This is a genomic window from Bradyrhizobium sp. 155, from assembly GCF_023101105.1.
Classification (GTDB): domain Bacteria; phylum Pseudomonadota; class Alphaproteobacteria; order Rhizobiales; family Xanthobacteraceae; genus Bradyrhizobium; species Bradyrhizobium canariense_D.
Genome location: NZ_CP064704.1, coordinates 4,420,732 through 4,646,524 on the forward strand (window position 1 = coordinate 4,420,732; position 225,793 = coordinate 4,646,524).

Annotated in this window: 206 protein-coding genes, 1 tRNA gene and 8 pseudogenes (2 of these 215 running past the window's edge); 69 read left to right on the plus strand and 146 right to left on the minus strand. The window is 63.4% G+C overall.

The features are described 5' to 3' along the window. The 3 genes in view from IVA93_RS21705 to IVA93_RS21715 are tightly spaced (at most 38 nt apart) and all read left to right on the plus strand, a layout consistent with a single transcriptional unit that may run on beyond the window. Positions 1–79, plus strand: partial view of a fumarylacetoacetate hydrolase family protein gene (locus IVA93_RS21705; protein WP_018460125.1) — the final stretch only. 797 nt of this gene lie to the left of the window's left edge; the window shows 79 of its 876 coding nt (coding positions 798–876); its start codon lies beyond the left edge, outside the window; the stop codon is at positions 77–79. A gap of 38 nt (positions 80–117) precedes the next feature. Next, complete coding sequence (locus IVA93_RS21710; RefSeq protein WP_157643140.1) at positions 118–642, plus strand: MarR family winged helix-turn-helix transcriptional regulator; 525 nt, start codon at positions 118–120, stop codon at positions 640–642. An 11-nt stretch (positions 643–653) separates the two neighbouring features. After that, on the plus strand, positions 654–1,622 hold the full coding sequence (locus tag IVA93_RS21715; protein WP_247789226.1) for a cupin domain-containing protein: 969 nt from the start codon (positions 654–656) through the stop codon (positions 1,620–1,622). Positions 1,623–2,589: 967 nt separating this feature from the next. On the opposite strand, the gene IVA93_RS21720 is transcribed toward IVA93_RS21715, so the two are convergent. Genes IVA93_RS21720 through IVA93_RS21750 form a run of 7 tightly spaced genes read right to left on the minus strand, consistent with a single transcriptional unit; the run spans position 2,590 to position 9,191 of the window. Next, on the minus strand, positions 2,590–4,152 hold the full coding sequence (locus tag IVA93_RS21720; protein WP_247368818.1) for a class I adenylate-forming enzyme family protein: 1,563 nt from the start codon (positions 4,150–4,152) through the stop codon (positions 2,590–2,592). A gap of 9 nt (positions 4,153–4,161) precedes the next feature. Next, positions 4,162–4,578 carry a Zn-ribbon domain-containing OB-fold protein gene (locus IVA93_RS21725; RefSeq protein WP_247368820.1) on the minus strand — a complete coding sequence of 139 codons (417 nt, stop codon included), beginning with the start codon at positions 4,576–4,578 and terminating at the stop codon, positions 4,162–4,164. Position 4,579: 1 nt separating this feature from the next. Further along, the gene (locus IVA93_RS21730) at positions 4,580–5,752 is read right to left on the minus strand and encodes a thiolase family protein (RefSeq protein WP_247368821.1); all 1,173 of its coding nucleotides are present in this window, start codon (positions 5,750–5,752) and stop codon (positions 4,580–4,582) included. 2 nt (positions 5,753–5,754) lie between these two features. Then, the gene (locus IVA93_RS21735) at positions 5,755–6,549 is read right to left on the minus strand and encodes an enoyl-CoA hydratase/isomerase family protein (protein ID WP_247368823.1); all 795 of its coding nucleotides are present in this window, start codon (positions 6,547–6,549) and stop codon (positions 5,755–5,757) included. A gap of 21 nt (positions 6,550–6,570) precedes the next feature. Further along, positions 6,571–7,332: an ABC transporter ATP-binding protein gene (locus tag IVA93_RS21740; protein ID WP_247368826.1), complete on the minus strand. Its 762-nt coding sequence runs from the start codon at positions 7,330–7,332 to the stop codon at positions 6,571–6,573. Next, positions 7,329–8,180 carry an ABC transporter permease gene (locus tag IVA93_RS21745; protein WP_247368828.1) on the minus strand — a complete coding sequence of 284 codons (852 nt, stop codon included), beginning with the start codon at positions 8,178–8,180 and terminating at the stop codon, positions 7,329–7,331. Before IVA93_RS21745 ends, IVA93_RS21740 begins: the two co-directional genes overlap by 4 nt. Positions 8,181–8,201: 21 nt before the next feature. Next, positions 8,202–9,191, minus strand: a complete 990-nt coding sequence (locus IVA93_RS21750; protein WP_247789227.1) for an ABC transporter substrate-binding protein — start codon at positions 9,189–9,191, stop codon at positions 8,202–8,204. Positions 9,192–9,402: 211 nt separating this feature from the next. On the opposite strand from IVA93_RS21750, the gene IVA93_RS21755 reads away from it, so the two are divergent. Beyond that, positions 9,403–10,356: a LysR family transcriptional regulator gene (locus IVA93_RS21755; RefSeq protein ID WP_247368833.1), complete on the plus strand. Its 954-nt coding sequence runs from the start codon at positions 9,403–9,405 to the stop codon at positions 10,354–10,356. A 240-nt stretch (positions 10,357–10,596) separates the two neighbouring features. Here IVA93_RS21755 and IVA93_RS21760 read toward each other — a convergent pair whose 3' ends face one another. The 9 genes from IVA93_RS21760 to IVA93_RS21800 all read right to left on the minus strand — a co-directional run bounded on the left by IVA93_RS21760 (position 10,597) and on the right by IVA93_RS21800 (position 21,890). After that, the gene (locus IVA93_RS21760; protein ID WP_247368835.1) at positions 10,597–11,928 is read right to left on the minus strand and encodes an MFS transporter; all 1,332 of its coding nucleotides are present in this window, start codon (positions 11,926–11,928) and stop codon (positions 10,597–10,599) included. A gap of 72 nt (positions 11,929–12,000) precedes the next feature. Continuing rightward, positions 12,001–12,807, minus strand: a complete 807-nt coding sequence (locus IVA93_RS21765; protein WP_247368836.1) for an enoyl-CoA hydratase/isomerase family protein — start codon at positions 12,805–12,807, stop codon at positions 12,001–12,003. A 31-nt stretch (positions 12,808–12,838) separates the two neighbouring features. Next, positions 12,839–14,383, minus strand: coding sequence for an AMP-binding protein (locus IVA93_RS21770; RefSeq protein WP_247368838.1), 1,545 nt, complete (start codon positions 14,381–14,383; stop codon positions 12,839–12,841). Next, on the minus strand, positions 14,376–14,894 hold the full coding sequence (locus tag IVA93_RS21775) for a (2Fe-2S)-binding protein (RefSeq protein WP_247368840.1): 519 nt from the start codon (positions 14,892–14,894) through the stop codon (positions 14,376–14,378). The genes IVA93_RS21770 and IVA93_RS21775 overlap by 8 nt, the downstream gene beginning before the upstream one ends. Beyond that, positions 14,891–15,706, minus strand: a complete 816-nt coding sequence (locus IVA93_RS21780; protein WP_247368841.1) for an FAD binding domain-containing protein — start codon at positions 15,704–15,706, stop codon at positions 14,891–14,893. Before IVA93_RS21780 ends, IVA93_RS21775 begins: the two co-directional genes overlap by 4 nt. Beyond that, positions 15,703–18,714 (minus strand): xanthine dehydrogenase family protein molybdopterin-binding subunit, encoded by a 3,012-nt coding sequence (locus IVA93_RS21785; RefSeq protein WP_247475779.1) that lies wholly within the window; start codon positions 18,712–18,714, stop codon positions 15,703–15,705. Before IVA93_RS21785 ends, IVA93_RS21780 begins: the two co-directional genes overlap by 4 nt. A 142-nt stretch (positions 18,715–18,856) precedes the next feature. Then, positions 18,857–19,696 carry a helix-turn-helix transcriptional regulator gene (locus IVA93_RS21790; RefSeq protein WP_247368846.1) on the minus strand — a complete coding sequence of 280 codons (840 nt, stop codon included), beginning with the start codon at positions 19,694–19,696 and terminating at the stop codon, positions 18,857–18,859. 124 nt (positions 19,697–19,820) lie between these two features. After that, on the minus strand, positions 19,821–21,242 hold the full coding sequence (locus tag IVA93_RS21795) for a UbiD family decarboxylase (protein ID WP_247368848.1): 1,422 nt from the start codon (positions 21,240–21,242) through the stop codon (positions 19,821–19,823). Positions 21,243–21,269: 27 nt separating this feature from the next. Continuing rightward, positions 21,270–21,890, minus strand: coding sequence for a UbiX family flavin prenyltransferase (locus IVA93_RS21800; RefSeq protein WP_247368850.1), 621 nt, complete (start codon positions 21,888–21,890; stop codon positions 21,270–21,272). Positions 21,891–22,055: 165 nt separating this feature from the next. Between IVA93_RS21800 and IVA93_RS21805 the strand changes: the two genes are divergently transcribed. Continuing rightward, positions 22,056–23,000 (plus strand): LysR family transcriptional regulator, encoded by a 945-nt coding sequence (locus IVA93_RS21805; RefSeq protein WP_247368898.1) that lies wholly within the window; start codon positions 22,056–22,058, stop codon positions 22,998–23,000. A gap of 210 nt (positions 23,001–23,210) precedes the next feature. Beyond that, entirely contained in the window at positions 23,211–24,251 is a 1,041-nt protein-coding gene (locus IVA93_RS21810) for a Bug family tripartite tricarboxylate transporter substrate binding protein (RefSeq protein ID WP_247368852.1), read from the plus strand. 495 nt (positions 24,252–24,746) lie between these two features. Here the strand turns inward: IVA93_RS21810 and IVA93_RS21815 are convergent, their stop codons facing one another. From IVA93_RS21815 to IVA93_RS21855, 9 genes are all read right to left on the minus strand, one after another. Then, positions 24,747–26,150, minus strand: a complete 1,404-nt coding sequence (locus IVA93_RS21815) for an amidase (protein WP_247368854.1) — start codon at positions 26,148–26,150, stop codon at positions 24,747–24,749. A 189-nt stretch (positions 26,151–26,339) separates the two neighbouring features. Then, positions 26,340–27,101: an SDR family NAD(P)-dependent oxidoreductase gene (locus IVA93_RS21820; RefSeq protein ID WP_247368856.1), complete on the minus strand. Its 762-nt coding sequence runs from the start codon at positions 27,099–27,101 to the stop codon at positions 26,340–26,342. Between the two features lie 45 nt (positions 27,102–27,146). Next, complete coding sequence (locus IVA93_RS21825) at positions 27,147–27,872, minus strand: ABC transporter ATP-binding protein (protein ID WP_247368858.1); 726 nt, start codon at positions 27,870–27,872, stop codon at positions 27,147–27,149. Further along, positions 27,862–28,581, minus strand: coding sequence for an ABC transporter ATP-binding protein (locus IVA93_RS21830; protein ID WP_140479068.1), 720 nt, complete (start codon positions 28,579–28,581; stop codon positions 27,862–27,864). Before IVA93_RS21830 ends, IVA93_RS21825 begins: the two co-directional genes overlap by 11 nt. A gap of 2 nt (positions 28,582–28,583) precedes the next feature. Continuing rightward, a complete protein-coding gene (locus IVA93_RS21835) occupies positions 28,584–29,654 on the minus strand; it encodes a branched-chain amino acid ABC transporter permease (RefSeq protein ID WP_247789228.1) in 1,071 nt (356 codons plus the stop codon). A 12-nt stretch (positions 29,655–29,666) separates the two neighbouring features. Then, positions 29,667–30,533: an ABC transporter permease subunit gene (locus tag IVA93_RS21840; RefSeq protein WP_247368862.1), complete on the minus strand. Its 867-nt coding sequence runs from the start codon at positions 30,531–30,533 to the stop codon at positions 29,667–29,669. A 95-nt stretch (positions 30,534–30,628) separates the two neighbouring features. After that, a complete protein-coding gene (locus IVA93_RS21845; protein WP_247368901.1) occupies positions 30,629–31,846 on the minus strand; it encodes an urea ABC transporter substrate-binding protein in 1,218 nt (405 codons plus the stop codon). 57 nt (positions 31,847–31,903) lie between these two features. Continuing rightward, entirely contained in the window at positions 31,904–32,899 is a 996-nt protein-coding gene (locus tag IVA93_RS21850) for an acetamidase/formamidase family protein (RefSeq protein ID WP_247368865.1), read from the minus strand. A 17-nt stretch (positions 32,900–32,916) separates the two neighbouring features. Then, the gene (locus IVA93_RS21855) at positions 32,917–34,317 is read right to left on the minus strand and encodes an amidase (RefSeq protein WP_247368868.1); all 1,401 of its coding nucleotides are present in this window, start codon (positions 34,315–34,317) and stop codon (positions 32,917–32,919) included. A 409-nt stretch (positions 34,318–34,726) separates the two neighbouring features. Between IVA93_RS21855 and IVA93_RS21860 the strand changes: the two genes are divergently transcribed. Together IVA93_RS21860 and IVA93_RS21865 are read left to right on the plus strand one after the other, a co-directional pair. Further along, on the plus strand, positions 34,727–35,902 hold the full coding sequence (locus IVA93_RS21860) for a transporter substrate-binding domain-containing protein (RefSeq protein WP_247368870.1): 1,176 nt from the start codon (positions 34,727–34,729) through the stop codon (positions 35,900–35,902). Beyond that, entirely contained in the window at positions 35,899–36,486 is a 588-nt protein-coding gene (locus IVA93_RS21865; RefSeq protein WP_247368873.1) for an ANTAR domain-containing response regulator, read from the plus strand. Before IVA93_RS21860 ends, IVA93_RS21865 begins: the two co-directional genes overlap by 4 nt. Positions 36,487–36,529: 43 nt before the next feature. Here the strand turns inward: IVA93_RS21865 and IVA93_RS21870 are convergent. Beyond that, a pseudogene (locus IVA93_RS21870) lies at positions 36,530–36,776 on the minus strand (NUDIX hydrolase); the annotation flags it as partial. A gap of 544 nt (positions 36,777–37,320) precedes the next feature. On the opposite strand from IVA93_RS21870, the gene IVA93_RS21875 reads away from it, so the two are divergent. Beyond that, positions 37,321–37,647 (plus strand): hypothetical protein, encoded by a 327-nt coding sequence (locus IVA93_RS21875; RefSeq protein WP_247368875.1) that lies wholly within the window; start codon positions 37,321–37,323, stop codon positions 37,645–37,647. Between the two features lie 208 nt (positions 37,648–37,855). Here the strand turns inward: IVA93_RS21875 and IVA93_RS41205 are convergent. The 6 genes and pseudogenes from IVA93_RS41205 to IVA93_RS21905 form a co-directional block, all read right to left on the minus strand. After that, positions 37,856–38,176: pseudogene (locus IVA93_RS41205) on the minus strand (papain-like cysteine protease family protein); the annotation flags it as partial. Positions 38,177–38,973: 797 nt separating this feature from the next. Further along, positions 38,974–39,144: a DUF3606 domain-containing protein gene (locus IVA93_RS21880; protein ID WP_247376102.1), complete on the minus strand. Its 171-nt coding sequence runs from the start codon at positions 39,142–39,144 to the stop codon at positions 38,974–38,976. A 185-nt stretch (positions 39,145–39,329) separates the two neighbouring features. Beyond that, a complete protein-coding gene (ligD, locus tag IVA93_RS21885; protein WP_247401241.1) occupies positions 39,330–40,265 on the minus strand; it encodes a non-homologous end-joining DNA ligase in 936 nt (311 codons plus the stop codon). Between the two features lie 433 nt (positions 40,266–40,698). Beyond that, positions 40,699–40,953 (minus strand): hypothetical protein, encoded by a 255-nt coding sequence (locus IVA93_RS21890; protein WP_247376107.1) that lies wholly within the window; start codon positions 40,951–40,953, stop codon positions 40,699–40,701. 1,990 nt (positions 40,954–42,943) lie between these two features. Next, positions 42,944–46,306 carry an adenylate/guanylate cyclase domain-containing protein gene (locus tag IVA93_RS21900; RefSeq protein WP_247368878.1) on the minus strand — a complete coding sequence of 1,121 codons (3,363 nt, stop codon included), beginning with the start codon at positions 46,304–46,306 and terminating at the stop codon, positions 42,944–42,946. A 65-nt stretch (positions 46,307–46,371) separates the two neighbouring features. Beyond that, positions 46,372–46,656, minus strand: a pseudogene (locus IVA93_RS21905) (IS3 family transposase); the annotation flags it as partial. A 37-nt stretch (positions 46,657–46,693) separates the two neighbouring features. Between IVA93_RS21905 and IVA93_RS21910 the strand changes: the two are divergent. Then, positions 46,694–48,101: pseudogene (locus IVA93_RS21910) on the plus strand (IS30 family transposase). A gap of 7 nt (positions 48,102–48,108) precedes the next feature. Here the strand turns inward: IVA93_RS21910 and IVA93_RS21915 are convergent. The 4 genes and pseudogenes from IVA93_RS21915 to IVA93_RS21930 all read right to left on the minus strand — a co-directional run. Then, a pseudogene (locus IVA93_RS21915) lies at positions 48,109–48,735 on the minus strand (IS3 family transposase); the annotation flags it as partial. Beyond that, entirely contained in the window at positions 48,736–50,103 is a 1,368-nt protein-coding gene (locus IVA93_RS21920; RefSeq protein WP_247454478.1) for an IS110 family RNA-guided transposase, read from the minus strand. A gap of 216 nt (positions 50,104–50,319) precedes the next feature. Continuing rightward, positions 50,320–50,595: pseudogene (locus IVA93_RS21925) on the minus strand (transposase); the annotation flags it as partial. A gap of 73 nt (positions 50,596–50,668) precedes the next feature. Beyond that, positions 50,669–51,109: a YybH family protein gene (locus IVA93_RS21930; protein WP_247369265.1), complete on the minus strand. Its 441-nt coding sequence runs from the start codon at positions 51,107–51,109 to the stop codon at positions 50,669–50,671. 390 nt (positions 51,110–51,499) lie between these two features. Here IVA93_RS21930 and IVA93_RS21935 point away from each other — a divergent pair, with 390 nt between their 5' ends. Together IVA93_RS21935 and IVA93_RS21940 are read left to right on the plus strand one after the other, a co-directional pair. Next, positions 51,500–52,705 (plus strand): helix-turn-helix transcriptional regulator, encoded by a 1,206-nt coding sequence (locus IVA93_RS21935; RefSeq protein WP_247369262.1) that lies wholly within the window; start codon positions 51,500–51,502, stop codon positions 52,703–52,705. A 360-nt stretch (positions 52,706–53,065) separates the two neighbouring features. Then, positions 53,066–53,380, plus strand: a complete 315-nt coding sequence (locus IVA93_RS21940; protein WP_247369260.1) for a hypothetical protein — start codon at positions 53,066–53,068, stop codon at positions 53,378–53,380. Between the two features lie 291 nt (positions 53,381–53,671). On the opposite strand, the gene guaA is transcribed toward IVA93_RS21940, so the two are convergent. Beyond that, a complete protein-coding gene (gene guaA / locus IVA93_RS21945; RefSeq protein ID WP_247369258.1) occupies positions 53,672–55,270 on the minus strand; it encodes a glutamine-hydrolyzing GMP synthase in 1,599 nt (532 codons plus the stop codon). 148 nt (positions 55,271–55,418) lie between these two features. Between guaA and IVA93_RS21950 the strand changes: the two genes are divergently transcribed. Next, positions 55,419–55,790, plus strand: coding sequence for a nuclear transport factor 2 family protein (locus tag IVA93_RS21950; protein ID WP_085352858.1), 372 nt, complete (start codon positions 55,419–55,421; stop codon positions 55,788–55,790). Between the two features lie 41 nt (positions 55,791–55,831). Here IVA93_RS21950 and IVA93_RS21955 read toward each other — a convergent pair whose 3' ends face one another. Next, the gene (locus tag IVA93_RS21955; protein ID WP_018459192.1) at positions 55,832–56,284 is read right to left on the minus strand and encodes a winged helix-turn-helix transcriptional regulator; all 453 of its coding nucleotides are present in this window, start codon (positions 56,282–56,284) and stop codon (positions 55,832–55,834) included. A 94-nt stretch (positions 56,285–56,378) separates the two neighbouring features. Here IVA93_RS21955 and IVA93_RS21960 point away from each other — a divergent pair, with 94 nt between their 5' ends. The 3 genes from IVA93_RS21960 (at position 56,379) to IVA93_RS21970 (ending at position 58,544) form a co-directional block, all read left to right on the plus strand. Beyond that, the gene (locus IVA93_RS21960; RefSeq protein WP_377790333.1) at positions 56,379–57,650 is read left to right on the plus strand and encodes an MFS transporter; all 1,272 of its coding nucleotides are present in this window, start codon (positions 56,379–56,381) and stop codon (positions 57,648–57,650) included. A 92-nt stretch (positions 57,651–57,742) separates the two neighbouring features. Next, positions 57,743–58,075: a DHCW motif cupin fold protein gene (locus IVA93_RS21965; RefSeq protein WP_085362172.1), complete on the plus strand. Its 333-nt coding sequence runs from the start codon at positions 57,743–57,745 to the stop codon at positions 58,073–58,075. A 259-nt stretch (positions 58,076–58,334) separates the two neighbouring features. Next, the gene (locus tag IVA93_RS21970; protein WP_007592195.1) at positions 58,335–58,544 is read left to right on the plus strand and encodes a cold-shock protein; all 210 of its coding nucleotides are present in this window, start codon (positions 58,335–58,337) and stop codon (positions 58,542–58,544) included. 133 nt (positions 58,545–58,677) lie between these two features. On the opposite strand, the gene IVA93_RS21975 is transcribed toward IVA93_RS21970, so the two are convergent. Together IVA93_RS21975 and IVA93_RS21980 are read right to left on the minus strand one after the other, a co-directional pair. Then, a complete protein-coding gene (locus tag IVA93_RS21975) occupies positions 58,678–59,976 on the minus strand; it encodes an RsmB/NOP family class I SAM-dependent RNA methyltransferase (protein WP_247369255.1) in 1,299 nt (432 codons plus the stop codon). Between the two features lie 34 nt (positions 59,977–60,010). Continuing rightward, positions 60,011–60,433 carry an MAPEG family protein gene (locus tag IVA93_RS21980; RefSeq protein WP_026233755.1) on the minus strand — a complete coding sequence of 141 codons (423 nt, stop codon included), beginning with the start codon at positions 60,431–60,433 and terminating at the stop codon, positions 60,011–60,013. 168 nt (positions 60,434–60,601) lie between these two features. Between IVA93_RS21980 and IVA93_RS21985 the strand changes: the two genes are divergently transcribed. Together IVA93_RS21985 and IVA93_RS21990 are read left to right on the plus strand one after the other, a co-directional pair. After that, on the plus strand, positions 60,602–61,273 hold the full coding sequence (locus IVA93_RS21985; RefSeq protein ID WP_085352854.1) for an acriflavin resistance protein: 672 nt from the start codon (positions 60,602–60,604) through the stop codon (positions 61,271–61,273). 70 nt (positions 61,274–61,343) lie between these two features. Next, positions 61,344–62,186 (plus strand): metallophosphoesterase family protein, encoded by an 843-nt coding sequence (locus IVA93_RS21990; RefSeq protein ID WP_085352853.1) that lies wholly within the window; start codon positions 61,344–61,346, stop codon positions 62,184–62,186. A gap of 16 nt (positions 62,187–62,202) precedes the next feature. Here the strand turns inward: IVA93_RS21990 and IVA93_RS21995 are convergent, their stop codons facing one another. From IVA93_RS21995 to guaB, 3 genes are all read right to left on the minus strand, one after another. Then, complete coding sequence (locus tag IVA93_RS21995; protein WP_026233756.1) at positions 62,203–62,493, minus strand: hypothetical protein; 291 nt, start codon at positions 62,491–62,493, stop codon at positions 62,203–62,205. Positions 62,494–62,643: 150 nt separating this feature from the next. Continuing rightward, positions 62,644–63,666, minus strand: a complete 1,023-nt coding sequence (gene curA / locus IVA93_RS22000) for an NADPH-dependent curcumin/dihydrocurcumin reductase (RefSeq protein WP_085352852.1) — start codon at positions 63,664–63,666, stop codon at positions 62,644–62,646. A 212-nt stretch (positions 63,667–63,878) separates the two neighbouring features. Further along, positions 63,879–65,369 carry an IMP dehydrogenase gene (guaB, locus tag IVA93_RS22005; RefSeq protein WP_007609139.1) on the minus strand — a complete coding sequence of 497 codons (1,491 nt, stop codon included), beginning with the start codon at positions 65,367–65,369 and terminating at the stop codon, positions 63,879–63,881. Positions 65,370–65,747: 378 nt separating this feature from the next. Between guaB and IVA93_RS22010 the strand changes: the two genes are divergently transcribed. After that, on the plus strand, positions 65,748–67,238 hold the full coding sequence (locus IVA93_RS22010; protein ID WP_085362189.1) for an MFS transporter: 1,491 nt from the start codon (positions 65,748–65,750) through the stop codon (positions 67,236–67,238). Here IVA93_RS22010 and IVA93_RS22015 read toward each other — a convergent pair. Both IVA93_RS22015 and IVA93_RS22020 read right to left on the minus strand, forming a co-directional pair. Continuing rightward, entirely contained in the window at positions 67,235–67,933 is a 699-nt protein-coding gene (locus IVA93_RS22015; protein ID WP_018459201.1) for an RlmE family RNA methyltransferase, read from the minus strand. The genes IVA93_RS22010 and IVA93_RS22015 overlap by 4 nt on opposite strands. Position 67,934: 1 nt before the next feature. After that, entirely contained in the window at positions 67,935–69,002 is a 1,068-nt protein-coding gene (locus IVA93_RS22020) for a Ppx/GppA phosphatase family protein (RefSeq protein ID WP_026233757.1), read from the minus strand. A gap of 210 nt (positions 69,003–69,212) precedes the next feature. Between IVA93_RS22020 and IVA93_RS22025 the strand changes: the two genes are divergently transcribed. Beyond that, complete coding sequence (locus tag IVA93_RS22025) at positions 69,213–71,585, plus strand: xanthine dehydrogenase family protein molybdopterin-binding subunit (protein WP_247369248.1); 2,373 nt, start codon at positions 69,213–69,215, stop codon at positions 71,583–71,585. 167 nt (positions 71,586–71,752) lie between these two features. On the opposite strand, the pseudogene IVA93_RS22030 reads toward IVA93_RS22025, so the two are convergent. Next, positions 71,753–72,552, minus strand: a pseudogene (locus IVA93_RS22030) (hypothetical protein). 141 nt (positions 72,553–72,693) lie between these two features. Here IVA93_RS22030 and IVA93_RS22035 point away from each other — a divergent pair. The 3 genes from IVA93_RS22035 (at position 72,694) to IVA93_RS22045 (ending at position 76,149) form a co-directional block, all read left to right on the plus strand. Further along, positions 72,694–73,191, plus strand: a complete 498-nt coding sequence (locus IVA93_RS22035) for a YaiI/YqxD family protein (RefSeq protein WP_018459205.1) — start codon at positions 72,694–72,696, stop codon at positions 73,189–73,191. 8 nt (positions 73,192–73,199) lie between these two features. Then, entirely contained in the window at positions 73,200–75,005 is a 1,806-nt protein-coding gene (locus IVA93_RS22040) for an ABC-F family ATP-binding cassette domain-containing protein (protein WP_247369245.1), read from the plus strand. A 64-nt stretch (positions 75,006–75,069) separates the two neighbouring features. Further along, the gene (locus IVA93_RS22045; RefSeq protein WP_247369241.1) at positions 75,070–76,149 is read left to right on the plus strand and encodes an alanine racemase; all 1,080 of its coding nucleotides are present in this window, start codon (positions 75,070–75,072) and stop codon (positions 76,147–76,149) included. Here IVA93_RS22045 and IVA93_RS22050 read toward each other — a convergent pair whose 3' ends face one another. Continuing rightward, complete coding sequence (locus tag IVA93_RS22050; protein WP_247369239.1) at positions 76,150–77,052, minus strand: LysR family transcriptional regulator; 903 nt, start codon at positions 77,050–77,052, stop codon at positions 76,150–76,152. A 91-nt stretch (positions 77,053–77,143) separates the two neighbouring features. Between IVA93_RS22050 and IVA93_RS22055 the strand changes: the two genes are divergently transcribed. After that, the gene (locus IVA93_RS22055) at positions 77,144–78,361 is read left to right on the plus strand and encodes an MFS transporter (RefSeq protein WP_247540490.1); all 1,218 of its coding nucleotides are present in this window, start codon (positions 77,144–77,146) and stop codon (positions 78,359–78,361) included. A 9-nt stretch (positions 78,362–78,370) separates the two neighbouring features. Here IVA93_RS22055 and IVA93_RS22060 read toward each other — a convergent pair whose 3' ends face one another. The 8 genes from IVA93_RS22060 to IVA93_RS22095 all read right to left on the minus strand — a co-directional run bounded on the left by IVA93_RS22060 (position 78,371) and on the right by IVA93_RS22095 (position 87,595). Then, positions 78,371–79,597: a BaiN/RdsA family NAD(P)/FAD-dependent oxidoreductase gene (locus tag IVA93_RS22060; RefSeq protein ID WP_256465007.1), complete on the minus strand. Its 1,227-nt coding sequence runs from the start codon at positions 79,595–79,597 to the stop codon at positions 78,371–78,373. Further along, entirely contained in the window at positions 79,594–80,511 is a 918-nt protein-coding gene (locus IVA93_RS22065) for an SDR family NAD(P)-dependent oxidoreductase (RefSeq protein ID WP_018459211.1), read from the minus strand. Before IVA93_RS22065 ends, IVA93_RS22060 begins: the two co-directional genes overlap by 4 nt. A gap of 236 nt (positions 80,512–80,747) precedes the next feature. Further along, positions 80,748–81,227, minus strand: coding sequence for a MaoC family dehydratase (locus IVA93_RS22070; RefSeq protein WP_018459212.1), 480 nt, complete (start codon positions 81,225–81,227; stop codon positions 80,748–80,750). Further along, a complete protein-coding gene (locus IVA93_RS22075) occupies positions 81,228–82,946 on the minus strand; it encodes an AMP-binding protein (protein ID WP_247369233.1) in 1,719 nt (572 codons plus the stop codon). Then, positions 82,946–83,836: a 3-hydroxyisobutyrate dehydrogenase gene (gene mmsB / locus IVA93_RS22080; RefSeq protein ID WP_247789229.1), complete on the minus strand. Its 891-nt coding sequence runs from the start codon at positions 83,834–83,836 to the stop codon at positions 82,946–82,948. The genes IVA93_RS22075 and mmsB overlap by 1 nt, the downstream gene beginning before the upstream one ends. A 28-nt stretch (positions 83,837–83,864) precedes the next feature. Beyond that, entirely contained in the window at positions 83,865–84,932 is a 1,068-nt protein-coding gene (locus IVA93_RS22085) for an enoyl-CoA hydratase/isomerase family protein (protein WP_247789230.1), read from the minus strand. Beyond that, positions 84,929–86,074, minus strand: coding sequence for an isobutyryl-CoA dehydrogenase (locus IVA93_RS22090; RefSeq protein WP_018459216.1), 1,146 nt, complete (start codon positions 86,072–86,074; stop codon positions 84,929–84,931). Before IVA93_RS22090 ends, IVA93_RS22085 begins: the two co-directional genes overlap by 4 nt. A gap of 24 nt (positions 86,075–86,098) precedes the next feature. Beyond that, entirely contained in the window at positions 86,099–87,595 is a 1,497-nt protein-coding gene (locus IVA93_RS22095) for a CoA-acylating methylmalonate-semialdehyde dehydrogenase (RefSeq protein WP_085395918.1), read from the minus strand. A gap of 101 nt (positions 87,596–87,696) precedes the next feature. Between IVA93_RS22095 and IVA93_RS22100 the strand changes: the two genes are divergently transcribed. Further along, positions 87,697–88,605: a LysR family transcriptional regulator gene (locus tag IVA93_RS22100; RefSeq protein ID WP_085352820.1), complete on the plus strand. Its 909-nt coding sequence runs from the start codon at positions 87,697–87,699 to the stop codon at positions 88,603–88,605. Positions 88,606–88,608: 3 nt separating this feature from the next. On the opposite strand, the gene IVA93_RS22105 is transcribed toward IVA93_RS22100, so the two are convergent. Both IVA93_RS22105 and IVA93_RS22110 read right to left on the minus strand, forming a co-directional pair. Next, entirely contained in the window at positions 88,609–89,229 is a 621-nt protein-coding gene (locus tag IVA93_RS22105; RefSeq protein WP_018459219.1) for a TetR/AcrR family transcriptional regulator, read from the minus strand. Between the two features lie 59 nt (positions 89,230–89,288). Beyond that, the gene (locus tag IVA93_RS22110) at positions 89,289–89,828 is read right to left on the minus strand and encodes a PaaI family thioesterase (RefSeq protein WP_018459220.1); all 540 of its coding nucleotides are present in this window, start codon (positions 89,826–89,828) and stop codon (positions 89,289–89,291) included. Positions 89,829–89,979: 151 nt separating this feature from the next. On the opposite strand from IVA93_RS22110, the gene IVA93_RS22115 reads away from it, so the two are divergent. The 3 genes from IVA93_RS22115 (at position 89,980) to IVA93_RS22125 (ending at position 93,491) form a co-directional block, all read left to right on the plus strand. Further along, positions 89,980–90,750, plus strand: coding sequence for an enoyl-CoA hydratase (locus IVA93_RS22115; RefSeq protein ID WP_018459221.1), 771 nt, complete (start codon positions 89,980–89,982; stop codon positions 90,748–90,750). A gap of 142 nt (positions 90,751–90,892) precedes the next feature. Then, on the plus strand, positions 90,893–92,089 hold the full coding sequence (locus tag IVA93_RS22120) for an acetyl-CoA C-acyltransferase (RefSeq protein WP_085352818.1): 1,197 nt from the start codon (positions 90,893–90,895) through the stop codon (positions 92,087–92,089). Positions 92,090–92,195: 106 nt separating this feature from the next. Further along, complete coding sequence (locus tag IVA93_RS22125) at positions 92,196–93,491, plus strand: MFS transporter (protein WP_085352817.1); 1,296 nt, start codon at positions 92,196–92,198, stop codon at positions 93,489–93,491. Positions 93,492–93,710: 219 nt separating this feature from the next. Here IVA93_RS22125 and IVA93_RS22130 read toward each other — a convergent pair whose 3' ends face one another. From IVA93_RS22130 to IVA93_RS22155, 6 genes and pseudogenes are all read right to left on the minus strand, one after another. Next, positions 93,711–94,274, minus strand: coding sequence for a hypothetical protein (locus IVA93_RS22130; RefSeq protein WP_162847295.1), 564 nt, complete (start codon positions 94,272–94,274; stop codon positions 93,711–93,713). Between the two features lie 299 nt (positions 94,275–94,573). Further along, positions 94,574–96,283, minus strand: coding sequence for a response regulator (locus tag IVA93_RS22135; protein WP_085352815.1), 1,710 nt, complete (start codon positions 96,281–96,283; stop codon positions 94,574–94,576). Then, positions 96,280–97,794 carry an ATPase domain-containing protein gene (locus IVA93_RS22140; RefSeq protein ID WP_085352814.1) on the minus strand — a complete coding sequence of 505 codons (1,515 nt, stop codon included), beginning with the start codon at positions 97,792–97,794 and terminating at the stop codon, positions 96,280–96,282. Before IVA93_RS22140 ends, IVA93_RS22135 begins: the two co-directional genes overlap by 4 nt. 263 nt (positions 97,795–98,057) lie before the next feature. Beyond that, positions 98,058–99,756, minus strand: a pseudogene (locus tag IVA93_RS22145) (GMC family oxidoreductase). A 421-nt stretch (positions 99,757–100,177) separates the two neighbouring features. Further along, positions 100,178–101,737 (minus strand): acyl-CoA carboxylase subunit beta, encoded by a 1,560-nt coding sequence (locus IVA93_RS22150; RefSeq protein WP_085352812.1) that lies wholly within the window; start codon positions 101,735–101,737, stop codon positions 100,178–100,180. After that, positions 101,667–102,641 carry an IclR family transcriptional regulator gene (locus IVA93_RS22155; protein WP_247540484.1) on the minus strand — a complete coding sequence of 325 codons (975 nt, stop codon included), beginning with the start codon at positions 102,639–102,641 and terminating at the stop codon, positions 101,667–101,669. The genes IVA93_RS22150 and IVA93_RS22155 overlap by 71 nt, the downstream gene beginning before the upstream one ends. 94 nt (positions 102,642–102,735) lie before the next feature. Here IVA93_RS22155 and IVA93_RS22160 point away from each other — a divergent pair, with 94 nt between their 5' ends. The 4 genes from IVA93_RS22160 (at position 102,736) to glsA (ending at position 108,269) form a co-directional block, all read left to right on the plus strand. Then, entirely contained in the window at positions 102,736–102,957 is a 222-nt protein-coding gene (locus tag IVA93_RS22160) for an acyl-CoA carboxylase biotin carboxyl carrier protein subunit (RefSeq protein ID WP_018459231.1), read from the plus strand. Positions 102,958–103,121: 164 nt separating this feature from the next. Further along, positions 103,122–104,288 carry a TAXI family TRAP transporter solute-binding subunit gene (locus IVA93_RS22165; protein WP_018459232.1) on the plus strand — a complete coding sequence of 389 codons (1,167 nt, stop codon included), beginning with the start codon at positions 103,122–103,124 and terminating at the stop codon, positions 104,286–104,288. Positions 104,289–104,323: 35 nt separating this feature from the next. Continuing rightward, a complete protein-coding gene (locus IVA93_RS22170) occupies positions 104,324–106,399 on the plus strand; it encodes a TRAP transporter permease (protein ID WP_247369226.1) in 2,076 nt (691 codons plus the stop codon). Positions 106,400–106,421: 22 nt separating this feature from the next. Continuing rightward, positions 106,422–108,269, plus strand: a complete 1,848-nt coding sequence (gene glsA, locus IVA93_RS22175) for a glutaminase A (RefSeq protein WP_247369223.1) — start codon at positions 106,422–106,424, stop codon at positions 108,267–108,269. Between the two features lie 5 nt (positions 108,270–108,274). Here the strand turns inward: glsA and IVA93_RS22180 are convergent, their stop codons facing one another. Together IVA93_RS22180 and IVA93_RS22185 are read right to left on the minus strand one after the other, a co-directional pair. Further along, on the minus strand, positions 108,275–108,577 hold the full coding sequence (locus IVA93_RS22180) for a nucleoside triphosphate pyrophosphohydrolase family protein (protein WP_026233761.1): 303 nt from the start codon (positions 108,575–108,577) through the stop codon (positions 108,275–108,277). 26 nt (positions 108,578–108,603) lie between these two features. Continuing rightward, positions 108,604–109,131, minus strand: a complete 528-nt coding sequence (locus tag IVA93_RS22185) for a carboxymuconolactone decarboxylase family protein (RefSeq protein WP_085352807.1) — start codon at positions 109,129–109,131, stop codon at positions 108,604–108,606. Here IVA93_RS22185 and IVA93_RS22190 point away from each other — a divergent pair. After that, a complete protein-coding gene (locus IVA93_RS22190) occupies positions 109,130–109,300 on the plus strand; it encodes a hypothetical protein (RefSeq protein ID WP_158091581.1) in 171 nt (56 codons plus the stop codon). The two genes, IVA93_RS22185 and IVA93_RS22190, sit on opposite strands and share 2 nt — an antisense overlap. A 439-nt stretch (positions 109,301–109,739) precedes the next feature. Here the strand turns inward: IVA93_RS22190 and IVA93_RS22195 are convergent, their stop codons facing one another. The 12 genes from IVA93_RS22195 to IVA93_RS22250 form a co-directional block, all read right to left on the minus strand. Next, positions 109,740–110,099, minus strand: a complete 360-nt coding sequence (locus IVA93_RS22195) for a Zn-ribbon domain-containing OB-fold protein (protein WP_085395909.1) — start codon at positions 110,097–110,099, stop codon at positions 109,740–109,742. Beyond that, positions 110,096–111,232 carry a thiolase family protein gene (locus IVA93_RS22200; protein WP_247369220.1) on the minus strand — a complete coding sequence of 379 codons (1,137 nt, stop codon included), beginning with the start codon at positions 111,230–111,232 and terminating at the stop codon, positions 110,096–110,098. Before IVA93_RS22200 ends, IVA93_RS22195 begins: the two co-directional genes overlap by 4 nt. Further along, the gene (locus IVA93_RS22205) at positions 111,229–112,452 is read right to left on the minus strand and encodes a CaiB/BaiF CoA transferase family protein (RefSeq protein ID WP_247297549.1); all 1,224 of its coding nucleotides are present in this window, start codon (positions 112,450–112,452) and stop codon (positions 111,229–111,231) included. The genes IVA93_RS22200 and IVA93_RS22205 overlap by 4 nt, the downstream gene beginning before the upstream one ends. Positions 112,453–112,573: 121 nt before the next feature. Further along, complete coding sequence (locus IVA93_RS22210) at positions 112,574–112,780, minus strand: hypothetical protein (RefSeq protein ID WP_018459240.1); 207 nt, start codon at positions 112,778–112,780, stop codon at positions 112,574–112,576. Positions 112,781–112,898: 118 nt separating this feature from the next. Then, entirely contained in the window at positions 112,899–114,068 is a 1,170-nt protein-coding gene (locus IVA93_RS22215) for an acetyl-CoA acetyltransferase (protein ID WP_007609038.1), read from the minus strand. A gap of 59 nt (positions 114,069–114,127) precedes the next feature. Next, a complete protein-coding gene (locus IVA93_RS22220) occupies positions 114,128–114,778 on the minus strand; it encodes a bifunctional 4-hydroxy-2-oxoglutarate aldolase/2-dehydro-3-deoxy-phosphogluconate aldolase (RefSeq protein WP_018459241.1) in 651 nt (216 codons plus the stop codon). A gap of 13 nt (positions 114,779–114,791) precedes the next feature. Further along, a complete protein-coding gene (locus IVA93_RS22225; RefSeq protein ID WP_247369216.1) occupies positions 114,792–115,772 on the minus strand; it encodes a sugar kinase in 981 nt (326 codons plus the stop codon). Positions 115,773–115,795: 23 nt separating this feature from the next. After that, positions 115,796–116,782, minus strand: coding sequence for a D-erythronate dehydrogenase (denD, locus tag IVA93_RS22230; protein WP_247369214.1), 987 nt, complete (start codon positions 116,780–116,782; stop codon positions 115,796–115,798). A gap of 79 nt (positions 116,783–116,861) precedes the next feature. Continuing rightward, positions 116,862–117,737 carry a carbohydrate ABC transporter permease gene (locus IVA93_RS22235; protein WP_007592322.1) on the minus strand — a complete coding sequence of 292 codons (876 nt, stop codon included), beginning with the start codon at positions 117,735–117,737 and terminating at the stop codon, positions 116,862–116,864. Between the two features lie 2 nt (positions 117,738–117,739). Then, on the minus strand, positions 117,740–118,687 hold the full coding sequence (locus tag IVA93_RS22240; RefSeq protein ID WP_007592324.1) for a carbohydrate ABC transporter permease: 948 nt from the start codon (positions 118,685–118,687) through the stop codon (positions 117,740–117,742). A 66-nt stretch (positions 118,688–118,753) separates the two neighbouring features. Beyond that, positions 118,754–120,067 carry an ABC transporter substrate-binding protein gene (locus tag IVA93_RS22245; RefSeq protein ID WP_018459245.1) on the minus strand — a complete coding sequence of 438 codons (1,314 nt, stop codon included), beginning with the start codon at positions 120,065–120,067 and terminating at the stop codon, positions 118,754–118,756. 78 nt (positions 120,068–120,145) lie between these two features. Next, positions 120,146–121,207 (minus strand): ABC transporter ATP-binding protein, encoded by a 1,062-nt coding sequence (locus tag IVA93_RS22250; RefSeq protein WP_007592328.1) that lies wholly within the window; start codon positions 121,205–121,207, stop codon positions 120,146–120,148. Positions 121,208–121,409: 202 nt separating this feature from the next. Here IVA93_RS22250 and gntR point away from each other — a divergent pair, with 202 nt between their 5' ends. The 7 genes from gntR to IVA93_RS22285 all read left to right on the plus strand — a co-directional run bounded on the left by gntR (position 121,410) and on the right by IVA93_RS22285 (position 127,796). Continuing rightward, the gene (gntR, locus tag IVA93_RS22255) at positions 121,410–122,510 is read left to right on the plus strand and encodes an HTH-type transcriptional regulator GntR (RefSeq protein ID WP_247297558.1); all 1,101 of its coding nucleotides are present in this window, start codon (positions 121,410–121,412) and stop codon (positions 122,508–122,510) included. 122 nt (positions 122,511–122,632) lie between these two features. Next, complete coding sequence (locus tag IVA93_RS22260; protein WP_247369212.1) at positions 122,633–124,462, plus strand: IlvD/Edd family dehydratase; 1,830 nt, start codon at positions 122,633–122,635, stop codon at positions 124,460–124,462. Between the two features lie 113 nt (positions 124,463–124,575). Continuing rightward, positions 124,576–125,307, plus strand: a complete 732-nt coding sequence (locus IVA93_RS22265) for an SDR family oxidoreductase (RefSeq protein WP_018459248.1) — start codon at positions 124,576–124,578, stop codon at positions 125,305–125,307. 15 nt (positions 125,308–125,322) lie between these two features. Then, on the plus strand, positions 125,323–126,069 hold the full coding sequence (locus IVA93_RS22270) for an SDR family NAD(P)-dependent oxidoreductase (protein WP_018459249.1): 747 nt from the start codon (positions 125,323–125,325) through the stop codon (positions 126,067–126,069). 7 nt (positions 126,070–126,076) lie between these two features. Beyond that, positions 126,077–126,469 (plus strand): GFA family protein, encoded by a 393-nt coding sequence (locus IVA93_RS22275; RefSeq protein ID WP_085362164.1) that lies wholly within the window; start codon positions 126,077–126,079, stop codon positions 126,467–126,469. A gap of 161 nt (positions 126,470–126,630) precedes the next feature. Continuing rightward, a complete protein-coding gene (locus tag IVA93_RS22280; protein WP_026233763.1) occupies positions 126,631–127,311 on the plus strand; it encodes a site-2 protease family protein in 681 nt (226 codons plus the stop codon). Positions 127,312–127,373: 62 nt separating this feature from the next. Continuing rightward, a complete protein-coding gene (locus IVA93_RS22285) occupies positions 127,374–127,796 on the plus strand; it encodes a hypothetical protein (protein WP_085352797.1) in 423 nt (140 codons plus the stop codon). Here IVA93_RS22285 and IVA93_RS22290 read toward each other — a convergent pair. From IVA93_RS22290 to IVA93_RS22315, 6 genes are all read right to left on the minus strand, one after another. After that, complete coding sequence (locus IVA93_RS22290; protein ID WP_085352796.1) at positions 127,784–128,599, minus strand: energy transducer TonB; 816 nt, start codon at positions 128,597–128,599, stop codon at positions 127,784–127,786. The two genes, IVA93_RS22285 and IVA93_RS22290, sit on opposite strands and share 13 nt — an antisense overlap. A gap of 9 nt (positions 128,600–128,608) precedes the next feature. Next, the gene (gene exbD / locus IVA93_RS22295; protein ID WP_018459254.1) at positions 128,609–129,064 is read right to left on the minus strand and encodes a TonB system transport protein ExbD; all 456 of its coding nucleotides are present in this window, start codon (positions 129,062–129,064) and stop codon (positions 128,609–128,611) included. A 3-nt stretch (positions 129,065–129,067) separates the two neighbouring features. Further along, a complete protein-coding gene (exbB, locus tag IVA93_RS22300; RefSeq protein WP_085352795.1) occupies positions 129,068–129,988 on the minus strand; it encodes a tonB-system energizer ExbB in 921 nt (306 codons plus the stop codon). After that, entirely contained in the window at positions 129,985–130,674 is a 690-nt protein-coding gene (locus IVA93_RS22305; RefSeq protein WP_085352794.1) for a Fe2+-dependent dioxygenase, read from the minus strand. The genes exbB and IVA93_RS22305 overlap by 4 nt, the downstream gene beginning before the upstream one ends. Before the next feature lie 2 nt (positions 130,675–130,676). Continuing rightward, positions 130,677–133,070, minus strand: coding sequence for a TonB-dependent receptor (locus IVA93_RS22310; protein WP_085362163.1), 2,394 nt, complete (start codon positions 133,068–133,070; stop codon positions 130,677–130,679). 228 nt (positions 133,071–133,298) lie between these two features. Beyond that, positions 133,299–133,538 (minus strand): hypothetical protein, encoded by a 240-nt coding sequence (locus IVA93_RS22315; protein WP_085352792.1) that lies wholly within the window; start codon positions 133,536–133,538, stop codon positions 133,299–133,301. 373 nt (positions 133,539–133,911) lie between these two features. Here IVA93_RS22315 and IVA93_RS22320 point away from each other — a divergent pair, with 373 nt between their 5' ends. From IVA93_RS22320 to IVA93_RS22330, 3 genes are all read left to right on the plus strand, one after another. Continuing rightward, positions 133,912–135,084: an efflux RND transporter periplasmic adaptor subunit gene (locus IVA93_RS22320; RefSeq protein ID WP_204510936.1), complete on the plus strand. Its 1,173-nt coding sequence runs from the start codon at positions 133,912–133,914 to the stop codon at positions 135,082–135,084. After that, positions 135,081–138,227 carry an efflux RND transporter permease subunit gene (locus IVA93_RS22325; RefSeq protein WP_247369210.1) on the plus strand — a complete coding sequence of 1,049 codons (3,147 nt, stop codon included), beginning with the start codon at positions 135,081–135,083 and terminating at the stop codon, positions 138,225–138,227. The genes IVA93_RS22320 and IVA93_RS22325 overlap by 4 nt, the downstream gene beginning before the upstream one ends. A 66-nt stretch (positions 138,228–138,293) precedes the next feature. Beyond that, positions 138,294–138,866, plus strand: a complete 573-nt coding sequence (locus IVA93_RS22330) for an invasion associated locus B family protein (RefSeq protein WP_247369208.1) — start codon at positions 138,294–138,296, stop codon at positions 138,864–138,866. An 80-nt stretch (positions 138,867–138,946) separates the two neighbouring features. Here the strand turns inward: IVA93_RS22330 and IVA93_RS22335 are convergent, their stop codons facing one another. The 6 genes from IVA93_RS22335 to IVA93_RS22360 all read right to left on the minus strand — a co-directional run bounded on the left by IVA93_RS22335 (position 138,947) and on the right by IVA93_RS22360 (position 144,129). Next, entirely contained in the window at positions 138,947–139,666 is a 720-nt protein-coding gene (locus tag IVA93_RS22335; RefSeq protein WP_018459262.1) for an ABC transporter ATP-binding protein, read from the minus strand. Next, positions 139,663–140,430, minus strand: coding sequence for an ABC transporter ATP-binding protein (locus IVA93_RS22340; RefSeq protein WP_018459263.1), 768 nt, complete (start codon positions 140,428–140,430; stop codon positions 139,663–139,665). The genes IVA93_RS22335 and IVA93_RS22340 overlap by 4 nt, the downstream gene beginning before the upstream one ends. Next, the gene (locus IVA93_RS22345) at positions 140,420–141,391 is read right to left on the minus strand and encodes a branched-chain amino acid ABC transporter permease (protein WP_247789231.1); all 972 of its coding nucleotides are present in this window, start codon (positions 141,389–141,391) and stop codon (positions 140,420–140,422) included. Before IVA93_RS22345 ends, IVA93_RS22340 begins: the two co-directional genes overlap by 11 nt. A gap of 13 nt (positions 141,392–141,404) precedes the next feature. Next, positions 141,405–142,268 (minus strand): branched-chain amino acid ABC transporter permease, encoded by an 864-nt coding sequence (locus IVA93_RS22350; protein WP_018459265.1) that lies wholly within the window; start codon positions 142,266–142,268, stop codon positions 141,405–141,407. A 64-nt stretch (positions 142,269–142,332) separates the two neighbouring features. After that, positions 142,333–143,586, minus strand: coding sequence for an ABC transporter substrate-binding protein (locus tag IVA93_RS22355; protein ID WP_085352788.1), 1,254 nt, complete (start codon positions 143,584–143,586; stop codon positions 142,333–142,335). A gap of 180 nt (positions 143,587–143,766) precedes the next feature. Beyond that, on the minus strand, positions 143,767–144,129 hold the full coding sequence (locus IVA93_RS22360; protein ID WP_247369203.1) for a DUF1428 domain-containing protein: 363 nt from the start codon (positions 144,127–144,129) through the stop codon (positions 143,767–143,769). 300 nt (positions 144,130–144,429) lie between these two features. Between IVA93_RS22360 and IVA93_RS22365 the strand changes: the two genes are divergently transcribed. Continuing rightward, positions 144,430–144,503, plus strand: a tRNA-Gln gene (locus tag IVA93_RS22365). Between the two features lie 61 nt (positions 144,504–144,564). On the opposite strand, the gene rnz is transcribed toward IVA93_RS22365, so the two are convergent. Beyond that, positions 144,565–145,467 (minus strand): ribonuclease Z, encoded by a 903-nt coding sequence (gene rnz / locus IVA93_RS22370; RefSeq protein WP_085352786.1) that lies wholly within the window; start codon positions 145,465–145,467, stop codon positions 144,565–144,567. A gap of 264 nt (positions 145,468–145,731) precedes the next feature. Between rnz and IVA93_RS22375 the strand changes: the two genes are divergently transcribed. Beyond that, a complete protein-coding gene (locus IVA93_RS22375) occupies positions 145,732–147,234 on the plus strand; it encodes an amidase (RefSeq protein WP_247369201.1) in 1,503 nt (500 codons plus the stop codon). A 23-nt stretch (positions 147,235–147,257) separates the two neighbouring features. On the opposite strand, the gene IVA93_RS22380 is transcribed toward IVA93_RS22375, so the two are convergent. After that, entirely contained in the window at positions 147,258–147,863 is a 606-nt protein-coding gene (locus IVA93_RS22380; RefSeq protein WP_018459270.1) for a TetR/AcrR family transcriptional regulator, read from the minus strand. A 199-nt stretch (positions 147,864–148,062) separates the two neighbouring features. On the opposite strand from IVA93_RS22380, the gene IVA93_RS22385 reads away from it, so the two are divergent. Together IVA93_RS22385 and IVA93_RS22390 are read left to right on the plus strand one after the other, a co-directional pair. Further along, positions 148,063–149,304, plus strand: coding sequence for an efflux RND transporter periplasmic adaptor subunit (locus tag IVA93_RS22385; protein WP_247297576.1), 1,242 nt, complete (start codon positions 148,063–148,065; stop codon positions 149,302–149,304). Between the two features lie 150 nt (positions 149,305–149,454). Continuing rightward, positions 149,455–152,643 carry an efflux RND transporter permease subunit gene (locus tag IVA93_RS22390; protein WP_247540445.1) on the plus strand — a complete coding sequence of 1,063 codons (3,189 nt, stop codon included), beginning with the start codon at positions 149,455–149,457 and terminating at the stop codon, positions 152,641–152,643. Here the strand turns inward: IVA93_RS22390 and IVA93_RS22395 are convergent. From IVA93_RS22395 to IVA93_RS22440, 10 genes are all read right to left on the minus strand, one after another. Continuing rightward, the gene (locus IVA93_RS22395; RefSeq protein WP_085352782.1) at positions 152,640–153,368 is read right to left on the minus strand and encodes a sulfite exporter TauE/SafE family protein; all 729 of its coding nucleotides are present in this window, start codon (positions 153,366–153,368) and stop codon (positions 152,640–152,642) included. The two genes, IVA93_RS22390 and IVA93_RS22395, sit on opposite strands and share 4 nt — an antisense overlap. 14 nt (positions 153,369–153,382) lie before the next feature. Beyond that, positions 153,383–153,559 (minus strand): hypothetical protein, encoded by a 177-nt coding sequence (locus tag IVA93_RS22400; RefSeq protein ID WP_231188607.1) that lies wholly within the window; start codon positions 153,557–153,559, stop codon positions 153,383–153,385. After that, a complete protein-coding gene (locus IVA93_RS22405; RefSeq protein WP_085352780.1) occupies positions 153,552–153,809 on the minus strand; it encodes a hypothetical protein in 258 nt (85 codons plus the stop codon). The genes IVA93_RS22400 and IVA93_RS22405 overlap by 8 nt, the downstream gene beginning before the upstream one ends. Positions 153,810–154,039: 230 nt before the next feature. Beyond that, complete coding sequence (locus tag IVA93_RS22410) at positions 154,040–155,155, minus strand: helix-turn-helix transcriptional regulator (protein WP_247789232.1); 1,116 nt, start codon at positions 155,153–155,155, stop codon at positions 154,040–154,042. Between the two features lie 113 nt (positions 155,156–155,268). Beyond that, positions 155,269–156,387 (minus strand): helix-turn-helix transcriptional regulator, encoded by a 1,119-nt coding sequence (locus IVA93_RS22415; protein ID WP_247369193.1) that lies wholly within the window; start codon positions 156,385–156,387, stop codon positions 155,269–155,271. A 150-nt stretch (positions 156,388–156,537) separates the two neighbouring features. Next, positions 156,538–156,786, minus strand: coding sequence for a DUF6894 family protein (locus tag IVA93_RS22420; protein ID WP_204510928.1), 249 nt, complete (start codon positions 156,784–156,786; stop codon positions 156,538–156,540). An 81-nt stretch (positions 156,787–156,867) separates the two neighbouring features. Next, positions 156,868–157,839, minus strand: a complete 972-nt coding sequence (locus IVA93_RS22425; RefSeq protein ID WP_018459279.1) for a helix-turn-helix transcriptional regulator — start codon at positions 157,837–157,839, stop codon at positions 156,868–156,870. A gap of 229 nt (positions 157,840–158,068) precedes the next feature. Next, positions 158,069–159,226, minus strand: coding sequence for a helix-turn-helix transcriptional regulator (locus IVA93_RS22430; RefSeq protein WP_247369189.1), 1,158 nt, complete (start codon positions 159,224–159,226; stop codon positions 158,069–158,071). A 320-nt stretch (positions 159,227–159,546) separates the two neighbouring features. After that, positions 159,547–160,059 (minus strand): hypothetical protein, encoded by a 513-nt coding sequence (locus IVA93_RS22435; RefSeq protein ID WP_247297580.1) that lies wholly within the window; start codon positions 160,057–160,059, stop codon positions 159,547–159,549. A 62-nt stretch (positions 160,060–160,121) separates the two neighbouring features. Continuing rightward, positions 160,122–160,571, minus strand: a complete 450-nt coding sequence (locus IVA93_RS22440) for a MaoC family dehydratase (RefSeq protein WP_018459282.1) — start codon at positions 160,569–160,571, stop codon at positions 160,122–160,124. Between IVA93_RS22440 and IVA93_RS22445 the strand changes: the two genes are divergently transcribed. Next, the gene (locus IVA93_RS22445) at positions 160,570–160,842 is read left to right on the plus strand and encodes a hypothetical protein (protein WP_018459283.1); all 273 of its coding nucleotides are present in this window, start codon (positions 160,570–160,572) and stop codon (positions 160,840–160,842) included. The genes IVA93_RS22440 and IVA93_RS22445 overlap by 2 nt on opposite strands. A 100-nt stretch (positions 160,843–160,942) precedes the next feature. On the opposite strand, the gene IVA93_RS22450 is transcribed toward IVA93_RS22445, so the two are convergent. From IVA93_RS22450 to IVA93_RS22465, 4 genes are all read right to left on the minus strand, one after another. Further along, positions 160,943–161,365 (minus strand): hypothetical protein, encoded by a 423-nt coding sequence (locus IVA93_RS22450; protein WP_018459285.1) that lies wholly within the window; start codon positions 161,363–161,365, stop codon positions 160,943–160,945. Between the two features lie 12 nt (positions 161,366–161,377). Next, on the minus strand, positions 161,378–161,599 hold the full coding sequence (locus IVA93_RS22455) for a hypothetical protein (protein ID WP_007592399.1): 222 nt from the start codon (positions 161,597–161,599) through the stop codon (positions 161,378–161,380). 196 nt (positions 161,600–161,795) lie between these two features. Beyond that, a complete protein-coding gene (locus tag IVA93_RS22460) occupies positions 161,796–162,614 on the minus strand; it encodes a lytic murein transglycosylase (RefSeq protein WP_026233772.1) in 819 nt (272 codons plus the stop codon). Between the two features lie 38 nt (positions 162,615–162,652). Continuing rightward, complete coding sequence (locus IVA93_RS22465) at positions 162,653–164,506, minus strand: flavin-containing monooxygenase (protein WP_018459287.1); 1,854 nt, start codon at positions 164,504–164,506, stop codon at positions 162,653–162,655. 178 nt (positions 164,507–164,684) lie between these two features. On the opposite strand from IVA93_RS22465, the gene IVA93_RS22470 reads away from it, so the two are divergent. Next, on the plus strand, positions 164,685–166,310 hold the full coding sequence (locus IVA93_RS22470; protein ID WP_026233773.1) for a long-chain fatty acid--CoA ligase: 1,626 nt from the start codon (positions 164,685–164,687) through the stop codon (positions 166,308–166,310). Positions 166,311–166,353: 43 nt separating this feature from the next. After that, a complete protein-coding gene (locus IVA93_RS22475; protein ID WP_018459289.1) occupies positions 166,354–167,565 on the plus strand; it encodes an acyl-CoA dehydrogenase family protein in 1,212 nt (403 codons plus the stop codon). Between the two features lie 212 nt (positions 167,566–167,777). On the opposite strand, the gene IVA93_RS22480 is transcribed toward IVA93_RS22475, so the two are convergent. Both IVA93_RS22480 and IVA93_RS22485 read right to left on the minus strand, forming a co-directional pair. Continuing rightward, positions 167,778–168,686, minus strand: a complete 909-nt coding sequence (locus IVA93_RS22480; protein ID WP_018459290.1) for an amino acid ABC transporter substrate-binding protein — start codon at positions 168,684–168,686, stop codon at positions 167,778–167,780. 178 nt (positions 168,687–168,864) lie between these two features. Then, a complete protein-coding gene (locus IVA93_RS22485; protein WP_018459291.1) occupies positions 168,865–169,284 on the minus strand; it encodes a nuclear transport factor 2 family protein in 420 nt (139 codons plus the stop codon). A 142-nt stretch (positions 169,285–169,426) separates the two neighbouring features. Here IVA93_RS22485 and IVA93_RS22490 point away from each other — a divergent pair, with 142 nt between their 5' ends. Then, entirely contained in the window at positions 169,427–170,668 is a 1,242-nt protein-coding gene (locus IVA93_RS22490) for an amidohydrolase family protein (RefSeq protein WP_247789233.1), read from the plus strand. Between the two features lie 213 nt (positions 170,669–170,881). Then, positions 170,882–171,193, plus strand: coding sequence for a hypothetical protein (locus tag IVA93_RS22495; RefSeq protein ID WP_018459293.1), 312 nt, complete (start codon positions 170,882–170,884; stop codon positions 171,191–171,193). A 12-nt stretch (positions 171,194–171,205) separates the two neighbouring features. On the opposite strand, the gene IVA93_RS22500 is transcribed toward IVA93_RS22495, so the two are convergent. Genes IVA93_RS22500 through IVA93_RS22530 form a run of 7 tightly spaced genes read right to left on the minus strand, consistent with a single transcriptional unit; the run spans position 171,206 to position 177,372 of the window. Further along, complete coding sequence (locus tag IVA93_RS22500; protein ID WP_018459294.1) at positions 171,206–172,129, minus strand: NAD(P)-dependent oxidoreductase; 924 nt, start codon at positions 172,127–172,129, stop codon at positions 171,206–171,208. After that, the gene (locus IVA93_RS22505; protein ID WP_247369185.1) at positions 172,129–172,998 is read right to left on the minus strand and encodes an ABC transporter substrate-binding protein; all 870 of its coding nucleotides are present in this window, start codon (positions 172,996–172,998) and stop codon (positions 172,129–172,131) included. Before IVA93_RS22505 ends, IVA93_RS22500 begins: the two co-directional genes overlap by 1 nt. A 21-nt stretch (positions 172,999–173,019) precedes the next feature. Next, positions 173,020–173,703, minus strand: coding sequence for a 4-carboxy-4-hydroxy-2-oxoadipate aldolase/oxaloacetate decarboxylase (locus IVA93_RS22510; protein WP_085352765.1), 684 nt, complete (start codon positions 173,701–173,703; stop codon positions 173,020–173,022). Next, positions 173,700–174,413, minus strand: a complete 714-nt coding sequence (locus IVA93_RS22515; protein ID WP_018459297.1) for a PIG-L deacetylase family protein — start codon at positions 174,411–174,413, stop codon at positions 173,700–173,702. Before IVA93_RS22515 ends, IVA93_RS22510 begins: the two co-directional genes overlap by 4 nt. Positions 174,414–174,452: 39 nt before the next feature. Beyond that, complete coding sequence (locus IVA93_RS22520) at positions 174,453–175,754, minus strand: C4-dicarboxylate transporter DctA (RefSeq protein WP_247369181.1); 1,302 nt, start codon at positions 175,752–175,754, stop codon at positions 174,453–174,455. After that, complete coding sequence (locus IVA93_RS22525; RefSeq protein WP_018459299.1) at positions 175,751–176,635, minus strand: amidohydrolase family protein; 885 nt, start codon at positions 176,633–176,635, stop codon at positions 175,751–175,753. Before IVA93_RS22525 ends, IVA93_RS22520 begins: the two co-directional genes overlap by 4 nt. A gap of 29 nt (positions 176,636–176,664) precedes the next feature. Beyond that, positions 176,665–177,372 carry a TetR/AcrR family transcriptional regulator gene (locus tag IVA93_RS22530; RefSeq protein WP_247369177.1) on the minus strand — a complete coding sequence of 236 codons (708 nt, stop codon included), beginning with the start codon at positions 177,370–177,372 and terminating at the stop codon, positions 176,665–176,667. Positions 177,373–177,477: 105 nt separating this feature from the next. Between IVA93_RS22530 and IVA93_RS22535 the strand changes: the two genes are divergently transcribed. Continuing rightward, positions 177,478–178,455 (plus strand): tripartite tricarboxylate transporter substrate binding protein, encoded by a 978-nt coding sequence (locus IVA93_RS22535; RefSeq protein WP_247369174.1) that lies wholly within the window; start codon positions 177,478–177,480, stop codon positions 178,453–178,455. Positions 178,456–178,542: 87 nt separating this feature from the next. On the opposite strand, the gene IVA93_RS22540 is transcribed toward IVA93_RS22535, so the two are convergent. Next, positions 178,543–179,691: a mechanosensitive ion channel family protein gene (locus IVA93_RS22540; RefSeq protein ID WP_018459302.1), complete on the minus strand. Its 1,149-nt coding sequence runs from the start codon at positions 179,689–179,691 to the stop codon at positions 178,543–178,545. A gap of 125 nt (positions 179,692–179,816) precedes the next feature. Between IVA93_RS22540 and IVA93_RS22545 the strand changes: the two genes are divergently transcribed. After that, positions 179,817–181,067, plus strand: a complete 1,251-nt coding sequence (locus IVA93_RS22545) for a DUF763 domain-containing protein (RefSeq protein ID WP_247540441.1) — start codon at positions 179,817–179,819, stop codon at positions 181,065–181,067. Between the two features lie 38 nt (positions 181,068–181,105). Here the strand turns inward: IVA93_RS22545 and IVA93_RS22550 are convergent, their stop codons facing one another. From IVA93_RS22550 to IVA93_RS22585, 8 genes are all read right to left on the minus strand, one after another. After that, on the minus strand, positions 181,106–181,348 hold the full coding sequence (locus IVA93_RS22550; RefSeq protein ID WP_026233777.1) for a hypothetical protein: 243 nt from the start codon (positions 181,346–181,348) through the stop codon (positions 181,106–181,108). A gap of 34 nt (positions 181,349–181,382) precedes the next feature. Continuing rightward, positions 181,383–181,646: a hypothetical protein gene (locus tag IVA93_RS22555; protein ID WP_018459305.1), complete on the minus strand. Its 264-nt coding sequence runs from the start codon at positions 181,644–181,646 to the stop codon at positions 181,383–181,385. 15 nt (positions 181,647–181,661) lie between these two features. Further along, a complete protein-coding gene (locus IVA93_RS22560; RefSeq protein WP_018459306.1) occupies positions 181,662–181,889 on the minus strand; it encodes a hypothetical protein in 228 nt (75 codons plus the stop codon). Positions 181,890–181,892: 3 nt separating this feature from the next. Continuing rightward, entirely contained in the window at positions 181,893–182,093 is a 201-nt protein-coding gene (locus IVA93_RS22565) for a hypothetical protein (RefSeq protein ID WP_018459307.1), read from the minus strand. 13 nt (positions 182,094–182,106) lie between these two features. Further along, positions 182,107–182,289, minus strand: a complete 183-nt coding sequence (locus tag IVA93_RS22570) for a hypothetical protein (protein WP_018459308.1) — start codon at positions 182,287–182,289, stop codon at positions 182,107–182,109. A gap of 137 nt (positions 182,290–182,426) precedes the next feature. Beyond that, a complete protein-coding gene (locus IVA93_RS22575; protein ID WP_018459309.1) occupies positions 182,427–183,698 on the minus strand; it encodes a cytochrome P450 in 1,272 nt (423 codons plus the stop codon). 110 nt (positions 183,699–183,808) lie between these two features. Then, the gene (locus IVA93_RS22580; RefSeq protein ID WP_018459310.1) at positions 183,809–184,135 is read right to left on the minus strand and encodes a hypothetical protein; all 327 of its coding nucleotides are present in this window, start codon (positions 184,133–184,135) and stop codon (positions 183,809–183,811) included. Positions 184,136–184,241: 106 nt separating this feature from the next. After that, a complete protein-coding gene (locus IVA93_RS22585; protein WP_018459311.1) occupies positions 184,242–185,015 on the minus strand; it encodes a ferredoxin--NADP reductase in 774 nt (257 codons plus the stop codon). 156 nt (positions 185,016–185,171) lie between these two features. Between IVA93_RS22585 and IVA93_RS22590 the strand changes: the two genes are divergently transcribed. Together IVA93_RS22590 and IVA93_RS22595 are read left to right on the plus strand one after the other, a co-directional pair. Beyond that, complete coding sequence (locus IVA93_RS22590) at positions 185,172–186,368, plus strand: amidohydrolase family protein (protein ID WP_018459312.1); 1,197 nt, start codon at positions 185,172–185,174, stop codon at positions 186,366–186,368. Between the two features lie 108 nt (positions 186,369–186,476). Then, entirely contained in the window at positions 186,477–187,166 is a 690-nt protein-coding gene (locus IVA93_RS22595) for a hypothetical protein (RefSeq protein ID WP_085352764.1), read from the plus strand. Between the two features lie 5 nt (positions 187,167–187,171). On the opposite strand, the gene IVA93_RS22600 is transcribed toward IVA93_RS22595, so the two are convergent. The 9 genes from IVA93_RS22600 to IVA93_RS22640 all read right to left on the minus strand — a co-directional run bounded on the left by IVA93_RS22600 (position 187,172) and on the right by IVA93_RS22640 (position 195,805). After that, a complete protein-coding gene (locus IVA93_RS22600) occupies positions 187,172–187,561 on the minus strand; it encodes a hypothetical protein (RefSeq protein ID WP_018459313.1) in 390 nt (129 codons plus the stop codon). Between the two features lie 42 nt (positions 187,562–187,603). Next, positions 187,604–188,059 carry a MarR family winged helix-turn-helix transcriptional regulator gene (locus IVA93_RS22605; RefSeq protein ID WP_007592445.1) on the minus strand — a complete coding sequence of 152 codons (456 nt, stop codon included), beginning with the start codon at positions 188,057–188,059 and terminating at the stop codon, positions 187,604–187,606. A gap of 26 nt (positions 188,060–188,085) precedes the next feature. Next, on the minus strand, positions 188,086–188,790 hold the full coding sequence (locus tag IVA93_RS22610) for an ABC transporter ATP-binding protein (protein WP_007592446.1): 705 nt from the start codon (positions 188,788–188,790) through the stop codon (positions 188,086–188,088). After that, on the minus strand, positions 188,787–189,578 hold the full coding sequence (locus IVA93_RS22615; RefSeq protein ID WP_085352763.1) for an ABC transporter ATP-binding protein: 792 nt from the start codon (positions 189,576–189,578) through the stop codon (positions 188,787–188,789). The genes IVA93_RS22610 and IVA93_RS22615 overlap by 4 nt, the downstream gene beginning before the upstream one ends. After that, positions 189,575–191,464 (minus strand): ABC transporter permease, encoded by a 1,890-nt coding sequence (locus IVA93_RS22620; RefSeq protein ID WP_247454459.1) that lies wholly within the window; start codon positions 191,462–191,464, stop codon positions 189,575–189,577. The genes IVA93_RS22615 and IVA93_RS22620 overlap by 4 nt, the downstream gene beginning before the upstream one ends. Positions 191,465–191,615: 151 nt before the next feature. Further along, a complete protein-coding gene (locus IVA93_RS22625; protein ID WP_018459318.1) occupies positions 191,616–192,818 on the minus strand; it encodes an ABC transporter substrate-binding protein in 1,203 nt (400 codons plus the stop codon). Positions 192,819–192,842: 24 nt separating this feature from the next. After that, positions 192,843–193,427, minus strand: coding sequence for an amino acid synthesis family protein (locus IVA93_RS22630; protein ID WP_085352760.1), 585 nt, complete (start codon positions 193,425–193,427; stop codon positions 192,843–192,845). Positions 193,428–193,454: 27 nt separating this feature from the next. Next, positions 193,455–194,351 carry a UPF0280 family protein gene (locus tag IVA93_RS22635; RefSeq protein ID WP_247789234.1) on the minus strand — a complete coding sequence of 299 codons (897 nt, stop codon included), beginning with the start codon at positions 194,349–194,351 and terminating at the stop codon, positions 193,455–193,457. Further along, the gene (locus tag IVA93_RS22640; RefSeq protein ID WP_247369168.1) at positions 194,348–195,805 is read right to left on the minus strand and encodes a 6-hydroxynicotinate reductase; all 1,458 of its coding nucleotides are present in this window, start codon (positions 195,803–195,805) and stop codon (positions 194,348–194,350) included. The genes IVA93_RS22635 and IVA93_RS22640 overlap by 4 nt, the downstream gene beginning before the upstream one ends. A 281-nt stretch (positions 195,806–196,086) precedes the next feature. On the opposite strand from IVA93_RS22640, the gene IVA93_RS22645 reads away from it, so the two are divergent. Together IVA93_RS22645 and IVA93_RS22650 are read left to right on the plus strand one after the other, a co-directional pair. Continuing rightward, on the plus strand, positions 196,087–196,569 hold the full coding sequence (locus IVA93_RS22645; protein ID WP_018459322.1) for a (2Fe-2S)-binding protein: 483 nt from the start codon (positions 196,087–196,089) through the stop codon (positions 196,567–196,569). Then, entirely contained in the window at positions 196,569–200,099 is a 3,531-nt protein-coding gene (locus IVA93_RS22650; RefSeq protein WP_247789235.1) for a molybdopterin cofactor-binding domain-containing protein, read from the plus strand. Before IVA93_RS22645 ends, IVA93_RS22650 begins: the two co-directional genes overlap by 1 nt. On the opposite strand, the gene IVA93_RS22655 is transcribed toward IVA93_RS22650, so the two are convergent. Then, positions 200,096–201,064 carry a catechol 2,3-dioxygenase gene (locus IVA93_RS22655; protein ID WP_247789236.1) on the minus strand — a complete coding sequence of 323 codons (969 nt, stop codon included), beginning with the start codon at positions 201,062–201,064 and terminating at the stop codon, positions 200,096–200,098. The genes IVA93_RS22650 and IVA93_RS22655 overlap by 4 nt on opposite strands. A gap of 430 nt (positions 201,065–201,494) precedes the next feature. Here IVA93_RS22655 and IVA93_RS22660 point away from each other — a divergent pair, with 430 nt between their 5' ends. The 3 genes from IVA93_RS22660 (at position 201,495) to IVA93_RS22670 (ending at position 205,056) form a co-directional block, all read left to right on the plus strand. Beyond that, positions 201,495–203,234: an ATP-binding protein gene (locus tag IVA93_RS22660; protein ID WP_026233778.1), complete on the plus strand. Its 1,740-nt coding sequence runs from the start codon at positions 201,495–201,497 to the stop codon at positions 203,232–203,234. 103 nt (positions 203,235–203,337) lie between these two features. Then, the gene (locus IVA93_RS22665; RefSeq protein ID WP_026233779.1) at positions 203,338–203,916 is read left to right on the plus strand and encodes a peroxidase-related enzyme; all 579 of its coding nucleotides are present in this window, start codon (positions 203,338–203,340) and stop codon (positions 203,914–203,916) included. 198 nt (positions 203,917–204,114) lie between these two features. Next, a complete protein-coding gene (locus tag IVA93_RS22670; protein WP_247485194.1) occupies positions 204,115–205,056 on the plus strand; it encodes a hypothetical protein in 942 nt (313 codons plus the stop codon). A 17-nt stretch (positions 205,057–205,073) separates the two neighbouring features. Here IVA93_RS22670 and IVA93_RS22675 read toward each other — a convergent pair whose 3' ends face one another. Together IVA93_RS22675 and IVA93_RS22680 are read right to left on the minus strand one after the other, a co-directional pair. Then, positions 205,074–205,217: a hypothetical protein gene (locus IVA93_RS22675; RefSeq protein ID WP_018459328.1), complete on the minus strand. Its 144-nt coding sequence runs from the start codon at positions 205,215–205,217 to the stop codon at positions 205,074–205,076. Between the two features lie 150 nt (positions 205,218–205,367). Next, complete coding sequence (locus tag IVA93_RS22680; RefSeq protein WP_018459329.1) at positions 205,368–205,991, minus strand: ParB-like protein; 624 nt, start codon at positions 205,989–205,991, stop codon at positions 205,368–205,370. A gap of 271 nt (positions 205,992–206,262) precedes the next feature. On the opposite strand from IVA93_RS22680, the gene IVA93_RS22685 reads away from it, so the two are divergent. The 6 genes from IVA93_RS22685 to IVA93_RS22710 all read left to right on the plus strand — a co-directional run bounded on the left by IVA93_RS22685 (position 206,263) and on the right by IVA93_RS22710 (position 211,142). Continuing rightward, complete coding sequence (locus tag IVA93_RS22685; RefSeq protein ID WP_018459330.1) at positions 206,263–206,604, plus strand: hypothetical protein; 342 nt, start codon at positions 206,263–206,265, stop codon at positions 206,602–206,604. A 249-nt stretch (positions 206,605–206,853) separates the two neighbouring features. Next, positions 206,854–207,141 carry an acyl carrier protein gene (locus IVA93_RS22690; protein ID WP_007592476.1) on the plus strand — a complete coding sequence of 96 codons (288 nt, stop codon included), beginning with the start codon at positions 206,854–206,856 and terminating at the stop codon, positions 207,139–207,141. A gap of 10 nt (positions 207,142–207,151) precedes the next feature. After that, complete coding sequence (locus IVA93_RS22695) at positions 207,152–207,622, plus strand: 3-hydroxyacyl-ACP dehydratase FabZ family protein (RefSeq protein WP_085352753.1); 471 nt, start codon at positions 207,152–207,154, stop codon at positions 207,620–207,622. Then, a complete protein-coding gene (locus tag IVA93_RS22700) occupies positions 207,619–208,824 on the plus strand; it encodes a beta-ketoacyl-ACP synthase (RefSeq protein ID WP_018459332.1) in 1,206 nt (401 codons plus the stop codon). Before IVA93_RS22695 ends, IVA93_RS22700 begins: the two co-directional genes overlap by 4 nt. A gap of 99 nt (positions 208,825–208,923) precedes the next feature. Continuing rightward, positions 208,924–210,201, plus strand: a complete 1,278-nt coding sequence (locus IVA93_RS22705; RefSeq protein ID WP_018459333.1) for a beta-ketoacyl-ACP synthase — start codon at positions 208,924–208,926, stop codon at positions 210,199–210,201. An 8-nt stretch (positions 210,202–210,209) separates the two neighbouring features. Further along, the gene (locus IVA93_RS22710) at positions 210,210–211,142 is read left to right on the plus strand and encodes a lipid A biosynthesis lauroyl acyltransferase (protein WP_018459334.1); all 933 of its coding nucleotides are present in this window, start codon (positions 210,210–210,212) and stop codon (positions 211,140–211,142) included. A gap of 13 nt (positions 211,143–211,155) precedes the next feature. Here the strand turns inward: IVA93_RS22710 and IVA93_RS22715 are convergent, their stop codons facing one another. The 7 genes from IVA93_RS22715 to IVA93_RS22745 form a co-directional block, all read right to left on the minus strand. Beyond that, positions 211,156–212,262, minus strand: a complete 1,107-nt coding sequence (locus IVA93_RS22715; protein WP_018459335.1) for a polyamine ABC transporter substrate-binding protein — start codon at positions 212,260–212,262, stop codon at positions 211,156–211,158. Positions 212,263–212,266: 4 nt separating this feature from the next. Then, positions 212,267–213,445, minus strand: coding sequence for an aminotransferase (locus IVA93_RS22720; RefSeq protein WP_018459336.1), 1,179 nt, complete (start codon positions 213,443–213,445; stop codon positions 212,267–212,269). Positions 213,446–213,453: 8 nt separating this feature from the next. After that, complete coding sequence (locus tag IVA93_RS22725; RefSeq protein WP_026233780.1) at positions 213,454–213,780, minus strand: rhodanese-like domain-containing protein; 327 nt, start codon at positions 213,778–213,780, stop codon at positions 213,454–213,456. Between the two features lie 302 nt (positions 213,781–214,082). Then, positions 214,083–216,011: a potassium transporter Kup gene (locus IVA93_RS22730; RefSeq protein ID WP_018459338.1), complete on the minus strand. Its 1,929-nt coding sequence runs from the start codon at positions 216,009–216,011 to the stop codon at positions 214,083–214,085. Between the two features lie 141 nt (positions 216,012–216,152). Further along, positions 216,153–218,051 carry a potassium transporter Kup gene (locus IVA93_RS22735; protein ID WP_018459339.1) on the minus strand — a complete coding sequence of 633 codons (1,899 nt, stop codon included), beginning with the start codon at positions 218,049–218,051 and terminating at the stop codon, positions 216,153–216,155. 272 nt (positions 218,052–218,323) lie between these two features. Next, positions 218,324–219,154, minus strand: a complete 831-nt coding sequence (locus tag IVA93_RS22740) for an OmpA/MotB family protein (protein ID WP_007592497.1) — start codon at positions 219,152–219,154, stop codon at positions 218,324–218,326. A gap of 23 nt (positions 219,155–219,177) precedes the next feature. Next, on the minus strand, positions 219,178–219,951 hold the full coding sequence (locus tag IVA93_RS22745; protein WP_018459340.1) for a motility protein A: 774 nt from the start codon (positions 219,949–219,951) through the stop codon (positions 219,178–219,180). Between the two features lie 310 nt (positions 219,952–220,261). On the opposite strand from IVA93_RS22745, the gene IVA93_RS22750 reads away from it, so the two are divergent. After that, positions 220,262–220,573: a hypothetical protein gene (locus IVA93_RS22750; protein WP_231188633.1), complete on the plus strand. Its 312-nt coding sequence runs from the start codon at positions 220,262–220,264 to the stop codon at positions 220,571–220,573. 18 nt (positions 220,574–220,591) lie between these two features. On the opposite strand, the gene IVA93_RS22755 is transcribed toward IVA93_RS22750, so the two are convergent. From IVA93_RS22755 to IVA93_RS22770, 4 genes are all read right to left on the minus strand, one after another. Next, positions 220,592–221,311: an RraA family protein gene (locus tag IVA93_RS22755; protein WP_018459343.1), complete on the minus strand. Its 720-nt coding sequence runs from the start codon at positions 221,309–221,311 to the stop codon at positions 220,592–220,594. A 152-nt stretch (positions 221,312–221,463) separates the two neighbouring features. Continuing rightward, entirely contained in the window at positions 221,464–222,345 is an 882-nt protein-coding gene (locus IVA93_RS22760) for a CDP-alcohol phosphatidyltransferase family protein (RefSeq protein WP_018459344.1), read from the minus strand. 87 nt (positions 222,346–222,432) lie between these two features. Continuing rightward, positions 222,433–223,137 carry a phosphatidylserine decarboxylase gene (locus IVA93_RS22765; protein WP_256374445.1) on the minus strand — a complete coding sequence of 235 codons (705 nt, stop codon included), beginning with the start codon at positions 223,135–223,137 and terminating at the stop codon, positions 222,433–222,435. 77 nt (positions 223,138–223,214) lie between these two features. Then, positions 223,215–225,170, minus strand: a complete 1,956-nt coding sequence (locus tag IVA93_RS22770; RefSeq protein WP_018459346.1) for an ABCB family ABC transporter ATP-binding protein/permease — start codon at positions 225,168–225,170, stop codon at positions 223,215–223,217. 202 nt (positions 225,171–225,372) lie between these two features. Between IVA93_RS22770 and IVA93_RS22775 the strand changes: the two genes are divergently transcribed. Beyond that, positions 225,373–225,793: the 5' portion of an LOG family protein gene (locus IVA93_RS22775; protein WP_018459347.1), read on the plus strand. The gene runs 185 nt beyond the window's last position; the window shows 421 of its 606 coding nt (coding positions 1–421); the start codon lies at positions 225,373–225,375; its stop codon lies beyond the right edge, outside the window.

Below are 225,793 nucleotides of genomic sequence, written 5' to 3' on the forward strand. Positions count from 1 at the left end.
CGGCGCGGTGTCACCGGGCGATATCATCGTGACCGGATGCGATGGCCTCGGCGAAATGACAGTGCCCGTCGGCATCTGAAGATCCTCCGGGACTGCCCACAGCTACAGGAATGTATCTTGCCGAAAGCAACCACAGCTTCCTCCACCAATCCGAGCCCCGCAGGGATCGAGTCCGTTGCGAAGAGTTTGATTCTTCACGAATTGCCGGGGTATCTCATCCGCCGGCTCGATAGCCGCGCGGCCTTCCTCTACGAAAAATTCACCGCGCAATCGGACCTCACGCCGCGGCAATTCGGTGTCCTGCTCACGTTGTTTCAAGCGGGCCCGCTTCCCCAAACCGAGCTCGGCAACCGCTTGCATCTTGATCGCAGCACGCTCGGCGAAATGCTGCAGCGGATGGTCGATCGCAAACTGGTGGGGCGGCGCGCGCATGAAAGAGACAGACGCGCCGTCGAGATCGTTCTGACGCAAACCGGAAAGACCGCGATGTTGACAGTGGTCGAACAGGCTCTGGAAGCTCAGAAGGCGTTGCTGTCGCCTTTGCCCGATTATCTCCGGCCGGTGTTTCTGAAGTGCCTGCAGATGCTCGCCGATGCCGACGAGAATGACGATGCCGCCAATCCAGCCGATGGGAGATCATGATGAATAATGTAGTGACCCAGGACCGCGCCGTCCACGACGGCAGCATCACATCGCTGGATGATCTCTATCGCGAGGCGGAGCGCCTGCAGGTTACGCCTGGCTGGATCAGCCGCGACCGGCCGATCTTCTGGAAGGAACCGCGAACCGATTTTGTGCCCGCTCATTGGCACTATCAGCATGTCCGGAGTGCATTGGCGTCGGCCGGAAACTTGATCGACGTCGCGCTGGCCGAGCGCCGTAATCTCATTCTGCGCAATCCATTTCCTGCCAACAATTTCGCGACCGTAAGGACCCTGGTCTGCGCCTATCAGATGATCCTGCCGGGCGAGGTGGCGCCTTCGCACCGTCACTCGGCACATGCCTTGCGTGTCATTCTCGACGCCAAGCGATCCTACTCCGTCGTCAACGGCGAAAAGACCCCGATGGAATCGGGCGACGTCATTTTGACGCCCGGTGGGTACTGGCACGGGCATGGCCATGAGGGCTCGGAGCCGGCTTACTGGCTGGACGGCCTGGATATCCCGTCGGTGCATTTGATGGAGCCGATGTTCTATGAAGAGCATCCTGAGAAGTACGAAAAGATTGCTTCGGTCGCAGCGAGCTCGCGTTTCAGATTCTCGCGCGACTTGATCTTGACTGAGTTGGACAAAACTGCCGCGGATAGCGAGGGAGCTCACGGACCACGGATCACCCTTGAGGCCCCCGACATGCCCATGATGGGGCTCACGGTCGAAAGACTGAACTCGGGCCAGCTGACGCGCCGCCAACGTTCCACAGCCAATCGGATTTTCGTCGTCATGGACGGAACGGGTACGACGAGAGTGGCTGACAGTGTTTTTGCCTGGCAAAGAGGTGACACCGTCGTTGTCCCGACGTGGTCGGCGTTCAGCCACGAAGCGTCGTCGGATGCTCAACTTTTCTGCTTGTCCGACGAACCGCTCATGCGAGCCTTCAGGTACTATAGATCGGAATTTGTGTGATGGCTGCGCGGTCGTGGGGTCGATAGTGCCGCGCCACTGGTTGTTATCTTCATGCCTTCTGTAAATACGGAAGCGCCCGCCTCGTCGCGGGCCGGCGCGGGAAATCGTCAGTCCGAATATGACAAGCTGCTTGGCCGGACTTCCCGAGAGCTTTCAAGATAAAGTGAATCTGGGACGTAGTCCTGCGTCGGTACTTCGCCGCGTTGAACGCAGTGGTCTAACAGTGAGGCCCAACAGCGCGCCATCGCGCACAAAATCGTCCAAAATCGTAGGTTTGAGCACGAAATCGTACAAATGGCGGAGAGAGTGGGAGTCAAACCCACGATTCTCGGTCCTCTCCCTCCGGACAACCAACACTACTCGTCAGCGCTCCCGGCCTCCTGTCCTCGGAATCAGACCGCAGATGCGCCACAAGCCTGCTGTGCCGGCGCAAACGCCGGCTCCTAGCCAATTGAACCATTCCAACTTTCGCTCCAGCTTATCATTAGCCAATTCGAGCTATAGCTCCCGCCAAGCGATTGAGGCGGATAATAGTTGGTCCTTTTTGCGCCAAAGCCTGTCGGTGCGCCAGCCAGACTTCAAGCGCTCGAACCTTTCGTACGATGGAGCCCGCTGCAGTACTCCATCCGTGAAGACGCAATGGATGTCGGACCTAAGCTTGGGTAGAATTCTCAATCTGGAGGAAGCGAGAACGACTCGACGAAGCTACGCTAAACTGCGCGATGCCAGCCGTCCGCACTACTCCCACTCAATCATATCGGACGACGTTCCGCCGTTGATTTGCAAGCGAAAATTTTAGTGTCTGACGGACAAATGCCGACGGTATACCCGCTGCAAATCTTTAAAAAATTCCTCCTCACGAAGCGCTGGCAATTCCGCCACCTATCGGAGTCTATCGACTGGATGGCACGCCGCGTGCGCAATCAACGCTGACACAGCTCTCACTAGCACAAGGCTTCAAATACCGTCAGCGATTAGGAGGAGTTTCCCGGGGCTCGACGCTGGCGACGAAGCCAGCTGCCTGATCCCGCAAAGATCGTTTGAGGACCTTGCCGAGGGAATTTCGCGGTAGCGCGTCGACTATGATTACGTACTTGGGCTTTTTATATCCGGCGACCAGGTTACGCACGTGTTCGACAACTGACGAAGGTGTCGGGCTTGCGCTTGGACTTCGCTCGACAAAGGCCGCGACCGCCTCCCCGAAGATGGCATCGGGCACTCCGATGACAGCGGCATCGGCGACCTCAGGATTTTGCAGCAGGGCCTGCTCGACTTCCTTTGTATAGATATTGAAGCCGCCGCTGAGCACCATATCCTTTTTGCGATCGACGATATAGAGATAGCCGTCGTCGTCCGCCTTGGCGATGTCGCCAGTATGAATCCACCCGTCCTTGATGGTGATTGCTGTCTCGTCGGGCCGATTGTAGTAGCCCCGCATGACGGAATACTGGCCCGGCTGCCCTACGCGCACGAGTAGTTCGCCCGGCTCACCGGTCTTTACCGCGATACCTGCATCATCGACGATCCGAATCTCGACGCCGGGCGTCGGCCGCCCGATCGAGGAGCCGTGATCGAACTGCTCTTCATGCGAGAGGGAGGTCACACCTCCCACTTCAGTCATCGCAAAAAACGACACCAGCCGCACGTCCGGCAGCAGTGCTAGAAATTGTCTCTTTAGTTCGACCGGGAACGCTTCGCCCGTCACTACGATGCGCCTCAGCGATGCGCAGCGCGAAGGATCGTCTTTGATCTCGGGAAGCAGCATCCGGCATACCGTCGGGACCATACCAACGACGGTGATCTGTTCCTTCTCGATCGTATCAACGGTTTCACGCGGATCGAACTTCTTCATGACGATGAGCGTGCCACCGAGCGTCAGCGAATTGGCGAGCCGGGCAAAGCCGGTGCGATGGGCGAGCGGCGTCGTCACAAGATAGCGGTCGTCGCTCGAAATTCTCCATTCGACGGCGTTTATGAAACAATGCTGAACTACAACATTCGAGTGCGTTATGATCGCTCCCTTCGGATGTCCCGTTGTCCCCGAAGTGTACATAATGATTGCGTCATCCGACTCGATGGACAGCGGCGGGAGCCGCTCGGGGTCCGCCTTTCTAAGGTCAGCATATTCGACTGCGCCCTCGACGGCACTCCCTATGCTGATCCAGATCGCATCCGGATTTGCCTGCAGCACCTCGGAGATAGACGAGCCATTCCCTTCGAACACAATCGCCGCGGGCTGGCAATCGGCACAGATATGCTGGAGTTCGTGTGGCGTTAGCCGCGTCGTAACGGGAACTACGATCGCGCCTATCGAGAACGCGGCATAGAACACTTCAACGATCTCAATGCCGTTGGAAAGAAAGACCACAATTCGATCGCCGGGACCAACGCCCTGCGTCCGAAGAGCACTCGCGACGCCGCGGATTCTATGGTCGAGATCCCGATAGGTAATCCGTTCGTCACCGCAGATCAGAGCAATCTTATCAGGATGGCGCACGGCTTGCGCGCTAAGTATGGTTTCCAGGCGCATATTGGATGCTCAAACGACGTTAAAGGCTGGATACTGGACGTCGTCAGAAAGGCGATCCCACGCCACTTCCGCGCGTTGGCCGATTCTGACCGCATCCGCGTCCTTGTTCAGGATGTTGCCAAGGATGCGCACGCCTTCGTCGAGCTGGACGGTTGCGACCGAGAGGGGAAGTCGGCCATCGAGACCGGGGCCGGGAACGCGGATCACGGTGCAGGCATAGATCGTGCCCTTGCCCGTTACCTCGCGCCATTCCAGGTTCCGGCTGCCGGTAAAGATGCTGACCGGACGTGGATAGTGTTGAAACTGTCCGGTGTCCTTGCAGTACTGCAGCACCAACTTGCCTGCCTTGGCGCCATCCCAGAACGGCTTGGTGTCAACGTAAACCGAAGGTTTCGGGACGGGACGCCCCACCTTTTCATGAGCCATTTTAAGCCTCCAAAATCATAGCGGCGCTGGTACCCCAGTTCCGCGCGTAGGGAATAACGCCGATGCCGGTCACCAGCGCGTTCTTCGGATTGCCAACCTGGCGTCCACCACCCTCGCCGAACAACTGGCGAACGGCCTCAGCTAGATTGAGGCCCCCACTAGCAAGTCCGGGTTGACCGGCCGAGATTTGGCCTCCTCCGGTGTTGAGCGGCAACGTTCCCTTGTGCGAGAGATCGGTATCGAGGGTAAAATCGCTGCCTTGCCCACGCTTGCAGAAACCGAAATCCTCGAATTTCATCATGACGGCAATGGTGAAGTCGTCGTAAGGCTGGAACATGCGAATGTCCTTCGCTGTCAGCCCTGACTGCTTGAAGACCTTCGGCGCTATCGCCGAGAAACCGGTCTCAGTAATCTCCGACAGCGGCTTGTCGCCATTAAAATTTGTCACTTCAGCATAGGCCGTCGGAAACGCCATCTTAGTGATCCCGAGGCTGCGAGCCTTCTCCTCAGTCGTGACGAGAAAAGCGTTCGCGCCGTCGCAAAACATGACGCAGTCGAGGAGGCGCAGCGGATCCGCAATTACACGCGAATTTTCATAATCTGCCATCGTAATCGGCGTCTTGAACTTTGCGTAGGCATTCTCGTTGTGTAGAGCATGCTCGCGCTGCGTAATCGCGATCTTTCCCAGCGCTTCCGACTTGATCCCAAACTGATGGTTGTACCTGCTCATCAGAAGCCCGAACGTAGCCGGCGGTCCTTGGACGCCGGGCGGATCCTGGAATTCGGAACGGTAGGCTCCGTAGTTTGCACGCCACGCCGTGCTTGGAGCGTCCGCGGACAGAACGACGACGACTTCGCAATGTCCGTCGCGAATGGCGGATGCCGCGCGGGCAACGCCTCCGGTCGCCGAGCATCCGCCGGTTCCGCCGTAGTTGAGCCAACTCGGCGTAATGCCCAATGCCTCAGTCATGTAGACGGCAAAGAACGGATTGGGACACTCGCTCAGCGGAGTGGTCACGGAGAGGCCGTCGATGACATCCTTTGGAATTCCGGTTACGGCGAGAAGCTTGGCCAAGGCTTCACCTCCAAGGTCAAACGCGCTGCGTCCGGTCTTGAAGTCAATCGCCGTCTCCGAATACCCGGCGATTACGATGTCGCGTTTCTTCCCAGTCATTGTCACTCTCCGCGGAATGCTGGTGACCGCTTTTCACGAAAAGCCGCCAGCCCTTCGTCACGATCCTTGGTGAAGTAAAGCAGGAAGGAAGCGTCACCCTCGGCGTCAAAGCCGTCCGCAAGCGACATGTCGATGCCGCGATCAATCACGGACTTCGTCATCATCACCGGGATCGGCGCGTTATCGCTGATGGTTTTGGCGAGTTCGCGAGCCTTCTCCAGCGCCTTGCCTTGTTCGGTGACGTGATTGACGATACGGTAGCGCTCGGCCTCCGAGGCGGTAATCCGCCTGCCGGTCCACATCAATTCCTTGGCGAGCGGCTTCCCTATCAACCGTGGGAGCGTCTGGGTGCCCCCACCGCCCGGCATCATTCCGAGCTTAATCTCGGGCAGCCCGAATTTTGCGTTCGCGCCGGCGACTATGATGTCTCCGACGAGTGCGAGTTCCAGGCCGCCACCCAACGCAAACCCTTCGATAGCGGCTATTAGCGGCTTAGTGAAACCGCCGATGTCCTTGAAGAGCCGATTCACCTTCCGGGTCCTCTTGCGGTATCGGTAGAAGTCAAAATAGCCGTTTTCCTCAATCTCGAACTCGCTGGTATCGATCCCCGTGCAAAATGCCTTGTCGCTGCCAAGCAAAATGACCGCGCGTACGCCCCTGTCGTGCTCGAGCTCATTGAGTATCGCGAGGATCTCGTCGGCCGTCTGTTCTCGAAGCGAATTCAGCTTGTCAGGTCGGTTGATGGTGATTTCAACCCAGCCGTTTTGCCGGTTGAGAATGACATCCTGGTAGCTCATGTCTCTTCGTCTCCGATGATTTCAATGTTCGGTCTGTGATTCACCGCCCATCGCCGAGGCGATCTGAGCGTGAAGTTCGGCGATCTTGCGTGGGTTACACCTCGCTTCGTCGCTGATCTGAACCTCGAGCGCGATCCTGGCTGGAGGGCTCAACACGAGTGCGCGGTCGGCCATTTCGAGTGCGTCGTCAATCCGGTGCGTAATCAGCAAGCAGGTCTTTCGAAATTCGCGCGCAATCTGCAAGAAGTCGCGGCGCAACGCTTTCGACGTGACATGGTCGAGCTGGCTGAACGACTCGTCGAGGAACACGATTTCTGGATCGATGGCGAGCGCGCGGGCAAGCGAAACGCGCTGGCGCATGCCTCCCGAAAGCTCATGGACGTATTTGTCGTCCGCGCCGTCAAGACGGACCCGCGCAAGCCACTTCCTGGCGCACGCGCGTGCCTGTGACCTGGATTTTCCCACAATAAGAAGTCCCAATTCAACGTTCTCGGCTGCCGTCCGCCACGGCAAGAGCCTGTCGGTCTGGAAGCTGACCGAAAGCCGTCCCTTGAGCGCTTTGAAGGACGCATAGGGATCGAAGCCGGCCACCCGGATCCGGCCAGAGTTCGGGCACGTGGTACCCATGATTAGATTCAGGACCGTGCTTTTTCCAGCGCCGGTCTGGCCGAGGAGAACGACGACTTCACCGCGGCGGACGCTCATCGAAAGGTTATCGACCGCCAGATAGTTGCCGAACGTCTTGGTGACGTCGCGAACCTCAATGAGGGTTTCCTCGCTCATCTTACCGTCGCCTCCGCACGCCATTTCAGAGAGATCTTTTCCAGTCCGTTCACGATTGCCTGCAACAGCAAGTTTAGGATCACGAGGAAGAAGGTCCATGCCAGCACCTGATCGATCCTAAATGTCGACTGGGCGAGGTTCATTCGCGCGCCGATACCGACTGCGGATGCGACGAGTTCGGCGAAGATCACCATGCGGATCGCGTAGCCGATCACCGATTTCGTGGTAAGGAAAATGTAGGCCACGATGTGCGGGAGGATGAGATAGCGAAGCACCTGCCAACGCGACGGACGGAAGCTCTCGATCATGTCGACGAGCTCTTTCGGTAAAGCGCGTACGCCTTCGTAGACGTTGAGGGCGTAGAACGGCAGCAGGATGACCAGCAGAATAAAGAAAATTCTCGATTCCGGATTTTTGAACCAGAACACCGCAATCAGCATCCACGACAGGGCGGGAATACCGGTATCGATAACGACGATGGCCTTCAGATATGGGCGAACGGAAGGAAACATTCCCATCCCGAGTCCGATCAATACCCCCGCAACCATCGCAATCATGACGGAAATGGCGAGGCGGACGAGTGTGACGGCAACGTGGTAGGGATCCGAGAAGAACAGCTCCCGTGCCGCATTCCAGACGGTCACGGGCGACGGCATGATGTAGTCCGGCACGAAGCGGCTGGTGATTTCCATTGCAACAAGAAGGACAATGACAACAACGCACGTCGCGAAGATATCGCGTCTTCCCTCGGGGTTCTTCCGTGCTGCGGCCGCTCCGGCCAGCGGCTTAACGAGTTCCGCAGGGACTGAGCGCTCGGGACGCGAGGTTCGATCTACCGCAATAGACATCGGTCTTTCCGTCATGATGGGTCAGGCGGCAAAGAAGTTCTGATCGACCGGCCTGGTCAGCAGGCCGTTGCGCGCCAAAAACTCGCTTGCAAGAAGTATCGACGATCTCGAAAGTTCGTCGCTCATAGGCCGGTAGGTGAAAGCGAGGCGCTTCGAACTCATGGCCTCCTTGAGCGTATCCGGTGCAATGCCAGTCTTGTTGCCAAACAGATCGACGGCCTTCGTCGTGTTCGCGTTGATGCCGCTGAGGCAATCTTCGAAGACCTTGCTGACCATGGCCGCGATGCCAGGATTGCCATCGGCCAATTCCTTGCGGATCGCCACCCCAAAATAAGGTAGCTCCAGCGCGCCAGAGAGCCGTTTATAGACGTCGCCTGCCTTCAATATCACACGTAAGTCAGGCTTCTTCATCAGCCCTGTCGTTATGTTAGGCTCCCACGACAAGGCCGCGTCGGCTCGATCAGCCATCAGCAGCGTCACCGACGCGGCAGGATTGTCGACGTTCTGAATCGTTGCCTCTTTTTCGATGTCGAATGCGAACGCCTCGTTGATGAGGGCTTTGACCATGCGATACGTGCCGGTCGACTGCAGGGCCGCGATCGTCTTGCCTTTGAGCTGAGACACGTTGTCCACGTCGCCCTTGGGTGCCAACAGGGCGATCATGTTGGCGTCGGTGATCGTACAGAGGTACTTGATAGGCACGCCGGCCTGGTAGCGGGCAGCGAAGGTATCCCAACTCCCGATGCAGACGTCGTAGTTTCCAGCGACGAAGTCGTTGTAGTAGGTCGACACGGCCGTATACGGAGCCGGATCAGGAAAGGAGAGACCATTCTTGCTGCCAAGGTCGTTGGCGAGAATGTACTGGACCGGCAGCACCGTAAAACCCGGCTGCAGCGATGCCCATCGCACCCGAATGTCCGCCGCCGCCATTGCGTGCCGGATAGATGATGGCAACGCAAATGAGCTCGCGGCCGCAGCGGCGAGTAAGTGTCGCCTAGAAAGGTGCGCCATTGTCTCCTCCCGGATCGGTGCGTGGACCGCGTCTTTTTTTGCTCTTTGGCTTCGCTGCGCCCTGTTCCGGAAAGACCAATCCGATCTCGATCAGAACCCTTGAACCGACCCTATTCTTGCCAAAGTCGGGACGATAGCGCATTTTCGACGCTATGCCGTTCCATTTTTGGGACGAACCGGGGTGGGATCCCAGATGGAGGGGATGCAGGCTATGACCAGAAAATTGGACCTGAACGCGCTCCTGCTGTTTTTCGAGGTCGTCAATGCCCGCAGCATCAGCAGCGCGTCGAGAAAGCTCGATATTCCAAAGTCCACGGTAAGCCGTAAGCTAATGTTTCTTGAAGATCAGCTCGGAGCCGTCCTCTTCAAAAAGGGAGGCCGCAAGCTTGCAGTGACGGACATCGGCCAAGCTCTCTACGAGCACTGCGAACGCATCGCCGCCGAGATAGAGGAAGCGGGTCTCGGAACAACGCGAATGCAAACCGAGCTGCGGGGAATGCTCCGGGTCAGCATGCCCGTGGATTTCGGCACCGGCTGGCTAAGCAGCGCAATCGCCGCATTCGCCGTCAGTTACCCCGAGATCCACCTCGTGATTGATGCCAACAGCCGGTGGATCGACGTGTCGGTCGAACCTTACGATGTGGCCGTGCAACTGGGCACTCTTCCCGAGACGCACGGCGGCGTCCGCCACCTGGCAAGCATTACGCGCGGCGTTTATGCGAGCCCCTCGTTCCTGGAAAGAAGAGGCGTTCCCCTCAGCGTCGACGATTTCGAACGCTTCGATTGCATCGTGACCGAACATCAGCGCGCCGAAGGCGTATGGAATTTCCGCAGCGGGCTTGGTGTCAAGGTCATCGACGTTGTCGGACGGATTTCCGTGAATCACATCGGAGTGGCACGCGAACTCGTAATCGGTGGAGTCGGACTTGGCATTCTTCCGAACATCATGTGTCAGAACGATGTAAGAGCCAAACGACTGGTTCGCGTGCTAACTGACTGGGAAAGTCCGTCACTGCAGGTCAGTGCGACCTTTCTCGGCAAGCGCAAGGAGTCGCGACGCCTGCGCGCGTTTCTCGATTTTATGGAGCGCAAACTCAAGATCGAAGGAAGCGCCGGCCAAGCGTTGTCGACCATGCAAGGCGCGGCTGAGCTGAGAACGACTTGACCGTTATGGAAGGAGATCGCCCGCCTCTACACTATACCGCAATTTTTGATACACGTGCTTGATCTCGACAAAACTCGGTCAGCGCCTCATAGCCATGAAGGCCGCCAAGTCCGCTGCAGCAGTAGCCATCAGTCTCGGCTTCGGCAAACAGCTTGTTGCGGTCGTTTATCTAGATAGTGCCAACGCCGCAACGCGCCAAACACTGTCGAACTGCGGGCTGCAATCGGCGGCGCCGCGCGCTCAGCGGAAGTTGCCCTTGGTCTCGGGGATCAGGACGGCACCAATGAGATAGATCACGAACACGCCAACCGCGAAGTAGGCCAGCGACACGGGAATCTCCGCAGCGCTGCCGCTGACCAGCGAGACCAAAGTCGGCATCATGCCGCCAAGCGCAAAGCCGATATTCCAGGACAGGCCCGTGCCGCTCGCGCGCAACGCTGTCGGGAAACGCTCGTTGAGGAAGATCAGCACCGGCGCGTATCCGGCATTGCCAATGAAGGCGATGGCGAACGCATAGAGCGTGATCTGCATCGTGTCCTTGGTGGCAGCCAGGTTGAGATAGCAGAGCGGCAGCAGCACCGCCGCCAGCACGCCGATGATGAGGAACGTCTTCTTGCGGCCGATGCGGTCGCTAAGCGCACCCACCAGCACCGCGGAGAAGAACGCCGAGACGCTCGCGCCCATCAGGATCAGCGATGAGGTCTGGTTCGGGACCGCATTAATGACTTTCAGGAAGCTCGGCAGATAGCCCGAGGTCAGATAGTAGCCGGCACCGCCGCCGAACGTGATCAGCAGATTGACCAGCAAGACGCCGCGATACTCGCCGGAGAACACGTCCCTGACCGGCGCCTTCGAGACCTTCGCCTGCTTGTTGCCCTGCTGGCGCTTGAGCTCCTTGAAATAGGGCGACTCCTCGAGATTGCGGAAGATGAACCAGCCGAGCAAAGAGCTCAGCAGGCCGGAGAAGAACATGAAGCGCCAGCCCCACACGGCGAAGGCATCGCCCGGGAAGATCGAGGACGTAATCAGGAAGATGAAAGACGCGAGCAATGCGCCGATGCCGGCGCCGCCGCCGCCGACCAGTCCCGACATCGCGCCGCGCCAGTGCGCCGGCACAGACTCGGTGCCGATGGTGTGGGTGGAGGCCACGACGCCGCCGACGAAGATGCCCTGCACCAGGCGCAGGATCAGGAAGATGATCGGTGCGAGCACACCGACTTGCGCGATGGTCGGCAACAGACCGAAGGCCGCCGTGCTGATACCGACGCCGACGATCGCAATCAGCATGGCCTGCTTGCGGCCGTGCACGTCGGCATAGTGACCGAACACCGCCGAGCCGAGCGGCCGCATCAACAGCGTCACGGCGAACGAGCCATAGACCGCGGCCAGCGACAGCGCCGCATTGCTCGAGGGAAAGAACAACGCGCCGACGACCGGCGCCACATACAATAAAATGAACAAATCAAACAGATCGAGCGCCCATCCGAGCACCGAGGCGATGATCGCATTGACCATCTGCTTGTTGTCCGCCGAGCTTCGCGCACCCGCGACCGGCATATCCATCTCAGCCATGTTGTTTTACCTCCCCCGTTTGATAGAGCCGCGGTCCGCGCCATTGCGAACCGCGGCGGTTTTTGTCGCGTATCAGCGGCCGGCGAATTTCGGCGGGCGCTTGGCGTTGAAGGCCTCGACGCCTTCCTTGAAGTCCTCCGATTGGCGCAGACGGCTGTAGCAATGGCCTTCGAGCTCGATCGCGATCGCGAGCGTCGAATCCTCGGTGTCGTTGAGGAGCTTCTTGGCCGTGCGCTGCGCCAGCGGCGAGAAGGTGCGCAGCTCATCGACCAGCTTGTCGGTCGCCTTCTCCAGCTCGGCATCCGGTACACATTCCGTCGCGATGCCCCAATCGAACGCCTGCTTGGCCGAGATGCGCTTGGAGCGCATCACGATGTCCTTGGTGCGGGTGATGCCGACCATCTTCTGCAGCCGCGCCGAACCGCCCGACCCCGGGATCTGGCCGAGCTTCTGCTCCGGCAGCGCGTATTGCGAGGTCTCCGATGCAATGCGGAAGTCACAGGCGAGCGACAACTCGAAGCCGACGCCGAAGCAATAGCCGCGGTTGGCGACGATCACGGGCTTGGCGCAGCGCGCCGGTGCTGCGATGTTCCAGGCGAGCTTGGAAACGTGTTCTGGGCTCGCTTCCATGAAGCCCCCGATATTGCCGCCGCTGGAAAAGTGCTCGCCCTCGCCGCGCAGCACGATGATGCGGACGCGCGGATCCTCGTCGAGCGTCTCGAAGGTGAGGCGAAGCTGGTCGCGCTGCGGCATCGCCACGACGTTGTAGGGCGGACGTCCCAAAATGATGTCGGCGCGCTCATGCGCTTCTTCGATCTCGACCTTGAACCCGTCGAGCCTGGCGAGCCGGGGATCGGCGAATGTGTAGAGTGACGGCATGTTGGGCTTCCTTCTGTTGAGTGCGTGATGGTCAGGCGGCGTCCGACGGCGGCAGGCGCTCGGCCTCGTATTCTCCAGCGACGAGCAGTCGCCGCAGCAGCTTGCCGACCGGCGATTTGGGAATCGCGTCGACGAAGACGTAGCGGCGCGGCCGCTTGAAATTGGCAAGGCCCGAGGTGCGGCAGAACTGCTCGAGCTCGACGTCCGAAACCGAGCGATTGCGCTTGACGAAGGCGGCGACGATTTTGCCCCACTTCTCGTCGGCGACGCCGACCACGGCAACCTCATCAACCGCCGGATGCAGCGACAAGCAGCTCTCGATCTCGACCGGAGAGACGTTCTCGCCGCCGGTGATGATCATGTCATCAACGCGGCCGGTGACAAACAGATCGCCGTCGGGATCGACCAAGCCGGTGTCGCCGGTAAAATACCAGCCCTCACGCATCGATTTTGCGTCGGCCTCCGGGCGGCGCCAATAGCCTTCGAAGGCCTCGTCACCGGCGAGCGTCGCGATGATCTCGCCCTCCTCGCCGACCGCCGCAAGATCCGCGACCGACCGCGCACCGATGCGCACGACCTTGACATGCTGGTTTAGCCCGGCCTTGCCTGCCGAGCCCGGCTTTGCCGCGGCATTTTGGTCGATCGTAAAGGTGTAGATCTCGGAGCTGCCGTAGTGATTGACGAACAATTCCGGGTTGAACGCCTCGTTCAGCTTCTTCAGCAGTCCGTCGGTCATCGACGCACCGGCAAACCCGAGCTTGCGCACGCTGGAGACGTCGGTTGCGGCAAAGTCCTCGTGATGGACGAGGTCGTGATAGAGCGTCGGCACCAGATAGAGGTTGGTGATCGCTTCCTGCTCGATCAGCGCCAGCGCCTGGCGGCTGTCATAGCGCGGCAGGCAGACGAAGCTGCCGCCGATCAGCGACATCGCGAGCAGCGAGCGGACGCCCATGGTGTGGTAGAGCGGCATGACGCCGAGCGTGCGCTCGCCGCGGCCGTAGAGGTTCTGTGCGACATGGGCGATCGCCGCGGCACGTTCGGCGCGATGCCGCCGCGGCACGCCCTTTGGCCGCGACGTCGTGCCGGAGGTGTAGAGCATGATCGACCAGGCGTCCGTGCCGACGCGCGGCTCGGCATCGGGCGCGGCGTCCCGGATCAGGTCGGCGAAGCTGGTCGCCTCGCCTGTGCCCGGGCCGACGGATACGCGCAGCAGCCGGCCGGCGAGCGCCGATCCCTGCACTGCCTCCGCCGAAATATCCTGATAGACAAGCGCGCAGGCTTCGGCGTTCTCGATGCAATAGTCGAGCTCGTCGGCCTTGGCCCGCCAGTTGATCGGCGTGATGACGAGGCCGGCGAACTGGCAAGCCCAGTGCAGCGTCGCCGCTTCCCAGCGGTTTTGCAGCAGCGTGACGACGTGATCGCCCGGCTTGAGGCCGAGGCGATCGAACGAGGCCGAGAGTGCGGAGATCTTGTCGTACCATTGCCGGTAGGTCAGGCGGAGATCGCCGTCGATCAACGCGATGGCGTGGGGATCGCGCGCGGCGCTGGCCATGAAGCTCCTGGCGAGATCAAGCATCGGACGTCTCTTCTTTGGATGAAGCAAGCTGGGCGGCGGCTTCCAGCGCCGCCTGAATGATCGGGGTGTAGCCGGTGCAACGACACAGATGGCCGCTGAGGAGATCGCGGATCTCAGCTTCCGTCGGCGCCGGGTTGCGGCTGAGATAGTGGTCGAGCGACATCAGGATGCCGGCGGTGCAGAAGCCACACTGGAGTGCGTGGTTGCGGCGGAATGCGTGCTGCAGCACGCCGAGCCGGTCCGCGGAGGGCGCGAGCCCTTCGACCGTCTGGATCTCGCAGCCGTCGACCTGCGCGGCGAGCGTCAGACAGGACCGCGTCAGCATGCCGTCGACGACGATGGTGCAGGCGCCGCAGACGCCGTGCTCGCAGCCGACATGAGTGCCGGTCGCACCCAGCTGATGGCGCAGGAAATCGGACAGCAGCATGCGCGGCTCGGCTTCCGCCTCGACGGGCTTGCCGTTCAGCGCGAAGCGAATGGAATGGCGGTGGCTTGCCTTAAGGCGGGTCATTGCAGCACCTGGCCGATCAGGTCGCGGCCGATCAGGCGAACGAGGTCGCGTCGGTAGCGGGCCGTGGCGTGGACGTCGTCGCGCGCGCCGAGCTCGTAGGCGAAGGCGTTGAGGGCATCGTCGAGCGCGCTGCCCTCCAGAGCCGGCCAGTCCCGCGCGGCCGGAACGTCGGCGACGCCGCCGACGGCAAGGCGCACGCCCGTGGAGGTCTTCATCGCGCCGCAAGCGACGATGGCGAAATCGCCGTGACGGCGCGCGACCTCGCGGAAGGCGAAGCGCGATCCCTTGATGACGGGCAGCGAGATACCCTCGATCAGCTCGTCATCGGCACGTGCGGTCAGCATCATGCCGGCGAAGAAGTCCTTGGCGGCGACGCGGCGACGTCGTTTGGCACTGCGCAAAAGCACCTCGCCGCCGAGTGCGACCAGAGCCAGCGGCATCTCGGCGCTGGGGTCGGCATGCGCGAGCGAGCCGCAGATGGTGCCGCGGCTGCGGGTCTGCATATGCCCGACCCAGGGCAGCGCCAGCGCCACCAGCGGCAGCGCCTCGGCGAGATCGAGCCAGGCGAGCAGATCGGCCTGGCGGACGCCGGCGCCGATGACGACGGCATCGCCCTTCCGCTCGATCTTGCGCAGCTCCTCGAGGCACATGATGTCGATCAGCAGTTTTGGTTTGGCGAGCCGCATGTTGAGCATCGCCATCAACGACTGGCCGCCGGCGAGCACGCGGGCATCGCCGCCTTGCTGCGCCAGTCCTTCGAGGACGTCACCGATGCTCTCGGCGCGGAGATAGTCGAATGCGGGCGGCTTCATCGGCGCCCCCCGAACAGACCGGCCACCTTCGCCAGCAGGGCGAACAGCGAGAAGCCGCCACCCTCTGCGCCACTGCCGCCCGCCTTGCGCGCCAGCGCCGTGAAGAACTGCCCGATGATCACGCGCGTCGCGCCGTCGAGCAGACGGCCGCCGATGCTGGCGACCTTGCCGCCGATCGCGGCATCGTAGCTGTAGGTCAGCGTTGTTCCGCCGCCGCCGTCGGGCGCGAGCGTGATGCGTCCCTCGGCGTTGCCGAAACCGAGCGCACCGGTGGCGCCGCCGCGCAAGGTGACCGCGCGCGGCGGATCGAGATCGAACAGCTCCACGTCGGCGCGATAGCGCCCGCTGACGGGGCCAATGCCGAGCGTGACGTCGGCGCGGAAATGCGTGTCGGTGATCCTGTCGACGCGCTGGCAGCCGGGAATGACGGATTGCAGGGTGTTCGGATCGAGCAGCATCGCCCAGACCTGCTCCGGCGCGCCCTTCACCGAGGCCTGCCCCTCACCGCGCAGCCGCCGGTCGCCCTCGCGCACGGGCGCCGCGGTCGCACCGCCAGCGGGCGGCGGCGGTTCGGCGCCGCGCACCAATTCCGCAAGCCGCGCCGGCACCAGCGGCAGCGTGATGTCGGCAACGCCGAGCGCATCCGCGACCGCATTGGCGATGCAGACCGGCGTCGACATGCAATTGCCTTCGCCGACGCCTTTCGCCCCGAGCGGCGTGAACGGCGACGGCGTCTCCATGTGGATGATCTCAGGCTCCGGCACTTCGGTGGTGGTCGGCAGCAGATAGTCGGCGAGCGTCCCCGTCAGAAAACTGCCGTCCTCAGCGTAGGCATATTCCTCGTAGAGCGCGGCTCCGAGCGCTTGGGCGAAGCCGCCGCGGATCTGGCCGTCGACCATGCCGGGATGCAAGATGGTGCCGCAGTCGTGCATGGTGACATAGCGGTCGATCCGCGTCTCCAGCGTGGCGCGATCGATCTCGACGCCGCAGAAGTCGAAGATGAAGCCGTGGCAGAGTGAGGAGTTGATGCGGTCCTCGTCGTCGGGCGGCGTCAGTTCCGGCGGCGTCCAGAACATGGTCTCGCGGATGGTCTGGCCGGCATCATCGGGCAGCGAACCCGGCGACCAATGGCTCAGCGCCGCGACGCGCGAGAACGCGATCCGGTTCTCCGGATTGTGTCTTGAGGCAACGAAGCCTTTTGCGAACACGATGTCGGCGGCCTCGACGTTGAGCTGGCTGGCGGCGATGCGGGCAAGACGGCCCGCCACGCGTTCCGCCGCAAGCTTAGCCGTGCCGGCCACGGCCGCAGCAAATCGGCTGGCGTAATTGCCCGATGCAATCGACCAGGCATCCTTGGCGGTGTCGATCTCGGTGTTGACGCGGATGTCCTTTGGCTGAAGGCCGAACACGTCGGCGACGACCTGCGACAGCACGGTGCGATGGCCCTGCCCCTGCGGCACCGAGGCAACATGAACCGTGACGCTGCCAACCGGATCGAGCCCAACGGTCGCGGTCGCCTGCGCGCCGTTCTTCGGGCCGGCCTTGCGGCGCTCGGCCGCCGTCAGCACGGTGGTGATGTAGCCCATGTTGGACACGCTGGGTTCGACCACGGCGGTGAAGCCGATGCCGTAGAGGCCGCCACGCGCCCGCACCTCGTCACGCTTCGCCTTCAGCTCCGTGAGCCTGCCCTGCTCGGCCGCGCGCGCGACCGCCTCCTGGTAGTTACCGGAATCCAGCAGCGCACCGGTCGCAGTGCGATAGGGAAACGCGCCTGTAACGATCAGATTGCGCTTGATGACATCGAGCGGATCGAGGCCGAGCCCGATCGCGATCCGCTGCACCAGCCGTTCCAGCGCGAAATAGACCTGCGGCCCGCCAAAACCGCGATTGAGGCCGGTCGGCGTCTTGTTGGTGACAACGACGCGGTTGCGGATCCTGACATGGCGGATGTCGTAGGCGCCGGTCAGATTGCCATGCATGCGGTAGAGCGTAGCGGGCTCGGGCGCACGCAGATGCGCGCCGCAATCCTCGACCTGGTCCCAGTCGAGCGCGAGGATTTTTCCGTCGGCCGCGACCGCCGCGATCAGAGTCGTCGCACGGTTGGTGGCCGACACCGACGCAGTGAGATGCTCGAGCCGGTCCTCGATCCACTTCACCGGCCGTCCCGTGACGCGCGCCGCAGCCGCGATCAGCACGATATAGGGAAACACGCCCTGCTTGACGCCAAAGCTGCCGCCGGAGTCCGGCGGCGTGCGCAGCCGCAGCCGGTTGCCCGGCACCTTGAGCGCACGCGCGATCACTGTGTGGATGCTGAACGGGCCCTGGAAATTGGCGAGCACTTCGAACGCATCTTCGCCGGCGTCATGCGAGGCGACGACGCCATAGGTCTCGATCGGCGTGCAGGAATTGCGCGGGTATTTGATGCCGATGGAGAAGCGGTGCGGCGCATCGGCAAAGGCCTTCCGGGGATCGCCATAGCTGAAGTGGCGATCGCTGGCGAGATTGCCGGGAAAGCCGTCGTGCAGCAGCGGCGCGCCCGGCGCGAGCGTGCCGAGCGGATCGACGACCGCGGCGCGCGGGCGATAGTCGACATTGATCAGCTCCGCCGCGTCCTCGGCGCGGGCGCGGTCGGTGGCCACGATCACAGCCACGGGCTCGCCGACATAGCGCACGCGGTCCATCGCGATCGGCCAGCACTCGACCGGCGCCTTGACGCCGACGACGAGGCTGGTGGTAACGGCCTTGACGTCGCGGCCGATCAAAACCGCTGCGACGCCCGGCAGGCGCTTTGCCGCTTCAACGTCGATGGAGAGAATATCAGCGTGCGCATGCGGCGAGCGCAGGATGGCCGCGTGCAACGTACCGGGCGCAACGCCGAGATCGTCGATGAAGCGGCCATGGCCGCTGAGCAGCGCGGCATCCTCGACGCGCTCGATCGAACGCCCGACCCACGGTCTGTCGCCACTCTGATCGACTGGATTTGCGGATTGAACCGCAGCTTGCACCATGTCCCGGCATACCTCCCGACGCGCTCTTTGACGCGGCGGTGACAGATGTCAGGACGAGGGCTGTGCGGGCCATACCGCCCGCTCTCACGACTTACCAAATCGTCTCATTCGAGCGCGTGCAGCGCAATATCAGCCGCAAGACTCAGCCCGCAAGACGCGAGACTTTGCGAAACTCGCGCGGGCTGACGCCGGCATGATCGCGGAAGAAGCGCGTGAAATGCGCCGGCTCCGGAAAGCCAAAACGCTCGCTGAGCTCGCCGAGCGGCGTCTCCTCGCGCATCACCGCATCGAGCGCGCGCTCCATGCGGACGACGTTGAGATAGAGTTTTGGCGAGACGCCGAGCGAGGTCTCGAACAGGCGGAAGAATTGCGCCCGCGACAGGCCGGCGCCCTTCACGAACTGGTCGACGTTGGCATAGGAATCGTGCGTCCGCATCGCGTCCATCGCGCGGCGGATGCGCCAGTCGCAGCTCACCGCGCTCATGCCGCGGATCGAGATCGGAAAGCTGCGCCAAGGCGTGAAGCGCTCGATCACCGCGATCATGAGGTCGGACAGCGTCTGCTCGTGGGTCCGCACCGCATCCGGATTCGCCATCATTTCAGCCGCCAGATGCAGCGTGAGCTGGCGGATGCGCGGCGAGACCTCGCCCGAAGCCCGGTCGAAAAAGCCCGGCGCGCCGCTCGCGCCCCAGCCGGGACGGAACTCCTTCAGCCATTCCGGTTCGATATAGAGCGCCATGATGAGCGTACGCGGACGGTTAGCGTCGTGCACGTAGGCGTGCGGCTTCCAGCCGTCGACCAGCACGGCGGCAGTGTCCGTCAGCGGCGTGACCTGGTCGCCGACCAGGAACTGGGTGTCGGCGCCCTCGACCTTGAGCAGGACGTGGCAGTGATGATGGGCGTGGCGAACCAGCGAACGGTCCATGTCGAGCAGCGCGACCCTGCCGAAAGCGCCGTGAGCGATGCGCAGGGCCGTCGACATCAGTTCCTTCCTCCCGGCATTGCGCCGCAAAATGATTGGCTTGTTGGCGCGGCACTATAAGCAGCACCGGCTACATATTCCAACCGCGCACAAAGACGCAAGTTGCCGTCGGGCATCAAGCCGCTCATGTCCCCGCCTCCGCAAGCAGCCGCGTGATCGCGACGCCGGGGTCGGCCTGCAAGGCGGTGGCCAGATCGACCTCCTCCTCGCCCTTGACCCGGATGCGCTTGAAGGCGAGCTCCGGCGCGCTGACCGGCGCGGTCGCATCCAGGCCCATCTTGGCGCTGATGCCGTTGTCGGTGGTCGGATCGAGTTTCGAGCCGAGCGCGCCAGCCACGACCATGAGATCGCGGTCAGCCTGGAAGCGCGTCGCCACCGCCCATTCGATCTCCTCGGACGAGGAGATGTCGACGTCCTTGTCGACCACGACCACCTGCTTGATATCGTAATGCGCGCCGAAGGCGCACATCATGACGTTCTTGGGCTCGCCGTCATTGGTCTTGTCCACTTTGATCGCGAGATGGTAGCGGCAGGTGCCGCCGCGCGTGAGACGGACGTCGATCACGCCAGGAAAGCTGCGGCGCAAGTGCTGAAGCAGCGTTGCCTCGCGCGGCACGCCGCCGAGGATGAGATGCTCAAAGCCGCCGCCGACGATGGTGTGGAAGATCGGCGCCTTGCGATGCGTGATGGCATCGACCTCGATCACCTCGCGGTTGGCACGCGGACCGTAATATTGAGGGAATTCGCCGAACGGCCCTTCCGGCTCGCGCACGCCCTGCAGAATGCGGCCCTCGATCACGATTTCCGCGTGGGCCGGCACGCGCACCGAATTGGTGCGGCATTTGACGACATCCACGGGCGCGCCGAGCAGCGCGCCCGCAATCGCCATCTCGTCCTCGTCGAGCGCGGCAATCGCTTGCGAAGCCAGCATCAGCGCTGGATGCGCGCCGATCACGATCGCGATCTCCAGCGCCTGTCCCAGCTCCTCCGCGAAGCGGTAGTAGGAGAACGTGTGCCGCGGCAGCAGCAGCACGCCAATACGGTTCTTGCCGGAGATCTGGCAGCGGTGGATCGAGACGTTCTGCACGCCGGTCTTGGGATTGCGGGCGATCAGCAGGCCGGCCGTGATGTAGGGACCACTGTCGCGCTCATTGTGCTTGGGCACCGGAAGCTGGCGCAGCAGATCGACCTCGTCGTGCACGACCTCCTGCACCGGACCGCTCGCGACCTCATGGATGGGAAGTGGATTGCTCGCGGCGGCGAGGAAGCGCGGCAGCAACTGGTCCTCGGTGATGCCGATGGACTCGGCGACCCAGTCGCGCCCGGTGAAGAGATTGGCGACGACAGGAATCTCGTGCCCGTCGGGGCGCGGAAACAGCACCGCGCTGTCGCGCTCCAGCCGCTTGGCGATCGCGGCGAGCTCGTCAGCCAGCCCAATGCCCTCGCGGGCAATCGCGAGCTTGCCGCGTTCGGCAAGATGAGCGAGCCAGGTGCGCAGATCGGCGGGCGCGTTCGAGCCTTTCCTCGCAACATCTTCCATTCGCATATGACGGGTCTTTCCTTGGTCTCTAAGTCAGGGCGCGATCTTGCGCAGCGACGGCGAGCGGCGCTTGAGCGCATCGTCTTCGCCCCAGCGGCGCACGATTCCGATATCGATGTCGAACAGGTCGAGCACGCGGCCGACGGTGTGCTCGACCATGTCATCGAGGTTTTCGGGCTTGGCGTAGAAGGCGGGCACGGGCGGCGCGATGATCGCGCCCATCTCCGAGAGGGAAGTCATCGTCCTGAGATGGCCGGTGTGCAGCGGCGTCTCGCGCACCATCAGCACCAGGCGGCGGCGCTCCTTTAGCACGACATCGGCGGCGCGAGTGAGCAAGGTCGTGGTGACGCCCGAGGCGATCTCGGACATCGAGCGCATCGAGCACGGCGCGACGATCATCCCTCCGGTACGGAACGAGCCGCTCGAAATCGCCGAGGCCATGTCGTCGATGGCATGGTTGACATTGGCGAGCGCCCTCACCTCCGCGATCTTCAGATCGGTCTCATAGGCAAAGGTAAGCTCGGCCGTCTTCGACATCACCAGATGGGTCTCGACGCCGGCATTGCGCAGCAGCTGCAGCAGACGCACGCCATAAGTGACGCCGGAGGCGCCGGAAATGCCGATGATCATCCGCTTGGGCGTTGCGTCCTGCATATTTGCGGTTTCGCTCCCTGGGTCCCGCGTCACGCGGGTCCGCCGGGAGACTAGGCAATCTCATCCATCATCACAAATAATGATTGATTATATCATTCATCATTTGCGATGATGACGCGGGAGCAAGACCGGCGAAGGAAGGACGGGTCCGTGGAACTCAGGCAGATGCAACATTTCCTGTGCCTGGCCGAGGAGAAGAACGTCACCCGCGCCGCGCGCCAGCTCAACATCGTGCAACCGGCGCTGAGCATGCAGATCGCCAAGCTCGAGGCCGAGCTCGGCCAAAAACTGTTCGACCGCAGCGTCCGGGGTATGACGCTGACCAGCGCCGGCGAGGCATTGGTGCGGCTGACGGCACCGATCGTGCGCGATGCCGAGTATGCGCGGCAGGAGATGGCCCAGCTGGGCGGCCGCATCTCGGGCCGCGTCTCGGTCGGCCTCATTACTTCGGTGGCGCAGAGCACCATGGCGAGTTCGTCGGCGACCGTCGCCAGCCGCTATCCCGAGATCACGCTGTCGGCCTGCGAGGGCTATACCGAGACGCTGGTCGAATGGGTCAACACCGGTCAGCTCGATTTCGCGCTGATCAACGTGCCGCGCCGGAAAACGCCTCTCGCCGCGCATCGCATTATGGACGAGGAGATGGTGTTTGCCTGCCGGAAGGACAGCCCGAACAGGCCGCCAGCCAAGCTGCGCTTCGACCACATCGCGAGGTTCGATCTGGTGCTGCCGTCGAAGCGTCACGGCCTGCGACTCATCCTTGACGAGCACGCCGCCGCCGCCGGCATTGACCTGAGGCCGCGGCTCGAGCTCGACACGCTGCCCGCGCTCTGCGACGTCATCGCGACCACCGATTTCGTTACGGTTTTGCCGACCATCGCGCTCCGGCAATCGCTTGCGAGCGGGACCATCCGGGCCCATCGCTTCGACGAACAAAGGATCGTGCGTTCGATCGCCTGGGTGCATCATCCGCGGCGCGCGGTGTCGGTCGCGGCCAAAGCTGTGCTCGACGTCATCAGCCACGATCTGGCACAGGCCGCAGCAGTGGTGAGAGAGTTCGTAGAGCCCGCTTCCAGCGGCAGACGGCCGCGGAGGAAGACGATTTCCTGAATTCCGAACGCCGCTCGGACAAGATGTCGCGCTCATCCTAAAATGAGACGGGTTGGTAAGTTTCGAGACGAGCCGGCATGACGGTCACGTCAAGTCGCTGATTACGGTCCAGGCTCAGAAAATCGCGGCCTTGCGCTCCTCCCGGACTATTCTTGTCACGGACGCTCCCAAGGTTCGCAGAGCAAGACACGTCGGGAGATTCGGTCCGAGATGGCAAGGTTCGGTCACAGCAAGATCACGGACGGCACCAGGCGGCACGTTGAGGGATTTCATCCTGACCGCAGGTCTCTGCTCTCGCTCGGCGTAGGCGCGGCTCTCTCCGCCACCGGACTGCATCCTGCGCAAGCGCAACACTATCCCGCGCGTCCAATCCAGGTGCTCGTGCCCTTCGCCGGCGGCAGCGCCAGCGACGTCATCACGCGCATCCTTCTCAACCGCATGTCGACGTCATTGGGACAAGCCTTGGTGGTGGACAATCGCCCTGGCGCCGGCGGCAATATCGGCACGGCGGCCGCGGCGCATGCGGCCGCGGACGGGTATACGTTGCTGATGAGCACGTCCGGCCCACTGGCTGCGAACAAGTCTCTCTATAAGGAGCTTCGCTACGAACCGCTGAAGGACCTCGCCCCGATCGGCCTGTTCGCGGCGCTACCGAATGTCGTCGTGATCAATTCGAGGCTGCCGCCGAAATCCCTGCGCGAGCTGATCGAATACGCCAAGGAGCACCCTCGGGAGCTGAACTACGGAACGGTCGGCGTCGGCTCGTCGCAGCACCTGGCGGCCGCCTATTTTGAGCAGCTCACCGGCACCGAGATCACGCACGTTCCCTATCGCAACATCGCCGCATACACGCCGGACTTCATCGCGGGTCAGGTCCCGCTCGGCTTCCAGCTGCTGCCGAACGTCATCGGCCTGATCCGGAACGGCGATGCACGTCCGCTCGCGGTCGCCAGCGACAAGCGCATGACGGCCCTGCCGGACGTGCCGACCGCAGCCGAGGCCGGCCTGAAGGATTACGAAAGTGCCGCTTGGTTAGCGCTGCTCGCTCCGGCGAATACGGACAAGACTGTCATCGACAAGCTCTACAAAGCCATGGTCGAAGCCGTGAACGATCCGAAGGTGCGCGCCCTCTTCGTCGAACAAGGGGCCGAGCCGCTGGTGATGGACCCGCAAGGTCTGAAGGATTTTATGACCTTGGAGGCCGCGAAATGGGCGACGATCATCAAAAAGATTGGCATCGAGCCGATGTGAATCGGAGGCTTCGCCTCGCGTGGCTCCGGCCGTTTTGCACGCTATAATGCGCCATATTACTCCGCCCGCGGAAGCACGTGGAATCCACACACCGATCGGGGTTTAGTGGAAGCCGCAACTCGGGTCGACGCTCGGATATGAGAGGAAGTGCGAACATTCTCGCCAAACAACGCCAAATTGCGCGGCAGCCGCCGACAACCACACTACTCCCACTCGATTGTTGAGCAGGACGTTCGTCCTTGTTCTACAAGCACAAATCTCCACATCTGACGGACATATCCCGATGGTATATCCGCTGCAATTTCTATCTCGAATTCACAGGATAATTTGCGCTGTTCGAAGTACCGGCGATATCGCTACCCGTCGGAGACGATCGACGAATAGTTTACAGAGGTGACGGAAATCGCCACTTCTTGAACTGCCACAGTATCATTCAAAATACCGTCAGTGATGCGGAAAGCGATGGTTCGGCCCCTCAGCCGGGTCGACATAGGTTCAATCGATCAGAGCACGCCGGGTGTGCCAGTCCGTCACCGATTGGAAGGCATGCCCGGAGCGGGCGAGCACATCCTCGGACAGATGAGGGCCGACCAGTTGCATGCTCAGCGGTAGGCCGTCCGATGCTATGCCGTTCGGCAGCGTGATCGTCGGGCTGCCGGAGAAGTCGAACACCGCGGTGAAGCGCAGGATGCTGAGCAGCACACTCGGATCTGCGCCGTATTCCCCCATCTTGATTAGCGTCGGGATCGGCACGGGCATGGTGGGAATGAGCAGCAGGTCGACGTCACGGAACAACGCGGAGAGGCTGCCGCAGAACTTCAGGCGCTCGTGATGGATCTGCGCGATCTCGACGCCGCTCATTGACCTCCCCTGCTCGATCAGCTGCGCCAGATCGGGGCCGTATTCCGACTTCCGCGACGGATAGGTCTCGAGATGCGCCTCGGCGGTCTCAATCGAGCACATCGGAATCCACATGCTCACGAGCTTCTCATAGGCCGGAAACTTGACCTCGCGGATGTCGGCCCCCAAGGCCGCAAGCGTCCGCTCGGCGTCCAGCAGCGCGGCGACCACCTGCGGATCGATCCCATCCTGGGTGTAGCTGCGGTCCATGCCGATCCGTAAGCCTCGAATGCCGTCTCCGATCGCGGCGAGATAGTTCGGCACGGGCGCCTGCAGCGCCGTCGGGTCGTTGACATCCGCTCCCGCGATCACGCCAAGCATGGCGGCCGCATCGGCTGCGCTTCGACACATCGGCCCGACATGGTCGAGCGAGTCCGCCAGGGGAAAGATGCCGTGACGGCTGACGCGTCCCCAGGTCGGCTTGATGCCGGTCAGCCCGCAGGTCGCGGACGGAAACCGGATCGAGCCGCCGGTGTCACTACCGATCGAGCCGAAGCAGAGCCCCGCCGAGGTCGCCACGCCCGATCCGCTCGAGGAGGAGCCGACCCAGTAGTCGACGTTCCAGGGATTGAGCGGGGCCTGATCGTCCGGATGGTGACTAGTGTAGGCACCCTCGGTCATCTTCAGCTTGCCGAGCGTAACCGCGCCGGCATGCTCGAGCCGGTCCACGATCGTCGCATTGAAGGACGGGACGAACTTGGCGTGGATCGTGGTGCCCCCCGCCGTCGTCGCAAAGGTGGTGTAGCAGAGATCCTTCAGCCCGATCGGCACGCCGTGTAGCGGCCCGCGCCAGATCCCTTTCGCGAGCTCCGCGTCACAAACTTTCGCCCGAGCCATGGCGCGCTCGGCGAGGACGAGTGCGTAGCCGTGAAACCTGCCGTCGAGCTTCTCGATCCGGCTCAGCATGGCCTCCGTCACCTTCGACGGCAGGAGCTCACCCCGGCGGAACAGTTCGGAGAGTTCGGTGATCTGCTTGTAGTGGATTGGATCGGTGGACATTGGAGGCTCTTCTTCTTGGTGCTATTCTCAACTGAACGACAAACTCGGTGCACCTCGCCCGCTCGCGGGAGAGGTTGCGCCGCTGCGCGGATAAGGGCTTTCTCCTCTTGGGGATTCCCGACGCGGAGACACCCTCTCGCCGATCCTCCCCCGCAGGCGGGGGGGAGAAAGCGCGATGCGCTCGCGGCCCTAGAACTGCACGCCGCGCGTGAGCGCGCCATCGACCACGAGGTTGGTCCCCGTGATGAAGCTTGCAGCCTTGCTGGCAAGGAACACCGCACCGTTCGCCATTTCCTGCGGCGTGCCCATGCGGCCGGTCGGGTTCAGCGCAAGTGCAGTCTTGTACAGCTCGGGATTGCCATCCTTGATCTGGTTCCAGACGCCTCCCTCGAAATAAGTATTGCCCGGCGAGACCGAGTTGGCGCGGATGCCCTTGCCGGCAAGCTGGAAGGCGAGCCCTTGCGTGTAATGGATGATCGCGGCTTTGAACGTGCCATAGGGCCCGCTGGCGAAATCGACCTCGCGGCCCGACACGCTGGAGATGGTGACGATCGCGGCGGCCTTGCTCTTCTCCAGATACGGCATCGCCGCATTGACCAGCCGCACAGTGCCCATCATGTCGGTGGAGAACTCCTTCTCCCAGCTCTCCTCGTCCTGCCCGATCGACAACGCGCTGACATTGGCGACCACGACGTCGATGCCGCCGAGCCTGGAGGCCATATCCTCCACCCAGGCCTTGAGCGCCGGGCCGTTGGAAACGTCGACCGAGCTGCCGAACGCGGCGACGCCCTTCGCCTTGATCGCGGTGACCGCGTTGTCGACGTCGGTCTGGTTGCGCGCGCAGATGCCGACATTGGCGCCTTCGGCCGCAAACGTGTCGGCGATCGCCCTGCCGATGCCCTTGGTGCTGCCGGTGACGAGAACCCTTGCTCCCTTGAGTCCCAGATCCATGTTCATTCCTCCCTATCGACGACTTCAAGACACGCATGATGCCGTTCAGAGCAGAAGCTGTTCGCGGACGTTGTCCTCGTTGACCTCGGCGCCTGCCAGCGACTGCGTAATCTTGCCCTTCTCCATGATGTAGCAGCGCTCGGCGATCGCCAGGATCGTGTCGAGGTTCTGCTCGACGAAGATGATGGTGGTTCCGAGCTCGTTGCGGAACGACCGCAGCGCCTCGCAGATGTGCTGGACGATCGACGGCTGGATGCCCTCGGACGGCTCGTCCAGGATCATGAGCGACGGATTGCCGATCAGCGCCCGGCCGATGGCGAGCTGCTGCTGCTCGCCGCCCGACATGGTGCCCGCGGCCTGTCGGCGACGCTCCTTCAGCCGAGGAAAATACTCATAGACGAGCTCCGGCAGCTTCTTGCCCCCGGGGCCGCCGATCAGCTCTCCGACCCGAAGATTCTCCTCGACGGTCATCTGTGGAAACACGTCTCGCCCTTGCGGGATGTAGCCGAAGCCGGCCCGCGCCCGCGCATCGGCTTCCAGCGCCGTGACGTCCTGCTCCATGAAGCGGATCGTGCCGCGCCACGTCTGCAGCAGGCCGATCAGGCATCGCATCAAGGTCGATTTGCCGACCCCGTTGCGGCCGATCACGCCGACAATCTCGCCGCGCGCGACTGACATGGTGACTCCCTGCAGGATCGGCGTCGCACCATATCCGGCCCATAATTCCGATACGTGCAGCATCCGGTCGGTGGGATTGGGCTTAGTGGGCATGGGTCTTGCCGAGATAGATTTCCGCGACCTTCTCGTCCTGCAAGATGCTCTCGAGATCGCCGCGCGCAAAGATCTTGCCGAGATGCAGCACCGTGACGCGCTGGGCCACCTGGCGTACGAAGGCCATGTCGTGCTCGACGACGAGCACCGTCATTCCCTCGGCATTGAACGATTTGATCAGCTCGCCGGTCTTGTAGGTTTCTTCCGGCGACATGCCGGCCGTCGGCTCATCCAGCAGCAGGAGGTGCGGCTTGAGCGCCAGCGCCATCCCGATCTCGAGCCATTGCTGCTGGCCATGCGACAGCGCGCCCGCTAGCTTGTCGCTGTCCGGTGCGAGGTTGAGCAGCGTCAGCAGGCGATTTTCCTCCGCGATGCGTTCCGCGCCGGACAATCGCTCCTGGAGCGCAGTCTGGATGTTCTGTCGGACCGGCAATTCCTTGAACACGCTCGGGGCTTGCATCTTGATGCTCATGCCCCGCTGCACGCGCGCATAGGGACGCTCCTTGGTGATGTCGACGGTGTCGAACAGGATGCTGCCCTCGGTCGGGGGGTAGAGACCCACGATCAGCTTGAACAGCGTGCTCTTGCCGGCGCCATTGGGACCGATCAGGCAGTGGACCTCGCCGGCGTTGACCGTGAGGTCGACGCCGGAGACCGCGGTCAATCCGCCGAACCGCTTGGATACGCCTTTGACTTCGACCAGCGCCATGATCAGGACTCTTCCGATTGCAAGCGACCGGCCTCCGCGGTGACGTCACCGTCACCGCGACGTCGTCCGCGCGACCAGTCCGCAACGAGCTTGCCGATGCCGAGCACGAAGCCCTGCGGCGCCAGCATCACCGTGGCGAGCAGCAACGCCCCCATCAGCACCAGCGCGGCCTGCTGGCTGTAGACGGTGATGGTCTGAAAGCCGAACAGCAGCAGGAACGACCCGACCAACGTCGCCGTCAGATCGCTGCGCCCGGAGAAGGCGACCCAGACGATCGGCATCGCGGCAGCCGGCAAGCCGATGCTGGACGGTGTGATGAACTGCCCCCAGGATGTGTACAGCGCACCACTCAGCCCAGCGAGGCCGCTGCCGATCACGAATGGCAGAAGCTGATATTTGCGGACGTCATAGCCCAGCATTTCCGCACGCTGCGGATTTTCGCGCGTCGCCACGATGACGTTGCCGATCCCCGAGTTCACCAGCATCCGCAGCGCGAGATAGACGATCACGATCAGCGCGACCATGACATAGTAGAGCGCCGATCCCTCGATGTAGAAGTCACCCACGGTCAGCGGGTCCATGCCCTTCATGCCGTTGAAGCCGTTCAGCCGGGCCGGACCGATATGCCATTCCGGTCCAGCCGTCTGGCCGAGGAAGAAGGCCAGCACCAGAGTTGCGGACAGCGTAACGATGCCGAAGAAGATGCCATTGATACCGCCCCAGATCATGAAGTAGCCGAGGATGCCCGCCGCGATCATCGCGAGCACCACGGAGAGCACGAGCGCGGCAATCGTCGCGGTCCCGCCGCCCATGTTGATCGCGAGCACGCCGTAACCGTAACCGGCAATACCGAAGAACAGGGTCTGGCCGAACGAGAGCATCCCGCCATAGCCCCACATCAGGCAGAGGCCAAGTGCCATGAAGATCCAGATCAGGAAGTAGGCGAAATTGCCGACATCGTAGGAGTCGGCGAACAGCGGGTAGGTCAGCGCCGCGCCCAACCCAACCAGGAAGCAAGACCAGAACATCCTGCCACGTCCAAGGGTCTGTGGACCTTCCAGCAGCTTGAACATCAACATCTCCTCCTAGCGCCCACGCCGAACCAGCACGCTGGAGAGCCCTTCGGGCAGCACGCGGATGATCAGGATGACGGCCACCAGCATGCCGATCTGCCCTATGATCTGGCCGTAACTCGCGTTCAGCGCCATCCGGATCATCGCCAGGAACACCGCCGCCGGCGCCGTTCCGAGCAGCACATTGGCTCCGCCGATCACGACAGTGACGAAACTCTCGACGACGAACGTCGCCCCCATGGTCGGAATCAGCGTCATGGTGGGCGCGTATAGCGCCCCGCAAAGCCCGGCGAGGCCGGTGCCGATCCCGAAGCTGATGGCATAGATGCGTCCGGTGCGCGCGCCGAGTGCCTTCGCCATCGCCGCATTCTGCATGGTCGCGCGGGCGATCACGCCGAACCGCGTCTTCATAAAGATGATGTAGAGGCCGGCCAGCACGGCCACCGCGCAACCGAACAGAACCAGGCGATAGGTCGAGAACGTATAGCCGCCGATCGCAAAACTTCCCTCTGGTGTTCCGATGCCGCGCACGGCAGAGCCGACGATCAGGAGCATCGATTGCGTCACGATAAGGCTGAGGCCCCAGGTCGCGAGCAGCGAATCCAGCGGCCGCTTGTAGAATCGCCGTACGACGAGGAACTCGACGAGGACTCCGATGAGACCCGCGGCGACCGCGGCCAGGATCTGTGCGATTGCGAGCGGCACGCCGAGATTCACCAGGCCAACGGTGACATAGGCGCCGCACATGATGAACTCGCCATGCGCCATGTTGATCACGCCCATCATGCCGAACACGATGGCGAGACCCGCGGCCGAGAGAATGAGGAACGCGAACACGTCGGCGAACTGGTAGAATACCGAGAACACTTCAGCCGACATCTTGGCACCCCCGCCCCTCCCGGCGCCGCGTCGTTGCGGCGCCGGTTTTGTTCAGGATCGTAAGACTCAACACGAGCAAGATCCGTGCCCGAACATCACGACTTCTTGGGAAGATGGTTCGGCGTGTACTGATCCTTGTCGTTCTTCTTGGTCAGATCGCAGCCGATCTCGCCGAGCCAATAAGGCTGGATCGTGCCATAGTCCTTCTCGACCTTCACCTCATGCTTTGGCCCAACCGAAATCAGGCGCATGCGGTGAGACGTGTGCTGGCTCTTGGGATCGATGCAGACCTTGCCTTCGGGAGCATCGATACACGCATCGCCGGTGGCGATGACCTTGCGCATGTCCTCGAGCTTGATCGACTTCGCCTTCTCGACCAGCGCCTTGTACATGTAAAGCGCGTTATAGGCGTTGTACCCCATGTCGTTGATGTAGAGCTCGTCGGGGAATTTCGCGTGCCATCGCTTCTTGAACTCGGTGGCCTCGGGCGTGTCGATCTCCTCAAACCAGTTCGCAGTCGCATGCATGTTATTGAGCGCCGGCGGCTTGAACCGCTTGTGCTCGAAGCCGAGCATGACCTTGATCGACGAGCCCATCGGCAGGTTGAGGTTGGCCGCGGCCGCCTGTTCGAAGAACGAATCCTGGGCGGCGCCGACATTGATCGTGAGTAGCCAATCCGGCTTCGCCTTCTGGACGTTCTGGATGGTCTGCGCGAATTGCGACACGCCGAGCGGAATGAATTCCTCTCCGACGACCTCGCCGCCCAGGTCCTTCATGATCTTGCGGTTCCACTCCGCCGAGATCTGACCGAAGTTGTAGTCGGCGGCGATGACATAGACCTTCTTGCCAAACTTCTCGACCATCCAGGGGATCAGCGTCGAGAACTGCTGCTCGGGCACCGCGCCCATGCTGATCATGCTGGCGTCGCAGACACCGCCCTCGTACTGGTTGGTGTAGAAATACGGCGTCGTCGTGCGATCGACGATCGGACGCAGCGCCTCGCGCGAGGCCGAAGTGATGCCGCCGATCAGCACGTCGACCTTGTCGCGATTGAGCAGACGGCGGCCAAATTCCTGATAGCGCGCGTTGTCGCCTTGCGGATCAAGGTGGATCAGTTCGATCTGCCTCCCCAGGATACCGCCACTCTTGTTGATCTCCTCGACAGCGAGCTGCGAGCCGTGCAGCTTCGGCATGCCCATGAAGGCGAGATCGCCGGACACGTCCTCGAGCAGGCCGACCTTCAGTGGCGGCTCCGCTGCGCGCCCAACACTCATCGACGCCACTGTGCCGAGCAAGGCGCCGAGCAAAACCATCCGTAATTTGCGTCCCGAATTCATCGTGATGTCCCCTCTATGGAAAGTGGCTGGGTATCATGGCTTGAGGTAATTCTTCAGGATGGACGCCCCCATCGTGTATTTGGGGTCGACCATGTTGCCGAGGCGCATGCGGCCGGCCTGGCTGAGCAGCATGTAGGCGTCGATCTCGTCGAAGCCGTAATCGGCCGCCATCCATCGCACGAGTTCGCGATAGGCGATACGCGCCGCGTCCTCAAGCGGACGCGCGCTGCCGATCGTCATGATGAAGTCCTTCGTCTCGAGCCGCGGCCAGGCGAAGCTCCAGTTCTTGATCAGGTCGACCTGCAACGTGACAGTTGCGCGCTGCTCCAGCGCCACGCCAGAGAGCTCACCGTCGCCCTGCGTCGCGTGGCAGTCGCCGACGTAGAGCATCCCGCCGTCGGTATGTACCGGGAAATAGATGATCGCTCCTGGCGCGACGTCGGGCAGGTCCATATTGCCGCCGTGATAGTCCGGCTGCAGCGACGAGATCGCCTCGATCTCCGGCGAGACGCCGATGGTGCCGATGAAGGGCTCGTAGGGCAGCGTGAGCTTATCGTTCCAGCGCACGCCGCTCCTGTCGACATGCAGCTTCTTCACGCGCTCCCGCAACGGCGGATTGAGCAGCGCCGTCGACCCGGTCCCGACCAGCCCACCGAACTCCGGAATGATGCAGGTCGTGCCGGCCGGCTGCTCGCCCCGTGTCTCGACGTCGCGGATATAGATCGCGAGGCAATCGCCCTTCTTGGCGCCATTCACCGCGATCGGCCCGCATTGCGGATTGAGATAGGGGAAGTTGAGCTTGGCGGTGGGGCTGTCGGTCTCCTTGGTCAGCACGCCGCCGAACGCATCTTCGGTTTCGACGACGACCACCCCGCCCGGGTCGATCGACAGGGTCGGCTTGGCATAGGGACCGTAGACGTAATGGAAGTCCCCCTGCTGCTCGATGGTCAGGCTATGGGTCGCGCCGGTCGCGCCCTTGGCGACGGCGCGCCTGGCCAAGATGGATGTGTTCAACCAGTCTTCGGACATGAGATCGGCTCCTCGGCTCAGATCGCGGGATGACGCTTGTGCCAGTCGGTGACGCGCTGGAACGCATCGCCTGCGCGAACGAGGCCGGCCTCTTCGAAGTGACGGCCGACGAACTGGAAACCGACCGGGCCGCCATTCGCCGCGAAGCCGCCGGGCAATGTCACGGTCGGACTCCCCGTCATGTCGAACGGGCATGTAAAGCGGAGCAGGCCTCCAATCAGCGAGGCGTCCTCACCGAGCGCTGCCATCTTGGCAAGCGTCGGCGCGGCGAACGCCTGGGCCGGGATCGCGAGGAGATCGACCGTCTCGAACAGCGCACGCACGGCGCCGCGAAACGCTTCGCGTCGGAGCACAATCTTCTGATAGTCCATGCCGGACTGCTGCCGGCCGAGATCGAGCAGGCCCGCCAGCGCCGGGCCGTACTCGTCCTTGCGTGCCGGATAGGTCTCCTCATGCGCGACCGCGACTTCGATGCCGCAGAGCGGGAACCAGTCGTCGATGATCGCCTTGGGATTGGGAAAGGCAACTTCCTTGACCTTAGCACCGAGATCGGCCGCCACCCGCAACCCCTCGGCCAGCACCTTGACCGCATCGCCGTCGGTGCCGTCGCTGGTCCAGCGCCGGTCGACGCCAATGGTCACGCCGCGCAGATCACCGGTCAGCCCGGCAAGATAATCAGGAACCGCCAGCGGCACCGCCGTCGTATCCATGGGGTCCTGCCCCGCGATCACGCCGAGGATGGCGCCGCAATCGACCGCACTTCGCGCCATCGGACCGATGTGGTCCAGCGTCGCGGCGAGTTCGAAGGCGCCGTAGCGGCTGACCCGTCCCCAGGTCGGCTTGAGGCCGGTGACGCCATTGGCCGCGGAGGGAAAGCGGATCGAGCCGCCGGTGTCGGTGCCGAGCGAGCCGAAGCAGAGGCCTGCTGCCGTCGCGACGCCGGAACCGCTCGACGATGCGCCCGGCCAGAGATCCGCATTCCACGGATTTTTCGGTGGGTCGATCTTCGGATGATGATCGGCGTAGGCGCCTTCGGTCTGCTGCAGCTTGCCAAGGATGATCGCGCCGGCGTCCTTCAGCCGCGCCACGACCGTTGCATCCTCGGTGGGGCGGAAGTCACCATGGATCGTCATGCCATGCGCGGCAGGTGCACCCTTGGCCCAGCAGAGATCCTTCACCGCCACAGGCACACCGTGCAGCGGCCCCCTGATCTTGCCGGAGACGATCTCCTTTTCGGCCGCGGCGGCATCGGCGAGCGCCGAGTCAGCCATCACATAGGCAAAACTCTTGAGCTTGCCGTCGAGCTTCTCGATCCGCCCGAGCATCGCCTTGGTCGCTTCGACCGGCGACAGCTCTTTCGCCTGGATCTTTCGCCCAAGATCGACGAGCCCGAGATAGTGGAGATCCGTTTCCGCCATCGCTCTTTACCCTCCCGCTCACATGACACACCGCCGTCTCGCGCATGCGCCACCGTTCTGGCGACGCGGACGCATCGTCAGCTTCTTCGGCGGCAAACGAAAAAAGCCACCCGTCCCTCCCCGAATGAGGTGACGAATGGCTCAAATGCCGCGGCTATGATCTGTCGCTTTAGGGTCCGTGATCGAACGAAGCACTTAGTGCAAGGAACTGGACGTCATCGGCCAGATCGGCGCACGCGAGGTTCGACAGGTTGCCCTGTAGGAGAAAAGTCTAAGTAACTGCCTATCGCGTTGTCAACGATGCTGTCTGCCTAAATTTCGAGAGTGCTGCGCAGCAAAACGGCAAGCCACTTGCGCAGTCATCCGCGATGATGATTTCATCTTCGCGTTACGTGATCGAAAGCTGTCAATGACAAAGCCGTCTGTTCCCGTTGGCATCATCTGCTCGCAGTCCGGGCCTTATCAGGCCATGGGATGCGAGATCCTCAAGAGCGCGATGATGGCGGTCGACGAGATCAACAGCCAGACGGAGTTCGACTTCGCGATCGCGCCTCATGTTCGCGATCCTCGCGGCATCGTCTCCGAGTATCACACCGTCTGTGACGACCTCATTCGAAATGTCGGCGTCGCGCACATCATCGGCTGTTACACCTCGGCCTCGCGCAAGCAGGTGCTTCCCATCGTGGAGCGCACCGATCGCCTGCTCTGGTATCCCGCCCGCTACGAAGGCTTCGAGTGCTCGGACAACGTGATCTATGTCGGCGCCTCGCCCAATCACAACGTGCTGCCGCTGGTCCGCTACGTGCTCGACAATCTGTCGCGAGAGATCTTCTGCGTCGGCTCCAACTACGTGTGGACATGGGAGACCAATCGCGTCACCCGTGAACTGGTCAGCGCGGCGGATGGCCACATCCTCGCCGAGCGGCTACTCGAGCTCGGCGAGAGCGCCGTCGGTCACATCGTCGACGAGATCGTTCGCCGCAAGCCGCCGGTCGTGTTCAATACGCTGGTCGGAAGCTCGAGTTACGCCTTCATCCGCGCATTTCACGCCGGCACCAAGGCCGCGGGGCTGGAACTTCCCATGCTGAGCTGCAGCTTGTGCGAGCCGGAGCTGGCAATCGTCGGGCCGGCATCGGCCGGATGCATCACGTCGTCGGCCTATTTCGAGAGCATCCGCCTGCCGGAGAACCGCGCCTTCGTCGCACGCTGGAAGGCGCGCTATGGCAACGACAGCAGTCCTTCCGTGGACGGGCAATCCGCCTATGTCGCGGTCTATCTGCTGGCCCGCGCGTTGCAGCGCGCGGGGACGTCCGACATTGCCGAGGTGCGGCGCGCCGCGGCGGGCTATCGCTACAATTCGCCGCAAGGACCCGTGTGGATCGACGGCGGCAACAATCATTGCGTCCTTACACCGCGGCTTGCCGTATCCAATCCGCAAGGACAGTTTGATATCTTCTGGGAAGCCGACGCGCCTGTTAAGCCTGATCCCTACCTGACGCAGCTCGACATTGCCGTCAGCCCGTCGAAAGAAACCTCAGCGGGCGGCGCATTGCCGAACGCGCCGCATTTGCGGGTTGTAAAATGAGCAGACCGTCTTCATTTTCGCTACGTGGACGCAAGGCGCTCGTCGCCATCAAGGACGAACGCGACGCAACCATCGTGCGACGCCAGTTCGAGCGTCTCGGGATCGAGGGGGTTGCATGGTCGCCTGCGGAGCCCGTCACCTTCGCTCCCGACCTGTCGCTGATCGACGACGAGTTCCTGCCCCTGCTGCAACCGGCGCAACGTGCGTTCCTCGCGCGATCGCCTGTCATCGCCCTGCTCGGCACCGAGACGCCAAGCCGCCTGAAGCTGGTGTTCGAACTCGATCCGGCTTCCTTCCTCATCAAGCCGTTGCGATCGGCCGGCATTTACGCAGCGCTCGTCATGGCATTCGAGCGTAACGAACGCACAGGCGAATTGAAGCAGCAGATTCTCAAGCTCGAGCAGCGCCTGCGGTCGCGTCGCGTCGTGCTCGCCGCCGTTCTCCAGGTGATGCATTCGCATGCGCTCGCCGAACCTGCCGCCTTTGCCCTGATCCGCAGAACCGCGATGGAGCAGCGCAAGACGATCGAAGAACTCTCGGCGGAGATCACGGCCAGGGGCATGCTCCCGCGCGCAACTGGTTAGACAGCCTGTACTACTCCGCATAGCGAACAGCCAGGCCCCTCGCCTATTTCGGAAACAGCTTGTCGCGAATGTAGCGCGAGGTTGGGGTCAGCTTCAGTCCGCGCGGCTTGCGCCATTCCGCCCGGTCGAGCTCCTTCTTGTCGCCGAGCTTGAGGGGGCCCCGGGGCCTTCTTGCTCAGGAAGATCGCATCGCTCATCCTTCGGCCGGACCTGCGGTTCGTGCCGTTGACTTCCTTCCAGAACCTCAACTCACCAAGCCTGAGCTTGGGCAGCTCCGCCATGATCTCGCGATCGACCGGCGATCATGTTCGAGATGGTACGGCCGGACTGACCACATTGGAACGTTCACGTAGCGCCCCACCCGCACCGAGCCGCAATCGCCCCGGCGACGAAATCATCGAAAATCGTAGTTTGGCACAAGTCCTTGGAATGTAACTGGGAGCGACGCGAATTTTGTCAGTGGTTCGTGGCACATTGCAATAAATTTGAATGGACAATGCGGCTTACTGATGGATCAAATCGGAAAGGTGGGCGACATCGTCTCGGAATGCACGGGCGACTTCATATCGGTACGCCTGGGCGACTTCGTCGGAATCCGCATCTTGAAGCACGTGCTTCCGTATTCCATCCGGTCGAGATCGGCGAGACGTTCCAGCATCGCCCGGATGTGAACGTCACCGCCTGGTTGATCGATCTCGATCCGCGAGTGGCTGATGGTAGACGGGGGACTTGCCGGCTCCACGTTCCCGACAGGGACGCGACACGGCAGTTTCTTTTTTTGTCCTCCAGAAATGGGAAAACCCGCCCAGCGTAAACCGGCGGGCGCCTTGTGCTTTGATCGATTCAGGCTGGCTTCTTTTCGTCCTCGAAGAAAAACTGCTGCAAGGCATGAGTTTGCATGCGCAGCCGGTGGGCAGACTTCCGACACCGCCTCACTTCCCGAACCGTGTCGCCGCAAGCGGTGAGTACAGGTTCGAATTCGCGTTCATCCGCTCGCACTCGCGCGACGCGTTCCAGAACGTTTCCACGCACGGCTTCGTAGTGCCGGCGGCCGGCCTCCAAGTGATCGCGAGCGTACTCGGATCAGTGAAAACCCACCTGCCGGTGTTGTGTGGCTTGGCCGGGGGCCGGGCGAGGACGGTGCCGTCTTACTCGACATAGCGATACTGTCGTTGCCGAGGTAATAGTACCATGTGCTGCCGTCCCACACGCGCCAGCAGCCCGTCGGCCATCCATCTTTTTTTGTCACTCCGTCTGATGCGAGAACGAGTTCTTTCTGGTATCGAGCCCACTGGTTGAGCTGCGGGTCGCGCACCAGCATTCCACCCTTGAAGGCGCCTCTACCGGTGCGATAAATATTGAACCTGTTCACTGGCATCCTTTGATTGGGACCAACGGCGGGATCATGGTGGTACAAGTCCAGCCCGAGGACGGCAACGACCAGCGATACGTGTAGACCTCCGTCCCAGCTGACCATGATTGGCCCGAGCGCGGTCAGCGCTAGGTCGATATCTTTCGCTGTGGACGTCGGAACGTCCTTGTGAAGAAAGCTTAAGCCCTCGTTTCTCATAAATTTGTTATACGCGTCCCCTCCAGTCGTTGATGAGTGCCGTCTTCGTTCTCGAGTTCCGGCAACTGCAGCGGACTGGCATAGCCGCCCCCGTAGTATAAGCGCAGCATGCGTGCACATGCCCACCAGCAACCTGTGGGATCATTGGCTTGGCTTACAAAAGGCACGGCCGCGGCAAGGGCATGATCGACCTCTCACTTTTTCAATGCGCACCCTACGCAGTTAGAACAAGCGCGCCAATGGCTCGCCACCGCCATTGCTGCGGCGCGGTATCGCCACCAACCACCCCACCGCGCGGTCCCCGACCACTGGCAACGTAGCGGAGCGCGCGAGTTCCCACTTACGGTAATCGCGCCCGTTGACCGTGAGAATCGCAGGCATGTTGCTATTCCACTCCCATTGTGAGTCGGACAAGGCAACACGCATTGGCGGCAGAGCTGCTTCGCTCAGATGTCCTTCGTGCCGAACGCTGCGGTATTCGCCGCTCGCACGCGTGATCAAGTTGACCGATGTGCGGCAGATCACGCCTTACTGGGTGCATCCGACCGAAGAGCGCCAAAGGGGTGACGATGATCAGTGCGCCATTGAATTGAGGACCGCTTCGCCGATGTTCTCGCGATCCGCGGCTCGCTTGAGCCGATCAGGCGGCTTGTCACTGGTGGCGCTTCGCGCCTGCCTCTTTAATGATATGGCTGGCATCCGGCTCTTCAATTCCCGCGTTTATGTCCGGCGACCTGTTGCAGGCGCGCGGCTCCCCGGCGCCACACTGGCAGCCAAGTTCTTCGCTCCAGGCCCGGTCCGGGTGGTTCTCGCAGACAAAGCCTAAGCCGAAGCAAGTGGGACAGTTGGGATTGATCATGGCATGAAAAAGCGCGCGGGCCTTGCTCCAGAGATCGCAAGCATACCGCGCGCCTCGGCTACACCGCCAATTGTTTGCGAACGGCGGCGGCCGAATTGCCTACTTTGTCGACGGCCTTCTGCAGCTCGTCCTTCGAGACACCAAGCGCCTTGGTCCAATACTTGACCTCTTCATGCATGTTGATCTTGCTACGGTCGCGCTGGTCCCGCTTGGTGAGATTGTCGCTCATGTTCCTCCTCCATCGCCTGGACAAGCCGTTCATCGTCGAGAACGGCCAGCAGGTCATTAATTGTATTCTGGCAGTCCCGCGGGCCGGGCTCGACATAGCGGGCCAGGATGGCCTGGGCTTCTTTTACAGCTTGGGTTACGCGATCCGGCATGCCGGTACTCCACTCACTCGCGGAGAAAACGCCGTCAGGAACGCCCCGTTCCCTTGCTGAGCCCCTTGAAAGAGCTGGCGCGCAGCAGGCCTTCAGAGGTGATGTCCCGGTATTCGATGTCGGCGTAGAACTTCGGCTCGACCCATGTGGCCTTCGGTTTCTTGACAGGCTTGGTGAGCTTTTGCTTCGGGCTGACGACGGTATCGAGAGCCTTGCGAATCTCTGCCGATTTCGTCCGGCTCCAGCCCGTGCCGACCTTGCCCATGTAGACCAGCTCTTTGCCTTCCTGCTTGCCGAGGTAGAGGGCGGCAACGCCAGACGGGTCCTTGACGAAACCAACAACAGGGAATTTCTCGCGTTGGACGGTCTTGATCTTTTGCCAGGCCTCGACCCGGTCCGACCGGTACGGTGCGTCAACCCGCTTGGAGACGATGCCCTCGTAGTTCAACTTGCTCGCCGCCTCGAACAACGCATGACCGTCACCTTCATGGTGCTCGCTGTAGAAGATGGGCGCTTCCAGCTCGTTCTCATCTATCAGCTGCTTCAGCAGCTCCTTGCGGGCAAGCTGCGCATGTGTCCGGAGGTCTATGCCGTCCAGCCACAGGAGATCGAAGGCGAAGAAAACGAGGCGGTCCTGGTCACCTCTACCGAGGTCGGCCTGAAGTTCGGAGAAGTTGGTTCGCTCTTCGTGGATGACGACTACTTCCCCGTCCACGATAACCTGACCTGGGACGTTGAAAGCGCCTGCAATGACCGAGAACCTGTCGATCCAGTTGTGGCCATTACGGGTAAAAGCCTTGCGGTTGTCGCCGTCGATATGAAGCTGGATGCGGTAGCCGTCGTATTTGACTTCGTGAATCCACTGAGCCCCCGAAGGCGCTTTCATCTTCGGGGTCGCAAGCTGGGGGCTGATAAAGCCCGGCATGGAAGCTTTCGGCTTCTTGGCCGGTGCTCGGATACGCTTTGCCACTAACGCAACTCACAAAAAGCCCGCCGCCGGTGTTGGGCCGACGGCGGGGCAGTCTACGTATCTTAGTCACAAGTCTCCAACCGCGAGGCTGGAGCAGCGTTCCCTAGCGTTCACTTATACAACCGCAACGGCGATTCCGGGTTGTATTTTCAACGTCAACGAGAACGGCTAGAGAACGCGGTGCGATAGAACGTTCGTCCAGAGGAACGCCCTCAATCCTGTGGCCTCTTCAAAAGGTCCGGCAGCCGGGAGATTGCCTTTGCGATCCGCCTCGCCTCGTCACGGGTTAGGTATTTGATCGGCGTACTGGTACGGGCGCCCGTGAAGGTCTTCGCGGTGCGGGACAGAGCAGGCGGAGAAGCCGTTGGCGTCCTTCACGCGGAAACATTGCCTCTCCTCCAACATCACCCACGCGGGCGCCGAAGGTTGTCCATCAGGCCCTGCGGTTTGCCGGAGTGCCCCGTATCCGTTTGCCGGAGTTGTAGGTCGGCCCGTCCTTCGCCGCCCTCACTTGCCGGTCACGCTCAACGCAAAGGTCGTCAACCTTGCCCAGCATCCGCTGAAGCAGGGTCTCGGCCGACGCGGTCGATACCCCGGCCCGTTGAAGCTGGAGAATTTCCTTGCGCTGGCGACTGACCTGCGAGCGCATACGCTCGATTTCCGAGCGAAGATATTCGAGTGTGGGCATAATCAAACCTAGAATTTATGGCCAAGCAATCTTCACGAACACTGGCGTTACGTTGAACGCGGTGCGGGACGGTGTAGGTTTTGCCTATATCTTCGCGGATCAAGTCGCGGCTGACATCGCCAGCGGTAGCCTGGCGCGCGTGCTGGAAGGTTGGTGCCCGCCCTTTTCGGGTCATCACGTCTACTCTCCAAGCCGGCGACAAACGGCCCAGGCATTCTCAGTTCTGGATCGATGCGGCCACCGAGGTTGGCCTAGAGCCGCGCAGGGAGACGTAGCTCTAGCCAGCCTCGGAGAAGCTTCCTGCTTGTAGTAAGTGGCCGTAGCAATTCTTCCCTGCTTCAGACGCTCACCTGAAATCGACGCAATTTCAGTTCTTTGCGCGTGTACTGTAGAGGAGTGGATGTCCTCTGACCTACGACAAATTGAGGATTGTAGGCAGATGCCATTGGTCGCGCTTCGTAAGGCTCGTCAGGGCAGCATAGAGCGCCGTCCTCCAGGCAGATGCGCTCCATAGCGGCTCGCGAGCTGCTTGCGATCGCCCTTAATGCGGCACGCCCGCCGCCGCAGCTTTTCAAAGGCGCGCGGCACAGACCGACGCATTGGCACCGCCTCAACGCTAGCGATGGGCCAATAGGCGACGATGCTTGCGCGAACGGCCAAGAAAGAGGCCGCCAACCGGGCGGCCCCTCAGAGAAAATGGAGGTTAAATTACCAGTGATGGCGATGATGCCGCCAACCATAGTGGTGGCCACGACCTCGGCCCCACCCGTAATGATGCCCGCGTCCGCCGCGATGGCCCCATCCATGACCACCGCCATGTCCGTGGCCGCCCCTGACCTGGATTACGGCACCATCAGATACGCCAAGCGCGTCAGGCGTTGCTACGGACATTGCCGATACAGACTGGATTGGACTTACCCCAAAAGCGCAGGCGGCAAGTCCGATAAGCAAAAGCCTTTTCATGTAAGCGTCTCCTACTTTGAGCTCGCGTTTTCGCGACAAGGTAGGAAAGTTCCGGGGGCTCTCAGAGTTCCCCCCATTCGACCACGACATATTTCAAAAAAGTACGTTGGATCGAAGAAGGCCCGGTGCCCGCCAATCGCCGTCGTTCAGAGTTAAAGCACAGAAGGTCCATCTCTTCCCTCATGATAGCAGTCCGAAAAATTAGGCAAGTGTATTCGGCGTGCTCCTTGTTTCTGGTCTTGGAGCCCCTTTCCGTCAGAAAGATGCACTGCCTGCAACTATCCGCATGGGAAGCGTGCTGCGCGGTACCGAGCTGATCCAAGACATGGCGCAGCGTGTCTCGAAAGTTGTGGGCGCCAAGCTCAACCGTGGTAATTGCAGTGACAAGCGGCGCGATGGGATCGCGTGTCAGGATTTTCTCCCCGCGCGGCATTATACAAAGAACAACAGAGCGCTTGTCTTGGTCGGAGGCTTTGCGCTCCAATAGCCCTTCACCTCGAGCTGCTTGACCATCTCGGAAGCCGTGGTCCGAGTGGTGCCGTGATTTTTGCCAATGCAAAGGGGGTTCGTGAGAACCTATTCGCACGAGCCAGAAATCGCAACGCCATCCATTCTCGATCACGCATGCCGTGCCGAGTACCATCGAAATGCCAACTGTTCGCCGCTTGCTGCAGCAGGTCGACTGCTTCCCGTGCTGCCCTGATCATCCGCACCCGCTCACATGTCCCGAGCGCATGCTTACTGATTTGGATTTCTCAGTGCACGTCAAATCCGACTAAAGAACTACGAAGGTTTGCACGCTGCAATTGCGGCCGACCGAACAATGATTTGGGCGCGGGTGTCCGTATGGCCGAAGAGCTGAAATCAGAAGTGAATGAACACCGCAAGCGAGCTCTGCTGCGGGTCAATAGCGGCGTCGAGAGCTAAGCCTCTTCCGTTCTACTCCTTGCAGCGGACTTATGCAGCTTTTCGAACTCTTCGCCTTCGGGCCGATCCCGGCATTCGTCGGTCATTTCGGTGGCATCAATCACAAGAGCTCGTCGAGCAGCGCCTTCGCTTCCTTCAAATCACGGGTATCGAATCCCTCCGTGAACCAGCCGTAAACCGGCGCGAGCAGAGCGCGGGCCTCGGAGTGCTTGCCGTCGTCACGCCTGAGTCGGGCCAAACTGATCGCGGCTCGCAACTCGAATGACTTGGCACTCTGGCTCTGTGCAACCTGGAGCGCGGTTTGCAAATCACCCTCGACCTCGTCTGGTGCGTCCCCACGAATGCGCCGCAGCTCGCCAGAGATGCATGCCAGCTCTGCCTCCCAAATATGTTCGTCACTGCGCGCAGCGAGGTCCTTTGCTTCAGCCAGGACTGTGAGACCCTCGTCGCCATGACCCAATTGCAGGTACGTCGTCGCCAGCATGCACAAGTACCGAACCTGGTACCAACTAGCTCCGAGCCGGTCCCGCTCGTTCAAACTCTGGCGCATGAGCGTCAAGCCACGCTCCACGTTGGTCTCCTGTGCCATGGCCCAGCCTCGCAGGATAAGCCCGCTCAATCGCCAGTAGTTCAGGCTGTGCTGTTCGGCGAGTGCGAGGATGGCATCCGCGCGCGCATGCGCAGCCGCCACATCACCCATTAGCTCCGCAGGCGCCGCCCCGGCATAGACCTCCACGTGGGCGGTCAGGTTCGTCTGGTTCAGCTCCCGAACGTATTCAAAAGCCTCGCGGCTCGTCCTCTGCGCTTGCTCGGGGTAGCCGAGGATCCAAAGCACGATCGACAGATAGGGTAGCGCGGAGGCTTTCGGGTCATGGACATAGTGCACAGGCGAGGGCCGGTGGACGTCGGGATCATAGCGATGCAATATCGCCTCGAGTTCGGAGCGAGCCGTAACGAATTCACCTGCGTGCATGGCAGTGAGAGCCGCCAGACGATGTACAGCGAGTTCGAGCACCATGTCCCTAGTGCGTTCGGCAGCGAGGCAGGCCTCGGCTACCAGACCCTGCATGGCCTTATAGTCGCCCCTCACGAAATGGAAAATGAACTTGCCGCTGAGCGCGGCAAACAAGGCGTCCGTATCATCGAGTTCATAACAGAGCGCATGAGCCCTGTTGAACGCAGTACCAAGCTGCGGAGCCGTGTAACCATGAATGGCGATCAGAGGACCTCCGATTGCTGTCTGCAGCGCGAGTTCCTGGCGATCTCGCTCCCGCCCTGCTGGGCAGGACTTGAGCGCCTCCAGGCCTCTTGTGAGATGAATGATCGCTTCGAGATTGGCGGAACGGCCTGCGGCGGTCCGGCCGGCACGCAGCCAATAGTCCACCGCTTTGCCAGCGAGCCCGGCCTCCGTGAGATGCAAAGCGATTGTCTCCGGCTCCATCTCCGCACGGGCAGGATAAAGCTCTTCGAGGGCAGCGGCGATACGAGCATGGATCTGCTGCCGCTTGCTCCTCAACAGACTCTCATGCGCGATGTCCTGCACCAGCGCATGTTTGAAGTTGTACCCAGTATGCGGCGGTGTTCCACGCCGGAATATGAGTTCCGCCTCCACCAGTTCATTGAGAGCAAGCTGGAGCGCGTCCTCATCGAGCGGAGCTACTGCTTTCAGAAGGTCGTGTCCGAACTCCCGCCCAATGCAGGCTGCGATCTGGGCGACCTCCTTCACCGGTGCCAACCGGTCCAGACGGGCCATCAACGAATCCTGGAGCGTTGTCGGGATCGCCAGCGGCGGCAACGGACCTATCAGCTCATAGCAGTTGCCCCGCTCCCTAAGCAGACCGGATTCGAGGACCGTCTTGGTCAATTCTTCGACGAACAATGGCACGCCATCCGTCTTGGCCAAAATCTGCTCAAGCACCTCCTGTGGGAGTGCTTTACCGCCGGTTATGCGCTCGACCACAGCAGCCCCTTGCCTGCGTCCCAGGCGGCTCAAAGAGAGCGCTGTCACGTGTCCATGTCCCGTCCAGCGCGGAACGAATTCCGGTCGGAAGGTAATCATCATGAGAACCGGGAGCCGCTGCACTTCGTCGACAACCCGGTCGAGAAATTCGAGCGTGGTGGGGTCAGCCCAGTGGACATCCTCATACGTGACAAGGAGTTGCTGTCTCGCCGCTAGGCCTCGTACCTGCTCCAAAAGAGCCTGAAACGTTCGCTCCTTCTTCTGGTGTGGACTAAGTGTCAGTGGCGGATATCTCTCACCAGTCGAGATTGCCAACAGATCGGCGAGAACCGGCGCGTCCTCATGCAGGTCGTCTGTCGCAAGAGCGAGCATCGCCTCGAGCTTATCCAGCTGCTTGTCGGGAAGGTCCTCCCGCCGTATTCCCGCCGCGCGTTCAAGGAGTCCAATGACAGGGTATAGCGCGCTGTTGGTATGGAATGGCGAACAGAAATGGCTCAGGGGTGTGTGCGGCACGTCCGCGAGCTGGTCGCGCAGGGCCCGCACGAGGCGGGATTTGCCAATGCCTGGCTCGCCGCCCAGCAGAACAATCTGTCCCTCTTGCTCTTTCGCCTGCTCCCAGCGATTCCAGAGGAGTGCGAGTTCCTGATCGCGCCCGACTAGCGCGGTCGAGACTCCGTGCTGGGCATCGAATCGACTCTCCGCAGCGCCCTCGCCGATGACCAGCCAAGCTTGCACCGGGCCAGGGAAACCCTTGAGAGGGACCCTGCCCAGGTCGCGGTATGTGAAGGCGTCGCCGAGTAGGTGGCGCGTTGACTCGGCGATCACCACGCTACCGGGCTCGGCGAGCCCTTGCAATCTCGCGGCCAGATTCGGGGTCTCGCCGATGACGGCCCGTTCGCGGGCCTCCCCCTCGCCAATCAGTTCGCCGACCACGACCAGACCAGTTGCAATGCCGACGCGAGCGGCAAGCGCTGCACCACCTCGTTCGGTAAGGGCCGCGACCGCCGCGGTTACTCGAAGTCCGGCGCGAATAGCACGTTCCGCCTCATCTTCATGGGCGCGGGGCCAGCCGAAATACGCGAGGACACCGTCGCCCAGAAACTTGGCTATGTGGCCCTCGAACCGGGTGATCTCGCCCGCCACGGTGCTCTGGTAGAGCTGCATGAGGTCACCCAGCTCCTCAGGGTCGCGTCCCGAGGCGAGCGCAGTCGAGCCGACCAGATCGACAAACATGACCGTGAGCTGCCGCCGCTCAGCCTCCGACGGCAGTGCCGGCTTTAGTTGTGCCGCCGACGCACTAGCCTCAATCGGGAAGAAAGCGATCGATGAAGCGCCATCGCAAATCGCCTTCAGCACCGTCTTGCGCGGGCCGAGCGGCAAACCAAGTTCCCGCAGGTCGGCTTCGGTCAGTTCTGGCAGGACTTCAGGCGTGATTTCGGCGTCCTGGAACGCCTGCGTGTAGCGCTCCAGCCCGAGATTGCGAAGCCATTCCGCGATATCCAAGCGAAGTCTCCTCGCGTGGCCGTCAGTCGGCACATTGAGCTGCTGCCGGTTTGATGGACACCGGGTTAAGCTAATCCCACCTTGCGCTCGAACTCAACAGGGCTGAGGTAACCGATCGTCGAGTGACGTCGGGTCGTGTTGTAGAACCGCTCGATGTAATCGAACACATCTGCTCTGGCCTCGTTCCTGGTGCGATAGGTTTTGCGCTCGGTGCGTTCGGTTTTCAGCGACGAGAAGAAGCTCTCCATCGCCGCGTTGTCCCAGATGTTGCCGGACCGACTCATGCTGCAGACGATGCCGCTATCAGCCATCAAGCGCTGGAACTGCTCGCTGACGTACTGGGCGGATTCAAGCGGTCGTCGCAACACCTGAACGAAGGAGGTTGCGATGGGCATTCGAAAGCGACGATCACACCGCTCTCGACGAGCACCGTTGGCGTCACCGGGACGGCCGCCGGTAGCGGGGCGATCTGAACTCCAGCGATTCTGGTTGGGGATCGTGCAGGGAATGACCAGCGAGGATGCTGCATTAACGGCTGGTATGTCGCAGCCTGTCGGAACCAGATTGTTCCGACAGGCAGGCGGCATGGCACCAGCGATGTTCAGATCTTCAACCCAGCCGCGGTCCGGGCGGTACCTCTCGTTTGCGGAACGTGAGGAGATCGCACTTCTTCGCGTTCAGGGCCTTTCGAGACGCGAGATCGGACGCCGACTTGGCCGATCCGCCTCGACCATCTCCCGTGAGCTACGACGCAATGCCGCGACGCGCAGCGGCGGCCTGGAGTATCGTGCATCGACAGCCCAATGGCACGCCGAGCGATCGGCCCGTCGGCCCAAACCGACTAAGCTTGCGCTCAACACAACGTTGCGCACTTATCTGGAGCAGCGACTGGCCGGCGTGGTCATGACCCCGAGTGGCGCTGCCGTTCCTGGTCCCGCCGTTCCGTGGAAGGGCCGCCGGCATGGCCCGCGAAAGGATCGGCGATGGGCCAGGGCTTGGAGCCCGGAGCAGATTGCCCGACGCTTGCCGATCGACTTCCCGGACGACAAGACGATGCGCATCAGCCACGAAGCCATCTATCAAGCTCTCTTCGTTCAGGGTCGGGGAGCGCTACGCCGCGAACTGTCAGCCTGCTTGCGAACGGGGCGCGTATTGCGGGTCCCCAGGGCGCGCGTACGCAGGCGAGGCAAGAGCTTTGTCTCGCCGGAGATCATGATCAGCCAACGCCCCGCCGAAGCGGCCGATCGCGCGGTGCCGGGCCACTGGGAGGGAGACCTCATCCTTGGTCTTGGCAGCTCGGCGATCGGCACGCTGGTTGAGCGGACAACACGCTTCACGATGTTGCTGCATCTTCCCCGGCTTGCGGGGCATGGCGAAGCTCCACGCATGAAGAATGGCCCTGCTCTCGCGGGACACGGAGCTGAAGCCGTGCGCGACGCGATTACGCGCACCATCATCACCTTGCCCGAAGAGATGCGTCGTTCGCTGACCTGGGATCAGGGAGCGGAAATGGCTCAGCACGATCGTCTCAAGATCGACGCGGGCGTCCAAGTCTACTTCTGCGATCCGCAAAGCCCCTGGCAGCGTGGCACCAACGAGAACACCAATGGGCTGCTGCGTCAGTACTTCCCGAAAGGCACCGACCTGAGCGTCCACAGCGCCGACGACATCGCCGCCGTGGCCGCGGCCCTCAATGCTCGACCGAGAAAAACTTTGGGTTGGAAAACGCCAGCAGAGGCGCTTGACGAGTTGCTGTCATGAGTGGAACACATTCGGTGTTGCGACAACCGCTTGAATCCGCCCTGGCTGCCGCGATCGGAATGATGCATCAGGGCATCCGGCTTGCCGCGCCGCCAGACCGCCATCAACAGGGCGTCCGCAACCAACTGGGCGGTCATGCTGGCGCTCATCGACCAGCCGACCACCCGGCGCGAGAACAGGTCGATCACCGCCGACACATAGAGCCAGCCCTCAGCCGTCCAGATGTAGGTGACGTCGGCGATCCACTTCTGGTTCGGGCGCTCGGCCTCGAACTGCCGATCCAGAAGGTTCGACGCCACGTTCGCAATCTGGCGATGGCCTGCGTCCTTCGGCAGACGCCGGCGTCGTGGCCGCGCGCGCAGGGCCTGCAGGCGCATCAGCCGTTCGACCCGGTGCAGGCCGCATTCGACGCCGTCCGCCAGAAGGTCTCGCCAGACGCGCCGCGCGCCGTAAGTCCGGTCACTGGCAAGGAAGCTGACCTTGACCTGCTGGCCTACGGTCTCGTCGCTTCGGGATCTGGCGCTGGGCGATCGGTTCAGCCAGGCATGAAAGCCCGACCGCGACACGCCCATCGCTTCGCATAGCCATGCCACCGGCCAGATGCCCCGGTGCTTCGCGATGAAGCCGAACTTCATGTCGCTTCCTTCGCGAAGTAGGCAGCGGCCTTCCTAAGAAACAGCCGGATTGGCGTCCGTCGGAATGGCCTGCAACACGAAGCCCAGAGATTTGGCCCGGCGCTGAAGGTTGGCGAGAACGCGGCTGCGATATTGTTGCTCATATTGGTTGGCACCTGGATCCCTGTAGCTCATGCCGTGCCGGAGGGTGTTGTAAAATAGAACCGCAATCTTGCGGGCGGTCGCTGTCACCGCCTTTGACTTACCCGCACGTAAGGACAGGCGGCGATAGAATGCTCCGAGCGCCGTATCGCTTCGCCCCACCGTGGTGGCCGCCAACCGCAACAGTGCGGCAGCCCGGCTGGAAGATCTCCGGGTGCGCGAAGAAAGCACTTTGCCGCCGGAGATTTTGTTGCCCGGTGCAAGGCAGAGCCAGGACGTGAAGTGCTTGGCGCTCGGCCATGCCCTCAAATCCGTGCCGCACTCGCCGATAAGCTTCAATGCGAGCGACGGACCCAGTCCATGGATCTCAGTCAGATCGACGCCGAGCACGCCGTGCAGCGCGGTCCTGACGTCAAAGGTGGGCGTGTTGATCTGTTTGGTCTTGATGCGCGGCTTGGATAGCTTCCCGACCGGCTTTGCCCCTTTATTTCCTAGCGCGGCGATCAGGACTTCGAGCTTGCGGTCACAGTCCAGCATCTTCGCCTGGTAGACGTCGTAGAGTTCTAGCGATTGGCTCAGGGCGAAGACATGTTCGTGCCGGTCGTTGCCTACCAGTGCCGCGCGAATGGTCTCGGTGGATGAATGGCATCGCACGTCCCGATAGGTTGCCAAAACATCAGGATTGCGCTCGCCTGCAACAATGGCCCGGATAATCCGCATGCCAGTGGCGCCCGTGATGTCCGAGACGACATGATGGAGCTGCAGGTTCATCTCCATCAAGGCCTTTTGCATATGCTGGATATGGGCGGCGGCATATTCCACAAGCCGCTCGCGCTGCCGCAAATAGGCCCGCAGTGCTGCGATCTCGGCATCGGGTCGGAAGCTGCCTCGTAGCAGTCCATAGGAATGAAGCTGCCGTAACCACGCGGCATCGCTGACGTCGGTCTTGCGTCCGGGCACGTTCTTGGCGTACCGGGCGTTGACCAGAATAACCTCAAATCCACGCTGCTCCAGGATTTCATAGGCTGGGATCCAATAGACCCCGGTGGATTCCATCGCGACACTGGTCACGCCGCATGCGCTAAACCAATCCGCCAGATCATGGAGATCTTGTGTAAATGTGCCGAACGCGCGCACGGGAATGTCAGTGCAGTCCGGGTTCACCGCAGCCATGTGCATCTTTGATCCGATGTCGATGGCGGCCGCGCTGACGTTGACTGGCTTCAATTCCGGCCGGTCACCGGTCGTCCTCTGGGGCATCGCAAATCCTCCATTCACTCATGAGCGGAAGGGTCTGGGTTATGCCAATCGTCATCTTCCTATTCGGGATCGCAGCCGAAGCGGCGTCACCACTCTCAAGTCCGCATGCACCCATGGACCACGTTTTTTTACGGGGACAGTGCCTCCAATAAGCTGACGGCCGCTACCCTCCCAGCCGCAGAGGATAACACAGTGCTGTTTCTACCCCGCACAGGCGCGCAACGGCCCTGGACAGTTTTTTAGGATATCCCGCTCCGCCTTCAGCTTGTTGACCTCGCGCCGCAGCCGCTCGATCTCCAATTGCTCAGGCTTCATTTGCCCGTGGCCGGGGAAGGACTGCGCAGCGTCGAAGCCGAACTCCTTCACCCATTTGCGCAGCACGTTCTCATGAACGCCCAGGTCTCGGCCAGCTTGCGCCACAGATACCCCGCGCTCCCTGACGAGCTTGACCGCCTCGATCTTGAACTCTCGACTGAACTTCCGTCTCTGCATGACCCACCTCTGGCTCGATAAAACACCCAATCTTGGTGTCCATCAAACCGGCAGCAGCTCACATAGGGCCAGCTCAGTTGAAGGTATGTAACCTCAACTTCAGCGAACCATCCGCCTGCCGCTCGAACACGTGGGTGGCAATGCCAGAGAAGTTTGCAGGCTTGCTATCCTTGTCCTTACCTTTGGCGCTCCAGTTTGCCGTGCCATAGACGACCTTGTCATCGCCGCCCGCGTCGATCAGCTCAAGCTTGTGGTCCGTTACGCCGTTGGCGTAGAACCCGGCGAAAAACTTCTCGATCTCCGCCGGACCCGACGCCACCTCGTGGGTTGGCGGAAGCACCTTCGCGTTCGGCAGATATAAGGCGACAACGGCCCTGGGGTCGCCCTTGTTGTACGTCGCGTCAAATCTTGCGTAAGCCGCCGTGATATCGCTTTTGGGATCGGCGGCATACGATCCGACCGGAGCGGCTGTGAGCAGACAAAGTGCGAATGCCGATGCGTAAATAGTGCGCATGAAATCCTCCCTATAAAAGTTGCTTAGACATCATTGAAGCTGCCGCGATCATTCGTGAGGACGCTAAGACTGGTCAGAGCATCCTCTGTTGCGGACAGAAAGTCATTCTGGGCGAGGGCCTGGACGGGGGGCTTTGGGCGTGTGATCGGAGCCATGTAAACCTCCTTACGCGGGGACATTGTGGGCGGTACCAGCATCAAAAATCGCCGACCAAGCTGATTCCAGTTTACTTCCACTGCGCACATTTCCGCTTGACCCAAACGGGCTATGGGGCGCTAATCAGAGCGCTAAACCGGTTCTTCTCCGTTGTTCCGCATGAGGAACTCCGGCGCCCGATAATTCTCGCCTGATGAATTTTTAGCGAAATCAGCTTTCCAAGGACCACTTAGGATGGTCAGCTGGCATACTGAGCGCATTGAAGACGCTTTTGCTGAGGCAGCGCTCGATCCTGCTCAGTGGGCTAGAGCGCTTGATACTGTAGCCGACGTCACCGAGAGCGCTGGAGCGCTACTTTTCTCATTCAACGGCGACCTTATTCCGAGCGTTCCTTTTACAGATAGCATCAGTAGATCCGTTGAGACTTATTTTGAAAACGGATGGCATCTCCAGGACGAACGCACCCGCGGTTTTGACCTGATGGTAAAACGTGGTGTTGTAGATGACCTAGATATTTTTGGCATCGATCAGATAAAACGGCATCCCTATTACCAGGAATTTTTAGCTCCCCACCATTTGCGCTGGTACGCTGGGGTCAAGCTCGCAAGCGGCGATGATCTCTGGGCTCTTTCAATCCAACGAACAATCGCGCAGGGACCATTTTCAAACGCGGAAAAGAGAGTACTCGGGAAGCTTTCGAATAGCCTCTCGTCCAGCGCCGCACTAGCTCGGGCTCTCAGCTTTACAGCAGCCAATGGAGCACTAGAAGCATTCGAAATAAGCGGTACCGCGGCGCTGTTGATCAACCGACGGGGTGAAGTCTTTAAAGCCAATCGTTCCGCAGAACAACTGCTGAAGGGTGACATTCGAATCATCAAGCGCAAGTTGGTTTCGAACGATCGGCACGCCAACGCTGAGATCGAACGAGCTCTTCAAGACCTCCTCGGGCGGCCCCTTGGCGCAGGTCTCTTACCTATGGTTTGCCTACCAAGGAGCGACCGACTCCCCCTATTAGCTCACCCCGTGAAGCTTCCAAGCCTTACTGCGAATGTTCTCGCGGATTGCAGGGCCGCTATCATTCTGGTGGATCCCGAAAAGCGCTCCCGACCTCCAGAAGCCGCTTTGCGAATCGCGTTTCAATTGACCACGGCCGAAGCGCGCTTGGCTTTGCACTTGGCTTCTGGCGAAACGCTTGAAGTCGCGGCAGAAAGGCTCGGCATCGCGCGAGACACTACGCGAAATCAATTGAAGAACATCTTCGCTAAGACTGGCGTAAATCGCCAAGCCGAGCTCGTAGCTACACTCGCTTCTTTCCTGCCTGTTGCGGCTGATGATCCCGAGGCACCTAGCTGCAGGACATCTACCGCGTCCGCATCCTCGCCGTCCAATCCGAAACCGCCTGGAGTCAGCGAAACCGCCAGAACGGCTCACCACCAGTAAGGCTTGCATGATACGAGGTGCGTCAGGCTGGTGAAAGGAGAGCTTGCAACGTCGCCACCGTTGTCGAGCATCTCCGATTTCGCTGGGCAGAAGTAAGCCACCTTGGCATGCTTCCGCGACCGAGGCTGGCACGTTCATCTCGCATCTATTTTCATCCGGGTCCGGAGTGGCAGCCCTGCTCCGTCAGGCGATTTCGAGCAACGATCCTTAATCGGCGCCTTACACAGCTGATGCCGCCTTCGGGCGGCCTCTTTGCCTAACATCGACTGCGAATGAATCGCTTTTTTTGCTGGATTTTCCCGATCGATGGCTTCATGCTTGTCCATCATTGAGAACTCAATGCTTTCGGGGGACATTGTGATGGCAAAACCTGCCGTTTCCCGTGATGCCTTTCGTGGGTTGTTCGCCTTCTATGCTGCGAAAGCTCATCACGACCACAAACACGAGGGCGAACATTGCCTTTTGAAGCTGTTCGGATCTGCGGAAGACATTCCTGAAAGCTTATTGCAACAATGGTCGAACAGAGTTGACCTGCTCGGCTTCGAAACCGTTGGCCGCATAATGGAGCCGCGCGCCCGTCAAATCACCGATGGTGACGCGCGTTATGACCATGCCAGCGACTTTCTCCACGCACTCTTAAGAGGCTGCTGTGCCGGCGCAAACGCCGGCTCCTAGCCAATTGAACCATTCCAACTTTCGCTCCAGCTTATCATTAGCCAATTCGAGCTATAGCTCCCGCCAAGCGATTGAGGCGGATAATAGTTGGTCCTTTTTGCGCCAAAGCCTGTCGGTGCGCCAGCCAGGCTTCAAGCGCTCGAACCTTTCGTACGATGGAGCCCGCTGCAGTACTCCATCCGTGAAGAAGCAATGGATGTCGGACCTAAGCTTGGGTAGAATTCTCAATCTGGAGGAAGCGAGAACGACTCGACGAAGCTACGCTAAACTGCGCGATGCCAGCCGTCCGCACTACTCCCACTCAATCGTCCCAGGCGGCTTGCTGGTCACGTCATACACCACCCGGTTCACGCCCTTCACCTCGTTGATGATGCGCGTCGCGGTCTCGCCCAAGAACTTCATGTCGAACTGGTAGAAGTCCGCGGTCATGCCGTCGGTGGAGGTGACGGCGCGCAGGCCGACGACGAAGTCGTAGGTGCGGCCGTCGCCCATGACGCCCACGGTCTTCACAGGAAGCAGCACGGCAAAGGCCTGCCAGATGTCGTCGTAGAGACCGTGCTTCCTGATCTGGTCGATGTAGACCGCGTCCGCCTTGCGCAGGATCTCGAGCTTGTCGCGGGTGATCTCGCCGGGGCAGCGGATGGCGAGGCCGGGGCCCGGGAACGGGTGGCGGCCGACGAAGATTTCGGGCAGGCCGAGCTCGCGGCCGAGCTTGCGCACCTCGTCCTTGAACAGCTCGCGCAGGGGCTCGACCAGCTTCATGTTCATGCGCTCGGGGAGCCCGCCGACATTGTGGTGCGACTTGATCGTCACCGACGGGCCGCCGGTGAAGGAGACGCTCTCGATCACGTCAGGATAGAGCGTGCCTTGCGCCAGGAAGTCAGCGCCGCCGATCTTCTTGGCCTCCGCCTCGAACACCTCGATGAAGAGGCGACCGATGGTCTTGCGCTTCACTTCCGGGTCGGTGACGCCTTCGAGCTCGCCCAAAAACTGCTTCGAGGCATCCACGTGCACGAGCGGGATGTTGTAGTGGTGGCGGAACAGGTCGACGACCGTCTTCGCTTCGTCAAGGCGCAGCATGCCGTGATCGACGAAAACGCAGGTGAGCTGCTCGCCGATCGCTTCGTGGATCAGCACGGCCGCGACCGCGGAATCGACTCCGCCGGACAGGCCGCAGAGCACCCTGCCCGTGCCGACCTGGGCGCGGATCTTCGCGATCTCCTCCTCGCGGAAGGCGCGCATGGTCCAGTCGCCGGAAAGGCCTGCGATCTTGCGGACGAAATTTCGGATCAGTTTGGCGCCGTCGGGCGTGTGCACCACTTCCGGGTGGAACATCAGGCCGTAATATTTGCGCGTCTCGTCCTGTATGATCGCGAACGGCGCGTTCGGCGAGGTGCCGGCGACCGAGAAGCCCGGCGGCATCTTGGTGATGCGGTCGCCATGGCTCATCCAGACCTGGTTCTTGCCGCCTGCCGACCAGACGTCCTCGAACAGCTTGCTCGGCGCCTTCACCTCCACATCGGCGCGGCCGAATTCGCGGTGATGGCCGCCCTCGACGGTGCCGCCGAGCTGCTCCGCCATGGCCATCTGGCCGTAGCAGATGCCCATTACCGGCACGCCGGAATCGAAGATCGCTTGCGGCGCCCGGGGCGATCCCGCCTCATGTACCGATTCAGGGCCGCCGGAGAGAATCACCGCCTTCGGCTTCATCTCGTTGAAGGCTTGTTCGGCCTTGTTGAACGGGACGATTTCGCAATAGACGCCGTCCTCGCGCACGCGACGCGCAATGAGCTGCGTCACCTGGCTGCCGAAGTCGACGATGAGAATCTTGTCATGCGCCGAGGCCACCGAGGGCGTCGACGCGGAGCGGTCGGTCTGTGCTGCTGTCATGGCAAGCAGATACGCGACGGGGGCTTTTCCCGCAACCGCGCGGGCCGCGCGCCCACATTCTTCTTTGGGGTATGGACAAATTGATATAGGTAAGTATTATTGACCTATATGGCCCGCCACTCACCAAGGGCCGATCAGGGAGAACGCCATGCCAAACCATCATCAGCCGTCATCGCTTGCAGAGCTCGGCCGCACCTGGGTCGAGGCCTGGAACGCGCGCGAGCTCGAACGCGTGCTCACGCTCTATGACGAGGAAACCGTGATGACCTCGGACCGCATCCCCGCGATGGGATTCGATGAAAGCGGCACCGTGCGCGGAAAGGATGCGTTGCGCGCCTATTGGGGCAAGGCGCTCGCCCTGTTGCCGAATCTGCATTTCTCGCTGATCGAATTGTTCGTCAGCCCTGATAGCGTGGTGGTGTTCTACGAGAACGAGCGGGGAAAGCGGATCTGCGAATATCTGCGGGTGAACGCGGCCGGAAAGATCGTGCAGGGATCGGCGAATCATCCGGTGCCCTGAGTCGCGCTTCTAGCTCGAGGACGCACCAAGGCCGACGCGAATCAGCGCTTGCGCAGACCGGCCTTTCTCACCCTGGTATCGGACCATGCCAGTGGACGGCCGGCCCGCGACGGAAGCACGAGCTTCCCGACCGGCTGGCCCGTCTCGTCCACCAGGTCCGAATGGACTTCGCCGCGCGCGTAGAGATTCGCTTCGCCCCATTGGCGCAAGCTGACCACGACTGGAAACAGCTCGCGCCCCCTCTTGGTCAGCGCATATTCCCGATAGGCGCTGCCGTCGGAGGCCGGAATCAGTTCGAGCACGCCAAGCTCCACCAGCCTGTGCAGCCGCGCAGTGAGCATGCCCTTGGCGATGCCGAGGTTCTTCTGGAAATCGCCAAATCGACGCAGCCCGTCGAAGGCATCGCGCACGATCAGAAGCGACCAAATGTCCCCAACTGCGTCCAGTGCACGCGCCACCGGGCAGTCAGCCTCGGCAAAACCGGTCCGCTTCATTCGCCGCCTCCAAATTGGTCTTAAAATAGGACTGGACAGCGCGGTGTGCAACTGGTCTTATTTTAAGACTAGATAGAACGTGCCGGAGACGACAATGACAATCCACGATGCCGCCACAGCCGGACCGACCAACGCCGACGAAAAGGCCGACGACACCGCCGGGCGCGGGCTCTCGCGCGGGATGGCGATGCTGCTGGCGCTGACCTGCGGCCTGAGCGTCGCCAATATCTACTTCGCGCAGCCGCTGCTCGATGCCATGGCGCGCGATCTCGGCATCGACCCCGCCGCGATCGGGATGGTGGTGACCTTCACCCAAATCGGCTACGCGTTCGGCCTGATCCTGATCGTGCCGCTCGGCGACCTCTGGGATCGCCGCCGCCTGATCGTCGGCCAGACCGTGCTGTCGGCGATCGGCCTCGTCATCGTCGGCACGGCGGCGCATGCCGCCGTGCTGCTTGTGGGAATGGCGCTAGTCGGCATGCTCGCCGTCGTCGTCCAGGTCCTCGTCGCCTTTGCCGCGACGCTGGCCAGACCGGACGGGCGCGGCCGCGCGATCGGCACCGTCACGAGCGGCATCGTCGCCGGCATCCTGCTGGCGCGGTTCGCCTCGGGCGCGCTGGCCGATTTCGGCGGCTGGCGAATGGTCTACCTGGTCTCGGCCGGCCTCATGCTGGCCATGGCGGCGCTGCTCCTGCGCGTGCTGCCGCGCGGCCGGCAGTCGGCGCTGGCCCGATCCTCTTATCTGTCGCTGTTGCGCTCAACCGCCTCGCTGTTTGTCGAGGAGCCGATACTGCGCGAGCGCGCGTTGTTTGCGTTTCTGATCTTCGCCAATCTCAACGTGTTCTGGACGTCGATCGTGCTGCCGCTCTCGGCGCCTCCCTTCGCGCTGTCGCATACCACCATCGGATTGCTCGGCGTCGCCGGGTTCGCCGGAGCGCTCGCGGCGCGCAATGCCGGGCGGCTTGCCGATCTCGGATGGGCCCAGCGGACCACCGGGCTGTCACTGCTGCTGATGCTGGCTGCCTGGGCTCCGATCGCCTGCCTGCAAAGCTCGCTCTGGCTGGTCGTCGCCGGCGTGATCGTGCTGGATCTGGGACTCCAGGCCGTGCACGTGACGAGCCAGAGCCTGATCATCGCCGTGCGGCCCGATGCGGCGAGCCGACTGGTGGGCGGTTACATGGTGTTCTACTCGGTCGGAAGCGCGATTGGCGCGATCGCGTCGACGATGGTGTACGCGATGGCCGGCTGGTCCGGCGTCTGCGTGCTCGGCGCGGGAATCAGTGCCGCCGCGCTGCTGGTCTGGGTCATCATCGCAAGCAGGATGCCGGTGACGGCAGATTGCGCGCTGATGCATGGGCAAAAATAAGGGCCGAAAACAATAAGAACTGTAAAAATGAGGACTACCGCGAAAGCATCCGATAGTAACGGCACTGCCGTCGCCGCCTCAGGATCACCATCATGAAGCTCCCCACCTCCCCTTTCACCGTCACCGACTGGAGCAAGGTCGAGCCGACCGTCCATCCCGGCGAGACCGGGCAAGCCAAGTGGCGTACGCTCGACATCGGCGATCTCCGGGTGCGGATGGTCGAATATTCGCCGGGCTATCTCGCCGACCATTGGTGCGACCGCGGCCACGTGCTGTACGTGCTGCAGGGCGAGCTCGACAGCGAGCTGCGCGACGGCCGCAAGTTCAAGCTCACGGCGGGGATGAGCTACCAGGTCTCGGATTTCGGCGATGCAGCGCACCGATCCTCGACGACGACGGGGGCGACGCTGTTTATCGTCGATTGAGGCGCCCCGGAAGGGTTAATTTGCACCGCAAAATAGCAAAATTCGGCGACATCCCGAGCGGCGGGTGGTGCCTTGAAGTGGCCCCAAAATCTCGCTATATTGTGATCATCGATACTTGGCCGAACGACTGGGCCGCTTCGCTTCGTTGCTGACGGGCGCGCACGCTTCAGATGATTTCTCCAACATCGACTGATCAGGACTATGGGCGCAATAGTGCGTACCGGTCCGCGTGTTAACTTCTTAAGCAAAGGAAATTCCCATGGCTATGGGCACCGTGAAGTGGTTCAACAATCAAAAGGGTTTTGGTTTCATTCAGCCGGATGACGGCGACAAGGACGTGTTCGTGCACATCAGCGCCGTCGAGCGCGCTGGCCTCTCGACCCTCAACGAAGGTCAGAAGGTCTCGTTCGACATCGTCGCCGATCGTCGCAGCGGCAAGTCCTCGGCTGACAATCTCCGCGTCGGCTAAAGCCCGCGCACCGTTCTGACCACGGACGTACCGGCAGAACGTCGAGTTAGAAAACCCCGCGACCGGGTTCCGGTTCGCGGGGTTCTTGTTTGGTGAGACAGGCGTCGCGTCATCCGCGATGTCGTGGGGTGGGCTATGCCTTCTTCAAGACCGAGACGAAGAACCCGTCCGTCCCCGTCCGCCGCGGCGTCATCAGCCAGCCTTCCGGCGATTGCAGCGCGGCTTGCGCAAACTCCTCGGCCTTGTCCCAGAGCACGCTCGCGGTCTGCTCGGGCGGCACCACAGCGAACTCGGGATGGCGGGCGGTGAACGCCCTCACCTGTTCGCCGTTCTCCTCTGAGAGCACCGAGCAGGTGATGTAGGCGATGCGGCCGCCGGCCTTGAGCAGCGGAACCGCGCGATCGAGCACCGCGGTCTGGTCCCGCAAGCGAAACTCCAGCGCGCCCGGACGCATGCGCCATTTGGCATCCGGATTGCGGCGCCAGGTTCCGGTTCCCGTGCAGGGCGCGTCGATCACGACGAGGTCGGCGGTCGCGCTGATCTCCGCCAGCGGATCGGCCTCGCCCTTGGGCGTGCGCACATCGGCATTGTGGACGCCGGCGCGCGACAGGCGTTCGTGAATGGGCGCAAGTTGCCGCTTGTCGCTGTCGGTCGCGATCAGCCGGCCCTTGCCCTGCATCATCGCGGCGAGCGCCAGCGTCTTGCCGCCGGCCCCCGCACAGAGATCGATCACCTGCTCGCCGGGTTTTGCCGCGGTCAAGGCAGCCGCAAGCTGTGACCCCTCATCCTGCACTTCAATGGCGCCCTTGATGAAATCCTCTTCGGCCTGGATGCCGGGGTTGCGCGCATCGGCCGAAAGCTCGATGCGCAGGCCGGTTGCGGACCAACGCGTCGGTTTCGCATGAAGGTGAGCAAGCGCCCCCAGCGTCTTGTCGCGATTGGATTTTAACGTGTTGACGCGCAGGTCGAGCGGCGCCCGGCTCGCCATCGCGGCCGCCTCCGCGACGCGTTCGTCGCCGAACGCTTTTGCCAAATACGGATCCAGCCATTCCGGATAGTCACCGGCGATCGCGGCCGGGGCACCTTCAAGCGACCGCGAGGCGAGCGCGGCCTGCTCGGCCTCGGTCAACGGCGCGGGGGCAAAGCGGCTGCCGTCGAACAGCGCGGCCATGGTCGCCGCGTCCATGTTGCGCTCGAGGCGGAGCATGCCGATCAGCCGAGCACGCGCGGTGTCCGAATCCATCAGGTAGGCGCTCGAAGCATAGCGGCGCAGCACGTCCCAGACGAGGCCGGCAATGGCGGCGCGGTCGCCGGATCCGGCGAAGCGGTGCGCGGTGCCCCATTCTTTCAGCGCCTTGGCCGCGGGCACGCGGTCTTTCTCGATGGTGTCGATCAGTTCGATGGCTGCGGACAGCCGGGCAGCGGGAGTCATTTGAATCTTTCAGATCAAATCCGACGGCTAACCGTCAGATCAACAAGAGCATCTTCAGTGCGAAGTAGATCCACATCGCGAGCAGCACGAGCACGCCGGCGAGCCAGATCGTGGAGCGGCGCCCGAGATTGTTGGAGGAGACGAAGATTCCGGCATGGACGAAGCGCGTCACCACGAACACCCAGGACATCAGCACGATGAAGAGATCGGCATGGCGCAACGGGAGCGCCAGCGCGATCAGGGCGTAGAACAGCACCGGCAATTCGAACTGGTTGCGGTAGCAATTGGCGATTTGTGTGGCGCCCTTGGGCCAGTTGGGCTCGCCGAGCGCAATGTCACGGCTCTTGGTCTCGCCGGAGACGAGCGCGCGCCGGCGTCCCAGCGCCATGGCGATCAGGAGCGCGAAGGTGAGACCGACCTGCACGAAGACCGGCAGCAAAACCATTTGAATGGACATCGAAATTTCTCGGGATTTTCCCATCCGGCGGAAGGCACAGCTAGCGTCCATTAGCGGTCACCGCTGGTCCTGACAATCAACGAGTTGAACCGGCGTTCCCGATGAGGCGACCAACTGTCGACAGTTAAAGCGATTTTGGCCCCTCGGGGCGCAAGGCGAGATACCGCCATGAACACCCTCTTCAGCCAGATCGGCAGCCTGACCGGCACTTTGACCGAGTCAGCCGACGGGCAGTTCGGCATCCTGATGTCGGCGCTGGCAGGCATCGCGACCGCGCTTGCGGTGGCGCTGGCGATGACGGTCTACTTCCGAATGAGCTATCGGACCTGGCGCGATGTCCTCAGGCATGGCCTCGCTGCGCTCGCCCTCCTCGCTCTGTTTGCGTTTGCCGCCTACGACATGCGCCATGCCGCGCTGGCCTATCTCGGCCTCAATCCCTCGAAACCCGCGGTCGAGTTCGAGATCCGCATGCCCAAGGAGACCTTGGCGGCGGTGTCCGACACCCAGATCGAGCTGCATACCGAGCGCAACCAGACGCTGGCACTGGTCGAGGGCGTGCGGGAGCTCGGTGATGGCCGCTCCGTGCTGCGTGGCGCGGTACCGCTCAACCACCGCACTGCGGACCGCGTGCTGGTCGTGAACCTGCCCGGCAAGGGCACCTTCGAATTCCGCCTCCGCCTGCCGGCCGAGCCGCATCGCTCCGAACAGTCCGGCGCTCAGTTCGGCCCTCAGTTCGGCCCTCAGTTCGGCCCTTGGCACCTCGCCGACCGCATCGCCTCGCCGCTGGCAAGCCCGGTCGCGCCGCAGGACGCCTACACAATCCGCTATCGCGTGCTTTAAACTTTGTTCGATCGCTGACCGCGGACGCGCCGTCATCGTTCCGACGTCGGGCGTGGCCTATGATCGATCCATGTCCGAATTTCGCCTGACACAGATCTCCGACGCCCATCTTGGCCGGCGCTTCCCTGGCCTGATCGCCAACTTCCAGGCGCTCAGCGAGCATATCGACACCGATAGGCCCGATCTCGTTGTCAACACCGGCGACGTCTCGTTCGACGGGCCGACCAGCCGCGACGATGTCGAATTCGCCAAGGGCCTGCACGATGCCCTGCCCGTCGCCTGCCGCTACATCCCCGGCAATCACGACATTGGCGACAATCCGACCGCGATCGGCCCTGCGCCGAAGCCGCCGGTCGCGGAAGCGCATCGTCAGCAATTCCGCGAGATCATCGGCGAGGACCATTGGTCGTTCGAGGCCGCGGGCTGGTGCTTCCTCGGCCTCAACTCGCTGGTGATGAACTCAGGGCTCGCCTTCGAGGCCGAGCAGTTCGATTGGCTTGCTTCGGAAGTTTCGCGCACGAACGGCAAGCCGGTCGCGCTGTTCGTACACAAGCCGGTATTTCTCAACGGGCCCGACGACCCCGAGACGCCGGAGACGTCGATCCGCTATGTGCCGCAGCCGGCCCGCGCGCGGCTGATCGAGATGTTTGCACATGTCGACCTGCGCCTCATCGCCAGCGGTCACGTGCACCAGCGGCGCGACTTTACCTGGCGCCACACCCGCCACGTCTGGGCGCCGTCGGCCGGCTTCAAGATCAACGATGCGCGCCAGGACCGGATCGCGATCAAGGAGGTCGGGCTCGTGGAGTACCGCTTCCAGCCCGACGGCTTCGAGGTTCGCCACGTCAGGGCCGCGGGCCAGGTCGATATCGATATCGAGGAGCTGCTCGCCCAGATGGGCGGTGCGCATTAGCGCCGCCAGTCGCGGCTCAAGCGACGCTTTTGAGATCCTGCTGGATCGCGGCAAGCAAGGACTGCAGCGCGTCGCTGTTCACCGGTTTGGCCCCGGTATTGGCGGGCAGAACATTGGCAGGCCGCGCGGCATTGACCGGGCGCTTGGGGAATGGCGGCGTGGGTGTGGGCATCGCGGATTGCGCGAACACGTCCTCGGTATGGACGAACTTGCCATGGATGACGTCGTCGCGACGGCCCATGACAAACATGGTCGCCCAATAACCGGCAGCCAGCAGGATTACGCAGAAAACAACAAGCTCTAACATCATCGCACCTGAAATATGCGCAATGATTCAATGCCTTCGCGAGCCCGTCAATGAACCGACGGTCACACCTGCGGCTTTTACGGGCGGGTGTGGCCGATCAGTCACTCTTTGTTAACCATACCCGGCCCCCGAGGGGGCGAGAGCGGCCGATCAAGCTTTGTCCGGCCCGACCCGCACCAGCTGCTTGCCGAAATTGGCCCCCTTGAGAAGCCCCATGAAGGCTTCGGGCGCGCTCTCCAGGCCCTCGGTGACGAACTCCTTGTACTTGACCTTGCCCTCGCGGACCCAGCCGGACATGTCGCGCAGGAAGTCGCCATGGCGGGAGGCGAAGTCGGAGACGATGAAGCCGCGGAAGGTCAGCCGCTTGGTCAGGGTCGCGCGCATCATGCTGGCGGCCCATTTCGGCGGCTTCGCTTCAGTGTCATTGTAGTGGGCGATGAGGCCGCAGACGGGTACGCGCGCAAACGCATTGAGCAGCGGGAACACCGCCTCGAACACGGCGCCGCCGACATTCTCGAAATAGACGTCGATGCCCTTCGGGCAGGCGTCCTTCAGCTTCGCGGCCAGATCGGGATCGCGGTGATCGATGCAGGCATCGAAGCCGAGCTCCTTCACGACGTAATCGCATTTGTCCTTGCCGCCGGCGATTCCAACCGCGCGTGCGCCCTTGATCTTCGCGATCTGTCCCACGGCCGAGCCGACCGCGCCGGAGGCGCCGGCGACGACGACGGTCTCGCCTTGCTGCGGCTTGCCGATATCGAGCAGGCCCGTGTAGGCGGTCATGCCGGGCATGCCCAGCACGCCGACGGCCGTCGAGATCGGCGCGAGCTTCGGGTCGATCTTGTTCAGCCCCTTGCCGTCGGAGATCGCGTGCGTCTGCCAGCCCGCGCGCGAGAGCACGATGTCACCCTTGGCAAAGTTTGGATTGTTGGAGGCTGCGACCTCGCAGACCGTACCGGCTTCCATCACACCACCGACGGGCACCGGCGTCGCGTAGGACGGACCGTCGCTCATGCGCCCGCGCATATAGGGATCGAGCGAGAGCCAGATCGTGCGCAGCAGGACTTCGCCTGCGGCAGGCGTAGGAACCGCGAATTCCTCGATGCGGAAATCGGACGGCTTTGGCTCCCCGACGGGACGCGCGGCGAGAACGATGCGTTTGCCTTGGGACATGATGGCTTCCTCGTGATTATGCTTCGGCGCGAACGGAAGCGGAGGGAGCGGAGCACGTCAACACAAAAGCACACTCTCGCTGTCATCGCCCGCGGGCGATCCAGTAATCCGAGAGGGTCGTGGTAGAGCCGAAAGGCCGCGGCGTAGTGGATGCCCCGCCTTCGCGGGGCATGACACCGTCATTTGGGCAATTCCAACGCGCAGCCGCGAGCCTAACCCCCGCCCGGATAGTTCGGCGCCTCGCGCGTGATGGTGACGTCGTGGACGTGGCTTTCGCGCAGGCCCGCGCCGGTGATGCGGACGAACTGGGCCTTGTCGTGCAGGTCCTTCATGTCCTTTGCACCGACATAGCCCATCGCGGCGCGCAGGCCGCCGGCGAGCTGGTGCATGACGTTGCCGACCGGGCCCTTGTAGGGCACCTGGCCCTCGATGCCTTCGGGCACGAGCTTGAGCGTGTCCTTGATGTCCTGCTGGAAGTAGCGGTCGGCCGAGCCGCGCGCCATCGCGCCGACCGAGCCCATGCCGCGATAGGCCTTGTAGGAGCGGCCCTGCCACAAGAACACTTCACCGGGCGTCTCGTCGGTGCCGGCGAGCAGCGAGCCGACCATCGCGATGTCGGCACCGGCAGCGAGCGCTTTGGCAAGGTCTCCGGAAAACTTGATGCCGCCGTCGGCAATGACGGGGATGTCCGACTTCTTCGCCGCCTCGACCGCATCCATGATCGCGGTGAGCTGGGGAACGCCGACGCCGGCGACGATGCGAGTGGTGCAGATCGAGCCCGGGCCGATGCCGACCTTGATGCAGTCCGCGCCCGCATCGATCAGCGCCTGCGCACCCTCCGAGGTCGCGACGTTGCCGGCAACGACCTGCACGGAATTGGACAGGCGCTTGATGCGGTTGACCGCATGGAGCACGTGACGGGAATGGCCGTGCGCGGTGTCGACCACGACGAGATCGACGCCGGCATCGATCAGCCGCTCGGTGCGCTCGAAGCCGCTATCGCCGACCGTGGTGGCGGCGGCGACGCGGAGGCGGCCCTGCGCGTCCTTGCAGGCCAGCGGATGGGCGACCGCCTTCTCCATGTCCTTCACGGTGACCAGGCCGACGCAGCGATACTGCTCGTCGACCACAAGCAGCTTCTCGATGCGATGCTGATGCAGCATCCGCCGCGCCTCGTCCTGGCTGACATTCTCGCGCACCGTGACGAGACCTTCATGGGTCATCAGCTCGGAGATTTTTTGCTGGCGGTCGGTGGCGAAGCGGACGTCGCGGTTGGTGAGAATGCCGACCAGCTTGCCCGGCGTGGACTTGCCCGCACCGGTGACGACGGGAATGCCGGAGATGCCGTGATCGCTCATCAGCTTGAGCGCGTCGTCCAGCGTGGCGTCCGGGCTGATCGTGAGCGGGTTCACCACCATGCCCGACTCGTAGCGCTTGACCTGCCGCACCTGGGCAGCCTGCCCTTCGGGATCGAAATTGCGATGGATGACGCCGATGCCGCCGGCCTGCGCCATGGCGATCGCCATGCGGGCTTCGGTGACCGTGTCCATGGCGGAGGCCATGATCGGGATGTTGAGCGGAATGGCGCGGGTGACGCGGGAGCGGATGTCGACCTCGCCCGGCATGACGTCCGACAGGCCCGGCTTCAGCAGCACGTCGTCGAACGTGAGGGCTTCGCGAATGCCTTGTTGCACCGTGGCCATGTGCCAACTCCTTCCGCGGCCCTGCCGCAAATAGCTATGGATGAGCGCCGCCCTCGGCGTACCTTGCGGCAACGCCGGAGAATCGGAGCCCATCGGTGGGGTTGACGCGGGTCGATAGCACGGGCGGGCGACGAATCAAAGCAATTCGGACCGCCGGCCAGCCATGCACAGGCTTTTTTGGGCAAGTTCGGCGGCGGATAGCCTTCGCGGCGGCACGTACTGGCGAACGGCAGATCATCGATCTCCGGCGCAGGGCGCACCCGCTTGGGGTCACGCGGGATTTAGGTGCTATGCGTCGATCCGCAATGGTCGCGGCCCAGTGGCGGTGATAAGCCGCAATTCTCGCCCTTCGTTCCCGATGTCCATTACCAATCCGTCATGGTCGACAAGCAACGCATCATTCCGCTGATCGTAGCCACTGCTCTCTTCATGGAGAACATGGACTCGACGGTGATCGCCACGTCGCTGCCCGCGATTGCGGCCGACATCGGCACCAGCCCACTGACGCTCAAGCTCGCGATCACTTCCTATCTGCTGTCGCTTGCGGTCTTCATCCCGGCGAGCGGCTGGACCGCCGACCGGTTCGGCGCGCGCCTGGTGTTTGCGATTGCCGTCGGCGTGTTCATGGTCGGCTCGGTCGGCTGCGCGCTCTCGACATCGGTCACCGATTTCGTGTTCGCGCGCATCCTCCAAGGCATGGGCGGGGCAATGATGACGCCGGTCGGGCGCCTCGTGCTGCTGCGGTCGGTCGACAAGAGCGCGCTGGTCAACGCGATGGCGTGGGTGACGGTCCCTGCCCTGATCGGCCCCGTGATCGGGCCGCCGCTCGGCGGCTTCATCACCACCTACGCGTCATGGCACTGGATCTTCCTGATCAACATCCCGATCGGGCTGCTCGGCATCTTCATGGCCTTGCGCTTCATCGATCCCATCAAAAGCGAGGAACGAGAGCCGTTCGACCTCTACGGCATGGTGCTCGCGGGCCTCGGGCTCGCCGGCATCGCCTTCGGGCTGTCGGTCGCCGGACTCAATCTGCTGCCATGGAGCACGGTTGCTGCCCTGGTCGTCGGCGGATCGATCTCGATGTCGCTGTATGTCCTTCACGCGCGGCGAACGGGGTCGCCGGTGCTGGACTTTACGCTGCTGAGGCTGCCGACACTGCGCGCGGCCGTTCTCGGCGGCTTCATGTTTCGGCTCGGCATCGGCGCGCTACCGTTCCTGCTGCCACTGCTGATGCAGATCGGATTCGGCCTCTCGCCGTTCAAGTCCGGCCTCGTCACGTTTGGCTCCTCGCTCGGCGCCATGGGCATGAAGGCGCTGGCCGCGCGCATCATCCGCGCCTTCGGCTTCCGCAACCTGATGACGGTGAACGCGATCATCAGTGCGGTTTTCCTGGCCGCCTGTGCCCTCTTCACCGTGACGACGCCCCTGCTGATCATCATGATCATCCTGGTGGTCGGCGGCTTCTTCCGTTCGCTCGAGTTCACCGCGATCAACACGGTGGCCTATGCCGAGGTCGAGCAGGCGCAGATGAGCCGCGCCACCACGCTCGTCAGCGTCAACCAGCAGCTCGCGGTCTCGGCCGGCGTCGCGGTCGGCGCCGCCTCCGTGGAGACGACAATGTGGTTCAGCCACGTCAGCGAGCTCGACGCCACCGTGTTTGCGCCGGCCTTTCTCGTGATCGCCCTGACTTCGGCGGCGTCGAGCTGGTTCTTCTGGCAGATGCCCGCCGATGCCGGCCACGAAGTTTCCGGCCGCAAAGCGGTGGAGATCGCGAGCCGCAAAGGTGCCGGCAAGGGCGCGGCCAAGGCGGCCGTCAAGGCGGCGACCGAGGATACGCAGGATGTGCGGGATCAGCGGCTGGGCTAGTGCTCCACCTCGTCGTTGCGAGCCCCCCGAAATCCCGTCGCGAGAACGTAGCGCTCCGAGGAATCCGCACGGCTTGCGGCCGGCTTGACGTGACGCACCGTGGCGAAATCGCGCTTGAGCTGGGCGAGCAGTTCGGCGTCGGCGCCACTCTGGAACGCCTTCGCCAGGAAGGTCCCGCCCGGCCTCAGCACATCGCAGGCGAACGCGGCAGCGGTCTCGATCAGGCCGACGATGCGAAGCTGGTCGGTCTTGCGATGACCGGTGGTGTTGGCAGCCATGTCGGACATGACAATGTCGGCGCCGCCGTCGAGCATGGCCTTGAGCTTGTCCGGCGCGTCATTGTCCATGAAGTCGAGCTGCGCGAACTCGACGCCGGCAATCTCGGGGATTTCGAGCAGGTCGATCGCGATGACCTTGCCCTTGCCGTCGACCGAGCCGACGCGCTTGGCGGCAATCTGGCTCCAGCCGCCCGGCGCGGCGCCGAGATCGACCACAGCCATGCCGTGCTTCAGCAGCCGATATTTGTCATCGATCTCGAGCAGCTTGAACGCGGCGCGCGAGCGATAGCCCAGCGCCTTCGCCTTCACCACATAGGGATCGTTGAGCTGCCGCTCCAGCCAGAGCTTCGACGACAATTTGCGCTTGCCGTGGGTCTTGACCTGGACGTGCAAACGGCCGGTGGTGTCCTTGACCATCTCACCAGCTCCTGAGCGCGCCGTCTTCGCGCATCATCTCGACCAGCATGCCTTCGCGCAAGCCCCGGTCGGCGACGCGCAGGCGTGGCAGCGGAAAGGCGCGGCGGATCGCGTCGAGGATGGCGCAGCCGGCCAGGACGAGATCGGCGCGCTCAACGCTAATGCAGCTGTTCGCGGCGCGCTCCTCGTAGCTCATGCCAAGCAGCTTGTTAATGGTCGCGGTGACGTCGGTATCGTTCATCCAGACGCTGTCGATGCGGCGGCGGTCGTAGCGCGCGAGGTTGAGATGGATGCCGGCGAGCGTCGTCACAGTGCCTGACGTGCCGAGCAGATGCATATCAGTGAGATCGCCGCCATGCTGTTCGGCGAACGGCGCGATGTGATGGGCGACCTCGCGCTCCATCGCGGCGTAGATCTCGGGCGTCACGTCGCGGCCCCCGAACTGCTCGGCAAGCGTGACCACACCGAACGGGATCGACATCCAGGCTTTGATGCGCGGCTCCGGATTTGCGGCGTCGCGCTCGATCCGTACCAGCTCAGTCGAGCCGCCGCCGATGTCGAACAGGATTGCGCCGCGCCCCCTGGGATCGACCAGCGGCGAGCAGCCGAGCACGGCAAGCGCCGCCTCGGTCTCGCGGTCGATTACCTCGAGCTCGATCCCGGTCTCGGCAGCGACGCGGCTGCGAAAGCCTTCGGCATTCGAGGCGGCGCGGCACGCTTCGGTGGCGATCAGCCGCAGCCGCCGCGCTTTGCGCAGGTTGATCTTGTCGCGGCAGATGCCAAGCGCCACGATGGCGCGTTCGATCGCGGCCTCGCTGATGCACCCGGTTGCCGAGACGCCCTCGCCGAGCCGGATGATGCGCGAGAAGGAATCGACCACGCGAAAGCCGTCGTGGGTCGGACAGGCGATCAGGAGCCTGCAATTGTTGGTGCCGAGGTCGAGCGCCGCGTAGACGCCGGTTCCCGGCGCTTGCGCGCCGACGGCCGGTTCAGTGGCGAACGCCGCCGCCATCGACCCCAGCTCACCGTGCGGCGCAAGGCCGTCGCGGAGCCGCGTGTGGTCATTCATACAAACTGTCTTTCCGCGGCCGGTTAGGCCGATCTGGAATTGCTTTTTCGCCTGAAACATTAGCAGCGCACCAATCCTGCGCAACAACGCATCACATGGGACCATGCCCATTCGTGCGTTGTCGTGAGCGGGCCGGTGGGTTATTTTTGAGGGGTCCGGACCCCAGGCGCCCCCCAAACCGCGCATTTGCCGGCTTTTCAGGTCAATTCCATGCAAGAACAGACCAAATCCTCCACGCTCGAAAACGCTATTGCACTGCAAAAATATGGCGTCGGGCAGCCGGTCCGCCGCAAGGAGGACGATACCCTGGTGCGCGGCAAGGGCCGCTACACCGACGATTTCAACCTGCCCGGCCAGGCCCATGCCGTGATCGTTCGCTCGACCCATGCCCATGGCGTCATTCGCGGCATCAACATCGATGCAGCCAGAGCAATGCCGGGCGTGCTCGGGGTGTGGACCGGCAAAGACCTCGATGCGGCCGGCTACGGCCCCTTCACCTGCGGCCTGCCGCTGAAGAGCCGTGACGGCTCGCCCCTGCTCCAGACCAACCGCCAGCCGCTCGCAACCGACAAGGTCCGCTTCGTCGGCGATCCCGTCGCCTTCGTGGTGGCGGAGACGCTGGCCCAGGCGCGCGACGCGGCCGAGGCGGTCGAACTCGACATCGAGCCGCTGCCGGCGGTGACCGATCCCGAGGAAGCCGCAAAACCCGGCGCGCCGCAGCTCTACGACCACATCCCGAACAATGTCGCGCTCGACTACCACTATGGCGACACCGACAAGGTCAACGCGGCCTTCGCCAGTGCTGCTCACGTGACCAAGGTCGACATCGAGAACACCCGCGTCGCCGTGGTCTCGATGGAGCCACGCGTTGGCCTTGCCTCCTATGACAAGAAGACCGAGCGCTACACTCTTCAGGTGCCCACGCAGGGGGTGGCAGGCAACCGTGCCAATCTCGCCAAGAACCTGAAAGTGCCGAACGAAAATGTGCGCATTCTCACCGCCAATGTCGGCGGCTCCTTCGGCATGAAGAACATCAATTACCCCGAATACATGTGCATCCTGTACGCGGCAAAGACGCTGGGACGGCCGGTGAAATGGCTGGACGAACGCTCGACCAGCTTCTTGTCCGACAGCCACGGCCGTGCGCAGAAAATTCACGCCGAACTCGCGCTGGATGCCGAGGGGCATTTCCTCGCCGCCAAGCTCTCGGGCTACGGCAATCTCGGTGCCTACATCACCGGCGTTGCGCCCAGCCCGCTCTCGCTCAACACCAGCAAGAACTTTTCCAGCGTCTATCGCACGCCGCTGATGGCCGTCGACATCAAGACGGTGCTGACCAACACCACGTTGATGGGCGCCTATCGCGGCGCCGGCCGGCCCGAGGCCAACTACTACATGGAGCGGCTAATCGACCGCGCCGCGGACGAGATGGGCATCAACCGGCTGACCCTGCGGAAGCGCAACTTCATCAAGCAGAACCAGATGCCGTTCGCCGCGTCCTCCGGCGTCACCTATGACAGCGGCGACTTCCAGGCCGTCTTCAACAAGGCCCTCGAAATCTCCGACCACGAGAATTTTGCCAAGCGCAAGAAGGAGAGCAAGAAGTCCGGCAAGCTGCGTGGCATCGCCGTCGGCTCCTATCTGGAGGTGACCGCACCTCCCGGCGTCGAGCTCGGCAAGATCGTGTTCGATCCCGATGGCTCGGTGCAGCTCATCACCGGGACGCTCGATTACGGTCAGGGCCACGCATCCGCATTCGCGCAGGTCCTCTGCCAGCAGCTCGGCGTTCCCTTCGACAGCGTCAAGCTGGTGCAGGGCGACAGCGACATCGTCCACACCGGCAACGGCACCGGTGGCTCGCGCTCGATCACCGCGACCGGCATGGCGATCGTGGGCGCCGCCAAGCTCGTGATCGAAAAGGGCAAGCGCGCCGCCGCGCACATGCTGGAGGCATCCGAAGCCGACATCGAATTCGAAGGCGGCAGTTTTACGATCGCCGGCACCGACCGCAGCATCGACATCATGGAGCTCGCCAAGCGCCTGCACGACGGCAAGATGCCGGAGGGCGTGCCCGACAGCCTCGACGTCGATCACACCAGCGAACCGGTGCCGTCAGCCTTCCCGAACGGCTGCCATGTCGCCGAGGTCGAGATCGACCCTGAGACCGGCGTCGTGCAGATCGTGCGCTACAGCGCGGTCAACGATTTCGGCACGGTGATCAACCCGCTGCTGGTCGCAGGCCAGCTCCATGGCGGCGTCGTCCAGGGCATTGGCCAAGCTCTCATGGAGCACGTCCGCTACGACGAGAGCGGCCAGCCGATCACGGGCTCGCTGATGGACTACGCTCTGCCGCGCGCCGAGGACGTTCCGAACATGACGGTCGGCGACCACCCGGTGCCGGCCACGGCCAATCCGCTCGGCAGCAAAGGCTGCGGCGAAGCCGGCTGCGCCGGCAGCCTGTCGACGGTCGTGAACGCGGTGATCGACGCGCTCTCCGACTACGGCATCAAGCACATCGACATGCCGCTGACGCCGGAACGCGTGTGGCGCGCGATCCAGGATGCGAAGGGGAAAGCGGCGTAGGGCTGCCCTTCTGCCTCCACAAGCAGACTGTCATCGCCCGGCTCGACCGGGCGATCCAGTACTCCGAGACGGAAGCGATTGACCGATAGGCTGCGGCGTACTGGATTCCCCGCCTTCGCGGGGAATGACAGCGAGGGTGAGGACGCGCTGCGCCCCTTACATGCCGCCTAAGCCGCCGCCTGCTCGCGCGGCTGGTAGATCGCGATGTGCTGGCAGTGCGCCAGCGGCGTCGTGCCGTTGGCGACCACCAGCGCGTCGAGCTCGACGAAGCGGTGGCCCTTCTTCTCGTAGTTCGCGGTGACTTTTGCCCGCGCGGTGATCTCGTCGCCGGCGCGCGCGGCTGACAGCAATTGCATGCGGCTGCCGACATGGATCCAGGGGCCGAGGATCGTGTTGTCCACCAGCACGCGGTTCATGACGCGCTGAATCAGGCCGGGATGGCCGAGCCCCCGCCCGCGAAGATCGGATCGGTTTCACGGATGTCGGCGAGATAGTCGGCGGCATCCTGCCCGGCCCAGCGGCGCGGTGTCGTGCCCAGCCATTTGCCGGTCTCGAATGTTGCCGGGCTGACCGGTTTGCGCTCGGCAATCGCGGGGACCTCGACATAGTCGCTCAACGATACCGCAGTCGCAATCGCCGGCAGCGACGCCGTGCCGGTGGCACACAGCTCGGTGCGGCTGAACACCTCGATGGTGAGCAGGCCGTTGTGCTCGGTCGCATCGACGTCGGCGGTCTCGCCGTCATAGACCGGCTTGATGAAACGCGCCTCGATCAGCCCGCGCGACAGGAAATCGCGGCCCCAGCGCGCCACCGGCACATGCATCATGTAGGCGAAGACGTCGACGCCGGGGACCAGCCCACCGGAAAACCCGAAACGGCGCGCCACTGCATCGTCATGCATCTTGTTTTCGGATTGCTTGGCCGTGTTGTAGGCCTGGACGCGATAGGTTTCGAGCCGGTTCGGCATGGCTTGGCTTTCCCCAATTTCTTGTTGTTTCGGCCCGATCGTAGGCCCTGAGGAACCGGGGTCAATCCCCTCGCCTTTGCGGCCCGAATGGGGTACCACGCGGCTGCTGCGGAACCGCTTCGCAAGCCCCATCTACGGACCATGACGAACCCTCAAAACACCACCCGTATCTATGTCGACGCCGACGCCTGTCCGGTGAAGGACGAGATCTATCGCGTCGCCGGCAGGCACGGCCTGCCCGTGAGCGTGGTCGCGGGCAATTTCATCCGCGTGCCCCAGGATCCACTCATCGAGCGGATCGCCGCTGGTGCCAGCATGGACGCAGCCGATGACTGGATCGCGGAACGCGCCGGGCCCGGCGACATCGTCATTACCTCGGATATTCCGCTCGCAAGCCGCTGCGTGAAGGCCGGCGCCGATGTGATCGCGTCCAACGGCAAGGCGTTCACCGAGGAATCGATCGGGATGACGCTCGCGGTCCGCAACCTGATGACCGATTTGCGCTCGGCCGGCGAAGTCACCGGCGGTCCGAAATCGTATTCACCGCGCGACCGCTCGACGTTTCTGTCGACGCTCGACCAGACCATCCGCCGCATTCAGCGCCGCCGCGCCGACCAGGCCGCAACAAGACAGGACTGAGACACCGCATGGCGCCACCGCTGATTCAACTGCGCGATATCAAGCTGACCTTTGGCGGCACGCCGCTCCTGGCGGGCGTCGAACTGTCGGTTTCGACTGGCGAGCGCGTCTGCCTGATCGGCCGCAACGGTTCCGGCAAATCGACGCTGCTCAAGATCGCCGCCGGCCTGGTCGAACCGGATGGCGGCAGCCGTTTCGTGCAGCCCGGCGCCACCATTCGCTACCTGCCGCAGGAGCCGGATTTTTCCGGTTTCTCCACCACGCTCGCTTATGTCGAGGCCGGCCTCAATGCTGGCGACGACCACTATCAGGCGCGCTATCTGGTCGAGCAGCTCGGTCTCAGCGGCGAAGAAGATCCGGCGCATGTCTCCGGCGGCGAAGCGCGCCGCGCCGCGCTGGCACGCGTGCTGGCGCCCTCGCCCGACATCCTGCTGCTGGATGAGCCGACCAACCATCTGGATCTTCCGACCATCGAATGGCTGGAGAGTGAACTGGAGAGCCGCCGCTGCGCGCTGGTGATCATCAGCCACGATCGGCGCTTCCTCGGCAATCTCTCGCGCAGCACCGCCTGGCTCGACCGCGGCCAGATCCGGCAGATCGACCGCGGCTTCAGTGCCTTCGAGGCTTGGCGCGACGAGGTGCTCGCGGAGGAAGAGCGCGACCAGCACAAGCTCGACCGCAAGATCGTCAACGAGGAGCACTGGCTGCGTTACGGCGTCTCGGGCCGCCGCAAGCGCAACGTCAAGCGACTCGGCAATCTCCACGCGCTGCGCGACCAGCGCCGCACCCATCGCGGCGCGACGGGCAACGCCAACCTCGCGGCTGCCGAGGCCGACAAGTCCGGCAAGCTCGTCATCGAGGCCAAGAATATCAGCCGGTCCTATGGCGAGCGAAAGATCGTCGACGGCTTCTCGATCCGCGTCCAGCGCGGCGATCGCATCGGCATCGTCGGCCCGAACGGCGCCGGCAAGACCACGCTGATCGAGATGCTGACCGGCGGCAGCGCACCGGACAGCGGCAGCATACGGCTCGGCGCCAACATCGAGATGGCGACGCTCGACCAGCATCGTGAAAGTCTCGATCCGAAGACGACGCTGGCCGAGGCGCTGACCGGCGGCCGCGGCGACCATGTCATGGTTGGCGGCAAGCCGAAGCATGTCGTCAGTTACATGAAGGACTTCCTGTTCGCCCAGGAACAGATGCGCACGCCGCTGGAGGTGCTGTCGGGCGGTGAGCGCGGCCGGCTGATGCTGGCACGCGCGCTGGCAAAACCCTCCAACCTCCTGGTGCTGGACGAGCCGACCAACGACCTCGACCTGGAGACCCTCGACGTCCTCGAGGAGATGCTCAGCGATTACGAGGGCACCGTGATTCTGATCAGCCACGATCGCGATTTTCTCGACCGCGTGGTGACGTCCGTGATCGTGCCCGAGGGCAACGGACGCTGGCTCGAATATGCCGGCGGCTATACCGACATGCTGGCCCAGCGCGGCGCCGACGTGAAGCGCGCGACCGCGAAGGCCGTCGAAGAGACGAGAGAGCAGCGATCAGCCGTGCCGTCCGGCGTCGCGAGACGACGCTTGACCTTCAACGAGCAACACGCGCTGGAGACGCTGCCCAAGACCATCGCCAAGCTGCAGGCCGAGATCGCCAAGCAGCAGCGCTTCCTTGACGACCGCGATCTCTTTCGCAAGGATCGCAAGCGCTTCGACCAGGCCTCCGACGCTCTGACGAAGGCGCAAAAGGAACTGGCCGAGGCCGAGGACAAATGGCTGGAGCTCGAAGTGCGGCGCGAAGAGATTGAACAGGCCTAGCGTGCATTCCGCAAAAGTGGGCACCGCTTTTGCAAACGGGATGCGCGCCAACTCAGAGACTTCCATGACAACGACCCTTGCCGCCAAGATCGCCCGCGAATACGGCACGCCCTGCGCCGTTATCGACATGGACAAGGTAGAGCGCAACATCGCGCGGATTCAGAAGGCTTGCGACGACGCCGGGATCGCCAACCGTCCCCACGTCAAGACGCACAAGAACCCCACCATCGCGAAGATGCAGATCGCGGCCGGTGCCAAGGGCATCACGTGCCAGAAGCTCGGTGAAGCCGAGATCATGGCCAATGCCGGCATCGACGATATCCTGATCAGCTACAACCTGCTCGGCGAAGAGAAGATGGCGCGGTTAGGGGCGCTGCAGGCGAAGGCCAACATGACGGTCGCCGCTGACAATTCGACCGTCGTCGCCGGCCTGCCCAAGGCCGCCGCAGCCTCAGGTCGACCGCTATCGGTCGTGGTCGAATGCGATACCGGCCGCCAGCGCGCCGGCGTCGAGACGCCCGCCGAGGCGATTGCACTGGCGCAGGAGATTGCCGCATCCAAGGGCCTGCAATTCGCCGGCTTCATGCTGTATCCGACCGAGACTGGTTGGGCGGACGCCCAAAAATTCTATGACGAAGCTCTGGCCGGCGTGCGCGCACACGGGCTGGATGCAAAAATCGTCTCGACCGGCGGCACGCCGAACCTGAAGAACCTCGGCAAGCTCAAGGGCGGCACCGAGCATCGCTTCGGCACCTACATCTATAACGACCGCATGCAGGTCGCGGCCGGCGTCGCCACCTGGGACGACTGCGCGCTGCACATCTATTCGACCGTGGTCAGCCGCGCCGCGCCTGAGCGCGGGATTCTGGACGCCGGCTCAAAGACTCTGACGACGGATACCGGCGGCCTCGACGGCCACGGCCTCATCCTGGAGCACCCCGAAGCGAAGATCGCACGCTTCGCCGAGGAGCACGGCTTCCTCGACCTCTCCCGCAGCAACACCCGGCCTAACGTCGGCGACGTCGTGCGGGTCGTGCCAAATCATGTCTGCGTCGTCGTCAACATGATGGACGAAGTGGTGATGGTGCGCGGCGAGGAGATCATCGGCACGCTGCCGGTGGCGGCACGGGGGAAGCTGCGATAGCTAGCCCCCGATCAGTGCCTCGAGTTCCCGGACCAATCCATCGCGAAAGAGTTTGATCGGCCGCTCCAGCCGACCGGCGGGGGCGCGATGCACCACCCATGCGCGCACGGCGGGTTTGAAGTCGCGCGCAGCGACCGGCTTGAGCCTGTCGCGAAATGGGCTACGCTTGAGGGCGATCGGGGTGACCAGCCCGACGCCGAGGCCGCGCGACACCAGCGACAGGCGGAGCTCACTGTCCAGCGCCTCGACGGCGATGTTGAACGGAAGATGCGAGGCATCGAATTTTCGCTTCAGCGTATCGCGAAATCCACAGCCGTCCTGGTTGATCACCCACGACAGTTGGGACAGCCGTTCCAGGTCGACGGTGCGCGGGATCTTCATCTCGCGTGCGACGACGAAGACGACGGGCTGCGCGCCGAGATCGTCGGCCGCCAGATCGGCGGGCGGCACTGCACCGTCGGGGAGACAAATCGCGGCTGCATCGAGCTCGTTGCGGCAGACACGCTCGAGCTGGTTCGGCGACCAACCGGAGACCACCCGCACCGCCAGCGCGGGAAATTCGGCGCGCACCGCATCGAGTGGTGCGGTCAAGCCCGCTTCCGAGAGAAACGGCGTCAGGCCGAGCCTGAACTCGCCGCGGACCATTCCGTCGCTGGCAACGCCCGACTTGAGGTCGTCCAGCATCCTGAGCAGGCGCCTGCCCTGCTCGTAGGCCTCATGCCCCGCTGCCGTCGGCTTCAGGGGCTTCGAGAGCCGATCCAGAAGCTGCGCCCCCAACATCTCCTCGAGATTCTGGATGCGTCGGGTCACGCCAGGCTGGGTGAGATTGAGACGCGCCGAAGCTGCGACAATCGATCCGGTCTCGACTACGGCGACGAAAGCGACGAGGTCATGGGTATTCATAACAAACCCGCATATTCTTTATCGGCTTATTTGAATTGTAGCATATTGCTCGCTCCGCTTAAAGGGTCCCGCGCCACAGCTGCGAGGTCCCATGACTATCTCCGAAACCGCCAGGCCCGCGTCCCGAAACCAGCTCGCCGAGCGGCCCCTGATCTGGCTCGGCGCGATCACCGCCGGTGTCGTCGTCACCAATCTGTTCGCGCCGCAGATCCTGCTCGGCCTGATCGGCCGGTCAATGTCCATGCCGGCGTGGCAGGCGGGGCTGATCAGCACGCTGACCTTGCTGGGCTACGCACTCGGCCTGCTGCTGCTCGTACCTCTGGTCGATCTGGTCGAGAACCGGCTTGTCATCCTCCGCACACTCGGCTGCGCGATCCTCGCCGCTCTCGCGACGGCGCTCGCGCCGAGGCCCTCGCTCCTGCTGCTCGCCACCTTCATCCTTGGCGCCTGTTGCGCGGCGATCCAGATGATGGTTCCGCTGGTCGCATCTATGGTGGCGCCGGATCGCCGCGGTCAGGCCATCGGCGAGGTGATGGGCGGATTGATGATCGGCATCCTCTTGTCACGACCTGCGGCGAGCATGATCGCCGATCTCTGGAGCTGGCGCGCCTACTATGTCGTTTCGGCCGCTCTGATGGCCCTGCTTGCCGGCGCACTCGCCCGTTACCTTCCAACCCTTCGACCGTCGGCACGCGCGAGTTACGCCGATTTACTGCTGTCCTTTCCAAGACTGCTGCGCGAAGAGCCGGTGCTGCGCGTGCGGGCCTGGACCGCCTCGCTTGTCATGGCCTCCTTCACGGCGTTCTGGTCGGCGGTCGCGCTGCGGCTGCCGGATGCGCCGTTCGACCTCGACGCCAAGGGAATTGCGGCTTTCGCGCTGATCGGTGTGGCGGGCGCCGCGGCGACACCGATCGCGGGACGCTGGGGCGACAAGGGCCGGGCGCGCCCGATGTTCTTTGCCGCCCATCTGCTCATCATCGGCTCGCTTGCGCTCTGTGCCTGGGCGAGCGTGCTTGAATCCCAGATCACCGGTCTGCTGGTACTCAGCCTCGGCACGATCCTGCTCGACGTCGGCATCACCACCGATCAGACGCTGGGCCGCCGCGCCATCAACCTGTTGCGCCCCGAGGCCCGCGGTCGCATGAACGGCCTGTTCGTCGCGCTGTTCTTCGTTGGCGGTGGCATCGGCGCGGCGGCGGCATCGCTGGCCTGGAGTTTTGGCGGCTGGACGATGGTCTGCGCGGTGGCGGCAAGCTTCGGCGTGCTCGGCCTCCTCACGGATCTCGCAACCCGGACCGGGACGTCATGATGCGGATGGTCAGGACGACAGTTGGACGAGCCGTCGCAACACACCCCTGCCCGCCGCAGCTCCCGTCGCGAACGAGGCCTGGAGCAAATAGCCACCGGTCGGCGCCTCCCAGTCCAGCATCTCACCGGCCGCGAACACGCCCGGCAGTTTGCGGATCATGAAGTCCGAGTCGAGTTCATCGAAGGAAATCCCGCCGGCGCTGGAGATCGCGCGCGCGATCGGCGCGACGCGTGTGAGCTTGACCGGCACGGCGTTGATGAGCTCCGCCAATCGCTCGGCCGATATTGCCGACAACGACTGGCCAGCACCGATGGTGGCCTCCTGCAGCAGCCCGACCGCGACCGGCGACAGCTGCGCAGCCTTGCGCAGGAAGTTGGAGAAGGATTGCTTGCCGCGCGAGGCGGACAGGCGCTTGACGAGTTCGCCATGATCGACATCCGGCCGCAACGCGACGTGCAGGACCGCTGCGCCGTTCGCTGCGATCGCCTCGCGCAGCTCGGCCGACAACGCATAGATCGTCCCGCCCTCGATCCCGCCGCTTGTGATCATGGCCTCGCCGCGGGCGCGGTGTGGGCCGAAGGAGAGCGTGATGCCCTTGAGCGGCTGGCCCTCGAAGCGCGTGCGGAAGATTTCGGACCATGCGACGGTGAAGCCGGAGTTCGCCGGCCGCAGCGGCGAGATCGCAACGCCTTTGTCGGCCAGGATCGTCGTCCAGCCGCCATCGCAGCCCAGTCGCGGCCAGCTGGCGCCGCCGAGTGCCAGCACTATCGCGTCCGCGGCGATGCCGTCTCCGCCGCCGGGTGGGTCAAAGACCAGTCGTCCGTCCCCGTCCCAGCCCATCCAGCGCTGGCGAAACGCAAAGTGCACGCCGGCGGCATCGAGGCGTCGCAGCCAGGCCCGCAGCAAGGGCGAGGCCTTGAAGGCCTTCGGAAACACACGCCCGCTGGAGCCGACAAAAGTCGGCTCGCCCAGCGCCTCGCTCCAGGCGCGCAGCGCGTCAGGCGGAAACGCTTCGATCGCAGCCTGCAACCTCTGCGCCGCCTCGCGGTAGCGCGTGATGAACTGAGGCAGCGGTTCGCTGTGGGTGAGATTGAGCCCGCCGCGGCCGGCCATCAGGAATTTGCGGCCAGCGGACGGCATCGAATCGTAGACGGTGACGCGAGCACCACCCTGCACGAGCACTTCGGCCGCCATCAGACCGGCAGGGCCGGCGCCGATGACGGCGACCGCTGTCAGAGTTTTACCCCGGCGCGCGCAGCGGCTTGCGCCACGTATTTCTGCGTCTGCTCGAAAGCTCCCTGCAGCGCCTTCGCTTTTGACATGTCGCTGATCTCGGCGAAATGCGCCGCGACCGCATCCGGGGTCCACTCGGACTCCGGCAGGTTGATGCCTTCGCTCTCGACGATCTTGATCACCGCGAACGAGCCGGCGCCGGCGCCCATGATGGTGCGGGTCGGCGCGTCCTCGCTCAGCATGTACTCGACCGCGGGCGTGATCGCGTTCGGCTTCATCAACTGCAGCGCCTGCGGCGGCAGCAGCTCTTCCGTCATGCGGGTCGCTGCCGTCGGCGAGATGATGTTGACGCGGATGTCGCTCTTGCGGCCTTCTTCCGCCAGCACGTTCATCAGGCCGACCATGCCGGACTTGGCCGCTCCGTAATTGGCCTGGCCGAAATTGCCGTAGAGGCCGGAGGACGACGTCGTCAGGACGATGCGGCCATAGTTGCGATCGCGCATGCCGGCCCAGGCCGCCTTGCAGCAATAGAAGGTGCCGACGAGGTGCACGTCGAGCACCTTCTGGAAATCGGCCGCTTCCATCTTGCCGAACGACTTGTCGCGCAAAATGCCGGCATTGGCACACAAGAGGTCCACGCTGCCCCACTCCTTGGTGGCGCGCTCGACCATCGCGGTGACCTGCTCGAAATTCGAGACGTCGGCGCCGTCGGCCATGGCGGTGCCGCCCGCTTTGCGGATCTCCTCGACAACGGTCTCCGCCGGCGACAGCGAGCCGCCGCTGCCGTCGCGCGCGCCGCCGAAATCGTTGACCACGACTTTCGCGCCGCGGCTTGCCAATCCCAGCGCATGCGCGCGCCCCAAACCATTGCCCGCGCCGGTGACGATGGCGACGCGTCCGTCGAACCTGATTGCCATTGTGCTTCCTTGTGCTGTCTTCCCTTCTCCCCTTGTGGGAGAAGGTGGCGCGAAGCGCCGGATGAGGGATCTGTCTCGGCAGATGAGCGTGTGGAGAGATACCCCTCACCCGGCTTCATCTCGCTCCGCTCGATTTCGCCACCCTCTCTCGCGAGGGAGAGGGTTCGAGCGCACCGATTTGGACAACTTTTGAGCAGCGATGGGCTGCCGGGTCAAGCCCGGCAGCGACGGCCCACTCAGGCGAAATAGATCAACCCGAGCCAGTCCGCGACCAGCGCGGGCTTGTCCTCGCCTTCGATTTCCACGGTGACGTTGGTGCGCGACTGCAATTCATTCGGCTTGCGCAGCTTGGCTTCCGCCAGCACGAAACGGCCCCGAACGCGCTTGCCCGAGCGCACCGGCGAGATGAAACGCAGCTTGTCAAAACCGTAATTGACCCCCATCGTGGTGCCCGCGATGACGGGCATCACCTCGTAGGACATAATCGACAGCAGCGACATCGTCAGGAAGCCGTGCGCGATGGTGGTGCCGAACGCCGTCTCGTTCTTCGCACGCTCCGGGTCGACGTGAATGAACTGGTGATCCTCGATCACGTCGGCATAGGTGTCGATGCGGGGCTGATCGACCAGGTGCCACGACGACACGCCGATCTCCTTGCCAACCATGGCCTGATAGGCGTCCAAGGAAATCGGCGGCTTCTTCCAGACTTCGTTCACTTAGGTCTCACTCCGTGTTTTCGGCAGCTCCGGAAAGTCCTCTTCGCGGAATTCCCGGCCGCGCAGGGCATCATTGCGGTCGTCGTCACGCTCCAGCCGTCTCAGCTGAACGCGGCGGATCTTTCCCGAGATCGTCTTCGGCAGCTCCGTGACGATCTCGAGGCGCCGGATGCGCTTGAACGGTGCAAGGCGCGTGTGCAGATGCCTGAAGATGGAGAGCGCCGTCTCCGGCGAACGCTCCGCACCGGATGTCAGCAGCACATAGGCCTTGGGGATCGCGAGCCGGATCGGGTCCGGGCTCGGCACCACGGCAGCTTCCGCGACGAGCTCGTGCTCGAGCAACACGCTCTCGAGTTCGAACGGGCTGATGCGATAGTCGGAGGATTTGAATACGTCGTCGGAGCGGCCGACGAAAGTGAGATAGCCATCGTCATCCTCGAACACGACGTCACCGCTGCGATAAAGCTCGCCTTCGGCGCCGGACAGCCCACCGTCGTCGCCCTGATAGCCCTGCATCAGGCCGGCGGGGCGGTTTTCGCCGAGCACTAGAGCCACCTCGCCCTCTTTGGCCGGATGACCATCGGCGTCGCTGACCTGCACGCGATAGCCCGGCAGCGGCCGGCCCATCGAGCCGACCTTGATCTTTTGCCCCGGCGAGTTGCCGGCCAGCGCCGTGGTTTCGGTCTGGCCGTACCCGTCGCGGATGGTGAGGCCCCAGGCGGCCTGCACCTGCTCGATCACTTCAGGATTGAGGGGCTCGCCGGCGCCGCAGACCTCGCGCAAGGCCACCTTGAACGACGCAAGATTCTCCTGGATGAACAGCCGCCACACCGTCGGCGGCGCGCACAGCGTGGTGACGCCGCAGCGGCCAATGGTGGCAAGCAGCCCCTTGGCGTCGAAGCGCGGCTGGTTGACCACAAAGACGGTCGCGCCCGCATTCCACGGCGCAAAGAAACAGCTCCAGGCGTGCTTGGCCCAACCGGGCGAGGAGATGTTGAGATGGACGTCGCCGGGCTTCAACCCGATCCAATACATGGTCGAGAGATGGCCGACGGGATAACTGCGCTGGCTGTGCCGCACCAGCTTCGGCTTTGCCGTGGTGCCCGAGGTGAAATAGAGCAGCATCGGGTCGTCAGCGTTGGTCGGGCCGTCGGCTGCAAAGCTCTCCGACGCCCTTGCGGCGTCATCATAGGAAAGCCAGCCATCGGAGGCCTCGCCCACGACGATGCGGACGATATTATCGGCGCCAAGACTTGCGAACTTCGCAACCTGGTCCTGCGCGGCCACCACCGCCTTTGCCTTGCCGCGATCGAGCCGGTCGCGCAGCTCGTCGGCGGTGAGCAGCGTCGTCGCGGGAATCACGACGACGCCGAGCTTGATCGCGGCCAGCATCGTCTCCCACAGCGGAACGACATTGCCGAGCAGCAGCAGGAGATGATCGCCGCGCTTCAAGCCTTGCGCGCGGAGGAAGTTGGCGACCTGGTTGGAGCGGCGCGACAACGCCCCGAACGAGAGCTTGGTCTGCCGATCCTGCGCGGCATCGACGATCCAGAGCGCAGGACGATCCTTGCTGTCCGCATTCGCCGCTAGCTCGGCATCGAACCAGTCGAGCGCCCAGTTGAAGGGAATCGGATCCGGCCAGCGGAAGCCCTTGACCGCTGTCTCATAGTCCGTGCGGTTGTGAAGCAGAAACGCGCGCGCTTCCTGAAATATCGTCATTAGGCTTTCCCGGCCAGCCCCCTAACGTGCTCGATAATTCCGGAAAAATCCACCCCGCCCTGGCCGGCTGCGTCAAAGGCCTGATAGATTTCCTGCGCATGCTTGCCGAGCGGCGTCGCCGCGCCGGCGGCCTTGGCGGCGTCCTGCGCCAGTGTCAGATCCTTCACCATCAGTGCCGAGGCAAAGCCCGGCTTGTAGTCGTTGTTGGCGGGCGAGGTCGGCACCGGCCCGGGCACCGGACAATAGGTCGTCAGCGACCAGCACTGGCCCGACGAGGTCGAGGCGACGTCGAACAGCGCCTGGTGCGAGAGCCCGAGCTTCTCGGCCAGCGCGAACGCCTCACTCACGGCGATCATGGAAATGCCGAGGATCATGTTGTTGCAGATTTTTGCCGCCTGGCCCGCGCCGGCACCGCCGCAATGCACGATCTTCTTGCCCATGTTCTCCAGCACGGGCTTTGCCGCTGCAAACGCGTTGTCCTCGCCGCCGCACATGAAGGTGAGCGTCGCACCCTTGGCTCCGCCGGTGCCGCCGGACACCGGCGCGTCGACCGAAAGCACGCCGTGCTTGGCCGCGAGCGCATGCGCCTGCCGCGCGCTCTCGACGTCTATGGTGGAGGAGTCGATGATCAACGCGCCCTTGGTCATCGCGGGAACGACCTCGCCCCACACGCCGAGCACATGCTTGCCGGCCGGCAGCATGGTGACGACCACATCGGCACCTTTCACGGCGCCCGCAGCGCTCTCTGCGATGCCGGCACCGTCGGCCTTGGCCTGGTTGCGGGAGGCCTCGGCGAGGTCGAAAGGGACGACCTTGTGGCCGGCCTTGACCAGATTGGCGGCCATGGGGCCGCCCATGTTGCCGAGACCGATGAATGCGATCGTGGCCATCTTGGTTTCCTCCGCTTGAAAGACGTTGTTAGTTGAACTTCAATTCGTCGGCGCCGATCTCGGCGAGATAGTGCGCAAGCATGTCCGGCGTGACGTCCTCGATTCGCGACGGCGACCAGGTCGGATTGCGGTCCTTGTCGATCACGGCGGCGCGCACGCCTTCGCGAAAGTCGTCGCTGCGGAAGACTTCCAGCGCAGCCCGATATTCGCGCACCAGGCATTCTTCCAGGCTCGACGCGGTGCGCGCGAGCCGCAGCAGCTTGAGCGTCACCACCATGCCGCGCGGCGATTTTTCGTTGAGCGTCTTCAACGTCGCCAGCGCGAACTCGGAACCGTCGCGCTTGAGCGCGGCAAAAATGTCTTGCATGCGGTCGAAGCCGAACAGTGCGTCGATCGCCGGCTCCTTTGCGGCGACCGGCCCCGCGATCTCCCTGGTCGCAAAACCGTTGATGAGCTTGCTGACATCGGCCGCGGTGACGCCCTGGCGAACTTTGGTCAGCGCGTCGCGCAACTCGGGCCATTTGGCCGCCGATACCACCGCGTCGGCAAACCTGGCATGGATCGCATCGGGGCCGTTCATGGTCTGGCCGGTCAGGCCGAAATAAGTGCCGATCTCGCCCGGCGAGCGTGACAACAGCCAAGTGCCGCCGACGTCGGGAAAGAAACCGAGCCCGACCTCGGGCATCGCAAGCCTCGTACGGTCAGTCACGATTCGATGGCTCGCATGCGCCGAGAGTCCGACGCCGCCGCCCATCACAATGCCGTCCATGAAGGCGACATAAGGTTTCGGGAATTTCTTGATCCGGGCGTTGAGGATGTACTCTTCCCGCCACAGGATCTTGCCGAGGTCACCATTGACCTTCGAACTTTCCCAGAGCGCACGGATGTCGCCGCCGGCACACAAGCCACGCTCGCCGGCACCTTCCAGCACGATCACGGCAACGGCGGGATCGGCCTCAAAACGGTCGAGCGCCTTGTCGATGTCGCGAAACATCTCCAGCGTCACGGCATTGATCGCCTTGGGGCGGTTGAGCCTGATAAGTCCGGCCGAGCCTTCGACCCATGCGACCAGATCGCCCTCCTCCGCTCCACTCATCGGGCGCCCTCGATCAATTTGCGCGCCACGATCAGCCGCATGATTTCGTTGGTGCCTTCGAGAATCTGGTGCACGCGCAAATCGCGCACGATCTTCTCGATGCCGTATTCGCTGAGATAGCCGTAGCCGCCGTGCAGCTGAAGCGCCTGGTTGGCGACCTCGAAGCCGGCATCGGTGCCAAAGCGTTTGGCCATCGCGCAGAGCATCGTGGCGTCGGGATCCTTGCGGTCTAGCGCCGCCGCTGCGCGCCACAGGAACGTACGCGCGGCCTCGAGCTCGATCGCCATGTCGGCGAGACGGAACTGCAATGCCTGGAATTCGTCGAGGCGTTTTCCAAAAGCCTTGCGCTCTTTCATGTAGGAACGCGCCTTGTCGAGCGCGGTCTGCGCGCCGCCTAGTGAGCACGCTGTGATGTTGAGACGCCCGCCGTCGAGGCCTGCCATCGCGATCTTGAAACCGACGCCCTCCTCGCTCAGCCGGTTGGCGACCGGCACGCGGGCGTTCTCGAAGATCACGGCGCGGGTCGGCTGCGCGTTCCAGCCCATCTTGCGCTCGTTGGCGCCGAACGAGACGCCCGGCGTGTTGCCGTCGATGACCAGCGTCGAGATGCCGCCGGGGCCATCGCCGCCGGTGCGCACCATCGCGACCAGGAGATCGGTCCCGCCGGCGCCGGAGATGAACTGCTTCTGGCCGTTGAGAACGTAATGATCGCCGTCGCGCACGGCACGGGTGCGGAGCGCTGCCGCGTCCGAGCCGGCGCCGGGCTCGGTCAGGCAGTAGCTCGCGATCAGCTCCATGGTGCAGAGCTTGGGCAGCCATTTGTGGCGCTGGGTGTCGCTGCCGTAGGCATCGATCATCCACGACGCCATATTGTGGATGGAGATGAAGGCCGAGGTGGTCGGACAGCCCGTCGCCAGCGCTTCGAAGATCAGCGCCGCGTCGAACCGTGTCATGGCGGAGCCACCCACATCCTCGCGGATGTAGATGCCGCCCATGCCGAGCGTGGCGGCCTCGCGCATCACCTCGACGGGAAAATGCTTCTCCTCGTCCCAGCGCAGCGCGTGCGGCGCGATCTTTTCCGCCGCAAACGCCAACGCCATGTCGCGAACCGCGATCTGATCCTCGTTCAGAGCGAACTGCATCTGTTAGCTTCGCTCCAACGACGGTTACTTCATCAGCGGGATCGAGAACTCCGCGCCTTCCTTGACGCCGGACGGCCAGCGCGAGGTCACCGTCTTGGTCTTGGTGTAGAAGCGGACCGAATCCGGGCCGTGCTGGTTGAGATCGCCGAAGCCCGACTTCTTCCAGCCGCCGAAGGTGTAATACGCAATCGGCACCGGGATCGGCACGTTGATCCCGACCATGCCGACGTTGACCTTGGCCGCGAAGTCGCGCGCGGCGTCGCCGTCGCGGGTGAAGATCGCAACGCCGTTGCCGTAATCATGCTCCGACGGCAGCGCCAGCGCTTCCTTGTAATCGTGCGCGCGCACGACCGAGAGCACGGGGCCAAAAATCTCTTCCTTGTAGATCCGCATGTCCTTGGTGACGTTGTCGAACAGCGAACCGCCGAGATAGAAGCCGTTCTCGTAGCCCTGCATCTTGAAGCCGCGGCCGTCGACGGCGAGCGTCGCGCCTTCCTTGATGCCGATGTCGATATAGCCCTTGACCTTCTCGACCGCCTCGCGCGTCACCAGCGGACCGTAATCGGCGGAGGGATCGATCGAGGTGCCGATCTTGAGACTCTCGACGCGCGGGACCAGCTTTTCCATCAGGCGGTCGGCAGTGGCCTTGCCGACCGGAACCGCGACTGACACGGCCATGCAGCGTTCGCCGGCCGAACCGTAGCCGGCGCCGATCAGTGCGTCGACTGCCTGGTCCATGTCGGCATCCGGCATGATGATGGCGTGGTTCTTGGCGCCGCCAAAACATTGGCAGCGCTTGCCGGTCTGGGCGGCGCGCTCGTAGATGTATTGCGCGATCGGGGTGGAGCCGACGAAGCCGACGGCCTTGATGTCGGGATCGTCGAGGATGGCGTCGACCGCTTCCTTGTCGCCGTTGACGACATTGAGGATGCCGGGCGGCAGGCCCGCCTCGATCATCAGTTCGGCAAGCATCATCGGCACGCCGGGATCGCGCTCCGACGGCTTCAGGATGAAGGCGTTGCCGCAGGCAATCGCAGGAGCGAACTTCCACATCGGAATCATCGCCGGGAAATTGAACGGCGTGATGCCGGCGACGACGCCGAGCGCCTGGCGCATCGAATAGATGTCGATGCCGGGGCCGGCGCCTTCGGTGTACTCGCCCTTCATCAGATGCGGAATGCCGCAGGCGAACTCCGCGACCTCGAGGCCGCGCTGGATGTCACCCTTGGCGTCAGGAACGGTCTTGCCATGCTCGCGGGCAAGCAGTTCGGCCAGCTTGTCGTAGTCGCGCTGCACCAGCTCGACGAACTTCATCATGACGCGAGCGCGGCGCTGCGGGTTGGTCGCGGCCCATTCCGGCTGCGCGGCGCGGGCGTTTTCCACGGCGGCGCGAACCTCGGCCTTGGACGCCAGCGCCACCTTGGCCTGAACGTCACCGGTCATCGGCTCGAAAACGTCGGCGGTGCGGCCCGAGGTGCCCTTGACCTCCTTGCCACCAATGAAATGTCCGACTGAACGCATGGAATGGTCTCCTTGAGGCGAGCTTGAACGCTTTGACAAATCCTATCGACCTGCATTTTATAGGATTCAAGTCTGAGATAATGCACCATAGATGTGCGAAAATGCTGGATCAAGGCGCTATCGACTGGGACGACTTCCGCTTCGTGCTGTCCATCGTGCGGGGCGGCTCGGTTTCGGCTGCGGCAAAACAGCTCGGCGTCGACCATGCCACCGTGATCCGCCGCGTCGACCGGCTGGAGAAGCACCTCTCGGCCAAGCTGTTTGACCGGCGCAAGACCGGCTACCTGCTGACAGAGGCCGGCCAGCGCGTCGCCGACAGCGCGGAAGCGATGGAATCGACCATCGTCGCCAACCAGGAGCAGGTCGGTGGCTCCGTGGCGCGGCTGACCGGCACGGTGCGGATCGGCGCGCCAGACGGATTTGGCACCGCCTTCCTGGCGCCCCGGCTCGCTCAGTTCGCCGACCGGTATCCCGATCTCGACCTGCAACTGGTGGCCACCGCGCGGCTGTTCAGCCTCTCCAAGCGCGAGGCCGATATCGCCATCAGCCTGACCATGCCGAAGGAAGGCCGCATCGTCGGCCGCAAACTGCTCGACTACCGCCTCGGACTTTATGCCGCGCCCGCCTATCTCGAACGCTTCCCGAAAATCACCTCGCGCGAGGTGCTGCCGCAGCATCGCTTTGTCGGCTATATCGAGGAGCTCTTGTTCACGCCCGAGCTCGACTATCTGCCGCAGGTGTCGCCGAAGATCTCCGCACGCTTGCGCAGCGCCAATCTGATCGCGCAACTCAACGCCACGCTCGCCGGCTTCGGTATCGCCGTGCTGCCACACTTCATGGCGGCCGACTATCCGCAGCTGATTGCGGTGCTGGCGGAAGAGGTCTCGATCACCCGCACCTTCTGGATGCTGATGCACGCTGACAGCAAGGACCTCGCACGCATCCGCGCGGTGGCGGATTATATTTCCGAGATTGTGGAGCGCGAGCGGGCGTTGTTTGCGGGGCTCTGAAGCCTAGCTCTGCTTCGCCTTTTTCGCCGCCGCAGCCTTCGGCTCACGCCGCGCGCCGTCCAGCGCGCTGTCCTTGCCCGTCTTCAGCACCTCATCCGACAGCTCGCTCGAGCCGGCAATGCGCGCGAGCAACATGGTGCCGGCCATGGTCGCCAGCGTCGCGATCGCCTGCTTGCGCGCGGCCTTGCGCGGCAGATTCGGGATGAAGTCCGTGATCATCTCGATCATCTCGTCGAGCTTGCCGGCAAAGGCCTTTCGCGTCTTCGGGCTCTCTCGGGCGATCTCGGCGCCGAGCGCGGGGATCGAGCAGCCGTGACCGGGGTTGTCGCGATGCACCGCGGAGAGATAGGTCTCAACGATCTGACTGAGCTGCTTCTCCGGCGTGACCTGATCGGATTGCTTGCGCCAGTGCTCCATCGAGCGATCCATAGCGTAGCCAAACGCCTCGATCACCAGCGCCTCGCGGGAATCGAAATGGGCGTAGAAGCCGCCATGGGTCAGGCCCGCTTCCTTCATGAGGTCGGCGACACCGATGCCGTGGGCGCCCTTTTCGCGCAGCCGCACGGAAGCCTTCTTCACGATGCGGTCGTGGGTTTCCTGCTTGTGTTCCCGGGAATAGCGCATGCGGATCTCATTGGATGTCGGGGGTCATCTAATAACACGGATATCGGCCGGACGGCGCATTAATTCCCGGTAAAATTGTTGCCGATCATGGAAAAGGTCGCCGTTGCGTGCACCGCAAGCGCCCCCTTACCGTCGCGGACAAATCCCTCGGCGTAGCTGGTCTGGCGTCCCAGCTTGATCACCTTGCCTTCGGCGGAGATCAACCCGGACCGGACCGAGAGCGGACGCAGGAAGGTCATTTTCAGATCGAGGGTGACGGAGCCCTGCCCGGGCTCCAGCCGGGTCGAGATCGCACACCCCATGGCGGTGTCGAGCAGCGCGGCGGCTGTGGCCCCGTGCAGGAGGCCTATGGTGTTTTCGAGATCCTCGCGCGGCTCGAGTTCCATGACGATCCGGCCCGGCTCGACCACGGCCATGATGAAGCCGATCAGCTTGGCAAAGGGTGGCGGCGGCAGCCTTCCGTCGCGGATGCCCAGCATCGCATCCATGCCTGACAGGCCCATCGCCACTTTCGCAACCGGCGCAGGCACCTGCCATTCAACCACCCGCTCGCGCCGGCCCGCAGGCGAAAACAGGTCGAGTTGATCGATGTCGGTCATCGCGGCCTCTTTTGTATGATTTCCATCATACTATGCTGCGGACTTAGCGCTGGCAACTCCCTCCCCGCCGGCTTGACAAGCAATGCGTTTCGGCCCGGAAGTGTGACCTGACCGGCGTATTCGCACGTCTACGAAGCTCAGAGATCCTCTCATGGAAATGCTCAACAACCACTGCGGGGTGACGCGCGATGCGCGCGGCGTCGTTCATGTCGCGATCTGCAATGCCGGCTCGCTGAACATTTTGAGCTCGCCCGTCACCGATGCGGTGCGCGAAGGCCTGCAGCAGCTCTCGTCCGACCGCAGCATCCGGGTCGTGGTGCTGCGCGGCCAGAGCGAGAAGAGCATGATCGGCGGCGCCGACATCAAGGAGATGGCCAAGCTCGACCAGAAGTCCGCCGAGGCCTTCATCAGCCGCCTGCGCGACCTCTGCGAGGCCGTGCGCGCCTTCCCGGCCCCTATGATCGCGCGCATGCCCGGCTGGTGCCTCGGCGGCGGGCTCGAAGTCGCCGCGGCCTGCGATTTCCGGATCGCCGCCCGTGATGCGCATTTCGGCATGCCGGAGGTGCGGGTCGGCATTCCCTCGGTGATCCATGCCGCGCTGCTGCCGCGCCTGATCGGGTGGGCCCGCGCGCGCTGGCTGGTGATGACCGCTGAGAACATCGACGCGCCGACGGCGCTGGCCTGGGGGTTGGTCGACAAGGTCGCGCCGGAGGGTGGGCTCGATGCCGAGGTCGAGCACCTCGTGAAGGCCCTGCTCGAATGCGGCCCCGAGGCGCTGCGGTCGCAGAAGGCATTGCTGCGGCAATGGGAGGAGCTGCCGCTGACCGAGTCGGTAAATTTGAGCGTCAAAGTCTTCGGCGAGTCGTTCCTGACGGACGAGCCGACGCGGCTGATGGGCGCGTTTGTGAATCGGAAGCGGTAGGCGCTCTCCACCTCGTCCGATCGAACGAGCAAATCTCATCCGACCTACGACAATTTCTCATGCCCCGCGCAGTTGCATTTTTTGCTCCGCATCATATGATGACCGTAATCTTACATAGTTGGCATCTCACGGAGTCTCACCCATGGCCGAAGCCGCCGATCCCGTCGTCATCGTCTCCGCCGTCCGGACACCGCTCGGCCGCTTCATGGGCGAGCTTTCGCCGCTGGCCGCGCACAAGCTCGGATCGCACGTGATCGGCGCGGCACTGGAGCGTGCCAAGCTTGCGCCGGAGAAAATCGACGAGGTTTTCATGGGCTGCGTCCTTCCCGCCGGCCAGGGCCAGGCCCCCGCGCGCCAGGCGGCGCGGGCCGCCGGCCTACCCGATGCCACCGGCGCGACTACTGTCAACAAGGTCTGCGGCTCCGGCATGAAAGCGACCATGCTGGCGCACGACATCATTTGCGCCGGCTCGGCCGAGATCGTCGTCTCCGGCGGCATGGAAAGCATGAGCAACGCGCCGTATCTGCTCGCCAAGGCGCGTGGCGGCTATCGCGCCGGCCATGATCGCATCATCGACCATATGATGATGGACGGCCTCGAAGACGCCTACGAGACCGGCCGCTCCATGGGCGATTTCGGCGAGGCCACCGCAGAAGCCTATCAGTTCACCCGCAAGGACCAGGACGCCTTTGCGATGGAAACGCTCAGCCGCGCACGCAAGGCGGTCGAGGGCGGTGCGTTCAAGGCCGAGATCGCGCCGATCACGCTGAGTGAGAAGGCCGGCCCCCGCATCGTCGCCAATGACGAACATCCGCTCAAGGTCGATCCCGCAAAGATCCCCGGGCTGAAGCCGGCGTTCCGCGCCAACGGCACCATCACGCCGGCGGCCTCCTCCGCCAACGCCGACGGCGCCGCTGCGCTGGTTCTGACGAAGCGCTCGCTCGCCGATCGCAGCGGCCTGCCGGCTCTCGCCGTGATCAAAGGCCACACCACCCACAGCCAGGAGCCGCAATGGTTCACTACGGCCCCGATCCCGGCGATCCGCAAGCTCTTGGACAAAGTCGGCTGGAATGCCGGCGATGTCGATCTGTTCGAGATCAACGAAGCCTTCGCCGTGGTGGCGATGGCGGCCCAGCGCGATCTCGGCATTCCCCGCGACAAGCTCAACATCAACGGCGGCGCCTGCGCGCTCGGCCATCCCATCGGCGCCACCGGCGCACGGCTGATCGTGACGCTGCTGCATGCGCTCGAGGCGCGAAACCTCAAGCGTGGCGTCGCCGCGCTCTGCATCGGCGGCGGCGAAGCTACTGCGATCGCGGTAGAGCGCCTGACGCACTGACGAGAACGTCCGGAAATGAGGGAACTCCGTCATTTCCGACAGACGCGTCCCGTGCCATTCTGAAAACTTGCGCAGGCTCTCGCCTGCCCATCAAGATTGAGGCCCAATGATCTCGAACTGGCTCGCGGCAACACTCGGCCGCCGCAATATCCACTACGGCTGGGTGATGGTCGGCGTGACCTTCCTCACCGCGCTGATCAGCGCCGGCACGGTCGGCGCGCCCGGCGTTTTCATTGTTCCGCTTCAGAAGGAATTCGGCTGGAGCACGGCGGAGATCTCGTCGGCGTTGTCGATTCGCTTCATCCTGTTCGGGCTGATGGCGCCGTTCGCGGCGGCCCTGCTCAACCGCTACGGCCTGCGAAATGTCACGCTGACCGCGCAGCTCATCGTGGTCTCGGCGCTGGTGCTCTCGCTCGGCATGACGGAGGTCTGGCAGCTCGTCGCGCTGTGGGGCGTCGTGATCGGGATCGGCACCGGCATGACCGCGCTGGTGCTGGGCGCTACCATCGCGACGCGCTGGTTCGCGGCGCGGCGCGGCCTCGTCGTCGGCATCATGACCGCGAGCGTCGCCACCGGTCAGCTCGTGTTCCTGCCGCTGCTGGCAAGCCTCACCGAACGCTTCGGCTGGCGGCTTGCGCTCGGCTTCGTCTGCATCGCACTTGGTGTTTCCGCCCTCGCGGTCCTGCTCGCGATGCGCGACCGTCCGAGCGATTTGGGCCTGCGCCCGTTCGGCGACGAAGGCACCACACCCCTGCCAGCGCCGCCCATCAGCCATGGCTCGATCACCGGCGTCGCACTCGGCACGCTGCGCGAGGCCTCGAAGAGCAGCGCGTTCTGGGTCCTGTTTGCGACGTTCTTCGTCTGCGGCGCATCCACAAACGGCCTCGTGCAGGTGCATCTGATTCCGATGTGCCTCGATTTCGGCATCCCGCAGGTGCAGGCCGCGGGCTTGCTGGCTGCAATGGGCATCTTCGACTTCTTCGGCACCATCATGTCGGGATGGCTTTCGGACCGCTACGACAACCGCTATTTGCTGTTCTGGTATTACGGCCTGCGCGGGCTCTCGCTGATCTTCCTCCCCTTCAGCGATTTCTCGTTCTATGGGCTCTCGATCTTCGCGATGTTCTACGGGCTCGACTGGATTGCAACTGTGCCGCCCACGGTGCGCCTGACCGCGCAGAAATTCGGACCTGAGCGCGCCAATCTGGTGTTCGGCTGGATCTTTGCAGGCCACCAGCTCGGCGCGGGCACCGCTGCCTTCGGCGCCGGTCTCTCGCGGACGGTCTATCAGAGCTACCTGCCCGCCTTCTTCATCGCCGGCGCGCTCTGCGTGTTCGCCTCGCTGATCGTGCTGACGCTGTCGCGACAACCGAAGCCGAAGCCGCAAGCGGCGATGGCTTAGTATCTGATGGTGCCGGTGACGCCGTAAAATGCGGCGTCACCGATCCGCCCGACACGAGGCGGGTCGTCCGGGTTCGGGGTGCCGCTCGATTGCGGAAGACGTACCTGAAATAAAGCGCGACCAGCCGTCGCAGATCGAAAATCAGCAAGGCGAACCTGCCGTAACCGTCAACAGACGCCTTGCGGATGTTCATGCGTCGCAATTATGTCGGCTGGCCGCTCAGGCGAGGGACCCCCCGCGCGGGTTGACGATCGTATAGCCACGCAATGAACGCGCATGCATTCGCGTCGCGTGTCCGCCCGAGTTGGCGTCGTACGCCATCCAGGTGTCCCCTTCCAAATGCTGCTCGAGGACGAATACATGTCCACGTCGCGCTGCGACCATTCCCGGTGCGGGTGATGTCCGCGGGAAGCGCAGCCAATTGGCCGCAAGATTCAATTCCGGCACGATACGGCCGAACACGCGGAGAGCCGCGCCGCAGCCGCAGAAGGAGGAAGGACACCCTGCCGGACGACTGCCGACGATGCGGGCGCTTGAGATGCTCGTCGTCGGGGCGCCGCCCGCGTCGGTCACTGTCAATTGCGTCGCGCGATAGGCTTGTAGCGAGGACCTGGGATTCAGTGGGGACCGGGAAGTCCGCTCACGGCGCGGTTGCGCATATGAGAAGTCGCAGGGCATCGTGACGTTGCATTCAGGTACTTGATGAATGCGATAAGTCCGTGCTTCGGAAGCGACGGAGCTGAGGGCAACCAAGAGACACGCAGAAAGAACCGCCTTGAACATTGCAGGGCTCCAAATTGAAGATCCCTGCCCCGGCATGAGAAACCAATAACAGTTTGGCTGAAATCGGCTAAAAGAACGGCCAAAAGTGGCTTCATTAGCGGGCCGATTTCTGCAGTCCTCATAGCCCAGACGTAGCGGCGGAGATAGATATTCGCAGAGAACGAACGCGTGTCGTCGCAACCGAAATGCGATCGCATGTGCACGCGCCGCTCAGCGACGGGCGTCGACCGGCCCGAGCGCGCAATTGCGCAGGGTGCCCCTCGAGCCATAAACCCGGGCAGTGATTGTTGCGCGCTTGGTCAGCCCCGAGTCGTCGCCAACCCCGCTCCTGTGGCTATCGCAAAGTCCGATTTTGCAGCGCCGAGCGCTGCGGCGAGCTCGTCGATGTGGTAGGGTTTCGACAGGATCCGGATCCCAGCCTGCTCGGCGTCGTGAACCGCGGCTTCGGCGTATCCGCTCGTCAGCAGGACCGGAATGTCGCTTCGCCTTCTTCTGATCTCGCGCGCGAGTTCGACACCGTTCATGCCGCCCGGCATCATGATATCGGAAAACACCAGATCGACGGAGCGGCCGTCCGCTAGGGCACCGAGAGCCGCCGCAGCGCTGGCCGCGCGCGTGACCTGGTAACCGAGTTGCGCAAGCATCTCGCTGACGAGCGCGGCGACCTCGTCGTCGTCTTCGACGAGGAGGATTCGGCCCTGATTGGCCTTCTTGGGCCGAGCCCTGTTCAGGTCGATGAGGTGCCGTTCACCCGAAGGGATATTCCTGGATCGCGGCAAATAGAGCTCGATGCTGGTGCCCTCGTCGACGATCGATTTTATTCGAACCATCCCGCGTGATTGCGTCGCAAATCCGTGGACCTGAGCAAGCCCCAGGCCCGAGCCTTTCCCCACATCCTTGGTCGTGAAGAACGGTTCGAAGACCCGCGCCAGGATCTCGGGGCTCATTCCAACACCCCTGTCGACCACGGATAGGCGAACGTAATCGCCCGCGATCTCGTTCTCGTTCAGGCCGGCCAGGTTCTCGCCACGGACAACGATCGTACCGCCGTTCGGCATCGCATCGCGGGCGTTGACCGCCAGATTGAGAATGACCAGTTCGAGCTCTCCCGGATCGACCTCAACCGGCCAAAGCCCCTCCGGAAAATCGAACTCGACGTGAACGTCGCCTCTCAGGCTCCGATCGAGCAATTCGCGCATGCCGCCGATCTGCGCGGGGATGTCGACGGCCTCGGGCCGGAGCTTCTGCCGCCGTGAAAAAGCCAGAAGCTGCCTGGTCAGGCCCGCACCACGCTGCGCCGCCTGAACCATTCCTTCCAACAGCCGACGCCGCCGATCAGGATCGGTCTGTCGGTCGAGCATGTCCAATCCACCGGAGATCACCATCAGCAGATTATTGAAATCGTGAGCTACTCCGCCGGTCAATTGCCCAATGGCCTCGATCTTCTGGGCCTGACGAAGGGTCTCCTCGACGCGGGCGCGCTCTTCCATTTCGGCCCGCAGATGCTTGTTGGCCTCCTCGAGGGCACGGGTGCGCTCGACCACGAGCTTCTCGAGCTCCTGGGCCGTCCGCTCGCGCGCCTGCAGCAAGGTCCGAATCTCATATTGCCGCCGGCGGGCCCGCATTGCGGATTGAATTGCGCTCGTCAGCGTGATCGGCTGAACCGGGCGCTCGAGCAGCGAAACGTTGCGGAGTGTATCGACGATGCTGCGGCGCCAGGCAACCACCGCCGGCTGCTCCCGGTGGCTGGTAAGAATGACAAAGGGCAGGTCGGACCAGGGCGGCTGCCGCTCGATCCAATGTGCCAGCGGCTGGGTATCCTTTCCGAACAAGCCCTCCTCGGCGAGAAGCACCGCGCCCACGCCAGCCGACATCTCGTTGACCAGTTCAGGCAGACCTCGACAATTGATTGCCACGAGATTCGAACTGCGGAGAAGCTCGACCGATGCCGGTCCATCGCGGCCAATCGGAGCAAACACGAGGACGCAATGATCGCGGTCGGCGCTCATTCCGACAGCCCCTCCGGTATCTCCGTGCCCGAGTAACGCGGATTCCCGGAAAAGATGCCGCTGAATCCGGTCAGCGGAGGACCGACCGTAATGCCGGCACTGCCAAGACGAAACTCGCGGATGGAATTTTCATGATTGCCGCTGCGCTTCTTCACGACCGAGAGGGCGCGCCGCACCGTTCCGCCGACCTCGAAATAGCGCAGCATGAGCACGGCATCGCTCAAATAGCTGATATCGAGAGCCGTTTCCATCGGACCGACCAGCCCGTGCTGAGCGAGGATCAGGACGGTCAGCACGCCTTTCTGCCCGAGATAGCTCAGGAGCTCGTGCATCTGGAGGATGAGAAATCGCTCATCCGGCATTGCGTTGAGGTAGCCGTTCAGACTGTCGATGACAACAATTCGGGCGTTGTCCTTTTCGACGCTGTTGCGCACATTGGCGGCGAATTCGCCGGGGGACATTTCGGCGGGATCGATCTGTTTAAATCGGATGAGTCCCGATTGCAGATGGCTTTCAAGCGGCAGGCCCAGCGTTCGAGCCCGGGCCTCCACTGTACCGCGACCTTCATCGAAGGCAAAGAACACCGCATGCTCACCGCGATCTGCCGCCGCGATCGCATAGGTCAGCGCGAGAGACGACTTGCCGACACCGGCGGCGCCCAAGAGCAGCGCACTGGTGCCGCGCTCGAGCCCTCCTCCCAGGAGCTGGTCGAGTTGTGCATTGCCGCTGGGCGTCAATTCACCGATAAACGAGGTGTGATGTTCCGCCGCCACCAGACGGGGGAATATCCGCACCCCTCCCGCTTCGATCGTGAAATCGTGGAAACCGCCGCGAAATCGAATGCCGCGCATCTTAATCACGCGAAGCCGCCGGCGCTCTGCCCCATAATCAATGGCGAGCTGTTCGAGCATCACGACGCCATGCGCGATCGAATGGAGTTGCAGGTCGTCCTGGGAGGACGAGAGATCGTCGAGGAGGATGACCGTGCAGTTGCGGTTGGTGAAAAAGTGCTTCAGGGCCAGAACCTGGCGCCGGTACCGCAGCGGGTTCTGCGCAAGGAGGCGGAGCTCGGACAGGCTGTCCAGCACCACGCGCGCGGGATTGATCCGTTCGACCTCCTTGAATATCAGGCCCGTGGTTTCGCTCAGCTCCATTTCGGCGGGGTGAAAGACGGTGAGCTCGCGCTCCGGATCGAGCGTCGTCTCGGGCGGCACCAGTTCGAAGATGTCGACCCCTTCCAGCGACCAGCCGTGCCGCTGTGCAACCAGCGTCAGCTCACGCTTGGTCTCCGACAAGGAGATATAGAGCACGCGTTCACCGCAACGGGCGCCCTCGAGAAGGAATTGCAGCGCCATCGTGGTCTTGCCCGAGCCGGGCCGGCCCTCGTAGAGGTACATGCGATTGGGATCGAGCCCGCCGTAGAGGATATCGTCGAGACCGTCACTGCCGGTCGAAATCCTAGGCAACTCTCCGGGATCGCTGGTTTGCGCCCGGCTTGATGAATTGATCATTGAACCCCCGTGAAGCTCCATCGCCGACAGTGCGCTCCGGCCCCGAGATGGGACGCGCGGTCAGCGGCCCGTCTCAGTCGTAAGGCGAAATCTGGCAAAGAACGCCGAAGCCGGGTTCCAAGTTCCGCCTAAGCACGCATGTCCGCCAGACCGTCGGCCGCGGAACCGTTCTCGCCCACCATTTCAGCTTTTGCGGTATCACTAGCGGTCCTGGACGGTCAGCGTCGACAAGGCGGTTCGCCAGCCCGAAAAGCCGCGCCGGCTCACTGCATCATCGCGGCCGCGATCTTCTCCGCCGACATCAGGACCGGAAAATTGGTGTTGGCGCACGGCACCACCGGGAAGATCGAGGCATCGACGACGCGCAGGCCCTGCACGCCCTTGACGCGCCCCTCTGGATCGACCACCGCCATCGGATCATCGGTCCGGCCCATGCGGCACGAGCAGGAGGCGTGCCACACGCCGATCGTGGCCTTGCGCACGAAGGCTTCCAGCGCCTCGTCATCGTTGATGACGTCGTCGAAGGTGAAGCCCTCGACCACGAAATTGTCGATCATGTAGTGGCGCAGCGCCGCCGGCCCGTCCATCAGGGCCGCGGCGATCTTGGTCAGAATCCGATTCTTGGTGTTGACCACGCCGATCTTGCGCACACGGTCGGTATAGGAGGCCGGGAACGGCTTGTCCGTCACGGCCCTGACCACGTCGCTCATCTGCACGGCCGCCATCTTGCGGAAACCGCTCATCAGGCGATCAAGGTCGCGCCGGTCGGACAACAGGTTGAATTCGACGATCGGCTCGACTGCCGGGTCGCGCGAGGCAAGCTTGACCTGTCCGGTCTCCGAATAGGTCTTGTTGACGAATGTCAGGAGCGATCCGATTTGCTCACCGACGGCGTGCCAGGCCGATTTGCTGAGCAGCACGACGAACATGTCGCCTTTCGGTACGCCTTCGAGCCCGGACGAGTAACGCAGGCCAAGCTGCATGTGGCGCCTGGTGTGCTCGTTCATCCGCGCGCCGCGGCGGACAAAGGACGACAGCGAGATCGAGGGATGATCCATCAGGCGTTGGCCGACGCCCTGCAGCCCCATCAACACGGGAATGCCCATATCCCTGAGGTGACCGACCGGGCCGATGCCGGCGCGCAACAGATGCGCCGGCGAATGGATGGCGCCGCTGGAGAGAATGATCTCGCGGGCGCGGAATTCCTGCTCCCGCCCGTCGACCACCGCCTTCACCCCGACGCACCGCGTGCCTTCGAACAGCAATTCCCTGACTTGCGTGTTGGTGGAGATCGTGAGGTTGGCGCGCTTGCGCGTGTCGCGATCGAGATAGCCCATGGCAGCCGAGACGCGTTGCTCGGCCTGGTTCGAGTGCGTCACCGGGAAAAACCCGTCGACGAACTCGCCATTCTGGTCCGGCAGGAACTGATGTCCGGCCTGCTGGAAGGCCTGCGCGAACGCCTGCGAATGCCGCGTCCAGTGCTCCCTGGGGATTCGGCGGACCGGGATGCGGCCGTCCTTGCCGTGGTAGGGACCGTCGAAATCGAGGTCGCGCTCGACCTTCTTGAAGAAGGGCAGCACATCATTCCAGCTCCACCCCGCAGCGCCGCGCGCTTCCCATTCGTCGTAATCGGTCGGCGCGCCGCGGTTGGCCATCTGGCCGTTGATCGAGGAGCCGCCGCCGAGCACGCGAGCCTGCTCGTATTTGCGCAGGGGTGCGCGCCCTTCATCCGGATTGTTGTGGCTGACGATCTGGGTCGTGACCTTGAGCTCGGTCCAGTGGAAGCGCGGATCGAAATAGGCCGTACCCGGATAGCTGTCCTTGATCTCGGCCGGCTCGTCTCCGGGCGGTGTGTCCTGTCCGGCCTCGCAGAGCAGGACCTTGTTGGCGCTCCTCGCGGAGAGCCGGTTGGGCCAGCACGGACCCCGCCGAGCCGCCGCCCACGATAATGAAGTCATACACGATTGGCGCTTCCTCTTGTTCTTGCCCGGGAAGCGTAGCGCGTTATTGTTTTGAGGTCACGTCATCGCTGCCGCGCAAAGCGCGAGCACAAGGCCGTCGACGCCAAGGGCACCGCCCGGCGGCTGGCATCCGCCGTCCGGTCAGCAGGTGACGAGGGAGCGAACCGAGGAGGCTTTACGGCTTCCTCACGAAGCCCGCGCGCAACCGCTCGGCAAACCAGACTACAAAAATCGAAGCGAACGACAGGCAGAAAAATATGGCCGTCCAAAGCAGCGCGTTACCCGCATTTGTCATGACGTCTCTCCCTCGTTTCAAACGAGACGCTTGCAGACAATCGGACGCGACGTGTTGCGATAGATCAATTTTGCCGAACTGCAATTAGGCTGAGATCGGCAACAGCTGCTCGCAGTGACGGCTGAAGCTACGGCCTGATCGAAAAATTCCCCGGCGGCCCTGGCTTTCGCAATGGCTCCGACAGCCGCGCGAACTCGCACAGCAGCGACCGCGTCTTCCTGGGATCGATGATCTCCTCCACCCAGAATTTTTCGGCGGAGCGGAACGGCGAGCGCAGCTTGTTGAGGCGGTCCTCGATCTCTTTCAGTTTCTCCGCCTTGTCCTCGGCCGCGTCGATGTCCGCGCGGTAGGCGGCTTCGATGCCGCCTTCGAGCGGGAGCGAGCCCCAATAGGCCGACGGCCAGGCGTAGCGGATCGAGAAGCGGTCGGCGGGCTGATGCACCACGCCGGCGACGCCGAAGGCGTTGCGCAGGATCACCGTGCACCAGGGCACCGTGGCCTGGTTGACCGCGGCCATAGCGCGAACGCCATGGCGGATGGTGCCCGCCTTCTCCGCATCGAGCCCGATCATGAAGCCGGGGCAGTCCATGAGATAGACGATCGGCAGATGGAAGGTCTCGGCGAAGTCGACCCAGCGCACGACCTTCTGGCAGGCATCCGCCGTCCAGGAGCCGCCATAGTGAAAGCTGTCGCTGGCGAGCACCATCACCGCCCTGCCCTCGAGCCGCGCGAGGCCGACAATGATCGGCTTGCCGAAATTCTTGGCGACCTCGAAGAACGAGCCCTTGTCCACGACCTGTTCGACGATCGGCCGTATCTTGTAGACCTGCTTGCGGTTGCGTGGCACCGCGCTCATCAGCGTCTCTTCGGTACGCTCCGGATTGTCGGTGCAGGGCAAGGTCGGCGGCAGCTCGTAAACCGACGACGGCAGATAGGACAGGAATCGCCGCGCACAGGCGAAGGCGTCCTCCTCCGTGTCGACGGCATGATCGACCGCGCCGGCGCGGGTCTGGATGTCGGCGCCTCCGAGCTCTTCCTTCGAGAGGTCCTGCCCCAGCGCCTTCACCACCGGCGGACCTGCGACGAACATCGCGGACTTCCGGGTCATGATGGAATAGTGGCTGGCGGCAAGACGCGCGGCACCGAGCCCTGCGACCGAGCCGAGGCCGAGCGCGACCACGGGCACGCGCGACAAATTGTCGGTGGTGAAGCGATACCAGCGTGTGCCGCCGATGCCGCCCGGCAAGTTCGCCGCGCCCTTGGTCTCGATAGTCTTGACCGAGCCGCCGCCGCCGGAGCCTTCGATGATGCGGACGATGGGCAGGCGGAGATCATGCGCCATCTCCTCCGCCATCAGCGGTTTTGCGGAGATGGACGCGTCCGCCGAGCCGCCGCGCACGGTGAAATCGTCGCCGACCACGACGACGGTGCGGCCTTCGATGCGCGCGCGGCCGAACACGCAGTTCGCCGGCGTCAATTTCTGCAACTCGCCGTTGGAATCGTATTCACCGACGCCGGAGACGGCGCCGATCTCGTGAAAGCTGCCCTTGTCGGTCAGTCTGTCGATACGCTCCCGAACAGTCAGTCGGCCCTGGTCATGCTGACGCTTGACCTTGTCAACGCCGCCCATCTCCCGCGCGAAGGCTTCGCGCCGGGCGAGCTCGTCGAGTTCCGGCTTCCAGTTCATTCACTCCCTCCGAATTGATCGGCTTGTTATTGTTGTGCACGGCCATGGCGACCGGTTTACGCGGGATGCGGGCGTTGAAGACGTCGCCTTCCGCGCCCTCCATCAGGCTGCCGAGCGAACGGCCGAGCGCGAGCATCAGCGGCGCGACTTCGGCATGCAGGCGCTCTTCGTCGTACATCGCCGACAGAAGACCGATCGTGATGACGACGAAGGTCTGGTATTGCGGCGACCAGATCGGCACCGCGAGCCCGTTGATATGCGGGCTCCACAGGCCGCAGGCCACGACATAGCCGCGCTCATGCAGCGACCGCCGGTTGGCCTCGATGCGGGGCCGCAGGATTTTCGCAGCCTCGGGAGCTTCCCGCTCCATGTCCGCGATGAAGGCATCGCCGACCTCGGGCGCCAATGCCGCGGTGTAGGCTGCGCCTGCAGCGGTCGAGGCCATCGAGATGCGGCTGCCGGTGCCCTCGTGCAGCCCGAGTGCCGAGGCCGAACGCGCGAACTGGAGATAGACCAGATGGAAGCGATCGGGGACCACGAAGCCGACGGTGCCCGGCAGTTGCTCGGCGACTTCCTGGAGCCGCTGGCGGATCATGCTGCGCAGCTGCGCGCCCTTCATCATCGAGGCGCTCATCGCCACCGCGCTCGGCCCGATGCGATATTTCTGATCGCGCGGCAGATAAACCAGTTGCCCCATCCGCGTCAGCGTGTGCGTCAACCGCGACACCGTGGAGCGCGGCAGGCCGCAGCGATTTGAAATTTCGAGATTGCCAAGCCTGGCCTCGTGGCCTTCGAAGCACCGCAACACGTCGAACGCGCGCGACACCACCTGGATGACATCACCCTCACCGGCTTCGCCAGCGAGCGCACCTTGTCTACTCAACCGCTCCGAACGTCGTCCCATGATCCCTACCGCTTGTTCCGCTGTGCGGAATTAAATTCCGCTTGCAGAAGAAACTACCTCAGGCATTTTGCGACCACAACAAAAAGGCGATGGCATGCCAGAAATTAAGATCGTCACGGAGATCGCCGGACGCGTCTGCGCAACTCCCGTGCAAGTTGGAGGAACCGTTGCAGATGGCGATGAGATTGTGGTGGTCGAAGCGATGAAGATGGAGATACCGGTGCTTTCGCCTGTGAGCGGCGAGATCACATCGCTTCTGGTGAAGCTCGACGACGTCGTTACCGAAGGACAGGCGATCGCAATCGTCGCAAGCTGACTGCATTCTCCGTCGTTTTCCGCGACATTCTGTCAGCCTCATTGCTGCGTTCGCGGTACGGCGTTGCCATCGCCTGACCGCGATGACATGATCTCTCAAACAAAACCTGTTTCAAACAAAGAAAGAAATCGTCGCGGCAAACGCGAGGATCATTGGAGGGAAACATGCGTCGTGGGCTGATCATGCTCGCGCCTGCCGTGGTGGCAGGCCTTTCTTTTGTGTCTACACGCTATGCATTCGCCGACGACATCAAGCTGCCGGCAACATTGACGTTCACCGCCTATGACACCGGTACCGCCGGCTTCAACATCGCGGTCGGCGTCGGCAAGATGATGAAGGACAAATACTCGACCGACGTGCGCGTGCTCCCCGCAGGCAACGATGTCGCGCGTCTGGCGCCGCTGCGCGCCAAGCGCGCGGTCTCCGCGGCGATGGGATCGGGGACATATTTCGCGCAGGAGGGCGTGTTCGAGTTTGGCTCCAGGGAATGGGGCCCGCAGCCGCTCCAGATCCTGCTCTCGAGCGTTGATTGCAATTGCGGTTCGCTCGGCGTGGCCGCGGATACGGGGGTGAAGGAGCTGAAGGACCTCAAGGGAAAGCGCGTCGGCTTCGTCGTCGGCTCGCCGGCACTGAACCAGAACTCGCTCGCGGTGCTCGCCTTCGCCGGCCTGACGCAGAAGGACGTCAAGATCGTCGAGTTCGCAAGCTACGGCGCGATGTGGAAGGGCTTGATCAACAACGACACCGATGCGGCCTTCGGCACCACCATCACCGGTCCCGCCAAGGAAGCCGAGACTTCGCCGCGCGGGCTGGTCTGGCCGCCGCTGCCCGCCAAGGACAAGGAAGGTTGGGCACGGATGCAGAAGGTCGGCTCGTTCTTCTTCCCGCAGACCGCGACCTGCGGCGCCGGTATCTCGCCGGACAAGCCGATCGAGCTCGGCAACTATCCCTATCCGATCTTCGTCGCCTACGCCTCGCAAGCCCCCGAGCAGGTCTATGCGATCACCAAGGCGATGATCGTGAACTACGATTCCTACAAGGACTCCGCGCCCGGCGCCGGCGGGCTTGCGGCCGATCGCCAGACCAAGAACTGGGTGGTGCCGGTGCATCCCGGCGCGGTGAAGGCTTTGAAGGAGGCCGGGCAATGGAACGACGCACAGGAGGCGCACAACAACGGACTGATCAAGCGGCAAGAGGTGCTTGGCGCCGCGTGGACCGACTACGGAAAATCCAATCCGCCTGCGGATGATAAGGCGTTCCTCGACGCCTGGATGAAGGCGCGTGCCGCGGCGCTTGCGAAGGCCGACATGCCGAACGGGTTCGAGGATTAGTTCACAGCGTTAATTGTCCACGCCCGGGGTCGATCATGTCGTCTGCTTCAGTCTCCACCCCCTCCCAGGACGAGGCCAAGCGGATCGTGTTCGACGATCCGCATGGCGCCGCCGCCAACATGCAGGAAGCGGAAGTTACGCGCGTGCGAAGCTTGCGTGGCGCCTGGCGCTGGCTACTCGTCCTCGCGACCGCCGCGACCATCCTGCTCTGCATCAACCAGCAATTCTCGCTGCGCTTCTTCGTCGGCTACACCCAGCTCAACACGGAATGCTTCTACCTCCTGATCGCCCTGATGCTGCCGTTCACGTTCCTGATCTTCCCGGGGACCCCGCGCGCGCCGCTCGATCGCATTCCCTGGTATGACCTTCTCTGCTTCGTCGTGACCTTTGCCGCCGCGCTGCTGTTGATGTCGAACGTCCGCAAGGCCGCCGAGGCCGGCTGGGAATTCGGCGGCGCGCCGAACAGCGTGATCGCAGCCGGTCTCGTGATGTGGGTGATGTTGATGGAGGCGCTGCGCCGCACCGGCGGCTGGAGCCTGCTACTGAGCGTGCTTCCCTTCACCGTCTATCCGCTGTTCGCGGAATCCAGCTGGCTCGGGCCGTTCCGCGGCACGCAGTCGACGCTGGAGCAGGCGACCGCCTATCACGTGCTGTCGGGCGAGAGCCTGCTCGGCATTCCCATCCAGGCGTTTGCCGACACCGTGATCGGCTTCCTGGTGTTCGGCACCGCGTTGATGATGACCGGCGCCGGAAAGTTCTTCATCAATCTCGCCTTCGCGCTGTGTGGCACGTTCCGCGGCGGCGCGGCCAAGGTGTGCATCTTCGCCAGCGGCCTGCTCGGCATGATGTCAGGCTCGATCATCTCCAACGTGCTGACCGCCGGCACCATGACCATTCCGGTGATGAAGAAGAGCGGCTTTCGCGCCTCCTATGCGGGCGCGATCGAGGCTTGTGCCTCGACCGGCGCGGTGCTGGCGCCGCCGGTGATGGGCGCGACCGCCTTCGTAATCGCGCAGTTCCTCAATGTCAGCTACGCCGATGTCGCGATCGCGGCCGTCATTCCCGCCGCGCTCTATTATATCGGCCTGTTCATGCAGGTCGATTCCTACGCCGCACGACACGGGCTGAAGGGCATTCCGCGCGCGGAGCTGCCGCGGGTCATGGATACGATCAAGGATGGCTGGTACTACGTCTTCGTCATCGCCCTTCTGATCGTGATGCTGCTCTACTTCAAGCGCGAGAGCCATGCGCCATTCTACGCCACCGCATTGCTTCTTGTGCTCAACCAGCTGTTCTCGAAGGACACGCGCTGGACTGTCGCGACCATCGGCAAATTCCTCGAGGTCAACGGCCGCACCTTCGTCGAGCTTGTCGGCATCCTCGCCGGGTGCGGCCTGCTGATCGGCGCCTTCTCGATGACCGGCGTGGTGTCGAGCCTCGCCAACGACCTGCTGCATATCGCCGGCGACAATCCGTTCCTGCTGCTCGGCATGTGCGCCCTGACCAGCCTGATTCTCGGGCTCGGCCTGACCACGACGGCCTGCTACATCTTCCTCGCCATCCTGGTCGCACCCGCGCTGGAGAAGCTCGGGCTGAACAAGATGGCCGTGCACATGTTCATTTTCTACTGGGGCATGCTGTCGTCGATCACCCCGCCGGTCGCGATTGCATCATTCGCAGCGGCAGGTATTGCCGGCTCGCCGGCGATGAAGACGGGCTGGGAATCGATGTGGGTCGGCAGCATCATCTATTTCATCCCGTTCTTCTTCGTGCTCAATCCCGCGCTGGTGCTGCAGGGGCCGAGCCCCTATCTGGCCGGTCTCGGCTTGATGGCGCTCGCGGCGTTCGGCACGCTGTTCATCTGCGGCGGCATCCAGGGCTACCAGCCCTTCGTCGGCGATCTCCGCGGCGCCGGTGCGCTGGAGTGGCCCATCCGCGTGCTGCTGGTGATCGGCGGTTTCGTGGTGGCCACCCCCGGCGGCGGCATCATGCCGCTGTCGCAGATGCAGGTGACGCTGCTCGGCCTCGCCATCCTGATCCCCACGATTTTGCTCGCCCTGCTGCTGGTCCGGCGGCAGACCGTGGTGCCGGACGGGTTGCGCGTGCCCTGATTGCGTTGCACAAAGAGAGGCAATGAAACCGCTTTCGCCTCTCGCTACCGCCTGGACCCGCTCGAAGCCGCCTTTGCTGCGGTTTCTGGACAATTGCCTCAACGAATTCTCGGCAGAGACCTCGGGCGCGGTCGCCGACTACATTCCCGAGCTCGGCAAGGCCGATCCTGCCTGTTTCGGAATCAGCCTCGCGACCCTGGACGGTCATGTCTACGAGGTCGGCGACTCCAGGGCGCCCTTCACCATCCAGTCGATGTCAAAGCCGTTCGTGTTCGCGCTGGCGCTGGACCTGCTCGGCGCAAACAGGGTGGAGAGCGCAATCGGCGTCGAGCCCTCCGGCGATCCTTTCAACTCGATCCGGCTCAACTCGGAGAATCATCCATTCAACCCGATGGTCAATGCCGGCGCGATCGCCTGCACCGGGCTGATCCACGACAGCAAGGGTCCGGACGCCTTCGAGCAAATTCGCCTCGCGCTCAGTCGTTTTGCCGGCCGCGACCTCGCCGTCGAGGAGGCCGTCTACGCTTCCGAAAGCCAGACCGGCGACCGCAACCGCGCCATCGGCTATCTCCTCAAGACCAATGCGGTGATCTCGGACAATGTCGCGGCCGTACTCGACGTCTATTTCCGGCAATGCGCGGTGCTGGTCACCGCGCGCGACATCGCCGTGATGGCGGCAACGCTCGCCAACCGTGGCGTCAACCCGGTTACCGGCGAGCAGGTGCTGACGCCTTACGCGATCTCGCGCACGCTGTCGGTGATGACGTCGTCGGGCATGTACGACTATGCCGGCGAATGGATCTACCGGATCGGCATCCCCGCCAAGAGTGGCGTCGGCGGCGGAATTCTCGCCGCACTCCCCGCCCGCCTCGGGCTCGGCAGCTATTCGCCAAGGCTCGACAAGCACGGCAACAGCGTGCGCGGCATCAAGGTCTGCGAGGCGCTGTCCTCGCATTACGATCTGCATATGCTCAACCGCAGCGACGACGCACGCAACGCCGTCATCGCCGATTACGACATCGGCAAGAGCCCGTCGCGGCGCGTGCGCCGCCCGCAGGAGCGCGATATTCTCGCAGCCCACGAGCAGGAGGTGCGGATCATCGAGCTGGTCGGCACGCTGTCGCTGTCGGCGGTCGACTATGTCTCACGCCGGCTTGCGGGCCGGCCGCGGCCGCAATTCGTGATTTTCGATCTCCACCGCGTCACCTCCACCACACGCGCCGGGGCGCGGCTGGTGGCTGAAGCGTTCGAGGAGCTGGCGGCGCTGAATGTGACCGTCGTCCTGTCAGGCGTCAGGCGCGCCTCCAAAGAATGGGACAGCCTGCGGGAGTGGACCGCGGAGCTGAAGAACGTCCGCGACTTCTATGTGCTCGACACCGCGATCGAATGGGCCGAAGACCAGATCGTCTACCGCTATGGCGGCTCGATCGATTTTCACGAGACCACCGAGCTTTCCGAGCAGCCGCTGCTCGCAGGCCTCAGCGCGGAAGAGCTGACCGACCTCGCCTCGATCTGCACGATCCGGATCTATCAGTCTGGCGCGAAAATCCTCACCACTGGCGCCGCAGCCGATTCCCTGTTCTTCCTGCGCAGCGGCGCGGTGCATGTCACCCTGCCCGACGGAGTGCGGCTCGCAACACTCACCGCCGGCATGGCGTTCGGCGAGATGGCCCTGATCGAGACCACCCGCTCCGCGGACGTGTTCGCGGATATGGCTGCGACCGCGTTCGAGGCGCCTCTGAAAGCGTTCGAGCGCTTCCGCAAGCAGCACCCGCACGCCAGCGAACGCATCATGCGCAATCTTGCGCAGCTTCTGGCCGAGCGCCTGATCGTCGCCAACGCCAAAGTGGATATCTTGACCTCCACCTGAGCGGCCTAGCGGCTCGCCGCCTCGCTGATCCGCCGCTTGATCTTGGCGGCACTGGTCTTGAGCAGCTCCGATGGCTGCTGGCCGGTCGCCACGCAGAGGCAGGCCCAGTAATAGATGACATCGCCGAGCTCTTCGACGAGGCCCGCCTGGTCGAGCCAGTCATCGCGGAGCAGCTTCTTGATATGGTCGGCGACTTCGCCGGACTCGCCGGCGAGGCCGAGCCCGAGATAGGACAGCCGTTCGTTCGACGGACGCTCATCGACTTTCGCAATCGTTGCAGCCCAGGCGGCATATTCATCGATCGTCATGAGCATCCCTCACAGCAATTGCTCGATCAGCCGACCACTTCGGTGACCGGCTGAAGGTCGATCTCGAAGGTCTCCAGAAACTTTGACGTCATGATGTAGAATCCCACCGAGAGCTGCAGTTCAACCAGTGCGGCCGGCGTCAGCTTCGATGAGATCGCCTTGAAGGTCGCATCCGTCGGCTTGTTCAGCTTGACGATCTCGTCGGTGAAGGCTAGCGCGGCGCGCTGCACTTCATTGAAACAGTTCGCGGCCTGCCAGTTCTCGAGCGCCTCGTTCTGCTCGTCGGTGACGCCGACATTCTTGCCGATGCGCTTGTGCGCGACGATCTCATACGGCGCCTCGCACAAAATGCCGGTGCGGGTGATCGCGAGTTCGCGCACGATCGGATCGAGCTCGCCCTTGTGGCGGATGGCGCCGCCGAGCCGGCAGTACTGCTCGAAATAGCTCGGCGAATGCGACATCATCCGGAAGATGTTGGCATTGCGGTTCTTGTCGAGGATCTCCCGGGTGCGGTCGGATGCCTTGGACGGGTCGCTGTAGTTGATGCGGGCCATGATTTTCCTGAAGTTTTTCCCTAAGCCTTTGATGCTTTTTGTCGTTAGCGGCGAAATTTCCACGAAACTGTATTCTTGCGCGTCCGCAGGAGCAACAACATCGAGTCAAAATGCCGCCGCATTGCTGAACGACCTTGGGACAGTCGATATTCGCCGCGTGGGGACTTGATCGCGGCGGATACTCGCAAGGGGTGTTCCGAGTAAAAACAATTGGCCGTTGGGCGCTAACCGCGCATCGATGAGTCACGCCCAAGTCTAGGGAGAAAATGGAATGAAGGAAGCCACCAAGGGGGCGGCCTCGGAAGCGTTCGCGCATATGCTAGCGGTGATGGCGATGCTCGTCATCGCCAGCATCCTGTTCTACGGGCGCTAGTTAAGAGTCGGGTGAGAGCTTTCGTCATTCCGGGGTGGCCCTCGCACAGGCCAGGCCCAGAATTCCCGTTCCAGGCTCGGTCTCTCAGGACCGCCCCCGAATGACGGATCCCACCGCTCGCTTTGCTGCAGGAGCCCGGATGGAGCGAAGCGCGAGCCGGGAAAGTCTATCGGTGAGGCGAAAAACCCGGATTTCGGTCCGCTCCATCCGGGCTGCATCGAGCAACTAAATTTCACTATCTGTCTTTGGCGAAGAACGGCACCAGCTTGCCGGCGAATGGCTTGAAGCTCGCATTGACCTCATCGCCGATGGCGAGATCATTCTCACCATGCGCCATCATGCGAAAACCCTCGGCGCAATCGACCAGCACGATGTTGTAGGGCACGTGCGACCCTGTCTCAGGCGTGGCGGCGCGGCAGACCAGCGACGTCGCATAGACCCTGCCTTTGCCGCTGGCGCGCTGCTCCCGCAGATCGGACGCGCCGCAGGCCACGCAGAAGGCGCGACGAAAATACTGCACATGGCCGCATGCGGTGCAGGTCTGATAGGTGACGGCCTGTTCGCCATTGGTCCAGTCGCCAAGACGCTTGCTCATCGCACCCGCTCCAGGAACATGCTGACGTGGGACGACAGCACGCCGCCATCGCCGTGCAGCAGCGCGATCGAGGCGTCGCGCACCTGACGATTCGCCGCTCGCCCCGTCATCTGCAGATGCGTTTCCACCAGATGCGCCATGGCGCCACCGACGCCGCAATGACCGTAGCTGAGCAGGCCGCCATGGGTGTTCAGCGGCATCGCGCCGTCGCGGCTGAAATGGCCGGCGCGCACGCGTGCGGCTGCCTCGCCCCGGCCAGTAAGGCCAAGATCTTCCAGCAGCATCGCGAGCGTGATCGTAAAGCTGTCGTAGATCGCCGCGTAGCGCACGTCGGAAATCGCGAGGCCGGTGGCCTCCCTGGCGCGGGCGACGGAGATCTCGGCGCCGAGTTCGCTCAGGGCGGGCGCTGCAGTGACGTGCTGATGGGTATGAGCCTGGGCACACCCGCGAATGCGCACGCCGGCCTCTCCCGTCCGCTCGCGGCTGACGACGAAGGCGGCACCGCCGTCGGACACCGGGCAGCAATCGAGCAGCTTCAGCGGCATCGCCACCGGCTTAGAGCCCATGACGTCGGCGACCTCGATGGGATCCTGGAATTGCGCACCAGGATGAGTGCAGGCGTGGGTGCGCATCAGCACCGCGAATTCGGCGAGGTCTTCTTCCGTCACGCCGTACTCGTGCATGTATCTGTTAGCGACGAGGCCGTAATAGGCGGGGATGGTCGGGCCGAGCGGCAGTTCGTAGTCGGGATGGCCGACCTGCGCCAGCGCTTGGATCGAGGCGTCGCGGCTCTGTCCAGTGAGGCGGTTCTCGCCGGCCACGACGAGCACATTGCGGGCGACGCCCGCTTCGACGAGATGATGGGCGAGCATGGTCATCGCGAGCCCGGTCGCGCCACCGACCTGGACGGCATGGGCGTAACTGGGGCGGATGCCAAAATGCTCGGCAAAAACGGTCGCCAACATGATGTGCGGCGAGACGGTGGAGTAGCCGCAGAGGATGCCGTCGATCTCGGCACGCTTGAGCCCGGCATCGTCGAGCGCAGCCTGCGCGGCCTTGCTCATCAGCTCCAGCGAGGACGAGTCTTCGTGCTTGCCGAAAGGCGTGAGACCGACGCCGGTGATGAAGCTCATGGGCGCACCAGTGCATCGTCATTCCGGGGCGGCGAACGGGTGACGCCATCGCGGACCATGGCGTCGATCTCGTCGGCGGAATAGCCGATCTCGCGCAGGATTTCCGCGCCGTGCTCGTTGAGCTGCGGCGCGAGCCGCACCGGTTCGGCTTCGGTTTCGGACCAGGTGGCCGTCACCCTCATGCTCCGGATCGGCCCTTCAGTTGGATGGTTCACCACTGGGAAAAAGCCGGTCGCCTCCAGATGCTCATCGTGCAGCATCGACGCGAGGTCGTGCATGGGCATCACCGGCACGTCGGCCTTGGTGAGCAGGTCGATCCATTCCGCGGTGCTGCGCGTCTCGAAGATGCGCGCGAGCTCGGCATAGACGACGTCGATATTGGCGGCGCGGCCGGCGAATGTCGCGAACATCGCGTCGGCGCGCAGGTCGTCGCGTCCCGTCGCCTTAAAGAAGTTCTCCCACTGCTTGTCGTTGTAGACGATGACGCTGAGATAACCGTCCGATGTCTTGTAGGGCCGGCGGTCGCGCGAGAGGTGGCGGGCGTAACCGCCCTTGTCGAGCGGGGGCTCATAGGTCAATCCGCCCATGTGGTCGCCCATGACGAAGCCGGCCATGGTCTCGAACATCGGGATGTCGACGCGCTGGCCGCGGCCGGTGCGGTCGCGGTGCACGAGGCTGGCGCAGATCGCGCCCACGGCAGTCAAGCCTACGATGCGATCGACCAGTGCGTTCGGCACATAGCGCGGCACACCGTCACCGGTCTGCGCCATCAAGGCGGGCAGCGCGGTGGCGCCCTGGATCAGATCGTCATAGGCCGGTTTTGCAGCATAGGGCCCGTCCTGGCCGAAGCCGAACACGCCGGCATAGACCAGCCGCGGATTGATTTTGGAAACAACGTCATAGCCGAGTTGAAGCCGCGCCATCGCCTGCGGGCGGACGTTGTAGACGAGAACGTCGGCGTCTTTCAGCAAGCGGAGCACGGCCTCGCGGCCGGCGGGCTTCTTCAGGTCAAGGCAGATCGAGCGCTTGCTACGGTTGGTGTTGAGAAACACCGGGCCCATGCCTGCGTGCCGCATCGGGCCGATCAGGCGGGTGACGTCGCCGTCCAGAGACTCCACCTTGATGACGTCTGCGCCGTAATCGCCGAGCATCTGGGTCGCATAGGGGCCCATCAGCACGGTGGTCATGTCGACGACCTTGATGCCCTTCAGCGGCCCCATCGTTCGCTCCCGATTGCGCGGCCTCAAGTGAGGCCTGCGATTTCGGTCCAGCTAACGGCAGTGGCGGCGCATGCGCAAGAGCCGCCGGCGTATGGCCGCATGCGCCGGCGGCGAAAGGCGGCTATTTCTTCTGACGGGAATCGCGAATCTTGAGGAGGCGGTCGAGCTCATCATTCTGCTGGTTGATGCGGTCAGCGATCCGCGACTCGTTCTGCTCACCCGAGGCGGCCGCGGCCTGCTCGATGAGCTGGCGGATATTGTCCTCGAGAATCGCGATGCGATCGTTGAGTGCGTCCATCGACAGCGAATCTTCGTAGTCATTGCTCATGATGCATCCCCTGCAAATCGATCAAGAGCTTTAAGGGCCCCCAGCGGGCCCACCATGATCTAGCGCAAGATAAGAAGGTGGGCACGGCGCTTCACGCCTTGCCTACCGTGCAGCAGCCTTACTTCAGCGGCTCCAGCACGGAGACGTAGTTGGCAACCGCCGCACCGCCCATGTTGAAAATGCCGCCGAGCTTTGCATTCTTGAGCTGCATGCCCTCGGGCGCTTGGCCGGCGAGCTGCATCGCGGTCATCACGTGCATGGAGACGCCGGTGGCGCCGATCGGATGGCCCTTGGCTTTCAGGCCACCGGACGGATTGACCGGCAGCTTGCCGTCCTTGAGCGTCCAGCCTTCCTTGATGGCACGGGCACCCTGCCCCCGCGGCGTCAAGCCCATCGCTTCGTACTCGATCAGCTCGGCGACGGTGAAGCAGTCATGGGTCTCGACGAAGGAGAGATCGGAAAGTGTAACGCCCGCCTTCTCCAGTGCGCGCTGCCAAGCGACCGTGCAGCCCTCGAACTGGAGGATGTCGCGCTTGGACATCGGCAGGAAATCCTGGGCGTGCGCGGTGGCGCGGAAGCCGATCGACTTGCTCATGCCCTTGGCGGTTTCCGCGTCGGCCAGCACCAGGGCAGCGGCACCGTCCGAGACCAGCGAGCAGTCGGTGCGCTTCAGGGGGCCGGCGACGTAGGGGTTCTTCTCGCTCTCGGCGCGGCAGAAGTCGAAGCCAAAGTCCTTGCGCATCTGGGCGAAGGGATTGGCGACGCCGTTCTTATGGTTCTTGGCCGCGATCAGCGCCAGTGCATCGGACTGGTCGCCGTATTTCTGGAAATAGGAGCTGGCGATCTTGCCGAACACGCCGGCGAAGCCGCCGACAGTGTCGCCGTCCTCGGGCAGATAGGACGCCTTGAGCAGGTTCTTGCCGATCTCCGGGCCCGGCGTGCGCGTCATCTGTTCGACCCCGACAACGAGGACAATCCTGGCCGCGCCGGCCGCGATCGCGCGCACGCCCTGATGGACGGCGGCGGAGCCGGTGGCGCAGGCGTTCTCGACCCGGGTCGCCGGCTTGAAGCGCAGCTTCGGGTCGGCCTGGAGCACCAGCGAGGCGGTAAAATCCTGGGGCGAGAAGCCGGCGTTGAAATGGCCGAGCACGATCTCGTCGACATCGCCGGCCGAAATGCCGGCATCCGCCAGCGCCTCATTGGCTACCTTCACCACAAGGCTTTCCACGGTCTCGGTGTCGAACTTGCCGAACGGCGTATGCGCCCATCCGACGATGCTGGCGGTCATGGTCATTCTCCCTGGCGCTCTCTTGCTGACCTAAGTCTTAGCTCAGGGATGGCAAGACTTCACGCGGGTTTAAGGGCCTCGAGGGTGCGCTGGCAGATGGCAGTTATGCCGGCCCAGTTCCCGGCCCTGATCTCCGCCGTCGGGCACAGCCAGGAACCGCCGACCGCGACCACATTGGGCTCCGCGAGCCAGGTTGCCGCATTGGCCTCGCCGACCCCGCCGGTCGGGCAGAACCGCACGTTCGGGAACGGCCCACCCAGCGAGCGCAGCCCCTTGATGCCGCCGGCCTGCTCGGCCGGGAAAAATTTTGCAATGTCGAAGCCGTAGGACAGCGCCATCATCAGCTCGGAGGCCGTGGCGATACCCGGCGCAAACGGCAAGGAGCTATGGGTGGCGGCCTTCAAGAGGTCCGGGGTCAAGCCCGGGCTGATGCCGAACGCAACGCCGAGCTTCTCGACACGGGTAAAGTCGGCCGGATTGAGAATCGTGCCGATGCCGACCACCGCCTCGGGCACCTCGGCCATCATCGCCCTCGCCGCCTCGATCGCAACAGGGGTACGCATGGTCACCTCCAGCGTGCGGACGCCGCCGGCCACCAGCGCACGCGCCAGCGGCACCGCATCCTGGATACGCTCGATGGTGAGGACGGGAATGACAGTCGCGGCCTTGAACAGCGCGGCGAGGTGGTTCTGTTGGGCAGTCGTGGTCATCTTGGCTTTCGTTTCACTTGGTCGCTTGACGCGTGGTCGCCGGCCGATGCCGTTTCTTCGGCGGCATGGCATAACCCGGAATGATGGCGCCGGAATAGCAGATGACGAGGCTGGCGAGGCGGTGCCCGGCCTGCGCGGCCTCGACCGGGTCGGAACCGGCGAGCCGTGCCGCGATATAGGCCGCCGCAAAGCTGTCGCCGGCCGCGGTGGTGTCGACCACGGGCTTGGTCATGGGCTCTGCGCGGACCTCGTAGGGCCCCCCGGGAAAGCGCAGCAGGCTGACCGGCTCGGCGAGCCGGAACACCAGCTCGGGGCTTGGGATGCGCGCCATCAACTGCTCGTGGCTTTCGCCGGGATAGAGAGCGAGCAGATCCTCGGTCGAGGTCAGCACGATGTCGGCTGCCGCGAAGGCCGATGAAAACACCTCGCGCGCGACCTCACGATCCGGCCATCCCCGCGCGCGAAAATTGGTGTCGAACACGAAGCGGGTGCCAAGCAGACGCGCGCGCTTGATCGCCGCGAACAGGCGCTCGCGCCCGGCCGCGTCGTAGATCGAGAGCGTGATCGCAGAGAGATAGACGATGTCGTAGCTCATCAGCGAGTTGAGGAGATCGTCCGTCTCCGGCAGGTTCATCAGCTGGCGCGCCGCCGCACTGTCGCGCCAGTGGAAGAACTGGCGCTCTCCCTTCGCATCCAGCTGGATCATGTAGAGGCCGGGCAGCTTGCCCGGCAGCCGCGCGACGCGCCTCGTGCCGACGCCCTCCGCAGTCCAGGCCGCGATCATCTCATCGCTCAGGGCATCGTCGCCAAGCGCGGTGAAATAATCGACCTTGACCTCGAGCCGCGCGAGGTAAACGGCCGTGTTGAGGGTGTCGCCGCCGAATCCACGCGAGTAGAGGCCCCCGCCCTGCCCGCTGGAAGGTCCGGCGGATTGTCCACCCTGGGCCTGCCGGAGCTCGACCATGCATTCGCCGATGCAAGCAACGCTCGCCATCACTTTACCCGCTCAGTCAGAGATCAGGCGACGAAATTGCCGCCGAGCTCGTCTTCGATGTGAATGCGGATGATGTCGTCGAAAGTCTTCTCGGCAGTGGTGAAGCCGAGCTCGAGCGACCGCTTTGCATTGAAGTTGCGCGGCCAGCCGCCGACGATGCTGACGATAAAGGGATCGGGCTCCCGCTTGATGCGGGCGGCGACCTTGTCGCCGGCGACGCGCTTCAGCGCAGCGATCTGCTCGCCAACCGTCGCCGACAGACCCGGCATGGTCAAATTACGGCGCGGCCCCACCGCGGCGAGGTCCATGGTGCCGGCATGCAGCAGGAAGCCGACGGCGGAGCGCGGCGTGGCATGCCAGTGGCGGACGTCCTCGGACACGGGAAGAACCGCTTCCTTGCCGGCCAGCGGCTCGCGCAGGATGTTGGAGAAGAAGCCCGATGCCGCCTTGTTGGGCAGGCCGGGCCTGATGCAGATGGTCGGCAGGCGGATGCCGATGCCATCGAGGAAGCCGCGGCGGGAATAGTCGGCCAGCAGTAATTCGCCGATCGCCTTCTGCGTACCGTAGCTCAGAAGCGGCGTGTGGAAGAACTCGTCGCCGATCGCATCGGGGAACGGCGCGCCGAACACCGCGATCGAGGACGTGAAGACCACGCGCGGCTTGTAGCCGCCGCCTGCAAGCCTGACGGCATCGAGCAGCATTCGCGTGCCGTCGAGATTGATGCGGTAGCCCTTGTCGAAATCGAGCTCGGCTTCGCCCGAGACGATCGCGGCGAGATGAAAGATCACGTCCGGACGGCCGGCGATCAGCTTTTCGGCCGCACCCGGCACGGCGAAATCGCTCGACACGGTCTCGACGGCAAAACCGGCTCTTTCGGGCGCCTTCGGCTCGACCACGTCATGCATGGTCAGCTTGGTGATGTCGCTCTTGCCGAGCCGGCCGTCGCGCGACAACCGTTCGCACAATTTGCGGCCGACCATGCCGGCGGCGCCCAGAACCAGAATGTGCAAGAGCCTACTCCTTTTTATTGGCCGGAACGCGCCGATTTCGGCGATTCGTCCCGGCGCGCTCTCGAGGCAGGCCCCGCGATCATTCCTTCACGGCGCCGGTCATCGCCGACACATAATACTCCACGAAGAAGGAATAAAGGATAACTACGGGAACCGAGCCGGTCAGAGCCGCCGCCATCAGCGCACCCCAATGATAGACGTCGCCATTGACGAGCTCAGTGATCGCGCCGACGGGGATCGTCTTGTTTTCGGACGAGGAGATGAAGGTCAGCGCGTAGATGAACTCGTTCCAGGACAACGTGAAGGCGAAGATGCCCGCCGAGATCACGCCCGGCAGCGAAAGCGGCAGCGTGATCTTCATCAGAATCTGCAGCCGCGTCGCCCCATCGATCAGCGCACACTCCTCCAGCTCATAGGGGATGGTGCGGAAATAGCCCATCAGGAGCCAGGTGCAGAACGGGATCAGGAAGGTCGGATAGGTCAGGATCAGCGCCAAATTGCCGTCGAACAGCCCGAGCTGAAACACGATCGCCGCCAGCGGAATGAACAGGATCGATGGCGGCACCAGATAGCCGAGGAAGATCGCAAGGCCGACATAGCGCGAGCCCTTGTAGCGCAGGCGCTCGATGGCGTACGCGGCGCAGACGCTGGCGAACAGCGAGATGAAGGTCGAGGACACCGAGACGATCACGGTGTTCCACATCCAGAGCGGATAGTCGGTATCGAAGAACAGCTTCTTGATGTGCTCAAGCGTCGGATGCACGATCCAGAACGGATTGTACTTTTCGTAGTCGTACATCTCCGCGTCCGGCTTGAACGTCGCGACCGCCATCCAGTAGAACGGGAACAGCAGGAAGAAGATGATCAGGCCGAGCGGAAGGTAGACCCGAAAAAACTTCCGCGGGAAGCTCTCGAGATAGTCCATTCCGACGCTTTGGTCGTCTGCCGTGGTCATGGTCAGTCCCTCCCGCCCTGCTGCCAGCGGGAACGCTGAAGCCCGAAAAAGCTGAGCAGGATCGCCGCGACCAGGAACGGAATCATCGCGTTCGAGATCGCCGCCCCCTCGCCGAGATTGCCGCCGGTGATGGCGCGCTGGAACGACAGCGTCGCCATCAGATGGGTGGAGTTGATCGGTCCACCCCGCGTGATGGTGTAGATGAGCTGAAAGTCGGTGAAGGTCATCAGCACCGAGAACGTCATCACGACCGCGATGATCGGCGACAGCATCGGCAGCGTGATGTGGCGGAAGCGCTGCAGATTGGTGGCGCCGTCGAGATTGGCGGCCTCATAGAGCGAGGGCGAGATGGTCTGTAATCCCGCCAGCAGCGTGATCGCCACGAAAGGAACGCCGCGCCAGATATTGGCGGCGACGACCGACCAGCGCGCATTCCAGGGATCGCCAAGGAAATCGATATAGCGCGTGATCAGGCCGGCCTTGATCAACACCCAGGAGATGATCGAGAACTGGCTGTCATAAATCCACCAGAACGCGATCGCAGAGAGCACCGTGGGCACGACGAAGGGCAACAGCACGATCGCCCGGATCATCGACTTCATCGGCAGCCGCTCGTTGAGCAGCAGCGCCAGGTAAAGGCCGATGGCGAATTTCACCGCGCTGGCGGCGACCGTGTAGAAGATGGTGTTGAACACCGAAAGCCAGAACACTGAGTCCTTCGCCAGCGAGACGAAATTCTGGAAGCCGATGTAGCGCCCGGCGCCGCCGATCTTGGTGTCGGTCATGCCGAGCCAGAAGCCCAGCGCCAGCGGGTAAGCCAGAAACAGGATGAGGATGGCGATTGCCGGCACCATGAACATCGCGCCGAGGAAATGCCGGCTCTCGAATGCTCTGGTCCACAAGCTGCTGCGCTTGGCCTGCGCGACAGTGGACTCGGCCATAACTGCCATGTCGGATTCCCCTCGACGAAAAGTCGCGGCGTCCGGCGAACCGGACGCCGCGTAGATTGGAGCTGATCAGACCTGATAGTAGCGCTTGGCGCGCTCGGCGGCGCGTGCGGCTGCCGCCTTCGGCGTCACCGAGCCCGACGCCGCCTCGGCGAACATGTCGACGACGACGAAGTCGCCCATCACCGCGGCCGAGGCATAGCCGAGATCGCCGGCATAGCCGTTGTCGCGGCAGCGCTTCAGGCAGTCGCGATACGGCGTGATCTTCGGATCCGACGTCCACACCGGGTTGTCGTTGTAGGCCGGAAGCGGCGGTGAGACGTAGCCGTTGGAGGAGACCTCCCAGGCGTCGTAGTTCGCCTTGTCCATCATGAACTTGATGTATTCCTTGACCGCCTTCGGATACTTCGAGTGCTTGTAGCCGTAATAAACCAGCACGTTCTGCTGCTCGGTCGACACGCCGACCGGACCGATCGGCATCGGCGCGTGGTTCATGTCCTTGGCGATCTCCTGCTGCTTCGGATCGGTCGAGTTCTTTCCGACGGTCCAGATCGAGATGCCGTTCAGCGTCAGGCTGAGCTCGCCGTTGAGGAACGCCTTGTTGTTGTTCGAGTCGTTCCACGACAGCACGCCGGGGATGAAGGTCTCGTAGAGCTGCTTGACGTATTCGAGCGCGGCGATCGTCTCCGGCGAGTCGATCACGACCTCGTTCTTTTCATTGACGACTTTGCCGCCGAAGGCCCACAGCGCCCACTGGCACCAGCCGTTGGCGTCACCCGTGGCGTGGCCGAGCGCGAAGCCGGCCGGCGTGTTGTTCTTCTTCAGCGCCTGGCAGAGCTTGAGGAAGCCGGCAGTGTCCTTGGGAAATTCATCGAAGCCGGCGGCCTTCACGTGGCTAACGCGATAGTTCAGGCAGCCGCCGGTCGCGCCCTGCGGAATGGCGATCCAGCTGTTGCCCTTCTTGCCGTAGCGTTCGGCAACCGGGTACCAGCCGCCATACTGCGCGCCGAGATAGTCGGCGACGTCAGTCATGTCGATCAGCTTTTCCGGGAATTTGTGGGGATCATCGAGCGTTCCGATGATCAGGTCGGGACCGGCGCCGACATTGGCGGCGACCGCGGCTTTGGGGCGGATGTCCTCCCAGCTCTCGGCCTCGAGTTTGATCTTGACGCCGGTCTTCTCGGAGAACGCCTTGGTCTGCTCGGCGAATTTGTCGAACTCGGCCTGAATGAACTGCTTCCAGCGCAAGACGCGGATGGAAGCGTTCGGCTCGGGCGTGTTGGTCCACTCCGCCGCGCGTACCGGGACAATGCCCGGGCCGGCCAGCAGCGCCGCGCCGCCCAGACCGACTTTAAGCACACTTCGCCTGTCGAAATCGCTCATCGTTCTCTCCCTAAATTTTATATTTGTATTGGGTCGTCTTGTATTGGGGCAGTTCTGCTTGGCAGTTCTTTGGCGTCGCTATACGCGTTTGCCCGTCGCCTCGTCGAACAGATGAATCACGGAGGGATCGGGCTTCAGCTTGACCTTGTCACCCGGGTTGAACTGGTGACGTTCGCGGAAGACCGCGACGACCTGCTCACCACCGAGCTTCGCAAACACCTGCGTTTCCGAGCCGGTCGGCTCGACCACGACGATCTCGGCATCGGCGCCGTCGTCAGCGATGGTGAAATGCTCGGGACGCACGCCGTAAACGACAGGACGCCCGTCGGACGCCGCCGGCGCGTTCCTGAGCGGCAGCTTGACGCCATTCGGCCCCTCGAAGGTCGCAACGCCGTTGACCCGCACATGACCCTTCAGGAAGTTCATGGACGGCGAGCCGATAAAGCCGGCGACGAACTGGTTCTCGGGCTTGTCGTAGAGCTCGAGCGGCGTACCCATCTGCTCGACGATGCCGTCATGCATGACCACGATTTTATCGGCCATGGTCATGGCCTCGATCTGATCGTGGGTGACGTAGACCGTCGTGGTCTTCAGCCGCTGGTGCAGCTCCTTGATCTCGGTGCGCATCGCGACGCGCAGCTTGGCGTCGAGGTTCGACAAGGGCTCGTCGAACAGGAACACCTGCGGATCGCGCACGATGGCGCGGCCCATGGCGACGCGCTGGCGCTGGCCGCCGGAGAGCTGGCGCGGATAGCGTTCGAGCAGCGGCGACAGTGCCAGGATCTCGGCGGCGCGCTTGACGCGCTTGTTGATCTCCTCGGTGCTCTCGCCCCGCAGCTTCATCGAGAAGCCCATGTTCTCGCCGACCGTCATGTGCGGATAGAGCGCGTAGTTCTGGAACACCATCGCAATGTCCCGCTCCTTGGGCTGGACATTGTTGACGACGCGGTCGCCGATCGAGATCGTGCCTGAGGTGATGTTCTCGAGACCGGCGAGCATGCGCAGAAGCGTCGACTTGCCGCAGCCGGAGGGGCCAACCAGGACAACGAACTGGCCGTCCTCGATCGGAATCGAAACGCCGTGCAGGACTTCAAAATTGCCGAACGATTTCCGCACGTCGCGGATTTGCACAGACGACATCTAGCTCCCTCCTCGAAAGTCCACGACGCATCTCGCGCCGCGACCGTCTTGTTTTTTCAGACTTCACCGAACGAAGCCCAACCTTAGCGGGCGACATTGTCGGCAGTTTGCGCGGTTTTGGCAATTTGTCTTTGGTTAGTCCGTGCTGGTAGCGCTGTCAACGTTCCTTTGTTTGCGACAGTGAGTGTGTTAAGAGCAGCAAATGGGTCGAAACCGCACCAAGTCAGGCAAAATCCGGCTGGCGGAAGTCGCCGAGCTCGCCGGCGTAAGCCCGATCACAGCGTCCCGCTTCTTCCGCAATCCCGAGGCGCTGTCGGTGGCCAAACGGACCCGGGTCGAAAGCGCGGCCAGGGAGCTTGGCTATGTGCCGAACCTGGCGGCGCGCGCGTTGGCCTCGCAGCGCACCGAGGTGATCGGTGTCTTGATTCCGTCGCTGACCAATAACGTGTTCTCCGACGTGCTACGCGGCATCTACGACGCCTCCGAAAACAGCCGTTACTCGATCCAGTTGTCCAACACACGCTACAGTATTCTCCAGGAGGAGAAGCTGCTGCGGCTGTTTCTTGCGCAGAAGCCGGCCGGGCTGATCGTCACCGGCATCGACCAGACCACGGAATCGCGCGCAATGCTCGATGCCGCCGACTGCCCGATCGTGCAGATCATGGAGATCGGACCCAATCCGATCGACATGATGATCGGCTTTTCGCACTATGACGCAGCCCGTGCGGCGGTTGCGCATCTGTTCGCGCAAGGTCACCGCAAGATCGGTTTCGTCGGCGCACGGATGGATCCGCGGGTGCAGCGCCGGCTCGACGGATACGTCTCGGCCATGAAAGACGCCGGACTGTTCGACCAACGCCTCGTCGTCACCACGGCGACTCCGACCTCGGTAACGCTCGGAGGCGCCCTGTTCACCGATCTCCTGGCGCGGGAGCCCGGCATGGACGCGGTGTTCTGCGCCAATGACGACCTCGCGCTGGGTGTGCTGTTCGAATGCAGGCGCCGCGAGATCGCGATCCCCGAACAGATCGCGATCGTAGGCTTCAACGATCTCGAATTCATGGCCTCCGCCGTCCCGACTTTGACGAGCGTGCGCACCAACCGCTACGAGATGGGCAACACGGCCGCCAGCATGTTGATCGAGGCGATCGACGGACGGCGCCCGGAGCACCCGGTGCTCGATCTCGGCTTCAAGGTGATCGAGCGGCAAAGCTCGTCGGCCCGGCGTTCCGACAACCGGCCAGCCGTTTCAGGCGGGGGCGTCGCGAACAAAATGGTAGCGTTACCAAGTGGCCATGACTAGTATCGGATTTGTGAGGAAACGACCCGCCAGCGGGCAGGCAAATCGTCGCTCGCGCCGTTGGGCATCGCACAAGCCGAAACCATAAAACGGACGCCAGTGCGTTTGCATTGCAGGAGAAACCAATGACAAAAAAACCAACCAATGGGCATGCCCCCGCCGGCAAGGGCGCTCGCCGCCACCTCCGCTCGCAGGAATGGTTCAACAATCCGCATAATCCGGGCATGACCGCGCTCTATATGGAGCGCTATTTGAACTACGGTCTCACCCGCGCCGAGCTCCAGTCCGGCAAACCGATCATCGGCATCGCGCAGACCGGCAACGACCTCTCCCCCTGCAACCGCCACCATATCGAGCTTGCCCATCGCGTCCGCGAAGGCATCCGCGAGGCCGGCGGCATTGCGATGGAATTCCCGACCCATCCGATCCAGGAGACCGGCAAGCGCCCGACCGCGGCGCTCGACCGCAACCTCGCTTATCTCGGCCTCGTCGAAATCCTCTACGGCTATCCGCTCGACGGCGTGGTGCTGACCACGGGCTGCGACAAGACCACGCCGGCCTGCATGATGGCGGCGGCGACCGTCAACCTGCCCGCGATCGTGCTGTCGGGCGGGCCGATGCTGAACGGCTGGCACAATGGCGAGCGCACCGGCTCCGGCACCATCGTCTGGAAATCGCGCGAGCGCCTCGCCGCCGGCGAGATTGACTATGAAGAATTCATGGAGATCGTGGCGTCATCGGCGCCCTCGGTCGGCCATTGCAACACCATGGGCACCGCTTCGACCATGAACGGGCTCGCGGAAGCGCTCGGCTTCTCGCTGCCGGGCTGTGCGGCGATCCCCGCCCCCTATCGCGAGCGCGGCCAGATCGCCTACGAGACGGGAAAACGCATCGTCGACATGGTCTGGGAAGACCTCAAGCCTTCGGACATCCTGACCCGCAAGGCGTTCGAGAACTGCATCGTGATCAATTCGGCGATCGGCGGCTCGACCAACGCACCGATCCACATTAACGCGCTGGCGCGCCACATCGGCGTCGAGCTCTCCATCGACGACTGGCAGAAGGTCGGCCACGACGTGCCGCTGCTGGTGAACATGCAGCCGGCCGGCTTCTATCTCGGCGAGGAATTCCACCGCGCCGGCGGCGTGCCGGCCGTGGTGCGCGAACTGATGAAGCACAAGCGCATCCACGAGGACGCGGTCACGGTCAACGGCCGCGGCATCGGCGAGAACTGCGCCAATGCGCCAAAACCCGACAACGACGTGATCTGGTCTTACGACAAGCCGCTGGTGAAGGACGCCGGCTTCCTGGTGCTGAAGGGCAATCTGTTCGATTCCGCGATCATGAAGACCAGCGTGATCTCCAAGGAGTTCCGCGATCGCTACCTCAGCAACCCGACCGATCTCAATGCATTCGAGGGCCGCGCCATCGTGTTCGAGGGTCCCGAGGACTATCACGAGCGGATCGACGATCCCTCACTCGAGATCGACGAGCGCTGCGTGCTGTTCATCCGCGGCACCGGCCCGATCGGCTATCCCGGCGGCGCCGAGGTCGTGAACATGCAGCCCCCTGCGGCGCTGATCAAGCGCGGCATCATGTCCCTGCCCTGCATCGGCGACGGCCGCCAGTCGGGCACCTCGGGCTCCCCTTCGATCCTCAATGCTTCGCCGGAAGCCGCCGCCAATGGCGGGCTCGCGATCCTCAGAAACGGCGACAAGGTACGCGTCGATCTGAACAAGGGCAGTGCCAACATTCTCATCTCCGACGACGAGGTGAAGAAGCGCCACGCCGAGCTGGCGGCGAATGGCGGCTTCAAGCATCCGCCGAACCAGACGCCGTGGCAGGAGCTTTATCGCAACACCGTCGGCCAGCAGTCGACCGGTGCCTGCATGGAGCTCGCTACGCGCTATCAGAACGTCGCCGGCACATTTGGCGTAGCGCGGGATAATCACTGAGTTAGGAACACGTAGCCCGGGTGAGCGGAGCGACACCCGGGACATCCGCTCCCAGATATCGCGCTCGCGCGCTCATCCGGGCTACGGCACTGAGAAAATCGAGGAGAATACAAATGGCAGACCGCCTCAAGGGAAAGCGCGCCGTCATCACGGCCGCAGCGGCAGGCATCGGGCGCGCATGCGCCATTGCATTCGCGCGTGAAGGCGCAACCGTCATCGCCACCGACATCAATGAGAGCGGCATCGCGAGCCTGGCTAAGGAAGGTATTGCCGAGACTGCGAAGCTCGACGTGCGCAGCACCGCCGACGTTAACGCCTTCGCCAAGCGCGTCGGCAAGGTCGACATCCTGCTCAACGCGGCGGGCTTCGTGCACCACGGCACCATCCTGGAGTGTTCGGAAGAGGATTTTGATTTCTCGTTCGACCTCAACGTCAAGTCGATGCACCGGACCATCAGGGCCTTCCTGCCGGACATGCTCGCGGGCGGCGGCGGCAGCATCGTCAACATCTCCTCCTGCGCGGCGCTGCGGCCGCCGGCCAACCGTTACGTCTACAGCGCTTCGAAGGCAGCGGTGTCGCTGCTGACGCGCGCGGTCGCGCTCGACTTCATCACCAAGGGCATCCGCTGCAACAGCATCTGCCCGGGCACCGTCGAGACGCCTTCGATGCTCGACCGTGCCGCAGCGCAAGGGCCGCAGGGCAAGGAGATGTTCGTCTCCCGCCAGAAGATGGGCCGGCTCGGCACCGCCGACGAGATCGCATCCATGGCGGTCTATCTCGGCAGCGACGAGAGCGCCTTCACCACCGGTGTCGACCTCGTGGTCGACGGCGGCTACATGCTCTGACGCCAGAGGCCCGGCATGAACAAGATCGATCTCAACGGCCGTGTCGCCATCGTCACCGGCGGCGCGCAGGGCTTTGGCCGCGCCATTGTTCAGCGCTTCGTCGCCTCCGGCGCCAAGGTCGCGATCTGGGATTTTGATGCAGCCCTGGCCGAGAAGACGGCAAAGGAAATCGGCGATAACACCTGCGTCTTCAAGGTCGACGTCACCGATACCGCGGCCGTCGAGCAGGCCCGCGACGCGACGCTGGCCGCCTTCGGCAAGATCGACATCCTCGTCAACAATGCCGGCATCGCCGGCGTCAACAAGCCGGTCTGGGAGACCGATCTCGAGGAATGGCGGAAAGTTCTGCGCATCAACCTCGACGGCCCTTTCATCGTCTGCAAGGCGATCGTGCCTTGGATGCTCAAGCAGAAGTACGGGCGCATCGTCAACATCGCCTCGATCGCCGGCAAGGAAGGCAATCCCAACGCCTCGCATTATTCGGCGTCCAAGGCCGGCCTGATCGCGCTGACCAAGTCGCTCGGCAAGGAATTGGCCGCACACGACATTCTCGTCAATGCGGTGACTCCCGCGGCTGCGAAGACGGCGATCTTCGACCAGATGACGCAGCAGCATATCGACTTCATGCTGTCGAAAATCCCGAAAGCGCGCTTTGTGCTGGTGGAAGAGCTAGCCGCGATGGTGAGCTGGCTCGCATCCGAGGACTGCGCGTTCTCGACCGGCGCCGTGTTCGACATCTCGGGTGGGCGGGCAACCTATTGAGGCAGCCATGATCCGAGAAGGCGGATGTCTGTGCGGCGCGGTGCGGTTCAAGGCGGAGGGCGAGCCGCTCAACGTCCGCATCTGCCATTGTCGCATCTGTCAGAAGGCGATGGGCTCGCCCTACTTCGCCCGCGCGCAATTCGACCAGCGCGCACTGACTGTCGAGGGCGACACCGAGCGCTATGCGTCGTCCGAGAACATCGACCGCGTGTTCTGTAAGCGCTGCGGCACGCGCCTGTTCGCCTGGCGGCGCAACGGCACGCTGGCTGGCGTTGCGCTGGCGACCTTCGACGATCGCAACGCGTTTGTGCCCACCGAGCACATCTGGGTCAGCGAAAAGATGGGCTGGGTGACGATCGAGGACGGCATGATCCGATATGACGGGACGATCCCGACGTAGCTCATCCGGCGCCAAGGCTCCACGTCACGGCCGCTGGTCTCGCCGATCATTTGCGGCGTGGCATTTCGGGACCGCCCACCCTATGTTGGGGTGACGCGTTGCTGCACCACCGGTTGGCTGGGTCGGCTGCAAGACCGCAGGCAAACCGGGACGGACGAGCCGTGAACATTTCCTTGTATGACCTCTCGGTGTGGGTGCTGCCGCTGGTGCTCGCCATCACCTTCCACGAGGCTGCCCACGCCTTCGTCGCACATCGTCTCGGTGATGATACCGCATGGCAGCTCGGCCGTGTCAGCTTCAACCCGCTCCGCCACATCGACCCGTTCGGCACGCTGATATTGCCGGCGATGCTGCTGTTCGCGCATTCGCCATTCCTGTTCGGCTATGCCAAGCCTGTGCCGGTGAATTTCCGCAAGCTCAACGACCCCAGACTCGGCATGGTCTGGGTGGCGCTGGCCGGGCCCGCCACCAACATCCTGCTGGCGCTGTCCGCAGCTCTTGCCCTGCACGCCCTGCCCTGGGCCCCAGCGAACTCGGCGCAATGGATCTTTGACAATCTCAAGAACGCACTGCTGATCAACGCGGTGCTGGCGGTGTTCAACATGATGCCGATCCCGCCGCTCGACGGCGGGCGCGTCGCGGTAGGGCTGCTGCCCCGGCCGCTCGCCCTCCCGCTGGCGCGGCTCGAGCCGTTCGGGATGCTGATTCTGATCGGCTTGCTGATCCTGCTACCGCTGGCAGGCTCGCAGTTCGGTCTAAATCTTGATGTTATTTCAGCAATACTGCGAACGTTGACCGGTTATGTGATTCAGGCTGTTCTCATTCTGACCGGCAATACGTAGTTGAACAGCACACCCGAACACAAGCCGAAGGGCTCGAGGCCGACTTGGTCAAAGCTGCCGATATGCTGATCGCGCGACGCGCTGATACCCGCGCTCGCGCCGATTTTGCCACCTGGAAGATGATGGCCAAGCTCAACGGGTCGTCCGCGCTGCCTCCGGAGGCGCAGGAGTTCCTCCTGAGCTACAAGAACCTGCGGGCGCAGATGAACGAGGGTGAGGCTACCGAGGCCACCATCGGCGCCATCTACAAGGCCTACTATGCCGAGATGGGCGGCGCGGGAACTCCACCTGACGTCCGCCCCCGGGCGGCTGAACCGGCGGCGGACAATGTTACCGCTTTCCGCCGCCCCGAACCGAAGCCGAAGAAGGCCAGTTTCTTCCGGGCAGCGACCGCGGGCGCAACCCAGAAGCGGCCGCTCCCGGTGGCCCTGATCTTCGCCTGCCTGGTCGTGGTCTATGTCGGGATCAGGCTCTACTGGCGCTGAGCCGTCTTCTTCTTTTTCCTTGCGTCCGGCGGCGTGAAGATGATGTCGACGGTGCGCTCGAACCGGTCGTCGGTCAGGCTGGCAGGCGGCTGCGGGATGGGATCGGATTTGCGGACAATCGAGATCGCGGCCGCATCGTAAGCTGCATCCCCGGACGACTCGACAACGTCGACTGAAAGCACGTTGCCCCGTCGGTTGATCGCGAAGCTGACCTTGACTTTCTGATTGTTGGGCTCCTTGCCTTCCGGATTGACCTTGTGGGCCGTAAGGTGCGCGCTAATCTTGCGATTCCAGTCTGCCGTGAGCTTTAGAATGTCCTTGCCGATGCCCAGCACGGGCGCCAGTGCCTTCTCGGCCTCGCGCGCGTCCTCGTCGAGCGTCTGCCGCGCCGTCGCAACGGACTTCGGCGAGGCCTCCGCAGCGGGCGTTTCGACCGCCGCAATCTTCGGATCCTCGTCCTGCGGCTTCTTCGAAATGTTCTCGGTGACGACCCGATCGGGATCGTCGACCTGTTGCGACTGATCCTTTGGAAGCTCGGTTTCCTTGGTCTCGGCCTTTTGCTCGGGAAGCGCCTGCTGCTCCTGCATCGCTTCACTATCCGGTCCCGGCGGAAGGTCGGTGTCAGGCGCCTTCGGCGAGGCCATCTCGACAGCGAACTCCGCGCCGGCCGCGCCGAGGCCGTCATCGGCGTCATCGGCCCGCAGGTGCGCCAACGCGAGCGCGGCCCCGCCCAGATGGAGCGCGAGCGCCGCCATCGCTGCCAAAATCCAAAGCGTCCGGGCTGGTCTGGACTCGTCCGACATAGCGGGCCTCTAAGGCTGAGCGGCGCCTGCCGCGGGCGCCCCCGGAGCGCCTTCCAGCGCAACCAGCTTCACCCGCGAATAGCCGCCTGAGCGCAACAGCTCCATGACGCCCATCAACTCGCCATACGGCACCGAGCGATCGGCGCGCAGGAACACGTACTTGTCCTTGCTCATGTCGGACAGCCCGTCGAGGGTGCCGATCAACTCGGCGCGGTGGACCGGGTTCTCTCCGATGGCAAGCGTCAAATCGGGCTTGATGCTGAGATAGGTCGGCTTGTCCGGCTTCTTCTGCGGTGTCGCGCTCGACGTCGGCAGATCGATCGGCAGGTCGACGGTCGACAGCGGCGCTGCCACCATGAAGATGATCAGCAGCACCAGGATGACGTCGATGAACGGCGTGACGTTGATTTCATGCGTTTCGCCGAAATCGTCATCGTCATCATTGTCTGCGAGCGAGACGCCCATGGGTCACTCCGCCGCGCGCGAATGCACGCTGCCGTGGCTGCGGTCGAGATCGCGCGAGAGTAACCGCCCCGCAGCGCCCGAGGCACGGCTGACGAGTTCGAGATAGCTCTTCGTCACGCGCGAGAAGTAGTTGTAGATGATGACCGCGGGAATGGCGGCGACCAGGCCGATCGCGGTGGCGAGCAGCGCCTCGGCGATGCCGGGCGCGACGACGGCGAGGTTCGTGGTTTGCGACTTCGAGATGCCGATGAAGCTGTTCATGATGCCCCACACCGTGCCGAACAGGCCGACGAAGGGCGAGGTCGAGCCGATGGTCGCGAGCACGCCCATGCCGACGCGGATGCGCCGCGCCTCCGCACGCATGATCTCGGAGAAGCTCGAAGCCGCCCGCTCCTTGATGCCGGTGTCGCTGGAGAGGCCGGCCGACATCCGCGCCTCCCGCAGCGCCGCCGCCAGGAAGGACGGCAGGATGCCCTCCTTGGCCCCGAGCGCCATCTGCGCTTCCGCGAGCGAGCGCGCCTCTGCGATCTTCTTCAGCGCCGAGCGAAGCTTGGTCGCGGCGATCGACAATTCGATCGACTTGGCGATCAGCACCGTCCAGGTCATCAGCGATGCAAAGGCGAGCCCGATCATCACCGCCTTCACGATGATGTCCGCCGACATGAACATCACCCAGGGCGACAGTTCCTTCATGGCGGGCGCGATGCCGGCTGCCGTATCGGACTTTGCAGCCGCGGGCGCGGCAGCTTGGGGCGTCATAGGCGGAGCAACAACCGGGGCTGGACTGACCGCGGACGGCTGAGCCGTCGACTGGACGGGTGCCGCGGGGGCGGCCTGTGTCTGGGCAGAAACGGGGGATGCAAGCCAGGCGGCCGCCAGCACCAGAGCTGCGGCAAGGCTTGCTTGGAAGGACATGATCTTCATACTTCGGCCCAGTAGCGAATGAGGTTGTGATAGATACCCGTCAATTTGACCGTTTCGGGATCGTCACGCCCGAGCCGTTCCACCAGCGCCTGTATCGCGGTGTCGAGGTCAAAGATCATGCTCCGGGCTTGATCGTCCCGTATCATGCTCTGAAGCCAGAAGAAAGACGCAACCCGCGTTCCCCTGGTCACCGGCGTCACGAGATGGAGGCTGGTCGAGGGATAGAGCACGCAGTCCCCGGCTTGCAACTTGACTTCGTGCGAGCCGTAGCTGTCCTCGATCACAAGTTCGCCACCGTCGTACTCCTCCGGCTCGGCCAGGAACAGCGTGACCGAGAGGTCTGTGCGGATGCGAAGGCCGGTCAGGCGGTCGCCGCGGATCGCATTGTCGACGTGCAGGCCGAAATGGTGGCCGCTGCTGGCCGCATAGCGGTTGAACAGCGGCGGGAATATCTGGAGGGGGATCGCGGCCGCGATAAAGCGCGGGTTCGACGTCAGCGCCGAAATGATGCGGTTGCCGAGCTTGCGCGCGACCTCGCTGTCCGGCGCCAATTGCTCGTTGCGCTTGACCATCGCCGACTGCGAGCCGGCGGTGGAGCGCCCGTCCTCCCATTCGCTGACGTCCATGATGCGGCGGAAATCCGCCACATCATCCTTGCTCAGAACGCCAGGAAGGCACGTCAGCATGATCAGAACTTCGCTGTCGTCACGAGGTAGAATGCCCGCCCTGGCGCGACCGCCACGAAGGGCACGGCACTGCGATAGAACGAGTCGTAATAGAGCTTGTTCGTCAGGTTCTGGGCGTAGAACTTCATGGTCCAGTTCTGGTCGATCTTCTTCTCGAGGAATGCGTCGAAACGCCAGTAGCTCGGCAACTCGTTGGTGTTGGCCGCGAACGTGCCGCCATAGACCTTCGAGCGGTACACCGCCTGGCCGCCGAGTTCCCAGCCGCCGTCGAACTTGTACTTGGTCAGCATGCTGAACGACTGGTGGGCAATGTTGGCGAGCTGCAGACCGATGTTGGAGGCAACGCCGCTCTGCGTGACCTTCGACTGCATCAGCACCAGACCGCCAAAAATGCTCCAGCGGTCGGTGAGCTTGCCCTCGGCCTCGATGTCGATGCCTTGGATCCTGTAGGCAGCGCCCGAGGTCAGCAGATTGTTGACGGTCTCGCGCGCGTTGTCCTTGGTCGTCTGGAACAGCGCACCGGTTACCAACAGGTGACGGTCGGCGAGCTCCCATTTGGTGCCGAGTTCGATCGCCTTGTTACGCTCGGGTCCGAGCAAAACGGCCGTGTTGGGCGGAACACCACCGTAATCGGTCGCGGTCGCATCAAGTTCCGACCCGAACGGATTGGCCGAGGTCGCATAGGCTGCATACAGGCTGCCGATCGACATCGGCTTGTAGACCGCGCCGACGTTGTAATTCACGAGATCGGCATTCTGCTTCAAATAGGCCGCGTTGGTCGACGAACTCTGGCTGTAGCCGTCGTAGCGCACGCCGCCGTTCACAATGATGGTGTCCTGCCAGTTCGCGGTGTCCATGACGTAGACGCTGCTGGTGTTGACACCGTAGCGCGTCGGATTTCCAACCAGCGACGGCGTGTTGCTGAAGGGAATGTAGGTGTACTGCGGCGAGTAGAGATTGACCCCCGTGACCGCTCCGTTGCTGGTCGAGCCGCCGCCGAACAGTTCGGACGAGAGGCCGGTGTAACGGTCGATCGAGATGTTTTCGTTGGCATATTCGACGCCGAACACTGCGGTGTGCTTGACCCCGCCGGTGTTGAGCTTGAATGTGGCCTCGTTCTGGTTGGCCCATACATCCACGTTCTGGTAGCGGCTCTGCGCACTGGCCGTCGTGGTCCAGAGCAGCGGATTGGGGCTGGTCGTGATCGGGTTCTGCGGCAGCGTGCCGATATAATTCAGCAGCGAGTGCTCGCCGCGCACCTTGCTGGTCAGCGTGATGGCATCGTTGACCTTGTACTCGATCGTGCCGGTGCCGAAATCCTGCCGCGCCGTCTGGAAGTCGCGGTTGAGAAAGCCGTACCAGTTTCCGCGCGGAATGCCCGCCGACGTCACGGGGACATTGCCCTGCCTGTAGAAGGGCACGCCGAAATCCGGGTAGCCGCTGAGATCGGTGTGGACATAGTTCGTCGTGATCTTGATGTCGTTGGTCGGGGTGTACTTGGTCGAGATGAAAGAACCCCAGCGATCGTCGGTGATATAGTTGCGGCCGGCGACGTTGGCGTCCTGGAACAGGCCGCCCACGCGCACGGAGAAGGTCGGATCGACGACCTGGTTGACGTCGAGCGTGACGCGCTTGGTTCTGTCGGTGCCGAACTCGGTATCCATCCGCTTGAAATTGACGTCGCCCGCCTGCTTGGTGACGATGTTGATGGCACCGCCAGCGGTGCCGCGGCCGGCGTAGGACGAGGCGGGGCCCCGCAGGATCTCGATCTGCTCGGTGAAGAAGTTTTCGCGGATTGAGACCGCGGGATCGCGGATACCGTCGATGAAGACGTCGTTGCGCGCATCGAAGCCGCGGATGAAGAAGCGGTCGCCGAACGCGTTGCCCCCCTCCCCCGAACCCAACGTCACGCCGGCGGTCGACCGCCCGATCTCCTTCAGCGTCGTGGCGTTCTTGTCCTCGAGAACTTCCTTGCTGAGCACGGTGATGGTCTTCGGCGTGTTCAGCATCGGCTCGGGAAACTTGCCGGAGGCCTGGACGTGGTCGACCTTGTATGGCGCCGCCGGATCCGAATACGGATTGCGGTCAACCTCGCCGGACGGCGTGGTGGGAGCGGTCTGCTGCGCCGCCTGCTGCCGCTGCGCGGCGCGGCGAAGCGCATTGCGCGCGCGGACCTGATCCGCCGTCGGCTTCGAAGCCACCGGGCGCGGACGCGCGACCGGCGCATCGACCGTCACCGGCGGCAGGTTCGACTGCTGCGCCTCCGCGCCGCTCGACACCGATGCTGCTGCGATCAGGCCCGCGACAGCGGAGACCTTCTTGCCGGAAACGCTCGTGAACTTTTCATCGAATGCTGCGACCGAACGCAACGACTTCGGTGCGACCACCTGCCCCATTACCAAACACGCCCCATATTCCAGTTCGCCCATTCACTTCGATGAGCGATTGGAGTGTTGGTATCGGCCGCAAAATTGCGGGTCAATGCGAGTAAGCCGCGAGAACGCTTGAATAAGTCCAGATCAAAGCGATTCTAAACTGCCGTTTGAAATCGTTCTAAATCGAGATTGGAGTCGTTCTAAAGAGCGCGTGAAAATGCTGCTAAATCGGCGGTCGCGGGCGCATGGTCAATCGCTGCTTGGCGGCTTCATCAACGAGAACAATTCATCGACGGTCTTCCGCGCCACCGCGCGCACGCGGTCGCTGTTGTCCATGCCTGCGATGTTGACGCCGTTGACGACGGCTCTGATCTCGTCGCGGAACTCGGTGAGAAAGCGCAAGGGATCACGCTGCTCGTTGGCGACGCGTGCGATCAGTCCCGTGATCAGGATCTGACACGCGATCAGCTTGCCGTTCAGTTCGTCCATGCTGCGCTCCCGTTGTGGCGCGTCGATATGACCGATGCCGATTTCCCTGACAACCGAAACGAGCTCCGCACGATTAGAACCGTTCCTGCCAGCCGTCGCCTTGCGGCCTAGGCGCGGCGCCGCTCAGTCCAGAGCACACCGCTTTCGAGCATTGCACAAACTTTGCACGCTGATCGTTCCTGGGGGGAATGCAGCACGGCACACCGTAGTGACACGGAGCTGCCTAACCCGTGCAAAGCTTTCCAATTGTTTAGGATTCTCAACCGATAGTGCTGTTTACACTGGAACTTGGCGTGTATTATACAAGCCTCCTGGAACCCTATGATTGCCTCATAATTCGTAGCTTAGGGCATAAGAGCCGACACGAGACGATATGAAAAAGTCCCGGCCGATCCTCTGGATTCTGATCATCGCGGCCGTGGCCTCCGCAGGTTACTATGGTTGGCAGAAATTCGGCTCGCCCGACGCCGGAAAAACCCAGACCGCACAAAAGGGGCCGCAGCGCCCGTCCGCCGTCCCCGTGAGCGTTTCGCCAGTTCAGAAGGTGGACTTTCCGGTTTACCTGACCGGTCTGGGCACGGTTGCGGGCTTCAACACCGTCCAAGTCCGGACCAGGGTGGATGGCCAGATCGACAAGATCGCCTTCACCGAAGGCCAGATCGTCAAGGAGGGCCAGCTTCTCGCCTCGATCGATCCCCGTCCCTATCAAGCCACGCTCGACCAGGCCAAGGCCAAGAAGGCCCAGGACGAGGCAAATCTGGCCAACGCCAATCTCGAGCTCCAGCGCGCCATGAAGCTCGGCGAATTCGCCACCGCCCAGCGGGTCGACACCCAGCGCTCCACGGTCGCCCAGCTCACCGCACAGATCGCCGCCGATGATGCTGCGATCTCCAACGCGCAGACCCAGCTCGACTACACCCAGGTCAAGGCGCCGATCACCGGCGTCGCGGGCCTGCGCCAGGTCGACATCGGCAACATCGTCAACGCCTCGACGCAGACCGGCATCGTCACGATCTCGCAGGTCGAGCCGATCTCGGTGATCTTCACCGCGCCAGAGGATCAGCTGCCCTATATCAGCGAGGGCCAGAAGGCCGGCGCGCTCAGGGTGATCGCCTTCACGACCGACGGCAAGAAGACGCTGGCCGAGGGCAAGCTTGCCGTCATCAACAACCAGGTCGACACCAGCAGCGGCACGATCCGGCTCAAGGCGGTGTTCGAGAACAAGGACCACGCGCTTTGGCCCGGTCAATCGGTGTCGACACGCCTGCTGGTGCGCACCCTCAAGGATGCGACCGTTGTCCCGGATGACGCGGTCCAGCACTCCACCAACGGCCTCTACGCCTATTCTGTCAATCAGGACAACAAGGCCGAGGTGCACAAGATCAAGGTCAGCTACAGCATCGACGGACGTTCGGTCGTCGACGAAGGGCTGACGCCCGGGCAGCAAGTGATCACCGGCGGCCAATTCAAGGTCCAGCCCGGAAGCCTCGTCTCCACGGCCGTGGCGAGTACGGATCCGGCCCAGAACAAGGTCCGACAGGAATGAACGCGGGCGGGATTTCGGCACCTTTCATCCGTTATCCCATCGGCACCTCGTTGCTGATGGCCGGCATTCTCTTCGTCGGTCTCGTCGCCTATCCCCTGCTGCCGGTCGCGCCACTGCCGCAGGTAGACTTCCCGACCATCCAGATCACAGCCAATCTGCCGGGCGGCAGCCCAGAGACCATGGCTTCGTCGGTGGCCCAGCCGCTCGAACGGCAATTCGCCCAGATCCCGGGCATCGCCCAGATGACCTCGACGAGCTATCTGGGCACCGCGTCGATCACCATCCAGTTCGACCTCAACCGCAGCATCGACGGCGCCGCCAACGACGTGCAGGGCGCCATCAACGCCGCGAGCGGTCAGCTGCCGAAGAACCTGCCCTCGCCGCCGACCTACCGCAAGGTCAACCCGGCCGACGCGCCGATCCTGCTGCTGTCGGCAACCTCAGACACATTGCCGCTGACCAGTGTCAGCGACGCGGTCGACGCCCAGCTCGCCCAGCAGATCAGCCAGCTCTCCGGGGTCGCGCAGGTCTTCATCGGCGGCCAGCAGAAACCGTCCATCCGCATCCAGATCGACCCGGCGAAACTCGTCGCCAAGGGCCTGTCGATGGAGGACGTGCGCAGCCAGATTGCGATCACCACGGTCGACAGCCCGAAGGGTAACATCGACGGTCCGAAGCGCGCCTACACGATCTACGCCAACGACCAGCTCACCCAGGCCAAGGACTGGAACGACGTCATCATCGCTTATCGCAATGGTGGTCCCTTGCGAATCCGCGATGTTGGCCAGGCGGTCAGCGGCGCCGAAGACGCCAAGCAGGCGGCCTGGGCCAATGGCAAGCGCGGCGTCTTCCTGGTGATATTCAAGCAGCCGGGCGCCAACGTTATCGAGACTGTCGACCGGATCAAGGCCACCCTGCCTCGCCTCGTCGCCGCGATCCCGCCCGCGATCAAGATCGAGCTCATCAGCGACCGCACCACGACGATCCGCGCCGCGGTTGAGGACGTCCAGTTCACGCTGCTGCTGACCATTGCCCTGGTGGTCATGGTCATCTTCATTTTCCTGCGCAGTTTCTGGGCGACCGTCATTCCCACCATCACGGTGCCGCTGGCGCTGCTGGGCGCGTGCGCCTTGATGTGGGTCGTTGGCTATTCGCTAGACAATCTGTCGCTGATGGCCCTCACCATCGCGGTTGGATTCGTCGTCGACGACGCCATCGTGATGCTCGAGAACATCACGCGCTACATCGAGGAAGGCGAATCGCCCATGGCGGCCGCCTTCAAGGGCTCCAAGGAAATCGGCTTCACCATCGTGTCGATCAGCATCTCGCTGGTCGCGGTGCTGATTCCGCTGCTGCTGATGGGCGGCATCATCGGACGCCTGTTCCGTGAATTCGCAGTCGTGCTGGCGATGACGATCTTCGTCTCGATGTTCGTATCGCTGACCCTGACCCCGATGATGGCCTCGCGCTTCCTGCGCGCCCATGGCGAGGTTACCCACGGCAAGTTCTATCAATGGAGCGAGCGCGGATTCGACCGGATGTTGCGCGGTTACGAATGGGTGCTCGACCATGCCCTGGCCTGGCGCCGCACGACGCTCACGATCTTCTTCGCGACCCTTGCCCTGTCGGTCTATCTGTTCGTCCTGATCCCGAAAGGGTTCTTCCCGCAACAGGACGTCGGCCTGATCACCGCGACCTCGGAAGCCTCCCAGGACATCTCGTTCGCGGAGATGCAGCGTCGCCAGGTCGAACTTGGCAAGATCGTGATGGACGATCCCGACGTCGCAACGATCGCAATGAACATCGGCGGCAGCGGCCGCGCCGGCAATAACGGCAACATGTTCATTACGTTGAAGCCGCTCAGCGTCCGCAATGCCTCCGCGCAGCAGATCATCGCCCGGCTGCGTCCCAAGCTCGAAAAGGTGTCCGGCGCCCGCCTCTACATGCAGGCGGCCCAGGACGTCCGGCTCGGCGGCCGGCCGACCCGTACGCAGTTCGAGTTCACCCTGCAGGACGCAGATCTCGCCGAGCTCAACGACTGGGCGCCGAAGATCCTCGCCAAGATGCAGACCTTGCCGCAACTGCGCGACGTCGCGACCGACCAGCAGACCCAGGGCACCACGGTTCAGCTCAAGATCAACCGCGATACTGCAGCGCGTTACGGAATTCAGCCGCAGCTGATCGACGATACGTTGTACGACGCGTTCGGACAGCGTCAGGTCACGCAGTATTTCACCCAGCTCAACACCTACAAGGTGATCCTTGAGATCCTGCCGGAGATGCAGGGCAGCCTCGAGAGCCTGAACAAGCTCTACCTGAAATCTCCGCTGACCGGCGACCAGGTGCCACTGTCAACGTTTGCGACCTGGAGCACCGACCCGGTTCGGCCGCTCTCAATCAGCCACCAGGGCCAGTTCCCGGCGATCACGATCAGCTTCAACCTCGCCCAGGGCGTCGCGCTCGGCCAGGCCACGGAGGCCGTGCAGAAGGCGATGGCCGATCTCGGCGCGCCGCCGACGCTCAATTCGAGCTTCCAGGGCACGGCACAGGCGTTCCAGCAGTCGCTCGGCACCGTGCCGCTCCTCATCCTCGCCGCGCTGGTCGTGGTCTATCTGATCCTCGGCATCCTCTACGAGAGCTACATCCATCCGATCACGATTCTGTCGACCCTGCCCTCGGCCGGCGTCGGCGCGCTCGCGATCCTGATGGCGGCGGGCTTCGAGTTCAGCCTCATTGCTTTGATCGGAGTCATTCTGCTGATCGGCATCGTGAAGAAGAACGGCATCATGATGGTGGACTTCGCCATCGCCGCGGAGCGCGACGAGCACAAGACGCCGGCGGAATCGATCCGGCAGGCAGCGCTGTTGCGCTTCCGTCCGATCATGATGACGACGATGGCTGCCCTGCTCGGCGGCGTGCCCCTGATGCTCGGCCACGGCACCGGCGCCGAGATTCGCCAGCCGCTCGGCTACGCCATGGTCGGCGGTCTGATCGTCAGCCAGGCGCTGACGCTGTTCACCACCCCGGTCGTCTATCTCTATCTCGACGAGCTCAACAACTGGTTCTCGGGCTGGGGCCGCAAGGGTGACGGCGAAGGCGACGAGACGGTCGAGCACGGCACCGTTAAGGAAGCTGCCGAGTAGCAGCTTGCACCGCGCGCCTCACGACGTTACAGCGAGGCCCTCGGTTCACGTCAACGCGGTCTTGCCATGCCCTTGCAATCCAGACTTGTCGCCTTAGCAGCCGCTCTCCTGGTGTCGGCGGGTGCCGCGCATGCCCAGCAACGCGCCAAGAAGAACGCAGCTCCGTCTGCCCCGGCGGCACAGCCCGCACCGGCTCCGACGCAGCCGCAGGCTGACGGCGCTGCGGCGCAGCAGCCCGGCTGGGTCGTGCGCTGCACCAGCGTCAGCCGCGACGCACCGCTCGAATGCGCGATGGAGCAGAACGCGGTGCTGACCAAGACCGGCCAGACCATCGTTCTGATCAACATCCGCATCGCGCCCGACACCCGCACACCGGTGGCGCTGCTGCAATTGCCGCTTGGCCTCAACCTTCCCATCGGCGCCAAGCTCCAGGTTGACGAGGGCAAGACGGTCGATCTCCAGATCCAGACCTGCGAGAACCGCGGCTGCTACGCCTCCACGCCAATCGCACCGGACCTGCTTGCGACCTTGCGGTCGGGCAAGCAGCTCAAGGTCTCCTTCCAGAACATGGCGAAGGAAACGATCGCGATCCCGATGCCGCTCGGCGATTTCGCGGCGGCCTACGACAAGATCAAGTAGCGACGCCTCCCCGTCACTGTTGCATATCCATTTTGCAGCCTAACGCCGCCGATACCGGGCGCCTCCAGGCGGAAAATCGGTCAGTCCACGCCCAGATAAGCCTTCTGCACCTGCGGATCCTCCGCGAGCGCCGCCGCCGTGCCCGACAGCACGCTCTTGCCGACCTGGAGCACCGTGGCGAAATCCGAGACCTCCAGTGCGAGCTCGATCGACTGCTCGGCGAGCAGAATGGTCAGGCCCTCGCGATGCAGGCGGCCGAAGGTCTCGTACATGGACTCGACCACCGCCGGCGCGAGACCGAGCGAAGGTTCATCCAGCATCAACAGCTTCGGCTCGCTCATCAGCGCGCGCCCGACCGCGAGCATCTGCCGTTCGCCACCGGACATGGTGCCGGCACGCTGGTTGCGGCGCTCCTTCAGGCGCGGAAAGATCTCGTAGACACGTTCGAGCAGCGTGGCCTGGCGTGACTTGTCGCGCAGCGGCGTTGCGCCAAGCATCAAATTGTTCTCGACGCTCTGCTGCACGAACAGCCGCCAGCCTTCTGGCGACAGCGCCAGCCCCTTGCGCACGATCGCAAAGGCTCTTTCGCCGGCGATATCCTCGCCGCGAAAGCGGATCGATCCGGAATGCACGGGAATAAGGCCGGCGATCGCGTTCAGCGTCGTAGTCTTGCCGCCGCCATTGGAGCCGAGTAGCGCCACGACGCTGCCTTCAGGAACCTCCAGCGAGACGTCGGACACGCCGATGAGATCGCCGTAGCGCACCTCGAGGTGCTCGATCCGCAGCAACGGCCCGCTCATAGGTCGGGCCCGCCCATCAGTTCGACCGGCGTGTGGCCGGCCGCTGCCTTGGCTGCACGCTTGCCGAGATAGGCCTCGATCACCGCCGGGTTGGATGTGACCTCGCGCGGCGATCCGCGGGCGATCTCCTTGCCCTGGTGGAACACCATCACGCGGCTGGCGAGTGACATGATCACTTCCATGATGTGCTCGACGATCACAAGGGTGATGCCGGAACGATGGATGTCGCGCACGAGGTCGATGGCGAGCCTCACCTCATGGGCGTTGAGGCCGGCCATGGCTTCGTCGAGCAGAAGCACCTTCGGTTCGGTTGCCAGCGCCCGCGCGATCTCCAGCCGCTTGCGACCGGGGGTGCCGAGCGAGCGCGCCGGCGCATCCGCAAGCCTGATCATGCCGACGCGCTCGAGCACCGCGCGCGCCCTGGTCTCGGCGTCCTTGCGATGCGAGGTGCGCAGGAACGCGCCGATCATGACGTTCTCCAGCACCGTCATGCCCTCAAATGTCTGCGGCACCTGGAAGGTACGAGCGAGCCCAAGCCCGGCGCGCAGCTCCGGCGCGAAGTCCGTGATGTCACGGCCCTCGAACAGGACGCAGCCCGAAGTGGTCTTGAGATCGCCAGTTAGGCAATTGAAGAAGGTGGACTTGCCCGCGCCATTCGGGCCGATCAGGCCGAGGATGTCGCCTTGCTCCAAGGTCACGGAGGCATCGTCCACCGCCTTGAAGCTTCCGAACGCCTTCGTAATTTCGCGTGCCTCAAGGAGCATGGCCAGCTCCCGTGTCCTTCGTCGGCTTGCTGCGCCGAGTGAACAGGCTGAGCAGACCGCCGGGCTGGAAGCGCGCGATCACCACGATGATCGCGCCATAGAGCACGAAGGTGAGCCCGGCGCCCTTGCCGCCGAGCCAGCTGTTCGAGATCTCCTCCAGCGGCACCAGGATCGCGGCACCGACCAGGGGCCCGAACAACAGCCCTGCCCCGCCCAGCGCCGCCATGATCAGGATTTTCACCGAAATCAGGATCCCGAACCCGGACTCGGGGTCGACGAAGCCGAACATCATGGCATAGAGCGCGCCGGCGACGCTCGTCAGCGCCGCGCTCAGCATGTAGGCGTAGAGCTTGGTGCGACTGGCGGGTGCGCCGAGCGAGCGCGCCGCGCGCTCGGAGTCCTTGATCGCGCGCAGGTAAAATCCCATGCGGCTGTTGGTCATCCACCAGGTGATTAACAGCGTGATCACGAGGATTGCGAGGAAGAGATAGTAATACGGCAGCGACGACAGGAACGAGAGATCGAAGATGTTGCGCGGCACGGTCGGCCCTGAGAGCCCGACGGCCGCACCGAGCCAGTCGGTGTTGGTCACGATCAGCCGCATCGTCTCGGCGACCGCGATGGTCGCCATACTGAAATAATGGCCCGACAGACGCAGCGTCGGCACGCCGATGATCGCGGCCAAGCCCACGGCGAGCACGATCCCGCCGGGGATGCCGAACAGGGGCGACAGGCCGAACTTTGCGTAGGATCCCATCGCGGCATAAGCACCGCAGCCGAAAAAGACGACGTGGCCGACCGAGACCTGGCCGGCATAGCCGCCGACGATATGCCACGCGGACGCTGCAATCGCATAAAGCAGCACCAGCGCGCCCAGACGCTGCTGGAACGGCGAGGACAGCAGCAGCGGATAGCAGATCGCGAACGCTGCGACGACCGAGAGCCAGATCAAGCGCCGCATCACAGCCTTCCCATCAGGTCTTGCCCATCAGGCCTTGCGGCCGGAACCAGAGGAAGAGCAGGAACAGGACATAGACGACGATGTCCTTGTAGATCGCGCCGATCAGATAGCCCGACAGCGATTCGATCATGCCGATCAGCAGGCCTGCGACAAGGGCGCCCGGCACACTGCCAAAACCGCCGAGCGACACCGTGACGAAGGCGACGATGCCAAGCGTCTCGCCGACGGTCGGCACGATGTAGAAGAAGTTCGCAATCAGCGCGCCGGCAAGCCCGGTGGCACCGGCCGCAATCGCCCAGGCGATCGCCTGCATGGTATCGGGACGGATGCCCATGAGCTGGGCCGCTGTTTGATCCTCCGCCACCGCCAGCATTTTCGAGCCGAGCGAGGTCCGCGTGAGCAGCAGATGCAGCCCGAGCGTGACCAGCAGCGCGACCACGCCGGCAAGCAGCCGCGAGGCCTCGATGCGCAGGCCCGCGAACGCATAAGTGCCGCCCACGATGTCCGGAGGCATCGACAGGAAGTTGGCCCCGAACCACCAGAACACGGAATAACGCAGCAATAGCGCAAGCCCGAAAGTGCCGAGGATCTGCGCCAGCATCGGTCCCTTCATGATATCGCGGATCAGGGCGAAATAGACCACGACGCCGACTGTCGCGAGCACCAGGGTTGCCAGCGGCGCGCCGAGGATCGGCCCTCCTCCCAACAGCGTGTAGACGACATAGGCGACGTACATGCCGAGCATGACGAAATCGCCATGCGCGAAATTGACGATGTTCATCATGCCCCACACCAGCGTGAGGCCTGAGGAAAACAGGGCATAGACAGCGCCAAGCAGAAGTCCGCCGACGATCACCTGCACGAGTACAAAGGACATGAGCCAGCGTTGCTCTGATCAAATCATTTCGGAAATGGCGGGGCGCGCAGCCCCGCCTTCAATCTCACCAGCCCTTGTAGGGCAGCACCGGCGCCTTCGCGGCGTTGGCCTTCGGCCATACCGCGGTGTAGTTCTCGCCATCCTGGAGCTGGATGATGAGCCCGGAGGCGAGGATATTCTGGCCCTTGTCGTCAAACTTCACGCCCTTGTAACCCATCATCAATTGCTCGGGCTTCAGATCGGTCGTCTTCAACGCGGCCTGGATCTTTGCCGGGTCGGTCGAGCCGGCGCGGTCGATCGCGTCGGCCAGCACGAAGAAGCCCTGCATCTGACGGCCGACGGTGTCGTCCATCTCCTCGCCGCTCTTCTTCTTGTACATGTCGGCGATGATGGCCGATGGTGAGCCGGCCGGCCCCACCGACCATGACGAACGGTTGAAGACGCCTTGCGATATCTTGCCGACCGCCTTGATGAAGGAGGGATCGGAATAGCCGGCGTCATCGGCCAAAAGAACCGCCGGCTTGTAGTCAAGCGACTGCATGGTCTTGGCGAACAGGATCGCATCCGACGTGTAGCTGATCATGATGATCACGTCGGGCTTCTTCTCCTTGAGCTGGAGCACCTGGCCCTGAACGTCAGTCGCATTGACGGGATAGGCGACGTCAACTGCGATGACTTGGCCCTTCTCCTTGAAGGCGGCGCTGATCGTGTTGGCGACCGAGGTGCCGTATTCGGTGTTGTCGTGAACCAGCGCGATTGCATCGGTCTTGGCGCCCTGCGCCTTGATGTCGGCGAGGAAATCGACATAGGCCTTGGCGAAGTCGGTGGCGATCGGCGTGGTGCGGAAGAACCATTTGAAGCCGCGCTCGGTGAGATTGGCGGCGACCGACTCGGAGTTCAGAAAGGGAATGCCGTATTTTTCGGCGATGGCGCTCGAGGTCAGCGTGACGCCGGACTGATACGAGCCGAACACGGCGGCTACCTTGTCTTCCGTGATCAGGCGCAGCGCCTGGTTCTGGCCTGTCGCCGGGTTGCCCTGGTTGTCGGCGAACACGATCTCGATCTTGGCGCCGCCGAGGCCCGCAAGGCCTGCGTTCTTGGCCAGCGGCAGAGTGCCGAGCTCGGGATGAGCGTTGTTGATGATGTCCATTGCGACCTCGAGCGCCGCCTTGGCGTGCGCCCCGATCGAGGCGGTGCCGCCGGACATCGGCAGGATCGCGCCGATCTTGACGACCTTGTCCTGGGCCTGCGCGGCTGAAGCGAGCGCAAGGGACATCGCGGCCGCGCAAAGCAGCCCGGTGACGTGCTTCAATCTCATGAAATCAAACCTCCCAAGGGTTTCCCCAACCAGTTTTTTTGGAAGCTCGGCTAAGCGCCCGCTTCCGGTTGTTTATGCCTGGCGATGAGAGGATGGCATGCTGGCCCCGTACCGGCAAGTAAAACGGCTTGCCACGACGCTGCATGGACAAGCACCGACGTGTGGGCCGGGTCAGCGCCCTTACCCCATCACGTCGCTCGCCCGCAGCAGCGTCGTGAAGCCGCCGTAGATCATGCGCTTGCCGTCGAACGGCATACCATCCAACTTCAGCCGCGGGTCCGCCATCACCTTCTTGTTGACGGTGTCGCGAGTCTCCCGGTCGCGATAGACGATCCAGGCGAACACCACGATCTCGTCCTCCTTCGCCATCACCGCGCGCGGAGACGAAGTCAGCTCGCCGTAGGGCACGTCGTCGCCGATGCATTCGACATAATCGAGCGCACCGTGCTCCATCCAGATCGCGCAGGCCGTTTTCGCCAGCGCCTTGTAAGCCTCGATGTTGTCCTTCGGCACGGCCAGCACGAAACCATCGACATAGGGCATCACGGATCTCCTTGGGTTGTGTGTCCGAAAGGACGATGCGGTGCGTGACGATCCGACCAGGAAACGTGATTTTCGGATGAGGCAAACGGTCGCGCACCGCCGCGGCGCTCCGCCGGAGCCCATGATGCCGCGGCCCGCACGTCCCATGTGGACCGCAAAACATCCCTGCGTCGCAGCGCTTGCCAGCCCACAGCCGAGCGGGTAGAAACCCTCCACGCTTGAGCCGTGATTTGCGCGATAAGTGCCATCGGCCACAGCCGGACAAATCAACAAGTCATTGAATTTGTTCGGCTATTCCGTTGGGGAATGGTGTAACGGTAGCACAACAGACTCTGACTCTGTTTGTCTAGGTTCGAATCCTAGTTCCCCAGCCACCGCAGGTTAAGCAGCTCACAAACAGACCGTCAGAGATTGCGCTCTCTTTGAGCGGTGCCGCTAAATCACGACGCGATCGAAGTCGGCGGCGATCCGCGTGTTTGGAAAAATCGCTGTCGCTTCGGCCAGAATCTCTTCGTCGCGATAACGCCCCGACATGTGATTCAGCACGAGTTGCCTGACGTTGTTCGCGGCGGCAAATGAAGCCGCCTCGCGCGCGGTGAGATGACCATAGTCCCGGGCGGTCGCGGCGTCGCGATCGAGGAAGGTCGCCTCGATCACCAGCAGATCGGCGTCGGCGACATGCCTGGACAGCCCGTCAGTGGTTTCGGTGTCGCCGATGACCACAATCTTCCTGCCGCCGCTCGGCGGCCCCATGACGTCTTCGGGATAGATCGTGCGGCCGGCGATCACGACTGGTCGTGCCGCGGCCAGTTCTCCGCGCAGCGGCCCATCGGGAACACCGAGCTCGGCGAGGCGCTCCCGCTCAAGATGGCGGCGTGCCGGACTCTGGAAGCAAAAACCAAAGCTGTCGGTGTCGCGGTGACGAACCGGAAAGCAATCGATGGTGAAGTCGCCGGCGTCGATAACCTGTCCTTCGGTCAGCGGTGCGAACTCCACCGGGATCGGCGCCCTGCCCGCGCCCCACAGGCCGGCAAGCATGCGGATGACGATGTCGAGCGTGCCCTGGCCTCCATAGACGGTCATCGCGTCCGATTGCTGACGCAACCCCAGCGTCGAGAAGAGACCGGGGATACCGAGCACGTGATCGAGATGGGCATGCGTCAGCAGAATGCGGTCAAGCCGTCGAAAGCCCGCGCCGCTGCGCAGCAACTGGCGCTGCGTGCCCTCGCCGCAATCGATGAGGACGCGCTTGCCCGTGGCCTCCACCAGGAGAGCCGGATGGTTGCGCTCCGCCGACGGAACGCTGGCGGAGGTCCCAAGGAATGTCAGGGCGAACATGGTCGTCAGTATCCAGGCTTCGCCGCCCCCAATGCCACGTGAGCAGCAGCCCGTACAGAGCCCTCGATCGCGCATAGACCGCGGCAAGCAGTGGGTATCCCGCGATCTGATGGCCAGGCGCCGCCTCCGGCCCCCGACCCGCGGACAGATCTGGTTCCCGTTGCGTGGCCTCCTCATACCATCCGCCAAATTGCATGCTCGATACTCGGATCGATTTGCAGCCGAGCGACATCGACGCGGCGATGCAAGACAATGGAGATCGTGATGCCGCCCGGATTGACCGCCACTGACTGGGACTACGGCTCGATCAGCACATTGCTGAGCGCCCTGCACGCGCGCAAGCTTTCTGCGTCCGAGTTGATAGAGCATACGATCGCGCGCATCGAGGCGCTGGACGGGCAGATCAATGCCGTCATCGTTCGCGATTTCGATCGCGCACGAGACGCCGCGCGCGCCGCCGATACCGCACTTGGTCGCGGCGAGCGGCAGCCATTGCTCGGCATCCCCGTGACGTTGAAAGAACCGTTCAACGTCGCTGGCCTGCCGACGACGTGGGGCTTTCCGCATTTCAAAGATTTCCAACCCGCGGAGGACGCCCTTGTCGTCTCGCGGTTGAAGGCGGCGGGTGCTGTCATCATCGGCAAGACCAATATCCCGATCGGCCTCAGAGATTTCCAGAGCTACAATGACATCTACGGTACGACGAACAATCCGTGGGATCTCGGCCGATCGCCCGGCGGCTCTTCAGGCGGATCAGGAGCGGCGCTGGCTGCGGGATTCGGACCGCTGTCGATCGGCTCGGATATTGGCGGCTCGATCCGGGTGCCCGCGCATTTCTGCGGTGTGTTCGGACACAAGCCGAGCCTCGGCCTCGTCCCGCTACGCGGATACAGCCTTCCGCCGGCACCGCCCGTTGCCGGCCAGGGTGATCTCGCCGTCGTTGGACCAATGACGCGCACTGCCTCGGATCTCGCACTCGCGCTCGACGTGATCGCCGGCCCCGACGAGACGCGCGACGGGATCGGCTATCGTCTTGCGTTGCCGGCCTCACGACACGACCAGTTCAGGGGTTTCAGGATTCTCGTGATCGATACGCATCCGTTGATGCCGACAGGCGATGCCGTGCGTTCCGCCATCGGGCGGTTGTCGGAACGGCTCGAACGATCAGGCGCACGCGTCGCGCGCTCGAGTGCGTCTCTGCCTGATCTCGCCGAATCCGCCCGCCTTTATATGAAGCTGTTGAACGCAGCGCGAAGTCCACGCCTGACACCGGCCGCCCTCGCAGAGGCGCAAGGAGTTGCCGCAGAACTCTCGCCCGACGACCGCAGCCTGCAGGCCGAGCGCGCGCGCGGCTGGGCGATGGTCCATCGCGAATGGCTGGCGACCGACGCGGCGCGCCTGCGGCTGCAACAACGATGGCAGGAGCTGTTCCGCGAGTTCGACGCAGTAATCTACCCGGCCGCAGCCGTACCGGCCTTTCCCCAGGACCAGTCCGAGCCGTTCGACGCGCGGCAACTCGATATCGATGGACAGCTCTATCCCTATGCCGATGCGTGCTTCATCTGGGCAGACCCCGCTTCGACCTGCGGACTGCCTGCAACGGCCGTTCCGATCGAGCGCACGCCATCGGGCCTGCCGATCGGCGTCCAGATCATCGGGCCTTATCTCGAGGACCGCACACCGATTGCGCTCGCTGGACTGATCGAACGCGCGTTCGGCGGCTTCGTCCCGCCGCCGTCGCTGTCTGCCACGCAATCGGAGAGATGAGAGGCGAAGACCCCCAACGATCGTCAGGTTCTTGCAGTCGACTGCGCCTCGACCGCCTGCACCGCCACGCTCGCGACCTGCTGCAATGCCTCGCGGTCGGAGCCTGAGGACGCCATCACGCCCATGCCGACGGAGACGGCCGAAACGTAGCGCGCGAGTGCCGCGGGATCCGAGGTCGGCTTGAGATCGCCTTCGGCCTTGGCGCGAACAAAACGATCGCGAAGCTGGTCCTCGTTCTGGGCGCGCCGAGCGGCGAGTTCGAAGGGGACGCTTTCTGATCCGGTGCCGCATGCAATGCCGCCCTGCACGAGCAGGCAACCGGGCGGGTTGGCGGGATCGGTCTGCTTGTCGGCGATGCCCATCAGCATCCGTTCGGCGACGTCGCGGGCAGTCGGCGCTGCCACGACCTCGTCCATCCAGACGGTGCGCAGTTTGGTATAGCGGTCGAGCGCGGCCTTCAGCAGCCCTTCCTTGTTGCCGAAACAGGCATAGAGGCTGGGCGGATTGATCCCCATGGCTTCGGTCAACTGAGCGATCGTGGCACCCTCATAGCCATGGCGCCAAAACACTTCCATCGCCTGGTCCAACGCCGTTTCGGCGTCGAATTCGCGGGGGCGTCCCATGCCCATGTGCCTGTTCTCCTCGAAATCGGCGTCGTCCCTGACCCTAACGCCGGATCCTATCTCTTTGTTCTCGCTTTATTTTCTCTTCCACTTGCCAATTCTTGCGGTAAACCGCTACAATTTTCTTAGCGAATGGTACATAAGTATCTTGCGCTGCGGTATCCAGCTCCACATCTGTAGTGAACACTACATATCTGGAGCGCAAATGCCCCCCTCCCAAAAGACCTCTCGCCCCGGCCATGTCCGCCGCCTTCTGGGCGGCGTCGCCATCGTGGGCGCTCTCGCCGTAGCCGGCTCGATCGCGACCGGCCATTACTTTCGTTCCGCGCAGGCGACCGCGACCGCCGCGGCCGAGCAAGCCGTCCCTGTCACGGTCGCGCTGATCGAACCAAAGCAGACCGTGCTGTGGGACGATTTCTCCGGTCGGCTCGAGGCCATTCAACGCGTCGAGCTTCGCCCGCGCGTGGCCGGCGCGATCCTGTCGGCCAACTTCATCGAAGGCGCGCTGGTGAAGGCTGGTGACATCCTGTTCAAGATCGACCCGGCGCCCTACGCAGCCGAGGTCGACAAGGCCGCGGCCCAGCTCGAAGCTGCGAAAGCGCGCGTCGTGTTCACGCAGAATGAACTTGAGCGCGGCGCGCAGCTGGTCGGCAACGCCGTGGTGACGCGGCGCGACTACGACCAGCGCGACAACGCCAACCGCGAGGCCATCGCCAACGTGAAGGCAGCCGAGGCGACGCTCCAGACCGCAAAGCTTAATCTCGACTACACCGAGGTACGTGCACCCGTGGACGGCCGCGTCGGCAAGATCGAAATCACCGTCGGCAATCTCGTCGCCGCCGGCACCGCCTCCCCCGTGCTGACCTCGCTGGTCTCGGTCAATCCGATCTACGCGTCGTTCGATGCGGATGAGGAGGTGGTGCTGCGGGCGCTGAACTCGATCGCAGATGTCTCCGGCAAGCGCGGCAATTTGGACCAGATCCCGGTGGAGATGACGACCTCAGGCGGCCTCTCGGCCAAGGGCCACATCCAGCTCATCGACAACCAGGTCAACGGCCAGAGCGGCACCATCCGTGTCCGCGCGGTGTTCAGAAACGAGGACGGGCGTCTCATCCCCGGCCAGTTCGCCCGCGTGCGCATGGGCCAGCCCAAGCAGCAATCGCTGGTCATGATCGACGAGCGCGCGATCGGTACCGACCAGGACAAGAAGTTCGTGATGGCGGTCGGCGACGACAGCCGCGCGGTCTACCGGCCGATCACCCTCGGCGGCTCGGTCGACGGGTTGCGTATCGTGACGACGGGACTGAAGACCGGCGATCGCATTATCGTCAACGGCCTCCAGCGCGTGCGTCCCGGCGCCCTGCTCAAGACGGAGATCGCGTCGATGGGCGCGCGCGGGCCGCAGCAGGCCTCCAACCACAGCAAACAGGACGTGGTGCAACGCTAGCATTCTCCGCTTCCGGAGCGCGCGGGCAGCGCGAGCCGGAATGTCGAATTTGTTGAACTACCAAGACATCACTTCTGGATTTCCGGATTTGCGGGCTTTTCCCGCGCCCGGGAACGGCGGGAGGGTCGTCTCTCGCGCAGGGGCAAAGCCATGAATCTCTCGAAGTTCTTCATCGATCGTCCGATTTTTGCCGGTGTGCTCTCGGTCCTGATCTTCCTCGCCGGCCTGATCTCGCTGTTCGCGATGCCGATCTCGGAATATCCCGATGTCGTGCCGCCCTCCGTCCTCGTGCGCGCGACCTATCCCGGGGCCAATCCCAAGGTGATCGCCGAGACGGTGGCGACTCCCATCGAAGAGCAGATCAACGGCGTCGAAGGCATGCTGTACATGTCAAGCCAGGCGACCACCGATGGCGCGATGACGCTGACGGTGACATTCCGGCTCGGCACCGATCCTGACAAGGCGACGCAGCTGGTGCAGAACCGTGTGCAGCAGGCCGAGCCGCGCCTGCCCGCCGTCGTGCGGCAGCTCGGCATCATCACCAAGAAGTCGTCGCCCGACCTCACCATGGTCGTGCATCTGTTGTCGCCCACCGGCCGCTACGACATGACGTATTTGCGCAATTACGCCGTGCTCAATGTCAAGGACCGTCTTGCACGGATCGACGGCGTCGGCGACGTCCAGCTCTATGGCGCCGGCGACTATTCGATGCGGGTCTGGGTCGATCCGCAGAAGGCTGCCGAACACGGGCTCACCGCAAGCGACATCGTCAAGGCGATCCAGGCGCAGAACGTCGAGGCCGCTGCCGGCGTGGTCGGCTCCTCCCCGAATGTCAAGGGCATCGACCTGCAGCTGTCCGTCAACGCGGAAGGGCGGCTTGCGAACGAAGAGCAATTCGGCGACATCGTGGTCAAGACCGGTACGCGTGGCGAAGTCGTGCGCTTGCGCGACGTCGCCCGCATCGAGCTCGGCGCGTCCGAATACGGCCTGCGCTCGCTACTCGACAACAAGCAGGCAGTGGCGATTCCGATCTTCCAGGCGCCCGGCTCCAACGCGCTGGAGATCTCCGATCATGTCCGTGCCACCATGGCCGAGATCAAGAAGAATATGCCGGAAGGCGTGTCCTACCAGATCGTTTACGATCCCACCCAGTTCGTGCGCTCCTCGATCGAGGCCGTCATTCACACGCTGCTGGAGGCGATCGCGCTGGTGGTGCTGGTGGTGATCCTGTTCCTGCAGACCTGGCGCGCCTCGATCATTCCGCTGCTGGCGGTGCCCGTGTCGATCGTCGGCACATTCGCGGTCATGCACGTGTTCGGCTTCTCGATCAACGCGCTCAGCCTGTTCGGGCTCGTGCTCGCAATCGGCATCGTCGTCGACGACGCCATCGTCGTAGTCGAGAACGTCGAACGCAACATCGAGGGAGGGCTGTCGCCGCGCGACGCCACCTACCAGGCGATGCGCGAAGTGTCGGGGCCGATCATCGCGATTGCGATGGTGCTGATCGCGGTGTTCGTGCCGCTCGCCTTCATCTCCGGCCTCACCGGGCAGTTCTACAAGCAGTTCGCGCTGACGATCGCGATCTCGACCGTGATCTCCGCCATCAATTCGCTGACGCTGTCGCCTGCGTTGTCGGCGCTGCTGCTCAAGGGACACAATGAGCCGAAGGACCGGCTGACGATCATCATGGAAAAGGGCCTTGGCTGGTTCTTCCGTGGCTTCAACAAGGTGTTCACACGCTCGTCGGAGAATTACAGCGGCACCGTCACCAAGGTGATATCAGGCAAGGCCGCAGTGATGGGACTGTATGTGGTGTTGATCGGCGTGACCGCGCTTCTGTTCCAGCAGGTGCCGAGCGGCTTCGTGCCGGGCCAGGACAAACAGTATCTGGTCGGCTTCTCGCGGCTGCCCGACGGCGCAGCGCTCGATCGCACTGAAGAGGTGATCCGCAAGATGAGCGACATCGCGCTGACCCAGCCAGGTGTCGAGAGTTCGGTCGCCTTTCCGGGCCTGTCGATCGCCGGCTTCACCAACTCCTCCAATGCCGGCATCGTGTTCTCCACGCTCAAGCCGGTCGACGAGCGCAAGGATCCTTCTCTCAGCGGCCCCGCGCTGGCGGCCGAGCTGAACAAGAAATATGCCGGCATCCAGGAAGCCTTCATCGCCATGTTCCCGCCGCCGCCGGTCAACGGCCTTGGCACCATCGGCGGCTTCAAGCTGCAGATCGAGGACCGTGCCGGTCTCGGTTATGAGGCGCTGAACGAGGCGACCAAGGCGTTCATGGCGGCGATGCAGAAGGCGCCGGAGATCGCCGGCGTGTTCTCGAGCTTCCAGGTCAACGTGCCCCAGCTGTTCGCCGACATCGATCGCACCAAGGCGCTCCAATTGGGCGTGCCCGTGACGGAGGTGTTCAACACGCTGCAGATTTACCTGGGCTCCTACTACGTCAACGACTTCAACAAGTTTGGCCGCACCTATTCGGTCCGGGTGCAGGCCGACGCGCCGTTCCGCGCCCGCGCCGACGACATCCGGCAGTTGAAGGTGCGCTCGTCCTCGGGCGACATGGTGCCGCTCTCGGCGCTCTTGAGCGTTCGCCAGAGCGCGGGACCCGAGCGGGCGATCCGCTACAACGGCTTCCTGTCCTCCGATATCAACGCGGCGGCTGCTCCCGGCTTCTCCTCCGGACAGGCGCAGGAGGTCGCGACGCGGATCGCGGCGGAGACGCTGCCGCCCGGCTTTGCCTTCGAATGGACCGACCTGACCTATCAGGAGTTCATCGCCGGCAATTCCGGACTGTGGGTGTTTCCGCTGGCGATCCTCCTGGTGTTCCTGGTGCTGGCCGCGCTCTATGAGAGCCTGACCTTGCCGCTCTCGATCATCATGATCGTGCCGATGGGTCTGCTGGCTGCTATGTTCGGTGTCTGGATCTCCAAGGGCGACAACAACGTCTTCACCCAGATCGGCTTGATCGTGCTGGTGGGACTCTCGGCCAAGAACGCGATCCTGATCGTCGAATTCGCGCGCGAGCTCGAATTCGCAGGCCGCACCCCGATCCGGGCCGCAATCGAGGCGAGCCGGCTGCGGTTGCGCCCGATCCTGATGACGTCGATGGCGTTCATCATGGGCGTGCTGCCGCTGGTGCTCTCGACCGGGGCCGGCTCGGAGATGCGGCGCGCCATGGGCGTCGCCGTGTTCTCCGGCATGATCGGCGTCACCGTATTCGGCCTGTTCCTGACGCCGGTGTTCTATGTGCTGCTGCGGACCGTCACTGGCATGAAGCCGCTGACGCATCACGGCAGCGACACCAGCGCGGCGCCGGTGCAACCCGTCGGGCACTAGATCAGGGAAATCCCCGACAGCAACAACAAAACGAGCACGGTCTTGCGAAAGACCGTCTCGTTGACCCTGTGGAACGCGATCACGCCCAGCGCGGAGCCTGCGAACAGCGCCGGCAGGCTAACCGCGAGATCGACGAAGACCTTTGACGACAGATCCTGATGTCCGAACAGCAGCGCGATCGCGAACAGCTGCATCGCGGCGATGAACGGCTGCACCAGGCCGCGCTGCTCGCTCTTGGGCATGCCGCGCATGTCGCACCAGATCGTCGGGATCGCGCCCGGCATCGCGGTCAGTCCGCCGACCAGTCCTCCACCGAACCCGATCAACGCGACCCAGTGCCGCCCGACCGCCTCGCCGGCCGTCACCAGCGTCGGCCGCAGCAGCATGTAGGCCGCATAGAGCGCAACGATAATGCCGAAGCCGCGCCGGAGCAGATGCGTATCGGTGCTCTGGAGCAGCGACACCGCGATGGGAACGCCGATCAAGCCGCCGACGATCAGCAGCAGACTGCCTTCCCAGCGGATATTGCGCCGAAGCGACCACAGATTGGTGGCCTGCACGCCGATGCTGCACGCCATCATCAGCGGTACGGCTTCGAGCGGCTGAAACACCCGGAGCAGGATGGCGCCCGCTACCGCGGAAAAGGCAAATCCCGAGAGTCCGGAGACAAAGGCGCCGGCGAACACGGCAACGCTGAGCAGCATCAGAGTCGTGACATCAGGCACAATTTGCCCTCCGATCAATCGTAGGGAATTTGCGAGACGGGGACATCGGTGCTCTCGGTGCAAACGGTCGGCACGAGTGGAACCGACGGCTGCGCGTAAGCATGAGATCGCTCCAGCATCGCGAGGCCGACCAGTTCGAGAGCGACGAGCGCTGCCGTCAGCGCGATTGCGACGATGCTGGCGTTACGCACGTTCGAATTTGGGGTGGTCGCTCGTGCGCTCGCGCGGATCAACTCCGTTGGCATTTTCAAAGATATCCTCTTCACGGGAAACGGGAATAATTTCATTCAAACACGGCGCTTCGTGCGGCTGGTCCAGCAGGTGGCGATAGCGCCGCAACACGCGCTCCGCGTCGATTTCCCGCTGCGCGCGGAGTACCGCGCCCATGCGGGCGACGATATCGCGGAATCTTCCTGTCAGAACTGGTGACGCCGTCCGCATGACAATCTCCTCTCAACCTGCACGAGAGATTGACGGAATTCGTTTCCGCTCGCAGTGAGTTGCTTCACAACAATGTCTGGTAGGTCGAACAACAGATCGTGTGACGTCTAGTAGAAGACAACGCGGAAAATCGCGTCATTCGATCGAACGACGTGCGATAATTTTCTAATGATGCTTGTGATTGAACCTATTGCGAGCTACGGCGACTCGCCTGCGTTTTTGAACGCGTCTCAGTGCACGAGCGGATTGGAAAATCCAGCTGCGAGCTTGACGAGATCGGCCTGACGAGAAACGCCGGTCTTGGCGAACACGCGATGCAGATGCGTCTTCACCGTCGTCTCGGCGATACCGAGCGCAACCGCCGTCTCCGGCACGCCGCCGACATCGACGATTGACTGCAAGACCCTCAGTTCGGCAGGCGTGAGCTCGAAGGTGCGGTCAATGAGCCCGGCACACGAGCGGCCGTCGAGTTCCGCTTTCCAGATGAACAGGGCTCCCACTGCCGAACTGCGCTCGGCCACCCCGTCGCGCAGCAATGATGGCAGCGCGATGATTTGCGCGACGTAGTAGGAACCGTCATGCGACATCAACGGAATTTTCCGTCCCGAAGATGCCGCCAACGCGGCCTCGCTGGTGTCACGGAAAATATCGCGCAAGGCTGAATTAGCAGCGGAAGATCTTGCCACCAACCTGCCCGAGACAGACCGCAGGACATCGTCGACGTCTAGGATCGTCGCCGCGGCCGGATTGCTGTGGATGATATGACAGGTCGAATCGAGCAGGATGACACCGGCATTCAGTCGGTCCACGACGTCGGCAAGCGCGACCGCGCGCTGCTGCTTCCGCTCGATCGCCCGGTTGATCAACAGCGCCCGGCTCGCATGCGGAGCCAGGAACTGCATTCGCGCCCGCTGTTCCGCGCCGAGCATCTCCCTGCCCGGGATCACGGTCATTAGCATCGGACACGGCGACTTCGACTGCTCCAGCACCACGTTGGCGACGTCGACGCAGCCCTGGGGGCGCAGCCATTCCTGGTAGAAGCGGCCGCGGCGGTATTCGTCGAAATCCACGAGAGGGATATTGCGCACCTCGCCATAGCGCGGAAGCCGAGCAAGCGGGTCGTATCGGGAGTAGGTCTCCGCATAGAGCTGAATGTAGTACGGATCGACCCCGCAATAATAATGCGTCGCGCCTGATTTGCTGACCGGGTCCTTCGAAATCAGACCACAGGCTTGGCTGCCAATGAAGGCATTGAGTTTGACAACGACCTCGCTCCACAACTCCGGGTGGAGACCCGCGTCATAGATAGTCTCGATCAACTCGGACGGTTTTGGAGGTCGGGGCATCGGAAGAGCCAATGGTGACACATGGAGATGGCGAAATGTTCTTCATGCCTGGCGGCTTCCGTGAGTCTTTCGCGGGAGCGAAAGGTTCAATCGTGAAGGCAAAATTCAACAGTCTAATTCACAAGCGGATTGGAGAATCCTGCCGCGAGCTTAACGAGATCGGCCTGACGCGAAACGCCCGTCTTGGCGAACACGCGATGCAGATGCGTCTTCGCCGTCGTTTCCGCGATACCAAGCGCGACCGCCGTCTCCGGGACGCCGCCAACCTCGACGATCGACAGGAACACGCGCAGCTCGGCCGGCGTAAGGTCGAATGTCCGCGCGATCAATTCGCCATAGGACTGTCCGCCGAGCGATACCTTACGCAGCAGCAGCGCACCGACGGCATCGACCACCCGCTCGCTGCCGTCCCGCAGGACGGACGACAGCGGCAGGATGTGCGCGACGTAGCGCTCGCCCGAAGGCGAAAGCAGCGAAAACGCATGCCCCTTTGCGGCAAGCAGCGCAATTTCATGGCGGGTCGCGAACGCTTCCCACAGTGTCTGATTGGCCTCCGCACTGCTGGTCACCAATTGCCCGGCAACGGACCGAACCAGATCGTCGGCCGCAAGCAAGGCGTGCCCTGCGGAATTCGCGTGCACCACCCGGCAGAAGCCATCGAGCAGGAAGATGCCACAGGCCAAATTGTCCAGGACCTCCGCCAACGCCGTCGCCAGCGTCAGTTGCGAGATCATGGCGCGGTTGATCAGCAACGCTCGGCTGGCGTGCGGCAAGATCAGCGAGAGGCGCTGCTTCATCACCGGATCCACCATCCGGCGGCCCGACAGCACCGTCATCATCACGGGGCAGCTCGCATTCGAATTCTCGAGCACGACGTTAGCCGCATCGCTGCAACCCTGCGGCCGCATCCATTCCTGGTAAAAGCGTCCTCGCCGATATTCATCGAAATTGACGAGATCCGGGATGCTGACGATCTGGCCATGCGGCGGCAGGACCGTCAGCGGATCGAACTTCGAATGCGTCTCGGAATAGAGCCGGATGTAGTGCGGGTCCGCCCCGCAATAATAGTGCGTGACGCCGAATTTGCTGATCGAGTCCTTGGAAAACAGCCCGCAGGCCTGGCCGCCGACGAAGTCGCGGATGCCGGTGACGACGTTATTCCACAGCGAGGGATCGAGCCCGGCATCGTAGATGGCCTCGACCAGGTCGGGCAGTTTCCGTGGTCCGTGCATGGCTATAAATGGCCTGGGTGATCAATATCACCAAGCATACCACAACCACAGCATGCGGCATCCTCCGATCGGATGAGGCGTCGGCCGGTAACGAGCGGATATTCGTTTCGGGTGCTACTGATGCAGAGTCGCGATACCGCACCGGGATGCTCACATCTCGTCCCAGCCGACCTTCTCCAGATTCTCCGACCAGACCGCGGCGCGATAGATCTCGCGCCCGTCGGCGTTTCTGACCCGGATGCAGGCATCGCGGTCGCGCAAATCGTCGCGCCAGACGAACAGGTGGCTTGCCATCTCGTTGGCCACCACGAATGTCGCTTCGGGGCATTCGAACACCATGCCGCCCGGATCGATCTTCACGATATTGCCGATCATAAGATCAAAGAAAAAACGGCGCATGCAACACTCCAACTGGGGGCGGCGCACGCCCGCCCCTGCCGTCTCCAAGCGGCATTTGACTTGAAACTCAGTCGTGCGCGGTCACGACATTTCGCCGCTCCTGACGTCACTGGGCGTGGCGCCATAAGTTCGACGGAAGCAGCGGTTAAAATAGGAGAGATCGCCGAAGCCGACATCGTAGGCGATCGAGCTGACCGTCCGCTCGGCGTATCCGGGTTCCCGCAACATGCGATGGGCGCGCTTGACGCGTTGTTCGATCACGAAGGACGAGAACGTCTTGCCGTCGGCCTCGAACAGGCGCTGGAGATAACGCGGCGTCACGCCGAGCTCCTGGGCGACTGTGGCCACCGACAGGTCCTGCCGCCAGCAATTGTTGGCGATGGAGACTTTGGCCTTCTGCAGCCGTGCCGCCTTCACGCCGCGCCGCCCGGCCAGCTCCCGGGGCTCGTTGGTGGCACCGAGAACGATTGCCAGAAGATCGTGCAGATGCCCGACCCCGAGCTGGCGCAAATTTGGCGTCGCGAACGCCTTCTCCCGCACCAGTGTCTCCGCATAGTTGACCAGCAATCGAAGTCCTGTCGAGCTCTCCGGCATGACACGCATTACGGCGTCATCGACATCCACGATCATCGGCGCCAGCACGCGTCTCGGCACGCGTAGGGAGAAGCAGCTACCCAGCGACAATCGCTCGAACGTCGTGACGTCCTCCGCGCTGGTCAGGACCGCCTCCCCTGCACGAAGGCTCAGATCGTGTCCCCGCTCGGATATTCCAAGTACGCCAGATCGATTCACGATCAGGGCCAGGCTGTCGTCGCCATCGGCAACCAGGTGTTTGGTGCGACTGACGCGCGCTCCGCACAATCCTCCGATCAGCAATTGGGCTTCCGGCAAGACGTGGGACGTGAAGCTCGCCGTAGCCGGCTTTCCTTCTCTCGCCTCGACCTCCGCCTTCAACACCCCGCGGCAGTAGAAATCGCGAAGCAGCGGGATACGCTCGTTTTCGGGAATTTCGTTCGTCGAAACATTAATAATGGAAAAATCAAACTGGCTCACTGCAATCCTCCAACCGACGAGCAGGTCCGGCCGTGCGCTGTCGTTTCCTCACACTCGCGTTTGACGCCGTCGTCGCATCTCTTCGTGGCGCTTGCTGCTCTTCACTTTTCTGGATCGCGATATACGAAAGTATCAAATGACTCGCGTCCTGCATTCGGAGGACACGGGAGCTCGGCTCATCACAATGCATTGAGATCGCGGCACGTATCGGCGAGCCTTGTGAAATGGATCACACGGCGTCGTCACCGCCATTCGTTCGATGCGCGAATGGAACGGCAAAGCCGGTGGCGATCTTGACTAGGTCGGCCTGCCTGCCGGCGCCGGTCTTCTCGAACAGGCGCCCGAGATGCGTCTTCACCGTCGTCTCGGCGATGCCGAGCTTTGCCGCAATGTCGGGGACACCGCCAATCTCGATAATGGCCATTAAAACACGCAGTTCGGACGGTGTCAGCCTGAAGGCCGCCGCAATCGCATCAGCCGCGAGCCATGTCGCCGCCGATGCCTTCTGAACGAACAGCACCGTGGCTGCAGCATCTCGCGATGGAATGCGATAGCGCTTCAAGGGAAAGGCGTGGAGCAGATAATGCTGTCCATCGACTGATGTCGCAAGCTCGATCTGACGGCGGGCGGCGGAACGAGTTTCGTTGCCTGCATCGATTTCGCTCAGGCCGCGGAATATTTTGTCGGTCTGGGTGTTGCGGGCCACGATCCGGTCGCCGACCATTGCGAGCAGGCTGGCATCGGCGAACAGCCCGCGGCATGCTGCGTTGGCATGGACGACCCGACCATCTGCGTCGAGCAGGCAGATCGCCGTGCTCAGCCCATCCAAGACCTCGGCAAGGTCGTCCACGGTATGCGAGCGTGCCCTGATCTGTCGGCCCATGATCCTGGAGCGCTGAAGGTGCGGCGCCAGCAGCCGCATGCGCTCACGCATCGGCTCGTCAACCATTCCGCGCGACCGGTGGCGCAACACCTGCAGGATTGTGGTGCGCGTGTCCGACTTCTCGAGTGCAACGGTTGCAAGGTCTATCGCTCCTTGCGGTTCCACCCACTCGCGATAGAAGCTCGTTGCCAGGAAATCCGCCTGAGGCATGATGTCGGCTACGCCGATCGTCTGCTCCGCCACGAGCGTAAAATGGCGATCGAGCAGAGGGTCCAGCTCCACATATCGGTCGCGATAAAGCTGGCGGAAGCGGGATTCGGTGCCAAAATGCTCGTGGATCTCGATCGAGAGCCTGGCTCTGTCCCTGGACAGGATGGTCGCGGCACATCCGCCGACGAAATGCGAAACCTGTTCCAGCACCCCGCTGCGCAGCGCGGGATCGACCGCGGCGTCGTAGATCTCGCCGACAAGGGACGAGAATCGATTTGCGTGGAGGATTGTCATCGGCCGGACGACGCAATCTGCGTATGGCTCGGGCGCGCGAGAAAGATCGCGATCCGGGGACTGGCGAAGGAGACGGGCCGTTCAATGGCCGCCTTCGACGGGGAGAAAACGTTGCAACGAAATGCTGGAATATCGAACATCGTCCTTGCGTAACGTCAACCGCAGGATGCGGCTTGGACGTTTTCGCCAAAGACTAGGATAAATGCGAACAGCGCGCGGACTGTATGCGATGAGTCACGCGTGCGATGCGTCAGGCAGCGCGCGCACCGCAGAACCCTGTCGCCACCGATCCCGCCGGCCTCGCATTCGGCTCCGGCAATTTACTTGCGATTCTCCTCGCAGAATTTCAATGCCGCCAGCGCTTCACCGGCACGCGGCACCTGCATCTCGATGCTGTCGTCGTCATCGTCCTCGAAATCGAGCGAGAGACGCTTGGCCCTGGACAGCCGGTCCATCATGGACTGATCGTATTCGAAGATGCCGCGAACGGTGGTCTTGTCCATGACCTCCCACTTGGCCTTCTTCATGATATCGGCGTCATCGGTGCCGACATCGGCCCGGAGGATCTCGCCCACCTTGTCCCACTCCCAGCCGTCATAGATCATGACGATGACGATAGCTTTCTCGGAATAGGTGACGACGATGACGTAGTCCCGGTTCTCGTCTTCCTTGTCCTTGTAGCCGCGGCTCGCATTGCAATGCGCGTCCTGCGTACGCTTTTCGATGGTCCAGTCGCCGACCTTGGATTGTTGCGCCTGCACCGGTCTTGCGGTCAAAGCGACGGCACTCAAGGCGCCGGCCAGCAGCCCGGCGGCGAGAAGAGGTCGTTTCATGTCAGCCTCCAGCGTGTTCCCCGGACAGAGATGACCACCTCTGCCGGTGACCCGCAAGGGCTTCAGGCGGTTCGCCGCGGCACGATCGCGATCGGGGTGAAGGTGTAAACCTCCTCGCCGTTCTGATTGAACATCGTCCATTTCACCAGTGCGATGCCCTGCGGCTTCGACTTCGATGGCGTCAGGCTCATGACCTCCCCGACCAGATGCAGGCGGTCGCCGGGCCGCACCGGGATGGTCCAGCGCAGCCCGTCGACGCCGGCACCGATCAGCGGATGCGGGCCGAACGGACGGGTCTGGATCGCGAGGCTCATGGCAATCGCGGCGGTGTGCCATCCCGAGGCAGCGAGACCCCTGAACAGGGTCTGCTTGGCGGCTTCGTGGTCGAGATGCATCGGCTGCGGATCGAACTCGGCCGCGAACCGCTTGATGTCGGCCTCGGTGACGTGAACTTCGGGGGATTTGAACTGCATTCCAATGGTGAGATCGTCGAACCACTCGACCTGCGCCATGATTTCGCCTCGCAATGTGATGCGCCGCCTCGCGGCTAATGGGATTGAGCAAGAGCGGGATGTAGCGGCTCCGCAGCGCACAAACCAGCCCGGGGTTCCCCAAGAAACCCGTTTCCAGATGCGACGAAACACGCCTGAAACAGATGGTCGGTTATCTCGTTGTCAAAAGCATACAGGGACGGCCACCATGCAATTCTTCCTCAACCTGATCTGGGATTATTCCTGCTGTCAGCACCTCGTCGCCCTGCCGCCGCAGGAGGACGAACTATGATCGAGCTGATCTCGGCCTTGCTCGCGCTTTGCAGCGTCGGCGTCTTTGCAGCGCACGCGGTGGATGCCTATCGCTCCACCCATTACTGATAGCCCACGCCCTAGAACGGCCGCCGGTAGAAGTGCTCCGAATGCGTCGCTGGCGGAAACCTGTTGGCGAGCGCGAGAGCTCCCCTTTCGTCGGTTTCGAGCGCGATCTTCTGTGCGAGCATCACGTCGCCGGGAACGAGAAAGCCTGACGGGACGAAGCACCACCCCATCGTCGCATTTCCGGCCTCGTCGATCTCATGGACGTTGGCGGCGGTGCCATAATGGATGCGATAGGTCTTGCCGGTATCGCCGCCGACGACATCGAAATACCGGTGCTGCTCGAATTGGGCGCGCTGCGCCGGTGACAGCCATTCGGCCAGGAGCCGGCGACCGCGAGCATCCGGCGTGTTCTCGCCGAAGAAGCGCCGATAGAGTTCGCGGAGCGCATGCAGACGCGCACGCGCCGGCCCACGGAGCCAAACTGCCGCGATCATGAGCAGCTCAGATCAACCGCCAACCAGGCGGGGATAGAACAGCGTTTCCTGCGCGGTCGGGTCAAACGATCGGATCCGGGTGACTTCGCCAGGTCCGGTTCGCAGCGCGGCGGTGAAGCCCGCTCCGGTCAGCTCCCGAAAGCGCCGCTCGGCTCGCGCCAGCGCTTCGGCATTGCCAGGATCAAACTCGTGGCGCGTGTCGCCAGTCTGGTCCATCACGATCTGGGTTGCCATGTTGAGTCTCCTCATGCCCAGCCCTGTTCGATCAAAGCAAACCTCGTGCCGTCGGTTCCAGTTGGCAACAACTTTCTCTTGCCGGCGCATCACGCCTTGCTGAGCAGGAGCGTTCTCAAGCGAAGTGGATGCCGGTTCGCATAAAGCAAACGCGCCAAAACCAAGAAGCTTGAGCCCCTTCGAAACGCGGCTCTGGTCAGCGCGAGGCGGCCGTACCTCCGCCCTCGTCGATCTGCCGTCCCATCAGGGCGATCGCTTTCTGATAAACGCCGGCGGCATTCCAGGCTTCGATGGCAGCGAAATTCGGCTCGCCCGGCTGGTAACCCGCTCCTGCACGCCAGCCATGGGCCTTGAGGAAATTCGCCGTCGAGTTCAGCGCATTGGCGGCAACTTCGAGATTGCCGGTGCCGTAGGCCAGGATGTTCTTGGGCATGAACTGGGTCTGACCGACTTCGCCGTGCATCGAGCCGCGGGTTGCCCCCGACAGCGTGCCCCGATCGATCAGCTTCAGCGCCGCATAGAGCTGCTCAGTGAAGAATTCGGGACGGCGGCAGTCATAGGCGAGCGTCGCGATCGAAGAGAGCATGTTCTGGTTGCCGCGCTGGCTGCCGAACCCGGTCTCCATGCCCCAGATCGCGATCAGCGGCCCCGGCGGGACGCCATAGCGCTGCTGGATCGAGGTGAACAAGGCGGCTTGCGACTGCTTGAGCTGGCGACCCTTGGCAACGATGGTGGTGGCGCCGCGCTTGGCGAGGAACTGGTCGAGCGTCAGCGAGAAGCTGCGCTGGCCACGGTCGGCCGCGATGGTGGCACTGGCGTAATTGGTCTGCATCAGCGCCGAGAGCGCAGTCTGGCCGACGCCCTTGCCCTGCGCCTCCGCGCTGAACTCGCTCTTCCAGGCCTCGAAGCCGGCCGACGAACTGCCGCATTGCGCGGCGTGGGCGGCGGGCGCCAGGCAGCCGAGCAGCGTCATCGCCCCAAAAACCGCCGCAGCTACAGTTCTGCCCCTGATCATGTCCGACGTCCTCTCCCTGGGTGATCCAATGCCCGAGCTTACCCGGACGAAGGCGCCGACTCCATGGCGTGATCATACGACAGTTCCAGTCCATCCAAATTGCCCTCCTGGCGCCACTTGTCCAGCAGCCGCAGGAATGCCACCGGCCCGCGCCAATACTGGCTGTTTCTCGCCGCGATCGGATCGAACACGCCTTCATTGTTGTAATAGCCGGGCGTGCATTCGGCGAGATAGGTCTGGCGGCCGAGCGCAGCTTTGACCACCTCCTCGACCCAGGCGTTCTCGGCATCGAGCGTCGGCTCCAGCGTCCGGGCTTTGCGCTTGCGCGCCTCGGCTATCACATAGGCGATGTGCTGCGACTGCTCGTCGATGATGTGCGGGAAGTTGGCGCTCTGGCCGGCCTGCACCATGACGATCAGGAAGCAATTCGGGAAGCCGCGACTGTAGAAGCCGTGCAGCGTCTTGACGCCATCGCGCCAGCGCGCCGACAGGCTCACGCCGTCACGGCCGTAGACCTCAAAGCCCATGCGGCGGGCGTAGTCGGTGCCGACCTCGAAGCCGCTGGCATAGATCAGGCAGTCGAGCTCATAAGCCCTGCCGTCGACCACGACCGCGTTCTCGGTGATGCGCTCGACGCCCTGTCCCCTGGTGTCGACGAGATGCACGTTGGGACGATTGAAGGTGTCGAGATATTCGTCGTGGAAACACGGCCGTTTGCAGAATGCCTTGTACCAGGGTTTCAACGCCGAAGCCGTCGCCTCATCCTTGACGATCGCATCGACGCGCGCTCGGATCTCTTCCATCTTGCGATAATCGGCCTGCTCGATGACCTTGAGCGCCTCCTCGATCGAAGTCACCGGCTGCGGCTGGCGGCGCGGCGCCAGCAGGATCTCGCCGAGCAGGCCGGTCCAGCCGTCCTGCACCAGATCCTGTTCGAATGGCTCGCCCGAGATCACGGCGGTGAAATTGTCCATGCGTTCGCGCTGCCAGCCGGGCCTGAGCCCCTGCGCCCAGCTCTGATCCGTCGGGCGGTCGTCGCGCACGCCGATCGCCGACGGCGTACGCTGGAAGACGTAGAGCTCCTTGGCCGAGCGGCCGAGATGCGGCACACATTGCACGGCGGTGGCCCCGGTGCCGATGATACCGACGCGTTTGTCGCCAAGACCACTAAGATCACCTTCGGCCGTGCCGCCGGTGTAGGCGTAATCCCAGCGGCTGGTGTGGAAGCTGTGTCCCTTGAAGCTTTCGATACCGGGAATGCCCGGCAGCTTCGGACGGCTCAGCGGGCCGCCAGCAAGGATGACGAAGCGCGCGCGGATGCAATCACCGCGATCTGTCTCGACCAGCCAGCGTGCCTCCTGCTCCCGCCATTCCATGTGGGTGATGACGGTCTGAAACAGCGCGCGCTCATAGAGGCCGAAATGACGGCCGATGCGGCGCGAATGCTCGTAGATCTCGGGGGCTCGCGCATATTTGCGCACCGGCATGTAGCCAGTCTCTTCCAGCAACGGCAGGTAGATGTAGCTCTCGGTATCGCAGGCCGCACCGGGGTAGCGATTCCAGTACCAGGTGCCGCCGAAATCGGCGGCCTTTTCCACGACCCGGAAATCATCGATGCCAGCTTCGCGCAGTCGCGCGCCACACAAAAGGCCGCCGAAGCCGCCGCCCACGATCAGCACCTCGGTCTGTTCGCTGACGGCCTCGCGGGCAAATCCGGAATTGGCCCAGGGATCGTCGAGATAGCGCCCGAACTCGCCGGTCACTTCGACATATTGCGCCTTGCCTTCGGCGCGCAGACGGCGATCGCGCTCGTCGCGATAGCGCGCTCGGAGTGCGGCAATGTCGATTGTAGATTCGCCGGCTGCGCCGGTCTTGTGTCTTTGCGCTGACATCCGTTTCCTCCCCCGGCGGACACTGCTTCGCCGGCAGCTCGCATCAGTTAGCCCTGAAAAAGTGACGCATGCAATCGCGTCTCTCGCTTTTTGCGTGAACGTCGCGTGGCGTTCCGCTAACCTCAAGCGCACATCACAAGCGTACGTCATGCAGCGACATGGCGGTCCGGAGGAGACGATGCAGGGATTGATGATGGATATGCCGCTCCTGATCAGCGGCCTGATCCAGTATGCCGCCGACTATCACGGCGAGGCTGAGGTCGTCGCGCGCGAGATCGAAGGCGACATCCATCGCTATACCTATGCCGACGCACATCCGCGCATCAAGCGCATGGCGTTGGCGCTCAAGAGGCTCGGCATGATGTCCGGTGACCGCGTCGGCACGCTGGCCTGGAATACGCACCGGCATTTCGAGATGTTCTACGCCGCGCCGGGCATGGGATATGTGCTGCACACCATCAACCCGCGGCTGTTTCCCGAACAACTCGTCTACATCGTCAATCATGCCGAGGACCGGCTGCTGTTCATCGACCGTGCCACGCTGCCGATCGTGGAGGCGATCGCGCCGCAGCTCACATCGATCGAAGCCTATGTCGTGATGTGCTCGCGCGAGCGGATGCCGCAGACCAAGCTTGCCAACGTGCATTGCTACGAGGAGCTGCTGGAGAACGAGAACGACGCCGGCTTCGCCTGGCCGGAGTTCGACGAAAAATCGGCGTCCACCATCTGCTACACCTCCGGCACGACGGGCAATCCGAAGGGCGTGATCTATTCGCACCGCGCCGCGATCCTGCAGACCATGGTCTCCTGCAATTTCGACTTCCTGCCCGGGCACCTGGAAGGCGTGCGCGAGGTGATGATGCCGATGGCGCCGCTGTTCCACGGTAACGGCTGGAACATGCCGTTCACCGCGCCCTATACCGGCTCGAAGCTGGTGCTGCCCGGTCGCAATTACGAGCCCGACAAGCTTTATGAACTGCTCGAAGGCGAGAAGGTGACGCTGTCGGCGGGCGTACCGAGCTTCTGGCTGATCCTGCTCGACTGGCTCGGGCGCACCGGCAACAGGTTCTCGACACTTCGTGCAACATTGTCGTCGGGCTCGGCGCCGCCGCGCGCTATGGTCGAGAAGCTCAAGCGCGAATATGACATCGACTACGTCCAGGCCTGGGGCATGACCGAAGCCTTGGGCTGCTCGATGCCGGGCTTGCGGCCAGGCTCCGAGCATCTCGACGACAAGGAGAAGTTCGAGCGCCGCCAGGTGTCCGGCCGCGCCTGTTTCGGCACCGCCTTGCGCATCGTCGACGACGGCGGCAACGAGCTGCCGCGTGACGGCAAGAGCGTCGGCCATCTGCGCGCGCGGGGACCGTGGGTTGCGTCCGGCTACATGAAACTCGACGAAGGCCTCGACCGCGACGGCTGGCTGATCACCGGCGACATGGCCGTAATCGACCCCCAGGGCCACGTCACGCTGACCGACCGCTCCAAGGACGTGATCAAGTCCGGCGGCGAATGGATCTCCTCGATCCAACTCGAGGACGTGGCCTTGTCTCACCCCGATGTGCTGCAAGCCGCCGTGGTCGCGATCAACCATGAGAAATGGCAGGAGCGGCCGCTGCTCCTCGTCGTCCGCAAAAAGGGCGCGACCGTCGACGGCAAGACGTTGCTCGACCACATGCGTCCGAAAATCGCGAGCTGGTGGATGCCTGACGCCGTCGAATTTCTGGACGAATTCCCGATGACCGGCACCGGCAAGGTGCTCAAATCGGCCCTGCGCGAGAAATTCAGAGAGTATCGCGTCGCTTGAGCCGACCGCGCATCGCCCCGCCCATCGATCGAGGAGGCCAAAGATGCTCTACCCGATGTCCCCCAAAGTCGTCGAGCTCAAGCGCAAGCTCGACAGTTTCATGGATCGGCACATCTATCCTAATGAGGAGCGCTTTTATCGCGAGGCGGAGGAGCTGGGTCCCTGGAAAGTCTATCCGGTCGTCGAGGAGCTGAAGCCGCTGGCGCGCGCCGAAGGCCTCTGGAATCTGTTCCTGCCGGACTCCGGCCACGGTGCCGGCCTGACCAATCTCGAATATGCCCCGCTCTGCGAGGTCATGGGCCGCTCGCATCTCGCACCCGAAGTCTTCAACTGTTCGGCGCCCGACACGGGCAACATGGAGGTGCTGGAGCGCTATGGCACGAAGGAGGACAAGGAGCGCTGGCTGAAGCCGCTGCTCGCAGGCGAAATCCGCTCCTGCTTCGCCATGACCGAGCCTGCCGTCGCCTCATCCGATGCGACCAACATCGAAAGCTCGATCGTTCGCGAGGGCGACCATTACGTCATCAACGGCCGCAAATGGTATACCACCAACGCGACCGACCCGCGCTGCAAGATCTGCATCTTCATGGGCAAGACCGATCCCGACAATGCGGACCGCCACAAGCAGCAATCCATGATCCTGGTGCCGATGGACACAGCGGGCGTCGAGGTCAAGCGTGCCCTGCCCGTGTTCGGCTTCTACGGCGTGCCCGACCGTGCCTCCGAGGTCGTCTTCACCAACGTGCGTGTCCCCAAGGAGAACATGCTGCTGGGCGAAGGCCGCGGTTTCGAGATCGCGCAGGGCCGCCTCGGCCCCGGCCGCATCCACCATTGCATGCGGCTGATCGGGCTTTCCGAACGCACGCTGGAGAAGATGTGCCGGAGGGTGCGCAGCCGCGTCGCCTTTGGCAAGCCGGTTTCCGAGCAGACGGTGACGCAGGAGCGCATCGCAGAGGCCCGCATCATGATCGAGCAGGCCCGGCTGCTGACGCTCAACGCCGCATACGCGATGGACACCGTCGGCAACAAGGTGGCGACAGCGGAGATCGCGATGATCAAGGTCGCCGTGCCCAACATGGCTTGCCAGATCATCGACTGGGCGATCCAGGCCCATGGCGGCGGCGGCACGTCGAACGACTTTGGATTGACCCAGGCCTATGCGACCGCGCGTTTGCTGCGTCTCGCCGACGGCCCGGACGAAGTCCACAGGAACCAGATCGCGCGGTTCGAGCTGAAGAAATATTCGAACGCCTAGCGTCGCAAGCATTCCGCCCGTGCGGCTCGCTCTCTTTCCTTCTCCCCTTGCGGCAGAAGGTGGCGCGAAGCGCCGGATGAGGGGTCTGCTTCCGCGGAGACAAACCCCTCACCCCAGTGAGCTGCATCAACCAGCGGAGCTGCCCTCTCCCGCAAGGAGCGAGGGCAGGATGACACGCAGCCCGATTACAACCAGCGCCGTGGCGCCCTCACTCAATTCACCACGTACACATCGGGATCGAAGCTTGAGCTCGGCTTCTTGAAGGCGTTGCGCAAGGCGCCCGACATCGGGACGTTGTAATTGAGGCCGTTCGGCGGCGTCGGCGATTCCAGCCACTTCTTGTAGAGGGCCTCGATCTCCGGGCTCGCGTACAGCTCTGCAGTCGCGCGGTCGGCGAGCGCCTTGAACGGCGCGTCCTCCCGCCGTAGCATGATCCCGTAAGGCTCCGGCTTCGAGAAGGTCTCCTCGCTAATCATGAAGAGCTGTGGTTCTTTCGAGCGCGCGATCGCGACCGCGAGCTGCACGTCGTCGAGCGCGTAGGCTTGGGCGCGATCGGTTTCCAGCAGCAGGAAAGCTTCGGCCTGGTCCTTGGCCGGCATCACATTGATGCCGAGATTGCGCTCGGTGTTAACCTTGGCGAGCTGCGTCAGGTTGACCGAGCCGGCCACCGCCGTCACCGCTTTGCCCTTGAGATCGTCGATGGTGTTGATCTTTGCGGCTTTCTTGGCCGCAGATCGCGTGGCGCTGAGGAAGTGCGTGTTGGTGAAGGCGACCTGCTTCTGGCGATCGGCATTGTTGGTGGTCGCCGAGCAATGCAGGTCGAGCGTCCCGTTGACCATCAGCGGAATCCGGTTCGACGATGTCACGGCGAGGGTGTCGACGGCGATGTCGGGTATACCGAGCTGCTTCTTCACGGCATCCACGATCCTGAGGCAGATATCCATGGCAAAGCCGACCGGCTTCTGGTTGCCGTCGAGATAACTGAACGGGACCGAGGCCTCCTGGTAGCCCAGCGTGATTTTCTTGGTCTCTTTGACCTTCTGAAGCGTACCCGACAGGTCTTCGGCGGAGGCGGCAGTTGCAAGGCATGTGAGGGCCAGGACAACGGTGGGTAAACGCATCGGGAACTCCTTGAGGAGGCTTGCGCCCCCATGCCGGGCGCAGCAATCGCGCCGTTGATAGCGCAGGCGCGCGGCAGCCGCCAGACGAGCTTGCACCTATCAGCTATCGCGGCTTGCGATAGGGTGGACCGGCCTTTTGTCCCCCTGGAGTCGGGGCGCTCAAGCGCCAGGATGGCGCTTACGCGTCGATGCCGCGCTGGACCAGGATCCGCTCGGCGCTGTCGTTCCAGACGTCCATCTTGGTGATCTGGCCATTCCGCACCACGAAGCGGTCGACATAGCGGTTGCCCTCGAACGCGGACCCATCCATCCATTCGCCGTAGAGCGTGCCGACGCTATAGACCACGGTCTCGCCGTCGCCGGGGCAGACGTCGAAACGGTCCATCTTCTTCTTGACCCAGCGGTAGCGCTTGGCGTTGAAAGCGGTCGGGCCGCGCGGATGATCGAACTCGCGCCCACCGGTAAAGGTGATCACCGTGCCCGGCGCCATATAGGCAGCCGCGGCGTCCGGATCGGGGATCATCGACGCCGTGAGATAGGCTTCCACGATCTCGGCGTCGGACGACGGGCCGGCTTCGGCTTTTGCGGCAGCGGACATGGCTCATTCTCCAGGGCTTGCGAATACTAGCGCCGCTCTCGGGGAATACGTGCATATATTTTGAACATTTCCGTCGCTACACTGCCGACAATCTGGAGCCGCCAAACGCGGCCGAATGCACTAAATTCCTTCCGCAAGAGCCATGACCGCCCAATCCGCCTTTGACCTCATCTTTCGCAACGCCTTGCTGCGTGGTGCCGCCGACCCGATGGACATCGGCGTCACGCGCGGCCGGATCACCGCCATCGAACCGACGCTCGCTTGCGAGGCCGCCGAAGTCGATGTCGGCGGACGCCTCGCCCTGCCCGGCTTCGTCGACAGCCACATCCATCTCGACAAGGCCTGCCTGCTCGGCCGCTGCGGGCATGATCACGGCAGCGTCTCCGAAGCGATCCGCGCCCTCTCCGAGATGAAGAAGGGTTTCTCGGTCGAGGACGTCTACGCGCGCGGCGCCCGGGTACTCGAACGTGCCATCGTCCACGGCACCACGCGCATGCGAACCCACGTCGAGATCGATCCCCGCATCGGATTGCGCGGCTTCGAGGCGGTGAAGGCGCTGAAGCGTGACTATGCCTGGGCGATCGACCTGTCGCTCTGTGTCTTTCCGCAGGAAGGCCTCACCAACGATCCCGGCAGCGAGGAGCTTCTGATCCAGGCGCTGCGCGATGGTGGGGAGGTGATCGGCGGCTGCCCCTACACGGACACCGACCCGAACGCCCATCTCGCACGCATCTTCGACCTCGCCGAGGCGTTCGACCTGGACGTCGATCTCCATCTCGATTTCGATCTCGATCCCTCCTGGTGGCACCTCGACGAGGTCTGCCGGCAGACCGAGCGGCGCAACTATGGGGGGCGCGTGGCAATCGGCCACGCCACGAAACTCTCCGCACTGCCACCGGAGCGGCTGAGGGCCGCCACCGCGCAGCTGGCCAAGGCTGGCGTTGCCGTCACCGTGCTGCCGGCAACCGATCTGTACCTGATGGGGCGGGAAGCGACCCACAACGCGCCACGCGGGCTGACGCTCGCCCACAAGCTCGCCGCCGACGGCGTGCTGTGCTCGATCGCGACCAACAACGTGCTCAATCCCTTCACGCCGTTCGGCGATGCCTCACTGCTGCGAATGGCGAATTTCTACGCCAACGTCGCGCATGCCTCGGTGAACGACTTCGATACCTGCCTTGATCTCGTGACCGAGCTGCCGGCGCGGCTGATGAACCTTGGGGATTACGGCATCAAGGTCGGAAACCCCGCCGATCTCATCGTGCTCGATACGCAAGACAGCCGCTTCGCCGTCGCCGAGCTGCCGGATGTCGCAATGGGCTTCAAGAGCGGCCGGCAGACTTTTGCGCGGCAACGGCCCACTGTGTTCCGCCCCGGCTCCTGAGCCGCTCTGGACGCATATCTGCATTGAAGCGGGGCGAATTGCCGCGTTATTTCCGTTAGATGTTACCGTCGATCGCTCTCATATTCCGAATCCGGTAGAATACCGGATAGTCGATCCGCGCTGATTGCCGATAGCTGAGCGTATTGCCAGTCCCGCGGTGCCGTTCAAAGCAGAACCTGCACTGAAGTCTGCATTCAACGGGGAAGCATCGACATGTTCAGCGCATTCAGCAGCATCGACCATCGCGCCATTCGAGCGAGAACGCCCGGCGATGCCGCTATAATACGGCTCGACGGCATCGGGCATGTCCTGTCAAACCTCGATCTGGCGAGCATCCGGACCCAAGATGACTTGACGCGCATGCTCCTGACGCTCGACACCGCCGACAAGTGCATTCGGGTGATCCGCGCGGAATACCGGACCCAAGTCGCGAACGATCGGCTGGCCCGGAAGTCCGAAGACCTGATGGCGTTGATCGAACACGTCCGCGACGAGCTCACGGGCTGTTGCACCGTAAAATCCTGAGCAAGAGCCGCCCTATTTCTCGCGATTGATCTTCGCCAGGATTCGGTCCGCCTCGGTGCGCCAGTCAGCGTTGCGGGCGAACTCCTTGGTACCCTTCGTTCCGAACAGGCCCTCGTCGGCGAGGTCCGCCACCCAGGCCTGCCGCTCGGCGGTGCCCTGCGCGGACCACGGCGTCAGCCCGGCTTCACGCACGGTCTCGGCGACCTCGCGTACTTCCTCGGCGCGGCGGCGGCCATGCTCGATCACACGCTGGAAGCAATAAGCACCCTGCTTCTCCCAATCGATCGTGGGAAAGGTTTCCGCCAGTGAAGCCAGCACCGCATCCTCGACGCCATGGGCGCGCGCGGTGGTGAAGCTTTCGATGACCATGGCCTCCAGCCCCTTGATCATGATGCTGCGACACATCTTCACCGCCGATGAAACACCGAGCTTGTCGCTCGCAACTCTGGCCGCAAAACCCATCGCGTTCAAAAGCGGCTCCAGCTCCCTGGCCCCGGGACCGCCGAGCAGCAGCGGCACCTTGATGCGATAAGGCGGCACCGACGTCATAACCGCGCCCTCGACATAACGTCCGGCGGCGCCATCAATCAGCGCGGCAGCGCGCTGCTTGGCGGCGGGAGACGCCGAATTGAAATCCAGGAACCAGGTGCCCTGATTGATCGCGGCCGCGCAGGCCTTTGCCACCGGCACGGCCTGGCTCGCGGTGACCGCGGAGATGATGAAATCGGACTTGGCGGTCAGCTCGGCGTGCGAGGCTGCGCGCCCCACACCGAATTTTTCAGCATGCTCGTGCAGCGAACCACCCTGCTCGCCCGCGAGCTTGATGTCAAAGGCTGTGACCTTGATGTCCTGCTGGCGCAAATCCTCGGCCAGAATCCTGCCGACCTCGCCATAACCGACCAGCCCGACCTGCCATCGCTTGGGATCGCCCGCCATCAGTTCAGTCCTCGCGTTGTTGCGTCGAACAGGTCCTCAACCGCATAGCGGCGCGGGATCAGCGCCTGCTGGAACGCGTAGTCGACGATCAACTCCAGCGACCTTCTGTTCGCTTCGATTCCGAACGGAACCAGGTCCGGCGTTGCCGCAGGCCCCGCCTGCGCCTTATTTTGCTTGAGGAGATCATAAATGCCCGAAACTACGTCAGGACGCGATTTCGCTAGCTGCTCGGTCACGACCACGAGATGGTTGACCGGCACGACGCCGCGGCGCGCGTACCATATGGCGGCTTCCGCGGCCGGATCGGGGAACAGCGGCCTCAGCTTGGGATCGTTCGAGGCCTCACCAAGGACGACGTCGAGCTCGCCGTCGAGCAGCATCTGAAGTATCTTCTTGTGCTTCGGCGCGCGCTCGGTGGTGTCGACATATTCGGCGACATGCGGGTCTTCGAACGTGACCCAGCGGATCTTGTCGAGGTTGACGCCGTAGTCGTTGGCGAGGATGCCCCTGATCCAGGCGCCGGTCGTAGTCGTGAACGAACGGATGCCGACGCGCTTGCCTTCGAGATCGGACGGCCCGAGGGTTCCCTGCGCAGGACTATAGAACGCGTAGGAATGCTGGAAGCGGCCGAGCATTGTGGCAGGCAGCAGCACCAAGGGCTTGCCTTGCGCCTTTGCCATCAGATAGGTGACGATCGCCATCTCGCAGACGTCGAACGCTTGCTCGCGCACCATCGGTTTGAACGCAGTGTTGGTCGGCGTGTATTCGATGAAGTCGAGGTCGAAGCGGTTGGAGCGGAGCTCGCCGCTCTTCACCGCCTGGACATGGGGGTGACTGCCGAGCACGGCCTTCAGCTTGAGACGATCCATCGGCCCACTCCGCTGATTGTTTTAGACGTCCTCGGGATTGTCGACATAGACGAGCCCGGCCTTCGCCAAGGCCTCGCGCATGCTGTACATGTCGAGGCCCAGCTCGCCCGAAGCCAGCCGCTTGCGTTTGCCGCCTTCGTCCGCGTTGCGCTTCCTCGCCTTCTCGGCGACCTCGGCCGCGTAGCGCTTCGGCACCGCCACGACGCCGTCGTCATCGGCCACGATGATGTCGCCGGGATCGACGTTGACGCCGGCGCAGACCACGGGGACATTGACCGAGCCGAGCGTCGCCTTCACCGTGCCCTTGGCCGAGACCGCGCGCGACCACACCGGAAAGTTCATCTCGTGCAGTGCCCTGATGTCGCGGCAGCCGGCATCGATGATCAATCCCTGCACGCCGCGCGCCTGCAGCGAGGTTGCGAGCAGCTCGCCGAACATGCCGTCGGTGTTGTCGGTGGTGCAGCCCACGACGAGGATGTCGCCCTTCGTGCACTGCTCGACCGCGACATGAATCATCCAGTTGTCGCCGGGCTGCGCCAGCACGGTGACGGCGGGGCCGGCGATCGCCGCGCCGGCCCAGACCGGCCGCAGATACGGCTTCATCAGTCCGAGCCGATCATAGGCCTCGTGCACGGTCGAGACGCCGTACTCCGCCATCCCAGCGGGATCGGCACGCTTGATGTTGCGAACGACGACCGGCTTCATGCCAGCTCCTCCGCAACCGTCGGAAACAGCCGCTGATAGGCCTCGCCATAGGTCATGGACACGCCGGTGTTGCGGCTGCCCTGGATGCCGCGGTTGAGCGCGACGCGCTCGTAATATCCCCACAGGTGCTTCTGCGCGGCGAGGATCTGGAACGCCTCGTACTTCTCCTTCCAGACCTCGTCGATCTTGAGGAGCAGGTCCGGCTTGTAGTTGCATTGCTCCGGCTGGTGCGGCTCGAACAAAAACACCGGCGGGGCCGAATATTTGTACTGCGCGCCGGGCTTGTGGCCCATCGCCTGCGCGACCACGCGGGTTTCCTGCGCGAAATGCGCCGCGTTCGGATGGTCGAAATTATAGGGATCCTCCAGCGCGTGCGTCAGCACGAAGCGCGGATTGAGCTCGCGGTAGATGTCGACCATGCGGTCGAAATGGGCCTCGGCGAGCTTCAGCGGATAGTCGCCGCAATCGAAGAACTCGATCTCGGCGCCGAGCAGCTTGGCCGCCCGCTCCGCCTCGTCCTTGCGGCCGGCCTTGACCGATTCCAGCGTCGCACCCTTCTCCTTCCAGGCGAACTGGCTCTCGCCGCGCTCGCCGAAAGACAAGCAGACGATCTTCATGCGGTAGCCCTTCTTCGCATGCAGCGCGATGGCGCCGCCGGCGCGCCAGACGAAATCGCCCGGATGGGCCGTGATCACGAGACCTGTTTTCATGGGACAAACTCCCCTCTATCGTTCGTCAACGTCATCGGTTCATCGAGTCGCGACAGCGGATTCCTCGCCGTCGAGCACGCGCCTCAGGCGGTCGGCATCGAGTGCGCCTTCCCATTTGGCAATCGCGATCGTCGCGACCGCGTTCCCGATCAGATTAGTTGGCGTCAGCCCCTGCGACATCAGGCGGTGGATGCCGAGCACGAGCGCCACGCTCGTCACCGGAATGCTGCCGGTGGCGGACAACGTTGCCGCCAGCACGACGAAGGCGGCGCCCGCGATTCCCGCCGCGCCCTTGGAGGTCACGAGCAGGATCAGAAGCAGCTCGATCTGCTCGGCTAGCCCAAACGGCGTGTTGGTCGCCTGTGCCAGGAACACCGAGGCGGCGGCAAGGTAGAGGCAGGTGCCGTCGAGATTGAAGGAATAGCCGGTCGGGATCACCAGCCCAACGACGCTGCGCTCGCAGCCGGCCTGCTCCAGCTTGGTCAGCATCCGCGGCAGCACCGTCTCGGACGATGTCGTGGCGATGCAGATCAAGAGCTCTTCCCAGATGTAGCGGATCAGCTTGAGCAGCGAGAAGCCACACAGACGCGCGACCGGGCCGAGCGCCACGATGATGAAGATCACGCAGGTGAGATAAAAGCCGCCGAGGAGCTTGCCCAGCGAGGCCAGCGAGCCGACGCCGAACTTGCCGACCGTGAAGGCGATGGCGCCGAAGGCGCCGATCGGCGCAGCCCACATCACGAATCCGACGATGGTGAATACCATCTTGGCGGCGATGTCGATGAGATGGACCAGCGGCGCGGCGCGCTCGCCGAGCTGCACCAGCGCAAATCCGCACAGTATGGCGATGAAGAGCACCTGGAGGATGTTGCCCTCGGCAAAGGCGCCGACGAACGTCGCGGGCACGATGTTCATCAGGAACGGCACAAAGCCGATCACGCCCGTCTGCTTGACATAGGGCTCGATCGCGCTGGCATTGAGACTGGCGGGATCGATGTTCATGCCGACGCCGGGCTTGAGCAAGTTCACCGCAATGAGACCGATGATCAGCGCGATCGTGGTCATGATCTCGAAATAGACGATCGCCTTGACGGCGACGCGCCCGACACGGGCCATATCGGCCATATGCGCGATGCCATGGACGACCGTGCAGAAGATGATCGGCGCGATCAGCATCCGGATCGCCTTGATGAAGGCGTCGCCAAGCGGCTGCATCCTGGCGCCCCCCTCGGGATTGACGATCCCAAGCGCGATTCCGGCCGCCATGGCGATCAGCACCTGGATCCAGAGCTCCTTCCACCAGGCGCGGCCGCGCGGCTTGTCGATCGCGAGCGCCGTCATTGGCCGAACTCGAACAGCCGCGCTGGATTATCGACGAGGATCTTCTGCTGATACTCCGGCTCCGGCGCGAACAGCGGGATTAGGTCGACGAGATCGCCGTCGTTCGGCATCGCCTTGACATTGGGATGCGGCCAATCGGTGCCCCAGATGACGCGGTCGGGCGCCGTCTCGACAATTTTTCGCGCGAACGGCACGGCGTCGGTGAACGGCGGACCGGCCGATGACACCCGCTCCGAGCCGCAGATCTTGACCCAGCATTTCTCGTCGCGCTGCATCAGCTCGACCAGGATCTTGAACGGCAGCTGGTCGAGCCCTTCGGACGCCTTCACCCGTCCCATATGGTCGATGGTGTAGCTCAGCGGCAGCCTTATCAGCGTGTCGGCATGTTCAGGCAGGTCGATCGCATCGAAATGCAGATCAATATGCCAGCCGAGCGGTGCGACCAGCGCGACGATGCGGTCGAACACCTGCTTGTCCGGGACCCCGCCGAGATGGCGGACGAAATTGAAGCGGCAGCCGCGGAAGCCGCCCTCATGCAGCACGCGAAGCTCGCGCTCGGTGATGGTGTCGTCGATATTGGCAACCGCGCGATAGGCCCCGTTGCTCTGCGCGATGGCGTCAAGCGCCACCGTGTTGTCGGTGCCATGCACACTCGCATTGACGATGACGGCACGTCCAACGCCGAGCTTGGCATGCAGCGCGCGGAAATCCTCGAGCGGCGCATCCGGCGGCGTGTAGGAACGCTCCGGCGCGTAAGGGTATTTCGCGCCGGGCCCGAAGATGTGGCAATGCGCATCGCAAGACAGGTTCGGCAGTCTGAACTTCGGCGTGCGCGTGTCCGGATCGGGCGGCGGAATGGTCGGCGTGTACATCATTGCCATCAGATAAACCGCCGAACCAGATCGTGTCTTCAAGTCTTGCTGCTGACGACCGGCCGTCGCCGTGCTGGCGCCTGATCCAGCGCCGGCGCCTGGAACGCGGCCACGGTGGCTTGCACCAATTGCTCGATGGCACTTGCGGCATCGCTGCCGTCGGCCTCGCCGCGCGACAGGCGCGAGACGCGATCCGGCGTCACCAGCGAATAATAGAGTGCGCCAAGCAGGAAGTGGCTGCGCCAGACGATATCGGTGCGCGGAACGTGCGGCAGGCTTTCGTGAACAGCATCGATGAAGGCGTGGCTGGTGTCGTCAAAAGTCTGTGCGATGATCTTTCGCGCGACTTCATTGCCCTCCGCGGACATCACCGCGCGCAGCCGCGTGAACCGCGCCCCGCCCCCGGCAAGATCACTGCCCGAGGTGAAGGCCGGCACGACATAGGCCCGCACCACCGCTTCGAGCCGGTCCTGGAGATCGCGCACGCGCTTGGCGGCCGCGAGCAGCTCGGAACGGCGCAAATTCATTGGCCCGCAATGGCGCCGGTAGATCTCCAGCAGCAGGCCGTCCTTGGTCTTGAAATGATAGGTGACGCTGCCGGGATTGGCGCCGGCGGCCTGTGCGATATCGCGCACCGACACGGCGTTGAAGCCGTTGATGGCGAACAGCTCCTCGGCCGCGGCGAGGATCGCCTCGCGCATGTTCGGCTTGCGGGCCGTTTCCTTGCTGGCGGGGTTGCGGATCATGTGATTTGTACTATCGTACAAAAGATCAGGTCTCGTCAACAAAAACCATGGATGACACCCGGAAAGGCCGAGAGACCGCCGCTGGGTGCAAAGGAGTGCTGGGAAATGCTGGGTTTCAACAAGACCATCAGCGGTCTGATGGTGGGCGCCGGTCTGCTGCTCGCGGGGACCGCCGCACAGGCCGACAAATATCCGAGCAAGCCGGTCCACATCCTGGTGCCTTATGCGGCCGGCGGCGCCGTCGACGTGCTCGCGCGCACCTTGGCTCAGGCGCTGGCCGGGACTTGGGGCCAGCAGCCGGTGATCGACAATCGTCCCGGCGCCGGCGGAATCGTCGCGTCCCAAGCGCTGACGCAGGCCGCGCCCGACGGCTACACGCTGATCCTCGTCGCGAGCGGCCATCCACTCAACCAGTTCATCTATCCGAGGGTGCCCTATGACACGTTCAAGGATTTCACCGCGATCAGCGAAGTCGCCTCCTCCCCGCTCGCGATCGTCGTGGCCAAGGACAGCCCCTATAAGACGCTCAGTGATCTCCTCATCGCGGCGAAAAAGGAGCCGGATAAGCTCTCCTACGGCATGTCCGGCAACGGCACCTCGGCGCACCTCGCGGGTGAGCTGTTGAAATACATGTCCGGCACCAAGATCGTCGCGATCCCCTACAAGGGCGGCGCCCCCGCGCTGACCGCCGTGATCGCCGGCGACATTCCGCTCAGCATCAATCCACTTGCGGAAGCCATCAGCCAGATCGAAGGCGGCGCGGTGCGCGCGCTCGCGGTGACCTCGGCCGAACGCTCCAAGGCGCTGCCCAATGTTCCGACTGTCGCCGAGTCGGGCGTGCCGGGTTACGACGTCTCCGTCTGGTGGGGCGTTCTTGGTCCCGCAAAAATGCCGCCGGAGATCGTCACGAAGCTCGAAAGCGATCTGAAGGCGGCGCTGCAGGACCCAAACGTACTGTCGACGCTCGCCAAGATCGGCGCGGCCCCGGTCGGCTCATCGTCGAGGGATTTCGGCGCCTACATGCATGCCGAGGCGACCAAATGGGAGCCGGTGCTGAAGGCCGCCGACATCCGCGCGCAGTGAGGTGCTTCGCATGAGGACCAGCGCGCTGGACACGATCCAGCGCCAGGCAGGCTTGCGCGGCGCCACGAAGGCCGACGCGCAAGTAGGTCAATTGCGTGCGCTCGCCCGCATCTTCTCCGGCGGCGCGGGACGCCGCACGAAATCGGCGTCATCGTCGCCTCCTCCCGACGGGATCAGGATCGCGCGCTCGCGCGGCAGCGCTTCCGGCATCTCGTCCCGGATGAAGGCGATGAGCTTCTCCCTCATCTCGCAGCGCAGGTCCCAGGACTGCGGCGCGTTCCTGGCGCTGACGAGGGCGCGGAGCTCGATGGTGCGAGCATCCGCGTCAACGACCTGGAGATTGACCACCTCGCCGTCCCAGAGCTTGGACTCCTTCACTGCTTCTTCCAGCCAGCGCCGGATCCGCGGCACGTCGGCACGATAATCGACATGAAACGCAATCACGCCGATCAGGGACGCAGTGTCGCGGGTCCAGTTCTGGAATGGCTTTTCGATGAAATAAGACAGCGGCACCACCATGCGGCGCCAGTCCCACAGCCGGATCACCACATAGGTCGCGGCGATGTCCTCGACCCAGCCCCACTCGTTCTCGATGATGACGGCATCCTCGATGCGGATCGGCTGGGTGATTGCGATCTGCATGCCCGCGATCAGATTGCTCAGCAGCGGCCGGGCGGCAAGACCAACGATGATACCGGCGGCACCGGCGGAGGCGAACAGGCTGACGCCGTATTGCCTGACCGAGTCGAATGTCATCAGCGCGGTCGACACCGTGATGATGACGATGATGATATCGGTGACGCGCTTGAAGACGCGGACCTGGGTGACGTGCTTGCGCGCGACAAAATTCTCGGTGACGTCGCGAAAGTTCTGGAGATACCGTGCCGCGCTCATATCCACGATCCGGATCGAGATCCAGCCGATCAGCGCAATGAAGGCGACGACGAACAGGCGCGTCAGCGGCGTGCGGAAGGCGTCGTCCAGCGGCGCGAGCGGCAGCACCAACGCTACGGCGGCAAGACTGAGGGCCAGCTGAGTTGGGCCCGCGGTGCGGGCGATGAACACGCTCACGAGCGGGAGGCGGGTTCCGAAGGCGCGGTTGAACAGCCAAACCGAGAGGCGATAGATCGACAGGGCGATCAGGATCGCGCCCAAGACTAGAGTGAGGCCGACGAACCACGACGGGATCCACCCGAACATCCTGTCGATGTCGGCCAAAAGGGTCTGCCAATCCATTAATGTCCCCGCATTGCATCCGCGCTTGCGTTCAACGCGTTGCAGCGTCGTTCGCTCCCCCGCTCGGTGCAATGCAGCATCCCTCTGGTGCAATCATCGCCGAACTGCGCTATTTGTGGTCAATCATGACTCGACGGACCGGCAGCGCCGATCTTCCCCTTCACACCGGCCGGGTTCCACCCTGGCTGGCGACCCGCATGTCGTCGCTCGGCGCGATCGTCACACAGGCGATCGTGCATCACTACGGACGCGATGCATTCCTCCAGCGGCTCTCGCACCCGTTCTGGTTCCAGTCGTTCGGCGCCGTCATGGGGATGGATTGGCACTCCTCCGGCATCACGACGTCGGTGATTGGCGCGCTGAAGCGCGGGCTGGGACCGCTCCAGGACGAACTCGGAATCTACGTCTGCGGCGGGCGTGGCCAGCACTCGCGCAAGACCCCGGACGAGCTGATGCAGCTCGGCGACCGAATCGGCTTCGACGGCGCAAAGCTCACGCGTGCGAGTCGCCTCGTGGCGAAGGTTGACAGCGCCGCGGTCCAGGACGGCTTTGACCTTTACCTGCACGGCTTCTTCGTCACCGCCGACGCCAAATGGACCGTGGTGCAGCAAGGCATGAACGGCGACAAGCGGCAGGCCCGCCGCTATCACTGGCATTCCGAGGCGCTGAAGAGTTTTGTCGACGCACCGCACAGCGCGATCGACGGGCCGCGGCAAGGCGAGATCGTCAACCTCACCGACCATCGCGCCGAGATCTCGCGCACCGCGCAGCTCGAGCTTCTGAGCGATCTCGGCCCGGATCGTATCCTTTCCGAATTCGAGCGGCTCACCGGAACTGCGCCCGCGCCCGCACAGGCGACGCTGCCGCACCTGATCATGCCCGGGCATCACGACGTGCGGCCGAAGGACGTGTTTGCGCGCGGCCTGCACGGCACACTCGCTGCTGCGGCCGAGCGCGGCCCGGTCGACTTTCCGGAGCTGCTGCTGACTCCCGGCGTTGGCGCTCGCACCGTTCGTTCGCTGGCGATGGTCGCCGAAGTCGTGCACGGCGCGCCCTACCGCTTCAACGATCCCGCGCGCTTCTCGCTTGCCCACGGCGGCAAGGACCGGCATCCCTACCCTGTTCCACTCAAGGTCTATGACGAAACCATTCGCGTGCTGAAGGGGGCGATTCAGAACGCAAAGCTCGGGCGCGAGGAAGAGATGCAAGCCATCAAGCGCCTCGACGACCAGGCGCGGCGGCTGGAGCGCACCGCGCATGGGCCATCCGTCGAATCCTATATCGCCGGAGAGCGTGCGGCCTCGCCCGATCTCGACGGCCGTTCCGTGTTCGGCTGGGAGCGTGATCTCGGGTCGACAAAAAAGCAGACCGGCTGAAAGCCGGTCCGCGAGTTCAGCGGGAAGGAACGCCGCTCTCAGGTCTCGTCGGTGCCCGGCTCCTCGTCGAGCCGGTTGGCCGAGTGGTCCTGATATTGTTCGGTCTGGATCGCCTTGCCGTCCATGCCGCGAATGTCCGAGTGCTGCGCCTTGTCGCGGTTTGACAGCACCATGTTGTCGCCGATCTTCTCCTTGGGCACGTCCGTCATGGCGCCGCTGCCGTCGCCCTTGCCATGCATGCCCGATCTGAAATGCGTCTTGCTGCCACGACCACCTGGCATCTTTTTCTCCTCTTGCTTTGATCGCCCGTGCAGCTCAATGCTTCTGCTGTGCCGGCGTCGGTTTCGGCGGCTTGTGTCCGCTTTGGCCGGAATCATTGTGCTTGTTGTGATCGCTTTCCTGGTTGAGGCCGCCTCGGCTCACCGGGAATTCACTCTGTCGCGCCTCAGGTCGCGCCCGGTGAACGGCCGTATTCTCCGGATTGTGGCCGAGGGCGCGCTCAAGCTCTCGCGCGTCTGGAACATCCGGCTTGCGCTCGAGGATGCGAACCTGTTGCTCGTGGGTCTTCTTGCCTTGCATGCTCGTCCTCCGGAGCTATCGGCCTCTTCGGTGCGTGCCACTGCGTGCGATGTCCTTGTCGATGCCGCCAGCGGCGTTCACGTCGTTCTCGACGTCGCCTTCGATCGTGTTCTCGCCCAAGGCGTCCTCGAGGTCCTCAGGCGAGATACCGGCCATCGTTGCGCCCTTCGATCCGCCGATCATGGGGTTATTTTGCATATCCTTTTCCGTCGGTGCGTAGAGTTTGGGTTGCTTGTTGGTCATGCCTCACCTGCCTCCGCCTTTTCCGGCCTCGTCATGCCTGTGGTGTGAATCGTGCTCGCCACCTCCGCCGGAGACGCGGCTGTGGTTGCGCTGCGGGTCGTCCGCCGCGGGCTTCTTCACTTCGAGCGGTGCCTTCGCATTCTCATGCGATGCGCCTGGTCCGCCCTGACGGTTGCTGTTCGGTGTCTTGGTGGATGTCGACATGAGGGTCCGCTCCTCAGCGATCTTGCTGATAGCCTTGGTTGGTGGTGTTCTGCTTGATGTTGCCCTGCTGCCCTTGCTGGTCCGGATTTTGCGCACGCTGCTGGCCGCGCGGGGCAGTCGAGGACACTTGCTTGCTGTCGCCGGTTCCCTTCGGACTTTGATTCTCGGCGGGAACAGGTGGCATCTTGCCGGTCATGATGCTGTCTCCTGTTGTTGATCTGCGACATCGACCGGAGGAACTCGTCGCGGCTTTCGATGTCGCAAAAACAACTAGAGCAACGGCATGCCGTTCCTACCGACGAGTGCAGAGAAATTTTCCGCAAGGTGTAAGTCTCAGCAGGCCACTGGCTGGGAACGAACCAACATCGATCCAGCTGATGCTGTCGCCTGTGCTGCGTGGCCGTCGGGCACGACAGGGAGGTTCGCGATCGCTCGCATGCCCGGTCGCTTGCGCCAGTGGATCTGAGACACGTCCACAGCAAAGCCAAGCCGCGGCCATCGCACAAACAACGCTTCCAGGGCACACGCTGCCTCGATGCGCGCGAGTTGATGGCCGAGGCAGAAATGGATGCCCGTTCCGAAGGACATGTGACGGTTCGGCTTGCGCGCGGGATCGAGGCTCTCGGGGCGCTCATGCATCGCCGGGTCCATGTTCGCGGCGGCGAGCATCACCATGACGCGATCGCCCTTCTTGAGACGCACGCCCGCGAGCTCGATATCCCGCCTCACATAGCGGGGCTTGGAGAACTGCACCGGCGACACGAAGCGCAGGAATTCCTCCACCGCAAGCCCGACGCGGCTCCAGTCCTGTGCCAGCCAGTCGCGGACGCCGGGATTTCTGAGGAGCTCGTAGACAGAACCGCTGATGAGATGCGTGGTGGTCTCGGAGCCCGCCGCGAGCAGTAGGAACACCATCGACACCATTTCGTCCGGCGTGATCTGGCCGCCCTCGCGCTCGACCTGAACCAGCTCCGCGATCAGGCCTTCGCCGCCCCGCACGCGGGCAATCTGCAGCTGCCGTTCGAGGTAGGCTCGCATCTTGCGGAACGCGAACAGCATGCGGAAGAAGCTGGCGACGTTCGTAAGTGAGGACATCGTATTGGCCCAGGCGATGAAGCGGGGGCGATCGGCCAATGGCAATCCGAGCAGCTCGGAGATCACCGCGAGCGGCAGGATGCGCGCATAGCGCTGGACGAGATCGGCCGGGCTTCCTGCCAGGAACAGCTCGTCGGCGAGCCCGTCCGCGATGGCGCGGATGCGCGGCTCCATCGCGACGATCGCGCGGCGGCGGAAGGCCTCGTCAACAATGCTGCGCAGCCTTGTGTGGTCAGGCTCGTCCATTGTCAGCATGTTGTTGGCGATGGTTCTGACGTAGTTCGGCATCCACCAGCGTAAACCCGCGACGTCCCCATCCTCCTTGCGCAGCGTGAAATCGGTGCCGTCCTTCAGGACCTGCGCGGTGGCCTCATGGGTCGTGGTGATCCAAACATCGCCGACGAGAGGAAATCGCGCCGCGACCACAGGACCGGACATGCGCAACGTTGCGATCGCCTTGGGCAGATCGCGAAAGAAGGCCTCGCTGGTGAAATCGAGGCGTGGTGCCATGTGATCACCGAAGCGGTTGACGGGGTCTCACCAAGATGGTGCACGACGCCGCCCGCGCAAGGGAACCCGGAACCTCCGCTTCGGCTTCGGTGCAGGCGTGAGAGTCGAGTCTACCCCCGCCCCGGCGAACGCGGGCCGATCTTGCGCTGCTGCTGGTTGGTGTAGGCGTCCCAATTGCTCCAGCTGCCGTTGCTGAGGCTTCGCAGGTCGGTGGTGAGCGGACGGCGCGTGCGCTTGTCGTGATCGGCGATCACGCGCTCGGATTGCACGATCTTGCGCTTGAGTTCCCCGAGCGCCTTCTGGGTCTGGCCGTTCCGCTTCGAAGACGCGATCTCGCCCATCGTGAAGCGCGCGGTTTCGAGCGCCTTCAACTCGGCGCGGTTCTTCTTCAACTGAACCCGGTGCCAGGCGATATTGCTGTCGCTGTCCGCAACCATGTGGGAACTCCGCTGATTCGTTCCCACAGTGTATCGCGTGCCGAATCGACGCCGCAACGGGCGCGCGGCGGCGAAAATACGGTCTTCTTGCGCGGGGGTTCCGGGCTCAGCGCTCGGCGAAGGCCTTTTCGACCACGAATTGGGCCGGCTCGCCGTGATTGCCCTCGACAAGACCCCGCTCGCCGAGGAGCACGCGGGTATCCGCCACCAGCGCCGGGCTGCCGCAGATCATGACGCGATCGTGGGCCGCTTCCAGTGCCGGCAGGCCGATGTCGGAAAACAGCTTGCCCGACGTGATGAGATCGGTGATGCGCCCGCGATTGCGGAAGGGATCGCGCGTCACGGTCGGATAGTAGATCAGCTGGTTGCGGATGTACTCGCCGATCAGCTCGTCCTTGGGCAGCGTCTCGGTGATCATCTCGCCATAGGCGAGCTCCTTCACGTGTCGGCAACCGTGCAGCAGCACGACCTTCTCGAACCGCTCGTAGGTTTCGGGGTCCTTGATCACGCTCAGGAACGGCGCAAGACCCGTACCGGTGCCGATGAGGTAGAGGTTGCGGCCGTCCTCCAGATTGTCGATCACCAGCGTGCCGGTGGCCTTGCGGCTGACGATGATCTCGTCGCCTTCCTTTAGATGCTGGAGCCGTGAGGTGAGCGGGCCGTCCGCGACCTTGATCGAGAAGAACTCCAGCGTGTCCTCGTAATTGGCGCTGGCGACGCTGTAGGCCCGCAGCAGCGGCTTCTCGCCGACCTTGAGCCCGATCATGGTGAATTCGCCGTTGCGGAAGCGGAAGGTCGGGCTGCGGGTGGTCTTGAAGGAGAACAGCGTGTCGGTCCAGTGGTGGACGCTCAAAACGGCTTCCTGATTGAAATTGCTCATCTCACCCTTCCGTGGCGCGTCGTGGCGGTTTTCAAGGCGGCAGCTATGCGTCGTTTGTATACGATCATTTGTGTACTAATGAATAATCCGGCTTGATCCCGCGGTCAAGGCTGCCCAAGATCGGAAGCGTTGCAGTTAAGGACAAGGACCCATTCCATGGCGCATGACGCACCCCAGGCCACCGGACCCTCGAAGCTCGTGATCCGCAATATCGGCCTGATCCTGTCCGGCGCGCTGGAAAAGCCGATCCTGGACGGCGACACCATCGTCGCCGAGAACGGCAAGATCACCGCGATCGGCCGCTTCAAGGACCTCAACACCGAAGGCGCGACCACCATCGTCGAGGCCAACGGCACCACGGTGGCGCCCGGCCTGATCGACAGCCATGTCCATCCTGTTGCGGGCGACTGGACGCCGCGCCAGAACCAGATCGGCTGGATCGACAGCAATTTGCATGGCGGCGTCACCACGATGATTTCCGCCGGCGAGGTGCATATGCCCGGCCGCCCGCGCGACGTCGTGGGGTTGAAGGCGATGGCCATCTTCGCGCAGCGTGCATTCTGGAATCTGCGGCCTGGCGGCGTGAAGGTTCACGCCGGCGCGCCTGTGATCGAGTGCGAGATGGTGGAGGAGGACTTCAAGGAGTTGGCCGCAGCCGGCGTCAAGCTGCTCGGCGAAGTCGGCCTGGGCGGCGTCAAGGACGGCCCCACGGCGCGAAAAATGGTCGGCTGGGCTCGCAAATATGGCATCCAGAGCACGATCCACACCGGCGGTCCTTCGATCCCCGGCTCCGGATTGATCGACAAGGATGTGGTGCTTGAGGCAGACACCGACGTGGTTGGGCACATCAATGGCGGTCACACCGCGCTTCCCGACGACCAGATCCGCTGCATCTGCGAGGGCTGCAAGCGCGGCCTCGAGCTCGTTCACAATGGCAACGAGCGCTCGGCGCTGTTCACGTTGCGCATTGCGCGCGAGATGGGCGATCTGCACCGCGTCATCCTCGGCACCGATGCGCCGGCCGGCTCGGGCGTGCAGCCGCTCGGCATTCTCCGCATGGTGTCGATGCTGTCCTCGCTTGGCGACCTCCCGGCCGAGGTCGCGTTTTGCCTGGCCACCGGCAACACGGCGCGGATGCGCGAATTGGATTGCGGCCTGATCGAAGTGGGCCGCTCGGCCGATTTCGTCATCATGGACAAGGCGCAGCACTCGGCCGGCAAGAACATTTTGGACAGCGTCCAACTCGGCGACCTCCCCGGCATCGGCATGACCATCATTGACGGTATCGTGCGCACCCAGCGCAGCCGCAACACCCCGCCGGCCGGCAGGGTGCCCGAGGTGGTGGCGAAGTGACGCAGCCGGAGCGGCTCGCCGCTCCCGTGCTCCCTTGACAGCATTGAACAAGTCGTCGGCCTGCTGCGTCTAACGCAGGCAGTTCATTGCTGGAACGCCGAGGGAGACATGAAGAATTCGTCGCGGATTGCCGCCGGTGTAGCCGGTGCGGTCGGAGGTTATGTCGCGACCTTTGTGCTGTTTTCAGTGCTCGATCTGGGCAACCGGGCGGACCCGATCACGTCTGGCCTGTTGGCACTGTTCGTCTACTCACCCATCGGAGCGATCGCTGGCGTGGTGCTTGCCAGCTGGCTGGTGACGCGTTCCGGCACGGATGCAGGCAATAGCGGTCTCGCGCGCAACAGCCTGAAATCGCTTGGTGTCGTGGTCCTGCTTTGCGTGGCCGCCGCCGCCACCTACCTGGGCGTCGCGTACATGACGGCCACGCCCTGGCTCAACCGAAACGGCGCCACTCCTCTGCTCGTCTTCGAGGTTCGCCTTCCGGCCGGCGCAACAGTGCCGAAATCACCGCAAGATATCACCATCGAATTGCAGACGGACCTCAACACCATGCCGGGCGAATTGAACGCAGCTGGCTTCCATAGTGACGGCGATCAGCCCGTCATCGCAGGCGAAGTCGAACTGGCGTTCCGAACCTCGCACCGGCAACTCGCCGTCAACATCCAGGGACAGCCCAGCCGAATCTACCCGATCGGATTGACGGCCTCGGCTCCGCATACGCCGGAGTTCGGAACGTGGCGGCGGCTCGCCGATGGCAGCGAAATCCGCTATCGCGCAAAATGGCCGGGGAAGACGTAGCAGGATCACCGCGGTTTCGCTATCTCACAACGCACATAGGTCTGGCGCTTGCCCGGCCCGACCGGGCTGTTGTCCATCACCAGCTTGCCGTCCGCGGCAATGGAAACCCGGGGACTGGAGCGATACTTCTCACCCTCGCCTTCGCAGGCGAGCTTCATTTTCCAGGCGAGCTTCCCGTCGGCAGTGATCTCGCTGGCGCGGCACCGGGTCTCGTACCAATAGAGACGGTTGCCGCCCTCGATGCTCATGCGGTTGGCGCTGTCCTCGTCGCGGCAATCCTTTTTGGTTGACGCCCAGAACCCCTCATAGGCTTGCGCCGCCAGGGCGGGAGCAGACTGGCCCGCCAGCATCACACTCATGCTCAGAGCCATAGCAAACCGGGTCGCCGCTCTCATGTCAAAAACCTCGACAAGACCTTCACCGAGGTTAGTCGCGCCTCACCGCAGCTTGTTCAACAGCGCCATCAGCATCTCGCGCTCCTTTGCCTCGAGCGGCGCCAGCGTCTCTCGTGTGATCGCAAGCGCATTCGGCGCGACCTTTTCCGCCAATTGCTGGCCCGCGCGCGTCAGGCTGACCAGAAGCCGCCGTCCATCCTCCGGATCCTGGCTGGTCTCGGTGAGGCCGCGCGCCGTCAACCGATCGATCACGCCCTTGATGGTCGCCACGTCCATCGCCGTCAGGCGCCCGAGCTGGTTCTGCGAGCATGGCCCGGCCTCGGCGAGCTTCGACAGCGCCGCCCATTGCGTCGGCGTAATGTTGGTGCCGATCTCGCGAGAGAAGATCGCGCTGTGGCGCTGCCAGACCTGGCGAAGGATGAAGCCGACCTGCTCGTCGAGCACATAAGGCGGCTTTGCCGGTTTGACGCTTTTCTTCGCCGCGACGCTTCTCGCCATCCGCTCGATGCCCTTGCCCTTTGCCTTCACAACGACAGATGCGCGTCGCGGATATCCGGACGCGCGTCGAGCTCGGCCATGGTGCCGCCGAAGCAGATGCGGCCGCGCTCGATGATATAGGCGCGATCGGAGATCAGCCGCGCAAAATGCAGATTCTGCTCGGAGACGACGATGCTGACGCCCTCCTTCTTCATGGTCAGGATGGCCTCGACCATCTGCTCCACGATTTTCGGCGACAGGCCTTCCGAGGGCTCATCCAGCAGCACCAGCGATGGATTGCCCATCAGCGTGCGCGCGATGGTGAGCATCTGCTGCTCGCCGCCGCTCATGCGGCCGCCCGGGCGATTTTTCATCTCGCCGAGGTTAGGGAACAGCGAAAACAGCTTGTCGCGAGTCCAGTGCGGCGCGTTCGGGCGCTTCGGCTGGCGGCCGACCTCGAGATTCTCTTCCACCGTCAAATCGGTGAAGATACGCCGCTCCTCCGGCACGTAACCAAGCCCATCCCGCACGATCTCATGTGTCGGACGCGCCGAGACATCCTTGCCTTCGAACATGATCCGTCCTGAGCGCTGCGCGACGAGCCCGACGATCGAGCGAAACGTCGTCGACTTGCCGGCGCCATTGCGGCCGAGCAATGCCACGACTTCCCCCTCGCCGACTTCGAAGCCGATGTCGAACAGGATATGGGCCGGGCCGTAATGACTATTGAGGTCCTGCACCGTGAGCTTCATGCCGATGCTCCCTCGCGAGGCCCGGCATCGTAGAGGAGGCCCTCGCCGAGGTAGACCGCCTGCACCTGCGGATTGCCCCGGACCTCGGCCGGCGAGCCCTCGGCGATCAGCGTGCCGCGGTTGAGCACGATGATGCGGTCGGCGTGCTCGAACACCACGTCCATGTCGTGCTCGGTGAAGAGAACGCCGATCGATTTTTCCCGAGCGATCTGCGCGGTCAGCCGCATCAAATCGACGCGCTCGCGCGGCGCCATGCCGGCGGTCGGCTCGTCCATCAGCAGCAGCTTTGGCTGGTTGGCGAGCGCGACGGCGAGCTCAAGCCGCTTGAGGTCGCCGTAGGCAAGCTCGCCACAGGGGCGATCCGCATAGCCGCCCATGCCGACCAGCTCGAGCAGTCGCCCGGCTTCGCCGCGGTCGAAGTTCGGCGCCGAGCCCCAAAGATTGTACAATTGCTTGCCGTGCGAAATCAGCGCGACCTGCACGTTCTCGCGCACCGTCATGGTCGCGAAAGTCGCGGTGATCTGGAAAGTGCGCCCCACGCCCATCCGCCAGATCTCGCGCGGCTTCCTGCCGGTTGTGTCCTCGCCGAGCAGGCGGACGTGGCCGGTATCAGGCTTGTTCTGGCCATTGAGCATGTCGAAACAGGTGCTCTTGCCCGCGCCGTTCGGTCCGATCAGCGCCAGGATTTCACCGGCGCGCAGCGAGAACGAGACGCCGCGCACGGCATGGACGCCGCCATAGGATTTGGTCAGTCCTTCGACCGCGAGAAGTGGGGGCGCGACGCTCATTCGGCGGACTCGATCGGCTTGGCAAGCAAGGGTGACCCCGGCGGCGACGTCTTCCTGCGGCGCTGCGCTAGCATCTCCAGCATGCCGACGATGCCCTTGGGGAAGACGACGACGATCAGAACGATGAAACCGCCGAGCACGAGTTTTGACAGGTCGGTCTGACTGACCAGCCAGATGTTCAAGGCCTTGTAGACGATGGCGCCGATCACCGCGCCCGACACCGTCTCGACGCCGCCGAGCAGCACCATGACAAGGGCGTCGACCGAGAGCGAGATGCCGAGATTGTCCGGAAAGACGCTGCCCTTGAGGTAGGCGAACAGCGCGCCGCCAATGCCCGCGGTCGTGCCCGCGATCACGAAGGCGGTCCACTGGATACGCTTGGTGTTGATGCCGACCGCTTCGCTGCGCAGCAGCGAGTCGCGCGTCGCCCTCAGCGCATAGCCGAACGGCGAGAACACCATGGCCCGCAAAGCGATCGTCACGAGCGCCGCAACACCGAGCGACAGCCAATAGAAATGCGATGGGCTCGCCGCCCAGCTCGAGGGCCAGACGCCCAGGATGCCGTTGTCGCCGCCGGTGACGCTCACCCACTGGAACGCGATCGACCAGACGATCTGCGCGAAGGCGAGCGTCAGCATCGCAAGATAGACGCCGGAGAGCTGCACCGCGAAGAAGCCGAACACGGCAGCGCCCATGCAGCCGAGCAGCGGACCGAGCAACAGGCAGACGATCATCGGCAGTCCGGCCATCTTGGCGAGGAAAGCGACGCCGTAAGCGCCGAGGCCGAAATAGGCGGCGTGACCAAAGGACGCGAGCCCGCCGACCGACATCAGGAAGTGCAGGCTGACGGCGAAGATCACTGAGATCGCGATCTCCGAGCCGACGGTCAGTGCATAATTGCCGGCGAACAGCGGTAGTGTCGCCGCGACGACGAGCGCTGCAAACGCAGCCAACCGCTCATTCGACGTCAGCGGTCGCCAGGGATTGACGGTGAGACCGGGCGTCTTGCGGGCCGGCGCCTCGGGCCTCCCGAACAAGCCCCAGGGCCGCACGATCAGCACCACCGCCATCACCAGGAAGACCAGGATGATAGAGATTTTTGGAAAGATCAGGATGCCGAAGGCGTTGAGCTCGGAGACCAGCACAGCCGCGACGAAAGCGCCGATGATGCTACCGAGGCCTCCGATCACCACGACGACGAAGACCTCGACGATGATGCGCAAATCCATCGCATGATGCACGGCATCGCGTGGGATCTGGAGCGCACCGCCGAGAGCGGCGAGGAAAACGCCGACCGCAAACACGCTCGTGAACAACCATTTCTGATTGACGCCCAGCGCCGCGACCATGTCGCGGTCCTGCGTCGCTGCGCGCACCAGAACGCCCCAGCGCGTGCGCTGGAACAAGAGCCAAAGAATGCCGAGCACGACCGGTCCGAGCACGATCAGAAACAGATCATAGCTCGGAATGTTCTGGCCGAAGAAGTCGATCGCCCCCTTGAAGCCGGGCGCACGGCGCCCCACGAGATCGTCTGGGCCCCAGATCAGGACGACGAGGTCCTCGACCATCAAGGTCAGGCCGAAGGTCGCAAGCAGCTGGAACAGCTCGGGCGCGTGATAGATGCGCCGGAGCAGCACCATCTCGACGATGACGCCGATCAGCGCCACCGCGAACGCCGCCACCACGATGCCGCCCCAGAAGCCGAATGCACCTGACAGGCGCTCCGTCAGTGTGAAGGCGACATAGGCGCCGATCATGTAAAAGGCGCCATGCGCAAAATTCACGATCCGCGTCACGCCAAAGATGATCGACAGGCCCGACGCCATCAGGAAAAGCGACGCTGCGCTGGCGAGACCGGTCAGAAACTGTACGACGTAAAAGGCCATCTGCGGTCCGGGTTAAGCGTAAGTCGCAATATTAGGCTTCATCCTTCGAGGCGGCGCTACGCGCCTCCTCAGGATGAGGTCGGGACCCTCATGGTGAGGAGCGCGGCTGCGCCGCGCGTCTCGAACCACGAGGCCCCGGTCTCACTTTGGATCAATCCTTCGGACGCAGCTTCTCGACTTCGGCATCACTTGGTAGATAGTCCGCGCCCTTCTTGTAAGACGAGTCCACCATCACGCCCTTACCGTCCTTCAGCGCGGTCTTGCCGACATAGGCACCGAGCGTCGACTGGTGATCGATCTTGCGGAAGGTGATCTCGCCCAGCGGCGACGGCATCGAAAGTCCTTCCGCCGCAGTGATCAGCTTCTCCGGATCGGTCGAATTGGCCTTCGCCAGGATCGCCGCCGCCGACTTGATGGTCTGGTAGCCAACGATCGAGCCGAGGCGCGGATAGTCGTTGTACTTGGCCTGATAGGCCTTCAGGAACGCGTCGTGCTCGGGCGTCTTGATCGAGTACCAGGGATAGCCGGTGACGATCCAACCCTCGGGTGTCTCCTCCTTGAGTGGATCGAGATATTCCGGCTCACCGGTGAGGAAGGAGACGACCTCGCGTCCCTTGAACAGGCCGCGGGTGTTGCCTTCGCGCACGAGCTTGACGAGATCGGCGCCGAAGGTGACGTTGAGGATCGCTTCGGGATTGGCCGCGGCAACCGCCTGCACTACCGGACCGGCGTCGATCTTGCCCTGCGGCGGCCACTGCTCATCGACCCACTGGATGTCGGGCCGCTTCTCCGACATCAGCTTCTTGAACACCGCGACCGCGGACTGGCCGTATTCATAGTTCGGCGCGATCGTCGCCCAGCGCTTTGCGGGCAGCTTGCTGGCCGCTTCCACCAGCATCGCGGCCTGCATGTAGTTCGAAGGACGCAGTCGGAACGTGTACTTGTTGCCTTTCGACCAGGTGATGGCGTCCGTCAGAGGCTCGGCCGCCAGAAAGAACACCTTCTTCTGGTTGGCGAAGTCGCTGACCGCAAGACCGATGTTCGACAGGAACGTACCCGTCAGCATCGCCACGCCCTCGCTCGACACCAGCTCGTTGGCCGCGGTCTGCGCATCTGCCGGCTTGCCACCATCGTCCTTGGAGACGACGATGAGCTTCTTGCCGTTGATGCCGCCGGCCGCATTGATCTCTTCGACCGCGAGCTGCCAGCCCTTGCGATAGGGCTCAGTGAACGCCGGCAGCAGCGAGTAGCTGTTGATCTCGCCGATCTTGATGTCCTGCGCAAGGGCCGAATGAGCCATGCCGCTTGCCAACAGCGCGAACGCCGCCCCGACAAAATAGTTCTTTGCTCGCATCCCAACCTCCACTTTCTGAAAAGATTAACGCAGTCCGTCTTCGCCCTTGATCTCCGCAACGGTCAGCCCGCCGACGCGCGGCAAAGGACGGCCACTGTCGGTGACGGCGACCGCGACCATGATCTCGTTGGCGCGCGGCGCGTCGTTGATCTGCACTTCCATGCCATCGAAATGACTGCGCACGAAGGCTGCATCCTTGTGGCCCAGCGGAACGTCCAGCGTCGTGCCGGGTCCACTGCGCTTCTTCGACGACGGGATCAGCGCAGCGCCTTTGCCCAGCACTTTACGCACCGGCGCGCCCATTTTCGGGTGAAGGATGGCGGCTGCATGCTCCAGCTCGCCATTCTCGCCGACGGCCGCGGCTTTGCCATAGCTCTGCGCCTTGGACCCGTCGATGCCGAGCGCCGCCACCGCGCGCTTCGAGAGCAGCTCGCCGAGCTCCTCGCCAATCGCGATCAGCGGCGAGAGATCCTCGACATACTTTCCAGCAAACGGATTCTCGATCACGGCGATCGCCGCCGCACGCCGCGTCGGCGGTGAGACCTGGCGGCCCATCTCCATCTGCGTCTCTTCGACGACGGTGACGATCTTGCGGATGATCGCGCTCATGATTGTTTCCTCAAACCGCTTCCCAGTTCAGGCATGGACCGCGTTCTCTTGTACAAGCGGGCGCGATCGTTGCCGTTCAATATCCTTGGTCCCGATGACAATCATATCACCACAAAGCTGCAACACGGCACCCTCGATCAATCCGCGATCGAATAATTGCCGTGCACATTCCGCGCCAGATTCGAGCGCGGTGGTGATCTCGTTCTGCGACAATCCACCAACGTTGCGGGTCACGAGCCGCGCGCCAAGATCGCTGTCGGGCTGAAGTTCGTTCGCAGGTTTTCGGATGATGGCGGGATGCCCCGGCAGATCGACGGCGTTCGCAACGATCGTCGCGGCCGCGTCGGCTTGCGACGCCGTTCCGGCCAGCACGGTCACCGCATCGGCAATCCCGAGGGAAAAGCTGCGGCCGTGCCGTCCGCTGGTCGCAATGCCACGCACGGGATCATCGGCGTCCACCCTGATTGTCCGCATCACGCCGTCGCGATCGGGCCGGTCCATCAGGCCGACCGAAAAATGCTCGCCCTCGCCGAGATGCAGGGCAATGTCTCCGCCATTGTTGACATAGGCCCGATCGAGCGCCGCAGCGTTCAGCATTGCGCCCAACACCTCCTCCGCCACGCTGCCGGCCACAGCGGCCATCGGCGTGATGAAGCCATCACCGGCATAGGGCGCCACCGCGGCGTGCATGCGATGCGCCACAACGCCTCTCAACGAGGTCCGCTCCTCGACAACGGTCCGCAGTTCCGGCAGTTCCGCGCCGAGCTCGTCGAGAAGCCCGGTGAACCGTTCGGCCGCAGCCTTATAGGCCTCGCGCACTGCGTCGGCCGCCCCCCTCGCCTCGACGATCAGGTCGATCGGTCCATCCTGCAAATGCAGCCGCCGGCCGTCAGACAGCAACGCGATTTGCGGGAGCCTTGTCATGCCCGGGGGCCCGGGATCGGGTTCTGCCAGGGCAATTGGCGGACATCGTCGCCGCCCTGAACTTCGGCGAGCGGCTTCACATAATCCATGTGCCCGCCGAGCGCCGCATAGTCCGACAGCTTCATCGTGAATTCGATCGGCGCCACCAGCGCGGGCGTCGGCACGTAACCGAATGCCCCCGCCGGCATCTGCGTCACGTCGACCATGTAGGTGATGCCGCCGCCCGGCCAGACATAGACCGGCGCGCCGCCACTGGTGACGCGCGTCAGCGCCTCCTTCACCGAGCGCGTCAGCCGCACCGGATTGTCGGTCACGCCCGCCCGCAAGGAACCACCGGCGCCCGCCATGAACAGCACCGTGCACAGCGCCGGCTCGCAATTCTCCTGAATGCGCTCGACCGAAAACTTGAGGTCATCCGGCATCTCGGTCTCGACCGGCTTCAAGGCTTCGTCGAGCACGTAATAGGACGAATGCTCGCCCGTCGTGGAGACCATCAGCATCGAGAGGCCAGGCTTGGCCTCCTTCGCGTCGAACGGTCCCAGGATTGCGAGCGGATCGGAGATATTGGTGCCGCCCCAACCCGTGCCGGGATCGGCGACCTGGAAATAGCGGCCGGGCGTCGAGCGGCGCCCCTTCATCTTGATGCCGGTATCGGCGATGTCGAGCAGCTTGCCGGCCTGATGCTCCGAGAGCACGCCGGTGATATGGTCGTCGACCACGACAACCTCGTCGACCTTGCCGTGCCATTGTTTGGCGAACATGCCGATCGTCGCCGAGCCGCAGCCGACGCGCATGCGCTCTTCTTTCATGCCGTTGACGATCGGCGCCTGGCCGGCCTGCACCACCACGCTCGCCCCGCCGTCGATGGTGAGCTCGACCGCCTTGCAATTTGCGAGGTCCATCAGCGTGTCACAGGTGACGCGGCCTTCCTTCTTGGAGCCGCCGGTCAGATGGTGCACACCGCCGAGCGACAGCATCTGCGAACCGTATTCGCTGGTGGTGACATGACCGACCGCCTCGCCTTGTGCACGAACGGTCGCCGTCTCCGGCCCGAGATAGCGGTCGGTGTCGATCTTCACCTTGATGCCGCAATAGGAGAAGATGCCCTCGGTGACAACAGTCACCATGTCGACGCCATCGACCTCCGCCGAGACGATGAACGGCGCCGGCTTGTAGTCGGGATAGGTGGTCCCCGCGCCGATCGCCGTTACAAAGGTGGAAGGCTCGTGGACGATCTTGCCGTCCCAATCTTCGGTGCGGCTGAACGGAACGAGCTTGCCGCCATGCGACACGGTGCGCTCCAGGATCACATGCGGATCGACGCGGACGAGCTTGCCTTCGTGATTGGCATAGCGGTCGCAGGCGCCCGCCGCGCCCGGCTTGATGTAGCACATCACCGGACACGCATCGCAGCGGATCTTGTCGATGGCGGCGCTCGTAGGTTCAGTCACCATGTCAAAGCCAGCCGACAGTGCAGTTATCATTTGTACACGAACGATGTTGCGCGCCCTCCCGATGACTGTCAAGCGGCGGTGCGGCGCAAAACATACGCCTGCCGCATAAAACCTCATTTGCCTATCCGCCCTGTCCACAAAGAAGGCACTCGCGCTGCACTGCGGCATGTCCGGCTTGCACGTTTGTGTACAAACGGTATCGTCGCAACGTAGATTTTGCGCGGACTTGGAATTCGCGAAGCCTTGGCCGCGGCGCTCAACGACTCGACTTGGGAACGAGGATGACGCAGACACCGATCCGCATCACCGTGAACGGCAGAATCCACGAGATCACTGCGGCGCGAGACACGCCGCTGCTCTACGTGCTGCGCAACGATCTCGCGCTCAACGGTCCGAAATACGGATGCGGCCTCGGTGAATGCGGCACCTGCACTGTCCTGATCGATGGCGCGGCGGCGCGCTCCTGCGTCATTCCGATCAGTGGCTGCGCCGGCCGCGACATCGTGACGCTCGAAGGGCTCGGTACCCGCGACAATCCGGATGTGGTGCAGCAGGCCTTCATCGACGAGCAGGCGGCGCAATGCGGCTATTGCCTCAACGGCATGATCCTGACGACCAAGGCGCTGCTTGCGATCAACCCGCGGCCCACCGAACAGGAAGCGCTGGCGGCGCTGCGCTACAATCTCTGTCGCTGCGGAACGCATATCGAAATCCTGCGCGCCGTGATGCGTGCGTCTGGCCAGCTTGCCGAGGCCGGTGATTGATGGCCTCCCCGCATCCGAACGGAGCTGAGCTGCAATCCGGCTCGCTCGTCGTCGTCCGCACGGTGGACGAGTGCACATCCGAGACCTTCGTCCGCATCACCGCGGACGGTTCGGTCACAGCCTACAATGGTCATGTCGATCTCGGCACCGGCATCCGCACGGCGCTTGGTCAGATCGTGGCTGAAGAGCTCGACGTCTCCTTTGCCCGCCTCGTCGTGGTGCTCGGCGACACCGCAACGGTGCCGAACCAGGGCGCCACGATCGCAAGCGAGACCATTCAGATCACTGCCGTTCCCCTGCGCAAAGCCGCCGCGCAGGCGCGTCACTTCCTGATCGCACGTGCGGCCGAGCACCTGGAGCTGCCGGCAGCCGATCTCAGGATCGAAGACGGCCTCGTGCGCGGGCACGACAATCGCAGCGTCAGCTATGGCGAGTTGATCGGCGGAGAGACCATTCGTCTCGAGCTTGCCGACGACGTCGCCGTCAAGCCGGTCGGCGATTACGCCATTGTCGGCCAATCGATGCCACGCGTCGACCTGCCCGCCAAGGCCACGGGCGAGCTGACCTTCGTGCACGACATCCGTGTGCCGGGCATGCTGCACGGCCGCGTGGTGCGCCCGCCCTATGCCGGCGTCGACGCCAGCCCGTTCGTCGGCACCAGCCTGATTTCGGTCGATGAATCCTCGGTGCGCGACATTCCCGGCATCATGGCCGTCGTACGCATCGGCGATTTCGTCGGAATCGTCGCGGAGCGCGAGGAGAACGCGATCCGTGCGGCCGAGCAGCTTGCAGTGAGCTGGCGACCGACGCCGGATCTGACCGATCTCGCCGACGTCGAGACCGCGCTGCGCGCCAATCCATCGACGCCGCGCACGCTGATCGACAAGGGCGACGTCGATGCTGCCATTGCCGGTGCGGCCAAGCCGATGCGGCGCACTTACGTCTGGCCATATCAGATGCATGCCTCGATCGGCCCGTCCTGCGCGGTCGCCGACTTCCAGGACGGCAACATCCGTGTCTGGTCGGGCACGCAGAACCCGCACGTGCTGCGCGCAGACCTGTCACTGCTGATCGAGCGTCCCGAGAGCGAGATCGAGGTCATCAGGTTGGAGGCCGCCGGATGCTACGGCCGCAACTGCGCCGACGATGTCACCGCGGACGCTTTGTTGCTCTCGCGCGCGGTCGGCCGGCCCGTGCGCGTACAGCTGACGCGCGAGCAGGAACACGCCTGGGAGCCCAAAGGCGCCGCGCAGCTCATCGACGTCAATGGCGGCCTGGATGCGGCGGGCGACGTCGCTGCCTACGATCTCGCTACGCGCTATCCGTCGAATGCCGCGCCGACGTTGGCGCTGTTGCTGACGGGACGGATATCGCCGAGGCCGGACGTCCTCCAGATGGGCGACCGCACCGCGATCCCGCCTTACGATTACGGCCACATGCGCGTCGTAGCCCACGACATGGCGCCGATCGTGCGCGCGTCCTGGTTTCGCGGCGTCTCGGCCCTGCCCAACACCTTTGCGCATGAATCCTATATCGACGAGGCCGCAACCGAGGCCGGCGTCGATCCGATCGAATATCGCCTGCGTTACCTGAAGGACCAGCGCGCGGTCGATCTCGTCCATGCGGTCGCCGAGCGGGCGGGCTGGACGCCGCGGCCGGTGCGCGAAGAGAAAGACGGCAAGATCGTGCATGGGCGCGGCTTTGCCTATGCGCTCTACGTCCACAGCAAATTCCCCGGCTATGGCGCGGCTTGGTCGGCCTGGGTCACCGACGTTGCCGTGAACAAGTCGACCGGCGAGGTCAGCGTGACGCGCGTGGTTGCTGGGCAGGACTCCGGATTGATGATCAACCCGGACGGTGTGCGCCACCAGATCCATGGCAACGTCATCCAGTCAACCAGCCGCGCACTGATGGAGGAGGTCTCGTTCGAGCGCGGCGCAGTCGCGGCGCGGGAATGGGGCGCCTATCCGATCATCCCCTTCCCTGACGTGCCCAAGATCGACGTGTTGTTGCTCCCGCGGCCGGACCAGCCGCCGCTCGGCGTCGGCGAATCCGCCTCGGTCCCGAGTGCGGCTGCGATTGCGAACGCGATCTTCGATGCCACCGGCGTGCGATTTCGCGAGCCGCCGTTCACGCCCGAGCGCATCCTGAATGGATTGCACAGCGGCGGGCCGGCCACGCCGCAGGCGCTGCCCGCTCGCGCTGCGCCACAACCATCCCGTATCTGGGAGAATCCATTCGCCAAACGCGCCGGCATCTTCGCGACGGTCGCGGCCGTCTGCACCGCGGCGATTGGCATCGGTGCGGCTGTTTTGCCCAGCCGCGCCATCGCACCGATCGCGCGGCCAGACCCATCGGTCTATTCCGCAGCGACGATCGCGCGCGGGCAACAACTGGCCGCACTCGGCAATTGCGCGGAGTGCCACACCATGATCGGCGGTGCGCTCAACGCCGGTGGCCGCGCGCTGGAGACGCCGTTCGGCACGATCTACGCGACCAACATCACGCCCGACGTCGAGACCGGCATCGGCGCCTGGTCCTATCCCGCATTCGAGCGCGCGATGCGCGACGGGCTGCATCGCGACGGACGGCAACTCTATCCCGCCTTCCCCTACACGCACTTTTCGAAGACTGGCGATGCCGACATGCAGGCGCTTTATGCCTATCTAATGGCACAGCCTGCGGTGCGCGCGACGCAGCCGGCGAATACGCTCGCCTTCCCGTTCAATCTCCGCCCGCTACTTGCCGGATGGAATGCGCTGTTCCATCAGACGCGCGAGTTCAAACCTGATCCTGCCAAGTCCGAAGTCTGGAATCGCGGCGCTTATCTGGTCGAGGGCCTCGGCCATTGCAGCGCCTGCCATTCGCCGCGCAACGCGCTCGGCGCCGAGCAGCGCGGCGCCTATCTCGCCGGCGGCTTTGCCGAGGGCTGGGAGGCGCCGCCGCTGACCTCACTCTCGCACGCGCCGATCCCATGGAGCGAGGACGAGCTGTTCGCCTATTTGCGCACGGGCCACTCGCGGTATCATGGCGTCGCCGCCGGACCGATGGCGCCTGTTGTCAGGGATCTCACAGCCTTGCCCGATCAGGACATCCGCGCCATGGCCGTCTATCTCAACTCGTTCTATGACACCGCGACCGACGCGAAAGCGCAGGATGCGATCGCTCTGAAGCTAGAAGCTTCAACGCAAGTCACGACGGCGTCCTCCACCGGCGCACGGCTCTATCAGGGCGCCTGCGCCGTCTGCCACGAAGTCGGCGGCCTGGCGCTGTTCGGCAGCCGCCCCTCGCTCGCGCTCAACAGCAATCTGCACAGCGCCACATCGGACAATCTCGTGCAAATCATCCTGCACGGCATCGCCGAGCCGGTGTCGAGCGATCTCGGCTACATGCCGGCCTTCAAGAACAGCATGAGCGATGCGCAGGTGGAGGAACTGGTCACATTCCTGCGCAAGCAGTTCGCACCAGACAGGCCGGCATGGACCGGCGTGCGTGAGACGGTCACGCGCCTCCGGACCTCAGCACATTAAGCGTGCTTCTTCACGTCCACCGGCGGCGTGCCGTGCGTATGGAAGGACTCGATCGTCTTCAGGCCCCACGCCTGCCCCTTCTTGCGTTCCTCTTCCGTCCATACGATCGGCTTCCAGTCGGGCGCGAGGATGAGGCGCGCGCCGGCATTGGCGACTTCGACGCGATTGCCGCCGGGCTCGTAGACGTAGAGAAAAAAGGTCTGCTGGATCGCGTGCTTGTGCGGGCCGGTCTCGATGTGGATGCCGTTCTCCAGGAAGATGTCGGCGGCGCGCAGGATCTCCTCGCGGCTGTCGAGCGCGTAGGTGACGTGATGGAAGCGGCCGGGCGTGCCGGAATGGTCGAGCGAATAGGCAAAATCGTAGCTCTTGTTCGACATCGTCAGCCACATCGCCGCTTCGCGGCCGTCGTTCAGCACGATCTGCTCGGTGAGCCGGCAGCCGAGATAGTTCTCGAAGAACTCGCGGTTGGCCTTGATGTCCACGGCGAGGCAATTGAGGTGGTCGAGGCGGCGGACATTGACGCCGCGCGCGGGAAAGCGCTGTGCCTGGTTCTTCAGGGCGGGCTTCAGGTCGGGCGGCGCCTGATACCATTCGGTCTCGTAATAGAGCTCGACGATGTGTCCATCGGGATCGCGGCAGCGGAAGGTCGGCCCCTGCCCCATGTCGCCGTCGATCCAGCCGATGTCGAAGCCGGACCCCTTCAGCGCCGCGACGCGGCGCTCCAGCGCCTGCTGGCTGCGCGCACGCAACGCCATGTGCTCCATGCCTGACGTCTTCGACGCCGTCAGTTTGAGCGAATAGCGCTCATAATCGTCCCAGCCGCGCAAATAGACCGACTCGCCCTTTTGTCCGCTGACGGTCATGCCCATCACGTCGACGAAGAATTTCAGGCTCTCGTCCGGCTTCGGCGTCAGCAGCTCCATGTGGCCGAGATGAGCGAGATCGAAGATCGGTTCGGGCTGCATGGGTCTCCTCCAAGACGTGGCTTGCGATCCGCTGGACCGGTCCCGCGATCCGGCGCAGGCTGTAATGCGCTCACGAGCCGGTGGGCGGCAGCGAGGCCGCCGGTTTATTTGTACTAATGTACAAATGATTAGGTCTCGTCAACAAATTCAGCGTCGGCGCTGCGAATGACGGGCCGTTCGGGACGACGAGCCGTCCCCAGAAAGGGGGACCGACTGCCCGAATGGTAAAATCTTCCTTAAACCTCCCGGGGCCCCGGCCGGCAAAAAGCAGCATTCCCACCGTTTCTGCCCACAAGTATGTATGGGAACAAACCTCGCACCCGAATTGTCGCGGATTTAACGAAGCGCCGGCGCCTGCCGCTTAACCGTTTGTCCAGCGACGGCCGTGCATAGTCCGGGCAACCCGTTGCTCTTGCCAGGTTCATTCATTGTGACATCATTTGGACGCGTGATTTCGGTTCGCGGATCGCTCGCCCGGGTCGGGCTGCTGGCTGAAAGCCGGATGCCGGTCTCGGAAGTTCGGGCCACCGTCGGCCGCTTCGTCAGTATCCGCTGCGCCAGCTCGGTCATCGTCGCCATGATCACCGAGGTGTCCTGCGAGAACCTCTCGAGCAACGACAATTTGATCGCCATTGCCTCGGTCGACCTGCTGGGCGAAATCCTCAACGCGACCGGCAAGGCTAAATTCCAGCGCGGCGTCACCAACTATCCGACCATCGGCGATTCGGTCGACCTGATCACGAGCCAGGAGCTGCGCACGATCTACGCGCCCACCGGTTCCGACCAGATCAATGTCGGCTTCCTTCAGCAGGACAGCTCCGTCGTCGCCTATGTCGACATCGAGGAAATGCTCTCCAAGCACTTTGCAGTGCTGGGATCGACCGGCGTCGGCAAATCGACCGGTGTGTCGCTGTTGCTCAACGAGATCCTCAAGGCACGCCCGAACCTGCGCATCTTCCTGCTCGATGTGCACAACGAATATGGCCGCTGCTTCGGCGACCGCGCGCTGGTGCTCAACCCGCGCAATCTGAAACTGCCATTCTGGCTGTTCAATTTCGAGGAAATCGTCGACGTGCTGTTCGGCGGCCGCGCCGGCGTGCCCGAGGAGCTCGACGTCCTCGCCGAGGTCATTCCGCTCGCCAAGGGCGTCTATACCCAGTACCAGAACGCCGACCGCATCGGCTTGAAGCGCATCGATCCCAAGCAGATCGGCTACACCGTCGATACGCCGGTGCCTTATCGCCTGGTTGATCTGATGTCGCTGATCGACGAGCGCATGGGCAAGCTCGAGAACCGCTCCTCGCGCATCATCTATCACAAGCTGATCTCCCGCATCGAGGCGGTCCGCAACGACCCGCGCTACGCCTTCATGTTCGACAACGCCAATGTCGGCGGTGACACCATGGCCGAGGTGATCAGTCACCTGTTCCGCCTGCCGGCCAACGGCAAACCGATGACGGTGATGCAGCTCGCCGGCTTCCCGGCCGAGGTCATCGATTCCGTCGTCTCGGTGCTCTGCCGCATGGCCTTCGACTTCGGCTTGTGGAGCGACGGCGTTTCGCCGATGCTGTTCGTCTGTGAGGAGGCTCACCGCTACGCCTCGGCCGATCGCAATGTCGGCTTCGGGCCGACCCGCAAGGCGGTGTCGCGCATCGCCAAGGAAGGCCGCAAATACGGCGTCTATCTCGGCCTCATCACCCAGCGTCCGGCCGAGCTCGACGCCACCATCATCTCCCAGTGCAACACGCTGTTCACGATGCGCCTTGCCAACGAGCGCGACCAGGCGCTGCTGCGCGCCGCGGTGTCGGATGCGGCCGCGAACCTGCTTTCGTTCGTGCCCTCGCTCGGCACCCGAGAAGTGCTGGCATTCGGCGAAGGTGTCGCGCTGCCGACGCGGCTGCGCTTCAAGGAGGTGCCGCCGCATCAATTGCCGCGCGGCGAAGCCACGATCAGCAGCGTGCCCTCCGTCACCTCCGGTCACGACATGCATTTCGTCGGCGCCGTGCTCGAGCGCTGGCGCGGTGCCACCTCGCAGCGCGACGTGCCGAACGATCCGGTGTTCTCGGCGCCGCCCGCGAAGACGCTCTCCAGCATCGAAACTCCGATGCTGCAACCGTCGATGGGGTTGGATCCGGACCGCTTCTCGCTGCTGAAGAAGCCGCTGCGGTAAAGCGACGCTCGTTTTCCAGCGCCGGCATTGCGAGCCTGGCGTCACGTTGAGCATGGCACCCGCATCGACTATGGTTGCCGGCCCCAAGCCGGAATCCATGCCCATGACAAAGCCTGTGCAACGCTTCGCCGCTCCCGCCCTCGATGCGCTCCCTGACGACATCCGCACGCGTCTCCTCGCCGTCCAGGAGAAGAGCGGCTTCGTGCCGAACGTGTTCTTGACGCTGGCCTACCGCCCGGACGAGTTCCGCGCCTTCTTCGCCTACCACGACGCACTGATGGAGAAGGACGGCGGCCTCAGCAAAGCCGAACGCGAGATGATCGTGGTCGCGACCTCGGCAGCCAATCAGTGCCAGTATTGCGTGATCGCGCATGGCGCGATCCTGCGTATCCGTGCCAAGAACCCGCTGATCGCCGACCAGATCGCCACGAACTACCGCAAGGCCGACATCACGCCGCGGCAGAAGGCGATGCTCGACTTCGCGATGAAGGTCTCGGCCGATGCGCAGCGGATTTCCGAGGACGATTTCACCGCGCTCGCGCCGCATGGCTTCAGCGACGACGACATCTGGGACATCGCCGCAATCTCCGCCTTCTTCGCACTGTCGAACCGGCTGGCGAATTTCACCGGCATGCGGCCGAACGACGAATTCTATCTGATGGGACGGTTGCCGAAGAAATGACCGACCGCCGCGAGGGCGGAAGGAACGCATCGCCACAATGCAGCGGATGAGTTCCCGCTTGACGGGAACTCTGTGTTTTCGCAATCGCACACGTTTAATTAAGAATCTCACCCTCAACTAGCACAAACGCCTTGGCACAACTTGCGCAGTTTCCGTCCCCGGAGACGCGGATGAGTCGTGCCTGTTGGGGGGCTTCTCATGAACGTGCGGGCATTTGTTATCGCGACCTGTATTGGCACGACATTCTTCGCTGCCGGATACGCATGGAACTATCAGCCGGAGATCATCAACGCGAACGAGATATGGAGCATGTACGAATCGGAGCACGGCAAGGCGCGGGCTGCCGTCTTACGCGTCCTCGTTGCGCCGAATTCAGCTCACTTCAACGGCCTGCGAACGATCGATGCAGACCAGGCAAGATACGTATGCGGCTCCGTAAAAGCGATGGACAAGGAGAGGCAGTATGTCGAGGCCGCGTTCGTTTACACCGTCTCGATCGATTTTGCCCGTATCGACGACGACGGCCGGATGACGTCGCAGCGCTCTGCTTACAAGCCCTGCCCAGGCGCGGCCGACGACAAAATTGCCGACCAGAACACGCTGATATCGCCAGGCGCGCTGTCGATGATCAAGACCATCGAAAAAGTCATCCCCAAGTCGAGCGGCGGAACGATGGAACAACAGCTTGGCCAGCTGGCCGGACAGACAGCGGCGGTGGCGCCAGGTTCGGCGGTCCCGCGGAGATCAGCCGGCTCATCGGGTTCGCCAGCCTCAGCAGGGGCAGGATGGGCGCCAGCAGCACAGCATTCAGGTTCGGGCGTGGAGGCGCGACAAGCAGATGAACTGACGTGGCGTGTCGATCAGCCGCCGGCTGCATGGCCAAGTTTCCCCTCGGACCATCCGCTGGCGAAATCGGCGCAGAAGCGGACGAGCGCCGAGGCCCTGGCTTTCGCAACAGATATCGAGGCTCGCTGGGAGAAGGCCAAATCATCTGGCGTTCCGGCCAAGCGTCCTTCGCCTGAGGAGATCAAGGAAGCATGCCGCGCGCTACTTAGGATTGATCCCGCGGACAAGGATTATCCGCGGGCCTGGGCCGCCTTTGTGCGGTTGCGCAAAATCGATCGCGACGCTGCTGGTTGAACTGGCGTGAACCTGTCCTAGCGCTGCGCCATCAACTCGAGCGCCGGGGCAAAGCCCTCGGAAAAAGTCAACGTCTTGGCATGGTGAACTGCGGCAAACGACGCCGAGATCCCGGCTGAAGCGACCACGAGCAGGGCAACGGCGAAAACCAGACGGCGCATTTCGGCCTCCTGTGTGAGCTCGACAATTCCAACAGATGGCACGGCTTTGTTTCAGCACTGCTTCGCGCGGACGGGAGATGGTTTCACTCAAGAGGCTGTGATCAGATCCGGTTTGCGAAGCCGCATGCCTTGCTGCTGCGAGCGTTGCGCCTAATCATCCTCCGCTGGCCCACACCAGCCGGGCAGATAGATCGCATCCTTGCTCTTGGCTGAGGACATCGCCTTCTCGAGCGCCTTGTCGAAATTGGCATCCACAGTCTTGCGCGACAGCTTTCGACGCAGATAGTCGGCCCACAGGAATTCGGAGAAGGGCGTGGTGTCCTTGGCGAAGCCGCCCATGCGGCGCAGTTCGCCGGCAAGGCTCCGGAAAGGATCGTCCTTGAGGTCGACGACGGATTTGGGCAAATCGCGGAACGGTCGCCGTTCGCCCTTGGCGTCGTAGGGGTAAACCCAGCGCTTGTTGTCCATCACGCCCCAGAACGCTTCGCGCTCAACCATCCTGAGGTCGCCGACAATGGTGACCAGCACCTCCTTGACGCCCTCGTCGTGCAGCGCGCGACCGAGATGATGATGGTCGATCACGTAATAGCGCTCGTCGGGGCCGTGCACGACGGGGATCATATGCTTGCCGAGCAGATCGGCCTGCTTCTTCTTGTCGTGCTCGCGCCAGCGCTTGCGCTTCTCCTTGACCTCACGCATCCCGACCGTCATCTGCGTCGGCCGCAGCGACAGGATCGACACCGGATGCACTCTCGGTTCGCGCGTATTGGTCATGGTCGAAAGGCCCCTAACATGGTTGCAGCTGCGTGGTCAGGTTCCCTGGACTATGTCATGGGCACCGCGCCGGCAAATGCATTCGGCTCGGTGGATATTATTGCATCGCACCCTCTGCAGGCCCGGAACGACCACGGTTCCACGGTCCTTCGTTCGCAGTCCTGCAGGATAGTGCGAACGCGCAATGCACGTGCGCGTTGAGAAAATTGTCTGCAACGCGTTCACTACGTGTGCTATCTAAAAATCGCTGCTTCGGAGTGATCCCTGCACCATGACAACCCAGCGGCCCATAAGCTCGGATGACGAGCACCGGGTGCTCCAGTTCAGGCCGCGCACCTCGCCTTCCCCGACGGCCCACCGCGGCAACGCTAGCGTGCAGCAATTGCGCGTCGCGCCCGAGCGGCTCGACCTGTCGCGCTACGAGGAGCCCCGCACCGAACCGGACGATTTCCGCCATCGCATGCTCGCCAATATCGCGGCGCTGGCCTTCACCATCGCACTGACCGCGATCGGGATCTGGCTCGCGGTGAGCATCGCCGACCTGCGCCGGACCCAGGATTGCGTGCTGATGGGCCGCCGCGACTGCGTCAAGATCACGACGCCGCACATCTAGGCAGGACATCTGGTAAGCAAGACGTCTGGTAGGCCCGCTGGCGCTCCTTCGGCCGAAACGGCTCAGCCGGGGCGTCCCCAGCCCGGTCCCCACACCCGTCCGGCTCCATTGAACTCAGGGCGGCGCTCCGATATACGGGCTTTCGACCCGGCCAGAGGGGGGTTGAGGGCGTCATCGGGGCGCGATGCCCACCCATCGTTCCACTCTGGAAAATCTGACAAACATCTGCAATATATCAAAGGCTTAGTGATGTCCTCCACATTCGATCAGGTCGCTACGATCATCGCTGAAACCTGCGACATCCCGCGCGACACGATCACGCCGGATAGCCATGCCATCGATGACCTCGGCATCGACAGCCTCGATTTCCTGGACATCGCGTTCGCGATCGACAAGCAGTTCGGTATCAAGCTGCCGCTGGAAAAGTGGACTCAGGAGGTTAACGACGGCAAAGCGACCACCGAGCAGTATTTCGTGCTGAAAAACCTGTGCGCCCGCATCGACGAACTGGTTGCGGCCAAGGGCGCGAGCGCCTAAGCGCGCGGTCATGCAACTCGAATACTTCCACATGATAGATCGCGTCGTCGACCTCAACGTCGACGCGAAGACGATTGTTGTCGAGGCTCAGGTCCCGATGGAGAGCACCATCTTCGAAGGGCACTTCCCGGGCTATCCCCTGATGCCCGGCGTGCTCCTGATCGAATCGATGGCGCAGGCCTCGGGCTGGCTTCAGCTTGGCGTGCTCAAATTCGAGCGTATGCCGATCCTGGCTGCCGTCAAGGAGGCCAAGGTCCGCGGCTCGGTCTTCCCCGGCGATCTCATGAGCATCGAGGCGAGCCTGGCCCATCAGGGCTCAGGCTACGCCGTGACCGAAGCCAAGATCAAGGTCGGCGGCAAGCTGCGCGCGAATTCGACGCTGACCTTCACGCAGATTCCCTTTCCCCATGCGGATATGCGCGCCCACATGGACGCGGTCGCCAAACGCGTCGGCTTTCCGCAACAGGCCGTATTGCCATGACCGAGACTGCTTCGAAGCCTGCCCAGACGGAAGTCTGGATCACCGGCATTGGCCTGGCCACCTCGCTCGGCGAGGGCCTGGACGCCAACTGGGCCGCGCTTCAGGAGAAGCGCATCAATGTCGACGAGAAGGGCTTTGCACCCTACATTGTGCACCCCCTGATGCCTGTCACCTTCGACAGCCAGATCCCCAAGAAGGGCGACCAGCGCCAGATGGAAGCCTGGCAGCGCATCGGCACCTATGCGGCCGGGCTTGCGCTCGACTCCGCCGGGATCAAGGGCAACAAGGACATCCTCTCGAAGATCGACATGGTGGTCGCCGCCGGCGGCGGTGAACGCGATCTCAACGTCGACACCGGCGTGCTCACGGCCGAGGCCAAGGGCGCCAACGCGCCCGGCTTCCTCAATGAGCGGCTGATGAGCGATCTCAGGCCGACGCTGTTCCTGGCCCAGCTCTCCAACCTGCTCGCCGGCAACATCGCCATCGTGCACGGCATTGGCGGCACCTCGCGCACCTTCATGGGTGAAGAGGTTGCCGGCGCCGATGCCGCCCGCATTGCATTGTCGCGCATCGCCTCCGGCGAGAGCGACATCGCGCTGATCGGCGGCTCGCACAATGGCGAGCGCAAGGACCTGATGGTCCTCTACGAATTCGGCGACTTCAATCTGAAGGACAAGTTCGCCCCCGTGTGGGCGCGCAAGGACCACGCCGGCTTCGCGCTCGGCTCGGCTGGCGCGTTCCTGGTGCTGGAATCGAAGGCCCATGCGGAAGCGCGCGGCGCAAAACCATTCGCAAAGCTGTCGAGCGTCGTTGCCGACCTTGCCCGTCGTAAGACCCCCGGCGACATGGCCGCGACGCTGGAGAAGCTTTGGGCAAAGTTGCCGAAGCGCGACGGCAAGGGCGCGATCATATCCGGCGCGACCGGCGCGGAGCCTGCGACATCAGAAGAGCGCGCCTTCCTGAAGGGCCACGCCGAGTTCCCGGTGCGCTCGACCGGCACGATGTTCGGCCACACCATGGAGACGCAATTCCCGCTCGGCATCGCGCTCGCCGCGCTGTCGATCTCTCGCGGCGCGCTGTTTCCGCCGAACGATTCCACGGGCACCGAGATTGAAATGCAGGGAGCGCCCACCCAGATTGTGGTGGTGGGGGCCGGACACTGGCGCGGCGAAGGCATGGCGCTGGTCGAGGCAGTAAGCTAAAGCGCGTTACGCTTTGGCAGGTTATTGTTTGGGTATGATCTTCTCGGAAAACCGCGTCACGCTTTTTCGGATCATGCTCCAGCTCAAGCGGGGATCGACATGACTGCACCACGCGACAAACTCGGGCGTCCCGTCGTCGTCGTCACCGGCATGGGCATCATGACCTCGCTCGGCAACGGCAAGACCGACAATTGGGCGAAGCTCGTCGCCGGCGAATCCGGCATCCGCACCATCACGCGCTTTCCGGTCGACGGCCTCAAAACCACGATGGCCGGCACGGTGGATTTCGTCAGCGTCGATCCGTTCTCCTCCACCGGCCTGTCCGAACGGATGGCCGAACTGGTGACGCAGGAAGCGCTGGACCAGGCCGGGATCGGCACCAAGGCGGATTTCCCGGGTCCTCTCTTTCTTGCGGTCGCACCGGTCGAAGTCGAATGGCCGCAGCGCCGCGAACTCGGCCGCGCCGTCGGCAAACCCGACTTCAATTACGACGATCTGCTGCGCATCTCCGGTGGCGGCAAGTACAGCGCCTATCACCACCGCTTCATGTTCGGTTCGGTCGCGGCCTACCTCGCCGAGACCTTCGGCACCAAGGGCTCGCCGATCTCGTTGTCGACGGCCTGCGCTTCGGGCGCGACCTCGATTCAGCTCGGCGTCGAGGCGATCCGCCGCGGCGAGACCGATGCCGCGCTGTGCGTGGCGACCGACGGCACCGTGAATCCGGAGGCGCTGGTGCGCTTCTCGCTGCTCTCGGCGCTTTCGACCCAGAACGACCCGCCGCAGGCGGCCTCCCGTCCCTTCTCCAAGAACCGCGACGGTTTTGTCATGGCCGAAGGCGCCGGTGCGCTGGTGCTCGAAAGCTATGAAGCCGCCACCGCGCGCGGCGCAAAAATACTCGGCGTAATCGCCGGCTGCGGCGAGCTCACCGATTCCTTCCATCGCACCCGCTCCTCGCCCGACGGCAAGCCGATCATCGGCTGCATGAACAAGACGCTGGCCGATGCCGGCATGACGCCGGATCAGATCGACCACATCAACGCGCACGGCACCGCGACGCCCGAGAACGACAAGATGGAGTACAATACGACATCGGCCGTGTTCGGCGAGCTCGTCTCGAAGATTCCGGTCACCTCCAACAAGTCGATGGTCGGCCACACCATCTCGGCCGCGGGCGCGGTCGAGGCGATCTTCTCGCTGCTGACGCTGGAGCATCAGCGTATCCCGCCGACGATCAACTACGACAATCCGGATCCCACGATCCTGTTCGACGTCGTCGGCAACAAGGCACGCGATGCCCGCGTCACCGCGGTGATGTCGAACTCGTTCGGCTTCGGCGGCCAGAACGCCTCGCTGATCCTGACCCGCGAACCGGCCTGACCGGACGCATGGCGCTGCTTCCGGCGAGGACGAAGGCCCGCGCGCGGCAGACGGCAAAGTCGATCGGTGGAGGGCTGATCGGCGCTGCCACCGTCGGCATGTTGCGCACCACGCGTTATTTCGATCCAGCCAAGACCTCGGACTTTTTCGCACGCGTCACCAAACTGATCGGCCCGCGCCTGCGCGAGCACCGCATCGGCCGCGCCAATCTCACCGCGGCGTTTCCGGACAAGTCGCCCGAGGAAATCGAAGCCATCCTGATGGGCGTCTGGGACAATCTCGGTCGCGTCGGCGCCGAATTCGCCCATATGGACCAGGTCTGGGATTACGACCGCGATCATCCAGAAAACAGTCGGATCGAACTGCCCAGCCGCAGCATCGAGCTGTTCGATCAAATCCGCGACGACGGCAAGCCGGCGTTGATCTTCGCCGCGCATTTGGCCAATTGGGAATTACCGGCGCTCGCCGCGGTCGCACACGGGCTCGATGCAGCAATCCTCTACCGCCGCCCGAATATCGCCTCCGCCGACCGCATCATCCAGGAGATGCGACAGGTCAACATGGGCACGCTGATCCCGGCGGGGCGCGACGCGCCGCTGCGGCTTGCCCAGGCGCTCAAGGACGGCAAGCACGTCGCGATGCTGATCGACCAGTATCTGACCGGCGGAGTCGAGGTCACCTTCTTCGGCCGCAAGACCCGCGCCAATCCGATGCTGGCGCGCCTGTTACGACAGGTCGAATGCCCGATCCACGGCGTCCGCGTCATCCGCCTGCCCGGCGGCCGCTTCACCGCCGAGATCACCGAAGAGGTCCACCCGGTGCGCGACGCCGACGGCAAGATCGACATCCAGGGCACCACGCAGGCGATCACGAGCGTGGTGGAAGGCTGGGTCCGCGAGCATCCGGAGCAGTGGCTGTGGCTGCACCGAAGGTGGCGGTAGCGGACAGTAGTGCTTACCGCCCCGTCTTCACCCTGGTCCAAAGCCTATTGATGACCCGCTGGGTCGCGGGCTCACGCGCCGTGATGACGAACAGCTTTGCGAGCGTCGCCTCGTCCGGATAGATGTTCTTGTCGTTCAATATTTTCGGATCGACCAGTTTCTGGCTGGCGAGGTTGCCATTGGCGTAGGACAGGAAGTCCGTATTCCTGGCGGCCACGTCCGGACGGTAGAGATAGTTGATCAGCTCGTAGGCTTCGCTGACGTTCCTGGCATCCGCGGGGATCGCGAGATTGTCGAAGAACATCTGCGCGCCCTCCTTCGGGATGGCGTAGCCGATCTCGATGCCGCTTTTGGCTTCGGCAGCGCGGGCGCGGGCCTGCATGATGTCGCCGGACCAGCCGACCACGAAGCAGATCTCGCCGGTGGCGAGCGCGCTCAGATATTCGGACGAATGAAACTTGCGCACGGAGGGCCGCACCTTGGTGACGACATCGGCGGCCTTTTCGAGGTCGGCCTGCTTGGTCGAGATCGGATCGAGCCCGAGATAGTTCATCGCCGCCGGAAAGATGTCGTCGGCGGAATCCAGCATGTGGACGCCGCAGTCTTTGAATTTCGCGAGGTTCTCCGGCTTGAACACGATGTCCCAGCTGTCAATCTTGGCATCCGCTCCGAGAATCTGCTTCAGCTTGGCGACATTGTAGCCGATGCCGGTCGTGCCCCACATGTAATTGGCGGCGTAGACGTTGCCGGGGTCGTAGATCGCGAGACGTTCGGTCACCACCGGCCAGGCATTGGCCAGGTTCGGCAGCTTCGACTTGTCGAGCTTCTGGAAGATGTTGGCCTTGATCTGGCGCTGGAGGAAATAGGCGGTGGGCACCACGACGTCATAGCCGGATTTGCCGGCCATCAGGCGCGTCTCCAGCGTCTCGTTGGCGTCAAACGTGTCGTAGACCACCCTGATGCCCGTCTCCCTGGTGAAGGCCTCGAGGACGTCGGGCGCCACGTAGTTCGACCAATTGTAGAAGTTGACGACCCGCTCCTCGGCCCCGGCAGGAGCGGAGAGCAACGTCAGCGCGGCGGCGATCGCAAGGCCAAAACCACAGCGGCTGACGTTGGTCATCTCCCTACCTCTTGCGCCCGCGCACCGCGTCCGACAGTCGCTCCAGTGCGGTGTCGAGCGTCTCGTCCTTCTTGGCAAAGCAGAAGCGCACCACCGAGGTCACAGGGTCCTGCTCGTAGAAGGCCGAGACCGGGATAGCCGCGACCTTGTAGTCCTTCACGATCCGCCAGCAGAACTCGGTGTCGCTCTCGTTCAGCCCGAGCGGGGACAGGTCGACGGTGAGGAAGTAGGTGCCCTGCGACTTCAGCACGGGGAAGCCGAGGCTCTCCAGTCCCTTGGCGAGGCGGTCCCTGCTCCGCGCCAGGTCCTTGCGCATCGACAGGAAGTACTCGTCGGGCTTGCCGAGCCCGTAGGCGACGGCGGCCTGGAGGTTCGGCGCGGTGGTGAAGGTCAGGAATTGGTGCGCCTTGGCGGCAACGCGCAGCAGCGGCGGCGCGGCGCAGACGAAGCCGATCTTCCAGCCCGTCAACGAGAAGATCTTGCCGGCCGAGCCGACCTTGATGGTGCGATCCCGCATGCCGGGGATGGTGATCAGCGGAATGTGCTTGTGCTCGTCGAAGGTGACGTGCTCCCAGACCTCGTCGCAGATCGCGATGACGTCGAACTCCTGGCAGTAGCGCGCCAAAAGCTCGAGATCCTCGCGCGGAAACACCACCGCGGACGGATTCAGGGGATTGTTGAAGAGCACCGCCTTGGTCTTTGAATTGAAGACGCTTTTCAGCATGTCCTCATTCAGCCGCCAATGCGGCGGCTCGAGCCGGACCAGGCGCGGAATGCCACCGGCCTGGCGGATGATCGGCAGATAGGAATCGTACACTGGCTGGAAGCACACCACCTCGTCACCGGGCTGGACGACGGCGAGGATGGCCGAGGTCAGGGCCTCGGTGCCGCCGGAGGTCACCATCACCTCGCTCATCGGATCGAGCTCGAGCCCGTGCCAGTGGCCGTAATGGGTCGCGATCGCCTGGCGCAGCTCCGGCAGGCCCATCATCGACGGGTACTGGTTGTAGCCGTTCAGCGAGGCCTCGGCCGCGGCGCGGCGGATGTCTTCGGGGCCCGGGTCGTCGGGAAAGCCCTGGCCGAGATTGATGGCGGCATTGTCGCGCGCGGCCTGCGACATCGCCTCGAAGATGGTGACGGGAAGGTCCGCGAAGACCTTGTTGAGGGACGAGCTCTTGGACATCGGCGGGGTCAGCCGCCGATCTTGCTGGGAAGACCCGCCGCCTTCCAGCCCAGCATGCCGCCGGCCAGATGCTTGTCGTAGGGCAGGCCCGCGGCCTGCGCCGCCAGCGAGGCCGTCACCGAACGCTTGCCCGAGCGGCAGGCGAACACGACCTCCTTGCCGGCGGGATCGGGGATCGCCTTGGGATCGAAGGTCGAGAGCGGCACGACCACGCCGTAGGGATAAGCCTCGGCCTCGACCTCGTTCGGCTCGCGCACGTCGACGAGGAGATAGCGCCCTTCCGCGACACCCTTGGAGACCTCGTCCGGGGTCAGATCCTGTACTTGATTTGCCACATCATCCTCCAACGTCGCGGGCCGCTGCCGGGGCGATCCCGGCGGCCGGCAACCTCGCCTCTCGGCCCGCGAAAATCAAGCGCTACAAAGGCTTGAGCTGCCTTGCGCAAGTTAAAGCTAAATCGCAGCGACTTGAAGCGCGACCTTCACGATGCCTGAAGCTCCTGCTTCACACCTCACCGCTAGCTCAGTGTCATTCCCCGCGAAAGCGGGGAATCCGGTACGCCGCGGCCTGCCCGTATCCACGCACTGTTTCTGGGTACTGGATCGCCCGGTCCAGCCGGGCGATGACAACTGCGGAGCTAGATCGTCACCTGGGTGCCGACCTCGACGACGCGGCCGGAGGGGATCTGGAAATAATCGGTGGCGTCGTTGGCGGAACGGCTGAGCGAGATGAACAGCCGGTCCTGCCAGCGCGGCATGCCGGAATGGGCGGCCGGCTTGAGCGCCCTCCGCGACAGGAAGAACGAGGTCGACATGATGTCGAACTGCCAGCCGAGCTTGCGGGCGATCGCCAGCGCCTTCGGCACGTTGGGCGATTCCATGAAGCCGAACTTCAGCGTCACCTTGGAGAAGGTCGGCGAGATCTGTTCCAGCTTCACCCGCTCGGCCGGATCGATGCGCGGGGTCTGCGCGGTCTCGATGGTGAGAATGACGTTCTTCTCGTGCAGCACCTTGTAGTGCTTCAGACTATGCATCAGCGCGGTCGGCGCGCTCAGGGGGTCGCTGGTCAGGAACACGGCGGTGCCGGGCACGCGCTGCGGCGGCCGCTTCTCCAGCATGGCCACCAGGTCGGCGAGCGGGAATTCGAGCTTGCGCGACTTCTCGAACAGCAGCCGGCTGCCGCGCCGCCACGTGTACATCAGGATGATCATGAGCGCGCCGAGCGCCAGCGGCACCCAGCCGCCCTCGAACACCTTGAGCAGATTGGCGGCCAGGAAGGTGAGGTCGAGAAACAGGAACGGCGCGATCAGGGCGGCAGCCGTGAACGGCGACCACCGCCATACCTTCCAGATCACCACGAAGCCCATCATCGCCGTAACCACCATGGTCCCGGTGACGGAGATGCCGTAGGCCGAGGCCAGCGCGCTGGAGGAGCGGAATAAGAGCACCAGCAGGACCACTGCGACGAGCAGGAGCTGGTTGATGCGCGGGATGAAGATCTGGCCGGAATGGGCTTCGGACGTATGGCGAATTTCAAACCGCGGCAACAGACCGAGCTGGATCGCCTGACGCGTCAGCGAATAGGCACCGGTGATGACCGCCTGGCTCGCGATAACCGTTGCGGCGGTGGCCAGCACCACCATGCAGCCGCGGAAAAAACCTTGCGGAAAGAGCTGGAAGAACGGGCTCACGATCGCGCCGGGGTCGCCGAGCACGAGGGCGCCCTGCCCCAGATAGTTCAATGCTAGCGACGGCACCACGATGAACAGCCAGGCGGTCTGGATCGGCCGCTTGCCGAAATGGCCGAGGTCGGCATAGAGCGCCTCGGCACCGGTGACCGCCAGGAACACCGCGCCGAGCGTCACGAAGCCGATGATGCCGTGGTGGATCATGAAGGACACGGCGTAGAGCGGGTTCAGCGCGAACAGCACCTGCGGCTGCTGGATGATCGGGTGGATCGCCGCGATCGCGATCACCGCGAACCAGACGCACATAATCGGGCCGAAGAAGGCGGCGACGCGAGCGGTGCCACGGGACTGCACGGCAAACAGACCGACCAGGATGATCACGGTCAGCGGCACGATGTAGGACTCGAAGTGCAGGGTGACGTCCTTCATGCCTTCGAGCGCCGACAGCACCGAGAGCGCCGGCGTGATCACGGCGTCGCCGTAGAACAGGGCTCCGGAAATGATGCCGAGCAGGACGATGGTTGTTCCGCGGGTGCCGACTGCGCGCTGGGCCAGCGCCATCAGCGCCAACGTGCCGCCCTCGCCGTTGTTGTCGGCACGGAGCAGGATCACGACGTATTTGAGCGTCACAACGACGATGAGCGCCCACAGGATCAGGGAGAGCACGCCGAGCACGGCCGCCGGCGTCGGCACCCCCTCCGCGCCGGAAGCCGCCATGACCGCCTCGCGGAACGCGTAGAGCGGGCTGGTGCCGATGTCACCGTAGACGACGCCGATGCTGCCGAGTGTCAGCGCACCGAAGCCGGCAGTGGTGTGGGCATCGCCATGCCCATTGGCCGCCGCCGTTTCCGGGGCGGAAATCGCGATATCACTTGTCATGGGAGAGCCTGGTGGCCTCTAAAAATGCTTCACTGCACAACGGCAGAAGGGCGCGGGGCTTATAGGCCTGCGCTGCCGGCATAGCCTAGCCAGATTTCGGGCCTTGGCCATGCACATTTGCATGGCTTCGCCGGCCGCCATTTAGATGGTGACCTGGGTTCCGACTTCAACCACGCGTCCGGTGGGAATCTGGAAATAGTCGGTGGCGTCGTTGGCGGACCGGCTCAGCGCGATGAACAAATGGTCCTGCCAAAGCGGCATGCCGGACTGCGCCGACGCCTTCAGCGAGCGCCGCGACACGAAGAATGAGGTCGACATGATGTCGAATTGCCAGCCCTGCTTGCGCGCGATCGCGAGCGCCTTGGGCACGTTCGGCTGCTCCATGTAACCGAAGCGCAGGCGGACCTTGAAGAACTTGTCGCTGATCTTCTCCATCCGGAAACGCTCCGACAGATCGACCCGCGGCGTGTGCGCGGTCTCGATGGTCAGGACCACGTTGTGCTCGTGCAGCACCTTGTTGTGCTTGAGATTGTGCAGCAGCGCGGTCGGCACGAAGGAGGGATCGCTGGTCAGGAACACCGCGGTGCCCTTGACGATGTGCGGCGGCCGCTTCTCCAAGCTCCGGATCAGATCGTCCAGCGGCACCTCGATGCGGCGCGTTTTCTGGATCAGGATCCCGGACCCTCGCCGCCAGGTCCAGATTGTCCCTGCCATGATCACGCCGAACAGCAGCGGCACCCAGGCGCCTTCGAGCAGCTTCAGAAGATTCGCGCTGAAGAAGCTGATGTCGACCACGACGAAGGGCAGGATCACCGCTGCGGCCGTCGCCGCGCGCCAGTTCCACAATTTCCAGATCACGATGAAGCCCATGATGCCGTCAGCAACCATGGTGGTGGAGACCGCAATACCGTAGGCCGAAGCCAGATTGCTGGGGGTGTGGAACAACAGCACCAGCAGCATCACACCGATCAGCAGCAGCCGGTTTACACGCGGCAGATAGATCTGGCCGGCATGAGTTTCCGAGGTGAAGCGCACCTCGAAGCGCGGCAGGAGGCCGAGCTGCACTGCCTGATAGACCAGGGAATAGGCCCCCGTGATTACCGCCTGGCTCGCGATCACGGTCGCCGCGGTCGCAAGTCCGACCAGCGGCAGCACGAAATGCTCGGGCACCATGCGATAGAAGGAGTGTTCGATCGCGCTGGGATCCGACAGCACCAGTGCGCCCTGCCCGAAATAGTTGATCAGGAGCGCAGGCAGCACGAAGAACATCCAGGCCGACTGGATCGGCTTGCGGCCGAAATGGCCGAGGTCTGCGTAGAGCGCCTCGCCGCCGGTCACCGCGAGGAACACCGCGCCCAGTGTCACCAGGCCGATCGTGCCGTGCGACAGCAGGAATTGCAGGGCGTAATAGGGATTGATCGCTGCCAGCACCGACGGATCGTCGGCGATGTGAACGGCACCCAGCACGGCAAGAACGGTGAACCAGACGACCATCACCGGCCCGAAGGCTGAGGCGACCAGTGCCGTCCCCTTGCTCTGGACCGCGAACAGCAGCGTCAGGATGAGAACGGTCAGGGGAACGACATAGTGCTCGAAGGCGGGCGTTGCGAGCTTCAGACCCTCGACCGCCGACAACACCGAGATCGCCGGCGTGATCATGGAATCGCCGATGAACATGGAGGCGCCGACGACGCCGAGCGCCATCAGGAACCAGCTCCGCCGCCCGAGCGCGCGCTGGCCGAGCGCCATGAGGGAAAGCGTGCCGCCCTCCCCGTTGTTGTCGGCGCGCAGCAGCAGCAGCACGTATTTGGCGGTGACGACGATCAGCAGCGCCCAAAGGATCAGCGAGAGCACGCCGAGCACCATGACCCGCGAGACCGGCTGGCCATGGGCCGCGCCCCTGACGGCCTCGTGGAATGCGTAGAGCGGCGACGTGCCGATGTCGCCGAAGACGACGCCGATGCTCCCGAGCGTCAGGCCCCAGAAACCCGAGGTGACCGGCCCGTCCGGAGCTTCGGTCGATGTGATGCTCGCCGTCATATGAAACTGGAACGCTTCTGCCCGAGAATTGATCCGGCGCCTTTTGACGGTTCCGGTGCCCCTGTCAATCGGCACATCACCATAGCAGGCACCGGGCCAGATGCTGTGACGGCGCAGCAACGGTCGTTGCCCACGCGACGACATGCCTCAGGTAAGATGGTGGCACAAGAGCCCTGAGCCTTTCAGTCCCCGATTGAAGGGGAATTGGCTCTACATCCTTGTTTTGTCGCGCTTCTTCGCGCGAAACAGGGTCCACTTCGCTCGAATGCGCCCTACGGCTTCAGATTCGGCGGCAGCGGCGGATCTTCGCGCATCAGGGTGATGGTCACCCGCCGGTTGGCCGCGAGCGAGGGATCGTCCGGAAACAGCGGCTGGGTATCCGCCTTGCCGGCGACGGCGAAGACATGGGCGGCCGGCAGGCCCTCGCGTTCGAGGATCTGACGCACGGCATTGGCGCGGTCGGCCGACAGATCGAAGGCGCCGTAGTCGCTGCGGGTCGGCACGAATCCAGCCGCGGTGTGGCCGGCGATGGAGACGCGCAGCGGCGTCGCCTTGAGCGGGACAGCGAGCTTCTCGATCAGGCGGCGGGTGCGGTCATAGGGGACTTTGGAGCCGTCGGCGAACATCGAGCGACCGTCCTGGTCCACGATCTCGAGGTTGAGGCCCTGCTTGGTCTCCTCGAACATGATGTGCTTCGACATCTCGGTCAATTCCGGCATGTCCTGCAACGCTTGGCGCAGCGAGGCCGCCGCCAGCGCAAAATTGCGGTCGACCTTGATCTTGGCGCCCGACGTGCGGTCACGATCCTCCTGGTCCGGCGTCGGCGTGTTGGAGGAGTCCTCGGGCTGAATGTGATCGACGTTCTTCAGCCGAGGGCGGGTCGGCAGCCCGTCGGACTCGACGATGCCGGAATAGCGCGCTTCGGTCTGGACACCGAAGGCGTCGCGCATGGAGCCTGCGACGACCTTCAGCTTGTTGGCATCCTGGGTCGAGAACGCGACGAGCATCACGAAGAAGCTCATCATCAGGCCCATCAGATCGGCGAAGGTCACGAACCAGCCGTGACCGCCTCCGTGTGAATCGCCGCGCTTCTTCTTGGCCATATCTCAAATCCCGGCGCGCGGCCTCAGGCCGGCACCGGCTCGCCTTCAGCGTGGCGGTGCTTCTCGGGCAGATAGGCCAGCAGCATTTCGCGGACCAGCGTGGGGCTCTTGGAGTCGCGGATCATCAGGATGCCGTCGATGATCAGCGTGCGGTTGGTCTCTTCGTCCAGGAGCTTTCCATGCAGCTTGTCGGCGATCGGGGTACAAAACAGGTTGGCGACCAGCGCGCCGTAGAGAGTCGCGAGCAGCGCGGTCGCCATGAACGGGCCGAGCTTTGACGGGTCGGTCATGTTGGCGAACATCTGCACCATGCCGATCAGCGTGCCGACCATGCCGAAGGCCGGGGCGCAGTCGCCGATGGCGCGGTAGATCTTGCTGCCTTCATCCAGATGCATCAAAAAATTATCGCGGTCGCGCTCGAGATTGTCGCGAATGAAGTCCAGGTCGTAGCCGTCGGCGACGTAGCGGATGCCCTTGGCGAGGAACGGCTCGTCGGTCTCGACCTTTTCCAAACCCACCGGCCCTTGCTTGCGGGCGATCTCGGCGATGCGGGCGAGTTCGTCGACCAGATCGTGCGCCGACAGACGGCTCATAGTGAAGGCAAACTTGGCGCCGAGCGGTAGGCCGTGGATCAGCGTCGAGAGCGGAAAGCGGATCATGGTCGCGGCCGTCGAGCCGCCGAAGATGATGATCATCGCATGCTCGGAAACGAACATGTGGAGATCGCCGCCCAGCAGCATCATCGTCGCGATGACGACAATGCCCGCCACGAGCCCGATGCTCGTCATGATATCCATGGGAGACTCCAACGCGAACGCAACAACGGCCGTCCTGGCCGATGGCGCGGCCCAACCCCGAACCGCATCGGAAACCCTAGTGAGCCGCGATTAAAGACGCGTAAAGGTTAAGTTGAGCCGGCGCGCCTGGCGGCCGCAGCGCGCTGAAAGGCGCCGGCTTTTGCCGACTGCCGACACGGATCTCAACATTTTGCTAACCATACGGTGTCGCGCGCACCCGTCACCCGTGCACGCGATCCCTTCGGCTGCGGCCCTGCGCCACATCGGGGGCGACCGATCAATTGGTATTCTGGATCCGGGCCGGGACCTCATGGCGGAAGGCATCGCAATGGTGACGCTGTTCAGTCTTCTCACCGCGCTTCCCGCAGTGCTGGCGCTCCACATGCTCGAACCCGGGCTCGTCCTGCCGGCGTTCAGCGTGCTGCTCTTTGCCGAGGCGGCCCTCGCCGTGATCGTAGCGCACCTGATCCACATGCCGGACAATGCGGAAGATATCACCCTGTGGGATTTTGCCGGCGGCTTCACCTTGATCGGATGCGCTGCCGCGGTGCTCGGCGAGCCGGATCAGGCCGCCTTGTTCCTGACGGAACAGGGCAGCCTGCGAGCGGCGTCGCAACCGTAGATCATCGCGGTCCCGCCGTTAGTGAATCTCCGCCGAGCGCTTCAGCGCAGCCTTCAACTTCTCCAACGAGAAGTCGGGGCTGCGGGCGATCTCGAGGATCGGCGTCTCGCGGCGGCCACAGAGTTCGGCGGCCTCGGGCAGCTTTGCGGCAATATCGTGCGGAATTACGACGGCGCCGTGCTGGTCGGCATGGATCAGATCGTCCGACTTCACGGTCATGCCGGCGACGCGCACTTCGCCGCCAAAGCTCTCGGCATGCACCCATGCATGCGACGGGCCGATCGAGCCGGCCAGCGCCTGGAAGCCCGGCGCCCATTGCGGAATGTCGCGGATCGAACCGTCGGTGATGACGCCGAGGCAGCCGAGCGCCTTGTGCACGTTGCTCTGCACCTCGCCCCAAAACGCACCGTAGCCGACGTCGGGACCGTCGATGTCCTGGATCACCGAGATGCGCGGACCGTGGCCGGTACCGACATATTCGTAATATGCGATGCGGCGCTTGGACTGCTCTTCCGGCGGTAGTGAATTTTTCAGCACCGAGCGGATCGCGACCGTGCGGGCATAGCCGACGATCGGGGGCAGATCGGGAAATGGGCAGACCAGTGGTTTGGTGGTGTAGCCGATCAGCCGGCGCTCGGGCGCCACGATCTCCATGGCATTGCAGATCGTCGGCGTGTCATAGCGGCCCAGCGCTTCGAGGACGGAAGCGGGCAGCGGCCCGGTCGCAGTATTCGTCACAGCGTTCTCTCCCAGATTGGCGGCCGCTGTTGGTGCGGTGCCGCCTGCACCGGGCGATATAGCCGAGATCGGGCTTCAACCCAACTCAGGGCGCCTCATGGCAGATATCCAAGTCTCGCTGTTCAGTGCCTTGGCTGCTTGGCGCTTGCCGTTCAGTGCAGCCGGTCGGGCCGGTCGTCTTCGCGCGGCGGCTCCGACAGGTTTGCCAGCGTCGGCGCCGAAGGCGGCGAGGAGACCTCGCCTCCAGCCGGCGCGGTGGCTTCCATCGCGCGCGCCTGGTCGCGATAGGATTTGTAGCCGAGCGGCAAAGCGAGCAGATACAGCACCGTTCCGATGGACAGCACGTGCCAGGGATAGGCGATCAGGATCGCGATGAACACGACCACCGCGACGAACGCCGGCAGCACCAGCTCGGGCGGCACGCGCATGCGCTTGGTCTTGCCGGAGAACACCGGCAGGCGCGACACCATCAGGAAGGCGATCAGCAGCGTATACGCAGCCGTCACCGCCGCAGGCAGCCGGCCGAGATCGAGGAACGCGACATAGATCGGCAGCAGCACCGTGATCGCGCCGGCCGGCGCCGGCACGCCGGTGAAGAAGTTGGCGGCGAAGGCCGGCTTGTTGGGATCGTCCATGGTGGCATTGAAGCGCGCCAGGCGGAGGCCACCGGAAATCGCGAATACCATGGCGGCGATCCAGCCGGCATTGCCGAGCTCGTGCAGCTGCCAGAAATACAACATCAGGCCGGGCGCCACGCCGAAATTGACGAAGTCGGCGAGGCTGTCGAGCTCGGCGCCGAACTTGGACTGCCCCTTGATCATGCGCGCGATGCGGCCGTCGATGCCGTCGAGTGCCGCCGCGAACACGATGGCGTAGACCGCGAGCGACATCCGCCCCTCGATCGAGAGCCGGATCGAGGTCAGGCCGGCGCAGATCGCCAGCAGCGTGATGACGTTGGGCACCAGCATGCGCACCGGGATCGGGCGGAACCGCCGGCGGCGCACATCAGGATCTTTGAAGTCATAAGGCGTCATGGCTCGTCCTCACCTTGGGGCGAGATATAGCAAGCCGCGTTCCCCTCCGCCATTGCGGCGGAAGGCCCCTCAGGACCGACTTATTGGTTAATTGGCACGGTAGGCGCGGCTCGGGTCGTCTCCGGCAAGATCCGCCAGAATCGTCTCGCCGGCGATCGCGGTCTGGCCTTCCGAGACCAGCGCCTTCGTGCCCAGCGGCAGATAGACGTCGAGCCGCGAGCCGAATCGGATCAGACCGAAGCGCTCACCGGCGCCGATTGCCTGCCCCTCTTTGACGAAGCAGACGATGCGCTTGGCGACCAGACCCGCGATCTGGATCACGCCGATCCGCGCCGTCGGCGTCGTGATCACCAGCGAGTTGCGCTCATTGTCCTCGCTCGCCTTGTCCAGCTCGGCATTGATGAACAGGCCGGGCCGGTAGGCGATACGGTCCACCCGGCCCGCGATCGGGCTGCGGTTCACATGGCAGTTGAACACACTCATGAACACCGAGACGCGCGGCAGCGGCCGATCGCCGAGGCCGAGCTCGGCCGGCGGCAGCGCCATAGTGATCATCGAGACGCGGCCGTCGGCGGGCGACACCACGAGCCCCTCGCGCACGGGGGTCACGCGCACGGGGTCGCGGAAGAACAGCGCGCACCATACGGTCAGGATGGTGCCGATCCACCCCAACGGCGACCACAGCCAGAACAGGAGGAGGCTTGCCAGCGCAAAGCCGCCGATGAAGGGATATCCCTCCTTGTGGATCGGCGGGATCTGACGCTGGATCGAATCGAGAATGGACATCGCTATCTGCCGCTCAGGGTTGATGGCGCAGGTCGTCCCGCGCGGTGGTGTTGTTTAGGCCAGAGTTGGGACCGGAGACAAGGTCACTCCGCCGCCGCAGGCGCCGTCAGGACATCGGCGACCGGCGGTGGCTCCCGGTTGGGCGCCTCGCCGGAATCGGCCATCCTCGCCAGTTTCTCGCGCGCCGCCTCGGCCTCGCGCTGCCTGTTCCACATGCTGGCGTAAAGTCCCCCCTCCCCAAGCAGTTTCGCGTGGGTGCCGCGCTCGGCGATGCGGCCCTGGTCCAGCACGATGATCTCGTCGGCGCCGACGATGGTCGAGAGCCGATGGGCGATCACCAGCGAAGTGCGGTTCTTCGCCACGCGCTCGAGCGCACCCTGGATTTCGTGCTCAGTGTGGGTGTCAAGCGCGGAGGTCGCCTCGTCCAGCACCAGGATCGGCGGCGCCTTCAACACGGTGCGCGCGATCGCAACCCGTTGTTTTTCGCCGCCGGACAGTTTCAGGCCGCGCTCGCCGACCTGGGTCTCGTAGCCTTTCGGCGCCATGCGGATGAAATGATCGATCTGCGCCAGCTGCGCTGCCTGCTCGACCTCGGCATCGCTGGCGTCCCAACGCCCGTAGCGGATGTTGTAGCGGATGGTGTCGTTGAACAGCACGGTGTCCTGCGGCACCATGCCGATGGACGCGCGCAAGCTCGCCTGCGTGACTTCGCGAATGTCCTGGCCGTCGATCAGGATCTTGCCGCCCGAGATGTCGTAGAGGCGAAACAGAAGCCGCGAGATGGTCGACTTGCCCGCACCTGACGGGCCGACGATCGCGACCGTCTTGCCGGCCGGCACCTCGAAGCTGATGCCCTTGAGGATCGGACGGGACGGCTCATAGGCAAAGCGCACATCCTCGAAACGCACATTGCCCGCGGAGACCACCAGTGGCTTCGCGCCCGGCGCATCCTTGATCTCAGCCTCGCGCCCCAGCACGTTGAACATCTTCTCGATGTCGATGATCGCCTGCTTGATCTCGCGATAAACCATGCCCATGAAGTTCAAGGGCTGGTAGAGCTGGATCATCATCGCGTTGACCAGCACGAAATCGCCGACCGTGTTGGTGCCGTTGCGCACGCCGATCGCGCACATCAGCATGGTCGCGGTCAGCCCCAGCGTGAAGATCACGGCCTGCCCGGTGTTGAGCACGGCCAGCGAAGTATAGGCCTGGACGCTCGACTCCTCGTAACGCGCGACCGACCGGTCGTAGCGCTGTGACTCACGGGCCTCGGCGCTGAAATATTTGACGGTCTCGTAGTTGAGCAGCGAGTCGATCGCCTTGGTGTTCGCCTCGGTGTCGGCATCGTTCATCTTGCGGCGGATGCCGATCCGCCACTCGGTCGCGATGTAGGTGTAGTACATGTAGACCGCGACAGTGACGAGGGTCGCAAGCACGTAGCGCCAATCGAACTGCCACAGCAGCACGGCCATCAGCAGCGAGACCTCGACGATGGTCGGGATCAGCTGCAGGATCACCATGCGCACGATGACCTCGATGCCCTCGCGGCCGCGCTCGAGCACGCGCGTCAGGCCGCCGGTCTTGCGCTCCAGGTGGAAGCGCAGTGACAACTCGTGCATGTGGATGAAAGTGATGGTGGCGAGCTTGCGCACCGCGTGCATGGCAACGCGCGCGAAAATGCCGTCGCGCCATTGCGTCAGCACCGCCATCACGATGCGCATCACGCCGTAGCTGGCGGTCAGCAGCAGCGGCGAGGCGATCACCCAGAGGTGCCAATTGTCGGCCTGAACTGGCGCACTGTTGGCGCCGGTCAGCGCGTCGGTCGCCCATTTGAAGCTGAAAGGAACCGTCAGCGTGATCAGCTTGGCGGCGAGCAGCAGCACCATCGACCAGACCACGCGCATCTTCAGGTCGAAACGGTCGCCCGGCCAGATATAGGGCCACAGATGCGCCAGCGTGCCCATCAGCGTGGCCCGCTCCAGCGGCCCCCCGGCGGGATCAGGAACGTTGGCGCCGGCGGGCGATTGAGCTTGGTCCATCAAGAAGCCTGAAAAGCCCGTCGAATGCGGGCTGCGTTGCCATTAAGGATTTCCGTTTGTCATATAGAGCCTTACCGATGCCCATGCACCCCGCCAGATGGCGAATCTTGGATTGTTCGTCGTGGTTTACCGGTAGATTTCCGGAAGCCCCGAATCACCGATTGGGCTTGACGCCCCTTCGCTGCAATGCATCATGGCACCAATGAGCACGATCAAAACCGTCTGTGTCTATTGCGGCTCCGGCCCAGGAACCAATCCCCGTTTCACCGAAGGCGCCAAGGCGTTCGGCAAGGCGCTCGCCGAGAACAACATCCGCCTCGTCTATGGCGGCGGCTCGCTCGGCCTGATGGGCTCGGTGGCGACCTCCGTCCTCGATCACGGCGGCACTGTCACCGGCATCATCCCCGATTTCCTGCGGATGCGGGAAAACGCGCTGACGCGCGTGCAGGAGATGATCGTCACCCCCGACATGCACGAGCGCAAGCGACTGATGTTCGAACGCTCCGACGCCTTCGTGGCGCTGCCGGGCGGCGTCGGCACGCTGGAGGAGTTGGTCGAGCAATTGACCTGGAAGCAGCTCGGACGTCACGCCAAGCCGGTGCTGCTGGCCAACATCGATAATT

What these genes read in the sequence shown, in the direction of transcription:
- IVA93_RS21965 (WP_085362172.1), top strand. Translation starts at nt 57,743, where the DNA reads ATGAAGCTCCCCACCTCCCCTTTCACCGTCACCGACTGGAGCAAGGTC.
- IVA93_RS21800 (WP_247368850.1), bottom strand. Translation starts at nt 21,890, where the DNA reads ATGCAGGACGCAACGCCCAAGCGGATGATCATCGGCATTTCCGGCGCC.
- IVA93_RS22655 (WP_247789236.1), bottom strand. Translation starts at nt 201,064, where the DNA reads ATGCAGCCCGAACCGATCTTCGATCTCGCTCATCTCGGCCACATGGAG.
- IVA93_RS22405 (WP_085352780.1), bottom strand. Translation starts at nt 153,809, where the DNA reads ATGCGGACGGCGTCACCAGTTCTGACAGGAAGATTCCGCGATATCGTC.
- IVA93_RS22665 (WP_026233779.1), top strand. Translation starts at nt 203,338, where the DNA reads ATGACAAAGCCTGTGCAACGCTTCGCCGCTCCCGCCCTCGATGCGCTC.
- IVA93_RS22340 (WP_018459263.1), bottom strand. Translation starts at nt 140,430, where the DNA reads ATGCTCCTTGAGGCACGCGAAATTACGAAGGCGTTCGGAAGCTTCAAG.
- IVA93_RS22275 (WP_085362164.1), top strand. Translation starts at nt 126,077, where the DNA reads ATGATCCGAGAAGGCGGATGTCTGTGCGGCGCGGTGCGGTTCAAGGCG.
- IVA93_RS22140 (WP_085352814.1), bottom strand. Translation starts at nt 97,794, where the DNA reads ATGATCAATTCATCAAGCCGGGCGCAAACCAGCGATCCCGGAGAGTTG.
- IVA93_RS22645 (WP_018459322.1), top strand. Translation starts at nt 196,087, where the DNA reads ATGACGCAGACACCGATCCGCATCACCGTGAACGGCAGAATCCACGAG.
- IVA93_RS22170 (WP_247369226.1), top strand. Translation starts at nt 104,324, where the DNA reads ATGTCGTCTGCTTCAGTCTCCACCCCCTCCCAGGACGAGGCCAAGCGG.
- IVA93_RS22635 (WP_247789234.1), bottom strand. Translation starts at nt 194,351, where the DNA reads ATGACAAGGCTCCCGCAAATCGCGTTGCTGTCTGACGGCCGGCGGCTG.
- IVA93_RS21940 (WP_247369260.1), top strand. Translation starts at nt 53,066, where the DNA reads ATGGCAAAACCTGCCGTTTCCCGTGATGCCTTTCGTGGGTTGTTCGCC.
- curA (WP_085352852.1), bottom strand. Translation starts at nt 63,666, where the DNA reads ATGTCCCAAGGCAAACGCATCGTTCTCGCCGCGCGTCCCGTCGGGGAG.
- IVA93_RS22120 (WP_085352818.1), top strand. Translation starts at nt 90,893, where the DNA reads ATGGCCGAAGCCGCCGATCCCGTCGTCATCGTCTCCGCCGTCCGGACA.
- IVA93_RS21765 (WP_247368836.1), bottom strand. Translation starts at nt 12,807, where the DNA reads ATGCCGTCACTCTACACATTCGCCGATCCCCGGCTCGCCAGGCTCGAC.
- guaB (WP_007609139.1), bottom strand. Translation starts at nt 65,369, where the DNA reads ATGGCCACGGTGCAACAAGGCATTCGCGAAGCCCTCACGTTCGACGAC.
- IVA93_RS21975 (WP_247369255.1), bottom strand. Translation starts at nt 59,976, where the DNA reads ATGACTCCCGCTGCCCGGCTGTCCGCAGCCATCGAACTGATCGACACC.
- IVA93_RS22200 (WP_247369220.1), bottom strand. Translation starts at nt 111,232, where the DNA reads ATGAGCTTCATCACCGGCGTCGGTCTCACGCCTTTCGGCAAGCACGAA.
- IVA93_RS22720 (WP_018459336.1), bottom strand. Translation starts at nt 213,445, where the DNA reads ATGTCCAAGAGCTCGTCCCTCAACAAGGTCTTCGCGGACCTTCCCGTC.
- IVA93_RS22185 (WP_085352807.1), bottom strand. Translation starts at nt 109,131, where the DNA reads ATGGCCCGCATCAACTACAGCGACCCGTCCAAGGCATCCGACCGCACC.
- IVA93_RS22355 (WP_085352788.1), bottom strand. Translation starts at nt 143,586, where the DNA reads ATGAGATTGAAGCACGTCACCGGGCTGCTTTGCGCGGCCGCGATGTCC.
- IVA93_RS22570 (WP_018459308.1), bottom strand. Translation starts at nt 182,289, where the DNA reads ATGACCGGCAAGATGCCACCTGTTCCCGCCGAGAATCAAAGTCCGAAG.
- IVA93_RS22550 (WP_026233777.1), bottom strand. Translation starts at nt 181,348, where the DNA reads ATGCCAGGTGGTCGTGGCAGCAAGACGCATTTCAGATCGGGCATGCAT.
- IVA93_RS22460 (WP_026233772.1), bottom strand. Translation starts at nt 162,614, where the DNA reads ATGATCAGGGGCAGAACTGTAGCTGCGGCGGTTTTTGGGGCGATGACG.
- IVA93_RS22735 (WP_018459339.1), bottom strand. Translation starts at nt 218,051, where the DNA reads ATGACGGCGAGCATCACATCGACCGAAGCTCCGGACGGGCCGGTCACC.
- IVA93_RS22535 (WP_247369174.1), top strand. Translation starts at nt 177,478, where the DNA reads ATGCTGGGTTTCAACAAGACCATCAGCGGTCTGATGGTGGGCGCCGGT.
- IVA93_RS22730 (WP_018459338.1), bottom strand. Translation starts at nt 216,011, where the DNA reads ATGACAAGTGATATCGCGATTTCCGCCCCGGAAACGGCGGCGGCCAAT.
- IVA93_RS21855 (WP_247368868.1), bottom strand. Translation starts at nt 34,317, where the DNA reads ATGGCGGAAACGGATCTCCACTATCTCGGGCTCGTCGATCTTGGGCGA.
- IVA93_RS21960 (WP_377790333.1), top strand. Translation starts at nt 56,379, where the DNA reads ATGACAATCCACGATGCCGCCACAGCCGGACCGACCAACGCCGACGAA.
- IVA93_RS21995 (WP_026233756.1), bottom strand. Translation starts at nt 62,493, where the DNA reads ATGTTAGAGCTTGTTGTTTTCTGCGTAATCCTGCTGGCTGCCGGTTAT.
- IVA93_RS22675 (WP_018459328.1), bottom strand. Translation starts at nt 205,217, where the DNA reads ATGCGCCGTCTGGTTTTCGCCGTTGCCCTGCTCGTGGTCGCTTCAGCC.
- IVA93_RS22050 (WP_247369239.1), bottom strand. Translation starts at nt 77,052, where the DNA reads ATGAATACCCATGACCTCGTCGCTTTCGTCGCCGTAGTCGAGACCGGA.
- IVA93_RS22235 (WP_007592322.1), bottom strand. Translation starts at nt 117,737, where the DNA reads ATGACCACGGCAGACGACCAAAGCGTCGGAATGGACTATCTCGAGAGC.
- IVA93_RS22210 (WP_018459240.1), bottom strand. Translation starts at nt 112,780, where the DNA reads ATGAGCAATGACTACGAAGATTCGCTGTCGATGGACGCACTCAACGAT.
- IVA93_RS21970 (WP_007592195.1), top strand. Translation starts at nt 58,335, where the DNA reads ATGGCTATGGGCACCGTGAAGTGGTTCAACAATCAAAAGGGTTTTGGT.
- IVA93_RS22610 (WP_007592446.1), bottom strand. Translation starts at nt 188,790, where the DNA reads ATGAAGCTCACGGTGCAGGACCTCAATAGTCATTACGGCCCGGCCCAT.
- IVA93_RS22315 (WP_085352792.1), bottom strand. Translation starts at nt 133,538, where the DNA reads ATGGACGAACTGAACGGCAAGCTGATCGCGTGTCAGATCCTGATCACG.
- IVA93_RS22190 (WP_158091581.1), top strand. Translation starts at nt 109,130, where the DNA reads ATGATTTTCCTGAAGTTTTTCCCTAAGCCTTTGATGCTTTTTGTCGTT.
- IVA93_RS21865 (WP_247368873.1), top strand. Translation starts at nt 35,899, where the DNA reads ATGAGCAGACCGTCTTCATTTTCGCTACGTGGACGCAAGGCGCTCGTC.
- IVA93_RS21755 (WP_247368833.1), top strand. Translation starts at nt 9,403, where the DNA reads ATGACCAGAAAATTGGACCTGAACGCGCTCCTGCTGTTTTTCGAGGTC.
- IVA93_RS21935 (WP_247369262.1), top strand. Translation starts at nt 51,500, where the DNA reads ATGGTCAGCTGGCATACTGAGCGCATTGAAGACGCTTTTGCTGAGGCA.
- IVA93_RS22285 (WP_085352797.1), top strand. Translation starts at nt 127,374, where the DNA reads ATGCTGATCGCGCGACGCGCTGATACCCGCGCTCGCGCCGATTTTGCC.
- IVA93_RS22545 (WP_247540441.1), top strand. Translation starts at nt 179,817, where the DNA reads ATGACTCGACGGACCGGCAGCGCCGATCTTCCCCTTCACACCGGCCGG.
- IVA93_RS22490 (WP_247789233.1), top strand. Translation starts at nt 169,427, where the DNA reads ATGACCGCCCAATCCGCCTTTGACCTCATCTTTCGCAACGCCTTGCTG.
- IVA93_RS22385 (WP_247297576.1), top strand. Translation starts at nt 148,063, where the DNA reads ATGCCCCCCTCCCAAAAGACCTCTCGCCCCGGCCATGTCCGCCGCCTT.
- IVA93_RS22475 (WP_018459289.1), top strand. Translation starts at nt 166,354, where the DNA reads ATGCTCTACCCGATGTCCCCCAAAGTCGTCGAGCTCAAGCGCAAGCTC.
- IVA93_RS22680 (WP_018459329.1), bottom strand. Translation starts at nt 205,991, where the DNA reads ATGACCAATACGCGCGAACCGAGAGTGCATCCGGTGTCGATCCTGTCG.
- IVA93_RS22270 (WP_018459249.1), top strand. Translation starts at nt 125,323, where the DNA reads ATGAACAAGATCGATCTCAACGGCCGTGTCGCCATCGTCACCGGCGGC.
- IVA93_RS22710 (WP_018459334.1), top strand. Translation starts at nt 210,210, where the DNA reads ATGGCGCTGCTTCCGGCGAGGACGAAGGCCCGCGCGCGGCAGACGGCA.
- IVA93_RS22105 (WP_018459219.1), bottom strand. Translation starts at nt 89,229, where the DNA reads ATGCGCTATTCCCGGGAACACAAGCAGGAAACCCACGACCGCATCGTG.
- IVA93_RS22750 (WP_231188633.1), top strand. Translation starts at nt 220,262, where the DNA reads ATGGCGGAAGGCATCGCAATGGTGACGCTGTTCAGTCTTCTCACCGCG.
- IVA93_RS21860 (WP_247368870.1), top strand. Translation starts at nt 34,727, where the DNA reads ATGACAAAGCCGTCTGTTCCCGTTGGCATCATCTGCTCGCAGTCCGGG.
- IVA93_RS22035 (WP_018459205.1), top strand. Translation starts at nt 72,694, where the DNA reads ATGACGAACCCTCAAAACACCACCCGTATCTATGTCGACGCCGACGCC.
- IVA93_RS21920 (WP_247454478.1), bottom strand. Translation starts at nt 50,103, where the DNA reads ATGCCCCAGAGGACGACCGGTGACCGGCCGGAATTGAAGCCAGTCAAC.
- IVA93_RS22325 (WP_247369210.1), top strand. Translation starts at nt 135,081, where the DNA reads ATGAACGCGGGCGGGATTTCGGCACCTTTCATCCGTTATCCCATCGGC.
- IVA93_RS22360 (WP_247369203.1), bottom strand. Translation starts at nt 144,129, where the DNA reads ATGCCCTATGTCGATGGTTTCGTGCTGGCCGTGCCGAAGGACAACATC.
- IVA93_RS21980 (WP_026233755.1), bottom strand. Translation starts at nt 60,433, where the DNA reads ATGTCCATTCAAATGGTTTTGCTGCCGGTCTTCGTGCAGGTCGGTCTC.
- guaA (WP_247369258.1), bottom strand. Translation starts at nt 55,270, where the DNA reads ATGACAGCAGCACAGACCGACCGCTCCGCGTCGACGCCCTCGGTGGCC.
- IVA93_RS22025 (WP_247369248.1), top strand. Translation starts at nt 69,213, where the DNA reads ATGCAAGAACAGACCAAATCCTCCACGCTCGAAAACGCTATTGCACTG.
- IVA93_RS22055 (WP_247540490.1), top strand. Translation starts at nt 77,144, where the DNA reads ATGACTATCTCCGAAACCGCCAGGCCCGCGTCCCGAAACCAGCTCGCC.
- IVA93_RS22445 (WP_018459283.1), top strand. Translation starts at nt 160,570, where the DNA reads ATGATTTCGCCTCGCAATGTGATGCGCCGCCTCGCGGCTAATGGGATT.
- IVA93_RS21780 (WP_247368841.1), bottom strand. Translation starts at nt 15,706, where the DNA reads ATGAAGCCGCCCGCATTCGACTATCTCCGCGCCGAGAGCATCGGTGAC.
- IVA93_RS22090 (WP_018459216.1), bottom strand. Translation starts at nt 86,074, where the DNA reads ATGCAGTTCGCTCTGAACGAGGATCAGATCGCGGTTCGCGACATGGCG.
- IVA93_RS22485 (WP_018459291.1), bottom strand. Translation starts at nt 169,284, where the DNA reads ATGTCCGCTGCCGCAAAAGCCGAAGCCGGCCCGTCGTCCGACGCCGAG.
- IVA93_RS22130 (WP_162847295.1), bottom strand. Translation starts at nt 94,274, where the DNA reads ATGTTCAAGGCGGTTCTTTCTGCGTGTCTCTTGGTTGCCCTCAGCTCC.
- IVA93_RS22770 (WP_018459346.1), bottom strand. Translation starts at nt 225,170, where the DNA reads ATGGACCAAGCTCAATCGCCCGCCGGCGCCAACGTTCCTGATCCCGCC.
- IVA93_RS22540 (WP_018459302.1), bottom strand. Translation starts at nt 179,691, where the DNA reads ATGGATTGGCAGACCCTTTTGGCCGACATCGACAGGATGTTCGGGTGG.
- IVA93_RS21795 (WP_247368848.1), bottom strand. Translation starts at nt 21,242, where the DNA reads ATGCGAATGGAAGATGTTGCGAGGAAAGGCTCGAACGCGCCCGCCGAT.
- IVA93_RS22015 (WP_018459201.1), bottom strand. Translation starts at nt 67,933, where the DNA reads ATGGTCAAGGACACCACCGGCCGTTTGCACGTCCAGGTCAAGACCCAC.
- gntR (WP_247297558.1), top strand. Translation starts at nt 121,410, where the DNA reads ATGGGTCGAAACCGCACCAAGTCAGGCAAAATCCGGCTGGCGGAAGTC.
- IVA93_RS22700 (WP_018459332.1), top strand. Translation starts at nt 207,619, where the DNA reads ATGACCGAGACTGCTTCGAAGCCTGCCCAGACGGAAGTCTGGATCACC.
- IVA93_RS21955 (WP_018459192.1), bottom strand. Translation starts at nt 56,284, where the DNA reads ATGAAGCGGACCGGTTTTGCCGAGGCTGACTGCCCGGTGGCGCGTGCA.
- IVA93_RS21790 (WP_247368846.1), bottom strand. Translation starts at nt 19,696, where the DNA reads ATGTCGACGGCCCTGCGCATCGCTCACGGCGCTTTCGGCAGGGTCGCG.
- IVA93_RS22075 (WP_247369233.1), bottom strand. Translation starts at nt 82,946, where the DNA reads ATGACGATATTTCAGGAAGCGCGCGCGTTTCTGCTTCACAACCGCACG.
- IVA93_RS22415 (WP_247369193.1), bottom strand. Translation starts at nt 156,387, where the DNA reads ATGCACGGACCACGGAAACTGCCCGACCTGGTCGAGGCCATCTACGAT.
- IVA93_RS22095 (WP_085395918.1), bottom strand. Translation starts at nt 87,595, where the DNA reads ATGCGTTCAGTCGGACATTTCATTGGTGGCAAGGAGGTCAAGGGCACC.
- IVA93_RS22250 (WP_007592328.1), bottom strand. Translation starts at nt 121,207, where the DNA reads ATGTCGTCTGTGCAAATCCGCGACGTGCGGAAATCGTTCGGCAATTTT.
- IVA93_RS22290 (WP_085352796.1), bottom strand. Translation starts at nt 128,599, where the DNA reads ATGTCGGACGAGTCCAGACCAGCCCGGACGCTTTGGATTTTGGCAGCG.
- IVA93_RS22650 (WP_247789235.1), top strand. Translation starts at nt 196,569, where the DNA reads ATGGCCTCCCCGCATCCGAACGGAGCTGAGCTGCAATCCGGCTCGCTC.
- IVA93_RS22465 (WP_018459287.1), bottom strand. Translation starts at nt 164,506, where the DNA reads ATGTCAGCGCAAAGACACAAGACCGGCGCAGCCGGCGAATCTACAATC.
- IVA93_RS22040 (WP_247369245.1), top strand. Translation starts at nt 73,200, where the DNA reads ATGGCGCCACCGCTGATTCAACTGCGCGATATCAAGCTGACCTTTGGC.
- exbB (WP_085352795.1), bottom strand. Translation starts at nt 129,988, where the DNA reads ATGAAGATCATGTCCTTCCAAGCAAGCCTTGCCGCAGCTCTGGTGCTG.
- IVA93_RS22100 (WP_085352820.1), top strand. Translation starts at nt 87,697, where the DNA reads ATGCTGGATCAAGGCGCTATCGACTGGGACGACTTCCGCTTCGTGCTG.
- IVA93_RS22215 (WP_007609038.1), bottom strand. Translation starts at nt 114,068, where the DNA reads ATGACCGCCAGCATCGTCGGATGGGCGCATACGCCGTTCGGCAAGTTC.
- IVA93_RS22245 (WP_018459245.1), bottom strand. Translation starts at nt 120,067, where the DNA reads ATGAGCGATTTCGACAGGCGAAGTGTGCTTAAAGTCGGTCTGGGCGGC.
- IVA93_RS21845 (WP_247368901.1), bottom strand. Translation starts at nt 31,846, where the DNA reads ATGGTTTTGCTCGGCGCCTTGCTCGGCACAGTGGCGTCGATGAGTGTT.
- mmsB (WP_247789229.1), bottom strand. Translation starts at nt 83,836, where the DNA reads ATGGCCACGATCGCATTCATCGGTCTCGGCAACATGGGCGGCCCCATG.
- IVA93_RS22260 (WP_247369212.1), top strand. Translation starts at nt 122,633, where the DNA reads ATGACAAAAAAACCAACCAATGGGCATGCCCCCGCCGGCAAGGGCGCT.
- IVA93_RS22530 (WP_247369177.1), bottom strand. Translation starts at nt 177,372, where the DNA reads ATGATCCGCAACCCCGCCAGCAAGGAAACGGCCCGCAAGCCGAACATG.
- IVA93_RS22455 (WP_007592399.1), bottom strand. Translation starts at nt 161,599, where the DNA reads ATGGCAACCCAGATCGTGATGGACCAGACTGGCGACACGCGCCACGAG.
- IVA93_RS21820 (WP_247368856.1), bottom strand. Translation starts at nt 27,101, where the DNA reads ATGGATCTGGGACTCAAGGGAGCAAGGGTTCTCGTCACCGGCAGCACC.
- IVA93_RS22110 (WP_018459220.1), bottom strand. Translation starts at nt 89,828, where the DNA reads ATGACCGACATCGATCAACTCGACCTGTTTTCGCCTGCGGGCCGGCGC.
- IVA93_RS22010 (WP_085362189.1), top strand. Translation starts at nt 65,748, where the DNA reads ATGGTCGACAAGCAACGCATCATTCCGCTGATCGTAGCCACTGCTCTC.
- IVA93_RS22220 (WP_018459241.1), bottom strand. Translation starts at nt 114,778, where the DNA reads ATGACCACGACTGCCCAACAGAACCACCTCGCCGCGCTGTTCAAGGCC.
- IVA93_RS22580 (WP_018459310.1), bottom strand. Translation starts at nt 184,135, where the DNA reads ATGGTTGCGGACAGCGACAGCAATATCGCCTGGCACCGGGTTCAGTTG.
- IVA93_RS22620 (WP_247454459.1), bottom strand. Translation starts at nt 191,464, where the DNA reads ATGGCCTTTTACGTCGTACAGTTTCTGACCGGTCTCGCCAGCGCAGCG.
- IVA93_RS22160 (WP_018459231.1), top strand. Translation starts at nt 102,736, where the DNA reads ATGCCAGAAATTAAGATCGTCACGGAGATCGCCGGACGCGTCTGCGCA.
- IVA93_RS22410 (WP_247789232.1), bottom strand. Translation starts at nt 155,155, where the DNA reads ATGCCCCGACCTCCAAAACCGTCCGAGTTGATCGAGACTATCTATGAC.
- IVA93_RS22695 (WP_085352753.1), top strand. Translation starts at nt 207,152, where the DNA reads ATGCAACTCGAATACTTCCACATGATAGATCGCGTCGTCGACCTCAAC.
- IVA93_RS22510 (WP_085352765.1), bottom strand. Translation starts at nt 173,703, where the DNA reads ATGAAGCCGGTCGTCGTTCGCAACATCAAGCGTGCCGATCCCGCTGGG.
- IVA93_RS22760 (WP_018459344.1), bottom strand. Translation starts at nt 222,345, where the DNA reads ATGACGCCTTATGACTTCAAAGATCCTGATGTGCGCCGCCGGCGGTTC.
- IVA93_RS22265 (WP_018459248.1), top strand. Translation starts at nt 124,576, where the DNA reads ATGGCAGACCGCCTCAAGGGAAAGCGCGCCGTCATCACGGCCGCAGCG.
- IVA93_RS22225 (WP_247369216.1), bottom strand. Translation starts at nt 115,772, where the DNA reads ATGGCGAGCGTTGCTTGCATCGGCGAATGCATGGTCGAGCTCCGGCAG.
- IVA93_RS21880 (WP_247376102.1), bottom strand. Translation starts at nt 39,144, where the DNA reads ATGAGCGACAATCTCACCAAGCGGGACCAGCGCGACCGTAGCAAGATC.
- IVA93_RS21750 (WP_247789227.1), bottom strand. Translation starts at nt 9,191, where the DNA reads ATGGCGCACCTTTCTAGGCGACACTTACTCGCCGCTGCGGCCGCGAGC.
- IVA93_RS21785 (WP_247475779.1), bottom strand. Translation starts at nt 18,714, where the DNA reads ATGGTGCAAGCTGCGGTTCAATCCGCAAATCCAGTCGATCAGAGTGGC.
- rnz (WP_085352786.1), bottom strand. Translation starts at nt 145,467, where the DNA reads ATGTTCGCCCTGACATTCCTTGGGACCTCCGCCAGCGTTCCGTCGGCG.
- IVA93_RS22150 (WP_085352812.1), bottom strand. Translation starts at nt 101,737, where the DNA reads ATGAACTGGAAGCCGGAACTCGACGAGCTCGCCCGGCGCGAAGCCTTC.
- IVA93_RS22240 (WP_007592324.1), bottom strand. Translation starts at nt 118,687, where the DNA reads ATGGCAGTTATGGCCGAGTCCACTGTCGCGCAGGCCAAGCGCAGCAGC.
- IVA93_RS22115 (WP_018459221.1), top strand. Translation starts at nt 89,980, where the DNA reads ATGGAAATGCTCAACAACCACTGCGGGGTGACGCGCGATGCGCGCGGC.
- IVA93_RS21825 (WP_247368858.1), bottom strand. Translation starts at nt 27,872, where the DNA reads ATGCCCACTAAGCCCAATCCCACCGACCGGATGCTGCACGTATCGGAA.
- IVA93_RS22555 (WP_018459305.1), bottom strand. Translation starts at nt 181,646, where the DNA reads ATGCAAGGCAAGAAGACCCACGAGCAACAGGTTCGCATCCTCGAGCGC.
- IVA93_RS22745 (WP_018459340.1), bottom strand. Translation starts at nt 219,951, where the DNA reads ATGGATATCATGACGAGCATCGGGCTCGTGGCGGGCATTGTCGTCATC.
- IVA93_RS22320 (WP_204510936.1), top strand. Translation starts at nt 133,912, where the DNA reads ATGAAAAAGTCCCGGCCGATCCTCTGGATTCTGATCATCGCGGCCGTG.
- IVA93_RS21745 (WP_247368828.1), bottom strand. Translation starts at nt 8,180, where the DNA reads ATGTCTATTGCGGTAGATCGAACCTCGCGTCCCGAGCGCTCAGTCCCT.
- IVA93_RS22045 (WP_247369241.1), top strand. Translation starts at nt 75,070, where the DNA reads ATGACAACGACCCTTGCCGCCAAGATCGCCCGCGAATACGGCACGCCC.
- IVA93_RS22740 (WP_007592497.1), bottom strand. Translation starts at nt 219,154, where the DNA reads ATGGCCAAGAAGAAGCGCGGCGATTCACACGGAGGCGGTCACGGCTGG.
- IVA93_RS22595 (WP_085352764.1), top strand. Translation starts at nt 186,477, where the DNA reads ATGAAGAATTCGTCGCGGATTGCCGCCGGTGTAGCCGGTGCGGTCGGA.
- IVA93_RS22470 (WP_026233773.1), top strand. Translation starts at nt 164,685, where the DNA reads ATGCAGGGATTGATGATGGATATGCCGCTCCTGATCAGCGGCCTGATC.
- IVA93_RS22165 (WP_018459232.1), top strand. Translation starts at nt 103,122, where the DNA reads ATGCGTCGTGGGCTGATCATGCTCGCGCCTGCCGTGGTGGCAGGCCTT.
- IVA93_RS21930 (WP_247369265.1), bottom strand. Translation starts at nt 51,109, where the DNA reads ATGCGCACTATTTACGCATCGGCATTCGCACTTTGTCTGCTCACAGCC.
- IVA93_RS22670 (WP_247485194.1), top strand. Translation starts at nt 204,115, where the DNA reads ATGAACGTGCGGGCATTTGTTATCGCGACCTGTATTGGCACGACATTC.
- IVA93_RS22065 (WP_018459211.1), bottom strand. Translation starts at nt 80,511, where the DNA reads ATGGCAATCAGGTTCGACGGACGCGTCGCCATCGTCACCGGCGCGGGC.
- IVA93_RS21770 (WP_247368838.1), bottom strand. Translation starts at nt 14,383, where the DNA reads ATGCTTGATCTCGCCAGGAGCTTCATGGCCAGCGCCGCGCGCGATCCC.
- IVA93_RS22180 (WP_026233761.1), bottom strand. Translation starts at nt 108,577, where the DNA reads ATGACGATCGATGAATATGCCGCCTGGGCTGCAACGATTGCGAAAGTC.
- IVA93_RS22125 (WP_085352817.1), top strand. Translation starts at nt 92,196, where the DNA reads ATGATCTCGAACTGGCTCGCGGCAACACTCGGCCGCCGCAATATCCAC.
- IVA93_RS22600 (WP_018459313.1), bottom strand. Translation starts at nt 187,561, where the DNA reads ATGAGAGCGGCGACCCGGTTTGCTATGGCTCTGAGCATGAGTGTGATG.
- IVA93_RS21740 (WP_247368826.1), bottom strand. Translation starts at nt 7,332, where the DNA reads ATGAGCGAGGAAACCCTCATTGAGGTTCGCGACGTCACCAAGACGTTC.
- IVA93_RS22345 (WP_247789231.1), bottom strand. Translation starts at nt 141,391, where the DNA reads ATGCGGCGCTTGATCTGGCTCTCGGTCGTCGCAGCGTTCGCGATCTGC.
- IVA93_RS22590 (WP_018459312.1), top strand. Translation starts at nt 185,172, where the DNA reads ATGGCGCATGACGCACCCCAGGCCACCGGACCCTCGAAGCTCGTGATC.
- IVA93_RS22565 (WP_018459307.1), bottom strand. Translation starts at nt 182,093, where the DNA reads ATGTCGACATCCACCAAGACACCGAACAGCAACCGTCAGGGCGGACCA.
- IVA93_RS22155 (WP_247540484.1), bottom strand. Translation starts at nt 102,641, where the DNA reads ATGGGACGACGTTCGGAGCGGTTGAGTAGACAAGGTGCGCTCGCTGGC.
- IVA93_RS22560 (WP_018459306.1), bottom strand. Translation starts at nt 181,889, where the DNA reads ATGACCAACAAGCAACCCAAACTCTACGCACCGACGGAAAAGGATATG.
- IVA93_RS22515 (WP_018459297.1), bottom strand. Translation starts at nt 174,413, where the DNA reads ATGAAAACAGGTCTCGTGATCACGGCCCATCCGGGCGATTTCGTCTGG.
- IVA93_RS22390 (WP_247540445.1), top strand. Translation starts at nt 149,455, where the DNA reads ATGAATCTCTCGAAGTTCTTCATCGATCGTCCGATTTTTGCCGGTGTG.
- IVA93_RS22575 (WP_018459309.1), bottom strand. Translation starts at nt 183,698, where the DNA reads ATGGCACCACGCCTCGATTTCACCAGCGAGGCCTTCTTTCGCGATCTG.
- IVA93_RS22630 (WP_085352760.1), bottom strand. Translation starts at nt 193,427, where the DNA reads ATGAGCGCGATCATCCGCAAGATCGTCACCGTCGTCGAAGAGACGCAG.
- IVA93_RS22640 (WP_247369168.1), bottom strand. Translation starts at nt 195,805, where the DNA reads ATGGTGACTGAACCTACGAGCGCCGCCATCGACAAGATCCGCTGCGAT.
- IVA93_RS22335 (WP_018459262.1), bottom strand. Translation starts at nt 139,666, where the DNA reads ATGAGCGGGCCGTTGCTGCGGATCGAGCACCTCGAGGTGCGCTACGGC.
- IVA93_RS21725 (WP_247368820.1), bottom strand. Translation starts at nt 4,578, where the DNA reads ATGGCTCATGAAAAGGTGGGGCGTCCCGTCCCGAAACCTTCGGTTTAC.
- IVA93_RS22420 (WP_204510928.1), bottom strand. Translation starts at nt 156,786, where the DNA reads ATGCGCCGTTTTTTCTTTGATCTTATGATCGGCAATATCGTGAAGATC.
- IVA93_RS21735 (WP_247368823.1), bottom strand. Translation starts at nt 6,549, where the DNA reads ATGAGCTACCAGGATGTCATTCTCAACCGGCAAAACGGCTGGGTTGAA.
- IVA93_RS21815 (WP_247368854.1), bottom strand. Translation starts at nt 26,150, where the DNA reads ATGTCCACCGATCCAATCCACTACAAGCAGATCACCGAACTCTCCGAA.
- IVA93_RS22305 (WP_085352794.1), bottom strand. Translation starts at nt 130,674, where the DNA reads ATGCTGACGTGCCTTCCTGGCGTTCTGAGCAAGGATGATGTGGCGGAT.
- IVA93_RS22380 (WP_018459270.1), bottom strand. Translation starts at nt 147,863, where the DNA reads ATGGGCATGGGACGCCCCCGCGAATTCGACGCCGAAACGGCGTTGGAC.
- IVA93_RS22500 (WP_018459294.1), bottom strand. Translation starts at nt 172,129, where the DNA reads ATGGCGGGCGATCCCAAGCGATGGCAGGTCGGGCTGGTCGGTTATGGC.
- IVA93_RS22520 (WP_247369181.1), bottom strand. Translation starts at nt 175,754, where the DNA reads ATGACGGCGCTCGCGATCGACAAGCCGCGCGGCCGCGCCTGGTGGAAG.
- IVA93_RS22715 (WP_018459335.1), bottom strand. Translation starts at nt 212,262, where the DNA reads ATGACCAACGTCAGCCGCTGTGGTTTTGGCCTTGCGATCGCCGCCGCG.
- IVA93_RS21840 (WP_247368862.1), bottom strand. Translation starts at nt 30,533, where the DNA reads ATGTCGGCTGAAGTGTTCTCGGTATTCTACCAGTTCGCCGACGTGTTC.
- IVA93_RS22135 (WP_085352815.1), bottom strand. Translation starts at nt 96,283, where the DNA reads ATGAGCGCCGACCGCGATCATTGCGTCCTCGTGTTTGCTCCGATTGGC.
- IVA93_RS21760 (WP_247368835.1), bottom strand. Translation starts at nt 11,928, where the DNA reads ATGGCTGAGATGGATATGCCGGTCGCGGGTGCGCGAAGCTCGGCGGAC.
- IVA93_RS22350 (WP_018459265.1), bottom strand. Translation starts at nt 142,268, where the DNA reads ATGTCCTTTGTACTCGTGCAGGTGATCGTCGGCGGACTTCTGCTTGGC.
- IVA93_RS22585 (WP_018459311.1), bottom strand. Translation starts at nt 185,015, where the DNA reads ATGAGCAATTTCAATCAGGAAGCCGTTTTGAGCGTCCACCACTGGACC.
- IVA93_RS22205 (WP_247297549.1), bottom strand. Translation starts at nt 112,452, where the DNA reads ATGGGGCCGCTGAAGGGCATCAAGGTCGTCGACATGACCACCGTGCTG.
- IVA93_RS22705 (WP_018459333.1), top strand. Translation starts at nt 208,924, where the DNA reads ATGACTGCACCACGCGACAAACTCGGGCGTCCCGTCGTCGTCGTCACC.
- IVA93_RS22605 (WP_007592445.1), bottom strand. Translation starts at nt 188,059, where the DNA reads ATGGCGAGAAGCGTCGCGGCGAAGAAAAGCGTCAAACCGGCAAAGCCG.
- IVA93_RS22685 (WP_018459330.1), top strand. Translation starts at nt 206,263, where the DNA reads ATGACAACCCAGCGGCCCATAAGCTCGGATGACGAGCACCGGGTGCTC.
- IVA93_RS21990 (WP_085352853.1), top strand. Translation starts at nt 61,344, where the DNA reads ATGTCCGAATTTCGCCTGACACAGATCTCCGACGCCCATCTTGGCCGG.
- IVA93_RS22690 (WP_007592476.1), top strand. Translation starts at nt 206,854, where the DNA reads ATGTCCTCCACATTCGATCAGGTCGCTACGATCATCGCTGAAACCTGC.
- IVA93_RS22375 (WP_247369201.1), top strand. Translation starts at nt 145,732, where the DNA reads ATGCCGCCCGGATTGACCGCCACTGACTGGGACTACGGCTCGATCAGC.
- IVA93_RS21805 (WP_247368898.1), top strand. Translation starts at nt 22,056, where the DNA reads ATGCAACATTTCCTGTGCCTGGCCGAGGAGAAGAACGTCACCCGCGCC.
- IVA93_RS21890 (WP_247376107.1), bottom strand. Translation starts at nt 40,953, where the DNA reads ATGCCCACACTCGAATATCTTCGCTCGGAAATCGAGCGTATGCGCTCG.
- IVA93_RS22085 (WP_247789230.1), bottom strand. Translation starts at nt 84,932, where the DNA reads ATGAGTGGAGCGGAGGAGGGCGATCTGGTCGCATGGGTCGAAGGCTCG.
- IVA93_RS21730 (WP_247368821.1), bottom strand. Translation starts at nt 5,752, where the DNA reads ATGACTGGGAAGAAACGCGACATCGTAATCGCCGGGTATTCGGAGACG.
- IVA93_RS21835 (WP_247789228.1), bottom strand. Translation starts at nt 29,654, where the DNA reads ATGTTCAAGCTGCTGGAAGGTCCACAGACCCTTGGACGTGGCAGGATG.
- IVA93_RS22480 (WP_018459290.1), bottom strand. Translation starts at nt 168,686, where the DNA reads ATGCGTTTACCCACCGTTGTCCTGGCCCTCACATGCCTTGCAACTGCC.
- IVA93_RS22195 (WP_085395909.1), bottom strand. Translation starts at nt 110,099, where the DNA reads ATGAGCAAGCGTCTTGGCGACTGGACCAATGGCGAACAGGCCGTCACC.
- IVA93_RS22020 (WP_026233757.1), bottom strand. Translation starts at nt 69,002, where the DNA reads ATGAATGACCACACGCGGCTCCGCGACGGCCTTGCGCCGCACGGTGAG.
- IVA93_RS22625 (WP_018459318.1), bottom strand. Translation starts at nt 192,818, where the DNA reads ATGCGAGCAAAGAACTATTTTGTCGGGGCGGCGTTCGCGCTGTTGGCA.
- IVA93_RS22330 (WP_247369208.1), top strand. Translation starts at nt 138,294, where the DNA reads ATGCCCTTGCAATCCAGACTTGTCGCCTTAGCAGCCGCTCTCCTGGTG.
- glsA (WP_247369223.1), top strand. Translation starts at nt 106,422, where the DNA reads ATGAAACCGCTTTCGCCTCTCGCTACCGCCTGGACCCGCTCGAAGCCG.
- IVA93_RS22310 (WP_085362163.1), bottom strand. Translation starts at nt 133,070, where the DNA reads ATGGGGCAGGTGGTCGCACCGAAGTCGTTGCGTTCGGTCGCAGCATTC.
- IVA93_RS22615 (WP_085352763.1), bottom strand. Translation starts at nt 189,578, where the DNA reads ATGAGCGTCGCGCCCCCACTTCTCGCGGTCGAAGGACTGACCAAATCC.
- IVA93_RS22435 (WP_247297580.1), bottom strand. Translation starts at nt 160,059, where the DNA reads ATGAAACGACCTCTTCTCGCCGCCGGGCTGCTGGCCGGCGCCTTGAGT.
- exbD (WP_018459254.1), bottom strand. Translation starts at nt 129,064, where the DNA reads ATGGGCGTCTCGCTCGCAGACAATGATGACGATGACGATTTCGGCGAA.
- IVA93_RS21830 (WP_140479068.1), bottom strand. Translation starts at nt 28,581, where the DNA reads ATGGCGCTGGTCGAAGTCAAAGGCGTATCCAAGCGGTTCGGCGGATTG.
- IVA93_RS22440 (WP_018459282.1), bottom strand. Translation starts at nt 160,571, where the DNA reads ATGGCGCAGGTCGAGTGGTTCGACGATCTCACCATTGGAATGCAGTTC.
- IVA93_RS22505 (WP_247369185.1), bottom strand. Translation starts at nt 172,998, where the DNA reads ATGGATCGTCTCAAGCTGAAGGCCGTGCTCGGCAGTCACCCCCATGTC.
- IVA93_RS21775 (WP_247368840.1), bottom strand. Translation starts at nt 14,894, where the DNA reads ATGACCCGCCTTAAGGCAAGCCACCGCCATTCCATTCGCTTCGCGCTG.
- IVA93_RS22430 (WP_247369189.1), bottom strand. Translation starts at nt 159,226, where the DNA reads ATGACAATCCTCCACGCAAATCGATTCTCGTCCCTTGTCGGCGAGATC.
- IVA93_RS21950 (WP_085352858.1), top strand. Translation starts at nt 55,419, where the DNA reads ATGCCAAACCATCATCAGCCGTCATCGCTTGCAGAGCTCGGCCGCACC.
- IVA93_RS21985 (WP_085352854.1), top strand. Translation starts at nt 60,602, where the DNA reads ATGAACACCCTCTTCAGCCAGATCGGCAGCCTGACCGGCACTTTGACC.
- IVA93_RS21850 (WP_247368865.1), bottom strand. Translation starts at nt 32,899, where the DNA reads ATGTCCGAAGACTGGTTGAACACATCCATCTTGGCCAGGCGCGCCGTC.
- IVA93_RS21810 (WP_247368852.1), top strand. Translation starts at nt 23,211, where the DNA reads ATGGCAAGGTTCGGTCACAGCAAGATCACGGACGGCACCAGGCGGCAC.
- IVA93_RS21720 (WP_247368818.1), bottom strand. Translation starts at nt 4,152, where the DNA reads ATGCGCCTGGAAACCATACTTAGCGCGCAAGCCGTGCGCCATCCTGAT.
- IVA93_RS22495 (WP_018459293.1), top strand. Translation starts at nt 170,882, where the DNA reads ATGTTCAGCGCATTCAGCAGCATCGACCATCGCGCCATTCGAGCGAGA.
- IVA93_RS22450 (WP_018459285.1), bottom strand. Translation starts at nt 161,365, where the DNA reads ATGATCGCGGCAGTTTGGCTCCGTGGGCCGGCGCGTGCGCGTCTGCAT.
- IVA93_RS22525 (WP_018459299.1), bottom strand. Translation starts at nt 176,635, where the DNA reads ATGGCAATGATGTACACGCCGACCATTCCGCCGCCCGATCCGGACACG.